The following is a 230,686-nucleotide window of genomic DNA, read 5'->3' as shown; positions in this document are numbered from 1 at the left end:
GGAGCGGTCCGGGTCGCCCAGCACCGGGCGCTGAGCCGCTTGAGGGCGCTGGCCGAGCAGTAGGACCGGCTTCCGGGATCCCTGGATTCGCGGCAGTCGGCGCAGGTGGTGAACGACGAAGCCACCGGGCCCGTACGAACCGACGAAGCGGCGGAGCAGCCATGGTGTGGAATCAGACCCCCCAGTTCGCCGTTAGCATGGACATCCGCACCGATCAAGGCCATTTGGGGAAGGTGTCATGACTGCCAACGTCGACGGAGTGCCCGAGAAATTCGCGACACTCGGGCTGACCTACGACGATGTGCTGCTGCTGCCGGGCGCGTCGGAAGTGCTTCCGAGCGCGGTCGACACCTCGTCCCGCATCTCCCGCAACGTGCGCGTGAACATCCCGCTGCTCTCGGCGGCGATGGACAAGGTGACCGAGTCCCGTATGGCGATCGCCATGGCGCGACAGGGCGGCGTCGGCGTACTCCACCGCAATCTGTCCATCGAGGACCAGGTCAACCAGGTCGACCTGGTGAAGCGCTCCGAGTCCGGGATGGTCACCGACCCGATCACGGTGCACCCGGACGCGACCCTCGCGGAGGCGGACGCACTGTGCGGCAAGTTCCGTATCAGCGGTGTCCCGGTGACCGACGGCGGCGGCAAGCTGCTGGGCATCGTCACCAACCGCGACATGGCCTTCGAGACCGACCGCTCCCGTCAGGTGCGCGAGGTCATGACCCCGATGCCCCTGGTCACCGGCAAGGTCGGCATCTCCGGCCCGGACGCCATGCAGCTGCTGCGCCGCCACAAGATCGAGAAGCTTCCCCTGGTCGACAACGCGGGCGTCCTCAAGGGCCTCATCACGGTCAAGGACTTCGTCAAGGCCGAGCAGTACCCGAACGCCGCGAAGGACGCCGAGGGCCGCCTGATCGTCGGTGCCGCGGTGGGCGCCAGCCCCGAGGCGCTCGAGCGGGCGCAGGCGCTGGCCGAGGCCGGGGTGGACTTCCTGGTCGTCGACACCTCGCACGGTCACAACAGCAACGCCCTGAGCTGGATGTCGAAGATCAAGTCGAGCGTCCGCGTCGATGTGATCGGCGGCAACGTCGCCACCCGTGACGGCGCCCAGGCGCTGATCGACGCCGGCGTCGACGGCATCAAGGTGGGCGTGGGGCCCGGTTCGATCTGTACCACCCGGGTCGTCGCCGGTATCGGCGTCCCCCAGGTCACCGCGATCTACGAGGCGTCCCTCGCGGCCCGTCCGGCGGGTGTTCCGCTGATCGGTGACGGCGGCCTGCAGTACTCCGGCGACATCGGCAAGGCGCTCGCCGCCGGTGCCGACACGGTGATGCTGGGCAGCCTCCTCGCCGGCTGTGAGGAGTCGCCCGGCGAGCTGCAGTTCATCAACGGCAAGCAGTTCAAGTCCTACCGCGGCATGGGCTCGCTCGGTGCGATGCAGTCCCGGGGCCAGGGCCGGTCGTACTCGAAGGACCGCTACTTCCAGGCCGAGGTGGCCTCCGACGACAAGCTCGTGCCCGAGGGCATCGAGGGCCAGGTGCCCTACCGCGGCCCGCTGGCCAACGTCCTGCACCAGCTCGTCGGCGGTCTGCGCCAGACCATGGGCTACGTGGGCGCCACCGCCATCGACGAGATGGAGACCAAGGGCCGCTTCGTACGGATCACCTCCGCGGGCCTCAAGGAGAGCCACCCCCACGACATCCAGATGACGGTCGAGGCGCCGAACTACAGCCGCAACAAGTAGTCGTACGACTCGAAATCGGCATCCACGCGCGCGTGCAGCACGATGAGGGCGGCTCCGGAGGTTCCGGAGCCGCCCCTGCAGCCTCTCGGTTCGCCTCCGGGGCGCTCTGAGCCGGTGTCGAGAGACCGACCGTGCTCGGCCCTCCTTCGTCGGGCACTCCGCGCTCCCCCACGCTCGACTTCGCTCGCGCGGGGGGACCCCCATGCTCTCTCGACACCGGCCGCGCCCCTGCGGCTCGTGGCGTCGGTGATACTGGAAGACGCTGAAACGAAGAGGGAAAGGCCACAGAACGTGACTGAGATCGAGATCGGGCGCGGCAAGCGCGGCCGCCGGGCGTACGCCTTCGACGACATCGCCGTCGTCCCCAGCCGCCGTACGCGAGACCCGAAGGAGGTCTCGATCGCCTGGCAGATCGACGCCTACCGCTTCGAGCTGCCCTTCCTGGCCGCCCCCATGGACTCGGTCGTCTCTCCGGCCACGGCCATCCGCATAGGAGAGCTGGGCGGCCTCGGCGTACTGAACCTCGAAGGCCTCTGGACGCGGTACGAGGACCCGCAGCCGCTCCTCGACGAGATCGCGGAGCTGGACCCGGACGCCGCGACCCGCCGGCTCCAGGAGATCTACGCGGCTCCCATCAAGGAGGAGCTGATCGGGCAGCGCATCAAGGAGGTGCGCGACTCGGGCGTGGTCACCGCCGCCGCGCTCTCTCCGCAGCGCACGGCCCAGTTCTCCAAGGCCGTCGTGGACGCGGGCGTCGACATCTTCGTGATCCGCGGTACGACGGTGTCGGCCGAACACGTCTCGGGCGCCTCCGAACCGCTGAACCTGAAGCAGTTCATCTACGAGCTGGACGTCCCCGTCATCGTCGGCGGCTGCGCCACATACACGGCGGCGCTGCACCTGATGCGTACGGGCGCGGCCGGTGTCCTGGTCGGCTTCGGCGGCGGCGCCGCGCACACCACGCGCAACGTTCTGGGCATCCAGGTGCCGATGGCCACGGCGGTCGCGGACGTGGCGGCGGCCCGCCGGGACTACATGGACGAGTCCGGCGGGCGGTACGTCCACGTCATCGCGGACGGAGGCGTCGGCTGGTCCGGCGACCTCCCGAAGGCCATCGCCTGCGGCGCCGACGCGGTCATGATGGGCTCCCCGCTGGCCCGCGCCACGGACGGCCCTGGCAAGGGCCACCACTGGGGCATGGAGGCCGTCAACGAAGAGCTGCCGCGCGGCAAGAAGGTCGACCTCGGCACGGTCGGCACGATCGAGGAGATCCTCGCGGGTCCCTCGCACACCCCCGACGGTTCGATGAACTTCTTCGGGGCGCTGCGGCGGGCGATGGCGACCACCGGGTACAGCGAGCTGAAGGAGTTCCAGCGCGTTGAGGTCACGGTGGCGGACTCGCAGCACAAGCGGTGACGTGACGCTGCGCTCGGCTTGAGCGGAGGGAGGGGCTTGGTTGCCTGTGTGGGCGACCGGGCCCCTTTGCTGTGCCCAAGTGGGCTGGTGGGAGCGCGGGTTGTGAGAGGGGGGCGCGTGGTTGCGTTTGGGGCGAATGTGGGCTGAACGGGCGTAGTGGGGCGATAGTGTCCTGTTCGGCGCCCCGGTTCTCTGGGGCGCCCCCTTCCAAGGAGAACGTTTCCGGACCCCGGCCCTCGGGGCCCGGCCCGAGCTCCAATGGACCGTCCACCGGGCTGATGGGCGGCGTCATGGAAGGGGGCGCACCCATGGGTCGTCACCGCAAGCCCACCCGCTGGGACTGTATCCGTCTGCGGATGGTGAAGTGCCGGAGGAGGTGGATCTTGTGGATTTACGGAAGGTGAGCGGCCACCCCCACGAGGACTAGGGGTGGACACTCCGTTCACTTTTCAGGAGCCTGCCGCAGCAGCCACTGCGGTGGGCTCCACCCTTTTGTACGGTACCGGATCCGCCGTCCGGCGGCTCGGCTGCCGGATGTGGTGACCTTGCGGATCTTCGGTTGGAGAGCGGCCACCCCCACGAGAGCTAGGGGCGGACACTCCGTTCACCATCCAGGAGCCTGCCGCAGTGCCACCTGCGGTGGGCTCCACCTGTCCCCACGCTAGCCGCGGACCCGCCCCACCCGCCACCAGCCCCAGACGCACAACCTCCCGCACGCGCCCCCCTTCACAACCGATGCGCCGCCCCCGTAGGCGTAGCCCCCCGCGTATCCAGCAGCAACTGTGCCTTCACCGACAGCCCCTGGAGGTCGTACGTGCGGTGGTGCTGGAGGAGGATCGTCAGGTCGGCGCCGGCGGTGGCCTCGTAGAGGGAGTCCGCGCGGGGGATCGGGTGGTCCAGGACGCTCCAGGAGGGGACGTACGGGTCGTCGTAGGTGATGGCGGCGCCCAGTTCCATCAGTCGGAGTGCGATCTCGCGGGCGGGGGAGCCCTGTTGGTCGGCGTGGTCGGGCTTGTACGTCACGCCGAGGAGGAGTACGCGTGCGCCGCGGGCCGACTTGCCGTGTTCGTTGAGGAGTGTGGCCGCGCGCTGGATGACGTACTGGGGCATGTGGTCGTTGACCTGCTGGGCCAGTTCGACCATGCGCAGGGCGCGGGTTCTGGGGCCCGCGAGGTCCCGGGGGACGGCGTGGCCGCCGACTCCGGGGCCGGGGCGGAAGGCCTGGAAGCCGAAGGGTTTGGTCTCGGCGCAGCGGATTACGTCCCACAGGTCGACGCCCAACTCGTGGCAGAGTACGGCCATTTCGTTGACCAAGGCGATGTTGACGTGCCGGTAGTTGGTCTCCAGGAGCTGCACTGTTTCCGCTTCGCGGGGGCCACGCGCGCGTACCACCTTGTCGGTGAGTCGGCCGTAGAAGGCGGCGGCCGACTCGGTGCAGGCGGGGGTGAGGCCGCCGATGACCTTCGGGGTGTTGGCGGGGGTGTGGTCGCGGTTGCCCGGGTCGACACGGCTGGGTGAGTAGGCGAGGTGGAAGTCGCGGCCCGCGCGCAGTCCGGAACCCTCTTCCAGAAGAGGCCGCAGGAATTCCTCCGTGGTCCCCGGGTACACGGGGGATTCCAGGATCACCGTGGTGTGCGGACGCAGCCATGTGGCCAGGGTGCTCGCGGCGGCGGTCACCTGGGACAGGTCCAGGCCGCCGTCCGCGCCGCGGGGAGTGGGTGCGCAGATGACGGCGGTGCGTACGCGGCCGAGTTCGGCGGGGTCGGTGGCCGGGCGGAAGCCTGCCGCGAGCATCCGGCGCAGTTCGGCGGCGGACAGCGGTGCGGGGTCGCCGCTCTGGTAGCCGAGCGTGGGGATGCCGGCGGTGGCGGCGGCCTGGGCCAGGGGCAGGCCGAGCTGGCCGAGGCCGATGACGGCGAGATCTGCGGGCATGGCGGTGGGCCGTCCTTCCCAATAGCCGAGGCGGGACAACGGCGCAAGCCCTGTGGACAGAACGGGCGAGCGCAATGTCAGACTAGGAGTAAATATGACCGATTTGCGGGATTGGCCGGTGGTGATTCCCTGCGAGTCGCCGAGGGTTGTCCACAGGCTGGCGGTGGGTGGTGGCCGAAGTCGGGGAAGGCCGTCAGACTTTGAGCGTGGGGGATGCGGACCGAGCCTCGCCGAACAGATGAGGCCAGCTCGACGAACAGCGGGAGGCAGCGGTGAGGACAGCGGCACTGGGACCGGCGGAGCGCGCCGAGTCACTCGCATCGATGGCCGAGCATGAGCTGGATCTGCTGGTTGTGGGCGGTGGTGTGGTCGGCGCGGGCACCGCGCTGGACGCCGCGACCCGCGGGCTGTCCACCGGCCTGGTCGAGGCGCGTGACTGGGCGTCGGGCACGTCGAGCCGGTCGAGCAAGCTCATACACGGCGGACTGCGCTATCTGGAGATGCTCGACTTCGCGCTCGTACGCGAGGCGTTGAAGGAGCGCGGACTGCTGCTGGAGCGGCTGGCGCCGCACCTCGTCAAGCCTGTGCCGTTCCTCTATCCGCTGCAGAACAAGGGATGGGAGCGGTTGTACGCCGGATCGGGCGTCGCGCTCTACGACGGCATGTCGATGGCGCGCGGCCATGGACGCGGACTGCCGATGCATCGTCACCTGACCCGCCGTAGTGCTCTGCGTGTGGCGCCCTGCTTGAAGAAGGACGCCCTGGTCGGGGCACTGCAGTACTACGACGCGCAGATGGACGACGCCCGCTATGTGGCAACCCTGGTGCGCACGGCGGCGGCGTACGGCGCGAAGGTCGCCAACCGTGCGCGGGTGACCGGCTTCCTGCGCGAGGGCGAACGGGTTGTCGGTGCCAGGGTGCAGGATGTGGAAGCGGGCGGGGAGTACGAGATCCACGCCAAGCAGGTCGTCAACGCCACGGGGGTGTGGACGGACGACACCCAGGCGCTGGTGGGGGAGAGGGGGCAGTTCCACGTACGGGCGTCCAAGGGCATCCATCTCGTCGTGCCGAAGGACCGGATCCACTCGACTACGGGTCTGATACTGCGGACCGAGAAGTCCGTGCTGTTCGTGATCCCGTGGGGGCGGCACTGGATCGTGGGCACGACGGACACCGGCTGGGACCTGGACAAGGCGCATCCCGCGGCGTCCAGTGCGGACATCGACTATCTCCTGGAGCACGTCAACTCCGTGCTGGCGGTGCCGCTTTCACGCGACGACGTGCAAGGGGTTTACGCGGGGCTGCGGCCGCTGCTGGCCGGGGAGTCGGACGCCACCAGCAAGCTGTCGCGCGAGCACACGGTGGCGCATCCGGTGCCGGGGCTCGTGGTCGTGGCGGGCGGCAAGTACACGACGTACCGCGTGATGGCCAAGGACGCGGTGGACGAGGCGGTGCACGGCCTCGACCAGCGCGTCGCCGACTGCGTCACCGAGGACATCCCGCTCATCGGCGCCGAGGGGTACCGGGCGCTGTGGAACGCGCGGGCGCGCATAGCCGCGCGGACCGGGCTCCATGTGGTGCGCGTGGAACACCTGTTGAACCGGTACGGGGCGCTCGCCGAGGAGGTGCTCGACCTCATTGCCAAGGACACCTCGCTGGGTGAGCCGTTGCCGGCCGCCGAGGACTATCTGCGGGCCGAGATCGTTTACGCCGCCTCGCACGAGGGGGCGCGGCACCTGGACGACGTGCTGACCCGGCGTACGCGCATCTCGATAGAGACGTTCGACCGCGGGACGCGCAGCGCGCGGGAGGCCGCGGAGCTGATGGCGCCGGTGCTCGGCTGGGACAAGGACCAGATCGAGCGTGAGGTGCAGCACTACGAGAAGCGGGTGGAGGCCGAGCGGGAGTCGCAGCGGCAGCCGGACGACCTGACGGCCGACGCGGCACGGCTGGGGGCGCCGGACATCGTGCCGCTGTAGCGCGGCGTTCTCGCGGGGGTTGCGGATGGCGCATTCCGCTTGTGGGCACCCTGGGCGCTGACTGGTCGTCGGGTGAGGGACAATGGAGGCTCTGTCGGGGCGGGTTGCATGAGGGGACGCATGTCGGAGCCGGAGCGGGACGGGACATCTCGTCAGGACAAGGATGAACGTCTCCTCGCCGGTCGGTACCGGCTGGGGGAAGTCCTCGGCCGCGGCGGCATGGGCACCGTGTGGAGAGCCAAGGACGAGACGCTGGGCCGGACGGTCGCCGTCAAGGAGCTGCGCTTCCCGTCGAGCATCGACGAGGACGAGAAGCGGCGGCTGATCACGCGCACCCTGCGTGAGGCCAAGGCGATCGCGCGGATCCGGAACACCGGCGCGGTGACGGTCTTCGACGTGGTCGACGAGGACAACCGGCCGTGGATCGTGATGGAGCTCATCGAGGGCAAGTCGCTCGCCGAGGCGATCCGTGAGGACGGGCTGCTCACCCCGAAGCGCGCCGCGGAAGTCGGTCTCGCCGTTCTCGACGTGCTGCGTGCCGCGCACCGTGAGGGCATCCTGCACCGTGACGTGAAGCCGTCGAACGTGCTCATCTCCGAGGACGGCCGGGTCGTGCTCACCGACTTCGGTATCGCGCAGGTCGAGGGCGACCCGTCCATCACCTCGACCGGCATGCTCGTCGGCGCGCCCTCCTACATCTCGCCCGAGCGGGCGCGCGGCCACAAGCCGGGCCCCGCCGCCGACCTCTGGTCGCTCGGCGGCCTGCTGTACGCCTCGGTGGAGGGTGTGCCCCCGTACGACAAGGGCTCCGCCATCGCCACGCTCACCGCGGTGATGACCGAGCCGCTCGAACAGCCCATGAACGCGGGGCCGTTGGAGAAGGTCATCTCCGGGCTGCTCGTGAAGGACCCCGAGCAGCGGCTCGACGAGGCGGGTGCCCGGGCGATGCTCACCGAGGTGATCCATGCGCCCGAGCCCAAGGAGACCGAGCCCGAGCCGGAACCGATGGAGGCGACCAAGGTCGTGCCTCTGCCGGACGTGCCGGAGGCCCCCTCGAAGAACTCGAAGAAGAGGAGTTCGGGCGATGGCGCCGGGAGCCGGCCGGGCAAGGCGAGTAAGAAGGGCGAGGAGGCGGCCGAGCGGTTGCTCGGGGCGTTTCGTTCCGTACGGAAGAGTGCTGCCGCTTCGGCGGGGGCGGCCTCGGCGGCGGTGGCCGGGGTGCGCGGGAAGTCGGACGGTTCGGGTAAGGACTCCGCCGGCTCCAACGGCTCCGTAGGCTCCACTGAGTCCGCTGACTCCACCGAGTCCGCCGGCTCGGATCAGGCCCCCGAGTCCGCGGGCTCCGCTGAGTCCGCAACCTCTGCCGAGCGTGCCGACTCTGCCGAGTCCGCCGCATCCAAGGGTTCCTCGGGTTCCTCCGCGGAGGGCGCGGCTGCTGCGAGCGAGAAGGCGTCCGGCGGAGAGAAGGCCGTCGGCGAGAAGCCGGCCGGGGGGAAGGCCGAGGCCAAGGCCGAAGTATCCGCGAAGGACGGTGAGAAAGTCGCCGTCGGGCTGAGCTCCGCCGAAACGAATTCCCCCGGAGCGAACACCCCTGCGGCGAGCGCGACTTCGGGGGCAGGGGGTGGGACGACGTCGCCCACCACCCCCCGGGCGCCGCTCAGCGATGTGGTGTCGCGGCGGACGTTGATGATCGTCGCGGTGGTCGTGGCGCTCGCCGTGCTCGGCACGATTCTCGCGGTTGTGCTGGACGGCGACGGCGATGCCGGAGCCCAGGGCAACAAGGGCGGAGGCGACAAATCTGCGTCCAGTGGGGCGAACGCCGGGAGCGACACCAAGCAGGACGAGAAGGACGGTACGGGCACGGACGGCGGCGAAAAGCCGGAGTCCGCTGCCGGAGCTTCCGGAAACCCGAGCACGGGAAGCACGCCGAGCCCGACGCCGAGCGGGTCCGGTGGGGCGAACGAAGGCGGCGGGGGCTCGAAGGACGTCGCCACGTCGACGCACAAGGGGAGCCAGGGGTACTCGATCGGGCTGCCGAAGGGGTGGAAGTACCAGTCCACGAGCGCGAGCGGGGACAGGTTCGCCGGCCCTGACGGGCAGGAGCTGCTGGTCGCCTGGACGTCCACGCCCAAGGACGACCCCGTGGCGGACTGGAAGAACCAAGAGCAGTTCATGCAGCGGTCGCAGTACCAGCGGATCCGCATCGAGAAGGTCGGCTATCGCGGCTGGAACACGGCCGACTGGGAATTCACGTTCACGGAGGGCGGGACAAAGTACCGCTCGATCGACCGCGGGTTCGTGGTCAACGAGCAGCTCGGTCACGCGCTGATGTACACCGCGAAGGATTCGGCGTGGGGCAGCGATCTTCGCAGAGACACCTGGCAGACACTCACGCGGACGTTCCAACCGAAGGCCTGAGGGATACAAGAGGGATACGGGAGTCTTGAGATCTCGCATCCCCTCACTGCGAGTTGCCTCCGGCACGTATCGTGAGTGGTTGCGGACCGTACGCAGCCGGATATGCGGCCACAACGGGACGCATGACGAACGGATTTGACCGACCGGGTGGCCGGGGGAGGCATCGTGGACGACTATGCGGGGCGGGTACTCGCCGACCGCTACCGCCTTCCGCTGCCGCCCTCGGACGAGTACGAATTCGCCGAGAGTCGGGCCTTCGACACCTACAGCGGGCAGGAAGTGCTGGTCAGGCAGGTGCCGTTGCCCGAGGTCGTCGAGGCGGAGGTGATCGACGCCGACGGCCTGCCCGACGGTTTCGTGGCGCGGGACGGCGGGGCGCGGCGATCGGCCGCGCGGCCCACGCGGCGCCCCACCGAGCCCGCCGTGCGCCGGGCGATCGAGGCCGCGCAGGCGGCGGCGCAGATACCCGACCATCCCCGGCTCGACCAGGTCTTCGACGTGTTCGCCGAGGGTGGGTCGCTGTGGATAGTGAGCGAGCTGGTGCCCGCCCGGCCGCTGGCGGCGCTGCTCGCGGAGCGCCCGCTGAGTCCGTACCGGGCCGCCGAGGTCGCCGCCGACGTGCTCACCGCGTTGCGGGTACTGCATGCGCACGGCTGGGTGCACCGGAACATCACGGTGCGTACGGTGCTGGTCTGCGACGACGGCCGGGTGATGCTCACGGGGCTCGCGGCCGGGGCGGCCGAGGAGGCGCTGTGCGGCTACGACCCGGTGCCGGTTGCGGAGGGTGAGCGCGACGGGGGCCCTGAGGGGGCCGATTCCGGTTCCGCTTCCGGAACGGCCGCGGGTTCGACGGGGTCGGGTGCGCAGGGCCCGTACGGACCATCCGGTCAGCCCGGACAGCATGGGCTTGGTCAGTCGGGTCAGCCCGGACATCCCGGTCAACCTGGTCAGTCGGGCAGCCCCGGTCACTACGGCTCGCCCGCTGTTCCTCACACCCGCGTCCCCGGTGGCGACCGGTCCGCCGTAGAGGCGGCGCCCGGCGGTCATGGAGCCGTGGCGCCTGTCGCGCAGCCCCCGGTCGCGGGGCGGCGGGCGTTGGAGCCGACCAATGACGTGCGGGCGGCCCGGGCCGGAGCCATCGCGGCCTACCGCGCCGGTGCGCGGGCCGCGGCGCGCGTACACGAGGAGCAGCGGGACGGACAGCACGGGCAGCACGGACGGCACGGAGAGAACCCAGCGTTGCCCGGCCCGCGGCCTCGACCCTCCGCCGACGGTGACGCCGAAGCCGGGCAGACCTCCGCGTACGGCGTGGAGCACTCGGCGCCGCCCGGCCAGATCGCCGACCCGTACGGAGTGGGCGGGCCGAACCCCTGGCACGGCGCCGTCCCGCGCGCAGGCGCCCCCGCGCTTCCCGGCAACGGCCAGGGCCAGGGCCAGGGACGCCCCGCGCTCCCGGGCCAGGCGAACGGGGCTGGAACGGGCATACCGGGCAACGGATTTGGCGCTTCGGGCACAGGAACCGACGTACCGGCGAGCGGAGCCGCCCTCGAGGCAAGGGGCATACCCACCCAGCCCACCGACCACCACATCGATCCCCAGGCCCCTGACCAGCAAACCTCCTCCGAGCCCACCCGCTGGACCCACCTCGTCCCCGAGCGTGCCCCCCACCGAGGCCCCACCACCGCCCTTGCCGCCGAGCGCGCCCGTCAGGCCCGTATGGCCGTCGTGGGACCGGTCACCGAGCGTTGGGCGCCTGAGCAGGCCGGACCGGTGCACGAGAACTGGCAGTTGGCCGCGCCGATCGGGCCCGCGACCGACCTGTGGGCGCTGGGCGCGCTGCTCTTCCGGGCCGTGCAGGGGCATGCGCCGTATCCGGAGGAGAACACCGCCGAGCTCGTGCAGCTGGTCTGCGCGGAGCCGCCTGCCTTCGCGGAGGAGTGCGGGCCGCTGAGGCCGGTCGTGGAGTCGCTGCTGCGTCAGGACCCCACCGAGCGGCTGGACTTCGAGGAGCTGCGCGGCTGGCTGCGTTCGCTCGTACGGTCGGCGCCCGAGCCGGAGGCGGGGACGCATGTGGTGGCGGCGCCGCCGTTGGATGCGACGCGCCTGCCCGTCGTACGCCGCAGGGGCGAGATCGTCCGCAAGCGTCGCGCGGGCTTGCCCGATCGGCAGGCACGTCACAAGCGGCAGGAGAAGGCGCCGAAGCCCCGCCGCCTGGGCCGCACCCTGCTGTTACTGATCCTTCTGGCGCTGGCCGCGGCCGTGGCGTACGCCATGGTGTTCATGCCCAAGGCCGAGCCCGACGCGAGCAGCAGTGTGCAGCCAGGCGCCGCCGGGCCCGGACCCGCGGCCTCGTCCGACACCGACCCGAACCCCGGCACGGACGGGAACGCGGGCACGGATCCGGGGTCCGACGAGACCCCGAGCAGCACGCCGAGCAAGGAGAACACCCCCAGTCAGTCGTCCAGTTCCGGCACGCAGACCACGGGACCCGAGCTGCCGCAGGGCTTCACACTGCGTAAGGACTCCGAAGGCTTCAGCGTCGCGGTCGCGCGCGGCTGGGATCGCACGCCCAAGAACGGGAGTGGTCAAGTCATCTATTCCCAGGGCAGATTCGAGCTGCTGATCGTGCCCGGGCGCGACACCGCCAGTGAATACGGCGACGATCCGATGACGTACCAGCGCGAGGAGGAGCGCGAGTTGCAGCCGTTCCGTGACTCGACCTGGGCCACGTCCAGCGGGATGCGCCGGATCGACGTGGGCGGACGGACCATGGCCGAGGGCCAGTTCACCTGGCAGGACGCCGAAGGGCGCGAGATCTATGTACGCAATCTCGCGATCCTCGCCGACGGCCGTTACCACGTGGTGCAGTTGCGCGGTCCGGAGGCCGAGCGGGACGAGGTGACGCGGCTGTTCGAGCAGGCGTCGGCCACCTATCAGATCACCGGCTGACGGTACGGAGGACAGGTCACCTGTTGAGGGCACGGGGCCCCGGCCGGATCGCCCCACCAGTCCGCCGGTTACTGCCAGTTCCTGCAGCCCCGTCCTTTACGTACAAGGCTCAACCGTCACAGTGCGGTACCGAGTGCCCGTGCCGGTTCCCCTGTTCGAGGACCGGTCCCTAGTCTGGGCCTGTCAAGAGCATTGCGGGGAAACGTGAATCAGATGCAGGGCGCTCTCCTCTCGGATCGCTACCGGCTCGTCGACTCCATCGGGAGCGGCGGCATGGGCCGGGTGTGGCGCGCGCATGACGAGGTGCTGCACCGTGCGGTCGCGATCAAGGAGTTGACGGCCGCGCTGTACGTGTCCGAGGGCGATCGGGCCGTACTGCTCGCCCGTACCCGGGCCGAGGCGCGTGCGGCCGCGCGGATCAACCACTCGGCCGTCGTCACGGTGCACGACGTGCTGGAGCACGACGGCCGGCCATGGATCGTGATGGAGCTGGTCGAGGGCCACTCGCTGGCCGACGCGGTGAAGGATTCGCAGCGCGTCGAGCCCCAGGAGGCGGCACGGATCGGGCTGTGGGTGCTGCGTGCGCTGCGGGCCGCGCACTCGGCGGGCGTACTGCATCGCGACATCAAGCCCGGCAACGTACTCCTCTCCCGAGATGGCCGTGTCCTGCTCACCGACTTCGGTATAGCGCAGGTGGAGGGGGACACGACGATCACGCGGACCGGCGAGATCGTCGGCTCGGTCGACTATCTCGCGCCCGAGCGCATTCGCGGCCACGATCCCGGCCCCGCCTCCGACTTGTGGGCGCTCGGCGCCACGCTCTACACGGCGGTCGAGGGCAGGTCGCCGTTCCGGCGGACCACACCGCTGACCACCATGCAGGCGGTGGTCGACGAGGAGCCGGGCGAGCCGCAGAACGCGGGCCCGCTCGCCCACGTGATCAACGCCCTGCTGCAGAAGGATCCGGCCGACCGGCCCGACGCGGCGCAGGCCGAGCAGATGCTCGCCGAGGCCGCCGAGGGGCGCAGGCCGAGCGCGGCCGAGGACCATGTGCCGACGGTGCACATCTCGAATGCCCCGACCATCAGCGGCACTTACGGCATCGATGGCCGGCCGGCGCCCGATCCGGCCGCCGCCACCTCGAACCACCCGACGAGCCACACTCCGAACCACCCGTCGAACCATCCGGCGAGCCACGCCCCGAACCACCAGCCGCACCATCCGACGTACCAACCGCCGTCGGGACAGGCCCGCACGCGAGGCCGCCGCCGTGGCCGCACCCTCGCCCTCGTCGTGGTCCTGGCCGCGCTCGTCGGCGGAGGCGGTGCCGCGGTGATGCGGTACGCGGACGAGTGGCGGTCCTCCGGCGCGTCGTCCTCGTCTTCCGAACCCGTGAAGCCCTCGCCGGAGGCCGGGGACAAGGCGCCCTCGGACGGTGTCCCGGACAGCTGGGTGCGGGTCGACGATCCGAAGGGGTTCAGTCTCGCTCTGCCGAGCAAGGCCTGGAAGCGGAAGACGGTGGACGACTTTCAGGTCGACTACACGCCCGACGGCGGCAAACACTTCGTCCGCATCGCCGTCGACCAGTCCCCGGACTTCCCCACGCCGTACGAGCATCTGCTCGATCTGGAGCAGCAGTTGCAGCAGCGGCTGCTCGACTACCGGCAGGTCAGCCTGGAGGAGAACGTGTTCCGCGACCGTCCGGGCGGCCTGTGGGACTTCACCTGGACGGCGGTGGCGAAGGACACCCCGTTCCCCGGTCCGCGGCGGGCCATCGAGGAGATGTATCTCAGCCGTGACGGCATCGAGTACGCGATCTACGTGTCGGCGCCCGCGGCGGACTGGGAGCAGGCCCGCCGTCAGTTCGACAACATCCTGAGGGGCTGGCGGCCCACGGCGGACACGGCCGGCTGAGCCCGCACGACGCCAGGCCGGCCCAGCGACCCGCCGCCGGCCTCGGTACCCACCGGTCCCTGTCAACCGTCGCGCTTCGGCCACCCGGCCTCCGGGCCCCCTAGCAGGCGCTCACCTGTGGGGCATGATGGGGCGCATGGGGACCGAGGGGGAGAACCTCCGTGTCATCGCGGGTCGTTACCGGCTTGAGAACTCGGTCGGCCGGGGCGGCATGGGCGTCGTATGGCGGGCCACGGACCTGTTGCTCGGCCGGCAGGTCGCGGTCAAGGAACTCGCAGTCGACCCGTCGCTCCCGGCGGAGGAGTCCCGCTCGCAGCGCGAGCGCACCCTGCGGGAGGCGCGGGCCGTCGCACAGCTCGAGCACCCGAACATCATCGTGGTGCACGACGTGGTCGAGGACCACGAACGCCCCTACATGGTCATGGAGTTGATCGAGGGCAGCTCCCTCGCCGACCGGATCGCCGCACACGGGCCCGTCGACGCGACCGAGGCCGCGCGGCTGGGCATCGCCCTGCTCAGTGCGCTGCGCAGGGCGCACGGCGCGGGCGTGCTGCACCGTGATCTCAAGCCCGCGAACGTCCTCGTCTCCGACGACGGCCGTGTCGTGCTCACCGACTTCGGGATCGCCCGGGTCGCGGGCGCGCCGACGCTCACGGAGAACGGGGCGTTCGTCGGCTCGCCCGAGTACACCGCGCCCGAGCGCATGTCCGGGGCCAGGACAGGACCCGAGTCCGACCTGTGGTCGCTCGGCGCGCTGCTGTGCACGGCGCTGAGCGGTGAATCGCCGTTCCACCGCGACTCGTTGGGCGGCATTCTGCATGCGGTGGTCGCCGCCGAGATCCATCCGCCGGACCAGGCCGCGCCGATCCTGCCCGTCGTACGAGGGCTCCTGGAGCGGGATCCCGACCGGCGCCTCGGTTCCGCGGAGGCGGAGCAGATGCTGCGGGCGTTTCTCGACACGGGCCGTACGCCACCGGTGCCGCCAGGCCCCGCGCCGGCGCGGCGGGACGTATCGAAGCGGCAGCCGGTGACCGCGCAGCCCCGGATCCCCTCGCCCTCGCGGCCGTTGCCGTCGAGGCTGCCGGCCCGGAGCGCGCTGATCGCGGCCGCGCTGGTCGCCGCGATGGCAGGGGCGGGGGTGTCGGCCGCCGCGTTGCTGATGAGAGGTGGCGGGGACGGTGACCGTACGCCGGCGCCCACGAGCTCGGCGCCCGAGACGAGCCCCGGTACGAGTCCGGGTACGAGTGCGCCGGCGAGCCCCACGCCCTCGGCGACCGGCACGCGCTCGCCGACGTCCAGCGTGGACACGACTCGGTCGCCGGACCGGCCGCCCAGAATCCCGTAAAGGGGATATAAGGAACGTCGTGGGTCACGGGTCTGTGACCGGTGGGCATCAGGGGTGGAAGCTCGCCATCTGGCGCGATAGAGATGGGTCCTATGAGCAACAGCGGGGGAGCCCCTTACGGGTCGAATGAGCCAACAAGTTTTGGTCTGCAACCGCCGCAGCCGGGTATGCCAGGACAGCAGCCCGGTGTGCAGCAGCCCGTCGGCGTCCCGTACCCGGGCAACCCGTACGCGGCTCCGCACGCGGCGCCCACCCAGGTCGTGCCCGATCAGCACGTTCCGCAGGTGCCGCAGGAGCCCGGCACCGGACGCCTGATCGCCGGCCGTTACCGGCTGCTCGGCAAGCTCGGCCATGGCGGCATGGGCACCGTATGGCGGGCCAAGGACGAGACGGTGGACCGTGAGGTCGCCGTCAAGGAGCCCCGCGTACCGGATCACCTTCCCGAACGCGAACGTGCCAACGCCTTCGAGCGCATGCGTCGCGAGGCGCGCGCCGCCGCTCGGCTCGACCACCCGGCTGTCGTAAACGTGCATGACGTCGCGGTGGTGGACGGCCAGCCGTGGATCGTGATGGAGCTGGTGCATGGACGTTCGCTCGGCGCCGCGCTGCAAGAGGGCACGCTCGGGGTGCGCGAGGCGGCGAAGATCGGCCTCGACGTCCTCGGCGCGCTGGAGGCCGCGCACGCCGCAGGCATCCTGCATCGCGACGTCAAGCCCGACAACGTGCTGCTCGGCCCGCACGGCCGCGTCGTCCTCACCGACTTCGGCATCGCCCAGATCGAGGGCGAGACCAACCTGACGGACACCGGCGGCTTCGTCGGCTCGCCCGAATTCATCGCGCCCGAGCGGGTATTGGGGCAGCGGCCGGGCCCCGCCTCCGACCTGTGGTCGCTGGGCGTCGTCCTGTACGCGGCCACCGAGGGCGTCTCACCCTTCCGCCGCACCAACACCCCCGCCACCCTCCAGTCCGTCCTCAACGCCACGCCGGCCGCACCGAATGCGGCGGGGGGCCCGCTCGCCGACGCCATCAACGCCCTGCTGAACAAGGACCCGGCCCGTCGTCCGAACGCCGCCCAGGTCCGCCAGCTCCTGGCACAGGCCGCCCAGCCGCACCAGGAGACCAAGGTCGTCCAACTCGCGTCCCCCGGCGGCAAGTCGCTACGCATCGGCCGCAAGGGGTGGATCGGGGTCGCGACGGCGCTCGTTGTGGCGACAGCGGTCACCGCTTTCCTGCAGATGGGCAACCCGTTCGCGGGGCCGTTGCCGGACGGCTGGAAGACGCACAAGGAGAAGGACGTGGCGGCGACGCTGGCCGTGCCCCCGGACTACGTGCGGGGCCTGCCCGACCGCGCCACGGACAAGACCCACTGGGTCACGTACACGGACCCGAGTTACTCCGTCTCGATCGGCCTGTACCTGTACAAGAAGTCCGAGGACAGCCTCAACGAGATCGCGGGCACCGCCAGTTCGGAGGCGTACCAGGACGCCGACGCCATGGAGAAGGTGGACGACAGCGCGTTCAGCAACATGGCGGAGTCGCCCGCGCCCAAGGCAGAGACCACCGAGACGTCGTACAAGGAAGGCAAGGCGGCGGAGAACGTCGTCACCTACGTCGACGACCAGACGGACTCCGACACGCCCCGCCCGCGCGAGGCCCGCATCTTCTACTACAAGACCAAGTCGGGCGACCTCTACAAGCTGTGGATCGACTATCCCGGCAAGGGCGACTTCACGGAACGCGGTCGCGAAGTGGCCGAAACCGCCATCGCGAATCTCGACGTCGACAAGCCCTGAGGCCGCACGATACTGATGGTGCATGACAACTGAGGAGGGTCGGCTGATCGGTGGCCGCTACCGGTTGGCCGAGCGCATCGGCTCCGGCGGCATGGGCACCGTATGGCGTGCCGTGGACCAGCTCGTGGAGCGCGAAGTCGCCGTCAAGCAGCCGCGGTTGCCCGGGGATCCCCGGGACGGCGCCCACCAGCGCGCCGCCAATCGCCTCTACCGCGAGGCGCGGGCCGCCGCGCGGGTCGACCACCCCGCCGCCGTCGCCATCCATGACGTGGTCGTCGAGGACGGACTGCCGTGGATCGTCATGGAGTTGATCCGGGGCGAGTCGCTGGAGGACGTACTACGGCGCGGTCCCCTCAAACCGGCCGACACCGCGCGCATCGGGTTCGCGGTCGTCGGCGCGCTGCACGCCGCGCACTCCGTCGGGATCGTGCACAGGGACGTGAAGCCCGCCAACGTGCTGCTCGGCTCCCACGGCCGCGTCGTCCTCACCGACTTCGGCATCGCGCATATCCAGGGCGAGGAATCCCTCACCGCCAGCGGCGAGTTCGTCGGCTCGCTCGAGTTCATCGCGCCCGAACGCATGGCGGGCCAGGGCGCCGGACCCGCCTCCGACCTCTGGTCCCTGGGCGTTCTGCTGTACGCCGCCGTCGAGGGCTGGTCCCCCTTCCGCCGTACGGCCGTGGAGTCCACGCTCGCCGCGATCCTGTCCGACGAGCCGCCGGAACCGCGGCAGGCCGGGGACCTCGCGCCACTGATCACCCAACTGCTGGCCAAGGACCCAGGACAGCGACCGGACGCCGCGAAGAGCGCGGCGGTGCTCGAGGCGGTAGCCGAGGGCTGGACCGTGCCCGTCCTCACCAACCCGCCGCGGCGGCCCCAACCCCCTTACGCCTCACCGCAGTTCGCGGGCTACTCCGAGACCGTACAGGCCGGACTGCCGCATCCGGACATGGCACGAACCGAGACTGCTGGAGCCCCGCCCGCCGGATCCGTGCCGTCCCCGACGGCGCCGGACCATCACTCCTTACGCCGACGACGCCCCAGCTTTCGTCTCCTCGCTGCCTCCGTCGCCGGTGCCGTTCTCCTCAGCGGCGGCATCTGGCTCGGGATCTCCTTCCGGGGCGGCGACCCGAGGGCGGAGGCGCAGAACCGCGGAGCCACCCCCTCGGCGTCCGCCTCCCCTTCGGCCAGGACCGTGAACGGCTGGACCATCCATCCGGAGAAGGACATGGACGCCATCGTGTCCGTACCGGCCGGCACTCCGCTGACCGACCGCGACGACTCCGGCGCCGACCGCCGTAACCCCTCCCGCTCGGTGATCTACGGCGACAAGACCGTCGAGCTCCGGCTGACCCGCGAGGACGCTGTGCCGACGCCCATGGACTCCTGGGCGGAAGAGGTCACGCTCTCCTACGCCGACGACTTCGCGAAAACGCTGTCCGAACCCACCACGTTCCACGGCTACGAGGCGAGGTTCCTCGACACCGAGTACGAGGTGAAGGAAGAGAAGTACCGCGTGATGCAATTGCTGATCGCCACGGACGCCAAGGAGTACTACGAGCTGCGCGTGGACATGCCGAAGGGCGCGAAGGACGAGAAACGCGGCGCCTCGTTGTTCGAGGGCGCGCGTGATCGCCTCAAGGTCGGCAAGTCGATGGTGGGCTAACGTCCTGATCAGGGCATTTCCCGCCAGCGGTGGGCGGCGCGGAGCGCACTGACGGCCGCCGGGTTGCAGGTTCGGGGGTCACCAGGGGATGACGCCGTCGTCCTCGAAGAACGAACCGGTCGGGCCGCCGTCGGGCAGCGTGACGAGCCGGATCGCTGTTGCTGCGCCCTGCTCGGGAGTGCGGGGTCCTTGGAAGCCGGTGAAGTCGGTCGCGACCAGGCCCGGGCAGGCGGCGTTGATCAGGATGTTCGTACCGGCGAACTGCCGGGCGTACTGCACGGTGACGGCGTTGAGGAACGACTTCGACGGCGAGTAGGCCGCCATGATGGGGCCGGCCTTGACGTCGGACCTCGCCTGCAGGGTCAGGGAGGCGACGCTGCTGGAGACGTTGACGATGCGTGGCGACGTCGAGCGCCGCAGCAGCGGCAGCATCGCGTTGGTCACCCGGATGACACCGATGACGTTGGTCTCCACGACCGTGCGGACCACGTCGAGGTCGAGAGTGGTCGGGTCCTGCGCCCACCCCGGGCCCGTCTCTCCCGAGATGCCCGCGTTGTTGACCAGGACGTCCAAGCGCCCGGCCTGCCGTTCGACCAGTTCCGCGGCATCGGTGACGCTCTGGTCGCCGGTGACGTCCAGCGGCACCCCGAACGCGTCCACCCCGGCGGCGCGCAGCTTCTCGACGGCGGACTCGCGCCGAGCTTCGTCGCGCGCTCCCACGCCCACGCGGTGCCCGAGGGCGCCGAGACCGGCCGCGATCTCGTACCCGATTCCCTTGTTCGCGCCGGTCACCAGCGCGATCTTCGTTTCGCTCACGCCGTCGATGTTCACTCGCGGACGAGCGGCGCATCCAACACCGATACGGTGCCCTGTCATACCCGGTAGGTATCACCGACGTACGCTGTGGCCATGGACACCTTGGAGACCCGCGAGCTGAGGTACTTCATGGCCGTCGCCGAGGAACTGCACTTCGGCCGCGCCGCCGAGCGCCTGGGCATGGCCCAGCCACCGCTGTCCCGGGCGATCCAGCAGCTCGAACGGCGCCTCGGCGTCTGTCTGCTGGAACGCAACCGCCGCGGCGTCTGTCTGACCGGCGCCGGAGAGGTACTGCTGCACGAGGGCCGCGCAGCCCTCGACGCGATCACCGCCGCCGCTCGCCGCACCCGTCGCGCCGGTGGCGCCGACCGTCCGGGCGGCCCCCGCAACCGCCTGGTGCTGGCAGTGAAGGCCGCCGCGTCTCACGAGCTGCTGCAGAAACTCCTCGACGCCTATGCGGCCGAGCCCGACGCCGCCGAGATCGAGGTACTGCCGAGCGGCACGTGCGAGCAGGGAGAGATGCTGCGCGACGGCCGCGCCGATGTGGCGCTCATGCACGCCCCGTTCAACTCCCTCGCCGGGTTCGACAGCGAGGAACTGCTGACCGAGGGGCAGATCGCCATCCTGCCCGCCGGGCATCCCCTCGCCGCGCACAAGACTCTGTCCCTGGCCGACGTCAGCGACATCCCCGATCTTCCGCTCGCCCGCTGGTCCCGCCACGGCACGTACTCACCCGGCCCTGGCCCCGAGATCCACGACCAGACGCAGCTGGCCCAGCTGATCGCCCTCGGACGCACCGTGGCCGTCTTCCCCGACTCCGCCCGCGCCTGGCTGTGGGCCGAGCACACCGCCGTCCCCCTGACCGACGCACCGCCCGTTGTCACCCACATCGCCTGGCCCGCGCACAGCCGCTCCCTAGCCCTGGCCGGGCTGATCCGCACGGCCACACGGCTGTGACCCTCTCGTGCTGTCCATCGCCGCCGGCCCTCACACTCCACCGCCGCCCGCCCACGGGCACCGCTGTGACTCCGTGTACCGCCGACCTTCGTGCCGGCAGAGGGCGTGCCGGGCCGCCCACGCAACGGGCGGGTCCGCGAAGCCGTCACGGCCCCGCCCTGAGCTACGCGCCAGGCGAAAGATCTCACCGCTCGGCTGTCTTCACCGCACAGTGGTGGCCATGCTGAACCGAGTAGCCGTCCTGTCCGACATTCACGGAGTCCTGCGGTTACGCAGTCCAGGCACACGGCCTGGTCAGCCGACCGAGTCAGGACCTGGACTTTGCGACCGGGCATCCCGCATAGATGGCGGACATCATCGGGGCGCTTGCCGGCGGCCTGCGGGACAGGGGATGGTCGGTCGCCGTTGTCGACACCAGGCCGCTCAAGGCGCGGTTGCTGGTCACCGACCCAGGCAGTCGGGAGGCGTGTGAGGTCGATCTGCTCAAGGAAGCATTGTTCCGGCAGCCCGTGATCATGGATGTTGGCCCGGTGGTCGATCTCGAAGATCTGGTGGCCATGAAGGTGCGTGCGCTGGGGGATCGAGGTCTGCCGCGGGACGTGATCGATGTGCGTGCGGCATGCCAGTACTACTCCGTGGCGGAGCTTGAGCGGCTGGGGCTGCGCGATGAGGCGGAGTTCGACCTGGGGGAGCTGCGTGATCGGTTGGAGAGCGTTGTCTGGGTGAGCGACGAAGAGTTCGCTGCCTATGGGTTGGAATCGCAGGAGATCGCAGAGCTGCGGCATTGGGCGCAGGAGTGGGGGTCCGACCTTGGGCTGCGTCTTGCCGAGGTGTACGAGGATCCCGAATGATCCACGCCTACTCCGAAACCATTGAGAGGCGCTTGAGATCAAGGCTTTGGGCAACCTCCAGGCGCGCTGTCTCCGCGTCGGCCTCGGCGAGGTCCTCGCGCAGTTGCTCAGCCCGGCCCGGAGCGCAGCGGAACGGCAGCGGGAGGTGCTGGTGCATGCGGCAGAGTAACGATGGCGGCCTGACGTCCTGATCAGGGTGTCTCCGCCAGCGGCCACTGGCGCGATGTGTGCACTCCGTGAAGTGGGTTACCACCGGGTACCAAAAGTCTTCGGGCCGGAATACGCTGCGCCCCATGACGGACTCGCAGGCCCCGGTACAGACCGGCACGAACCCCCTCGCCCCCGCCCCCGAGGGCGCCCGCACGGCCGCCGACGTGGTCACGCCGGAGCTGATCGCCCAGCTCACCAAGGGCGTGCCCGGCTCGGGTCGCACCGCCAACCACACGCCGTTCACCGGCGAGAAGCTGGCCGATCTGCCCGAGTCCACCCCCGAGGACGTACAGAAGGCGTTCGAGCAGGCCCGCGCGGCGCAGTCGGTCTGGGCGCAGGTGCCGGTACGGCAGCGGGCCGCCGTACTCCTGAGCTTCCACGACCTGGTGCTGGAGCGTCAGGCCGAAGTTCTCGACCTCATCCAGCTGGAGACGGGCAAGGCCCGGCTGCACGCGCACGAAGAGGTGCAGGCGGTGGCGGTGGCCGCCCGTCACTACGGCAGGAAGGCGTCCTCGTACCTCAGGCCCAAGCGGCACACCGGTGCCGTGCCGACCCTCACCAAGGTCACCGAACTGCGCCAGCCGCGCGGTGTCATCGGGCAGATCGCGCCCTGGAACTACCCCCTGGAGCTCTCGGTCGGCGACGCGCTGCCCGCCCTCGTCGCGGGCAACGCGGTCGTGATGAAGCCCGACACGGAGACCTGCCTGACGGCGCTGTGGGCGCGCGATCTGCTCATCGAGGCGGGTCTGCCGATCGAGGTGTTCCAGGTCGTCATCGGCGACGGCCCGGTCATCGGCCCGGAGATCGTCCGGCACGCCGACTACGTCTCCTTCACCGGCTCGACCCGTACCGGCCGCGAGGTCGCCCAGAGCGCGGCAGGCCGTTTGGTCGGCGTCTCCCTCGAACTCGGCGGCAAGAACGCCATGTTGGTCCTCGAGGACGCCGACATCGAGAAGGCCGCGGCGGGCGCCGTGCGCGCCTGCTTCTCCTCCGCGGGCCAACTGTGCGTCTCCATCGAGCGGTTGTACGTCCACGAGTCCGTCGCCGACGCCTTCCTGGAGCGGTTCGCCACCCGCACCAAGGCGATGCGGCTCGGTACGTCCCTGTCGTACGGCGCCGAGATGGGCTCGCTGGCCGGCGAGCGCCAGCTCGAGGCCGTGACCCGGCACGTCGACGAGGCAGTCGCCAAGGGAGCCAAGCTGGTCGCCGGCGGAGTGGCCCGCCCGGACATAGGCCCGTACTTCTTCGAGCCGACGATCCTCGACGGCGTCGAGGCGCCGATGGCCGTCTGCAATGAAGAGACCTTCGGCCCGGTCGTCTCCATCTATCGCTTCAAGGACGAGGACGAGGCGATCGAGCAGGCCAACTCCACGCCGTACGGCCTGAACGCCTCGGTCTGGACGAGGAACGGCCGCCGCGGCGCCGAGGTCGCCGCCCGGCTGCGCACCGGGACGGTCAACATCAACGAGGGTTACGCGGCCGCGTACGGCAGCCTCCAGTCGCCGATGGGCGGCATGAAGGACTCCGGCCTCGGCCGCCGCCACGGCTCCGAGGGCATCCTCAAGTACACCGAGGCCCAGACGATCGCCCACCAGCGGCTGCTGCCGCTGGCGCCGTCGTTGGGGATGGACGACGAGAAGTACGCGCAGTTCATGAGCCGGAGCCTCCGGGTCATGAAGGCACTCCGGTTCAGGTAAGCGCCCCTTTAGGGGCGCGGGGAACTGCGCGAGCAACCACGACGCGCCCGCAGCGAGGAGACAACATGCGGCAGCCAGACGAGCCCTACGACTACGACGTAATCGTCGTAGGCTCCGGCTTCGGCGGCTCCGTAACCGCCCTGCGCCTGACCGAAAAGGGCTACAGCGTCGGCGTCCTCGAAGCCGGCCGCCGCTTCACCCCCGAGTCGCTCCCCAAGAACTCCTGGGATCTCAAGAACTACCTATGGGCGCCGAAACTCGGCATGTACGGCATCCAGCGCATCCATCTCCTCGGCAACGTCATGGTGCTGGCGGGCGCGGGCGTCGGCGGCGGTTCGCTCAACTACGCCAACACCCTCTACGTACCGCCGAAGCCCTTCTTCGAGGACCCCCAGTGGAAGGACATCACGGACTGGCAGGAGGAGCTGAAGCCGTACTACGACCAGGCGCGGCGCATGCTCGGCGTACGGCTCAACCCGACAATGACGCCGTCCGACGTTCACTTGAAGGCGGCGGCCGAGCGGATGGGCGTGGGCGACACCTTCCATCTGGCGCCGGTCGGCGTCTTCTTCGGTGACGGCGAGGACGCCGACGGGACCGCGAAGGCCGGGCCCGGACAGCAGGTCGACGACCCGTACTTCGGCGGCGCGGGCCCGGCCCGCAAGGCGTGCACCGAGTGCGGGGAGTGCATGACCGGCTGCCGGCACGGCGCGAAGAACTCCCTCGTCGAGAACTACCTGTACCTCGCCGAGAAGGCGGGCGCGGTCGTCCACCCGATGACGACGGTGGTGTCCGTCACCGACGACTCGCAGGGCGGGTACGCCGTCGCCACCCTCCCCACCGACCAGAAACGCAAGGGTGAGGGACGAGTCTTCAGGGCCCGCCGGGTCGTCCTCGCGGCGGGTACGTACGGCACGCAGACCCTGCTGCACCGGATGAAGGAGGGCGGCCAACTCCCGTACCTCTCCGGCAGACTGGGCGATCTGACCCGTACCAACTCCGAGGCCCTGGTCGGCGCGCAGACCGACAACCGGCGCTATCGCAAGGTCACCGGCGCGGCGAAGGTCGACTTCACCCGCGGCGTCGCGATCACCTCCTCGATCCACCCCGACGCGAACACGCACATCGAGCCGGTCCGCTACGGCAAGGGCTCGAACTCGATGGGCGGCCTGTCCATCGTCCAAGTCCCGTACGCGGACGGGTCGTCGAGGGTCCTCGGCTTTCTGTCCCACGCGGCCAGGCATCCGCTGCTCGTACTCCGCTCGCTGTCCAACCGCCGCTGGTCGGAGCGGACGATCATCGGGCTCGTCATGCAGTCGCTCGACAACTCCCTGACGACGTATCTGAAGCCGAAGGGCGCGGGAAAGGGTTTGTTGACGGCTCGTCAGGGACATGGGGCGCCCAATCCCAAGCAGATCAAGGCGGCTTCGGAGGCGGCGTCGGCGATCGCCGCGGAGATCAACGGCTTCGCGGGCAGCAATGTGGGCGAGCTGATGGGCACACCGCTGACGGCCCACTTCCTGGGCGGCTGCCCGATCGGGGCGTCCGCCGACGAGGGCGTCATCGACCCGTACCACCGGCTGTACGGGCACCCGGGCATCTCGGTCGTCGACGGCGCCGCGATCTCCGCGAACCTCGGCGTCAACCCGTCGCTGACCATCACCGCCCAGGCCGAGCGCGCGATGTCGTACTGGCCCAACAAGGGCGAGACGGATCCGCGTCCGGCGCCAGGAGCCGCGTACGAACGCCTGAAGCCGGTCGAACCCCGCTCGCCGGTCGTCCCGCCGGACGCCTTCGGAGCACTGCGACTGCCGTTCCTGGGAATGCCGACGGTGCCGCCGAAGCAGCAAACCTGAGAGATACGACGAAGGACCTGCGCCCCCCTCCGAGCGCAGGTCCTTCGTCGTGTGCGTGAAGCGTTATGCCTTACGCGTCAGCACCGGTCTTACGGCGGCGCACGACGAACACCGCGCCCGCACCCGCGACGACGGCGACACCGCCGACGAGGCCGATCATCGGCAGGGCCGAGCTGGAACCGGTCTCGGCGAGCGAGCCGGAGACGTCCACCGTCTTGGCCTGGGTGATTTCCTTCTTACCGCCGGTCTGCGGCTTGGCCTCGGACGGCTTGCCCGGGTCGGAGCCGGCGGCGAGGATGTCGAAGAAGTAGACCCAGCCGTTCGGGTCGTCGGCGACCCAGCAGCCTTCGTCGTCCGAGTACTGGGCGAAGCCGCCGGTCACGCCGATGGAGTCCGGCACCTTACCGCTGACGCTCAGCCGCAGCTGGTACGAGGTCGACTTGCCGGCCCCGAGCGAGAAGGGGGTGAACGTGCCACCCTCCCCCGCGGCGCCCGCGACCTCCTGCCACGTGCCGGTGGCCTTGTCGAGGACCTGCACGCTGATCTCGCCGGAGTAGTCTTCCGCGTCGTCCCAGCCGAAGGCCGCGACACCGATCATCGGTGCGATGTCCTTGATCTCGTCGTCACCGTTGTTGGAGACGTTGAACGAGAACTTGGTCCAGCCGCTGCCCGAGACAATCGTGTCGGGCAGGCCCGACAGGCCACTCTTCAGGTCGGCGCTGAGCCCGGTGAGGTCGTTGCCGTCCTCGTCGACGCAGAGCTCGGCCTCGTCACCGTCCTCCGGCGCACTCTCGCTGGGGCTCGGAGAGTCCGTCGGCTCAGTGGTCGGAGCCGTCGGGTCGGTTGTCGGAGCCGTCGGGTCGGTCGTCGGAGCCGTGGGGTCGGTTGCCGGAGTCGTCGGGTCCGTCGTCGGGGTCGTCGGGTCCGTGGTCGGAGCCGTGGGGTCCGTGGTCGGAGCCGTCGGGTCGGTCGTCGGGGCCGTGGGCTCCGTGGTGGTGGTCGTCGTGCTCGGACCGTCTGTGGCGAACGCGGCAGGCGCAGACAGCAGCGCGAGCGGGGCTATGACGGCCGTCGCGGCCGCAGCGGCCATGGCACGGCGAAGCTTCATCAAGACCTCGGTGAGTCCGGCGTACCGCGACGTCGCGGTACGAGATGTAGGTGGACGCCCTCCGCGTACGAGACGCGGTGGGGCTGTTGGTTCCGCAAGTGAGACCCGGGAATCCTGTGAATGGTTGTCCTCGATTTCACGGGATTCTTATGTGGGCTGAGTCACATCCATGAACTCCGTACTCGACTTGTGAACTCCCTCGGCCACGGCTTAGAAAGGCTCGTCTGCCCATCGGGGGTGGGCAGTTGACAGGGGGAGAGGCGCGAGCGCCGTGGTCGAAAAGCCGTCCGATGGCCCGCGGGGCTCCGAGGACCCCAAGAGTCCCACTGACGATGAGTGGGAGAAGTTCGTACGGGACAGCGAGCTGGGCATCAGCGCCTCCAACGCGCCCAAGGAGCCCTCCGCGCGAGCCCGCATGGTGACGGAGCGGCTGCGTCAGCAGGACGCGCGGGGCGAGACGCCGCCGGGGTGGCGCACCGGTCCCGCCGTGCAGGGGATGAACGAGCGGCCCGCCCGCCGCGGCAAGCTCTGGGCGATCATCGGCATACCCGTCGCGCTGGCCATCGCCCTGGTCGCCATGAAGCCGTCGCTGCTGCCCGGCGACCCGTTCGGCACGGGCGGTTGGGGCGGTACGGGCACGGAATCCGCGTCCCCGCTGCCCGAGGAGACGGCGCCCCCGTCCGCCGCCCCCTCCGCCGCACCCGGAACGCCCACACTGGACCGGCCGTTCGCCGGATCTCCGGCCGAGCGGTACGCCGACGGGGAAGCCGGAATCGTGCTGCCGGAGGCGGAGCCGGTCGGCTCGTTCAGCAAGGACCAGGTGGGCAGGGCCCTGAAGCAGACCAAGGCCCTGCTCGTCGACGCGAACATCGACCGTAAGACCCTGCTCGGCGGCACCCCCGAGACCGTGCTCGGCACCCTCGACCCCAAGCAGCCCCAGATGGTTTCCGACGTGCGGTCCTGGCTGCGCAAGCCGGACAAGCAGAACAATCCACTGCTGATGTTCAGCCGGTTCGACAAGGACGAGGTGCGGCTCGTCGGCGATGTGGTCAAGACCCGTGGACGTATGAGCTTCGAACGGGACGAGAAGGGGTCGGTCGTCATCCACGCCGACTACACCTTCGTCTACGCGCTGGCCCCGGCCGGCCCGGACTCCACGGAGGTGGCCCGCGTCATCGCGCGCCGCGTCCTCGAGACGGAGCTGGCCGACCCGACGCGCTTCCGGCTCACCCCGGGCAAACTGGTGATCGTCCGCTACGACCAGGATCTCGCCAACACCGGCTGCGGCATCTACGACGGCTACATGCACCCGCGGTTCGACTCGGTCCCCACCAAGGGGACGACGAAGCCGACAGGGCCCAAGGTCGACCCGTACGACCGCAGCCGAGACATCCAGAACTCCGGTACGGAGACATGCGGCACCGCCTCGCGGACCTGACGGGGAAGCGCAGGGCTTCGGGCATGCGAAGGGCCCCGCGGCGGGGGGATCCGCGGGGCCCTTCCCGGTCAGCACCGACGTCAGGGCAGCGCCGGTGCCTGAGGAGCGGCGCCGGGGGGAGCGCCGCTGGTTCGGTGGTGGTGCGGTTGTCTGCCGGTCTTGCGCCCCGGAGCACTTGGCGAGCGCCAGTGGTGTAGACCTTTGGCAGTCGGGCGATGCAATGCGGTTGTCTGCGCTGGGACTCGGGTGTGTTGTTCGATTTGGGACTGCTCTACGCATCGTGCTCGATGGGCGGAGGCCTTCGCAACCGTTTCGACCGCTCTCACACAGATTCGGCCGGTCGGCTCCGGGCGTCCCCGGAGCCGGCCTTCTCTGGTCCGTGACCGGGCTGCTGTCCCCTGCAGTCCGGTCACATCTACTGGAGCGAGGTCCCACGACGCACGTCCGTACGCCTCATCGCTCCAGCGGAGCCACGCGTGGTTTCTTCGGGCCGCCCCTGGCTGGCACGGACACCGACACCAACGAAGCGCGCCACGACGCGGTCACGCGATTTCCGGGGAACCGGCCATGGGTACGTGCGTACGCGGAACTCACATACGGGGATTGGGGATACGGGGAATCGTCGGGGCCTCAGATGCGGCCCCGGCACAGCTCCAGCAAGGTCATCGCCAGCGACGTACCGGGCTTGCCCAGCGCCTCCCTGTAGTGGCCGAGTACCTCCATCTCCCGCGACAGGTTCACGCGTCGGCCGCCGGACGCGATCCGCTCCTCCTGGATCACGGCCGACACGGCCATGCGTTCCTGTACGAGACCGATGATCCGGTCGTCGAGCGCGTCGATCCGCTCCCGCGCACCGCTGATCACGCCGGCCGCCTCATCGGTTCGGGCACCGGTCTTGTCGAGTACGTCACCCATGTCGGGCTCCTCTTCTTCGGCGACGCCCTGGACCGGCAAGCCCCGGAAACGTCAGGCGCCCCGGACCTTGTCGGCCCGGGGCGCCTGGTAAGTCGCTTGTCAGTAGCTCAAGCAGCACGACCATGGCAGCCGGTGGGCCGGTTGCCATAGGTAAAGACGAAGGTCGGGTGCGTGAGCATGGGGGGAGTATGGACCGGGAGGCAGCGGCGGGCCAAGCGGTTCCGGATGCTGAGATGGCTGGGCTTCTCAGCCAGGTCCGGCATCAAGCAGCCCGTCTGGGGCACCCCCAGCGGTAGCCGGGGAAGTTTGAGGACGAGGCCGAAGGTCGATACGGGGTCCGGGGGCGGAGCCCCAGTGACGGCGCCACCACCACCGAGCTCCCCGCTAAACTCGGCCACACAAGCCCTGCTCAACCGCCGGAAGGCAACCCGTGTCATCAGCGACCCCAGCCGTCCCCGACACCGTCCTGGTCGTCGACTTCGGTGCGCAGTACGCCCAGCTCATCGCCCGACGGGTCCGCGAGGCCCGGGTCTACAGCGAGATCGTGCCGAGCACCATGCCGGTCCAGGACATGCTCGCCAAGAACCCGGCGGCGATCATCCTCTCCGGCGGCCCCTCATCGGTGTACGCGGAGGGCGCCCCCCGCCTGGACCGCGAGCTCTTCGAAGCCGGCGTTCCCGTCTTCGGCATGTGCTACGGCTTCCAGCTGATGGCGACGACCCTCGGCGGCACGGTCGACAACACGGGCGCCCGCGAGTACGGCCGTACGCCCCTGCATGTCTCCAAGTCCGGCTCCACTCTCTTCGAGGGCACCCCGGACGAGCAGTCGGTGTGGATGTCGCACGGCGACGCGTGCAGCGCGGCCCCAGAGGGCTTCGCCGTCACCGCCTCCACGGACGTCGTCCCGGTCGCCGCCTTCGAGAACGACGAGAAGAAGCTGTACGGCGTCCAGTACCACCCGGAGGTCATGCACACCACGCACGGCCAGCAGGTGCTCGAGCACTTCCTGTACCGGGGCGCCGGGCTGACCCCGAACTGGACCACCGGCAATGTGATCGAGGAGCAGGTCGCCGCCATTCGCGAGCAGGTCGGCGACAAGCGAGCCATCTGCGGGCTCTCCGGCGGCGTGGACTCCGCCGTCGCCGCCGCCCTCGTACAGAAGGCCATCGGCTCGCAGCTGACCTGCGTGTACGTCGACCACGGTCTGATGCGCAAGGGCGAGACCGAGCAGGTCGAGAAGGACTTCGTCGCGGCCACCGGTGTGCAGCTGAAGGTCGTCGACGCCGAGGAGCGCTTCCTCAAGGCGCTCGCCGGGGTCAGCGACCCCGAGGAGAAGCGGAAGATCATCGGGCGCGAGTTCATCCGGGTCTTCGAGCAGGCGCAGGCGGAGATCATCGCGGACGCGGGCCCCGAGGTCGCCTTCCTCGTGCAGGGCACGCTCTACCCGGACGTTGTCGAGTCCGGCGGCGGCACCGGCACGGCCAACATCAAGTCCCACCACAACGTCGGCGGACTGCCCGAGGACCTCGAGTTCCAGCTGATCGAGCCGCTGCGCAAGCTCTTCAAGGACGAGGTCCGGATGGTCGGCCAGGAGCTGGGCCTGCCGGACGAGATCGTCCAGCGCCAGCCGTTCCCCGGCCCCGGCCTCGGCATCCGTATCGTCGGCGAGGTCACCAAGGAGCGCCTCGACCTGCTCCGCGAGGCCGACGCCATCGCCCGCGAGGAGCTGACCGCGGCCGGCCTCGACCGCGACATCTGGCAGTGCCCGGTCGTGCTGCTCGCGGACGTACGCAGCGTCGGCGTCCAGGGCGACGGCCGGACGTACGGCCATCCGATCGTGCTCCGCCCGGTGTCGAGCGAGGACGCCATGACCGCCGACTGGTCGCGACTGCCGTACGAGGTCCTCGCGAAGATCTCGACCCGGATCACGAACGAGGTCGCGGACGTCAACCGCGTCGTCCTCGACGTGACGAGCAAGCCGCCGGGCACGATCGAGTGGGAGTGACCCTCCAGAGCCGGTGATTCACTCGGTCTGTGGCTCACTCGCGCTTGACGGAGCGCAGCGGTTCGCCGGGCTTCCAGATCTGCACGACCAGGTACGCGTTCTTCTCGACGAAGGTCCGTACGACCTCTGTCAGCTCAGTGCGGAAGAGGTGGAACCCCGGCGGTTCTGCCTCTTCCGGCTTTTCCGTGTACAGCGCGATCGTCTCGGGATCGGTGACCTCGACGGCCCGCCCAGAGATTCGTATGTCGCCGCCCCCCATCTCGGTCCCGGGCCCCGAGTTCGCCTGGAGCGCGAAGCGGGGATCGCGGCGCAGGTCCAGTGCCTTTTGCGAGCCGGGCATCATGCCGAACCACAACTCGCCGTTCTTGAACTGGACTTCGAGCCCTGAGGTGCGCGGCGACCCGTTCTTACGGAGGGTCGCGAGGACGTGGTGCGTGAAGGCACCGAAGCGTTCCTCGGTCAGCTTGGCGAGGTCGGGTTCGGCGGCGGTGAAGGCCGCCCAGTTCGGTGCCCGGCTCGGGTTCGGTTTCGGCGTCATACGACCAGTCTGACGCCGAAACCAGACATCTTGTGTCGCTGTTTTAAGTACGGCTTGTCGCTGTTGATGAGCGGCGAAGATTGACGAAGGGGCGGTGCCCAACGGTTGAGGCGTGGTGTGCCTCAGAGCAGCCCGTGCGCCCTGAGGCGCCGCTCGAGCCGGTCCTTGCGTCCGAGTTCCAGGCGCAGGAAGACCGCGAACACCAGGCCCATCGCGGCGCCGGCGCAGAGCGACGCCCTCCAGCCCACGGGGATCAGCAGCAGCGTCATCAGGGCCGCGCTGGCGGTCATGAAGCCGGCCTTCCGGCGCCAGTCGAGGTCGTCGTCCATGGCGTCGAACTCGATCCGGGCCCTGATCAGCCCGACCGCGGGCGCCGCGTCCGGAAGAGGCCTGAGGGTGCCGGGGCGCATGCCGGGCGTGCGGCCGGCCGCCAGCTTGCTGAGCGCGGCGGTGCTCCGCTCGCGCGCCTCGGGGCGGTTGTCGCGGATCAGGCGGACCTGGAGCGTCTGGCCGTGCCTGTGCGTCTCCCCGTACCGGAATCCGTACTGGACGGCGATATAGGTGAGCGCGGCAAGTCTGCGCGGTGAGCCGCCGAGGTCGTTCAGTACGACGACGTCCCGGGTCGCGATCTGCCGGAGCATGTCGGCGATCCGGCGTTCGGTTCTGTTCATGCCTCCCCTCATCTTGTTCGCCTTTCCTGATGGCCCGGCCGGATTGTGCTTAAGCGGACCGTGCCCGACTGAGCAGTCGGTGCCACTCTCGCAGACACGCAGACACACGACTCGGCACAACGGTTGTGCACTCTCTTCACGAACATCTCTGTTCTCCTGCGCTGACTGACGGTAACTTCCGGGCTGCAAACAAGTCCGTACCTCTGGGCTGGAGGACATATGCACGGGCCCACGCCGCCCCTGCCCCGCCCCACCGAGCAACTGCGCTTCGCCATGCCGCCGATGCACGAGTCGCTCGACGACGAACGGCGGCATCGCAAGGAACGGCTCGCCGGGGCGTTGCGGATCTTCGGGCGGCTCGGTTTCGAGGACGGGGTCTCCGGCCATATCACCGCGCGCGACCCGGAGTTCAGCGACTGCTTCTGGGTAAACCCGTTCGGGATGCCCTTCAAACACGTCACGGTCGGCGATCTTGTCATGGCCAACGGGGAGGGGCAGGTGATCGAGGGGCGCTATCACGTGAACCAGGCGGCGTTCACGGTGCACGCTCAGGTGCATGCCGCCCGCCCGGACGTCGTCGCGGTCGCACACTGTCACTCGGTGCACGGGCGCGCCCTGGCCGCACTCGGCGAACTGCTCGACCCGATCACACAGGAAAGCTGCGCCTTCTACGAAGATCACGCACTGTACGACGCGTACACCGGCGTCGCCGTGGACGCCGAGGAGGGACGGCGGATCGCCACCGCGCTCGGTTCCCGCAAGGCGCTGGTGCTGCGCAACCACGGACTGCTGACCGTCGGCGACTCGGTCGATGCGGCGGCCTGGTGGTTCCTGTCCATGGAACGCTCCGCCCAGGTCCAGCTCACCGCCCGCGCGGCGGGCCGGCCCGTGCTCATCGACCACCGGCAGGCGGTGGCGACCCGCGAGCAACTCGGCGGAGACCTGGTGGCGTGGATCAACTACCAGCCGCTGTGGCAGGACATCAGCCGAAGCGAGCCGGATCTGCTGTCGTGACCTCCGGGTTTCCGGAGCTCAGAAGTCGCGGAGCACGGCGGCCTTCGTCGCCGCGAACTCCTCGTCCGTCAGCACGCCTTCGCGGTGCAGTTCGCCCAACTCCCGCAGGCGGCGCAGGAGTACGTCGTGATTCTCGGCCTGCGGCTCGGTCGGCACCGCGTCCCTGGCCGTCAACGGGAGGCGGGGCGCGTCGGCGGGCAGATACTCGCCGGTGCGGCTGGACGGATGCGGAAGCCGGGCCGTGACCGCGGTGGCGACCAGCGCCGTGAGCAGATCGCGGCGGGCACTGCCCCACAGGTCGAGGGCGAACGGGTCCTTCTCCGGCGGGAGTTTGGAGAACGCCGTCTCGCGCGTCACGAAGCGCAGAAACCCGTCCTCGTAACCGGAGTTGGGCAACCACTCCACCTGAACGAGATCCGGTACGTCGATGATGCGCGGGCCCGTCGCCCGCTTCACCCGGTCCGAGGTGTCGCTCCAGTCGATCCGGACCTGGTTCCCGTCGAACGACACCGTGCCGTCGCTGGACCGTACGGACACCGGCACGGGCGGGCCCGGCAGCAGGTACTCCTTCGCGGGCTCCTTGGGGATCTGCTCGAGGAGCAGTCCCCGGCGTATCTCCTCGGCGACGTACTCGGCGACGCCCGAACGGTCGAGATCCACCGTCAGCCGATACGGGTCCGCCGCGTCGGGAAGCCGGCCACCGGTCGCCTGGAGCAGCGGATCGGCGCCCTCGCGAAGTCTCAGGCGCAGCCGACCGCGCTTGCGTTCGGGCTCGTAGACGACGCTTGCGACCGCTTCGAGCGGCACGGCGATCTCTCCGTACGTCTGCCGGAACAGCGGTACGGAGCGGTGGAGTCCCGGCGTGATCCGGACCGTGTTGCCGTCGAAGGCCCAGGTCCCGTCGCGCTGGATGATCTCGGCCATACGGAAATTCTCGCAGCCGGGTCAACAAGGGGGCGGGGGTTCGATGCCGGTTGGGCGACGGGCCCGCCGGTGGGGGGTTGTGGGGTTCCCGGCCGCTGAGCGGACCTGCCGCGTGGGGGTGCAGTGGCGTACGGCACAATCCCGGTGCTTGGTACTTGCGGTTATGGGTTGGTCCTACGAGTTGGTTCTACGGAGCGGTGCGGGAAGGCGGCAGCGGGCGGTGGCGGTGCAGGAGGCTGGACAGAGCGCGCACGAAGGGGGCTGCACCTGCGGGGACTGTCCGCAGGGGGCGCGCGAAGGGCATCGACGAGCCGTTGCCGCATTCCTTTCCAAGCGGGACGAGTTGGCCTCAGGCCGGGGGCTGCCCGCCGCGGTCGCGCACTCGGCGGGGGCCTCGCGGCAGTGGGTGTCGGACGAGCTGACCCAGTCCGCGGACCTCGTCGCCGAGCGGAGCCGGGCCGAGGGCGAGGCATGGCTGGGGCTGCTGTGGCGGCGTACGGCCCTTGCGGTGGCGGGAGTCGTCGGAGCCCTGCTTGTGGTGCAGGCGCTCACCGCGATCGGGGCGGGCTGGACCGCCGCACGGACCGCCGGCTTCCTCGCCGCGGTCGTCGTGGGCGGGCTGCTCGTCGGGGCGTCGTGGTTCCACCGGGCGCGCGGGGGTGCGCTGGCGCCTGTCATAGGCGAAGACAACCGGCTCTCCACTTCCCGTGCGGTGGCGGCGAGTTGGGTGCTGTTCGTCGTCTACGCCGTGCTGGTACTGGCTGGCCGCCTCGCGGGCGCCTCCTCGCCGGGCGAACGTGACGCGCTGATCTCCGGGCTCGAACTCGCCCGGGCCGCGGGCATCGTCACCGTTCTCGCCGTGGTGTGCGGGATCGCTGTGCTGGTGCGGCGGGTGGTGGGCCTGCGCGTGCTCGGTCAGCGCCTGCAGAAGATACGTGCCGACCGGCCACGTGCCGCCGACCTGCTGACCGACGACTCGGGCCGGGGCAACTTCGCGGACACGCAGTACGTGGTGATCGCCGGCGCCGCACTGGTGTTCGCGGCGGTACGGCTCGCCCGGCGGCCCGAACAGCTGCCGGACCTGCCGTGGGGGCTGGCGCTGGTCGTGCTGGTCTCGGCCGCGACATACGTCGCCGCCAAGTACGCGGAGGGCGGGCGACCGGTGATCCACTCGGTCGTCCGGTCCCGCGAGGCCGGCGACCTGGACGCGCCGATCCGCACCGGGGACGACATCGAGATCCGTGGCGCCGGTTTCGTGCCACCGGGTGCGCACACGGCCGACCGCCTGTCACGGATGGTGGTCCGGATCGGTTCCGTCCACGTCCATGTACCGCTCGTGCCCGTGGCCGGGGGTTTCCGGAATCCGTCCGACGCGGTTCTGACTGTGCCGGTGCCTGCGGATGTGGAGCCAGGGCGGGTGGAGGTGCAGGTGGTCACTGCGGCGGGGGCCGAGACGAACCGGTACGCGATCGATGTGACGGATTGACTCCGTCGGTTGGGCGGGTTGGGTGCGTTGTCGACTGACGGTTCGTAGTGGCTGGTCGCGCCGCCCCGCGGGGTGCCTCCGGCGGTTGGGCGGGTGCGGGTTGTGTGTGGCTGGTCGCGCCCACGCGGCGGAGCCGCAAATTGACACAGCCCCGCGCCCCTTGGGTGCGTGGTGGGTGCGGGGCCGCGGGCCGGTGCGTCAGCCCGTCGCCAACAGGGCATACGGCCCCGTGCTTCCACAGGGCGTAGCTGTGCCCAGACCGAAGCTAAGCGACGGGCATGGGACGCACCGGCCCACGTCCCCTCCCACCGGCGGGAGGGTGCCGGTTTCGTGGGGGCGCGGGCTTTTCGGGTCGCTTGCTCTGTCGGGCCGCGGGAAGTCGCAGGCTTTTTAGGGGCGCGGGGAACTGCGCGACAAGCAACAACGAACCCGCACGTGCCAACGAACCCAACCGCCCCTCCGCCGGAGGCATCCCGCTGGACCGCCGGAGGTAAAAAGTTACGTCCGCGGTTGAGCCGCCCGCCCAAGGGCTACGTATGGTCTGTTGAGGGGCGAACTGTCTCGGTGAGAGGTGGCGGAGTGCGATGGCTCACGGTATGCGGATGGATACGCACTCCGGTTACCTCGACGGCGGAGGCAGAGACTGGCGGGACGCCGCCACCCGGTACGCCCTGCTACCGCTGCGCGTCTTCCTGGGCGTCACCTTCATCTACGCGGGGATCGACAAGCTCACCGACAGCGCGTTCATGTCGGAGGCCGGTTCCGGTTCGATCGGCGACATGATGCGCACGGTGCGCGACTCCTCGGCCATCCCGGAACTCGTCGACCTCTCCCTCAAGAACCCGGTCGGCTTCGCCTACGCCATCGCCCTCGGCGAACTCGCTGTCGGTATCGGCACGCTGATCGGGCTGTTCGCCCGCCTCGCCGCGTTCGGTGGTGCCATGATCTCCCTCAGTCTCTGGCTGACCGTGAGCTGGCCCTCGGACCCGTACTACTACGGCAACGACCTCCCCTACCTGATGGCCTGGCTCCCCCTCGTACTCGCCGGCGCATCGGTGTTCTCGATCGACTCGATGCTGCGCGCACGCCGAAGGCAGCGAGCCGGCACGTACTAGGACTGGTCAGGGCCAGGGCCTCCGGCGATCAGGCCCAGCTCCCGCAGCTCCCGGCCTTCAGCTCTGCGTCGGCGCCTCCCGCGTCTCCCGGGAAGCGAGGCTCTTGCGGTGGTGGCGTATCGCGAGGGTCACCGTGCCCGCCGCTGCCGCCAGGAACAGGCCGCCGGTGACCAGAGGGATCACCGCGTACCAAGGGGTCTCCCAGAGTCCGCCCGCGTCGCCGGCGTAGATGATGCCGGTGAGCGTGAAAAACATGCCCGCTATCAGTCGGCCGGGCTGGAAGTCATGACGTAGCACGGGCCACCTCCGCCTGTCCGACGCCGACCTCGAGGGTGAGGTCGAGCGTGCCGCCGTTCTTGGTGTTGCTCGTGGGCCTGAGGGTCCGTTCCTCGTACTTGCCGGGGGCCACGTCCACGTCCTGCTTTCCGTCGCCGGGGAACTGGATGTCGCCGACGCCCACTTCGACGTTCAGCTTCACGGTCGCGTCCTTGGGCACGACGACCTTGAGCTGGCCCACGCCCACCTCGACGCTTGTCGTCACGGTCTGGCCCTTGGCGAGGGGTATCCGGGTCAGATCGAGTGTGCCGACGCCTGTGCCGAGTTCGTAGGCCGGTCTTACGTCCGCCACCGAGGCCGGTGTCCAGTTCGTGCGCACCCAGTGGGTGCTGATGTCCTTCGGAAGCGCCGCCGAGCAGGCCAGCAGGGCCGCGGTGATGATCGCGAGGAAGACGGACCCCGCCCCCGTACGCCCCAGGAACGCGCTGACCGCTATGCCTGCGCCAAGGACGATGAGGGCGCCCGCCAGGCCGGCCTGGAGGCTGGTGCCCAGCGCGTGTTCCTCCCAGGTCGCGCCGGTGCCGATGGCGCCCGCCAGCAGGGCGAGCAGGAACACCCAGCCGCCGATCCAGCGAGGGCCGCGCGGCTTCTGCTCGCGGGCGCGTATGTCTGGGCGGTAGTTGCCCTGCGCGATGTTCACCGCCGCTGCGATGTCACGGTCCCGGGTGTCACTCGGGCCCCACAGATAGCCCGTGCCTCCTACATATGTGCCGTCCTTGACGATGGGGTCGCGCCACCAGGAGGAGAAGGAGGCGGGGACGGGCGGTGCCTGGGCTTCGGGTGGCGCGTCGGCGACCGCCTGCGCGGCGAGCGGGTCGGGGCCGGGGGCTCCGCGCTGCCGCGACCAGTAACCGGCGCCCGCGAGCACCAGCGCGAGCGTGGTGGCGAAGGTGAGCACCCCGCCGTTGCCCAGCATGGACAGGAACACTCCGCAGCCGACCAGCGCGAAGAGCACGGCCGTCAGCGCCTGGCCGTCCACGCGGCCGGTGAGCAGCTTGCGCAGCTCGTTCTCCTCCTCGTCGTCGTACGCCACGAACAGCCAGGCGAAGCCGTAGAAGATGAGGCCGATGCCGCCGCTCGCCGAGAGCACCGCGAGCCCGATGCGGAAGATCACCGGGTCCATGTCGCACTGCCGCCCGAGCCCCGCGCACACGCCGCCCAGCATCTTGTGCCGCCGGTCGCGCCGGAACTTCTGCGGAACCTCGGGCACGACCGGATCCCCGGGCGCGGGCGGGCCCCCGTGCGCGCGCGGTTCCTCACCCGCGGCGGCCGGGGCGCCGGCGGCGGGCACCTTGTCCCGCGGCCCGGCGGGCGAAGCCTCGTCGGGGCCCGGGCCGGAGCCGGGTCCTGGACCCGTCGCGGCGTGCGTGTGATCTGTCATGTGTCCATGGTGACGGCCGCAGCGGTCCGGCGGCAGTCGGGACGACCCTGGCCGAACCCTGAAATCGTCCCCGAGGCATCGGGCCTTGATCCCCGAGGCGCCCGGTGCTTCGAAGATCAGGGGAGTCTCGGGGGTCGACCCTGATGTCCTGGCCCGCCTCGCGTGTGAATATCGATGACATGCCGGAAGTCGCAGCTGTGCCCGTCGAGGACCCGCGGCCGCCGCGCAAGCTCTACCGCAGCAGCGACGGACGCTGGCTCGGTGGCGTGGCGCGGGGGCTCGCCGGGCATCTCGGGCTGCCTGTGGTCTGGGTGCGGCTGGTCTTCGTCGGACTGTTCATGGCCGAGGGCCTCGGGGCCTTGTTGTATGCCGCGTTCTGGTTCTTCGTGCCGCTCGGCGTCGGAGGCGTGGACACCGGACGGCCTCCGGCCCTGGTCACCGAGACCTCCACCGACGGGCGCCGCAGACTCGTCGCCCGCAAGCCCGACAAGGGCCAGATCGTCGCGCTGCTCGCGATGGTCGTCATCGCCATGATCTTCGTCGGCAATGTGGACCTGAGCGGCGGGGCCAAGCTGTATCTCTGGCCCGTCGTCCTCGTCGGCGCGGGCGTGGCCCTGGTCTGGCGCCAGGCGGACAATGCGCGGCGGGCCCGCTGGGTGGAGGTCGGCCGCCATCGGCGCACGCTGACGCTGGCCCGCTCCGCGGCCGGAGTCCTGCTGGTCACCGTGGGAGTCTCCGGGATATTCGTTCTCCAGGGCTCGGCCGCCCACCTCGGTTCGGTGTTGCAGGCGGCGCTCGCGGTCCTCGTCGGCATAGCGCTGCTCGCCGGCCCCTATCTCGTACGCATGACCCAGGACCTCTCCGAGGAGCGGCTGATGCGTATCCGTGCCCAGGAGCGGGCGGAGGTGGCCGCCCACGTCCACGACTCGGTGCTGCACACCCTGACGTTGATACAGCGGAACGCGGAGAACGCGGGCGAGGTCCGCCGCCTCGCCCGCGCTCAGGAGCGCGACCTGCGTAACTGGCTCTACAAACCGGAGGGCACCGGCAAGGACGAGGCCGACGAGCCGGACACCCTCGCCGAGGCGGTCAGGCGCAGCGCGGCGGAGGTGGAGGACAAGCACGGCGTCCCCATAGAGGTCGTGGTCGTCGGCGACTGCCCGCTCGACGAAAGAATCGGGGCCCAGATGCAGGCCTCGAGGGAAGCGATGGTGAACGCGGCCAAGTACGGTGGCGAGGGCGGCGCGGTGCAGGTCTACGCCGAGGTCGAGGGCAGGACGGTTTTCGTGTCCGTCAGGGACCGCGGCCCCGGCTTCGACCTGGATGCGATACCCGCCGACCGCATGGGCGTCAGAGAATCGATCATCGGCCGCATGGAGCGCAACGGCGGCACGGCCCGGCTGCGCGCCGTACCGGACGGCGGCACGGAGGTCGAGCTGGAGATGGAGAGGGCGGAGACATGAGCGACGCGAACGAGCCGGCCGGGACGGTCGAGCCGGGCGGTGGCGCGACCGGCGCGGGCGCGGCCGACGGCCCTGCCGCGGGCATCGGCGCGGCCGCAGCCGACGCGCCGCAGGCCGCCGCCGAGCCCAACGACTCGACGGCCACGCCCGATTCGGCGGACGCCGGGCCCGGTCGGCGAGTCCGAGTGGTTCTCGTCGACGATCACCGCATGTTCCGTACAGGGGTCCAGGCGGAGATCGGGCAGACCGAGCGGACAGGTGTCGAGGTGGTCGGGGAGGCCGCCGACGTCGACCAGGCCGTCTCGGTCATCACGTCGACCCGGCCCGAGGTCGTCCTCCTCGACGTGCACCTTCCGGGCGGCGGCGGGGTCGAAGTCCTGCGCCGCTGCGCTCCGTTGATGGCGGATGCCGAGCAGCCCGTACGGTTCCTCGCGCTGTCCGTCTCCGACGCCGCCGAGGACGTCATCGGCGTCATCCGGGGCGGCGCGCGAGGCTATGTGACGAAGACGATCACCGGCACGGACCTCGTCAACTCCGTCTTCCGCGTCCAGGACGGCGACGCGGTGTTCTCCCCGCGCCTGGCCGGATTCGTCCTCGACGCCTTCGCCTCCACGGACGCCCCGCCCGTCGACGAGGACCTCGACCGCCTCACCCAACGCGAGCGCGAGGTTCTCCGCCTCATCGCCCGCGGGTACGCGTACAAGGAGATCGCCAAGCAACTGTTCATCTCGGTGAAGACGGTGGAGTCCCATGTTTCAGCGGTCCTCAGAAAGCTCCAACTGTCCAACCGCCACGAGCTGACCCGGTGGGCGACGGCACGACGACTGGTCTGACCCGCCCGGTCGTACGGCGGTTGCGATTAGTTCTTGCGGACGTCACGAGGGTGAAGGAGAGGTATTCGTCGCCGTCAGTCGAGGGCAGGTTGGTGGCGCCCCTTTAGGGGCGCGGGGAACTGCGCGACCAGCCACAACGAACCCGCAGCCGCGACACGCAGTGTCACCCACCACCCCTGGCGGGGGCCTGGGGCACAGCCCCAGGGATGGGACGGGAAGGGGCGGCGGGGGCGACGAAACAACCTCACACCACCCGCGCGGCGCCCGCAAACGGCATCTCATCAAGCGAAGCGACCCGCACCGGCGCCGAAGGATTGGGCGCATGGATCATCTGCCCGTTGCCCACATAAAGCCCCACATGACTGATGCTCGAGTAGAAGAACACCAGGTCCCCAGGCCGGAGATCGCCACGCGAAACCCGCTCCCCAGCCTCGATCTGGTCATAAGTCGTCCGAGGCAGCGAAATCCCCGCAGAGCGATACGCGGCCTGCATGAGCCCCGAGCAGTCAAAGGCATCGGGCCCGGTGGCCCCCCACACATACGGGCTGCCGAGCTTCTCGTACGCGTACGAGACGGCAGCCGCAGCCCGCGAGTTGGGAGCCCCAACAGCCGAGCCCGGATCCGGCGAGTCGGAGGAGCGCGAGGCGCGAGCCGTGGCGGCGTCGTCCGTGCCGATCCGCGCACGCTGTTCGTCCGTCAGCCGGGACAGAAGCCGCCGAGCCTCGCCGAGCTTCCCGGTCACCGTCTTCTTGTGCCGGTTCTGCGCCGCCTGCTGGGACTTGAGCGAGGCCAGCTCGACATGGGCGGCCCCGCGCAACTGCTCGATCTCCCGCAGCTGGCCCCGTACGCGCGAAACGGTCGAGGCCTGCCGACTGCCGGCGCGCTCGGCGAACGCGGCCTCGTCCAAGTACTGATCGGGCTGCGAGGAGAGGAAGAGCCGCAGCGCCGGGTCGATGCCCCCATCCCGATACTGCGCGGCAGCCACTGAACCCAGTGCATCCCGCTCGGAGTTGAGCCGCTCCGTCCGGCGGGCGGCCTCGTCCTGGAGGGAGTCCACCCGGGCCTCCGCCTTGTCGGCCTTCTCCTTCGCCCCGTTGTACTTCTCGGTGGCGACCTCCGCCTCCTGGTACAACTTGTCGACCTTCGCCCGCACCTGCTCCGGCGTCAGCCGCGGCTCGGCGTAACCCGCCCCGTCGAATGAGGTTGCGCTCGCCGCGCCCGCCAGGGCGATCGTGAAGGCGGTACGGGCCGTATTGCCACTGAGCGAGCGCTGTCTTGGCTTGCGGTGCGCTGCCACCTGGACACACTTCCTTCCCGAACGGGCCGGTCACGCGTCCGGCGGCGGCCCGCACAGGGGGAGCGGACCGCCGCCGGATCTTCTCGGCGGTGATGTCCGGCTGCCGCCCCTGGTCCGGACGGCGGGTGGGGAGCCGGTCACCTGGGGAAGGACGCTAAACCTGAGCGTGCGCGCCTGGTAACGGCATGTACGGAACTGTCGGCACTGCGCCGCATGGTGACCGTATGTGACCGTAATTCCGGCCTGGAGTCGTCAAGTTGACGCGGGGTGTTGACCGATGCCGGGGTCGTAGAGGTCCGAGCGGCGCGGCGGTGCTATGTGGGGCCCGTCAGCGTCCGTCAGCGTCCGTCAGCGTCCGTCAGGGCCCGTCAGAGCCCGTACGGCGCCCCCAGGGGCCGGGGGCAGTGTGAGGCCGTATGCGAGCCCCCGGTTAGGCTCCGGCCTCATGGACGTACTCATCCATCTCTTCGTCGCCCTGCACATCATCGGCATCGCCGCACTCCTCGGCGGCTTTCTCACCCAGATGAAGGCGATGGGCGAGGGCACGGCCCGCTTCGGCCCCGCGATGCTCCACGGCGCGTTCACCATGCTCGTCACGGGCGTGATCCTCGTCGGCCTCAACCAGGCCGACGACCAGACGGTCAACAACATCAAGATCGGCGTCAAGCTGGCGCTGCTGATCGTGATCCTGGGCCTCGTGTATGTGAAGCGGGACGAGGAGAAGGTGGACAAGGGCTCGTTCGGGCTGGTCGGCGGGCTGACCACCGCGAACGTCTTCATCGCTGTGCTCTGGACCTGACGGCCCGAAGAGCCGCGAAAACGGCCTCATGGAGAGCCTCGAAAAAACGGCCTCATGAAGAGCGCCAAAACCCCAAAAACAGCTCACGCGCGCGTGCACCCCGAAATGGGGTCCACGCGCGCGTGCGTCACGCCGGACGGACCACGCTGTGGACCGGCATGTAGTAGATCGACTCCTCGCGGACGTACGCACCGGGCTTCGGGGCGTGGATCATCATGCCGTCGCCGAGGTAGAGGCCGACGTGGCTGATGTCGTCGTAGAAGAAGACGAGGTCCCCGGGCTGGGCGCTGGCGACCGAGACCTGGGTGCCGGTCTTGACCTGGTCCCACGTGGTGCGCGGGAGGGTGACGCCGGCGGCCTTCCAGGCGGCCTGGGTGAGGCCTGAGCAGTCGTAGGAGTCCGGTCCTGAGGCGCCCCAGACGTACGGCTTGCCGGTCTGGGAACGGGCGAAGGCGAGCGCCTTCTCCCCCTTGGCGGTCGAGGCGCCCGCGGAAGTGCCCGTGCCGGCCGAGGTCCCCGCGCCGGTGGAAGGCGCGGGAGCCGGCTGGGCCTGCTGCTGTTGGCGGCGCTGCTCCTCCGCGGCCTGCTGCCGCGCCAGTTCCTCCGCCTTGCGCTGGGCCTCCTCGCGCTGCTCCCGCTCGATCGCCGCGAGCCGGGCCTTCTCCTCGGCGGTCAGCTGCGAGAGCAACTGGCGCGCCTCGGCGAGCTTCCGCTGAACCGTCGCCTTGGACGACTTCAGGGTGTTCTCGGTCTGGGTGAGCCCCTGAAGGCTCTCGGAGGCCTCCTGACGCTTCTCCGCCATCTGGGACTGCTGCGTCGCGTAGTCGTCGACGGCCTGCTGCTGGCGGCTGGTCAGCCGGTCCATCAGCTGGTTCTGGTCGAAGTAGTCCTGCGGGTTGTCCGCGAGCAGCATGGCGGCGGTGTCAGGGGCGGCGGTGCCCGTGCGGTACTGCGCGGTGGCGAACGTACCGAGTTCCTCGCGCGCCTCGTTGAGCTTCTGCGTGCGGGAAGCGACGTCGTCAAGGAGGTTGTCGACCTTCTTGCGCTGCTTGCTGGTCTTCTCCTTGGCGCCGTTGTACTTCTCGGTCGCCGTCTCCGCCTGCGCGTAGAGGTCGTCGACCTTCTTCTGTACTTCGTCGAGGCTGGGCTTCGGCTCCGCGGAGGGCGAGGCGTTCGCGGTCTGCGACAGGAGGGCCACCGAGGTGAGAGCGGCGGTGGCGAGGGCAGGGGTCCGTATGCCCTTGGGACTGGACGACCGCGCTTTGCGGTGTGGCGCCACGAAGGCGACTCCTTCCGTGCTCCGCCTACCGAGTTAGCTGTCGGGTTCGGGCGTGTGCTTCGGAAGGTTTGCCCTACGGTCCTTGTCCCTAAGGGAGTTGGACCGATTCACCCCAAGGTCGGTGGGTCCCCGGCTCCGGGTGGCCACAAGGGCGTACCGGACTCGGCGGGAGCCGCACGGCCCGGCGACGTTCGCCGGTGGGGGTCGAGCGGCCCACTGCGAAAGCTAACCAACTCGTGTGGCTCCTGTGAAGGTTGATGTGCGAATTGTCCGATACGTTTTCGTGACCTTAGCCTCAGGCGTCATGATCCGTCGCCGACCGTGACGGGACGGTCCTGGAGGGTGAGGGAAATCCGGGCGGGCTCCCGGCAGCCTCGTACGAGCGGAGTTCTCAGGGTTTTCCCGGACAGCTTTTCAGGGCGGCGGCGAGCTGTCAGTGGGGGAGCCTAGACTCGGAGAGCGATGAGCAGCCTCTTTGATGACAGCTTCCTGGCGGACCTCAAACCCTCGCGGGACCACGAGGAAGAGCCCCCGCCACCGCCCGAGGACGATCACGTACCGGAGCAGGTTCCGGACGATCTGTTCGGCGGGAAGTTCGACGTGCCGCCGGACCGGGAGGCCTACTACCGCGATGGCGCCCCCCGTCCCCACGTGGACGCGGCCGCGCTCCTGGAGGGGCTGAACGACAACCAGCGCGCGGCGGTCGTGCACTCCGGCTCCCCCCTGCTCATCGTGGCCGGCGCCGGCTCCGGCAAGACCCGAGTACTCACACACCGGATTGCGTACCTGCTCGGCGAGCGCAAGGTGCATCCCGGCCAGATTCTCGCCATCACCTTCACCAACAAGGCCGCGGGCGAGATGAAGGAGCGCGTCGAGCACCTCGTCGGACCGCGGGCGAACGCGATGTGGGTGATGACCTTCCACAGCGCCTGCGTACGGATCCTGCGGCGGGAGTCGAAGAAGCTCGGCTTCACCTCCTCGTTCTCGATCTACGACGCCGCCGACAGCAAGCGCCTCATGGCCCTGGTCTGCCGCGACCTGGACCTCGACCCGAAGCGCTTCCCGCCCAAGTCGTTCAGCGCCAAGATCTCGAACCTCAAGAACGAGCTGATCGACGAGGAGGACTTCGCGGCACAGGCGAGTGACGGCTTCGAGAAGACCCTCGCCCAGGCCTACGCGATGTACCAGTCGCGGCTGCGCGAGGCGAACGCCCTCGACTTCGACGACCTGATCATGACGACGGTCAACCTCCTGCGGGCCTTCCCGGACGTCGCCGAGCACTACCGCCGCCGATTCCGCCACGTACTGGTGGACGAGTACCAGGACACCAACCACGCCCAGTACGCCCTCGTACGGGAACTCGTCGGCACCTCCGAGCACCCCGTGGACGTACCCCCGAGCGAGCACGACGTGCCGCCCGCCGAGCTGTGTGTCGTCGGTGACGCCGACCAGTCCATCTACGCCTTCAGGGGCGCGACCATCCGCAACATCCTCCAGTTCGAGGAGGACTACCCGGACGCGACGACGATCCTGCTGGAGCAGAACTACCGCTCCACACAGACGATCCTGACCGCGGCGAACGCGGTCATCGAGCGCAATGAGAGCCGCCGCCCCAAGAACCTGTGGACCAACGCGGGCGCGGGCGCGCGCATCACCGGCTACGTCGCCGACACGGAGCACGACGAGGCGCAGTTCGTCGCCGACGAGATCGACCGGCTGACGGACGCAGGGGAGGCGAAGGCGGGCGATGTCGCCGTCTTCTACCGTACGAACGCCCAGTCCCGTGTCTTCGAAGAGGTCTTCATCCGCGTCGGCCTGCCCTACAAGGTCGTCGGCGGCGTGCGCTTCTATGAGCGCAAGGAAGTCCGGGACGTCCTCGCGTACTTGAGGGTTCTCGCCAACCCGGAGGACTCCGTACCGATGAGGCGGATTCTCAACGTCCCCAAGCGGGGCATCGGCGACCGCGCCGAGGCGATGATCGACGCACTCGCCTCCCGGGAGAAGATCAGCTTCTCCCAGGCGCTGCGCCGCGTCGACGAGGCGTACGGCATGGCGGCCCGCTCCACGAACGCCGTCAAGCGGTTCAACACGCTGATGGAGGACCTGCGGACCATCGTCGAATCGGGCGCGGGCCCGGCCACGGTCCTGGAGGCCGTGCTCGAACGCACCGGCTATCTGGCCGAGTTGCAGGCCTCCACGGACCCGCAGGACGAGACCCGTATCGAGAACCTTCAGGAACTCGCCGCCGTGGCCCTGGAGTTCGAGCAGGAGGCCGGTGAGGGCGAGGCGTCGGGTGGGCTCTCCGACTTCCTGGAGAGGGTCGCGCTCGTCGCCGACTCCGACCAGATCCCGGACGAGGAAGAGGACGGTTCCGGCGTCATCACGCTCATGACCCTCCACACCGCCAAGGGCCTTGAGTTCCCCGTGGTGTTCCTGACCGGCATGGAGGACGGCGTCTTCCCGCACATGCGTGCCCTCGGCCAGACCAAGGAGCTGGAGGAGGAGCGGCGGCTGGCGTACGTCGGCATCACGCGCGCGCGGGAGCGGCTGTATCTGACGCGGTCCTCGATGCGGAGCGCATGGGGGCAGCCCTCGTACAACCCACCGTCCCGCTTCCTGGAGGAGATCCCGGACACCCATCTGGAGTGGAAGCGGAAGGGGTCCATGGGAGCGGTGGCCTCCGGCCCCGCGGCCGGTGTGGCGGCTTCCCTGTCCTCTTCGCGCTCGGCGGCCTCGGGCGCCTCCGGCTTCGCCACGCGGCGCGGCGGTGCCACGGAGAAGCCGGTGGTGTCGCTGGCGGTGGGGGACCGGGTCACCCACGACCAGTTCGGGCTCGGCACGGTGGTCGGCGTGAAGGGCACGGGGTCGAACGCGGAGGCGACGATCGACTTCGGGGACACCAAGCCGAAGCGGCTGCTGCTGCGCTACGCGCCGGTGGAGAAGTTGTAGCCGGGACTTGGTGGCCGGGCAGCGGGGCGGTTACGTCGGGTTGAGGCCGTGGCTGCGGAGCCACGCCAGGGGGTCGATCGCGTCGCCGCCGCCCGGGCGTACCTCGAAGTGGAGGTGCGGGCCCGTCGAGTTGCCGGAATTTCCGGAGTACGCGATCGGGTCGCCGGCCTTCACCTCGGTCCCGGAAGCGACCTTGTAGGTGGAGAGGTGGCAGTACCACGTCTCCGTACCGTCCTTCGCGGTCACGATCGCCATGTTCCCGTACGCGCTGTTCCACTCCGTACGGACGACGCCGTCGGTCGCGGCCATCACCGTCGTGCCGTACGAGACGGGGAAGTCGATGCCTGTGTGCACGGACATCCAGTTGATGCCGGCCTGGCCGTAGTAGGCGCTGAGCCCCTTCTGCTCGACCGGCACCGCGAACTTCGGACGCAGCCGCTCCTTGCGCGCCGCCTCCGCCGCCGCCCGCTTCTTCTCGGCCTCTTGCTGGGCCTTGAGGTCGATCCGCTCCTGCGTACGGCTCGCCCGGTCGGCGAAGTCGTCCGCGTCTGCGGTCAGGCTCTCGAGCTGGGTGTCCAGCTTGTTGTTGGCGGTCGCGGGCTGCACAGCCGTCGTGCCGGTCGCGGCCGTCGTCTGGTTGCTCTCGTTCCCGCCCCCACTGCCCACGGACGCCGCCGCGATCCCGGCCACGCCCATCACACACGCGGACGGCACGGCGACCGTCAGCAGGGCGGAACGCTTGGGTGGAGTACGGCGGCGGGAGCGGGATGCGGCACGGGCGGCGGTGCGGGAGCCCGGGCGGGGGGCCGGGAGGACGGCGGTGGCGTCCGGGGCGGGCGCTTCGGGGCCGTCGAGGAGAGGGAGTTCGTCGTGGCTGCCGGTGTTGATACCGGTGCCGGTGTCCGAGTCCAGGCGGTCGTCGGAGGGGGCGAACTCGTCCCCTATGGGGGCCTGTTGGTCGTAGGTGACCTGCTCGAAGATCACTGTGGCCTGCTGGTCGTACGACTCGTGCGGCGCGCGTTGGTCGTACGACTCGTGCTGCGCGCCCCCGTCGGAGTTCCAGGCCGTGGCGTCGTACGCACCTGAGTCGAAGGTCTGCGTGTTCCACTGCTGGGCCTGGTCGAGCGGTTCGGCCTGCAGCCAGGCGTTCGCGTCCCACTGACCGCTGATGTCGGGGCCTGTGGACTGCGCCGGGATCCCGATGAGCGGCTGCTGACCGGAGGTGTCCGTCCACAGGCCGGTCGCGTCATGGCCGCCGGTGTCGTACGCGGCGTGGTGCTGGGCCGCGTACGCGTCGTAGTTCAGCGTCTGATGACTGCCGGTGAACGTGTACGAACCCGTGCCGCCGCTGCCCGGCAGGTCGCCGAAGAGGGGATCGGTCTCGAAGCTCGTCGTGGCCTCGAAGGGCGGCGCCGCGCAGGCACCCGGGGTGCCATAGGTGTCGTAGATGCCGGTGGGCGCCGCGTCAAAACCGGTGGCGGCGTAGGCGTCGTACGTGGTGAAGTCGCCGTGCTGGACCCCATGCTCGCCAAACGACGCAAAGTGCGTCGAGGCGGCTTCGGGAGCCGAGGCCGGGGGCGGCACGGTCCCCGACGGGTGACGGTCGTTCACCAACTTCTCTTTCGCCTCGACAACAGGGGCGCTGGCAGAGCAGTGCGGTGACTGTACCCGGGGGTAGGCGGGCGCGACAATCTTCGGCCGTCATCACCCGCTGGGGAAACGGGCATTCGGCCGCCTTTCGGCGGACTGTGGGCGCGACTTTGGCCTTTCGTTCGATGAACGTTCGAGGGCATGCGGGTGTTCCCCGGTGGTTCGGCCGGGGCCTCGGGGCGCGTTGTGGTTTACGCCACGGTCAGTCCGCCGGTGCGGGCGGCGGCAGCGGTCCCCGCGGTCTCGTCCATGTCGAGCGCCTGCCGTATGCCGGCTGCGACCGCCGGGTGCACGGGCAGCGCGAGGTGACCTATGCCACTCACCTGTACGTTCTGCGCCAGCAGATCGGGGTGCTCGACGCAGGCCGTCTCCAACGGGTCCATCAACTGGTCGAGATCGCTCCAGAAGCTCACAAACTGCGTCCGGCAGCCCGGTGCGGGCTCGCACAGCTCCTCAAGCACGTCGGAGCCGGGCCGCATCTGCCGCACGATCGGATGCGCGTTCATCAGCGGTGCCACGCTCGTGCCCGAGTGCGGTGTGCCCAACGTCACAAGCGTCCGTATGCGGGCATCGCCGCCCAGCCGCTGTACGTAGTAACGCGCGATCAGTCCGCCGAGGCTGTGGCCGACGATGTCCACCTCCTGCTGGCCGGTGCGCTCGCAGATCTCCTCGATGTGCCGGCCGAGCAGCTCGGCGGCGGTACGGATGTCGCAGGTGAGGGGCGAGTAGTTGAGCGACTCGATCTGCTGCCTGCCGTGCTGGGCCAGGGAGCGGCGCAGCAGCACGAACACCGAGCGGTTGTCTATGAATCCGTGGAGGAGGACGACCGGGGGCTTGGGCCGGGTGGGCAGGCGGTGGGCCTCGGCGTCCCGTTCGGTGTCGGCCGCGGTCTCTGCATCGAGGTCGTCGGGGGCGCGGCGGGGCCTCGGGAGCGCGGCGGAGGGAAGGTTGGGGGCTGGCGAGGGCGAGGCGGCGCCCGGGCGGCGCTCCTGGACGATGCCCGTGGGGTAGAGGATCAGATGCCCCGCGAGGATCGCGACCTCAAGGGCCGTGGCCTTCAGGAGAGTCAGCGAGAGTCCGGCCAGTCTGTTGGGCAACAGCCTTTGACAGAGCGGCAAAAGCGGATAAAAGGGCAGTACTGCCCTGGTGACCTTCATGGCCGACCTCCCGTCGGCACACGAAAGGACGGCTCTGTCCCCCGTGTGCCCTCATGGAAAGCCGCCGACGAGGAGAACGGCGGTGCGCACGTGGCGAGCATCACGCCCGCGGAACGACGGATCCCGTCGTCGTGCGATCGCCGATACGCCGCACCATCCGGCCGCCGGGCTGGCGGCGCGGAGGCACGGCGACCTCGTGGCGGCTCCCCTTGCGCCCGGCCCGGCTGTGGCCCATGTGCCCCAGGGTGCGGGATCGGTGCGCGGCGAACTTGTCCCATCGTGTGATTTCCCCCTCGGTCTACACCGCGAAACTGCCGGTTGCGGGATGGTGGCGATAACGTTCGTTCACTTCCCCGGCCGGCGCGGTGCGGGGCGGCTGTGCCGCTGGGTACACCTGACGTGGGGTGACATGTCGCTCACATGAAGCGGTTGCGACGAGTCGCCGTCGGCGTCTTGAGGTGCTATCAGTCGATACAAGCCGGTGCGGGACGGTAACAGGTCGATTTAGGTTTTTGCTAGATACGGATTTCTGCAGTCCGGTTCGCTGGAGATCGTTTCTCGGCGGGGCGGAAGTCGGCACATGGAGGCAACAGTGATGGGTGTGGCAGCCGGCCCGATCCGCGTGGTGGTGGCCAAGCCGGGACTCGACGGTCACGATCGCGGGGCCAAGGTGATCGCGCGAGCCCTGCGTGACGCGGGCATGGAGGTCATTTACACCGGCCTCCATCAGACGCCGGAGCAGATCGTCGACACCGCGATCCAGGAGGACGCGGACGCGATCGGACTCTCCATTCTTTCCGGCGCCCACAACACGCTTTTCGCCGCCGTCATCGAACTCCTCAAGGAGCGCGAGGCGTCGGACATCAAGGTGTTTGGTGGCGGAATCATTCCTGAAGCGGATATTCCTCCCCTCAAGGAGAAGGGTGTCGCCGAGATCTTCACGCCGGGGGCGACGACGGCGTCGATCGTGGACTGGGTCCGAGCCAACGTCCGGCAGCCGGCTGCCTCTGGTTGAACGGGGCGCCCCACGGGGCGGTGGGTTGGATTCGTCGGTGACTGCGGGCACGTCGTGGCTGGTCGCGCAGTTCCCCGCGCCCCTCAAAAGTCTGCGACTGCCCGCGCCCCGAAGAGCAAGGGCCCCGAAAAAGCCCCCACCCCCAACTACCCGCGGCTTCCCTCCGGTGGGAGGGGACGTGGGCCGGTGCGTCGTATGCCCGTCGCTTAGCTTCGGTCTGGGCACTGCTGCGCCCTGTGTCAGCAAGGGGTCGTATGCCCTGTTGGCGACGGGCTGACGCACCGGACCGCGGCCCCGCACCCACCAACCACCTAGGGGCGCGGGGAACTGCGCGACCAGCCACGACGGCGCCGCACCCGCCCAACTGCCGGAGGCACCCCGCGGGGCTGGCGCGACCAGCCACGACGGCGCCGCACCCGCCCAACTGCCGGAGGCACCCCGCGGGGCTGGCGCGACCAGCCACGACGGCGCCGCAGCCGCCAACGAACTGAACCCACCCACCCGGTAGGCGCCCCCTTCTCAACCGCGGAGCTCAGCTCGCATAGCCGCGCGCAAGCGCAACGTGCCTACAAGGCGTTGGAACGACTCCGCCCAGTAGCCCCCGGCACCGGGCGACGCGTTCTCCGGCTCGTCAGGCACAGCCGTCAGCGCATCGAGACGGTCCGCTTCCGAAGGGTCAAGGCACCGCTCGGCGAGCCCCATGACGCCGCTGAAACTCCACGGATAGCTCCCCGCGTCCCGCGCGATGTTGAGCGCGTCCACGACGGCCCTGCCCAGGCCCCCCGCCCAGGGGGTCGCGCAGACGCCGAGCAACTGAAACGCCTCGGACAACCCGTGCACCGCTATGAACCCCGCCACCCACTCCGCCCGCTCGGAGGAGCCCAACGTGCTGAGCAGCTTGGCCCGCTCGGCCAGCGACACCGCCCCCGGCCCTCCGGCCTCCGGCGCGGAAGGTGGCCCCAAAAGCGCTCTGGACCAGGACGGATCACGTTGCCGCACCGCCGCCCGGCACCACGCGGCATGCAGTTCGCCCTGCCAGTCGTCCGCCACGGGCAAGGCCACGATCTCTTCCGGCGTACGCCCGCCGAGCCGCTCGGACCACGTGGCGAGCGGGGCCGCCTCGACCAACTGGCCGAGCCACCAGGACCGTTCACCCCGGCCGGTCGGCGCCTTGGCCACCACCCCGTCGCGCTCCATGCCCGCATCGCACTCATGTGGCGCCTCGACCACGATCGTGGGCTCGCCGCCCGTATGGTCGACGGCCACGCACGAGCCGGCGCGGTCCGCCATCCGCCCGGCGAGCGCCGAACCCGGCAGCGCGGACAGCAACTCCGCCGCTGTGGCCCGCACATTGCGGCTCCGGTCGGCCAACGCCTGTTCCAGGAACGGCTCGTCCGCCGCGCACAGCCCCGTGCGCAGCGAGTCGAGGAACATCAGCCGGTCCTCGGCCCGCTCCGTCGCCCAGGTCGTGGCGAGCAGTTCACGCGCGGCTGCCGCGTCCTGTGCCCGTATCGCCGCAAGGAGTGCCACCCGCTCGGCGAACAGACCTTCCTGCCACAACTGCCTTGCCTGTTCCGGCTCTTCGGCGCCGGGCAGCGCTGCACTGCCGCCCGGTGTCGCACGCAGCGCGAACCTCCAGTCAGGGTTCAGCCGTGCCAGCCACAGCGCACGCGGACCCGCGAAGGTCAGCGCCGCCGGCCGCAGATCCGTACGCCCCCTGGCCGCGTCCAGAAGCGCGGGCAGCAACTCCGGGGGTGCCGAGAACCCGCGCTCGTTCGCCAGGGCGAGCCACTGCGGCAGCAGCTCCATGAGGTCGGGCGCCGTTCCTCTGCGGCCGCCGCCCCCCGTGCCGGGCCGGTCGGCGAGCAGCATCGCCAGCCTGCGCGCGGCGGGGCGGGGGAGCGCCGGGCGCGGGTCCTGTGCCGCCGACTCCGGCCGTGCTGCCGCCTGCCCCGGCCGCAGTCCGGCCCGCCGCCGAACCGTCTGTATCGCCGCCGCGTCCAGCAGGGCTCCGGGCGCCTCCCGTCCGGGCGCGATCCCCGGCAACGTACGCCGCTCGGTCCCGAGCAACGCAACGGTCACGAGCTCCTCCCAGGAGTTCCCGGTGGAGGCGTCCGTGGGAGTGAGGGGGCTGTTCATGTGCGTCCCTTTCCATACGGAGTAGAGGGAGGGGTGCCCGGCCGCGCAGGACGGCGACTGCCGAGAGGCCCGGGTGAGCTGGTCGGCGGGGCGAGACCTGGCCGTGGCGTCAGCACAGCGGCATCGCCTCTCCGACTTCCTCAGGCCAAGCCGTAAGCGGTGTGAAGCCGCGGTGGCCGCATTCCCCGAAGACCGTGACAGGGGCTCCGCCCGACAGGGCGACCAGGCGCCACAGGCCGGAGCGGGACTGGGCGGCCGGGGTGAGGGGGAGCGCCAGGTCGCTGTCGGCGTCCGCCAGTTGCCAGGAGTCGGCGTCCGGGGTCGGTATGACGCGGGCCAGCGTCACCGGGTGGGAGTCCAGCCATGGGTCGTCCCGGAGTGCCTCGCCGTACCGGGCCGCCGCCTGCGTCACGCTCACCCCCGGCGGGCGGAGCGTCACGGGAGCAGGGGGCGTGAACTGCTCGCCCAGGGACACCCGCAGCTGCCCCGCGCCCGGGTACGCCGCCACCTCCGCGTCGAGGGCCAGGCCGACGGGCAGTGCCAGTTCCGGTGCGCGGCCGGCGGCTCCGTAGGAGAGGAGCAGGACCGTGCGTCCCGACTGCGCTCCGTGCAACCAGATGCGGCGGGTCGTGAGGCGGCTGTCCGCCGTGTCGTACTGGGCGAGGACCAGCCAGTGGTCGCGCTCGGGTGGGCCGTCCGCCGAGCCGGACAGCCCAATTCGGGAACGGATCGTCGCCGTCAGTCCTTCCGGCAGTCGCTCGCGGCGCAGCCAGCCCTGGTCGAGCAGGTGGAGCAGGGCGCACTCCTCGAGCAGCCGGACCGGCCAGCCGGGACCGGAGGACGGAATGGCCCCCAACTCCCGCACGCGCGCGGCCAGTCCCGGTGCCTGCGCGTCGACCATCCGGGCCGCCGTCTCCTCCCACAGCCCGTACCCCGCCTGCTCCGCCGCGGCCAGGCCGCCGCGCAGGAGATCCGTCAGCCGCTGCTCCAGCTCCGTCGCGCCCGCCGTGATCCGCTCGGCACGCCGCTCCGCCCGGCGTCGCGCCGCCTCGGGATCACCCGTCGGAGCGCCGGACGGCCCGATCGTCGTCCGCTTCTCCTCCGCGCGCTGCCTTCTCCCCTTTATCCACTGCTCGGCCCAGTCCGGCGCCTGCCCGCGCGGCACCGAGCTGTCCGTCCCGCTCTCGCCCGCCCAGAGCAGCAGCAGTCCCAGCGCGTGCTTGCACGGGAACTTGCGGCTGGGACAACTGCACTTGTACGCGGGCCCCGTGGAATCCGCGAGGTCGATGACCGTCTGATACGGCTTGCTGCCGCTGCCCCTGCACAGTCCCCATACCGTCCCCTCGTCAGAACTGCCGGCCTCCGACCACGGCCCTGCCGCGCCGAGTTTGCTTCCCGCTTTGCGTGACGCGGAGTCAGGTGCCAGTGCCAGCACCTGATCCGCAGTCCAGCGCACCCCCTGCTGAGTCATGACATCGAAGGTAGATCCCACCACTGACAATCGGCCCTCGCCAGGGAATTTGCGCAGGTCAGAGCGCATTGTCAGTGGTGTGGTGCAAGGTGGACACCAGATCCGAACCGGCCGACCCGGCCGAGCTGGAGGGGGACCTAGCCATGCCTGTTTCCGTCGACCCGACGTCCGTCGACCCGAGCCGCGACCAGTCCGCGCCCGCGAACACGAGCGCCGGCGTGCGTACGTCCGCGCAGGCGCCCACAGGAGGGAACGCCGAGGCGCTGCGGCCGCACGCCGAGGACGCGTTCGCCGCCGAACTCGCTGCGCTGGCCGCGCAGGACGACCGCCCGCGCCCGACCCGCTGGCGGATGTCGCCGTGGGCCGTCGCGATGTACCTGCTCGGTGGCACCCTGCCGGATGGCACAGTGATCACACCGAAGTATGTGGGCCCGCGCCGCATCGTCGAGGTCGCCGTCACCACGCTCGCCACCGACCGGGCACTGCTCCTGCTCGGCGTGCCCGGCACGGCGAAGACATGGGTGTCCGAGCACCTGGCCGCGGCCGTCAGCGGAGACTCGACGCTGCTCGTGCAGGGCACGGCCGGCACACCGGAGGAGGCCATCCGGTACGGCTGGAACTACGCGCAGTTGCTCGCCAACGGCCCGAGCCGCCACGCGCTGGTGCCCAGCCCCGTCATGCGCGCCATGTCGGAAGGGATGACCGCGCGCGTCGAGGAGCTGACCCGTATCCCCGCCGACGTACAGGACTCGCTTATCACGATCCTGTCGGAAAAGACGTTGCCGATACCGGAACTGGGGTCGGAGGTGCAGGCCGTACGCGGCTTCAACCTGATCGCGACCGCCAACGACCGTGACCGCGGGGTCAACGACCTGTCCAGCGCCCTGCGCCGCCGCTTCAACACAGTGGTGCTGCCGCTGCCCGAGAGCGCCGACGCCGAGGTCGACATCGTCTCGCGCAGGGTCGACCAGATCGGCCGCTCCCTCGACCTGCCGGCCGTGCCCGACGGCATCGACGAGATCCGCCGCGTCGTCACCGTCTTCCGGGAGCTGCGCGACGGCATCACCGCCGACGGCCGTACGAAGCTGAAGTCGCCCAGCGGCACGCTGTCGACCGCGGAGGCCATCTCCGTCGTCACCAACGGGCTTGCCCTGTCCGCCCACTTCGGCGACGGCGTCCTGCGCGCGAGTGACGTGGCCGCCGGCATCCTCGGTGCCGTCGTCCGCGATCCGGCGGCCGACCGCGTCATCTGGCAGGAGTACCTGGAAGCGGTCGTCCGCGAACGCGACGGCTGGAAGGACTTCTACCGCGCCTGCCGGGAGGTGAGCGCGTGAACGGATCCCTTCCCCAGGCCGCGCGGGCCGAAGGCGCCGGGCGCGGTACGGGTCCCTTGCTGCTCGGGGTGCGGCACCACGGGCCCGGTTCGGCGCGGGCCGTGCGGGCGGCCCTGGAAGCGGCGAGCCCTCGGACGGTACTGATCGAGGGTCCACCAGAGGCGGATGTGTTGATCGCGCTGGCCGCCGAGGACGGCATGCGGCCGCCCGTCGCGCTCCTCGCGCATGTAGTGGAGGAGCCGGGACGGTCGGCGTTCTGGCCGCTGGCCGAGTTCTCCCCGGAGTGGGTGGCGATCCGCTGGGCGTTGGAGAACGGGGTTCCGGCCCGCTTCATCGACCTCCCCGCCACGCACACGCTGGCTTGGGAGCAGGAGGAGGCGCCCGACTCGTCCGCGACACCGGACGAGTCAGACGCGTCTGCGGCACCGGACGGGCCCGAAGCGACGGACACGTCAGCACCGGGTACGCCGCAGACACCGGGCAGTGGTGCGTCCGGGGAGGCCCTCCGGATCGACCCGCTCGCCGTGCTCGCCGAGGCCGCCGGGTACGACGATCCCGAGCGGTGGTGGGAGGACGTGATCGAGCACCGGGGGGTCCGCGGCTCGGACGCGTTCGGGCCCTTCGAGGTGCTGGGGGAGGCCATGGGGGCGTTGCGGGAGGTGTACGGGACCGGCGGACACGAGCGGGATCTCGTACGGGAGGCGTATATGCGGCTCCAAGTACGGGCGGCGCAGGGGGAGTTCGGGGACGAGGTGGCCGTGGTGTGCGGGGCCTGGCATGTGCCCGCGCTGCGGCACAAGGCCACCGTCGCCGCCGACAAAGCACTGCTCAAGGGCCTGCCCAAGGCGAAGGTGGACATGACGTGGGTGCCGTGGACGCACCGGCGGCTCGCGCGGATCAGCGGTTACGGCGCGGGGATCGACTCGCCCGGCTGGTACGGGCATCTGTTCAGCGCCCCCGACCGGCCGATCGAGCGCTGGATGACCAAGGTGGCCGGGCTGCTCCGCGACGAGGACCGGATCGTGTCGTCGGCGCACGTCATCGAGGCGGTGCGGCTCGCCGACACGCTCGCCGCGATGCGGGGCCGCCCGCTGCCGGGGCTGACCGAGACCACCGATGCCGTACGGGCCGTGATGTGCGAGGGCTCGGATGTGCCGCTCGCGCTCGTGCACGACCGGCTCATCGTCGGCGACGTACTGGGCGAGGTGCCCGAGTCGGCGCCCGCGGTGCCGTTGCAGCGGGACCTGGCCCGGATCCAGCGGCGGCTGCGCCTCAAACCGGAGGCGCTGGAGCGGGAGTTGGAGCTGGACCTCCGCAAGGAGAACGACGCCGGGCGCAGCAGGCTCCTGCACCGGCTGCGCCTCCTCGGCATCGCGTGGGGCACGCCGGCGGAGTCGCGGGGGAGCACGGGTACGTTCCGGGAGACCTGGCGGCTGCGCTGGGAGCCGGAGTTGGCGGTGCGGGTCGCCGAAGCCGGGGTGTGGGGCACCACGGTGCTGGCCGCGGCGACCGCGAAGGCCGAGGCGGACGCCGTCGCGGCCGGCGCCCTGGTAGATGTCACGACCCTCGCTGAGCGCTGCCTACTCGCCGAACTCCCGAACGCCCTCCCCGTGGTGATGCGGATCCTCGCCGACCGCGCGGCCCTCGACGCGGACGTCGGCCACCTCGCCCAGGCCCTCCCCGCCTTGGTCCGCTCCCTGCGCTACGGCGACGTACGCGGCACGGGCACCCACGCCTTGGCCGAGGTCGCCGCGGGCCTCGCCGAACGCGTCTTCGTCGGCCTCCCTCCGGCCTGCGCCGCTCTCGACGCAGACGCTGCAGAGGAGATGCGTCGCCATGTCGATGCCGTGCATGGGGCGGTGGCGTTGCTGGGGGAGGTTCATACGGAGACGTCTGCGGGAGCCGGCTCGGAATCGCGTCCGGGAGCAGCACCGGCGACGGTCGGCGCGGAAGCATCCGGCCAGAGGTCGCGCCCGGCGGCTGCGGATGCCTCCCCGGCACAGGACACCGGGACCGGTCCAGGCCCCCGTCCGGAAGCCGACGAGAGGCCTGGCTCCGAGGCAGACGCTGAGGTCGCTACCGAAGCCGACGCCGAGCCAGAGACCAAGATCGACACCGACACCGATACCGACACCGACACCGACGCCGACACCGGCACCGACGCCGACGCCGACGCCGACGCCGACGCCGACGCCGACGCCGACGCCGACGCCGACACCGACACCGGCGTCGACGTCGACGCCCACCCCGATACCGACGCCGGCCCTCGCTCCGGCATACGCCACCGCTGGCACACCGTGCTGCGTACGCTCTCCGTTCGCGACACGATCCCGGGAGTCATTCGGGGGCGGGCCGTTCGACTGCTGCTGGACGATGGGGAGTTGGCGGAGGGGGAGGCCGCGCGGCTGATGGGGCTTGTGCTGTCGCCGGGGACTGCGCCGGGAGATGCGGCGGCGTGGATCGAGGGGTTCGTCGGCGGAGGCTCCGGGGGCGGGATGCTGCTCGTGCACGACGAGCGGCTGCTCGGGCTGGTCGACGCATGGCTGACCGGGGTGCCGGGGGACGCGTTCACAGACGTACTGCCTCTGCTGCGGCGGACCTTCTCGGCGTACGAACCCGGGGTGCGGCGCACGCTCGGCGAGCTGGTGCGACGCGGGCCGGGGACGCAGGGGCGAGCCGCGGCCACCGGTTCCGCCATACCCGGCTTCGCCCCTGACCTCGACCCCGAGCGCGCGGACGCCGTCCTCCCGATGCTGCGCCTGCTCCTTGGCCTGGACGAGCAGGACATCGATGCGGACGACGCACCTGGCAACGACGCACACGACGACACCGCACACAACAACGACCTGAACGACAACGACCTTGCGGGGGTGGGCCGATGAGCACGGAAGCGACAGGCAGGGCCGGTGCGGCCGTCGAGGCCGGTGCCTCCGACGAGCGGCTTCGGCGGTGGCGGCTGGTGCTGGGCGGGGCGGAGGCGGACGGTACGGGGTGTGAGCTGACCGGGCAGGACGTCGGGATGGACGGGGCGCTTGGGGCGCTGTACGGGGGCGCGGGCGCCGGCAAGGGGCGGACAGGGAAGGACCGGTCGGCGGGGCTGGGGGCCTCCGCGCCGTCGGTCGCCCGGTGGCTGGGGGACATACGGACGTACTTTCCGTCCTCCGTGGTGCAGGTCATGCAGCGGGACGCCATCGACCGGCTCGGGCTGTCCACGCTGTTGCTGGAGCCGGAGATGCTGGAGGCGGTGGAGGCCGATGTCCATCTGGTCGGGACGTTGCTCTCGCTGAACAAGGCGATGCCCGAGACGACCAAGGAGACGGCACGTGCCGTCGTACGCAAGGTGGTCGAGGACCTGGAGAAGCGGCTCGCGACCCGTACCCGGGCCACGCTCACCGGCGCCCTGGACCGCAGTGCCCGTATCAGCCGGCCGCGCCACCACGACATCGACTGGAACCGCACGATCTCGGCCAACCTCAAGCACTATCTGCCCGAGTACCGGACCATCGTGCCGGAGCGGCTGATCGGTTACGGGCGCGCGTCCCAGTCCGTGAAGAAGGAGGTCATCCTCTGCATCGACCAGTCGGGTTCGATGGCGGCATCCGTCGTCTACGCCTCGGTCTTCGGCGCCGTACTGGCCTCGATGCGGTCCATCAACACCCGGCTCGTCGTCTTCGACACGGCGGTCGTCGACCTCACCGACCAGCTCGACGACCCGGTCGACGTCCTGTTCGGTACCCAGCTCGGCGGCGGTACGGACATCAACAGAGCGCTGGCGTACTGCCAGTCGCAGATCACCCGCCCCGCCGACACCGTGGTCGTGCTCATCAGTGACCTCTACGAAGGAGGCATACGGAACGAGATGTTGAAGCGGGTAGCGGCAATGAAGGCGTCCGGGGTGCAGTTCGTGACGCTGCTCGCGCTGTCCGATGAGGGGGCGCCCGCGTATGACCGGGAGCACGCGGCGGCGCTCGCGGCGCTGGACGCACCGGCGTTCGCGTGCACGCCCGATCTCTTCCCGGAGGTGATGGCGGCGGCGATCGAGAAGCGCCCGCTGCCGATACCGGACACCGGAAGCCCGGTACGGTAAAAAGGGGCTGCGCGGGGCTAGTTGGAGGAAACCGGACATGAATGTCCAACGGGCACGGGGGGCTTGCGCAACCTCCCGACTCGCATGCAAGGATCGTCGCGACTTCAACGGTGCGCAGTGTGCCGCCCCGCCCGTTCGTACCCGCCTCGTCCCGCCGCACGGGAGGCTCTCCCCGTTTTGACCGTGTCGACCCTGTCAGCCGCACTGCCCGGTGCCGTTCTGCGTATGACGCGCACGGCGGCCGGGCGGCGGGCCCTGCAAGTGGGGTTGCTGGTGAGCGGGTTGTTCGTGCTCGGGCTGCTGTGCGGGGAGCGAGCGGACGCGGCGGAAGGTGCGGACACCGCGACTTCGAGTGTGACGGCGACCCGCGTCGTGAGGTCGGTGACGGATTCGGCCGAGCGCGTGGTCACGGGCTCGGTCGGAGCGGTTACGCAGGGCGTGAAGCAGGCGCGGGCGGAGCGGCCGGGTTCGGAGCAGCGGACGGCGACTCCGGACAGTTCCGGGGCTGAAGCGTCTGAGGCCGGGGCCCCCGGCGGACACGGCGTGAGCCGATCCCACGATCTACTCGACGGGCTCAGCGGCCTCGTCGGCCTCAGCGATCCGTCGTCCGAAGCGAACGGCTCGCCCGGAGCTGACGGCTCCTCCGAAGCGGACGGTTCCTCCGGAGCTAACGGTTCCTCCGGAGCCGAAGCCGGCCCAGAAGGCGCCAGCCCCGCCCCCGGCCAGGGCGCCGCTCCGGGCCAGGGCGCCAGCCCCGTCACCAGTTCGAAGCCCGGCGTCGGGACGTCGGCCCGCTCCCGCACCGTCGACCCCCTGGCCCCCGTCCACAAGACGACCACCCCGGCGAACGACCCCGTGAGCGACGGAGTCCACCGCGTCATCCGCCCCGTGACCGAGCAGGCCATACGGCCGGTGACCGAGCAGGTCGTTTGGCCCGTCACTGGAAAGCTCATACGGCCAGTCACCGACAAGGTCATACGCCCGGCCACCGGTGGCGTCGTACGGCCGATAGGTGGTCTGGTGGAACAGGTCGTGGGTGCTGGGACCGCCAAGCCCCAAGCGCCCGGGTCGCCCTGGTGGCCGCCCCTGGCCCTACTCCCCGGGCTTGAACTCCCCGCACTTCCGCACCTGCCGGGGCTGCCCGTTCAGCCGGGTCAGACCTTGCCGGTCGGTTCGCAGCCGCAGGTGCCCGGTGGGGCCGCGGACGAGAACAGGTCGGTTGGGCAGAACGCCGGAGAGAAGTCCGGCGACGGTTCCACGGGTGCGTACGGGCCGCAGTTCAGCGGCGGTCGCGCGGTGCCCGGTGCCGGTGTGCACGACAACGACGAGGGTGCGCGGGGTGCCGTGCAGCCGCCCGCGCACCAGGAGCACGAGGGTGCCCCGAAGGGTGCGCTCGGGCATGGTTCCGCGGCGGACAACGGTTCGCCGCGGCATGGCGACGCGCATGCCGTCGCGTTCAGCAACCGGGCTCAGCTGAGGCTGGTGCCCGGTGTCGCCGCGGCGGTGACCGCGGCCGAGACCAGGGACAGGTACCGGGACATTCCCGTATTCCCCGGCTAGGGCAGCCCTTCCCGCGTTGACCTGCCGCGCGGGGGCGGAACAGGTCTGCCCGTCGTCCGGACATCCCTCCGATCTCCGGACACAGCCAACGGGATCCGGACCGGAGCCGCTGCCGACCCAACCGGTCCTCAACTCCCCGGGCCGGTAAGGGATTCGGCGCCGCATCCGACACCGGAAGCCCCCCACTCCCGAAGTCATCAAGTCTCGGTATCCCGAAGGATCTGAAGCACGCATGCACAAGAACATCCGCCGTTCCATCGTCATCGCCGCCGGAGTCACCGGCGCGTGGGCGCTCGGCTCAGCCGTCGCCGGCGCTGACGCACTGCCCAAGTCGACCGCCTCGGTACCCGACGCGTCCCTGTCTGTGGACGACGTGGACGACGCGGTCGGCAACGCGGCCCAAGAAGCCGACAGCCCCGTCGGCGAAGTGGCCGACGACGTCCTCCACGACGTCTCCGACGCCTCCGCCACCGCCCCCGACGCCTCCACGGTCACCGACAAGATCGCCGACATCACCGGCGCCACGACCGCCAAGGCGCAGAGCACCGCGACCGGTACGACGGCCATGGCGCAGAGCACCGCCACCGGTACGACGGCCAAGGCGCACGACGCCGTCACCGGAACCACCGCAAGGGCGAAGGCGACCGCCTCCGCAGACGCCAGGACGAAGGCGGCCGACCAGGCCCGTCAGTACGTCGAAGCCGAACTGCCCGCCCTGCCCGCCCACGAGATCGCCCGGGCGAAGGCCGCCACGCAGGAGGCCAAGTCCGAGGCGGCGCACGCCGTTTCCGACGACACCGGCCCGCAGGACGAGGTCGACTACCTCTTCGGCCCGCTGTCGACATTCGCCCCGGACGTCGAGCGGACGCTCGCCGCCGCGCAGACGAGGCTCGCGGCCACCGAGCGCACCGCGGCGGGCGTACCGTCCGACGCCCGGGCCCAGGTCCGGCAGACGGCCGCCACCGCCGACCGTACGGTCGCCTCCGCAGGCCGGACGGCCGCCCCCGTACGCACCACGGCCGACATCGCCCGCCAGACCGTGAACGGTGCCCCGGCCCAGGCGCAGGCCACCGTCACCGCCCTCCCCTCCACCGTCCAGGGCATCCACGAGACCGCCACCCCGGTCGTCGAGGAGACCGCCGCCTCCGCCCTTCCGCCCTTCGCCGCCGATGCCGTCCACGGCGTCACGCCCGTCGCGGACCAGGCGGTCCACGGCGTCGCGCCGGTCGCAGGCCAGGCCGTCAGCGGCGTCACCCCGCTCGCCGACCAGACCGTCCACGGCGCCGTACCCGTAGCCGACCAGGCCATCAGCGAGGCGACAGCGCTGGCCTACGGAGTCGCGGCCGACGCGCAGACGCACACGCACGGTCTCGCGGGCGAAGCTCAGACGTACGCAGGCGGAGTCACCCAGGCCACCACCCCGTACGCACACGGCATCGCCGACAACGCGCACACGTACGCGAACGGCGTCGTCAGCGACACCACCCCCTACGCGACGGGCATCCTGGGCCAGGTCACCGAGGACACCGCTGCCTCCGTGCTCCCGCCGGTCGCCCGTACCGCCGTGGACGGTGTGGTGCCGGTCGCCGGGCAGGCCGCGGGTGACGCGGGTGTGCTCGCGGACGGTGTCGTCGGCGAGGTGCGGCCCTTCGCGGAGGGCGTCGTGGGTGACGTTCCGCCGGTCGCGTACGGAGTGGTGGGCCAGGCCGGTCCGTTCGCGCAGGGCGTCGCCGGGCAGGCGCCGACGTTCGCCGAGGGCGTCCTCGGGACCGTGCAGCCGGTCGTGGACGCCGTCGTCGGTTACGCGGAGCCCGTCGTGCAGGGCGTCGGCGGCAGTGCCACGACGTTCGCGTACGGCGTCGCGGGCGATGTGCAGCCCTTCGCGTACGGCGTTGCCGGCGAGGTCTCCCCGTTCGCGGGCGGTGTCGCCGGACAGGCCGGGCCGCTCGCGCAGGACCTGACCGGAACCGTCGAGACCGCAGGCGGACCCCTGGTCCAGAACGCGGCCACCGGCGCCCAGGGCGTCGCCGAGTCCGTCACCCCGAGCTACCTGACGGGCGCCGCACACGGCACTGCGTACGGCGCCGCGTACGGCATCTGACCGGACTGCCGTACGCCCAGCCGTACGGCACCCGACCGACTCCGTGGGAACCAGCCGGGCAGCCGAAATCCATCGGCCGGCCGACCGAGAACCCGCGGACAGGGGCGGGTGGTCCCCAATGGGGTGGGGACCGTCCGCCCCGCAACCCCTGAGTGGCTGTTCGCGCGTTCCTCAGGGGCTGTTACAGGGGCCTCACCAGGCCAACCCCAGCCTGGTGAGGCCCTGATCAGAGGCACATCGGACCCGCATCTGTGACCGTAATCACCGCTCAGGTGTGATCTGCGATTTACGACCCCACCGTCAGCGGCGATAACCTGCCAGACGGACATGCCGCGTGCCGGCCACCGTGCCCACGCCCTCTTGGTGACCGCGCAGTCACGTTGCCCTCGCGGCACGCCCACGGAGACCAACGAACCGCGAGATACCTGATAGGGACGGACGCGCGTGGACCTGTTCGAGTACCAGGCGAGGGACCTCTTCGCCAAGCACGGTGTACCGGTGCTGGCCGGTGAAGTCATCGACACGCCTGAGGGGGCGCGCGCGGCGACCGAGCGTCTTGGCGGCAAGTCCGTCGTCAAGGCCCAGGTCAAGGTCGGCGGCCGGGGCAAGGCCGGCGGCGTGAAGCTGGCCGCCACCCCGGACGAGGCCGTCGCCCGCGCGACGGACATCCTCGGCATGGACATCAAGGGCCACACGGTCCACAAGGTGATGATCGCCGAGACGGCTCCCGAGATCCTCGAGGAGTACTACGTCTCGTACCTCCTCGACCGCACCAACCGCACCTTCCTCGCCATGGCGTCCGTACAGGGCGGCGTGGAGATCGAGGTCGTCGCGGAGGAGAACCCCGACGCCCTCGCGAAGGTGCCGGTCGACGCCAACGAGGGCGTCTCGATCGAGAAGGCCCGCGAGATCGTCGCCCAGGCGAAGTTCCCGGCCGAGGTCGCCGACCAGGTCGCCGACATCCTGGTGACGCTGTGGGACACCTTCATCAAGGAGGACGCCCTCCTCGTCGAGGTCAACCCGCTCGCCAAGGTCGCCTCCGGCAAGGTCATCGCCCTCGACGGCAAGGTCTCGCTCGACGAGAACGCCGACTTCCGCCAGCCGGACCACGCGGCGCTGGAGGACAAGGAGGCGGCCGACCCGCTCGAGGCCGCCGCCAAGGCCAAGAACCTCAACTACGTCAAGCTCGACGGCGAGGTCGGCATCATCGGCAACGGCGCGGGTCTCGTCATGAGCACCCTCGACGTGGTCGCGTACGCCGGTGAGGCGTATACATCGGAGAATGGCGGCGGCGTCAAGCCCGCCAACTTCCTCGACATCGGCGGCGGCGCCTCCGCCCAGGTCATGGCCAACGGCCTGGAGATCATCCTGGGCGACCCGGCCGTCAAGTCCGTCTTCGTCAACGTCTTCGGCGGCATCACCGCCTGCGACGAGGTCGCCAACGGCATCGTGCAGGCGCTGGCCCTGCTCGCCGAGAAGGGCGAAGAGGTCACCAAGCCGCTGGTCGTGCGCCTCGACGGCAACAACGCGGAGCTGGGCCGCCAGATCCTGTCGGACGCCAACCACCCGCTCGTGCAGCGCGTGGACACCATGGACGGCGCGGCCGACAAGGCCGCCGAACTCGCGGCTGCGAAGTAAGGAAGAGGACTCAGACCACCATGGCTATCTTCCTCGACAAGGACAGCAAGGTCATCGTCCAGGGCATGACCGGTGCCACGGGCATGAAGCACACCAAGCTCATGCTGGCCGACGGCACGAACATCGTCGGCGGCGTGAACCCGCGCAAGGCCGGCACCTCCGTCGACATCGACGTCCCCCAGAGCCCTAACGGCCTGGGAGGTGCCCCCATCGAGATCCCGGTCTTCGGCACGGTCGCCGAGGCGATCGAGAAGACGGGCGCCAACGTCTCCGTCCTCTTCGTACCGCCGGCCTTCGCCAAGGCCGCCGTGGTCGAGGCGATCGACGCCGAGATCCCGCTCGCGGTCGTCATCACCGAGGGCATCGCGGTGCACGACTCGGCGGCGTTCTACGCGTACGCGGTCGAGAAGGGCAACAAGACCCGCATCATCGGTCCGAACTGCCCGGGTCTGATCACCCCCGGTCAGTCGAACGCCGGCATCATCCCGGGCGACATCACCAAGCCGGGCCGTATCGGCCTGGTCTCGAAGTCCGGCACGCTGACGTACCAGATGATGTACGAGCTCCGTGACATCGGCTTCTCCTCGGCCGTCGGTATCGGTGGCGACCCGGTCATCGGTACGACGCACATCGACGCGCTCGCCGCGTTCGAGGCCGACCCCGACACCGACCTGATCGTCATGATCGGCGAGATCGGCGGCGACGCCGAGGAGCGTGCGGCCGACTTCATCAAGGCCAACGTGTCGAAGCCGGTCGTCGGCTACGTCGCGGGCTTCACCGCGCCCGAGGGCAAGACGATGGGCCACGCCGGTGCCATCGTCTCCGGCTCCTCCGGTACGGCCGCGGCCAAGAAGGAGGCCCTTGAGGCCGCCGGTGTGAAGGTCGGCAAGACGCCTACGGAGACGGCGAAGTTGGCGCGCGCCATTCTGGCCGGCTGAGCAGTTTCTTCAGCTGAACGTTGGGTGGGCTCGTACCCCTTGCTGGGGCGGGCCCATCTTGCGTTTCCCGGGGTGGGGCCTTGTTGGGATGGCACCCGGTGCTGCCCTGCTGTGCCCACCCTCCCCCACTCTCGGCTTCGCTCGAGCGGGGGGACCCCCATCGCCCTGCGGAACGATTGCCCACAGCGGTTGCGGGACGACTGCCCGCAGCAGTAGTGGGACGACTGCCCACAGCGCTGCGCTAACGGCCTTCTGGGAGGAGTCTTTCGGGGCCGTTCGTTGATTCTGACCTCAGCTTTGCTCGTAGTTTCTGCTGCTTGTTCGAGAGGGGGCCGGGGACTGCTCGGGGTGGTACTCCGTGGATCTTTTCGCCGGGGGGTACGGGAGGTTCGTAGTGGCTCGGGGCTGTCTTGACGGTGATAACCGTCGCTGCGACGAGCAGGGTGGTGCAGGCGATGGCTGCGCGGGTCCAGTATTGGGCTTGGCGTTCGCTGCTCGTGCGGACCGTTGCGGGTTTGGGGGCAGTCCGTCGGCCTTGGCGCTCCTTGTCCGCGAGTTTCGAGAGTCTCGCGAGGCGGCGTCTTAGCTCCTGGGGGTCCGTCAGGTCCGGGAAGCGCTCGGCGATGGCCTCGCGTGCGTGCAGCAGGCGGTTCGCCGTCGCGACGGTGCTCGCCTCCGTTTCGGCCGCGGTCTCCGGGAGGCCGACGCCGAGGCCGTCGTGGAGGAGCAACGTGCGCCGGTACGGGGGCGGAAGGCTCAGCAGTACGGAGAGCAGGCGGCGGTCGCTCGGGGTGACGGGCGGTGTGTCCGGGCGCCGGTGGCGGAGGCGCAGCCGGTGCCAGGGCGACAGCGCGTACTCGTATGCCACCGCCCGCACCCAGCCCTCCGGATACGGGTCGACCGCCACCTCCGGCCAGCGCTGCCACGCCAGTTGGAACGCACGGTCCACGGACTCGCGCGCCAACTGCCGCCGTCCGGTGAGGAGATACGTCTGCTGTACGAGGCTGGGGGCGCAGAACTCGTAGAGCGCGTCGAAGGCTTGGGCGGGGGTGAGGGCGGGGGGTTCGGCCTCGGCTACGGGCTCCGGCTCGGCCGCGGGTCGGGCCTCCGGCTCCGGCTCCGGCACGGGCTCGACGGGCACTGGTTCGGGCTTGGATTCAGCCTCGGCAGCGACCGGAGCCGAACCCGCCAACTCCTGCAACAGCCGTGCGTATGCTTCCCGCCTGCGTCCCTGTGGCGTGGTGCGGCCGGTCTCCCAGGACTGGACCGTCTTGGGGGTGACGCCCACTCTGGCGGCGACCTCGGCCTGGCTCAGGGAGCGGGACTGGCGGAGGCGGCGACGTTCCGTGGGGGACGGCAGCGGGCTGGCAGGGCTTCTGGCAGGGCTTTGTGTCACTGGGCGCCCCTCCAGACGTAAAAGTGCATAAAACATATTTTGAGCGACGCGTCCAGAGTTTGCCCATTACGCCGGGAAAGCGTGTGGCGTTGGGAGTATGGCGACGTGACTCACTCGACTCACTCGGCCTACTCGAGACACCCGGCCAAGCCGGCGAAGCCGGTCAAGCCGGGCCATCCGACGCGCCTGACCGACCGCGATCCGATGCCGCCGTCCTGGCCTCCCCGGCTGCCCGGAGCGGTAGCCGGTTTCGTCGGCGGTGTTCTCGCTGCGGGGCTGGGGCTCGGCTTGTTCGCCGTGCTCGTGATGCTTCTGTGGATCAGTTCGCCCTACCCGGACAGCGGGCCCCACGGGGCGTTGCACACGGCCGCTTCTCTGTGGCTGCTGGCGCACGGCGTCGAGTTCGTCCGCACCGAGACGCTCTCCGGTGTGCCCGCGCCGGTCGGTGTCACACCGCTGCTGCTGGTCGCGTTGCCGGCCTGGCTGCTGCACCGGGCGGGCCGCGATGCGGCGGAGGGTGACGGCCGGGGCCCGATGCCTACCGCTCGCAGTGCGTGGGGCGGTGTGGTCGTGGGCTACCTGGTGGTCGGGGTGGCGGTCGTGCTGTACGCCTTGGGCGGTGTGCTGCGACCGGCGTTGACGGTGGGCGTCGTGTGGCCGCCGCTTTTCGTTGTGGGCACGGCGGGGGCGGGGGTGTGGACGGCGTACGGGCGGCCCGGCGGGCCTCTGCCGCCGTTCGTTCGTCGCGCCCTTCCGGAGGGTGTACGCCGGCTCGTCGCGAACGGTGTTCTCGGGGCCGCCGGGCGGGCGGCGGGGGCCGGGGTGGCGGTGCTTGTCGGGGGCGGGGCCTTGCTGGTGGGCGTGGCGCTGGTCTGGGACGGGGCGTTGGCGCGGGCCTCGGTTCTGGAGCTCACCGAGGCGTGGTCGGGGCGTGTCGCTGTACTCCTGCTGGCGCTGGCTCTGCTGCCGAACGCAGCGGTGTGGGGGGCGGCGTACGCGCTCGGCCCCGGCTTTGCTCTCGGGGCCGGGTACGTGACGGATCCCTTGGCCTCGTCGGCCGCGCCGTTGCTGCCGCGCTTTCCTCTGTTTGCGGCGTTGCCGGATGCGGGGGCGGGGACGCCGCTTCACTGGGCCGCGGTGGCGGTGCCGCTGGTCGGGGGGGTGGTGGTGGCGTGGTTTGCGGTGGGGGTGGGGGTGCCGAGGGGTGGAGGCTCGGGCGACGTGGGGGCTCCGACTGAGCGCGGTGAGGTGTGGTCGCGTGGGCGGGTCGCTGGAACCGTGGCGCTTGCGGCGGGTCTGTGCGGGGGCGGCCTCGCGGTGCTTGCCGCTCTCGCGGGTGGGCCGCTTGGGGTGGCCGCGTTGGCCGACTTCGGGCCCGTTTGGTGGCAGACGGGGCCTGCGGCGGCGGGGTGGGTTGCGGGGGTGGGGGTGCCGGTGGCGGTGGGGCTGCGGGCGTGGCGGTTGCGCGGGCCGCGCGGGGAGGCCCAGGAATCCGAGGGCGCGCCTCAGGATGCGGGCAAGTTGTGGCCCGCCTCCTGGTCCGCGTCCTGGCCCGCTTGGCTGCGGCTGCCCCGGCGACGTCGGCGGGGGGTGTCGCGGGTCGCAGAGGAGGACGCCGGCCTAGAGCCATACGACTTCCTGCCGGTCGATCCCGTCGAATCGGTCGACCCCTTCGCTCCCGAGGCCGCTGGGGTGGGAGGGTTTTCTTCCCCAGCCCCGCCCCTTCCCGAAACTGGGGCCGCGCCCCAGGCCCCGCCAGAGGGTGGGGAGTGACATGACCGAGGCTGCGCCCCCAGGCCCCCCGCCAGGGGGTGGTGGGTGACATGTTGTGTCGCGGCTGCGGGTGCGACGTGGCTGGTCGCGCAGTTCCCCGCGCTCCTAAAAACCTGCCACTGCCTCCGGGCGGTTGAGCAGGGCGCCTACCGGGAGGGTGGGTTCTGATTCATGGGCGACTGCCGGTCCGTCGTGGCTGGTCGCGCAGTTCCCCGCGCCCCTAAAGGGCGCTCCCGGAGCCCTCAGCCACAACGGACCCGTCACCTTCCCGCCGACGGGAGGGGACGTGGGCCGGTGCGTCCTATGCCCGTCGCTTAGCTTCGGTCTGGGCACACCAGCACCCTGTGGAAGCAAGGGGTCGTATGCCCTGTTGGCGACGGGCTGACGCACCGGCCCGCGGCCCCGCACCCACCACGCACCCCAGGGGCGCGGGGAACTGCGCGACCAGCCACACTCAACCCGCAGCCGCCCAACCGCCGGAGGCACCCCGCGGGGCGGTGTCAATTTGCGGCTCCGTCGCGCGGGCGCGACCAGCCACAACGAACCGTCAGGGGACAACGCACCCAACCGCCGCAGGCAGGGAACCCCTCAGCTACGCGACCCCAACAACCCCCGCAACTCCTCCGGCAGGAGCTTGTCGCAGGACTCCCTCGCCGTGTTGGTCAGCGAGTCGTTCACGCACGTGTAGTAGTCGCGGTACACGAGCTGCGCCGTGAAACCCGCTGCGACTATGGCGAGCGCCAGCGACGCGGTGACCAGGCCGCTGATCGCCGCCGTGGTCTGGGGGCGGGCGCCCGGCGGGGGCGCGGGAGTGTCCGGGTCCGGCGTGCGCGGCTTGGCGCGCAGCGTGCTGATGCCCCAGTACAGGGCCAGCGCACCGAGCAGCAGCGCCACATACGGCCAGCTGAAGAGCGCGAAGAAGAAGGCCCATATGCCCGAGAGCAGGGCATAGCGGGCGCGACGCTGGATCGGGTCCGTCGGGTCCCAGCGCGGAGCTGCGTTGGGGCCGCCGGATCCTTCCGGGCCGCCCTGCCCGCCCGGGCCACCGGAGGAACCGGGCCGGTCACCGAAACCGCCGCCCTGCGAGGGCCCCGGCTGCCGGTCGCTCCACTGGCTGCCCCAGGGGGAGTGCCCGCCACTGCCGCTCTGCCCCTCGTCCGACCCCTGCCCGTCCGCGGGCCGACGCGGCTGCCACGGCCGGTCCGGCGAGCCCTCCGGCGGAGGCGCGAAGGGGTTGTCGTCCGCCGGCGGAGGCGCACCCTGCCCGCCCGGCGACGACGAGTCCCCGCCACCGGAGGCACCAGAGGCACCGGAGGCACCCTCCGCCCCCTCACCCTCCCGCGGCGGAGTGGCCGACGACGAATGCCGCTCCCGCAGCAGCAACCCTCCGCGCCCGCCACCCCGCACAGGCGCGACCCCCGAGGGCCGGTCGGAAGCGAACGACGGGAACGACGAGGGGAAGGACGGGATCGACGAGATCGACGGGAGCGGCGAGAACGACGGGACGTACGCACCCCGCCCCCCTCCCTCCGCGACCCCCGAAGGGCCGGACGCGAGGGAGGGAAGGAGTGGGAGGAGTCGGAGGCTGCGGTCCGGCATCAGGTGTGCGTCTTCCCCTTGGCGAATCAGGTCTGCGGATCAGGCTTGCGGATCAAGTCTGCGGATCGGGTCGGTGGAGCGATATCGATCGTTCGGGCTGGTCGAGCGGGTGGTGAAGCAAGCGGGTGGAGCATACGGCGGGTGGCAGGTCGAGGTTTCCGTTCGCGCCCTCCGAGTTTCGTCCCCGCCCCTGGTCAACGTCCCGTGCGGCAGAGGCGTTCCCCCCACCTGGACCGTGTTCCCCGGCGGATGCTTCCCAGACGCTACCTTCCGGCCACGCCCCCGTCCCAAGAGGGCCGAACGCTGTGCCGGTATCGTTGCTGACGGTCGGCCGCTTCGTAGACTTCCCCGTATCAGGGGGCGTGAAGCATTCGTACGACCCTACAAACGCTCTCCCGAGAAAGGGCCCCTGCCGTGGCCGCCAATCCCGTGGCCAAGCGCCTCGTCGTGCTGGTCTCCGGATCAGGTACGAATCTGCAGGCTCTCCTCGACGCGATCGCGATGCAGGGGCGGGCCGTCTACGGGGCCGAGATCGTCGCGGTCGGCGCCGACCGTACGGGCATCGAGGGCCTCGCACGGGCGGAGCGCGCGGGACTTCCCACCTTCGTGTGCCGCGTGAAGGACCACGCGACCAGGGAAGAGTGGGACAGTGCGTTGACCGAGGCCACGGCGGCGTACGAGCCGGATCTGGTCGTCTCGGCCGGGTTCATGAAGATCGTGGGCAAGGAGTTCCTGGCCCGCTTCGGCGGCCGGTTCGTGAACACCCACCCCGCGCTGCTGCCCAGCTTCCCGGGAGCGCACGGTGTCCGCGACGCCCTCGCGTACGGCGTGAAGGTCACCGGCTGCACCGTCCACTTCGTCGACGACGACGTCGACACCGGCCCGATCATCGCTCAGGGCGTGGTCGAGGTCCGGGACGAGGACTACGAGGACGAAGGTGCCGCTCTCCATGAGCGCATCAAGGAAGTCGAACGAAGGCTGCTCGTCGATGTCGTGGGGCGGCTCGCCCGCCACGGCTATCGCATCGAGGGACGAAAGGTAGTTATCCCGTGACCGCCGAAGTGACCACGGAAGGCACACAGCGCCCGATCAAGCGTGCGCTCATCAGCGTCTACGACAAGACCGGGCTCGAGGACCTCGCCCGCGGGCTGCACGAGGCCGGAGTCGCGCTCGTCTCCACCGGTTCCACGGCCGGCCGGATCGCCGCCGCCGGCGTCCCGGTCACCAAGGTCGAGGACCTCACCGGGTTCCCCGAGTGCCTGGACGGCCGGGTCAAGACGCTGCACCCGCGCGTGCACGCCGGGATCCTCGCCGATCTGCGCCTCGAGGACCATCGCAACCAGCTGGCCGAGCTGGGCGTCGAGCCCTTCGATCTCGTCGTCGTGAACCTCTACCCCTTCACCGAGACCGTTGCCTCGGGCGCATCCCCCGACGAATGCGTCGAGCAGATCGACATCGGCGGCCCTTCCATGGTCCGGGCCGCCGCCAAGAACCACCCCTCGGTCGCGGTCGTCGTCAGCCCCGACCGCTACGGCGACGTGCTGAAGGCGGTCGCGGACGGCGGCTTCGACCTCACGGCGCGCAAGCGGCTCGCGGCGGAGGCGTTCCGGCACACCGCCGAGTACGACGTGGCGGTCGCGGGCTGGTTCGCGGGCGACTATGCAGGTGACGGTACGGAGTTCCCGGGCTTCATCGGCGTCACGTACGAGCGCAAGAACGTGCTCCGGTACGGCGAGAACCCGCACCAGCCCGCCGCCCTCTACACCGGAGGCTGCGGCGGTCTCGCCGAGGCGGAGCAGTTGCACGGCAAGGAGATGTCGTACAACAACTACACGGACACCGATGCCGCGCGCCGCGCCGCCTACGACCACAGCGAGCCCTGCGTCGCGATCATCAAGCACGCCAACCCGTGCGGCATCGCGATCGGCGCGGACGTCGCCGAGGCGCACCGTAAGGCCCACGCCTGTGACCCGCTGTCGGCCTTCGGCGGCGTGATCGCCGTCAACCGTCCGGTGTCCGTGGCGATGGCCGAGCAGGTCGCCGAGATCTTCACCGAGGTCATCGTCGCCCCGGACTACGAGGACGGCGCGGTCGAGGTCCTCGCCCGTAAGAAGAACATCCGCGTCCTTCGCTGCCCCGAAGGCCCGCAGCCCCCGGCCGAGTTCAAGCCGATCGACGGCGGCGGTCTCGCCCAGGTCAAGGACGTACTCCAGGCCGATGGCGATGACCCGGCGAACTGGACCCTCGCGACCGGCGAGGCCCTGTCCGCCGACGAGTTGGCGGACCTGGCCTTCGCCTGGCGGGCGTGCCGGGCCGTGAAGTCCAACGCCATCCTGCTTGCGAAGGACGGGGCTTCGGTGGGGGTCGGGATGGGGCAGGTGAACCGGGTCGACTCGGCGAAGTTGGCCGTGGAGCGGGCGGGTGCCGAGCGCGCTCAGGGTTCGTACGCCGCCTCCGACGCGTTCTTCCCCTTCCCCGACGGTCTGGAGATTCTTACCGCGGCCGGGGTCAAGGCCGTGGTCCAGCCTGGCGGTTCGGTCCGTGACGAGCTGGTCGTGGAGGCCGCGCAGAAGGCGGGCATCACGATGTACTTCACGGGGACGCGCCACTTCTTCCACTGACACTGACGCTGACGCCGTCACTGACTGGAAACGCGAAACGGCCCGCCGGTGCACCATCGGCGGGCCGTTCCGTTCCCGTATCCGTTACGTCCTACTACGCAGCGCCGCCCAGGTGTTGGGCCCCACGTCGCCGTCGACGCTCAGTCCCTTGTCGCCCTGGAACCGCTTCACCGCCCTCAGCGTGGCCTGGCCGAACTGGCCGTCCACCCCTGCGGCCCCGACGCCGTACCCGCGTTTGGTGAGCATGCACTGCACCTGCGTCACCCGGCGGTTCTTGTCGCCGAGTTGCGTGAGCTGGGTGCCGGAGTAGTACGTGCACTGGGTGATCCACGGCGGTTTGGCCGGCTCGGCCGTGCTCCTGGTCGGGGAGGGGCTCGGTGTGGTGCCGCCACCGCTCCCGCCACTGCCACCGCTGTTCCCGCTGGACGGCGTGGCCGACGGGGTCGCCGTGGGCGTGCTGTCCTGACGATCGTCCGTGTCGCCCCCGCCCGCGGCTCCGGCTCCGTCCCCACTGGGGGAGGCGTCCTCCTTGCCGCGCCCGTTCTCCTTCTCTTCCTTCTCCTTGTTGGGGGAGGGGGAGGAATCGGAGTCGCTGGGCAGCGGTGCCCTCGCCTTGTCATCGGGGGTGCGGGTCTCGGAGGCCGTAGGTGACGAAGACGCCTCTGTGTCCTCGTTCGCCGGCCGGGTCAGCAGGAAGGCGCTGACGGCGATGGCACACACCGCAAGCCCGGCGACGACGGCGAAGTACACCTTCTTGCGACCGCGCCCACGCCCGCCGCCCCCGTTCCCTCGCCCGCCGTCCGGAGGATGACCGGGCGTGGACCCCGGCTGCGGTGAGCCGACCGAGGGCGGACCGAACTGCCCCGGAGGCGTCGGCGCACCGTACGGACCCGGTGGAGTCTGTGATCCAGAGCCGTACGGCGGTGTCTGTGCCCCTACCCCGTACGCACCCGGAGGTGTCTGCGGCGCCCCCGCCCCGTACGACCCCGGCGGCGCAGCCGGCCCAAACCCCGGCCCCGGAGCAGGGGCAGCCCCCCGCTGCGTAGGCGTGCGCAAATGACCGGTCTGCTGGACGGAGGCGTTCCGCAGTACCTCGGCGGCCTGGCGGCGGTCGAGGAGACGGGAGTCGAGTGGCGTCTGCCAAGGAGGCGGCGCGGAGCTGCTGTCGCCGTACGCCTCGGCCGCTTCGATCAGTTCCTGTGGGCTCGGCCGTCCGGCGGGATCCTTGGTCAGGCAGGTGTCGAGCAGGTCGGCCAACGAGGCGTCCATGGCCTCGAGTTCGCGCATGATCTCCGCGTTGGGCTCCTCGTACGCGACCCGGTGCAGTACGTCCACTCCGGTGCCGTCGCCGAACGGAGCGTGCCCGGTGGTGGCGTACACGAGCGTGCCCGCCAGCGAGAACACGTCCGAGGCGGTGTCGCAGCGGCCCTCCCTGAGGTACTCGGGCGACATGAAGGAGGGGGTGCCGACGCGGTTGCCGGTGCCGGTGATCGCGCTGGCGTCCACGGCCTGCGAGATGCCGAAGTCGATGACGTGGGCGCCCTGTTCGGACAGGATCACGTTGGACGGCTTGAGGTCCCGGTGTACGACGCCTTCGGCGGACAGCGCCGACAGGGCCCGGCCGAGTTCCGCGACGAGGCGCCAGGCGCCGGCCGGTTCCATTACGCCGCATTCTTTGACGGCGTCCGAGAGGCTGAGGCCGGGCAGATACCGCGTGGCCATCCACAGCAGTTCGTCCTGGAACCCGGTGCCCAGCAGCTCCGGCGCGTGCGGCGGCCCGACCCGGGCGTGCACGGCCGCCTCCCGCTCGAACCGCCGCCGGAAGTCGGCGTCCTCGGCATACTCGGGCCGGATCACCTTGACCGCGGCGAGCCCCGCTCCGTCGTCGATCGGCCGCGCCAGATACACCCGCCCCATCCCGCCGCTGCCGAGCCGCCCCAGCGGTACGTACGGGCCGATCTGCCGCGGATCCGAGGGCTGCAGCGGGGTGGCACCGGCCTGCTCCAGCGCGGCGTTCCCGGTCGCCGGCGAGTGCGGCGACTCGGGTCGCTGGTCTGACATGGGTCCGATCCCCCGATGTGCTGTTCGTCCGCGGTGTGGTGGTGATGGTCGGTGTTGTTCATCCGTGGCGTGCTGGTCTCTGCTGTCACCCCGGGTCGTGAGAGGCTATCGCGGTCCCATGCGTCTCGTACCGTAATCACCGCGAATCGCTGGCGGGAGACAGGGTGTTGGGAAGGGCTCATTGCATGGGGTGGTGCAACGGGCAAGGCCGCGGTGAGCACGGAGACCGTGGTGCTCACCGCGGCCTTGTCAGCCGTACCGTCTCCCCCCGGGGACGGCACGGAGCCATGGTGGCGGACGGGGCGGGAGGGCGGTACCTGAAAAGTTCCAGGGTCGACCCCGCCCCTGTCTCACCTCAGGTGCCAGGCGCCGTGCACTGGGTGGTGGCGTTGCCGTTGGTGTAGACGCGCCAGCCCATCATCTTGCGGGTGGCCGGGCCGTAGATGCCGTCCTGGGTGAGGTTGTCGTACTTGCCCTGGACGTTCCACACGGCCCGCTTCGTCTTGCTGCCATAGATCCCGTCCTTGCCGCCCGTGTCCTCCTTGTAGCAGGTGATCAGGGCGTCCTGGAGCGCGGTGACGGCCGTGCTACTGCTTCCGGAGGCCAGGATGCAGTTCCTTGTGCCGGTGCCCGTGTAGTAGGGCTGCCTGACCGAGACCGTCGAGGACAGGGACACCTTCTTGACGGCGTTGCAGGTCGGGTACGACGCCGATGAGGCGGCAGGGGCGGCGGCGACCGCTCCGGAACACCAGGAGAGTGCTGCCGGAGGAGGCGGCCGCCGTGGCATCACCCTTCTCGCAGGACTGCGGGACGCGGGCGCTCGTCTGCGGGAAGCCGTACAGCTTGGGAGTCACGCGCTCCGACTCGTCGTACTCCAGAACGCCGAAGCTGCGGACCCGGCCCACGCAGTCGTCCACGACCAAGGCCTGCCCCCAGGCCGTGTAGGAGCCGTGTGTCAGAAAGCCGCAGGCCCCGTCGTAGGGTCCTCTCGCGACTGCCTGGCCGTTGCTTTTCCGGACGGCCAGTACGGTCTGCTGCGGATCGCGGATGAACGTGTAGTCCTGCGGCGGGAGTTGCACCACCCGAGTCGGCCTTTCCTTGGCGTCCCACAAGACGCGCGTGGAGGTGATGAACGACCACCCCCAGTTCGTCTTTTGGCCCGAGAGGTCGGTCTGCTCGCTGCGGTGCCGCGAGGACAGCAGCAGCCGCCCGCGTACCGAGCCGTCGAAGGCGTCGAGGGTGGTGAGGGAGTTGTCGACGAGGACGTGGATGGCGCACCCCTCGCTCACCCCGACCTGGTGGATCGTGGCGTGCCGGGTCGTCGGCACGGTGTAGCGCCAGCGCTGCTCCCCGGTACCGGCGTCGACGCCGACGACCGAGGCGCCCTCCGCCGCGAGGTCGTCGTCGATGCCCACCACCGTGCCGCGCTGGTACACGTCCTCGTCGGACTCGCCGCGCTTCCGCTCGCATGTGCTCAGTGCGACCGGGCTGTCGAAGTTCCGCTCCCAGGCGCGTTCCGACGGCACGCCCTTCGGCCACACCGTCGGAGTGTCCGTCTGTAACGCGCCGTTGTACCACCGTTCCTCCGGTACGGCGTGCACCTCCTGGCGCGGCAGGGTCAGCGTCTCCCGGTCGCCCCGCACCAGCGCGGCACCCAGCGTTCCGGCACCGCCCAGCACCCCGCCCAGCAGGCTGCCTACGATCAGCATCACCATCACCTGCTGGATCCGGCGCCGTACCGCACCCGCCCGCCCCGCCGCCGCCTCCCCGAGGCCGAACCACGGCCTGCGCCGCCGCGCGAGCGGGACGCACAGGAGAACGACGGCGGCGCACATCAGCGCCAGCGCCAGGGAAGCGGCGGGCCTCAACTCGGTGCTGGGTGGCAGGATCCACACCGGTTCGGGACGGGTCCACGTCAGATACCTCACCAGGCCGACGACGCCCGCCAGCCCCGCCAGCGCACCCGCTGCGATCGCCCCGCCCCGCCGCCCCATCGACAGCACCAGCACGACGGACGCGCCGACGGCCAAAACCCGGGGGAACCAGGCCGCCGTGCCGAAGTCGTCGGACTGCGCCTCGGTCAGCGCGTCCGTGAGCGGGAACGCCGCGTAAAAGGCGAGCACGGCGGCGCAGCCGAGGGCGAGCGCGAGGAGAAGATGCGCGGAATGGATGGACTCCGTCTCCGTCTCTGTTTCCCCGTCCGCATCCCCTGCGACCTGCTTGCCCCGTTCCCCGTCGTGCCCGGCCATCGTGCCCCCCGTTGGCTGACTCCAGGTAACTCCAGTCTGGGGACGGCCCGGACGGTCCCGTCAAGGCCTCGTTACCTGAAACTGTTCAGGTACCGCGGGCTTCTGGAAGGTGACGACCGTCGCACGGTCAGAGGGCCGAAGTCGCCCTCCACCTCGCCGACTTCGGTGAGGCTACGACGGTGCTTGAGCCGGCCCTGGGCCTCTCTGACCTGGCTGCCGCCGTCTGCCCTGCAGCCCTGTCACCCCGGCGCGACGGTGTCAGTCCGAGGCCCCGTCCCCGCAGTGTTCGATCCACCTGTGGGACAGCGGTGCGTAGGTGCCCGCCAGGTTTCCTTGGGCGCGTTGGGCGGTGCAGCCGGTTCGGTTGCGGGAGTTCTTGCGGGTGATGTCCTCGCCGACAGGTGTGAAGTCCCGACCTCGGTAGTAGGCCACGCCCCCGAGGCCTGTCGCCTCGTCGCCGTTGTTGAAGATCGACCTCACCGGGCGGTCGCGGGTCCACATGCAGGTCTCCTTCCCCGACAGCCAGTCGGCGTCGTCGCCCTTCCAACTGCACATCTCGCCCATGCCGAACTCCTCGCTGAAGAAGCAGACAGATCCGAAGGGGCAGCGGTGATAGCCGTACGTCGGCCCGTCGTCCCGCATCGCGTACGTCACTGTCGCGGCCAGCGCCAGCACGGCCGCCGCGACGCCGGTCGCCAGGGCGGGGCGGAGCCACTTGCGCGGGCGGAGCCGGGGCAGGCGGGGCGAGCGGGTGGTTCCGGCCGCCTGTTCCACCCGGCGCAGCAGCGAGGCCGTGTCGGTGCAACGGGCGGCGCGTTCCTCGTGCGACGGGGCCAGGCAGTCCGTGATGATCTCCCGCCAGTCCGGGGGGAGTTCGGGGGACAGGCGTAGTTCCTCGGCGCCGCGCGCGTATCGCACCGTCGCGTCGCGGCGGGCCTCCGTGATGCCGCCCGGCAGGGGGAAATCACCGGTCAGGACGAGGTGGGCCAGCACGCCGAAGGCCCAGATGTCGGCGGTCGGGCGGATCTGCTGACCGCGTTCGCTGATCTCGGACCAGAGCAGTTCCGGTGGTGTGTAGTCGGGGGTGGCGAAGGCTGGGGCGTACGCGTGGGTGCCCTCCATCTCCGCGGCCAGGTTGAAGTCGGCGAGACGGGCGGAACCGTCCTTCATCAGCAGGACGTTGGCGGGCTTGAGATCGCCGTGCACCCAGCCCGCGGCGTGCAACTGGTGCAGTCCCTCGCAGACCTGGGCGAGCAGGCCGGGACCGGATTCCGGAGTGGGCGACCGGTCCAGCAGCGCTGCGAGCGAACCTTCGGCCCGTTCCAGTACGAGGACGGTGGCGCCGTCGAGTTCGGGGTGCTGAGGGTCGTCGACCGTCAGCGCCTCGTACATCCGGATCAGCCGTGGTGAGCGTAGCCGCTTCAGCAACTCTTGTTCGCGATGGGCGAGTTCGCGCAGATGGTGCAGTTGGCGCGGGGTACGGGTGCCCGTCGGCAGGAACTTGAGCGCCGCGTGCCAGGGCAGCGGACCGGCTCCCTGGCCGGCGACGGTCTCCCCGCCGTCGCCCCCGCCCTCATCACCGGTGCGCCGGGCCGCGTAGACGCTGCCGAACGCGCCCGACGCGAGCGGCTCGCGCACCTCCCAGGGGCCCACCCGGTAGCCCTTCGGAACGGGGACGGCGTACGAGGGTCCGTTCACCGCGCCACCTCGCTGGGGACCGCCGCGAGGACGACGAGATCGTCCTCCCGTACGAGGTCGAAACGGAGCGCGAGCGAGACCAGCGACTCCTTCTTGCCGTAGAGGCGTGGGCCGGGTTCCGCCGTGTCCGGGGCGGGTCTCAGGCGGAGCTTGACCGCCAGGTAGTCGATGTTCCAGTAGACGGAGGAACGGTTGGCCGCGGGCCAGGTGTGCCGCAGGCGTTCCACGAGCTGGTCGACGGTGGGCAGCGGGGCGTGGGGCTCACCGCGTAGCCGCGGTTCGCACAGGGCGGCCAGCACCGCGAAGTACCGCTTGGTGCGGTCGAGGGCGAACGCCTGGGCCGTGGTGGCGCCGGAGAGCCCTGGGCGGTCCGCGCTGCGGTAGGTGTGGCGCGGCGCCCACACGTCGAAGCTGAGCAGATCGCCCGCCGCGGGCAGTACCACGCGCGAGAACTCGAACGACACGGGCGCGTCCAGACGGCCCGGAGCGACCTTGATGTGCTCGCCCGCGCCCTCCGGGTTCTCCACCACGTAGGTCTGCTCCTGGCTGAGGTTGCTCAGGATCCAGAAGGCCCGGTGCGCGGTGATCTCCCCGGCGATCCGGGAGACCCCTGCGTGTGCGATCGCAAGCCCGTTGCCGGTCTCGGACCGGCCGAAGGTGAGCCGCTCACCCGCCGAGAGCTTGATCTGGTCGTCCGATCCAGTGCCGCACGGCGGCACCACAATGACGCTGTACATGGAGTAGTCCCCCTCCTCCTGGCCCAACGAGGGTCAGACTAAGGCGTGTTACTGGGGACATGTCCCGGCGGCGCGACGAGGACACGGCCGTTGAGTGCGCAACAGAACTAAGCCACGCGGATCAATCACTCTTCGTTCGCCTGATGTTCACCCGTTGCCTGCTTGCGAACGGGACGACCCCTGTTCACGCGCCTTGCGGAAGCTCGCACCACACCGTCTTGCCGCCCGTCCCTTGATCCACGCCCCACCGCAGCGCGACCGCGTCGAGCAGCAGGAGCCCGCGGCCCGTCTCGTCGTCCGGCCCCGGCCGGCGCCGGATGAGCCAGGCGTACGCGTCCGGGTCGCTGACCTCCAGCCGCGCACGGCCCCCGTCCGTACGGGCCAGACGCACGGTCACGGGCGTGCCCTCGCCGAGGTGATTGATCACGTTCGCCAGCAACTCGCTGACGCAGAGCTGCACTTCGGGGCAGGGCCGGGCCAGGTACTCGCGCACAGCGCGCCGGACCTCGGGAACGGCCTTGGGGACCGCGAGCAGTTCGAGGACCAGGCGCTTCACCGGCTGCCCGCCGCCTTGTCCAGGGCCTCGGCCAGCTTGCGAGCGGTGGCGGTGTTGCAGTTGCCGAGCGCGACGAGGCCTCCGTGGCGGGGCGGGTAGGTCCCCGCGAAGGTTGTCGCCTCTACGCCGATGGACGGCAAGGTGATGCCGTTCGCTGCGAGCGCGGTGCGGAGTTGTTCCACGTACTCCTGTACGTCGTGGGGGTCGCCGTGGTGGTGGGTCATGGCTGTACGCCTTCCAGTGCGTTGCGTGACGAACTCGTCACACTTTGACGTCGGGCGGCGTACCGTAAAAGGGGTTTGGGGTCCACGGCACCGGGTGTGGAAACAGGTGGTCAACGATGGTTGCGCGCAAGGACATTGACGGTTCGGCGAGCGTTCCCGAGTTCTACGGCAAGGAGTTGCGGTGGAAGCGGGAGGAGATGGGGCTCACGCTGCAGGAGACGGTGGAGGGCAGCTTCTACGCCCCTACCTACCTGAGCGAGATCGAGCGGGGCCAGCGGAGAATGCCCGAGGACCTCGCCGGACATGTGGACCGGGTGCTGAAGACGGACGGGTTCTTCGGGCGACGGTGCGAGGACGTGCGGAAGGCCAAGCGGAAGGGGCACGCTGGGTATTTCGAGCGCGTGCTGGAAGCGGAGAAGCACGCCGAGAGCATCGAGGAGTGGTGCCCCACCGGCATTCCCGGGCTGTTGCAGACTCCAGCGTACGCACGGGCCGTCGTCCTGGCGGCTCATCCGCTGATGTCCGACGACGAGGTGGAGGAGAAGGTGAGCGCCCGGATGGCGCGGGCCCGCCTCTTCGAGGACGACGACAAGCAGCCGGAGTACTGGGTGGTCCTGCCGGAGGTGCTGCTGCGCAACCCGATCATCCCGCCGGAGGAGATGGCCGTACAGCTGGAGAGGATCGCGGCGCTGGCGCGGCGGCGCCGGATCGCTCCACAGATCCTTCCGTGGAACTGCGGACCGCACCCGCTCATGCTGGGCACCGTCATGACCATGACCTTCCCGGACGCCCCGCCCCTCGTCTACACGGAGTCGTCGTACAGCGGGGACACCATCGACGATCCTGCCCTCGTGAAGAGCTACCGCAAGGCATACGATCGGCTCAGGGCCGCCGCACTGCCGCCGGAGGCGTCCCTCGCCATGATCGAGGCAGCGGCAGAGGATTACCGAAATGGCAAGCAACCGGATTGACTTGAGCACCGCTGTCTGGCGCAAGAGCAGCTACAGCAACGGCGACGGCGGGAACTGTGTCGAGGTCGCCGAGGGCTTCGTCGGGGCCGCCCGCTGGCGCAAGTCCAGTTACAGCAACGGTGACGGCGGAGACTGCGTCGAAGTCGCCGAAGGCTTCCCTGGCGCCGCCCGCTGGCGCAAGAGCACCTACAGCAACGGCTCCGGCGGGGAGTGTGTCGAGGTCCGCGACGACCTCCCCGGCCTCGTCCCCGTCCGCGACTCCAAGAACCTCCAGGGCCCCGCCCTCCTCTTCCCCGCGAACGCCTGGGCTCCCTTCATCACCGCGCTCAAGGGCACCGACGTACCGACGAGTTGATCGCCTATGGAGCCTCGACACCGGAAATCCGGTACCTGCTCACCGCGGCGTCGCGGATCTGAGCCGCCTGCTCGGGCTCGGGGCCCGCGCCGCGGAAGCGTTCGAGGTCCTCGTCCGTATCCCAACGCTCGTACACGTTGATCCGATTCGGCTCGATCAGGTCGGCTGACAGGGCGAAGTCGAGGCAGCCGGGGGCGGCCCGAGCCTGCTCGATCACCTTTGAGCACCCGGCGAGGTACGCGTCGCGGGCGGCAGCGTCCACGTACAGCTTTCCGGCAATGATGATCACGTTTGCTCCAAGTCGTGTGGTGTGGTGCAGCGCTACCGAGACAGACCGCAGCGGCACGGCAAACTCATCGGTCACACGACGAGACACCGCTTAGTGTCGGAATCGTGGAGACAACACATCGGCCCGCAGCGCGGGTGATCTGCCTGGACGCCGCCCACCGACTCCTCCTTCTCCACTGGCGTGACCCCTTCGACGGGGCACTGCTCTGGGAGCCGCCCGGCGGAGGCATCGAACCCGGCGAGACCCCGCTGACAGCAGCCCGTCGCGAACTGGCCGAGGAGACCGGCCTGGACCCGGCCGCGGTCCTCGACCGTTCGGTACCGGTCGACCGCGACGTGCGGTGGAACGGCAGGCGGTACGTCGGCCAGGAACACTTCTTCGTAGCCCATTTCACGGAGCACCAACCGGAGTTGTCACAAACCGGCCTGCTCCCCGACGAACGAGCCAACCTCCACGGTCACGCCTGGATCGCATGGCCCGACCTGAACTCCCTACCGGACCGGATCGAACCGCCACAACTACCGGCCGTGCTCCGAGCCCTTGCGCCCGAGGGCCCCTGGCACGACATCGCTCAGTGACCCGGGTGGATCAAGATCTGCCGGGAGTCATTCGGTGGGCGGAAGCGGTGGCAGCGGCAGCGGCAACCCTGGCAGGCCGTCGATGCTGGTCGCGACGTGTTCCTTCTTCTGGAAGTACGCGTCGAGCGAGTCATCGGTCTCGCGGGCGAAGCGCGACGCGTGCAGCGGGCGGTCCTCGTCGTAGGTCATACGCGGGACGGCGTACCCGCAGGTGTCGCGGATGTTCTCCGCGGTCACGACGATGATCGCGCGCAGGCCGTGCAGGGTCGGGTCGATGTCCGGGAAGTGGCTCATCAGCTCCGCCCATCGCGCATCGTCGCGGAAGACCGGCTCTCCGCGGCCGTGCACGCGCACGATGTTGGGCGGGCCGTCGAAGGCGCACCACATCAGGGTGATGCGGCCATTCTCGCGCAGATGGGCGATCGTCTCGGCGTTGCTGCCGGCGAAATCGAGGTAGGCCACGGTGAGTTCGTCGAGCACGGCGAACGAACCGGTCAGGCCTTTGGGCGAAAGGTTGACTGTGCCCGCGCCGTCCAGCGGCGCCGTCGCGGTGAAGAAGATGTGCTGCGCCTCGATGAAGGCACGCAGCCTGCCGTCAATCCGCTCGTAGTTCTTCCCCATGCGTCGATTATGAGGGGCCGTTGGGTGCCCCGCCCACGCAGCACGAGCCAGGGATCACGCACGCACCAAGATCCGGTAACGCAACTTGTTGAGAGAGGCACCGCCGGTCGTGTCCTCCACGGCCGCTCCGTCCGGGCGCCAGCCTGCGGCTTCGTAGAATCGCCGGGCCCGTTCGTTGGCCTCCAGGACCCACAAGGTGGCTTGCGTGTAGTCGGCCTGTACCAGGGTCGTCAGCGTGGCCAGCATCAACTGCCTTCCGATGCCGGCGCCCCAGACCTCGGGTATCGCGTAGAGCGTGCCGATTTCCGCGACGGCTGGGGTCTCCTGCGACGGGCCGAAGCTTGCGAACCCGACGATGGCCGCCTCGGTTTCGGCTACCAGTACTCCCGTCCGCGGCCACTGGGCCTCCGCGATGCGTGCCTTCCAATCGGCCTCTTCGCGGCTCTGGTCCATCGCGTCGAGGTAGTGCTGGGGAACCAGACCCGCAAAGGCCGCCTGCCACGAGCGCACGTAGACGACGGCGACCGCTGATGCGTCATCAGGCGACGCTTGTCGAGTCTGCATGGCCGTCATTCTTCAGTTCGCCACAATCCGGAGCGAGTTGTTTTCGCGAGGGTGACATCGAGTGCTGCCCTCGGACCCCGCCGGCAGGCGACGTGCGCGGCAACGTGCCAGGGCCGTGCCCCTCCCTCGCGGGGTGGGACACGGCCCTTGGCGTAAGTGGCGTGAGCGCGTCCGTCAGGCTCAGGCCTTGACGACCACCGTGCTGCAGACCTTGTCGGCGAAGGTCTGCTTTTTGTCGTCCCACAGCGGCCAGAGCCAGCCGATGTAGCACGCGGCGCTGTCGAGGAAGTGGGCGATGCGGCGGACGAATGCCATGCCGACGCCGAGCGGCTGGCCGTCGCTCTCCCGCAGCAGTCGGATGCCCATGGTCTTCTTGCCGATGGTCTGGCCGGTCTTGCCCTCCTGCATCAGCATCCAGATCACCACGCCGATGATGACGAGAAAGCCGATGACGCTGAGGATGGCCCCCACGGTGTCACCGATCGCCGCCCCGATCACCACGGGGATGTAGGCGACGAGGAGGACGAGCGAGTCCACCAGTGTCGCGAGCACCCGCGTACCCCAGTGGGCATAGGGGGGCGTACCGCCGTACATCTGCCCCTGCTGCGGGTACTGTCCGCCGGGCTGCTGGGGGTAGCCGTAACCCTGCTGGGGCGGGACACCCTGCGGGGCCTGCTGTGGGTAGCCGTAACCGGGCTGGCCCTGCGGCGGCTGCTGCTGCGGGTAGCCGTACGGCTGCTGCCCACCCTGCGGGGGCGGCTGTCCGTACGGGTTGTTCGGGTCGCCAAAGCTCATGGCGGTGATTCCTCCGTTGGAAAGTGCGGGGACGACGCGGCTTGTACGGAGGAAAGATCGAAGATCGAGCTGATCGCGGTCTGTCCCCCGTGCACTACCCGCGGCACTGCGCGCTCATCGTTCTAAAGGCCAGGCGTATTTGTCCAGCCAGATCCCGGAGGAGTTGTGCAAGTGCAACATCGCTGATCTTCGATGGACGCCAGGGGCCGTGGGTGATTCACCGGCCGACCATGCGCATATGCAAGGGGCGCTCCCCGGAGCTGCCGTCCGGAGAACGCCCCTTGCACTCGCGGCGTCAACTGGGCTCAGTAGCGCGGGCGGTTGAACCAGGCGGCGCCGTCCGACCGGCCCACGAACACCGCGATGAGGATCGCGAGCACGGTGTGCACCAGGCCGACGAGGAGGAACGGGTAGATGCCGAGAATCGCGGTGATGACGGCGAACACCAAAGCGGCGATACGGATACCGTTGCCGCCGCTGCCCATCTTCGCCCCGAGGACGACCGCGAAGACGCCCCAGGCCAGGACTCCGACGGTCGCCAGCCACAGCACGGGTGTCGAGAAGTCGGCGAGCTGCTGGAACTCGACCTCGTTCTGGAGAGTCGGGTCCTCCTTGGCCGCCTGCAACGCGGCGGCGGAGAGCGCCATCAGGATGGCGCCGATCACCTGAAGACCGGCGATCACGAACAGCATCACGCGCGCCGACTTCACACCGCCCGGCATCTGCATCGGACCGCCGGGGTAGCCGCCGTACGGCTGCTGCTGGAGGGGCGGCGCCTGCGGGTAGCCGTAACCCGGCTGTCCCTGCGGAGCGCCGAAGCCGGGCTGAGCCGGGGGCTGCTGGGACGGGTATCCGGGCTGCTGGCCCTGCGGCGCACCGTAGGGGTTGTTCGGGTCGCCGAAACTCATGGCGTCTTTCCTCCGTCGTGACGTAAGTGCGGGGACGACGCGGCACATTTCGGAGGAAAGTTCTACAGATGCGGCCCGTCCCCCCGGTACTGCCCGCGGCACTGTGACCGTCATCGTCCTTAACGCGCCGCTTATTTGTCCAGACGGATTCCATATGCGTTGTGCAAGTGCAACATCGGTGATCTTGGACGGAGTTCGAGACTTGATTGTGATGGGGGTCACATCGGGTGTGTGAACCGGAAGCGCGGGCCGTTACGACGAAGAGGTGTGATGGGGGAGTCGCGCGATTCGGATACCGAAGCGGACCTTGTGGCGGCTGTCGCCGAGGGGGACCGCGATGCTTTCGGGCTGCTCTACCGTCACTACGCGCCTTGGCTGATCGGCCGGTTGCGGCACCGCTGCGCGGATGACTCGCTGCTCGACGACATCGTGCAGGAGACGTTCTGCGACCTGTGGCGCACGTGTGCTGCCGGCCGGCAGCAGCAGGTCGCGGACATGGGCGGCTGGTTGTGGCGCATCGCCTCCCGACGGCTCGCGGACCAGGCCCGCGCGGGTGGCGCCCGCTCGCGGCTGCAGCAGGCGCTGCAGCGGCTGCGTACGCCCGTCGAACCGTCGGCGGAGGAGAAGGCGCTCGCCGGCGGCCGGCACGGCGATCTGGCCGATGCGTTGGCCCGGCTGCCCGTGGAGCTCCGGCGCGTCATGCAGGCGACGGTGGTCGACGGCCTGACGGTGCGGCAGGCCGCGAACGTCCTCGGGGTGCCGCCCGGCACGGTGAAGACGCGTGCCATGCGCGCCCGCAAGTTGCTCAAGCGGGAACTCGAGGGGTCGCGGTCGCGGCCCGGTTGGAGAGGAGGCGAGGATGACGCAGCAGGGATTGCCGCAGGAGAGTCCTGACCACCGCACACCTGTCGGCCACACACCTGTTGGCCACATGCCTGACGGCCACACACCTGACCCGCACACACCTGACGTGCTGCTGCGCGTCTATGCGCGCGGTGAGACGCCACCGCACGCCCTGCTGGCCGTCGAGTCGCACCTCGACCGCTGTCCGCTCTGCCGCTCACGGCTGTCCGGCCACACCGACCCGCAGACCCTGGACCACATCTGGCAGCGCCTCGACGTGGCGATCGACGCACCCGTACCCGGCAGGGCAGAGCGGCTGTTGCTCCGGTTCGGGGTGCCGGACCATGTGGCGCGACTGGTCGCGGCGACTCCGGCGCTGCGTACGTCCTGGGTGGGCGCCGCCGCCCTGACCTTGCTGCTTGCCGCGCTGATCGCGCGCCTCGCCGAGCCGGCCGGGACTCCGGTGCTCTTCCTCGGTCTCGCACCGCTGCTGCCCGTCGCCGGAGTGGCCGTCTCCTACGGTCGGCGCTGGGACCCGGCGCACGAGATGGGCCTGGTGACACCCATACGGGCCTTCCGGCTCGTGCTGCTGCGCACCTCGGTGGTCCTCGGCACCTGCATAGCCCTGACGGGCGCCGCCAGCCTGGCCCTGCCCGGACTCGGCCTCGCCACCTTCGGATGGCTGCTGCCCGGCTGCGCGCTCACCGCCGTGAGCCTCGCACTGGCGGCACGTATGGACTCCACGACCGCGGCCGGCGCGACCGGGGCCGGCTGGCTCGCCGTCCTGATAGCCACCCACGACTCGGACGCGGTCTTCAGCGCGACGGGACAGACCGCCTCGGCCGCGGTGCTCGCCGTGGCCTCGGCGGCCGTGCTGCTCTCCCGTACCGCATTCGACCGGCCCGCCTACCGACAGGGGACTGCCCGATGACCGATCACACCGTCGAGGTAAGGGAGTTGAGTGTGCGCTACCGGCGCTCCATGGCGCTCGACTCCGTCTCCTTGTCGCTGCAGACGGGCGTCACGGGCCTGCTCGGGCCCAATGGTGCGGGCAAGACCACCCTGCTGCGGGCCCTGGCCACCGCACTCGACCCCGACGCCGGAGAGATCCGGGTGCTGGGCCGGGATCCCCGCGATCCCCGTCAGCGGACGGAGATCAGGCGGCACCTCGGCTTCCGGCCGCAGGACCCCGGATTCCACCCGAACTTCACCGCCTTCGAGTTCGTGGACTACGTCGCGATCCTCAAGGAGATGACGCACCGCGGCCGCAGACACGACGAAGTGCGCCGGGTGCTCGACGCCGTGGGCCTCAGTGAGCAGCGCGGCAAGCGGATCCGGGCGCTGTCGGGCGGTATGAAGCAGCGCGTGGCGCTCGCCGCGGCCCTCGCGGGCGAGCCCGAACTGCTCATCCTCGACGAGCCGACCGTCGGCCTCGACCCCGAACAGCGCCTGCGCTTCCGCGAGTTGATCGCCGATATCGGAGAGGGACGGACCGTCCTGCTCTCCACTCATCAAACCGAGGACGTCGCCGCCCTGTGCAGCCGCGTCGTCGTACTCGACCACGGCGTCGTCAAGTTCGACGGCGACCCGGTCGGCCTGAACGCCGTCGCCCAGGGCCGGGTGTGGAGCAGCGCCGAGCGCGACCCGCAGGCGCTGGCCGGATGGCGTACGGGCAATGGGACGTTCCGCAACATCGGAAGCCCGCCGCCGGGTGCCGCGACCGTGGACCCGGCGCTGGAGGACGGCTATCTGCTGCTCCTCGACGACACCGGACGGCGGGCCGGTCAGGGGGCCGCGGCATGAGCGGCACGATGACCGAGACCCCGGTACGTGCCGAAAACCCCACCCCCTCCGCGGCGGCCGCCGCCACGCGCGCGCTCGCCCGCGCCGAAGCCGTGCGGTTGCTGCGGCACCCCGCGGTACTCGCCGCGTTCGCGCTGTACCTGGTGCAGTGGGCGTACGGCGCGTACTCCGGCGACGACCGCTATCCGGTGCTGCACGACGAGGACCGCCACACCCAGCTGTCGCTCCTGCTGATCGCGGCGGGAACCCTGCTCGCGGCCGACCTCGCCGCGCTCCGCTCGTATCGGCACGGCACCGACGCGATGTTCGACCTCCTGGTGCTCCCGCCCTGGCGACGCACCTGGGCCCTGCTGCTCGCCCTGCTGCCGGTGACCGCGCTGTCGGCGGTCCTGGCCGGGGCGCGCATCGGATACGCGGCCGCTCAGGACGCGGCGGTCGGCAGCCCCTCCATAGCGGAGCTCGCCACCGGCCCGCTCGTGGTGCTCCTGGCCGGCGCGATCGGCGTCTTGGCGGCCCGAGTCGTCCGGTCCGTGGTGGCCGCGCCGCTCACCATTGCCGCGCTCGGGATCATGACGGTGGTGGGCGCACTGCAGGCGAAGTCGGATGCGCGGTGGTGGGGTCTGGTCGGCATCGAGGACGAGGGCGTTCCGCCGCTTCCCACCTCACTCACCTACCGTCCCGTGAGCTGGCATCTGCTCTATCTGGCCGCCCTGGTGATACTGATGGCCGCGGTGGCGGTGCTCCGCGCGGGCGGTCGCTCGACCGCGTTCAAGGCGACGGCCGGAGTCGCCCTGCTCGCGGTGCTCGTCACGGGTTTCGCGCAGCAGCGCGGACTGCCGGACGAGGTGCGTGAGGCCCGTACGACCGCCGAGAACGCCCCGTCGTCGCAGCAGGTGTGCGTCGAGCGCGACGGCATCGATTACTGCGCCTTCCCCGAGTTCAAGGACCGGTACCGGCAGTGGGCGGAGGTGACCGGGGGAGTGCTGCGCTGGGTGCCGCAGGACGCGCGGGAGAAGCGGTATGCCGTACGCCAGCACGTCTTCCTGAGCACGGTGGACGAGGGTGTCGTACCCCCGTTGCCGGTGGCGCGGTGGGCCGCCGACGACCGTGCGGCCGGGACGCCGGGCGCCGTCCCCGTCAGCACCGACTGGGGCACGCACAGCGATCTCGCGGGCGACCACATGCTCGGCTTCGCCGGGAGCTTCGCGCACCGCGCGGTGACCGGCGAAGCCCCCACATATCCCCAGAACCAAGCGATCTGCCGTGCTCACGGGGCGATCACGCTGTGGCTCGCGGTCCAGGCGACCGACGAGACCCGGGAGGCCTACGACTCGTTGGCCGGGCGATCTTTCGGCGGTCTCGCGCTCAACACCTTCGACGCGGCCACCGGCTTCGGTGTCGACGGGCGGGAACAGGACCTCGTACGGACCCTGCTGACGCGGCCCGACGCAGAAGTCGGCGCCAAGGTGAAGCAGTCGTGGACGGAACTCACCGCGCCGGACACCACGACCGACGAGGCGGCCGCCCTCCTGGGTGTCCCGGCCCCGCCGGCCGCGCCCGAAGGTGAGGAGAGCAGGTGCGAGTGAATGCTTCCACGGGCGCGGTGCTGCGTACGCTCCTAGGGCCCGACCTACGGGCCACACGCACCCTCCCGCTGCTCGGCGCCGGCATGGTGGGTGTGGCCGGTACGGCCTGCCCCGCGCTGTTCTCCGCGCACGTTCAACCGGGCGCCGCCGCCGTGCTGTTGCGGATTGCGACAGTACTGACCGCCATCGGCCTCGCCTGCCTCCTTGACGACCCCGCGGCCCGGACGACCGTGGTGGTCCCTGTTTCGCGATGGCTGCGGAGCGGGCTGCGGATGGCCGTGGGCCTGCTGGCCTTCGGACTCTGGTGGGGTGCCTCGGCGAGCCTCGCCCGACTGGGGGTGGCGGCCGACGCACGGCAGTCGTTCCCCGTCGGGGGGCTCGCGGTGGAAGCCGCGACGCTCGCCGTCGGCACGCTGGCCCTCGCCCTGTTCGGTGTGCGGCGCTCGGCGCAGGGAGCGGGCAGCCTGATAGCCGCGCCTGCGCTGACGCTCCTCGTGACGGCGGCGCTGTTCCTGCCGGACGGCCTGGAGCTGTTTCCCATACCCGGTGATCCGGCCTGGAGCGATGCCACCCTGCGGTGGGCGGTGCTACTTGTCGTCGCCCTGGTCGGCTGCGCGGCACAGCTGCGGGATGGGCCGCGTGTGAGGCGTACTTCCCCAGTCGCGGCTCCTTCTCCCGCTTCCGCTGGGCGGGCAGTCCGCTGACGGCGCGGCGCGACATCGCCGATCTTGAGGGGAGCCTTGGGGGAGACCTGATTGGAACCCTGGGCCGGTCATCCGGGAGGATGGGTTCATGACCGCCCAGATTCTCGATGGCAAGGCCACCGCAGCCGCGATCAAGTCCGATCTGACCGTCCGCGTGGCGGCCCTGAAGGAGAAGGGCATCACGCCCGGTCTCGGAACCGTCCTGGTGGGCGATGACCCCGGCAGCCAGAAGTACGTCGCGGGCAAGCATCGCGACTGCGCACAGGTCGGTATCGCCTCGATCCAGCGGGAGCTGCCCGCGACCGCCACTCAGGAGGAGATCGAGGCGGTCGTCCGCGAGCTCAACGAGGACCCGGCCTGCACGGGATACATCGTCCAGCTCCCGCTGCCCAGAGGCATCGACGAGAACCGTGTCCTGGAGCTGATGGACCCGGACAAGGACGCGGACGGTCTGCACCCGATGAACCTCGGCCGTCTCGTACTGAACGAGCCGGCGCCGCTGCCCTGCACGCCGAACGGCATCCTCACCCTCCTGCGCCGGCACGGCGTGGAGATCAAGGGCGCCGAGGTCGTGGTCGTCGGCCGGGGTGTGACCATCGGCCGCCCGATGCCGCTGCTGCTCACCCGGCGCAGCGAGAACGCGACGGTGACGCAGTGCCACACCGGTACGCGTGATCTGGCCTCCCACCTGAAGCGGGCGGACATCGTCATCGCCGCGGCCGGCTCCGCCCACCTGGTCCGCCCCGAGGACGTCAAGCCGGGCGCCGCGGTCCTCGACGTCGGCGTCTCCCGCAGCGCCGAGGGCAAGATCGTCGGTGACGTCCACCCCGGCGTCGCCGAGGTCGCCGCCTGGATCTCACCGAACCCCGGCGGAGTCGGCCCCATGACCAGGGCCCAACTCCTCGTCAACGTGGTCGAGGCGGCGGAACGCAGTGCCGGCTGAGGACGCGACGGGGAACCGGGACGCGACGGGGAACCGGGACGCGACGGGGAACCGGGGCGCGACGGGGAACCGGGGCGCCACGGAGAACCGGGGCACCATGGAGAACCGGGGCACCATGGAGAACCGGGGCACCATGGAGAACCGGGGCACCATGGAGAACCGGGGCACCATGGAGAACCGGGGCACCATGGAGAACCGGGGCACCATGGAGAACCGGGGCACCATGGAGAACCGGAGCGCCACGGAGAACCGGGGCACCACGGAGAACCTGGGCACCACGGAGAACCGGGACACGACCGAATCGCCGGAGGCGACGCGGGTGGGTGCCGCCGAGCCGGGTTCCGGTTCCGGTTCGCGTTCCGGTTCCGCGGAGGCCCCGAAGGCGTCCGCCGACCCGTCGCGGAACGGAGAGTCGCGGGGCGCGCAGCCGCAGGATGTGGAGCAGGAGGACGCCGAGTCGTCGCAGGACGGCGGTGCGGACTCCGCCGAGGCGGGCGACGACCTGCCGCGAGAGGGCGCGATCGTCACCCGGGACGCCGTCAGCACCGTCGGGCCCGACGGGCAGCCACAGCGGACCACCCGGCGGTTTCCGCGGGTCACCAAGGACACCGCACGCCCGGAGGGCGGGGGGCGCGCCGCGTCCGGGGACGCGCCCGCGCCGGCGCGGCAGTGGCCGATGCTCACCGTTGCGGGGACCGTCGGGTTCGGCTTGCTGCTCACCGCGTTTGACGTCTTCCGTTACGGCACGCTGCTGATCGGAGTGGCACTGCTCGCGGCCGGCATACTGCGCTGGGCGCTGCCCGGTGTGGGCATGCTCGCCGTCCGCTCCCGTTTCACGGACCTCGTCACGTACGGCGTCCTGGGCGTGACCATCGTGCTGCTCGCGCTGATGATCCAGCCCAAACCGAAGCTGGAGATCCCGTTCCTGGAGGAGATCCTGCGCTACACGGTCCGCTGAGCACGAGCGCGCATGGCGGAGGCCCGCACTCTCCCCCGAGTCGGAGTGCGGGCCTCCGTGTTTCCCCACGGTGGCTAAGTGGACATGTGGTGCCGCGACCTCAACAGTTGACGTACGACATCGTGATGCTGGTGAACCGCTTGTCACCAACCGTGCCGTCCCGGCCATGTCAACCGCCAGATCCGGCGGGGTTTCCGGGGGTAGTAGGGACGTCCCACGCCCTGACCTGCTGGGATGCCATGGCCAATGACAATCGGGTGGGACAGGGGATGCCGTTCCGGTTGGGTAACGTGCCCTTGCGGGACGCAACCGCATCACCCCTGCGCGAACGTCCTCCCATCTGACGCAACCTCATATACGTACGCACGCGCCAAACGATCACGGGGGGTGGCGACATGGCGCGCTGGAAGGAACTGCCCGACTCGCTCGACCAGCGGGAGCGGCAACTCATCGTTCAGCTGCGGCGTTTGAAGGACCGCAGCGGACTCAGCCTGTCCGCGCTCGCGGCGAAGACCACGTACAGCTCCTCGTCGTGGGAGCGCTGGCTCAACGGCAAGAAGCCGGTTCCCCGCGGAGCCGTAATCGAACTCGCGCGCGTCTGCGGCACAGACCCGACCAGGCTGCTCGTCCTCCACGAGGTGGCGGAGGGAGCGCGCGAGGCGGCTCCGGGGGCGTCGGGTGCCGCGGCGGAGCCCGAGGAGGAGCCCACCGCCACCACGCGAACCGCCGCCTCGCGCACGGTCACCATGCGAACCTCCGCCTTGCGAACGGCGACCGAACCGCGTCGCTCGAGCGACCCACCCGGCGTACGGCGTCGCCCGCGCCCCCGCCTCGTCCTCGGTGCCGTCGCCGCGCTGCTCGTCGCGTTCGGCGCTGGGACGATCGTCGGTCTGTCCTGGCAGGACGACTCCGGCGGTCCCGGTCAGGGCGGTCCCGGTCAGCAGACCGCGCTCGCCGCCGAGAGCTACCGGCGCGGGCAGACGTACGACTGCGACATCTCCCGCAAGGACGGCGGACTGTACGCCGGGTACAGCGCCTCCCAGCAGGTGCTGCTCGACATCAACCACGTCGGCTGGGACGTCGTGGAGGCGCAGTGCCTGCTCGCCCGGCACGGCTTCGACCCCGGCGACATCGACGGGGTGTACGGCGAGGAGACCAAGAGCGCGGCCTGGGCGTTCCAGGAGAAGCGCCAGATCGCCCGGGACGGCATCGTCGGCCCCGACACCTGGCGGGAGCTGCGCAAGTGACTCCGGAAGTAAGCCAACTGACCGCAGACTTGAGGAGGTTACGGGAAGCGGCGGGCCTGAGCCTGAGCGAGCTCGCCGTCCGCACCCCGTACAGCAAGTCCTCCTGGGCTCGCTATCTCAACGGCGAGAAGCCCGTTCCGTACGAGGCTGTCGTTGCCCTCTGCCGCGTCGCGGGCGAGCGGCCCGAACGGCTCCTCGCGCTGTGGGAACTGGCCGACGCGGAGTGGAGCGGCCGGGGGAGGAGCGCTGCGGAGGCTGAGGAAGAGGCGGAGGCGGAGGCCGGTGTGCGGCACGGCCGCCGACTACGCCGGGTGGTGTTCGCCGCGGGCGTGGTCGTCGCCGCCGGGGTGTGTGCCGCGGTGCTCCTGCTGCCGGACGAGTCGGCGGACAGCGCGGTGCCCCCACCGACGTACTCAACCGGCGCGACGTACTCGCCCGGCTGCACCGGACGCGACTGCGACGGCCAGGACCCCGTCGACATGGGCTGCGGCGGCGACAACATGGTGACCACGGCCGCTCAGCGCACCTTCGCCGACGGACAGCGCGTGGAACTTCGCCACGGCACCGCATGCGACGCGGTGTGGGCGCGCGCGACGGGGCTGCGGATCGGGGACCGGGTCGAGCTGACCCGCTCCGGGGCCGACCCCAAGGAAGTACGGGCGAAAGTGCGGAACGACACAACCCGCTATCTCGCGACGACGATGACGCCGGCGGACGACCCGGCCGGGACCCGCGTCTGTCTGATTCCGGCCAAGGGGGAGCGCGTCTGCATTGAGGCCTGAGCCCGGTTCGCACCCTGCATGCGTCCGGTTTGCGCCCGGTTCGCATCGGTACCGGGGGTTGGGTTCGGAGGGTGCCGACGGCGCCCGTCCACTCCCCCGAGCGAGGACGGGCGCCGCCTGTGCTCAAGAGTCATGGGCCTGCCAACAGGGCTTCAAGACCTGTCAGTTCCCTGTGGCACGGAGGTGACCGTTCCGGTACCTCGTGCCAGAAGTGCGACGTGTCCCGTAACGATCTGTACTTCACCCGCCGGTAGGTATGCGATTCCTCTGATGCTTCCGGTTCACTAGTGACAGGCGATGTCGTGTATGTGTTCCCGTTGTGTCGATGTATTGACAAGTTCGGGGATTTGATCTGATCACGTCCAACAGCAGGGATAACGTGGGCAATCGGGATGGTCCGGGACGTCCGGTGCGTTGACCAGGGGGGTCAAGCAGGTCGCACGGGATCTCGGTGGGACACTGGACCGCATACCAGCGGGCGTGCAACGGTGCATGCCCACGGCTCGAAATGCTCCTGTGCGCCCACACCCGGGGAACTGAGATCCTGGCTCCGCGCATCCCTGTGGGTAGGCCGGACGGGGACTCGGCAGAGGGCGTCACGCGCGAGGAAAGAAAAGCACGCACGGGGGGAAGAGGGGGAGCAATGCCTCGTTGGAGGGCCTTGCCGGATGAACTCGATCCGCAGGTCAGGGAGTTCGCCAGCCAGCTGCGTCGACTTGTCGACCGCAGCGGGCTGAGCGTCGCTGCCGTGGCCGACCGCACCGGTTACAGCAAGACATCCTGGGAGCGGTACCTGAACGGCCGGCTGCTCGCGCCCAAGGGCGCGATCGTGGCGCTGGCCGAGGTGACCGGCACGAATCCGGTCCACCTGACCACGATGTGGGAGCTGGCCGAGCGGGCGTGGAGCCGTTCGGAGATGCGCCACGACATGACCATGGAGGCCATACGGATCTCCCAGGCGCGCGCCGCGCTCGGGGAGTTGGGCCCCAACCCTCCCAAGGCCAAGGGCGGCACCCGAGGCAAGCCGGCGGCCGGCAAGGCCGCCGCCGCGGCTCCGCCCAAGCCGGCGGGCGCCGGGGCCGCATCCACGGCGCCGCCGCGTAGTCCTTCGTCCGGCGGGGACGCGCCGACGTCGTTCCTGGGGCGGATTCCGCAGAAGGAGTCGTCGGGTTCGGGTTCGTCGGGTTCCTCGAGCTCGGCGGGTTCTACGGGTTCGTCCGGTAGGTCTGGTACGTCCACTCCTGGTGGTCCTTCGGCTCCCCGTGCGGGGAGTTGGGGGGTTGCTCCTCCGCCGGGTCAGTACGGTGCGGCCGGATCGTCCGGCAAGCCGGGTCAGTACGGTCAGTCGGGTCAGTACGGGCAGTCGGGTTATCCCGGACAGTCCGGACAGTCCGGGTATTCCGTGCCGACCGGGCCGTCCGGTCCGGCCGGAGGGCCGCCCGAGGACGCCCGGCCGCCGCGCTCCGGTGGTTCGCCGGACGCCCCGCGGCGGAAGCGGCGGGTCACGATGTTCCTCGCGGGTGTCGTCGGCGCGCTCGTGATGATCGCGGCCGCCCTCTATCTCACCGACCCCGGCGGTGGCGGGAGCGGCGACGAGGCGAAGCCGACCCCTACCCCGACCGTCAGCAAGAACCTGCCGTCCGGTGTCGAGTGCAGCGGCAAGGACTGCACGGGCGAGGACCCCGAGAACATGGGCTGCGGCGGCGAGTTGGCGACGACCACCGACAGCGTCTCGGTCGGCACGGCCCTCATCGAGGTCCGCTACAGCGAGACCTGCGGCGCCGCCTGGGCCCGCATCACGCAGGCCGCGATCGGCGACGAGGTCCAGATCAGCACGGCGGGCGCGGCGGAGCAGACGGGTCGGGTGAAGGTGGACACCGACACGTATACGCCGATGGTGGCGGTGAAGGACGCGGCTGATGTGAAGGCTTGCGCGACGCTTGCCTCCGGCGAGGAAGGGTGCACGACCGGCTCCGCCGGTTGAGTAGTTGGGTTCGTTGTCGGCTGCGGCGCCGTTGGGGCTGGTCGCGCAGCCCCGCGGGGTGCCTCCGGCGGTTGGGCGGTTGGGTTCGTTGTCGGGTGACGGCTCGTGGTGGTTGCTCGCGCAGTTCCCCGCGGGGTGCCTCCGGCGGTTGGGCGGTTGGGTGCGTTGTCGGCTGCGGCGCCGTCGTGGCTGGTCGCGCAGTTCCCCGCGCCCCTGGGTTGTTGGTGGGTGCGGGGCCGCGGGCCGGTGCGTCAGCCCGTCGCCAACAGGGCATACGGCCCCTTGCTGATACAGGGTGCTGGTGTGCCCAGACCGGAGCTAAGCGACGGGCATAGGACGCACCGGCCCACGTCCCCTCCCACCGGCGGGAAGCTGCGGGTTTCGTCGTGGCTGGTGAGCATGGCGGCTGGTGAGCTTTGTGGCGGGCGGTTCGGGGTGCGGGGAACTGCGCGACGAGCCACGACGGACCGGCAGTCGCCATGAACCAGAACCCACCCTCCCGGTAGGCGCCCTGCTCAACCGCCGGAGGCAGTCGCGGGGCTGTGCCAATATGCGGCTCCGCCGCGTGGGCGCGACCAGCCACAACGCACCCGCAGCCGCGACGCGCAGTGTCACCCCCCTACCCCAGTAGGCACCCACCCACCCCCACGAACCCACCCACCCGCCGTAGGCGCCTCACCCACCCCGCCGGAGACAGCGGGGTCTGGGGGCGGAGCCCCCCACGCGGCGGAGCCGCAAATTGATACAGCCGGGAAGGGGCGGGGCTGGGGAATTGTCCGACCAGCCACAACGGGTCCGCAGTCGACCGGGAACCGAACTCCTGGTGGGCGAACAACAGGAATGAGTCGCCGACTCGGGGGCAGGCGAACCTCAACCCCCCACGGGATCCGGCACCGGCCGGGAGGACGGCACCCACCTCCCGGCCCCGACAAGCCGGCACCCCACCCGGCGGCCGCCGTCACCCCCTCTCCCGACCGGCGGCCGCCACTCCGTGGCTCCACCCGCGGAGCGGCTTGTGGGGTGGGCCACACGGACCCGGAGGTCCGAGATCCCGGATGCGCGATAGCCTGATCGCTGGATCTCTCTTGACGCCAAGAGATCGATCAAAAGTCCGGGGCAGTGCCGCCCCACCGCCAGCTGTCATACGGAGAACGCCATGACCCGCACTCCCGTGAACGTCACCGTCACCGGCGCGGCCGGCCAGATCGGTTACGCCCTGCTCTTCCGCATCGCCTCCGGCCAGCTGCTCGGCGCGGACGTGCCGGTCAAGTTGCGCCTCCTGGAGATCACCCCGGCGCTGAAGGCCGCCGAGGGCACGGCGATGGAACTCGACGACTGCGCCTTCCCGCTCCTTCAGGGCATCGACATCTCCGACGACCCGAATGTCGCCTTCGACGGCGCGAACGTAGCCCTCCTGGTCGGCGCCCGCCCCCGTACGAAGGGCATGGAGCGCGGCGACCTGCTGGAGGCCAACGGTGGCATCTTCAAGCCGCAGGGCAAGGCCATCAACGACCACGCCGCGGACGACATCAAGGTTCTCGTCGTCGGCAACCCGGCCAACACCAACGCGCTCATCGCCCAGGCCGCTGCCCCGGACGTACCGGCCGAGCGCTTCACGGCGATGACCCGTCTCGACCACAACCGCGCGCTGAGCCAGCTCGCGAAGAAGACGGGCGCCTCGGTCGCCGACATCAAGCGCCTGACGATCTGGGGCAACCACTCGGCCACCCAGTACCCCGACATCTTCCACGCCACGGTCGCCGGCAAGAACGCCGCCGAGACCGTCAACGACGAGAAGTGGCTGGCCGAGGACTTCATCCCGACCGTCGCCAAGCGCGGCGCGGCCATCATCGAGGCCCGCGGCGCCTCCTCGGCGGCCTCCGCCGCCAACGCCGCCATCGACCACGTCCACACCTGGGTCAACGGCACGGCCGAGGGCGACTGGACGTCGATGGGCATCCCGTCGGACGGCTCGTACGGCGTCCCGGAGGGCCTGATCTCCTCCTTCCCGGTCACCGCGAAGGACGGCCAGTACGAGATCGTCCAGGGCCTCGACATCAACGACTTCTCCCGCGCCCGCATCGACGCGTCGGTGAAGGAGCTGGAGGAGGAGCGCGAGGCCGTCCGCGGTCTCGGCCTCATCTGAGGGGTCAGGTCTTGAGGGTCTGAGGGTCTGCTCCGAGCGGACCCCGGCATTCCGTAGTATTCCGCGAGCCCGTACGGCCACACCCGGCCGTGCGGGCTCGTGCTTTCCCCGCACACGGCAACGCTCATGCGCCGGTGCGGGCGGGTTCACCTGTTCGGGTGGCATTTCCGTTCGCCTCTCCCGTCTCCGTGATCTCTTCGCTAGCGTCAACTCCCTTGTCCACCAATGGAATTCGCCCGCAGTCGGTATGTGCCTGCGGGAAACGGGAGTGTCGGGAGTATGGGAAGCGAACCGTCGAGGCGGCGCTGGGGCCACACCGAGGCCACCAGGCTGTTGTGCGCGGGTGCCCACCTGGACGCGGGGTTCCGCAGGCGCGTCATCGACGAACTCGTCGGGCACCCGGAGCGCCCGGTGGCGCCGCCGCTCGGCGCGGACGTTCTGCCCGTCCTCGCGCATGCGCTGCGCGCCCGCCGCGACGAGGTGCTGATCGCCCTGCTGCTGCTCGCGGTGTGGGTCGGGTTCCTGGTCAGCGATGTGGTGATGATCAAGGACACCGCGGAGGACAGTGCCGGCGGCGACACCGGGCTGTCCTTCGGCGACTACGTCCGGGTCGTCTTCGAGTCGGACTACGGCGACGACTTGGGGGCGCCGGGCCTGTTCGGCGGGCTCGTGCCGGGCACCTGGACCATGTCGTACGCCTCGGTCGTCCTGCTGCTGTGGTTCGCCCGGGTCATCTCCGGCCGGGGCACGGACACCGCCGTGGTGCAGCGGCTGAAGCTGCCGCCCGCGCTGGCCTGGCTGCAGCGGCGCCTCGGCTGGCTGGTGACCGCGATCGCCTGGCTCATCTGCCTCAGGTACTGGGTGCAGGGCTGGGCAGGGGTCGAGGACAACCCGTACCCCGTGATCTTCCCGCTGCTGCTGGCCGTCGTCGTCTGGCGCCACCAGTGGCATCGGAAGCAGACGCTGCGTATGGCGCTGGCCCGGCAGACGTTCGCCGAGACGCCCGACCCCGGCCTGCCCGGCCGCTACGAGGCCCTTGCCGAGCGCATCCGCCGGGAGCAGGACGCCTCGCTCGCCCTCTACGACGTCAACCGCCCGTTCGTCGGCGCCGGAGTGCCCCGGAAGCCCTGGACGGTCGTACTGGAACTGCGGCGGAGGGAGGCGGGGGAGAGCGGCAACGGCGTACCGGCGCCCCGGCCGGAGGCCGCGCAGCTCACCGCGCGCGAGGTCATCGACATGATCACCCCTCGGCTGCGGGCCCTGAAGACGTCGGCCGGGGACGGGAGCCGGGACCGGCTGCGAGAGCTGGAGATCGAGGAGTTCGTCTACCTTCCGTCCGGAGTGGGCCGCGACGAGCCGCTCGTGATGGGCCCGGACGACTCCCGTACCGCGAGCGTGTACGAGTCCGCGCAGGTCGACCGGCACTTGGTCGAGTCCGTGGGGGAGGGCGGGGAGGCCCGACGGCACTTCCTGCGGGTCAGGGTGGGGGCCTGGAACGAGCAGGTCGTCGTCTCGCTGCTGGTACGGGTGTATACCCAGGGCGGCATGCTCGTACTCGAAGTGGTGCCGCATGTGCTCGGGCCGATCGTGCCGGAGTTCCGGCAGATCGACGCCGTCGTGGGGCGGCCGCCGGAGGGCCCGCTGCGGGATGCCGTGCGCGCTCTTGTCGACGCCCCGGCTGTCGGTGTGGCGACCGGTATCGCGGCCCTGCGCACCCTGGGATCCGCCCTGCGCCAGTGGTCGGCCCGGGCCGAACAGGCCGCGCCCGACGCCCCCCTGGTCTCGCTGCGCGAGCTGGCCGGCACCGACGAGCTGTCCCTCTTCCAAGAGATGGACGTCGCCCGCTACATCAGGACCCTGCAGGACCGGATCGGCGAAGGCGTACGGGACGCCCTCCAGGCCCACGGCTACCGCACCGACCGCCTGGAGCAGAACATCACCAACATCCACAACAGCGGGCTCTACATCAAGGAGATGTCCGGCGGCGCCCTCGCCACGGGCGCGCACGGCCAGGCCACGCACACGGAGAGGAGCACGGTATGAGCACCGACGGGGGAGCGAGCGGGGGGCCGGGCGGCGGGCCGCAGATCCACATCGGTTCGATCAGCGGAGGCTCCCAGGCCTTCGGCGACCACGGCAAGGCCGAGTCGGTCAACTACACGGCCGTGACTGCCGACCCGGGGTACGGGGAGCTGCTCACCGCCGTACGGACACTGCGTACCGAACTCGGGCGGCAGGAGCGTACGGCCGAGAGTGAGGCACTTGGTGCCGAACTGGCCGAAGTGGAGGGCGAGATCGCCCGCACCGGGCGCAGCGCGCCAGGACTGCTCACCCGGGTCCGGGACCGTCTCGCGGACTACGGTCCCGCCGCGGCGACCGCCGCGTCCGTGACCGCCGTCACCCAGGCGATCACTCAACTGCTCGGCTGAGCCGGAGAGACGACGATGGCAGAGGGACAACGATGGTGAAGGTCCAACGATGGTGAGGGTCTTCGACGCCGACCGCCAGGACTGGGCGGGGCCCGAACAGGAACAGCAGATCGTCGTGGACCAGCGGCGCGACGAAGTACGCCAGCGCCAGGCGCTGCGCGGGACCGTCGCGGTCCTCGCGGTCTGCTCGCTGGCCTTCGGCACCTGGGCACTGGGCTGGAAGGACGAGCCGGGACCGCAGGGGTACTTCACGGCCCGCGAGACCCCGGCACCCGGACAGAGCGGGGAAACGAACGGCGACCCGGGCGGGGGTACGGGCACCGGGGACCCGGCGTCCCCGAGCTCGACGGCCACGCTGCCCCCCGAATACGAGCCCGTGCAGGACGAGGAGGGCTTCCGAGTGGCCGTCAAGGAGGGCTGGGTCGCGAACCGGCAGACGTCCGACTCCCTCCACGGCTTCGACGTCGTCAACTACCGCAGCACCGACGGTTCTCGCCGCCTTCAGATCTACGAGGTGCTGGAGGCCAGCCCGGACGACTCGCTCCAGGAGTTCGTGTCCGCCGGCACCGCCAAGCCCGACGGCTTTGAGCAGCTCTCCCTGGAAAGCCTCGAGGACAGCGGCCGCCCGGCCGCCCGCCTCGAATACCTCGCGGACTCCCTCAAGGGTGAGGAGGAGATCGGCACCTGGCACGTCGTCGACCATCGCTTCGAATCCCTGGACGGCAAGCTGTACGCGATCACCTCCTACGGCCCGGAGTCGGACGGCTTCGACGACGAACGACAGGTCCTGGAAACGGCGTTGACCTGGTTCTGCCCACCGGCCACGGTCTGCCCGGAGCCGGTCACGGAATGAGCGGCGGCTTGGGCAGGGACTTCTCGAAGAAGTACGCCCCGTACACGTCGTCGTTGTAGCGGGGGATCTCGGTGTAGCCGCACGCCCGGTACATCGCCTGTGCCTCGATGAGCGTGGCGTGTGTGTCGAGGCGTACGACTCCGCAGCCGAGCCTTGCCGCCTGCCGCTCCAGCTCGGCGAGCAGTCGGCGGGCGAGGCCGAGGCGGCGGGCGGCCGGGTGCACCCAGACGTGCCGGATCTCGCCGACGCCGGGTTCGAGGCGGCGCAGAGCCGCGCAGCCGACCGCTCGGCCTTCCTCGTACGCGACGAGGAAGGCGCCGGTGTCGCCCGACACCTCGTGCGGCTGGACGAGGGAGGCCCGGTCGTAGCCCTCGGGGAAGCGGGCGTCGATGTCGGCGGCGTAGGCGTCGAGGCAGGCACGGGCGTCCGGGGCGGCTCCGTCGACGAGCTCGACCGTGATCGCGGCGAGCCTGAGCAGCCGCTGGGCGGTGCCGAGGGACTCGGTCAATTGCTCGCGCTGGGCCGGCGTCAGCCCGCTGAGCAGCCCCTCGGCGAGACGGTTGGCCCGCCGGTTCTGCTCCTTCACCTCGACGCGTCCGGCCGGGGTCAGCTCCGCGACCCGCAGCCGGGTGTCCTGCGGATGCACGGTGATCCGCACCAGCCCCTGCGACTCCAGGGCCTTGGCCATCCGGCTCAGATACCCGGCGTCCAGGCCGAGTCGGCTGCGCAGCTCGCGGAGCGAGGCCCCGTCCCCGATCTCGTACAGGAGGCGGGCCTCGCCGAGTGGCCGGTCCTGGCCGAGGTAGTGATCGTCGAGTGCGCCGATGCGGCGGGTGAAGTAGCGGTTGAAGCGGCGAAGGGTGGTCACATGCTCTGTGGACACTGGCTTCATATTTCTTTGACTGTAGTCAAAGGTAGAGAGGGCGTCTTCGAGTTGTCCGAAGTGGGTGGCGGGGGCAGGGGCCGAGCGGGCGCAGTCCGTACATGTGCGGTTACGCAGATGAAGTTCCCGGCTATCTGACGTTCCGGGTGACCCCGCAGGAAGGGCCTATCGCGGCCTTCGCCGAGCAGGAGGCCTGGCAGGCGCGGGAGAGGTACCCGCAGTTGTTGGGGGTGGGGATTCCCGAGTTCTTCCATGCGCGGGAGCGCGAGGAGGGCGGCTGGCAGCTGTCCGACTACAGCAGCGATACGCCGCAGGGGGCGCGGGACATGCTGGGTTCGCACTTCCGGCGCAGCGCCAAGGAGGCCGAGGACGCCGGGGACGAGAGCGCCCAGGGCAAGTGGATGGCGGCGGCCAGACGCATGGACCGCGAGGTCGTCGACGAGCTGACCGTGCTGGGCGGCCGGTTCAGGATCGTCAGCGCCTCACGGTTCATCCGCATGGGCGGCAACGGCCCTGAACCGCCCCGCCCCTCCGACCCCGATCCGCTCGACGCCGATCATGTACGTCCCCGGGGCCAGGTGATCGATCCGTACACCGGTACGGGTCTGGCCGACGGCATCCTCAAGCTGGACCTGGTCCGCTTCGTCGGCGTCGTTCCGGGCGCGCCGCCGGATGTCGCCGACGACGCGCGGCGGGCTCTGGCGACCCATCCGGGTGGTGTCCTCCTCCCTGCCGTGTTCATGATCTCCGAGGGGGTGGACGGCAGTTGGAAGCCGCACAATCCTGGGGCGTCCCATCGCTCGCCCCAGGCCGCGCGCGACGTTCTGACCTCGTATCTGCGCGTCATGGGCCCCTTTGAGCTTCGCCTCGACGACGCTGCCCGCGAGGAATATGCGCGGGCCGCCGACCGTCTCGACGAGAAGCGCAGCAACGTGGCGAGTGTCGCGGGCCGCCGCTTTCGCGTCACCCGCGTCGAACGTCTGGTCCGCATCGGGCCCGACGGCCCCGAGGGCCCCCGCCCCTCCGACTTCGACCCCGAACCTCCCGTCGAGATCCATGTCCGCCAGCTCAAGGAACAGGGCCTGTGGAAGGAGGAGGACGAGCCGATCGAGCTCGATGAGCGGACGCGGGAGCTTAAGCGGTTGTGGGAGGCGGAGGCGGAGCGGCGTGCCTCCGGCGGTTGAGCGGTTGGGTTTCGTTGTCGGCTGACGGTTCGTTGTGGCCGGTCGCGCCACCCCCGCGGGGTGCCTCCGGCGGTTGGGCGGGTGCGGGTTGTGTGTGGTTGTTTGCGCCCACGCGGCGGAGCCGCAAATTGACACAGCCCCGCGGGGTGCCTCCGGCGGTTGGGCGGGTGGGTGCGTTGTCGGCTGCGGGTTGTGTGTGGCTGGTCGCGCAGTTCCCCGCGCCCCTGGGGTGCGTGGTGGGTGCGGGGCCGCGGTCCGGTGCGTCAGCCCGTCGCCAACAGGGCATACGGCCCCTTGCTGATACAGGGTGCTGGTGTGCCCAGACCGGAGCTAAGCGACGGGCATAGGACGCACCGGCCCACGTCCCCTCCCACCGGCGGGAAGCTGCGGGTTTCGTCGTGGCTGGTGAGCATGGCGGCTGGTGAGCTTTGTGGCGGGCGGTTCGGGGTGCGGGGAACTGCGCGACGAGCCACGACGGACCGGCAGTCGCCATGAACCAGAACCCACCCTCCCGGTAGGCGCCCTGCTCAACCGCCGGAGGCAGTCGCCCCAGGTCAGGGAAAGGGTTCCGCTCAGCAGGAGCCGTTTCTCATAGTGACGCGGCACACTGGCGGGGACGGGCATGAAACGTCCTGCCCGGGGCAGGGGCACACCGCTCCTCGGAAGTGGCACGGCTGTGCCGCAGGGGCGTACAGGAACGGAAGGCAGCACCGACCATGGCGGGACCAGCGGAGCGACAGGCGCAGCAGACGATTCACGTGGGCGGGGAGTGGCGCGCGGCCGTCTCCGGGGAGACACGTGAGGTGCTCGATCCGGCGGACGCCAAGCCGTTCGCCGTGGTTGCGGAGGGTGACGGACGGGATGCGGACGCGGCCATCGAGGCCGCCCGCCGCGCCTTCGACGAAGGGCCCTGGCGCCACACCCCCGCCACAGAGCGGAGCGCCCTGCTGCGTCGCGTCGCCGATCTCCTCGTACGCGATCGTGAGCGGCTCGGGCTGCTGGAGAGCCGGGACGCCGGCAAGACGCTTGAGGAAGGGCGCGTCGACATCGACTGTGTCGCCGACGCCTTCCGGTACTTCGCCGATCTCGTCGTGGGCGAGGGCGGCGGGCGGGTCGTCGACGCCGGTTCCGACGACATCCACAGCGTCGTCGTGCATGAACCCGTCGGCGTGTGCGCCATGATCACGCCCTGGAACTATCCGCTGCTGCAAGCGAGTTGGAAGATCGCGCCCGCACTCGCCGCCGGGAACACCTTCGTCGTCAAGCCCAGCGAGATCACTCCGCTCACCACGATCGCCGTTGTGGAGCTGCTCCAGGAGGCCGGGCTGCCCGACGGAGTCGCGAACATCGTCACCGGCCCCGGGCACACCGTGGGCGCCCGCCTCGCCGAGCACCCTGGTGTCGACCTGGTCTCCTTCACCGGCGGTCTCATCAGCGGGATCAAGGTCGCCCAGGCCGCCGCCGTCACCGTCAAGAAGGTCGCCCTCGAACTCGGCGGCAAGAATCCCAACGTCGTCTTCGCCGACGCCTGCGCCACGGAGGAAGGCTTCGACACCGCCGTCGACCAGGCCCTGAACGCCGCGTTCATCCACAGCGGCCAGGTCTGCTCCGCCGGCGGACGCCTCATCATCGAGGAGTCCGTACGCGAACGCTTCGTCGCCGAACTCGCCCGCCGGGCCGGCAAGATCCGCCTCGGCCGGGGCACCGAGGACGGCGTCGAGTGCGGTCCACTCGTCTCCGAGCAGCAGCGGGAGAAGACCGAGGCGTACGTCGCCTCCGCCCTCGCGGAGGGCGCGGTGCTGCGGTCCGGCGGCAAGCGGCCCGAACCGTCGGCGGAACGGCCCGCGACCGGCTACTTCTACGAGCCCACCGTCCTCGACCAGTGCCACCGCGAGATGAAGGTCGTACGCGAGGAGGTCTTCGGGCCCGTACTGACCGTCGAGACGTTCCGTACGGAGGACGAGGCCGTCGCGCTCGCCAACGACACCGAGTACGGGCTCGCGGGCGGCGTCTGGACCTCCGACGCGGGCCGCGCCCGCCGCGTCGCGGCACGCCTGCGGCACGGGACCGTCTGGATCAACGACTTCCACCCCTACCTCCCGCAGGCGGAGTGGGGCGGCTTCGGAAAGAGCGGCGTCGGGCGGGAGCTGGGTCCCACCGGTCTCGACGAGTACCGCGAGAGCAAGCACGTGTACCAGAACCTCGCGCCGAAGCCGGTGCGGTGGTTCGCGGGCTGACGCCCCCGCCCCTGACCCCGCCAAGGAACCGCCAAGCGCAGCACCTTGTACGACCCCGAGGAGTAATCCCCCATGCCTGAGCAGCACACGTACGACTATGTCGTCATCGGCGGCGGTACCGCCGGCTCCGTCATCGCCTCACGCCTGACCGAGGACCCGGACGTCACCGTCGCCGTGATCGAGGGCGGCCCCAGCGACGTCGACCGCGAGGACGTTCTCACCCTGCGCCGCTGGATGGGGCTGCTCGGCGGGGAGCTGGACTACGACTACCCGACGACCCGGCAGCCGCGCGGCAACTCGCATATCCGGCACAGCCGGGCCCGGGTGCTCGGCGGCTGCTCCTCGCACAACACGCTGATCGCGTTCAAGCCGCTGCCGTCCGACTGGGACGAGTGGGAGGCGAACGGTGCCAAGGGCTGGGGCGCGGTGCCGATGGAGGCGTACTACGCCCGGCTGCGCAACAACATCGTCGCCGTCGACGAGAAGGACCGGAACGCCATCGCCCGCGACTTCGTCGACGCCGCCCAGGCCGCGCTGGACGTGCCGCGCGTGGACGGCTTCAACAAGAAGCCGTTCAGCGAGGGCGTCGGCTTCTTCGACCTCGCGTACCACCCGGAGAACAACAAGCGGTCCTCCGCCTCGGTCGCGTACCTCCACCCCTTCCTGGACCGGCCGAACCTGACGATCCTGCTGGAGACCTGGGCGTACAGGCTGGAGCTCGAAGGGACGCGGGCGCGCGGAGTGCACGTACGGACCAAGGACGGCGAGGAGATCCTCGTACGCGCCGAGAACGAAGTCCTGTTGTGCGCGGGCGCCGTGGACTCACCGCGGCTGCTGATGCACTCCGGTATCGGGCCCGCCCGCGATCTGGAGGCGCTCGGCATTCCCGTCGTGCATGACCTGCCCGGCGTCGGCGAGAACCTGCTCGACCACCCCGAGTCGGTGATCGTCTGGGAGACGAACGGCCCGATCCCCGAGAACTCCGCGATGGACTCCGACGCGGGCCTTTTCGTGCGCCGCGATCCCGACCATCCGGGTCCTGACCTGATGTTCCACTTCTACCAAATCCCGTTCACCGACAACCCGGAGCGCCTGGGGTACAAACGCCCTGCTCACGGCGTCTCCATGACCCCCAACATCCCCAAGCCGCACAGCCGCGGCAGGCTCTATCTGACGAGCGCCGACCCGGCCGAGAAGCCCGCCCTCGACTTCCGTTACTTCACGGACGAGGACGACTACGACGGCCGCACCCTGGTCGACGGCATCAGGATCGCCCGCGAGATCGCCAAGTCCGAGCCGCTGGCGGGCTGGCTGAAGCGCGAGGTGGCCCCCGGTCCCGACGTCACGGGCGACGAGGAGCTCGGCGTGTACGCGCGGTCGGTGGCCCACACGGTGTACCACCCGGCGGGCACCTGCCGGATGGGCGCCCCGGACGATCAACTCGCCGTCGTCGACCCGCAGTTGAGGATCCGCGGACTGGACGGCATCCGGATCGCCGACGCCTCCGTCTTCCCGACGATGCCCGCGGTGAACCCGATGATCGGGGTGCTCATGGTCGGAGAGAAGTGCGTGGACCTGCTCGGCAGTGGCGAGTGATGGCCACGTCAACTCGCTGACTCCTGAGGAGGCGGCGAAGGAGTGGGTGGACAGCCACGAATCGACTTGGCGGACGTGGCTGTCCGAGTGACCGTCAACAGGTGTCCGTGACGCTCACCAGGCGTTCGGCTCCGCGGAGAGGTTCTCGTCGGCCAGGCGTTGCGCTGCGGCGCGCGCCTGGCCGAGCCAGTCGTCGTGCAGGGCTCGGGCCATGCCGGTCAGCGCCTCGGTGGCGCGGCGCTGCAGACGGGGACCGAACGTGATGCGTGTGGCCCCGAGTCGGCCGAGCTCTGCCGGTGCGGGACCTTCCAGTCGCGCGTAGGCGTTGATCGGACCCGGGATCGCGGCCCGGAGCGCCGGGAGGGCATCCTCCGGGGCGCCGATCGGGTACACGCAGTCGGCGCCCGCCGCCACGTACAACGCGGCCCGCTCGACGGCCCGTTCGGGATCGGCGACCCCGCGTGAGAACGTGTCGACACGCGCGTTGACGAACAGCCGGTCGCCCGCGACGGCCCGTACCTCGGCCAGCCAGTCGGCGTGCCGCGCCGGGTCCTTGAGGACGCCCTCGTGCGAGTCCTCGAGGTTGCAGCCGACGGCACCCGTCTCAAGGATCCGGTCCACCAACTCCTTGGGCGCGAGCCCGTACCCGTCCTCGACGTCCGCCGACACCGGAACGTCCACGGCCCGCGCGATGCGCCCGACCGCCGCGAACATTTCGTCGGCGGGCGTGGCCCCGTCCTCGTAACCGAGCGAGGCGGCGACCCCGGCGCTGGGCGTCGCAAGCGCCGGAAACCCGGCGTCCTCGAAGACCCGCGCACTGGCCGCGTCCCACGGCCCGGGGAGGATCAGGGGGTCGTCCGGTGAGCGGCCCTGATGCAGCGCGCGGAACGTCTCCACCTTGCTCACCATGCACGGCCCCCCGGCGGGATGCGTCGGCTGACCATCAGCCGGTTCCATCCGTTGATAACGGTGATCAACCCGATGAGATGCGCGAGTTGGGCGTCGTCGAAGTGCCGCGCCGCCCGCTCGTACACGTCGTCCGGCACGAAGCCTTCCGTGAGGACCGTGACCGCTTCGGTCAGCGCGAGGGCGGACCGCTCGCGCTCGCTGTAGTGGTCCTCCGCCTCCTCCCAGGCGTTCAGAAGGTCGAGCTGTTTCTCGCTCACGCCGTGCTTGCGGGCCAGTTGGAGGTGCATGTCGAGGCAGAACGCGCAGTGGTTGAGCTGTGAGGCGCGGATCTGCACCAGCTCGGCGAGCCCGGGGTCGCCCAGGCCCTTCTTCGCGGCGGCGCTCAGCGCGGACATGGCCTTGCCGACCTCGGGATCGAGGAACTGCGTGCGAGCCGTCACTTGTGCTCGCCCGCCTGGTAGTGCCCCGCGACCATACGGCAGGTCACGCCGAACCGGTTCCACGCGTTGATCACCGTGATCGCGGCGATCAGCTGCGCCAGCTCGGCCTCGTCGAACTGCTTGGCGGCCGCGTCGTACACCTCGTCCGGCACGAAGCCCTCCGTGAGGACCGTGACCGCCTCGGTCAGCGCGAGCGCCGCGACTTCCTTCGCCGTGTAGAAGTGCTGCGACTCCTCCCACGCGCTGAGCTGGATGATCCGCTCGACACTCTCGCCGGCCGCGAGCGCGTCCTTGGAGTGCATGTCGACGCAGAAGGCGCAGTGGTTGATCTGCGACGCGCGGATCTTCACCAGCTCCAGGAGCACGGGGTCGACGCCCTGCCGGGCCGCCGTGTCGAGCCTGATCATGGCCTTGTAGACGTCGGGCGCGAGCTTGGCCCACGCGAGCCGGGGGGTGTGTTCGGGGACGTACGAGGTGGTGTCGGTCGTGGTGCTGGTCGTGTCGTCGGTCGTCTCGTTCGTCGTCATGACTGCGACCCTAAGGTTCGAGTAGCCCAGGAGTATGGTCCATTTTCATGGAGAAACCCTGGGCCACTTTAGGTGTTGATCTGCACCTCGACCTGGGCGGCTCCCGTCTGCGCCGAGGGCTCACGGACGCCTTGCGCGAGGCGGTGCGGAGCGGGCGGCTCGCACCGGGGACGCGGCTGCCGTCCTCGCGGGCGCTCGCCGCCGACCTCGGCATCGCGCGCAACACGGTCGCCGACGCGTACGCCTGTCTCGTCGCCGAGGGCTGGCTCACCGCGCGCCAGGGTTCGGGCACGCGGGTCGCGGAACGGGCCGCGGTGGCGCCGGACTCGGACACGGCACCCAGGCCTCGCTCGCCCCGCGGACCGACGCACAACCTCGAACCCGGCAACCCCGACCTCGCCTCGTTCCCCCGCGCCGAGTGGCTCAGGTCGGCCCGCCGCGCGCTGTCCGAGGCACCTCACGACGCCTTCGGCTACGGCGACCCACGAGGTCGCGTCGAACTCCGCACCGCCCTCGCCGCCTACCTCGCCCGCGCTCGTGGCGTACGGACCGACCCCGACCGGATCGTCATCTGCTCCGGCTTCGTACACGGCTTGCGGCTGCTCGCCGCTGTACTGCGGCAACGGGGGCTGCGCTCGCTCGCCGTGGAGTCGTACGGGCTTGACGTGCACTGGGGAGTGGCGGAGGCGGCGGGGTTGCGGACGGTGCCGCTGCCGTTCGATGAACTGGGGACGTGTACCGGCGCCTTGGCGGGAGCGGGGAGGGGGGCGGTCCTGCTCACCCCCTCGCACCAGTTCCCGATGGGCGTGCCACTGCGGCCCGACCGGCGGGCCGCCGTCGTGGACTGGGCGCGGGGAACCGGCGGGCTGGTCCTGGAGGACGACTACGACGGAGAGTTCCGCTACGACCGTCAGCCGGTGGGCGCGCTCCAGGGCCTCGACCCGGACCGCGTCGTATACATGGGCACGGCGAGCAAGTCCCTGGCGCCAGGACTGCGGCTCGGCTGGCTGGTCCTGCCGCCGTCGCTGACGTCGGAGGTCGTGTCGGCGAAGGGCGGCACGGACTGGTCGTGCGGGGTCCTGGACCAGCTGACCCTGGCGGAGTTCATCACCTCGGGCGCGTACGACCGTCACGTCCGCGCGTCCCGTCTGCGCTATCGCCGCCGCCGCGACCAGCTCGTCGCGGCGCTCGCGTCCCGCGCCCCGTCGGTGCGGGCCACCGGTATCGCGGCCGGCCTCCACGCCGTCCTCCAACTCCCGCCCGGCACCGAGCAGTCGGTGGTCCGAGCGGCGGCCCGGCAGGGCCTGTTGCTGCACGGCCTGACCCGCTACCGCCACGCGGACGTTGCCGAGGTCGCCGCCGCCGGACCGTACGACGCCCTTGTCGTGGGCTACGGCACACCCCCGGACCACGCGTGGTCGAGCACGCTGGACGCTCTGTGCAGGGTGCTGCCCTGAGGACCCGTCGGGCCCGGTTACGGCGGCCGGGACCATGATCTGTAGGGTGACGATCGAGAAGTTGATGGTGAACGGTCACGGAAGAACCCTGCTGCTACCAGGAGTTGGCCCCCCTTCCCTCCTTCGACGGCAACCGTGTCGTCCTCGGCGCCTGGGTAGTCGAGGACGAGTCGGCGGGCCTCGACATCCGCGAGTCCGCCGGCCTGATCACGGACGAGTACGCCCGCTTCCTGCCGCACGTGATCCTCTGAGCCCCGGCGATCGCTGGGTCCCGGTGATCGCCGGGACCCAGCGATTCCGAGTCCCGGTGATCCGCTGGGTCCGAGTGATTCGGCGTCTCGGTGATCCGCTGGGGCTCGGTGGCTCTGGGTCCGGGTGATCCGCTGGGCCCCAGTGATGCCGAGTCCCGGTGGTTCTCTACACCCCCAATACGGTCCGGAGTTGGGCGAGTCCCCAGTCCAGGTCCTCCTTGCTGATCACCAGTGGTGGCGCTATCCGGATGGTGGCGCCGTGGGTGTCCTTGACCAGGACGCCCCGGTCCATCAGCTTCTCGGAGACCTCCCGGCCAGTGCCGTACGCCGGGGCGATATCGATCCCCGCCCACAGCCCGCGCCCCCGGACCTGCGTCACCCTGCCCGTATCGCGCAGCACCGCCAGCTCACGATGCAGATGCTCACCCAGCTCCGCAGACCGCGCCTGGAACTCCCCGGACCGCAGCATGGCGATGACCTCGATCGCCACGGCACAGGCCAGCGGATTGCCGCCGAACGTCGAACCGTGTTCCCCGGGCCGGAACACCCCCAGCACCTCGGCGCTCGACACCACCGCCGACACCGGCACGACCCCGCCCCCGAGCGCCTTGCCCAGCACATACATGTCCGGCACCACCCCGTCGTGCTCACACGCGAAGGTCCTGCCCGTCCGCCCCAGTCCCGACTGGATCTCATCCGCTATGAACAGGACATTCCGCTCCCGCGTCAACTCCCGTACGCCCGCGAGATAACCGGCCGGCGGCACCAGCACGCCCGCCTCACCCTGGATCGGCTCCAGCAGCACGGCGACCGTGTTCTGCGTGAGGGTTTGGCTCATCGCGGTCAGATCGCCGTACGGCACGATCTCGAAGCCCGGTGTGTATGGCCCGAAGTCCGCCCGTGCCTCCGGAGCCGTGGAGAAGCTGATGATCGTCGTCGTACGCCCGTGGAAGTTGTCGCTCGCCACGACGATCTTCGCCGTCCCGTCGGGCACGCCCTTGATCGTGTACCCCCACTTCCGCGCGGCCTTCACAGCCGACTCCACCGCCTCCGCGCCCGTGTTCATCGGCAGCACCATCTCCATGCCGCACAGCTCCGCCAGCCGCGCGCAGAACTCGGCGAACCGGTCGTGATGAAACGCTCGCGATGTCAGCGTCACCCGCTCCAGCTGCGCTCTGGCCGCATCGATCAGCCGTCTGTTGCGGTGCCCGAAATTGAGCGCGGAGTATCCGGCCAGCAGGTCGAGAAAACGGCGCCCCTCGACATCCGTCATCCACGCCCCGTCCGCCGTGGCCACGACGACCGGCAGCGGGTGGTAGTTGTGCGCGCTGTTCGCTTCGGCCGAGGCGATCAACACCTCCGTACGCGTCACGGGAACTCCCACCTCCTCTCGGCAGGCTTGCTCTGGGATCCAGGGGGGGCCGGGGTGATCCGGTGATCCGGGGTATCCGGGGTACCTGGGCGGGTTTGCGGCCCCTTCCCATCGTCGCTCGCGTCCGCCTCGCATCATCGCTCGCATGGTGGACTCGGGGATATGGCGACGGGCGGGCCCGGTAGGCTGATCGGCGGGCCGTGACTGGCGCGCTGGGATGGGACCGACCATCGGGGAGCGGCCCGTGACGAACAAGTGCCGTGCGCCTGGGCCGAACCGTGAACGCCACGTCCGGAGGTCCCTCATGTCCGACAAGTCTGCGCCCCTCTCCACCGAAACCACCGCCTTCCGCAGCGCCCTCGAAGTGATCCGCGCCGTCGAGCCTCGGGTCGCCGACGCCATCGGCCAGGAGGTCGCCGACCAGCGCGAGATGCTCAAGCTGATCGCCTCCGAGAACTACGCCTCCCCGGCCACCCTGCTGGCCATGGGCAACTGGTTCAGCGACAAGTACGCCGAGGGCACCATCGGCCGCCGCTTCTACGCCGGCTGCCGCAACGTCGACACCGTCGAAGCCCTCGCCGCCGAGCACGCCCGCGAACTCTTCGGCGCCCAGCACGCCTACGCCCAGCCGCACTCCGGCATCGACGCCAACCTCGTTGCCTTCTGGGCGGTCCTCGCCGACCGCGTGGAGGCCCCGGCGCTTGTGAAGGCCGGTGTCCGCAACGTCAACGACCTCTCCGAGGCCGACTGGGCCGAGCTCCGGCAGGCCTTCGGTAACCAGCGCATGCTCGGCATGTCCCTGGACGCCGGCGGCCACCTCACCCACGGCTTCCGCCCGAACATCTCCGGCAAGATGTTCGACCAGCGCTCCTATGGCACCGACCCCGCCACCGGCCTCATCGACTATGAGGCCCTGCGCACCTCCGCTCGTGAGTTCAAGCCCCTGATCATCGTGGCCGGCTATTCCGCCTACCCCCGTCTCGTGAACTTCCGCATCATGCGGGAGATCGCCGACGAGGTCGGCGCGACGCTGATGGTCGACATGGCGCACTTCGCGGGCCTCGTCGCCGGCAAGGTCCTCACCGGCGACTTCGATCCCGTGCCGCACGCCCAGATCGTCACGACCACCACCCATAAGTCGCTGCGTGGCCCGCGCGGCGGCATGGTCCTGTGCGACGACTCCCTCAAGGACCAGGTCGACCGCGGCTGCCCCATGGTGCTCGGCGGCCCTCTTCCTCATGTCATGGCCGCCAAGGCCGTCGCGCTCGCCGAGGCCCGCCGCCCCGAGTTCCGCGACTACGCCCAGGCCGTCGTCGACAACTCCCGTGCACTCGCCGAGGGCCTGATGCGCCGGGGCGCCACCCTCGTCACGGGCGGCACGGACAACCACCTCAACCTGATCGATGTCGCCACCTCGTACGGCCTCACCGGCCGCCAGGCCGAGACCGCCTTGCTCGACTCGGGCATCGTCACCAACCGCAATGCCATCCCTGCCGACCCCAACGGCGCTTGGTACACCTCTGGCATCCGCATCGGCACCCCCGCCCTCACCACGCGTGGCCTGGGCACCGCCGAGATGGACGAGGTCGCCGGCCTGATCGACCGGGTCCTCACGACCGCGGAGCCCGGCACGACCGCGAAGGGCACCCCCTCCAAGGCCCAGCATGTGCTCGACCCGAAGATCGCGGACGAGATCTCCCGCCGGGCCACGGACCTGGTGGCCGGCTTCCCGCTGTACCCGGAGATCGACCTGGGCTGACGCCAGGGAGGCGACTGCTCGTCTCACAAATCGATCAGTTCCTGTCGTGGTTCCCGCGGTGGCCCGGAGTCGTGCTGTGCACGGCGTATCAGGAGGCCGCCGCCGGAGCCCAGGGCCAGGCCCGCTGCCAGACCCGGTATCGCCCACCACCAGTCGGTTCCGTCGTCCGCCCCTGCGGCGGCCGTAGTCACCGGAGTCTTCCTGGCGGCGTCGGGCGGCACCGCGGCCGATGTGTCGTCCGACTCTTCCTGCGGCCCTGAATCCGGGTTTGACCCCTCCGGGTGTTTGCTCATGACGCCGAGGTCGGTGAGCAGGGACCGGAGCTCGTCGGGCCTCTCCGACTTGTGCCAGATCTCCCTCGGTGGCTGCGCCGCTTCAGGCCCTGCTGCGATCTGCGTGGAGATCCAGATGCTCCGGGAGCCGGTCACGTCAGGGTGCACCATGTCCACCCGCCAGGGACTGACGTCATGGATCATCCACGTGATGTTGATCCGGCCGCCTATGGAATTGGGGTCCGGCCGCTTCTCCTGCAACTTCTCGAGGTCGCCGCCCTCCTGGGGGAGCAGGTCCCTGAGGCGCATGTATTCCTCGTCGTTGTTGTACAGCGACGCCGTCTCCCCGCTGGCGGGCGATACGAGCAGCACACTCGTCGGCCCGCCCGCCACCGCGGTCGACGCCCCTGTCAGTACCAGAGCGACCCCCACCGTCAACGCCCCGGCTGCCGCCGTCAGTTCACGAACCCTGCGCATCGGTCCCCCGTCGATCCCGGATGCGGCCCGTCCGCACCCTGTCACTTCTGGTACACCGCTCGACCCGCCGAGGTTCCCACTCGGCCCGCACGACTTCCGACCACTTCACGACGCCTGCTCCATGGGCTCGCACCACACGGCCCCTGCTCCACGGCCTTGACTCACTGCCCTTAATCCACGGACTCCGCAACAGCCACCGCCCGCTCCCGCGACTCCACACCCTCGAGCCGCAGGGTCCGCTGCTCCGCCTGCTCCGCCCCGTGGTGCTGCCACAGCAGCGTCGGCCCCGCCGTGCGGACCGTTCTGGCGTACTCGTGGCCGCCGGCGTCGACCAGGGCGAGCTCGAGGCGGTGCGGCTCGGCGAACCACAGACTCGAGTCGCCGTTCACCGTGACCGGCTCGTACGGCACCGTCGTCGACTTCCAGAACAGCGGAGAGAGCGTCGCCCGGAACTGGTCGAGCCGTATCACCTCACCGTCCCCGGTGTCCCAGCACAGCGACAGGACCCGGCGGTCAGCCGACACCTGTGCCGCCGACGGGTGCCCCAACTCCCTTGGCAGCAACGGCTCGAACCCCGCTCTCCGGGCAGCTCCGGCCACGGTCAGGCCCTGCTCGCAGCCCGGCACCGGAGACGCAGAAGCGTGCGGCCCCGACGGCTCGTACCGCACCTCGACGCCGCCGAAGCCGAACCAGTCCACGACCGCCGCCCGCACCGGAGGCGTGAGCACGAGCACCGTCAGCAGTCCGCACAGCGCGGCGGTCAGCGAACGCCAGCGCTGCCGCGCCCATCGCCGAGCCGACCGGATTCGCGTAGCCGATCTCGATGGCTCGGCCACCGGGACCGGCACCTGCTCGGCCAGTATCTGCCCCAGCACCCGCTCGACCATCGACTCGGTCCCGCTCGCGCCCGGCGGATCCAGCGACCGTCCGAGCGCACGCAGTTCCTCGGGCAGCCGGTCCGCGTTCCGGCGCGCACGCCCCGGCTCGTCGGGGGCACGACCACCCGGGGACTCCGCGCCCCCGTGCTCGTACGACTCACTCATGCTCATCACCTCCTTCCCGGGGCTGGAAATCCGGCAGCAGTCGCTGCAGCTTGCGCAAGGCGCGATTGAGCCGGGACTTGACCGTCCCACGTGGCCAGCCCAGGGCCTGGGCAGTCTCCGGCTCGTCCATCTCCAGCAGATAGCGGTACGTGACGACCAGCCGGTGCTCCTCGCTCAGCCGGTCCAGGGCGGCCAGCAGCGCCGCCCGGCGCTCGACCTCCAGTGCCGCGACCGCCGGGTCCGCCGACTCCGGTATTACCGGCTCAGCCTCCGCCAGCGCGGCCTCACGCCCCACGACCGTGCGCTGGCGCACCGCCGTCCGCACTGTGTTCCTCGTCTCATTGGCGACGATCGAGAGCAGCCACGGTCTGAATGCCGCGCCGTCCCGAAAGCGCCCCAAGGTGCAGTACGCCTTGAAGAAGGCCTGCTGCACCACGTCCTCCGCGTCCGCACCCGCGCCCAGTGCCGCGGCCGCTCTGAGTGCGATGCCCGTATGGGCACGCACCAGCTCCGCATACGCCTCCGGCTCTCCGTCGCGTACACGTGCGATCACCGCGGCCTCATCGACGATGCGGCCCCCCTCCCGCGTCCTCACACTCTTGTTACACCGCCGGAGACGGATCGGTTCCCATCTGTTTCCGACCAGTTCCGGAGCGACTCCCGACACCTGCGAGAATGGGCGCCATGGCCTCTGACCGCCCGCCCGTCTCCCACCACCACCCTCAGGGGAATGGCTCCGCCATGCAGCGTCCTCTCCGCGTGCTTTCCGGAATTCAGCCCACCGCGGGCTCGTTCCACCTCGGCAATTACCTCGGCGCCGTCCGCCAGTGGGTGGCCCTGCAGGAGACCCACGACGCGTTCTACACGGTCGTCGACCTGCATGCGATCACTCTTCCGCAGGACCCCGCCGAGCTGCGCTCCAACACCCGGCTCGCCGCCGCCCAGCTGCTGGCCGCCGGGCTCGACCCGGAGCGGTGCACGCTCTTCGTCCAGAGCCATGTCCCCGAGCACGCCCAGCTCGCCTGGATCATGAACTGCCTCACCGGGTTCGGCGAGGCATCCCGTATGACCCAGTTCAAGGACAAGTCCTCCAGGCAGGGCGCAGACCGGGCCTCCGTGGGCCTGTTCACGTACCCGATCCTCCAGGTCGCGGACATCCTGCTGTACCAGGCCAACGAGGTGCCGGTCGGCGAGGACCAGAGGCAGCACATCGAGCTCACACGCGACCTCGCCGAGCGCTTCAACGGCCGCTTCGGGCAGACGTTCACGGTCCCGGCGCCGCACATCCTCAAGGAGACGGCGAAGATCTACGATCTCCAGGACCCGTCGATCAAGATGAGCAAGTCGGCGTCGACCCCGAAGGGCCTCATCAACCTCCTCGACGAGCCCAAGGCGACCGCCAAGAAGGTCAAGAGCGCGGTCACCGACACCGGCACGGAGATCCGCTACGACGCCGCGAACAAACCCGGCATCAGCAACCTGCTGAGCATCTACTCCACCCTCACCGGAGCCGGTATCGCGGAACTGGAGCAGAAGTACGTAGGCAAGGGCTACGGTGCGCTCAAGACGGACCTGGCCGAGGTCATGGTCGACTTCGTGACGCCGTTCCGGGAGCGTACGCAGCAGTATCTGGATGACCCGGAGACGCTCGACTCGATCCTGGCCAAGGGTGCGGAGAAGGCGCGTGCCGTCGCCGCGGAGACGCTCTCCCAGGCGTACGAGAAGGTGGGCTTCCTGCCCGCCAAGCACTGACCGAGGCACTGACACCCGGGATCGGGCCCGACGGCCGTACAGTCGTAAGCCGTACGGAAACAGGGAACACACACGACGAGTGGCCACCCCTGCCCGCCAGAAGCATCCTGAAGACCCGATAGACCAGGGCAAGCACCACCACAACGGCAAGCACAACAGCAAGCACAACAGCAAGCACAACGACAGGAGACGACGTGGGGACCGTAACGATCGGTGTGTCGATCGCGGTCCCGGAGCCACACGGCAGCCTGCTCCAGGAGCGGCGCGCGGGCTTCGGCGACGCCGCCGCTACCGGCATCCCCACCCATGTCACGCTGCTGCCGCCGACGGAGGTCGACGACTCGGCGCTGCCCGCGATCGAGGCGCATCTCGTCGAGGTCGCGGCCGCCGGGCGCCCCTTCCCGATGCGACTGAGCGGCACAGGAACCTTCCGCCCGCTGTCGCCCGTCGTGTACGTGCAGGTCGTTGAGGGGGCCGAGGCCTGTACGTGGCTGCAGAAGCAGGTCCGGGACGCTTCCGGCCCCGTGGCACGCGAACTGCAGTTCCCGTACCACCCGCATGTGACGGTCGCGCACGGCATCGACGACGAGGCCATGGACCGGGCGTACGAGGAGTTGTCCGAGTACGAGGCCCAGTGGCCGTGCACCGGTTTCGCGCTCTACGAGCAGGGTGCCGACGGGGTGTGGCGCAGGCTCCGTGACTTCGTGTTCGGGGGAGCGGTGGTGCCTCCGCAGGCGAGCGCGCCCACGCAGAACGACACCACCTTGCCCACACGCTGAGGCCGACCGCACGCGGCGACTACACCGGAAGTCGCCTGGCCACCGCCCTCGGCGCATGCCGCAGCGCCGACATCACCAGGCGCAGCGACCCCGGCACCCACACCGTCTCGGAGCGTCGACGCAGGCCCACCTCGATCGCGGTCGCCACCGCCTCCGGAGTCGTCGCGAGAGGGGTCTCCGGGAGGCCGGCCGTCATACGGGAGCGTACGAATCCGGGGCGTACGACCATGACGTGGACACCCGTGCCGTGCAGCGCGTCGCCCAGGCCCTGGGCGAAGGCGTCGAGGCCCGCCTTGCTGGAGCCGTAGATGAAGTTGGCGCGGCGGGCGCGTTCTCCGGCGACCGAGGAGAGCACCACCAAGGAGCCGTGCCCCTGGGCCTGGAGGGCCTTGGCGCAGATCAGGCCGGACGAGACCGCGCCGGTGTAGTTGGTCTGGGCGACGCGTACGGCCGCACCGGGCTCGTTCTCGTCGCGCGCCTGGTCGCCCAGGACGCCGAACGCGAGCAGCACCAGGTCGATGTCGCCCTCGCCGAAGACCGGGCCGAGCGCGGACTCGTGGGAGGCGGAGTCGAGCGCGTCGAAGGCGACGGTACGTACGTCGGCGCCGAGGTCGCGCAGCCCGGAAGCGGCCGACTCCAGGGCGGGTGAGGGGCGGCCCGCGAGCCACACTGTGCGGGTGCGGCGGGCGATCAGACGGCGCGCGGTGGCGAGCGCGATCTCGGATGTGCCGCCGAGGATGAGCAGGGACTGGGGGGCTCCGAAGGCGTCCTTCATGGAAATCGAGCTCCTGTAGAAGTGGGTTGGAAAACCGGACTCCGTGTACGGCTCACAGCCCGAGGCGCCGCGACAGATCCGACGTGAACACCCCGGCCGGGTCCAACTCCGCCCGCAGCGCCCGGAATTCATCGAGCCGTGGATACATCGCGGCGAACAGCTCGGGCCGCAGCCGTGCGTCCTTCGCGAGGTAGACGCGTCCGCCGGCCGCCGCGACCTCCTCGTCCAGCTCGTCCAGGAAGGCGCCGAGTCCCGGCAGGTGCGCGGGGAGGTCCAGGGCGAGCGTCCAGCCGGGCACCGGGAAGGACAGCCAGCCCGGATCGCCCTCCCCGAAGCGCTTCAGCACGGCGAGGAACGACGGGCAGCGGCGCCGCGAGATCCGGTGCACGATCCGCCGCAGGGCGCCCTCCTGGCCGTAGCCGACGACGAACTGGTACTGCACGAAACCGCTCTTCCCGTAGAGGCGGTTCCAGTGCGGCACACCGTCCAGGGGGTGGAAGAACGCGGAGATCCTCTGCAGTTCACCGGCACGCGCGCGTGGCGCCTTCCGGTACCAGAGTTCATTGAAGAGGCCGACCGTCGTGCGGCCGAGCAAGCCGTCGGGGACGAAGGACGGGGCGGCGGAGAAGCGAGCAGGGCGGAACGCGAGTGGGTCTCTACGCGCGCGTGCGGGCAGTGCGTCGACAGGAGCGTGGTCCCCGCGTGTCAGTACCGAGCGCCCCAGCGACGTACCGCGGCCGAGCAGATCGATCCAGGCGACCGAATAGCGGTAGCGGTGGTCGGTGGCCGTGAGGCGGGCCATCAAGTCGTCCAAGTCCTTGGCGCGTTCCGTGTCGACCGACATCAAGGAGGTCTCCACGGGCTGGAGCCGCACCGTCGCCGCGAGGACGACGCCCGTCAGGCCCATGCCGCCCGCGGTGGCGTCGAAGAGAGGGGTGCCGCGGCCCACCGTACGGATCTCGCCGTCGGCGGTGAGCAGTTCCAGGGCGCGCACATGGCGGGTGAACGACCCGGACACATGGTGGTTCTTGCCGTGGAGGTCGGCGCCGATCGCCCCGCCGACCGTCACATAACGGGTCCCGGGCGTCACCGGCACGAACCAGCCCAGCGGCAGCAGGACCTGCATCAGCCGGTGCAGACTGACTCCGGCGTCGCACAGGACCGTCCCGCCGTCCGCGTCGATCGCGTGGATCCGGTCAAGGCCCGTCATGTCGAACACGGCCCCGCCCGCGTTCTGCGCCGCGTCCCCGTACGCCCGTCCAAGCCCCCGTGCGATGCCCCCACGGGCCCCGCACGCCCGGACGGCCGCCGCGGCCTCCTCGTACGTACGAGGGCGGATCAGGCGGGCGGCCGTGGGGGCGGTGCGGCCCCACCCTGTGACGGGCACGGGGGCGACATCGGCGACGGAGGCGGATGCAGATGGGACGGCGGACGAGGCAGAGGCGACAGTGGACGTGGAATCGGCGGGCATACCGGTGACCGTATCGCCCATATATGGGCGCTTGGTCAGGAGACATCCGAAGGGTCAATACTCTCGCCGAAACGGGTGATTAATGGTATGTCGTCAAATATCGCCGGAGTTCTTGGATGCTCGCCGTGAACAGTGGATCGGCATGGACGACCTTGACCGACGGCTTCTCTCCGCCCTCCACGGCTGCGGTACGGACCCGCGCGTCGCGGCTGCTGCCCGCGCCCTGTCCCGGGCGGGAGAGCATGGTGCGCTATGGCTCGTGGCCGGGCTCCTGGGCGCGGCCGTGGACCGAGAGCGGCGTGGTGCCTGGCTGCGCGGCACGGCCCTGACCGCCGGTGCGCACCTGGTCGGCATGGGCGCGAAGCGCCTTGTGCGCCGACCGCGCCCCGGGCATGTCGAGCCCCTGGTCCGTACCGTCGGCCGGCACTCCTTCCCAAGCGTGCACGCCACCTCGGCAGCGGCGGCGGCCGTCGCCTACGGAGCACTGGGCGCGCGTCCGGTGCCGCCGCTGGCGGCCGCGATGTGCGTCTCGCGGCTGGTCGCCGGCGTCCACTTCCCCTCGGATGTGGCGGCCGGAGCGGTCCTCGGTGCGTTCACCGCCCGGCTCGGCTCCCGTTGGATGCTGACGCCCCGCCTCGCGCACAGCAGGAGGCGGCCATGACGGAAACGGCTCTCCTGGAGGGCGCGTCTCAGCCACAGCCGGGCCCGCAGAAAATCGGCCTCCTAAGGGGCCTGTTTTGGGCCGCCCGTCCCAGACAGTGGGTCAAAAACGTCCTTGTGGTCGCCGCTCCGGCCGCCGCCGGCGAACTCTTCTCGCGTCACGCGCTCACGCAAGTCGCGCTCTGCTTCGTGCTGTTCACCGCCTGCGCCGCCGCCGTGTACCTGATCAACGATGCAGAGGACGTCGACGCCGATCGCGCCCATCCGGTCAAGCGCCATCGTCCGGTCGCCGCCGGCCACGTGCCCGTACCGGTCGCGTACGCCGTCGGGGCCGCCCTCGCCGTCGTCGCCCCGGCCGCCGCCGCGTTCCTGTGCTCCCCGGTCACCTCGGCGCTGCTGATCGCCTACCTGGGCATGCAACTGGCGTACTGCGTCAGCCTCAAGCACGTCCTCGTCGTCGATCTTGTCGTGGTGACCACCGGGTTCCTGATGCGCGCGATGATCGGCGGGGTCGCGCTCGGCATCCCGCTGTCGCGCTGGTTTCTGATCACCACGGGCTTCGGAGCGCTGTTCGTGGTCGCCGCCAAGCGGTACTCCGAAGCCGTGCAGATGGCCGGAAAAGCGGGTGCCACGCGCGCGTTGCTCACCGAGTACACGACCGGCTACCTCCGATTCGTCTGGCAGCTCGCGGCCGGTGTCGCCGTTCTCGGCTATTGCCTGTGGGCCCTGGAGGAGGGTGGCCTGCCGCACACCGGTGTGCTGCCCTGGAGACAGCTCTCGGTGGTCGCCTTCGTTCTCGCCGTCCTCCGGTACGCCGTTTTCGCCGACCGTGGCACCGCGGGCGAGCCCGAGGAGGTCGTGCTGCGCGACAGCCCGCTCGCTCTGATCGGCGGGGCGTGGCTCGGGATGTACGCCCTGGAGGTGGCCGACTGGTGAGCGCAATTGGGGTACCCGGACATTGGGCATCGGCATAGGGGGCAGGTTCGGATCATGGACTGGCTGAAAAGGCTCCCCGGCGTCGGGCCGGTCGTCACGCGACTGATGGCCACGCACGCGTGGCGCTCGTACGAACGCCTGGACCGCGTGAAGTGGACACGGCTCGCCGCCGCGATGACGTTCATCAGCTTCGTCTCGCTCTTCCCGCTGATCACCGTCGCCGCCGCGGTGGCCGCCGCGACCCTCGACGAGAAGGGGCAGCGGGAGCTCGAGGACAAGATCGCCGAGCAGATCCCCGGGATCTCCGACCAGTTGGACATCGGCAGCCTGGTGAACAACGCCGGCACCGTCGGCGTCATCGCGGGCGCCCTGCTGCTGTTCATCGGCATCGGCTGGGTCGGCTCCATGCGCGAGTGCCTCAGGGCGGTGTGGGAGCTCCCAGAGCCCGATGAGAACCCCGTACTGCGCAAGGCCAAGGACGCCGGGGTCCTCGTCGGTCTCGGCGGCGCCGTGCTCGTCACGATCGTCACCTCCGCCGTCGCGGCGACGATGGTCGGCTGGACCGCCCGGCAACTCGGCATCGACGAGGCCGGCTGGGGCAGCGCGCTGCTGCAGGTCGCCGCGTTCGCCATCGCCGTCCTCGCCGACTTCCTGCTCCTGCTGTACGTCCTGACGCTGCTGCCCGGTGTCGAGCCGACCCGCCGTCGGCTGTTCACCGCCGCACTGATCGGCGCCGCCGGTTTCGAGCTGCTGAAGCTGCTGCTCAGCGGCTACATCAGTGGCGTCGCCTCGAAGAGCATGTACGGCGCCTTCGGGGTGCCCGTAGCACTGCTGCTGTGGATCAACTTCACCGCGAAACTGGTGCTCTTCTGCGCCGCCTGGACGGCGACGCGGAAGAACGAGTCCCTGGACGCTCCCGCAGACGGCTCCTCCGACGACGCCTCAGGCGACTCCTCCGGGGGCACCGAAGCGGCGGACGTCAGGGGCGCGGCCGGCGGCGCACCAGGTCGGGCAGCGGCCAGCGGCGGTTGACGAGGAACGCCCCGCCCGCGAGGAGTACGAGCACACCCCCGGTGATCCCCAGCGCGACACCGATGCCGCCCGACCCGGCTTCCTGAGCCGAGGCGGCGACGGGGCTGCCGTCACCGGAGCCGCCCGCCTCCCCGGATGCCTCCGCGTCCGGCTGCGCTCCCGTACCCGTGTCCGCGCTCCTCGGCGGCACCAGCTCACCCACCGGCTGCACCTTGTCCGCCGCCTGGAAACCCCAGTCCAGAAGGCGAGCGGTCTCCTTGTAGACCTCGTTGTTCTCCTCCTTCTGGGGGTTCATGACCGTGACGAGCAGCACTTTGCCGTCACGTTCGGCGACCCCGGTGAAGGTGGAGCCCGCGTTCGAGGTGTTGCCGTTCTTCACGCCCGCTATGCCCTTGTAGACGCCGAGGCCGCCCGCGCCCGTCAGCAGTCGGTTGGTGTTCTGGATCTCGAAGGACTTGCGGGTCGTCTTGCCCTTCTTGTCCTTCTTCGTCTCGCCGGGGAACTTGGCGCGCACGGTAGAGGCGTACTCCCGGAAGTCCTTCTTCTGCAGTCCCGAGCGGGCGATGAGGGTGAGGTCGTACGCCGATGACACCTGCCCCACCTCGTCGTAGCCGTCCGGGCTGACCACGTGTGTGTCGCGGGCCTGGAGCTCCTCGGCGTGCGCGTTCATGTCCTGGACCGTCTTGTCGACGCCCCCGTTCATCGCGGACAGGACGCGTACGGCGTCGTTGCCGGAGGCGAGGAAGACGCCGCGCCAGAGGTCCTGGACCGTGTATGTCTCGTCCTCCTTGATGCCGACCACGCTGGAGCCGGGACCGATGCCCGCCAGATCGGAGGGCACGACCTTGTGCTTCTCCTCACGCTGGCTGAACTTCGGCAGCAGCGTGTCTGCGAACAGCATCTTCAGGGTGCTCGCCGGGGCCAGCCGCCAGTGCGCGTTGTGCGCGGCCAGCACATCGCCGGACTCGGCGTCCGCGACGACCCAGGAGCGTGCGCTCAGGTCCTTCGGCAGCACCGGGGCGCCGGTGCCGAGGTTCACCTGGGTGCCCGCCTTGCCGAGTTGGGCGCCGCCCACGGTCGACATGTCCGCCGGGGGTGTGGCGCTCGGCGAGGCAGTGGCCTTCGGAGTCCCCTTCTGACTCGGTGTCGGCGTTCCGTCCGCGACGGCGGGCCCGGTGGCGATCGCGGTCGTGGTGAGCGACAAGGTCAACAAGGTGGCGGAAGTGACCAGCAAGGAGGACTTGGTGGTCTTTTTCATGGCGGACACGGACGAGAACGTACCTGTCCCCGGACGGGAAGTCGCACCGCCCTTTCCACTGCCGCCCTCACCACGGAGGTCCTCTCCACCGCGGCCCACTCCGCTGTGGGTCTCCTCACCCCGGACGCGGTCACCGCTCGACGGCAGCGATACTGAACGTATGAAGCTCAGCCGTCCCGTCTCCTGGTTCCTGCTCGCCTTCGGGGTGTGGAGCTGGGTCATCTGGATCACTTTCGTCAAGAACCTGGTGGCGGACGGGAGTGGGCTCGCCTTCGAAGACGGCGAGCCGACCGGGTACTTCTGGGTGCATCTGACGCTCGCCGTTATCTCCTTTGTCCTTGGGACGGTCGTCGGGTTCATCGGGTTGCGCGGAGTTCGCGCCATTCACCGCACGTCATAACGGGAGCTCCGCGTGGTCATCGTCTTTGTGCTCGTCATTCTGGTGGTGCTGGCCCTCTTCGGCGTCATGCACTGGTACATGTGGCGCCGTCTGGTGCGCGACACGACTACCGGGCCGGGGCTCGCCCGGCGCGCGGGCGCGGCCGTGTTCATCTCCGGTCCGCTGCTCTTCGTCGCGGCGATGACCGCCGAGCGGGGCGGGGCTCCGTTCTGGCTCCAACAGGTGCTGGGCTGGCCGGGGTTCCTGTGGCTTGCGATCGTGCTCTATCTCCTGCTCGCGTTGCTCGTGGGAGAGGCCGCACGGCCCCTCGTACGGCGGCTTGTCGAGCGGCGTTCAGCGCCCGAGACATCTGAGGCACCGGACGTGGTGGGCGAGCGCGAGCCGGTGGCGGTCGCCGCGCCCGATGCCGTGGTGGAGGCGGGCGCGGGGCAGCCCGGCTCCGGACCGACGGCGCCCGTTTCCGTTGGAGAGGGTGACGGCGAGGCTGAGGGCGCTTCTGACGGCGGTTCGGGTGCCGCGGGCACGCCCGATGCCACCACGTCCGGAGCGGCGGTCAGCGGGCCCTCCCGGCGTCTCTTCGTCTCCCGTGTGGTCGGTGGCGCCGCTGCCGCCGCCGCGTTGGGGACGGTCGGATACGGGACGTACGGCGTGCTGCGCGGGCCGAAGGTGAAGCGGGTGACCGTGCCGCTGGCCAAACTGCCGCGCAGCGCGCACGGGTTCCGGATCGCCGTGGTCAGTGACGTACACCTGGGGCCGGTGCTCGGGCCCGGGTTCTGCCAGCGGGTCGTCGACACCGTCAACTCGACGCAGCCCGACCTCATCGCGGTCGTGGGCGATCTCGTCGACGGCTCCGTGAAGGACCTCGGGCCCGCCGCCGCGCCGCTCGCCCAGCTGAAGGCGCGGCACGGCTCGTACTTCGTCACCGGCAATCACGAGTACTTCTCCGGTGTCGAGCAGTGGGTCGAGCACGTACGCGAACTGGGGATCACGCCGATGGAGAACGTGCGCACGGAGCTGCGCGGCTTCGACCTCGCCGGTGTCAACGACGTGTCGGGTGAGGACGAGGGGCAGGGGCCCGACTTCGAGAAGGCGCTCGGCGACCGCGACCGGGCACGCGCGTGCGTGCTGCTCGCCCATCAGCCGGTGCAGATCCACGACGCCGTGGACCACGGTGTGGACCTCCAGCTCTCCGGCCACTCACACGGCGGCCAGCTCTGGCCCGGCAACTTCGTCGCGGCACTCGCCAACCCGACCGTCGCGGGCCTGGAACGCTACGGCGACACGCAGTTGTACGTCTCCCGGGGCGCCGGCGCATGGGGGCCGCCGACACGGGTGGGCGCGCCGTCGGACATCACGGTCGTGGAACTGGCGTCCAGGCAGGCGTAAGCGCTCCGCTGGAAGCACGGTGGTGAACCTGCGGGCCCGGTGGGGGCTGGTCGCTCCCCCACTCTCGAACAGGCTCGAGCGGGGGGACCCCCATCGCGGCGGAGCCGCATATCGACACGGCCCCGCGCCCCTTACGGGGCGCTGTACTGCAGCGCATTTCCCCGAAACCCGTCAGCCACCCAATGAGCCATCGCCGCGTGTCCGGCCCGGCAGTGTCACCGTCACCGCCAGCCCCTTGCCCGGAGCCGTCCGTACCGCGACCTCGCCCCCGTGTGCGGTCACCACGCCCTGCACGATCGCCATGCCCAGGCCGCTGCCCGCGCCGCCGCCCGCCCGGAAGAACCGGTCGAAGATCCGCGCCGCGTCCTCCTCCGCCAGCCCCGGTCCCTCGTCCGCGACACGCAGTCGTACGGTCCCGTCCTGGCGTTCCAGAGCGAGGGTGGCCGGTATGTCGGCGGGCGTGTGCGTGCGTACGTTGCCGACGAGGTTGCCGAGGACCTGCCGCAGGCCTGACTCGTCGGCCTGGACGAGCAGGGCGCCGTCGGCGTCCACCTTCACCGGCCGGTCGGGCTGCTGGGCCCGCAAGTCCTCGGCGGCGTCGCGCACGAGACGGCTCAAGTCGACGTTCTTGAAGCGCAGTTCGGGCTGCTGGTCCAGGCGCGCCAGGGTGAGCAGCTCGTCGACGAGGCGGCCCATACGGTCGGCCTCGCCGTTCATCCGGTCCCAGGCCCGTTTGCGCTGCTCCGGATCGCGCAGCATCCCCTTGTCGTACAGCTGGAGATAGCCGCGGATCGCCGACAGCGGCGTACGCAGCTCGTGCGAGGCGTCCGCGACGAAACGGCGCAACTGGGCCGCACTGCGCTCGCGCGTGCGGTACGCGGACTCGACCTGGTGCAGCATCGAGTTGAGGGCGAGCCGCAACTGCTCGACCTCCTCGGTGGGATGCCGGCTGGAGGGCACCCGGCGGGTCAGATCCCCCTCGGCTATCGCCGACGAGGTCTCCACCATGTCCTCCAGGGGCCGCATCCGGCGCCGCACACTGAGCATCGTCAGCACGCAGAGCAGCGCGAGCAGCAGGGCGCCCACGAAGAAGTCGAGTGCGACCGCCTTGCGGATCACCTCGTGCACGGAGCCGGTCGACCTGGCCATCAGCACCGTGGTGCCGTCGGCGAGGGGCGCGGCGGTGACCCGGTAGGGGGTGTCGTCCAGTTTGAGGTCGTGCGCCTCCTCGTCGACGGTGAGGGCGGCCGGATCGTCCACCGCTGCGGCGAGCGCGCGCTGGATTTCGGTGGGCTGGAAGGGGCCGATGGGCGTGGGACGTCCTTGATCGTCCACCGCTACGAAGATGCCGTCCTGCACCCACGAGTCGGCGTCCGCGTCCTTGTCGGAGGGTGTGGGCGAGACCCGGGCGCGTACGGCGGCCAGGGCGCTCAGCGAGTCGACCTGTTTGAGCGTGAGTTTGGAGTCACCGATCGATTCGCGGGTCGCCATCAGTTGCGTATCGACGCTGTCCAGCAGGTAGGTCCGCATGGCCATCAGGCTCACTACGGTCGCCACGACGATGCCCAGTGCCAGCAACGCCACGTTCGCCAGCGTCAGCTGGCCGCGCAGCGAGTGGATGCCCCTGCCACAACGGCGCCGGATCGTCATGCGAGCCCATATCCCACGCCCCGGCGGGTCGTGATCACGGGAGCGCCGAGGACGTCGAGCTTGCGCCGCAGATAGCTGATGTACGTCTCCACGACGGTCGACTCGGCCGAGTGCTCGTACTGCCAGACGTGGCGCAGGAGTTGGTCCTTGGGTACGATCCGCCCCTCGTTGCGCACCAGGAAGCGCAGCAGTGCGTACTCGGTCGGGGTGAGCTCCACCGAGCGGCCCGCGCGGTGCACGGAGTACGTCGTCTCGTCCAGCTCCAGGTCGCCGTAGCACAGCGGCGGGCGCTGGGGCAGGACGTCGGCGGGGCGGGTGCGGCGCAGGACCGCGGTGATCCGGGCGACGACCTCGTCGATGTTGAACGGCTTGGTGATGTAGTCGTCGCCGAAGCCGAGCGCGCCGACGATCTCCGCGGGCGCGTCCCGCGCCGTCAGGAACACCAGCGCCAGTTCGGGCTGGCGCTCTCGCAGTTCGCGGCCCAGCGCCCGGCCGTCGCCGTCCGGCAGCATCACATCGAGGAGTGCGGCGTCGGGGCGCGTGCGCTCCGCGAGGCTGAGGGCCTGGCGGACGGTGCCCGCCGTCATCACCTCGAAGCGGTGGTAGCGCAGGGCGATGGCCAGGACGTCGGCGATGCTCGGCTCGTCCTCGACGACCAGGACGGTCGCTCCGTCGTACGCGCTCATGTCCCCGGTCTCCCCCTCGTGCCCCATGTGAGCCGTCATGTCCCCCAGTATCGGCCGGGGCACTGACATCGGGGCCGTCGCGCACTTTGGAGTTCCTTGAGAGTCATGGCCCTGCCGTGTCCACGCCCGCGTCCCGCCGTCGATGCTGAGCCGCAGGACCTGGGGGACCAACCGACCGACGACTAAGGAGCGTTGAGGCGTGGCGACATTGGCTCGGTGGTGCTATCGGCACCGGCTGGTGGTCCTGTTGCTGTGGGTGGGGGCCTTGTTCGGCGTGGGCTTCGCGGGTTCCGCCGCGGGCACGGACTACGCGAACAGCTTCTCCCTCCCGAACACGGACTCCACACGCGCGTACGACCTGATGGAGAAGGCCTTCCCGCAGAGTTCGGGCGACACCGACACGGTGGTGTGGAAGGTCGATGACGGGACGGTACGGGACGAGTCCGTACGCTCCCGGATCGAGCCCGCGCTCGAGGAGATCGGGCGCATGGAGGGCGTCGGCGAGGTCAGCAGCCCGTACGCCGCCCAGGGCGCCGCACAGATCAGTGAGAACGGGCGCATCGCCTACGCCCAGGTGACCTTCACCGAGCAGGCGAACAGCGTGCCCAAGGAACTCGTCGAGGACGTCGTCGACACGGCGCAGAACGCCGAACGCGCCGGTCTCCAGGTGGAGCTGGGCGGTCAGGCGATCACCCGCGTCCAGGAGCCGCCCACCGGCATCGCCGAGCTGGTCGGCATCGTGGCCGCGGCCGTGGTCCTCTTCGTCGCCTTCGGCTCGTTCTTCTCGATGCTGCTGCCGCTCGTCGTCGCGATCGCGGCGCTCGGCACCGGGCTGATGGCGACCTCGCTGCTCAGCCATGTCACCGACGTACCCGAAGTCGCGCCGCTGCTCGGCTCGTTGATCGGCCTCGGCGTCGGCATCGACTACGCGCTGTTCATCGTGACGCGGCACCGGAAGGGCATCCTGCGCGGGATGAAACCCGAGGAGGCGGCCGTCACGGCCCTCAACACCTCGGGCCGGGCGGTGCTGTTCGCGGGCGGCACGGTGTGCATCGCGCTGGCCGGAATGCTGGTGATGAACATGCGCTTCCTGGACGGCGTGGTCATCGCGACCTCGCTGACGGTCGTCCTGAGCGTCCTGGCCGCGACGACCCTGCTGCCCGCGCTCCTGGGACTGCTCGGTATGCGTGTCCTCAGCCGCAGGCAGCGGCGCCGGCTCGCCGCCGCGGGACCGGAGTCCGAGGAGGCCAGCGGCCTCGCCGCACGCTGGTCCGCGTTCGTCGAGCGGCGCCCGCGCGCGGTCGCCGTCACGGCACTGGTCGCGATGGTGATCCTCGCGCTGCCCGTCCTGTCGCTTCGGCTCGGCGCCACCGACCAGGGCAACCACCAGGAGTCGACGACCACACGACAGGCGTACGACCTGCTCGCCGAGGGCTTCGGGCCCGGCTTCAACGGCCCGCTCCAGGTGGTCGCGGAACGCGGCGACACGGACGCGCTCGTCACGGCGATCCGCGAGACGGAGGGTGTCGCGCAGGTCGCCGCCGCGCCGCCCGCCCAGGGCATCACGGTGATCCAGGTCGTGCCGACCACGTCACCGCAGTCCGAGCAGACGGACCAGCTGATCGACCGGCTGCGGGAAGATGCGATCCCGGAGTCCGGGACCGAGGCCCATGTGGGCGGAGTGACCGCCATCTTCAAGGACTTCGCGTCGGTGACCGGCGAGCGGCTGCCGTACTTCATCGCGGCGATCATCACGCTCGGTTTCCTGCTCCTCCTTGTGGCCTTCCGCTCTCTGGTGGTGCCGCTGACGGCCGCCCTGATGAACCTGATCGCGGCGGCAGCGTCCTTCGGTGTGCTGGTGGCGATCTTCCAGTGGGGCTGGGGTACCGAACTCCTCGGCGTCGGCAAGGAGGGGCCGATCACCGCCTTCCTGCCGGTCATCATGCTGTCGCTGCTCTTCGGGTTGTCGATGGACTACCAGGTGTTCCTGGTGAGCCGTATGCACGAGGAGTGGGTGCACACCAAGGACAACGCGCGGGCGGTCCGGGTCGGCCTCGCCGAGACCAGCCGGGTCATCAACTGCGCCGCCCTGATCATGATCTGCGTCTTCTCGGCCTTCGTGCTCAGCGGTGACATGGAGGGCGCGATGGCGGGCATCGGGCTGGCCGCGGCGGTCGCGCTCGACGCGTTCATCCTGCGTACGGCACTGGTGCCGGCCGCGATGCACCTCCTGGGGAACTCCAACTGGTGGCTGCCGGACTGGCTGGAGAAGCGGCTGCCGCACCTTGCGGTGGAGCCGCGGGAGGAGGCAGTCGAGGTCGGCGGGGCCACTGGGGCTGTCGAAAACGTGCCCCACGCGCGCGTGCCCGACGACGAGGCGCACTCCACCGTGGTCCACGGCTTCGTGCGCGGCGCTGACGGGGAGCCGGTCGAGGGCGCCGTACTGACCCTGCACTCCCAGGGTGGTGGCCTCCGGCTGGACCGGGTGACGTCCCTGGCCGACGGCTCGTACATCGTCTCGGTGCCCGGGCCGGGTTCGTACCTCCTGTCGGCCATGGCTGCCGGGCATGCCGCGCTGGCCCGCCATGTGACGGTGGGAGACGGTGCGCTGGTGTACGACGTGGAGCTGGCGGAGGACGAGGTGGACGCGGTGAACTGACCGCTACTGACCGCTGGTCGCCCGTTCATGTGCTCGGCGAGGAGGCCCAAGACCCTTACGGATTGGGCCTCTTCGTCGTGTCCTGGGCGGGCTTCTTCTTCGGATTCTTCGGATCGGGCAGTGCGTTCGTCATGCCCGGCAGGAAGTCCGTGAACAGTTCGTGCACCTCGCGGACCAGGGGCCGCAGGGTGCGGAAGCGGGCCAGGGAGATGCCCAGGGCGGTGAGGCGGGCGCCGCGTTCGGCGAGACGGTAGCTGCGTTCGCGGCCTTCGGTGCGGTCGAAGACCCAGTACAGGACGAGCCCCATCTGGGAGAGCCACAGCAACTCGGGGAGGATGTCCCGCAGTTCGGCCGGAACCTTGGCCTTGGAGCCGCTCAGTACCTCTCGGCAGACGCCGATCGCCTGCACGCGCGCGTGCTCCGACTCCGGGGAGAAGGGGCTGAGCGGGCTGTCGGGGTCGGCGGCGTTCTTGAAGAACTGCACCGCGAACTCGTGGTACGGCTCGGCCACGTCCAGCCACGCCTTGAGAATCCCGGCGAACCGGGCCTCCAGCCCCGTCTCACTCTCCAGGATCGCCCGGACCGCCACCTGGTGTTCGGCGCCGATCCGGTCGTAGAAGCCCTGGATCAGATGCTCCTTGCCGGCGAAGTAGTAGTACGCGTTCCCGACGGAGACCCCGGCCTCCTTGGCGATGGCCCGCATCGTCGTCTTGTCGTAACCCCGCTCCCGGAACAGCCGCATCGCCGTCTCGAGGATGAGGGCACGCGTCTGCTCGCTCTTGGCGGGCGTACGGGATGGGCGCGGTTCCTGTGAGCCCGCGGACCCATCCGCACTCGTACTGTCTTTCGCTGCTGGCACGACACCAGAGCCTAGGCGCTCCGCTAGGGGTGCGGTTGAAGGAGGTTTCGTTGGCGGCTGCGGGTACGTTGTGGCTGGTCGCTCCCCCACTCTCGGCTCCGCTCGAGCGGGGGGGACCCCCATCGCGGCGGAGCCGTATATGTCACAGCCCCGCCCCCCTGGGGGGCATGCGCATCTCCGCAAGTCTGTGCGTGCGCCTCGGCCACCATGCGCCGGGCGCCCACGGCGATGTCTTCGAGGTCATCGGTGTCGAAGACCTCGTGCTTGACCTCGTCCCAGGGGTGGAAGCTGGTCACTTCGGTTCCTCCTTCTTCCGGCGCCGGGCCAGGTGGTCCAGCCACTCTGGCGCTGGGCCTCGTAGACCCTGAGTCGGTGCTCAGCTCAGGACCCGCAGCCGCCCACGCGTCGTGTGCTCACGGCGATGTCGTCCAGGCGGACGTCGTACGAGGACGGCGTGGGGTCGGACTGGTAGAGCTGCCACCCCAGCTTCAGTTTGTCGAAGGTGGGGAAGACGAAGTCGTCGTCTGTGCCGCCGTGGTTGTTGGTGGAGACCGTCAGGTCGGGCTGTTCGACGCCGTCGAGGTAGACCGTGACTCGGTTGTCCGTGGCGTCCAGGTGGAACTCGGCGCACTGCCACTTTCCGGCTGTTGCGGGGGAGGAGGTCTTCCAGGCGGTCCAGTCGCCGGTGGGGCCCAGGTCCGAGCCGACACCCCAGAAGTTGCCCTTGTCCGTGGGGGCGTACTGGCCGCCGAGCGGGCGGACCAGTGTGGGGGAGTCGGAGCCGGAGGCCTCCGCGATGGTCCAGTGGGCCCAGTCGGGGGCCGTGGGGAAGTCGGCCACGCGCAGGCGGAGGCGGGCCCAAGCGCTGTTGCCGGGCAGGGCGAGGTCGTCGAGTACGAGGAAGGCGCGGCCGTTGTCCTCCGTACGGATACGGAGTTCGCGGCCGTGTCCGGTGGTGCTCGGCGCGACGGCCAGCGTGCCCCCCTCCGCGTCGGTGGTCCAGCCGCGGCCCTCGGTGACCGGGCCGAGGGGGAGGCGGTCGAAGTTCTCCCGTACGAGCGTGCCGTGCTTGTCGTGCGGGGCGGGGGCCGCCGAGGCCGTGGGGGGTATCGCGAGCAGAGTTGACGCCGCCGCCACGGCCGACAGCGCGGCGGCGGCTTTCCTCAGGAGTGCCATGGGCCCAGTCTGTAACAAGAGTTGCCAACTCGCCCTGAACTTCAGGGAGTTTCGAGCCGGCACTCGATGCGAGAGCGGGCCGCGCTTACATGTTGCTCAGCGAGCGGGCGTAGTTGATCTGGCCCATGATCGCCGGGAAGGTGTCTGGACCGTAGGCCGGGATCATCGTCTGGTGGTGTCGGCCCGCGCTCGTCACGGTGACCTGGATGTAGCCCGTGGTCTTCCTCTCCTTCATCAAGAGGAAGAGCAGGCCGAGCAGGCAGAAGATGAAGAAGATGATCGCGAGAATGATGGCGTGGGTCGGGATCTTCTCCTCGGTGTGCGACATGTCGGTGGCGTTCCACACCGCGCCGCGCAGCGGGAGGGTGCCGGCCGGCGTCACGATCTGGTCGTTCATCACCGTGATGTCCCCGATGGCCATCAGCGGCGCCCCACCCATCGGCGCCGGAGCCGCCGGCTGCTGGGGGTAGCCGTACCCGGGGGCGGGGTTGGGATATCCGTAACCGGGCGGCGTCCCTGGAGCCGGCCCGGGGCCCCACTGGTAACCCCCCTTCCCGTCGCCGCTTCCCGGCTGATTCGGCTCGGTCATGCTGTCCCCCGATTTCCGTCCGCGTCGCTGTGTGTCGTACCCGATCAGGCCCCTCATCCTGCCAGCCCCAACTGTGGCAGGTGTGAAGAATCCATGGCCATACCGAAGGGCCGTTCCTCCCATCGCCGGGAGGAACGGCCCTTCGGTATGAGCTAGTTGAGCGGCGGTGTCAGTACCGGCGCGTGATCAGCGCCCGCTTCACTTCCTGGATCGCCTTCGTGACCTCGATACCGCGCGGACAGGCGTCCGTGCAGTTGAACGTCGTACGGCAACGCCACACGCCGTCCTTGTCGTTGAGGATCTCCAGGCGCTGTTCGCCCGCCTCGTCACGGCTGTCGAAGATGAAGCGGTGGGCGTTCACGATCGCGGCCGGGCCGAAGTACTGGCCGTCGTTCCAGAACACCGGGCACGAGGACGTGCAAGCGGCGCACAGGATGCACTTCGTCGTGTCGTCGAAGCGCTCACGGTCCTCGGCGGACTGCAGACGCTCACGTGTCGGCTCGTTGGTGTCCTTCGTGATCAGGAAGGGCATCACATCGCGGAACGCCTGGAAGAACGGCTCCATGTCGACCACGAGGTCCTTCAGGACCGTAAGCCCCTTGATGGGCTCCACCGTGATCGGCTTCTCGGGGCTGATGTCCTTGATCAGGGTCTTGCACGCGAGCCGGTTCTTGCCGTTGATCCGCATGGCGTCCGAACCGCAGATGCCGTGCGCACAGGAGCGGCGGAACGTCAGCGTTCCGTCCATGTCCCACTTGATCTTGTGCAGCGCGTCGAGGACGCGCTCCTTGGGGTCGATCTCGACCTGGAAGTCCTCCCAGGTCGCCTCCGCGGAGACCTCCGAGTTGAAGCGGCGGATCCGGAAGGTGACCGTGATGTACGGGGAGTCGGCGAAGCCCGGCTCAGGCTTGGCGTCTTCCTTGTCGAGGGTCGGGGTTGCCATCAGTACTTACGCTCCATCGGCTGGTAGCGGGTCTGGACGACCGGCTTGTAGTCGAGCCGGATCGACTCGGTGCCGTCGTCGCCCACCGCGCGGTACGCCATGGTGTGGCGCATGAAGTTGACGTCGTCGCGATTCGGGTAGTCCTCGCGGTAGTGACCGCCGCGCGACTCCTTGCGGGCCAGCGCGGAGACGGCCATGACCTCGGCGAGGTCGAGCAGGTTGCCCAGCTCGATGGCCTCCAGGAGGTCGGTGTTGAACCGCTTGCCCTTGTCCTGGACCGAGACGTTCTTGAAGCGGGCACGCAGCTCGGCGAGCTTCTCGACCGCCGTCTTGATGGTCTGCTCCGTACGGAACACCATCACGTTGGCGTCCATCGTCTCCTGGAGCTCGCGGCGCAGCTCGGACACCCGCTCGGTGCCGGTCGAGTCGCGCAGCATCTCGACCTGGCCGATCACGAACTCCGCCGGGTTCTCCGGCAGTTCGACGAACTCGGCCTTCTGGGAGTAGTCCGCCGCGGCGATCCCGGCCCGCTTGCCGAACACGTTGATGTCGAGCAGCGAGTTGGTGCCCAGCCGGTTCGCGCCGTGCACCGACACACAGGCGACCTCGCCGGCCGCGTACAGACCCGGCACGACCGTGGTGTTGTCGAGCAGCACCTCACCCTCGACGTTCGTCGGGATGCCGCCCATCGCGTAGTGCGCGGTGGGCTGGATCGGGATCGGGTCGGTGTACGGCTCGATGCCCAGGTACGTACGGGCGAACTCGGTGATGTCCGGCAGCTTGGCGTCCAGCTGCTCCGGCGGGAGGTGCGTGAGGTCGAGGTAGACATGGTCGCCCTCGGGGCCGCAGCCACGGCCCTCGCGGATCTCCGTGTAGATGGACCGCGAGACGACGTCACGCGAGGCGAGGTCCTTCATGACCGGCGCGTACTTCTCCATGAAGCGCTCGCCGTCCTTGTTGCGGAGGATGCCGCCCTCACCGCGGGCGCCCTCCGTCAGCAGGATGCCCATGCGCCAGATGCCGGTCGGGTGGAACTGGAAGAACTCCATGTCCTCCAGCGGGATGCCCCGCCGGTACACGGCGGCCTGGCCGTCACCGGTCAGCGTGTGCGCGTTCGACGTCACCTTGAAGAACTTGCCGCAGCCGCCGGACGCGTAGACCACGGCCTTCGCCTGGAAGATGTGGATCTCGCCGGTCGCCAGCTCGTACGCGACCACGCCCGCCGACTTCTTGATGCCGTCGACCTCGGTGATCAGCTGGTCCAGGACGTAGAACTCGTTGAAGAACTCCACGCCCTCCTTCACGCAGTTCTGGTACAGCGTCTGGAGGATCATGTGGCCGGTGCGGTCGGCCGCGTAGCAGGACCGGCGGACCGGGGCCTCGCCGTGGTTGCGGCTGTGACCGCCGAAGCGGCGCTGGTCGATCGTGCCGTTCGGGGTGCGGTTGAACGGCAGGCCCATCTTCTCCAGGTCGAGGACCGAGTCGATGGCCTCCTTCGCCAGGATCTCGGCGGCGTCCTGGTCGACCAGGTAGTCACCGCCCTTGACCGTGTCGAAGGTGTGCCACTCCCAGTTGTCCTCCTCCACGTTCGCCAGCGCGGCGGCCATACCGCCCTGCGCGGCGCCGGTGTGGGAGCGGGTCGGGTAGAGCTTGGTCAGCACCGCGGTCCGGCTGCGCTTCGTCGACTCGATGGCGGCGCGCATGCCGGCGCCACCCGCGCCGACAATGACGGTGTCGTACTTGTGAATCTTCACGGGGTCTCGCCTCACTGCGGGGCTTTGTCGGAGACCGGGGGGCGCGAGACTCGGCCGGGGGTCCGGGGGCCCGCGGCGTCAGCCGCTGATGTCTGGGTCCCCGGGGGATGCAGCATGAGTCTCGTGGCCCCGGATCTAGCGGATGTTCGGGTCGAAGGTGAAGATCACCAGCGTGCCCAGCAGGATGGTGAACACCGTGGCGGTGTAGAGCAGGCCCTTGAGCCACAGCCGGGTGTTCGGCCGCTCCGCGTAGTCGTTGATGACCGTACGCAGACCGTTGGCGCCGTGCAGCATCGCCAGCCACAGCATCAGCAGGTCCCAGGTCTGCCACCAGGGCGAGGCCCAGCGGCCGGCCACGAAGGCGAAGCCGATCTTGGAGACGCCGCCGTCGAGGACGAGCTGGATCAGCAGGTGGCCGATGACCAGGACGACCAGGACGATGCCGGACAGCCGCATGAACAGCCATGCGGCCATCTCGAAGTTGCCACGGGTCGACTTGGGGGTCTTCTTGGTGCGCTGCCGCGGGGCCTCGATGTACGGCGCCGGGTTGTCGACGCTGTACGCCAGCTCGCCCGCGCCTTCGACGGGGCCGATGCCGGAGGCGGCGCTCTTCTCAGTAGTGGACATCAGGCTCAGCTCCCGAAGACTTCGCGAACGGCGTGGCCGAGAACCGGGTACAGCGCCCCGATCATCAGCACGACCCAGATACCCATGACCGTCCAGAGCATCTGCTTCTGGTAGCGCGGGCCCTTGGACCAGAAGTCGACGGCGATGACCCGCAGACCGTTGAGCGCGTGAAAGAGGATCGCGGCGACGAGGCCGTACTCCAGCAGCGCGACGATCGGCGTCTTGTAGGTGGCTACGACGTTGTCGTAGTCCTCGGGGGAGACACGGACGAGAGCGGTGTCCAGCACGTGGACGAACAGGAAGAAGAAGATGAGGACGCCGGTGACTCGATGAGCCACCCAGGACCACATTCCTTCCCGGCCGCGGTACAGCGTTCCAGCCGGCACGGAATTTCCTCCGGGAGCGGGGATCGGGGCCGCGCCGGCTTGTGCTGTCGGTCGGGCCCGGCCGGGTACGGTCCACCGGCCCTGGCCATCGTAGCGACGTGCTGTCGGGATGCTTACAGCGGGCCTACCCGATGTGATCCAAAAGGCAGTCGCCGGCTACCGAGGGAGGGGCGCCCCCGTACGGGCCATACGTGACAAGCGCCCTCTGGCAAGGCCCCGCAGCTCCTCCGCCGTGAGGCAACGTTCCTCCTCGGGATCGTTCGCCAAACGTGACCGGATGGCGGCGAGCACCTGGTCGAGAGCTTCCTCGGGGGACATGTCGTCGAGGCAGATGATGAACACATGGCCGAAGCGGGCCTCGTACGCCGCATGGGCCGCGCTCAGGGCCGTATGGGCCACGGACTGGGCGTCGGCGGGGATCTGCGGGAGGGGCTCGCGGGCCAGGGCCTCGGAGAGGTCGGCGGGAGACAGGTCGTACGCCGCCTCGTCGGCCGCGGCGAGCAGGGCGGCCAGGTCCGGGTACGGGCGGTGCGCGGCGAGGCGGCGGGCCCAGCGGTGGCTGCCGCAGCAGGCGAGCAGGGCCCGTTCGGCCACGTCGGCGGGTGCGGCGTTGAACCGCTCCAGGCCTGCGGGACTCGGTCTGGAGCGGGTCTGCCCGGGTAGGGCGACGACCTGCCCGGAGTGGCGAGAAGGACGGTGCGAAGGCAGCGTGGGTTCCTCGGCGGTTCGGTGAAGCTCCTGTGGGTGCCTCACGTATGAAACGGGAGTGGATCAAGTGTGAGATGTGACGTTCACGCTATCGAGGCTGACGGAAGGTGTCCGTCGGATGCCCGAATTTCACCCGGACGGCAGAGTTTCGGATCGTGTGGTGGACGGTGGCGTGGTGAGCTGAGGGCCTGGGCCAAGACCAGGATTACGGGGGAACGAGCAAGGCAAATGATTGGGTGATCTGTGGTGAACGGGCGTAGGCGCCGGGCGATGACGGGCTGGAAGGCCCAGCTGTCCGGGAGCCAGAGGCCTCTGTTGGTCGGGACCGGAGTGACCGTGGCGGCAGCCGCGGCCCTGACGGTCTCTCTGTGGCCGAACGGGGGAAACTCCGCGATGACACAGCAGCCCACCGACCCGCCCGCGGCCTCGCCGTCCCCCAGTCGTACGTACCCGATGTCGACGACACCTCGGACGATCCCGGCCGTACGCGAGCACACGCCCGCCCGCGGACCCGGCTGGCGTCCGGCCGGCGGGAGCCGCGTGGTCGTGAACGACGCCGACCTCGCGGACGAAGGGCGGCTGCTCGCCGGGGAGCTGAAGCTCAGGTACGCGGGGACAGGCGAGGCCCGCGCCGGGGACGTACAACTGGCGCTCACCGACGAGAAGGCCGGAGCCGAGTCGTACACGATGGCCGTCAAAGACGGGCGGGTGCGGATCAGCGGGCCCGCCGACGCGGGCGTGTTCTATGGGACACGCACCCTGAAGCAGGCGGTGCGGGCGGACGGAGCGGCGCCCGAGGGAGTCGTACGCGACAGTCCGGCGAAGCCGCAGCGCGGGTTCATGCTGGACATCGCGCGCAAGCACTTCACGGCAGGGTGGATCGAGGACCGGATCCGTGAGCTTGGAGATCTGAAGTACAACCAGCTCGGCCTGCACTTCTCCGACGACCAGGGCTTCCGGATCGAGTCCGACAAGCACCCCGAGGTCGTCTCGGAGCAGCATCTGACCAAGGCCGAGGTGCGCCGCATCCTCGACCTCGCCGAGAGCCGGCACATCACCGTCGTCCCCGAGATCGACTCGCCGGGCCACCTGGGTGCGGTGCTCGACGCCCACCCCGAGCTCCAGCTGCGCAGCGCGAGCGGTTCTGCCCCACAGGGGACCATCGACATCTCCAAGCCCGCGGCGGCGGACCTCGTGGACGAGCTGCTGAACGAATACGCGGAGCTGTTCCCCGGGCGGTACTGGCACCTCGGCGCCGACGAGTACCGGGCGCTGATGGTCTCCAACCCCGAGGCGACCTATCCGCAGCTGGCCGCGGCCGCGCAGAAGAAGTACGGGGCGAACGCGGGCGTCGCGGACCTGGCGACCGGCTGGCTCAACGACCGCGCCAAGCTGATGCGCGGGCACGACCGGACGACGCGGGCCTGGAACGACGGCTTCTTCGCCGGGGGCGCCGTCCAGGCAGCCGACGACATCCAGGTCGCGTACTGGACGGGCAAGGAGATCGGCGCCCGTGAGCCGGCCGAGTATCTGCGGGCGGGCCGCGAGGTGATCAACTACAACGACGAGTACCTGTACTACGTCCTCGGCCAGCCCAACCAGTTCGTCTACCCCACCGGCCAGCGCATCTACGAGCAGTGGACCCCCCTCGTCCTGCGCGGCACCACCCCGGTCTCCAAGGAGTACGACGACCAGATCCTCGGCGGCTCCTTCGCGGTCTGGTGCGATCTCGCGAACTCCCAGACCCAGGACCAGGTGGCCTCGGGGATCCGGATGCCGCTGCGGGCGCTGGGGCAGAAGCTGTGGGATCCGCGGACGCCGGGAGCGTCATGGGGGGAGTTCACCGAACTGGCTCAGAAGCTGGACTGATGCCGAGTCGGTGCGCTTGGGATGAGTTGACCGTTTAGGTAGCGAACGGTCGTACGACTGTGATGGATTTGAGCCCGAGAAGATCCGCGATGCCGGGGGAGCCGGAATGGGTTACTGGGGGTACTACGTCGTCGGCAAGAGCGAGTCACCACTCGCCGAGCTGGACGCGTTGGCGGAGGCCAAGGGGCTGACGCTGCACGAGAGGGCCGACGACGGCTGGCAGGTCTGGGAGTACCCGATCGAGGACGGCACCGGTGATGTCGGGAGCATGAGCCACCTCGCCCAGGAGACGGGCGCGCCCGCGCTCTTCGGGTACGTCATGGACAGTGCCTGCGTGATCGTCGAGGCCGCCGCGCCGGAGAGCGTGGCGTGGACGACCTGCCTGGCACGGGACGCGATGGCCGGTTATGTAGGCGACGCCGAGAACGGGCTGACCGTCGAGGACTACTTCCTCGAGCCGCGTGACGCCGCCGAGCGGGCGGTGGCCTGGGCCGCCGCGGCGGGCCGTACGGCGGAGGAGGAGCAGCTTCTCGAGGTGTTCACCGCGGACGCGGACCCGTCCGCCGAGATGCTCTTCTTCCAGTTCCTGGACCGGCTCGGGGTGATGCGCGGCTGAGAGGCGGCCAGATCCGGCCACTCCGCACTGTGACGTTCCGGCCACGGAGGACGCAGTAAGGGGAAGTGCGGGCTCCGCAACAAGAGGCGCCCCACCGTAGGGAGGCGTGGATGAGCCTGGTGGAACTGATCGCTCAGGCCGACGAACGCGGTCTCGCCGCCAGCGGTCTGGCATGCCTGGACCGCTGCATACCCTTGCTGGGCGGTGACGACGAGGTACTGCGCCCGCTGTGGGCGAGCCTCGCCGAGGGCGCGGAAGCCGGAGACTGGGGCGAGCGCGTGGAGCGGGCCCGGGCGGAGCTGGACGCCTCTCAGGCCCCGGATGCCCTGGAAGCCTCCGAGGGCGAGGCCGCCGCGCTCGCCCACCGCATGCTCGACGCCGCGCCCGTGGAGCGCTCCGCCGAGAACCTGCGCGAATGGGCCGACGCCTGCTCCGTAGCCGCCCTCCAGGTGCATCGGCTGCTGGACGCCGCGGACGACGGCGCGGCCTCGGTGTCGGCCCGCCGCGAGGGCCGTACGCAGGACATGTCGCCCCTCGTCGCCGCCGAACTGCGCCGCCAGATCGCCATACTCGAGCTGCTGTCCGGCGGCGCCGCGAGTCTGCGGCAGGCCCTTGACCTGTCGACGGAGGGGCGGCGCGTACTGCGCGCGGTCGTGTCCCGGCGGGCCCGCGGACGGGCCTGAGAGGCGACCTCAGAAGGCTGCCCCATATGCGTGCGCTGTGACATTTCTGGACGTCCCGGCGCTGATCGTCTCGGGGGGCAGGCCCAGGGCACGCCTTCGAGGTGATCCATGACGCGTGGCGCGGATCTCGGTACGAACTCGGTGCGAACGAGGACAGTGTTGGGCCAGGCAGGCGAACCCCGCCGCGGACAGGCGGCCGACGGGGAACTGGGCATGGCCGTCGCGCGGGCGCAGGAGGGCGACGAGGACGCCTTCTCGGTCGCGTACCGGCTGGTGCAGCCCGGACTGCTCGGCTATCTGCGCGGCCTGGTCGGCGACGACGCGGAGGACGTGGCCTCGGACGCCTGGCTGGAAATCGCCCGGGATCTGGGGCGGTTCCGCGGAGACGGCGCCGGATTCCGCGGCTGGACCGCGACCATCGCCCGGCACCGGGCGCTCGACCATCTGCGGCGGCAGAAGACCCGGCCGCGGCCGTCGGCGCTGGAACAGGACGTTCTCGGACTCCCCGGCGGACACGACACACACGAGCAGGCACTGGAGACCATCTCCACGGAGCACGCCCTGGAGCTGGTCTCGCGACTGCCGCGCGACCAGGCCGAGGCCGTGCTGCTGCGGGTCGTGGTCGGCCTCGACGGTCCCGCCGCGGCGCGTGTGCTGGGCAAGCGCCCTGGAGCGGTACGTACTGCCGCATACCGGGGCTTGAAGACGCTCGCTCGCCAGTTGGGCGCCGAAGGTGTGACGGATGACGGCCCGAGGACGCTGGGGGAGTCGGGATGAACGGCAAGCGAGCTTTGGGCAAGGGTGGACACGGACATGGGTGAACGACACGACGCACCCACCCTTGAAGAGCTCCTCGCCGCCGCCGTACGCGCCGACTCCCTCGACCCCGGCGCCGAGGACCGCGCCCTCGCCGCCTTCCGCACCGCCCGCCAGTCGGGAGCCCATCGCGCGCGCACTCGGCGACGGGACGACTGGCGGCGGGGGGCCCACCGCAGGCTCGGGCGCTCGCTGCGGGCGACGCTGGCCGCGCTGTTGGCGAGCGCGACCCTCGGCGGCGTGGCCATCGCGTCGATCGGCTCGGTCGGCTCGATCGGCACCCCGGACGACGGCGGCGACGTACCGCGGCCCTCGAAGAGCGCACCGGACCGGCCCGCGGAGGATCCTGCCGCCGGGCCTGGGACACCCGGGCAGGGCGACGGCCTCTCGGCCACACCCTCCGACCGTGCGTCGTCCGCGCGGGACCACGAGGCCGAGCCGTCAGGTGAGCCGGTCAAGAAGCCGGGCTCATCGGACCCCCGTACGGGCGACAAGCCGACCACTCCGAATCAGCCGGCCACCCCGAACCTGCCGACCACCCCGAATCAGCCGACCACTCCGGACCACTCGGCTACTCCGAACCAGTCGGCCACCCCGAATCAGCCGACCGTGCCGAGCGAGCCCGGCAAGACAGCCACACCTTCGAAGGAACCCGGCGACGACCCCACCAAGGGCCCGAAGGACTGATCCGGCCTGATCGGCCACTCACCCGATGCGGCGATACGCCCGGAGAACTACGGCGGGGTGCCGGGTGAGAAACGGTGGTGTGCCCGGAGAAAGTGCGTGGCCCGGCGTCTGCGACGGCAACGTGACCACGGCCGATGGCAACGGCCGGGGCCGCCACCCCCCACAGGAGAGGCCCCGACCGTCGCGCGGCACGGGCCGCGCGGCGACCCGTACTCTCTACAGCGCCGGGGGTGCGTTTTCTGTCACACCCCGGCTCGGAACGAGTTGCTTGTACGTTGTACGCACATGGACGCCAGATGCTTTCTGGCCGTACCGTGCATTTCGCGCCGGATGCGGGGCAGGACCGCATCCACCAACTGAGGAACGACGACAGCGAGAACCCGGTCCGCGAGAGCGGCGCCGGCTTAGGCGCAAAAGGGGCGCGCGTGCTGGGGGACGACGCGGAGCTGACCGCCGCGGTGCTTGCGGCACAGGACGGGGACGAGACCGCTTTCCGGACTGTGTACCGAGCCGTGCACCCACGGCTGCTCGGCTACGTACGGACGCTGGTCGGCGAACCGGACGCCGAGGACGTCACATCCGAGGCCTGGCTGCAGATCGCCCGTGACCTCGAACGGTTCAGCGGAGACGCCGACCGCTTCCGCGGCTGGGCGGCTCGGATCGCCCGCAACCGCGCCCTGGACCACATACGGATGCGCGGCCGGCGCCCGGCGATCGGCGGCGACGAGACCGAACTCACCGGGCGGGCGGCCGAGTCCGACACCGCAGGTGAGGCCATCGAGGCGCTCGCCACCGGCCACACGCTGTCCCTCATAGCCCAGCTCCCGCAGGACCAGGCGGAGGCCGTCGTACTGCGCGTCGTCGTCGGCCTGGACGCGAAGACCGCCGCCGAGACGCTGGGCAAGCGCCCGGGAGCCGTCCGAACGGCGGCGCACCGCGGTCTGAAGCGGCTCGCGGAGCTGCTCGGCGCGGATCCGGAATCCACCGGCGCCCTGAGTGCCGTACCACCCCAAAGAGAGCCGCGCAGCGACGCGGTGTCGTCCGCAGGTGTGACGCATATGCGTTCGCGGACGCAGAAGGACATGTGATGGCCGACGAGCAGTACAAGTGGTTGGACCGCAGTGCCGCGGAACGACTGCTGCGCGGAGAGCCACTCGAAAGCGTCGGCGCCGACGACCGCGATCAGGCCGACCGGCTCGTCCGCGCACTGGGCGCGCTGACCGCCGAACCCCCGCCGAGCAGCGCGGAACTCCCGGGCGAGGCCAATGCGTTGGCCGCATTCCGCAAGGCGCGCACCGTCCGCGACGAGGAGCACGCGACCTTCGGGCACCGCCACACGGCCACCTCCGCCGACGCGGGACTCGTCCGCCTCGACCGTGCCTCGGCGGATCGTCGCGGTCGGTCCCGCCTGGCCCGACCGCTGCGTTACGGGCTCGCCGCCACGCTGGCCGCCGGGATGCTCGGCGGGGCGGCGGTCGCCACGCCCGGAGTGCTGCCGTTCACCGACGACGATCCGGAACCCGGGGCGACGGTGACCGCACCCGAAACGCCGAGGCGTCCGCTGATCACCCCGTCCCCCGGCGAGACGGGGCGCGGCGCCCCCGCGGTTCCGGAACCGGACGGCGACGCGGGCGCCCCGACCGGCGACGGCTCCCCCTCGGCTCCGGGCACCGACGACAGGCCCGAGAAGACGCCGTGGAGCACGACCCCGCAGCCCGGAGGGGGCGACGCCGGCAACGAGGCGCGCTCCCAGGGCTGGTGGAAGAAGGTCACCGCCGACTGCCGGGACGTCCGCGACGGGAAGAAACTCGCCCCCGACCGCAGACGCAGCCTGGAGGACGCGGCGAGCGGGCCCGAGCGCGTACAGCAGTACTGCACGAATGTCCTCAAGCAGTCCGAAGCCCACGACGACGCGCCCAAAGGGAACGGGCAGGGCTCCGACGACGACGGGGACGACTCCGACGACGGTGACCACCATGGTGGCGACAAGAAGGGGAAGGGAGGGAAGGGCGGCAAGGACGGGAAGGGCAACGACGACGAGCCCGGTGACATAACCCCGACCCACTTCACGCCGACCGGCCACGCCCCGACCCGCGACGTCCGGCGCCGCGCCATCCCGGCCCGCACCTCCACCTCCACCTTCGCCCAGGTGACCACTTCCGGCGGAGAGACGTCGACCTTGGCCTCAGCGGGCGGCACGACTCCGCGGTCCTTGACTCCGTCGTGGCCCTGACCTGCGTTTTCGTACGCCCGCAAAGGTCTGCTGCGCAGGGTGTGACACTTTTGGCGGCGGTAGCGTAGTATTGAGTGAGCCGACTGGTCATCGGCTGGCGCACGAGCCGGGGTTCCCCCCGTACCCATGGCTCAGTGCACATTGGCGCGGGCGGGACACGTTCCCCCGGTCCCGCCCGCGCCCCACTCTCCTCGCCGCCTCCCGACCCCGGCGCTCACCAGTAGACGATGACCTTGTCGCCGCTCCTCACCTGTGCGAACAGCGCCGCGATCTTCGCCTCGTCCCGTACGTTCACGCAGCCGTGCGAGGTGCCGTTGTAGCCGGTCGCCGCGAAGTCCGAGGAGTAGTGGACCGCCTGGCCGCCGCTGAAGAACATGGCGTACGGCATCGGGGTGTCGTACAGCGTCGACACATGGTGGCGCGACTTGAAGGTGACGTTGAACCGGCCTTCCCGCGTGGGTGTGTACTGCGAGCCGAAGCGCACATCCATCGTCGAGAGGGTCCTGCCGTCGATCATCCAGCGCAGCGTGCGGCTCGTCTTGCTGATGCACATCACGCGGCCCGTCATACAGCGCGGGTCCGGCTTCGCGGCCGGCTGGTCGCCCGCCGCGTACAGCTCCCACTTGTCCGGCTCGGACGTCATGTTCAGGAGCCGCCGCCAGGTCACGGAGTCCGTCTGCCCGGTCTGCGGCAGCCCCCGCTTGCCCTGGAAGCCCTTGACGGCGGCGACCGTCGCCGGGCCGTACGTCCCCGTCGGGGCCTGGAAGAACCAGGCGATCTGCCGCAGCCGGGCCTGCACCTCGCGTACGTCTCTGCCCTGGTCGCCGCGCGCCCAGAGCACCTTGGGAGGCGGCGCCGGGGGCTTCGTGGCCTCGTCGTCCTCGGCGGGCTGGGCAGGCTTCTCGGGACTTGCGCGCTTGGGGTCGTCGGGGGTCTCGACCGGCGCCGTCGAGATGTGTATGGGGTCCGGCTCGGCGGACGGACCGGACGCGCCGGACGTACCGGCGGTCTGGACCGTGCAGCCGCTCACCGCAGCAAGCACCACGACAGCCGTGACTGATCTCCACATGCCTGGAGTACGCATCTGGACCCCCCGTTGCTCACCGCGCACTTTGAGAGGTTTCCCGGGGGTGCTTGGGCGCGAACTACGGGGCATGGTGGTGACCGGGCGCGTGGTTGCACGCGGTTGTGACCGGGGTCTCGTCCGGGCTGTGAGCAAGCTCCTAGCCTGGGACTCTCCACCGGTCGCACGGCCACCACTACAGTCCGTGGCGAGGGTCGTCTGTACTGGCGAGTATGTGAAGCAAGCGGAGGCACACACCATGGCGCGCGAGTCTGAGTCCCGACTGCCCATCGAGCCGGTGTACGGGCCGGACGACCTGGAGGGCTGGGACCCGGCCGAGAAGCTGGGGGAGCCGGGCCGCTACCCGTTCACACGAGGCGTCTACCCGTCGATGTACACGGGCCGCCCCTGGACGATGCGCCAGTACGCCGGTTTCGGCACGGCCACCGAGTCCAACGCCCGCTACAAGCAGCTCATCGCCAACGGCACGATGGGTCTGTCCGTCGCCTTCGACCTGCCCACCCAGATGGGCCATGACTCGGACGCCCCGATCGCGAGCGGCGAGGTCGGCAAGGTGGGCGTGGCGATCGACTCGATCGACGACATGCGGGTGCTGTTCGGCGGGATCCCGCTGGACAAGGTGTCCACGTCGATGACGATCAACGCGCCGGCCTCGCTGCTCCTGCTGCTCTACCAACTGGTCGCGGAAGAGCAGGGAGTCAGCGCCGACCAGCTGACGGGCACGATCCAGAACGACGTGCTCAAGGAGTACATCGCGCGCGGCACGTACATCTTCCCGCCCAAGCCCTCCCTGCGCCTGATCGCGGACATCTTCAAGTACTGCAAGACCGAGATCCCGAAGTGGAACACCATCTCGATCTCCGGCTACCACATGGCCGAGGCGGGCGCCTCACCCGTACAGGAGATCGCCTTCACGCTCGCCGACGGCATCGAGTACGTGCGTACGGCGGTCGCGGCCGGCATGGACGTGGACGACTTCGCCCCCCGCCTCTCCTTCTTCTTCGTATCGCGTACGACGATCCTGGAAGAGGTCGCCAAGTTCCGTGCGGCGCGGCGCATTTGGGCCCGGGTGATGCGGGACGAGTTCGGCGCGAAGAACCCGAAGTCGCTGATGCTGCGCTTCCACACGCAGACGGCGGGCGTCCAGCTGACCGCCCAGCAGCCGGAGGTGAACCTGGTCCGCGTCGCCGTCCAGGGCCTGGCCGCCGTGCTGGGCGGCACCCAGTCCCTGCACACCAACTCCTTCGACGAGGCCATCGCCCTGCCGACCGACAAGTCCGCCCGCCTTGCGCTCCGTACGCAGCAGGTGCTGGCGTACGAGACGGATGTGACGGCGACGGTCGACCCGTTCGCGGGCTCGTACGTGATCGAGAAGATGACGGACGAGGTGGAGGCCGCGGCCGTCGAACTGATGGCGAAGGTCGAGGAGCTGGGCGGCGCCGTCAACGCCATCGAGCACGGCTTCCAGAAGGGCGAGATCGAGCGCTCGGCCTACCGCATCGCCCAGGAGACGGACTCCGGCGAACGGGTCGTGGTCGGCGTCAACCGCTTCCAGCTGGACGAGGAAGACCCGTACGAGCCCCTCCGCGTGGACCCCGCCATCGAGGCCCAGCAAGCGGAGCGCTTGGCGAAGCTCCGCGCCGAACGCGACCAGGGAGCGGTGGACGCGGCCCTGACCGCCCTGAAGAAGGCAGCCGAGGGCACGGACAACGTCCTCTACCCGATGAAGGACGCCCTGAGGGCTCGCGCGACGGTGGGCGAGGTGTGCAACGCCCTCCGGGAGGTCTGGGGCAATTACGTGCCGAGCGACGCGTTCTGAGCCCGGTCACTCGCTGACCGGCGACGGTCGCCGAACCGGGCCCAGTACTCGGCCAGCCCTTCCGCCGTCTCGCCTGCCCAGCCGACGTACCCGTCCGGGCGGATCAGGAACACGCCGGTGCCGTATGGCTTGTACGGCGGGATGTGGACCGTGTGCACCAAGTCGCTGTCCACGGGCGGGAGTTCGGGGCGCCTGCCCACAGTGAGCAACGTCCAGTGCGGCCCCCGGAACGCGTCGAAGAGCCGTACGCCGCCCCGCCTGCCGTCCGGAGCGTGGTCGCCCGCGTGGAGGGCGTCCTCGCGGCCCGTGCCGAACGGCTCGCCGCGTATCCGCTCGCCGTGGCCGCGGGTGAGGAGATGTTCCGCGACCACGACCGTGGCTTCGAGGAAGGCCTCGCGGCGATCATCGCCGGGATCGACGCGACGCTGCGAGGATCTTGACGGGCCGTCAGCGAGGGCCGTTCGGCGAGGGCGCGTTCAGCGACGAGGCCTCGTTCAGCGACGAGGCCTCGCCAGTGCCGAGCGCAGCCGGGGCCCGATGCGGTCCTCGACCAGGCGGTTCAGCAGCCACGCCAGGAGCAGCATCGTCGCGATCGTCAGGAGCAAGGTCGCGGACGACGGGATGTTCAGGGTCTGGTGGTAGGCCTTGATGGCGACCCAGCCGAGGTGTTCGTGTACCAGGTAGAAGGGGTACGTCAGGGCGCCCGCGACCGTCAGCCAGCGCCAGTGGGCCCAGTTCAGCCAGCCCAGGGCGATCGCGGCCACCGCGATGAAGCCGAAGGTGACGACCAGGATGATGCCGGACGAGGTGCGGTACGAGAAGAAGTCCGGGTTGGGGGCGTGCCACAGGCTGGACACCGCGTAGTGCTGGCCGATCAGCCAGCTGATGCCCACGATGCCCCAGGCGTACGCGTCGTGGCGGTCGCGGTGGATGAGGTAGAGGCCGATGCCGCCGATGAAGAACGGCGCGTACTCGGGCATGAGGACGAGGTCGAGCAGCGGTTCGTTCGCCGCCTGGGCGATCGCGGCGGCCATGGTCCAGCCCGCGCAGAACAGGATGATGCCCTGGCGGTTCGCGCCCGGCATGACGACGCACAGCGCGAACAGCGCGTAGAAGCGGACCTCCGCCCACAGCGTCCAGCAGACGCCCAACACCCGGTCCACGCCCAGGGGTTGCTGCATCATCGTCAGGTTCAGCAGCGCGTCGCTCGGCGAGACGGCCTTGTACGCCACCACCGGCAGCGCGAAGATCATCGTCACCAGGATCACCGCCGCCCAGTAGGACGGCAGCAGCCGTGACGCACGCGAGGCGAAGAACGAACGCAGCGGACGTCCCCAGCCGCTCATGCAGATGACGAAGCCGCTGATGACGAAGAAGATGTGCACGCCCAGGCAGCCGTACGCGAACCACTCATGCAGAGTGGGGAACTGTAACTTCGCGGAGGAGCCCCAGGCCTTGGCGACCTCGCCGTCGCGGCCGCCGTAATGGTAGGCGGCGACCATCAGCGCGGCGATCAGCCGCAGTCCGTCGAGCGCGCGAAGGCGGGAGGCGCGGGGCCGGGCGATGATCCGGGGCTGTGACGTGCCCCCCGGGCTGGTGCTGACGGTGGCGGTGCTGTGGGGAGCAGTGCCGTGGGGGGAGGTGCTGTGGGGGGAGGTGCCCGCCTCCGAAGAGGCCGTCGGGGCGGGCTTTGTGTTGACCGAAGTCATCCGAGAGTTGCCCTCTTGAGCGATCGGGCGCGACGGGCCACGCGGCGTACGGTGGCGTTGCGCGGGATGAAGGCCAGTTGGGTCGGCACCGCGCCGGGTAGGGCCAGCGAGGTGAGCCGTCGGCGCTTGAAGTAGCGCCACGTATGGCCGTTGAGGTGGCGCGACAGATACCGCTCGGCGGCCGGTCGCAGATCCGGGTAGATCTTGGACTGCATGGCGTAGCCCACCGCCCGCAGCAGTTCGGTCAGTTGGTCCGTGCCGAGCCCCTTGCGCTGCTCGGTGACCGCCTTCTGGTCCGTCAGCTCCGGCAGCATGGCGTCCACGATCGTCACGGGGACGCGATTGCTGTTCTCGTACGGCGTGAGGCGCTCCAGCAGCGTCTCCGTTCCGATCCGGGCGACGGGCAGGCCGTACAGCGCGGAGGCGGTGAGCAGCGCCGTGGAGAAGCAGCCGGCGACCAGCGCGGGCCGCATCCGCTGGTAGAGCACCTCGGCGAGCACCGGGGTGTCCAGCACGGTGAGGTCGGCACCGAGCTTCTCGGCCTCCTTCTCCAGGGCGCGCGACCAGCGGGCCGGGGCGCTGGGGTGCGGCTTGAACACCACGCGTCGGTGGCCGAGTTCGACGGCGCCCTTCAGCATCCGTACATGCAGGTCCTCTTCCTGCTCGGCGGTGAGGATGCCTAGCGCGGAGAGGTACTGGCCGAGCAGCAGGGCCGGCTCTTCGATGACGGGCAACTCGTCGCCCGTGTCGATGAGTTCGGCGAGAACCTTGGTGAACGCGTCCGTCGGCACGATCTCCGGCTCGACGCCGAACTCGGTGAGCAGCAGCGGCTTGAGGTCCGGCACCAGGTCCAGGTGGAGGAGCCGGTCGATGCGCGTGCCGACCAGCGGGTCGATCTTGCTACGGGTGGGGCCGTAACTCATCAGACCGTCGGCGTAGACCGTGATGGGCGCGCCCGTGAAGATCTGCGCGACCCCGAGCGCCGGGTTCACCTGGATCGACTCGACGGCCAGCTCGATGTCGTCGTCACCGAGATTCCAGGCGAGCCGCAGATGCCGCTCCCACAGCGGTACGTCGTTGATGCGCGGCGACCAGCCGCCCGGGTGGAAAGGGGAGATGGTCTCGTTCCAGGAGACCACCTCGTCGAACCGGCCGCGCAGACGCTCGAAGCCGGGCATCTCGTCGATGCCCGGCGAAGTCTCGGGCGTCGCCGAGTTGTTGGAGACCAGCAGGATGCGCCGGTCGGCAGGGCGGAAACAGTCGGCGTCGACCGCCGCCGCCAGCGTCGCCGTGCCGTACAGCGTCGACGCCATGAAAATCTGGGTGGTCACGCCGCCACCCCCGCGGACACCGGACGGCGGCGCAGCCGGCGCAGCCGCGTCGCGCGCTGTACGTCCATGGAGTCGAGGGCCTCGTCGAGGACGTCCTGCGGCATACGCCGCAATGCGACGGCACTCATCGACTTCAGTTTCCGTGCCACGGGAGGCTCGAACCTTTCGATGGAACCCAGGTGATGGGAAATAATTGCACAGTAGGTCCGAACGGCCTTCGGCAGGAGTTCATCCGCCTCCCGGTCCTCGGCCGTTTCCCGTACGACCTGGTCGAATGCGCGGATGAAATCCAGCTGCCGTACGTCCCCGATCTGCGTCAGCGAGGACGAAACCCCGCGCCGGTAGAAGACGCCGAGCAGCCCCACCACACCGAACGACTCGGCCTCGCGGTGCAGCTTCCAGATCCACGGCCGGTCCTCGGCCGTGCGCAGTCCGTCGGTGAAGTGCAGCACACCCTGGTCGACCAGGCGGCGGTGGTAGATGCCCGCCCAGGCGTACGCGTAGTCCACGGCCGTGGAGCGGTCGGCGGGCAGGATCGCCTCGCGCGGGTTCAGTACGACACCGCGCCTGCCGTGCGGGAAGCGGTGGATCGAGCGGGCCCGCGCGGTCGTCTGGACATGGTCGGTACGGACGAAGTCGACGCCCAAGTCCTCGATGGCGGCGAGGAGTTGCTCGTAATACCCGGGCGCGAGCCAGTCATCGCCGTCGAGGAACGTCAGGTACTCGCCGCGTGCCGCGTCGATACCCGTGTTGCGCGCGGTCGCCAGACCTCCGTTCTGCTCGTGTCTGACGTACACGGCACCCTGGAGCTCGCGCTCCGCGCGCGCGAGAATGTCCGGTGTCTCGTCGCGCGAACAGTCGTCGACGAGAATGAATTCGAAGTCCTGGCGCGCGTTGGCACGCAGACTCCTCAGGGTGTCGGGTGCGTATTGCTGCACGTTGTAGAACGGCACGATGACGGAGAGCTTGACCACCCACGTGACGTTAGGCGGCTGCCCGGCATTCGTCTTGACCGATGGTGAGATGTCAGGTGAACGGCGCGTGGCGGAATGGTGAACCCAGCCTTTTTCTGCGCGGATCCGGGCCCGATTCGCCATTCGGCGATGTGCTGTTAACCCTTTGTTGCATTTCGGTTGGGCCGCGCATCGGAATCACTTCCTAGCGTCTTCCATGTGCCAGCAAGTACCTCGAACTCTCTGCGAGTAGCCGTTCTCGCGGATTCCGATACCCGGTGGAAATGGGGCGCGCTCACCGCGAACCGTGTTGCACCGGCCGAATCGGACATTCGCCTCGACGGTTATCTCCTGCGCGGCCGTGCGACCCCCACCGCCCGCCAGCTCCAAGAGGTCGGCGTCCGCGCGGACTCGCTCCGCGAGGTCACCGGTGTCGAATTCCTGCGCACGCTGCGGGAAGCGGAGTACGACATCGTCGTGCTCGCCCTCGTCGGCGGCGCCGTCCAGGCGATGCTGCACGGACTCGGGCATGCCTGGCGGGAGCGTACGAAGCGGCCCGTGGTCGTCACCGGCTATGTCGGCGTCGTATACGAGAAGCTCGCCGACGGGCTGCTCCTGCGGCACGGCGCGGACCTCGTCCTCGCCAACTCCCGCCAGGACGCGGAGCGATTCACCGCCGTGTACGAGGGAGTGGGCGCCGACGCCTCCTCCGTGACCGAGGTCGCGCTGCCGTTCCTCGGCGGCGACGCGTACGAGAAGCACGACCCGTACACCGTCGTCTTCGCCGCGCAGCCCTCCGTGCCGGAGAGCCGCAAGGACCGTATGTACCTGCTCGAGCGGCTCGTCAAGCACGCCCGGCTGCACCCGGACCGCGAGGTCCTGCTGAAGCTGCGCTCCAAGCCCGGCGAGCACACCACGCACATCGAGGAGCAGCCCTACCAGAAGCTGGCGCAGCGCCTCGACCTGCCCGCCAACTTCCGCCTCGTGTACGGGCATATGGGCGAGGTCCTCGACCGCACCGACCTGCTGGTCACGGTCAGCTCGACGGCCGCCCTCGAGTCCCTGCACCGGCGCATCCCCACGGTCCTGCTCACGGACCTGGGCGTGCGCGAGTCGCTGGGCAACCACCACTTCGTCGGCTCCGGGTGCCTGGCCTCCTGGGACCAGCTCGACGCCGGGCACAAGCCCTCGCCCGACGAGGAGTGGGTGGCGCGGCAGGGCGTCGCCGCCGAGGGAGGCTCGTACGAGAGGGCCTTCGACACGGCCCGTACGCGCATCGCCGAGCTGCTCGACAAGGGCGAACTCCCTTCCCTCGCCCCCTACTACACGCCCGTCACCGCCCCCGGCTATCTGCCCGGCATCCTCGCCCGCCACCACCTCGCCCCGGACGGCAGCCCGCTGCCCGGCGCGCCCGCCGCCGACACCGAGCCGGGGCCCGTACGGCAGATCGTGCGCCGGGCGGCGCGGGGTGCCTACCGGCACGGGGTGCAGCGGGTGGCGCCGGTCATCCGGCGGATGGGGGAGCTGTGACGTTCCGCTCCGCCGCCGGTGCTGGTGCCGTCGTGAATCTGCGGGTCCGTTGTGGCTGGTCGCGCCACGCGGCGGAGCCGCAAATCGATGCAGCCCCGCGCCCCTTCGGGGGCGCGACACAGCGCCGGACTTCCACGCGACCGTCAACCAAGGAGTACAGCCAATGACCAACTCGGAAGCGGGTCAAGCGAAGCCCGTGCGTCGCGTGCTTGCGGTGATCCCCGCGCGGGGCGGCTCCAAGGGCGTCCCCGCCAAGAACCTCCTCCCGGTCGGCGGTGTGCCGCTGGTGGCCCGCGCGGTGCGCGAGTGCCGTGCGGCCCGGCTGGTGACGGACGTCGTGGTCTCCACCGACGACCAGGCGATCGCCGCCGCCGCCCGTGAGGCCGGCGCGGAGGTCGTACTGCGCCCCGCCGCCATCGCCGGTGACACGGCCACCTCCGAGGCGGCCGTCCTGCACGCCATGGACGCGCACGAGGCGCTGCACGGCGCCGCGGTCGACGTGGTGCTCCTGGTGCAGTGCACCAGCCCGTTCATCGTCCGCGAGGACCTCGACGGGGTCGCGGGCGCGGTCGTGGAGAACGGCGCGGACACCGCGCTGACCGTGGCTCCCTTCCACGGCTTCATCTGGCGGGACGCCGACGACGACCCTGCCGTGGTCGACACCCAGGCCACCCAGGCCGTCGGCGGTGGCACGACCGTCGCCAACACCACGGCCACGGACGGCGGTTACGGCGTCAACCACGACAAGTCGTTCCGCCCGCGCCGCCAGGACCGCCCGCAGGACCTGCTGGAGACCGGCGCCGCGTACGCCATGAACGCCGCCGGGCTCCGCGAGCACAAGCACCGCTTCTTCGGCCGCACGGAGCTCGTACGCACCGACCCCGCGCGCGTGCTGGAGATCGACGACCCGCACGACCTCGCCCGGGCCCGCGCGCTCGCGCCGCTCTTCGACGCCAACCGGCCCGGCGCCCTCCCGACCGCCTCCGACATCGACGCGGTCGTCCTCGACTTCGACGGCACCCAGACGGACGACAGGGTGCTGATCGACTCCGACGGACGGGAGTTCGTCTCCGTGCACCGCGGGGACGGACTCGGTATCGCGGCCCTCCGCAAGAGCGGCCTGACGATGCTGATCCTGTCCACGGAGCAGAACCCGGTCGTCGCCGCCAGAGCCCGGAAGCTCAAGATTCCGGTGCTCCACGGCATCGACCGGAAAGACCTCGCACTGAAGCAGTGGTGCGAGGAGCAGGGCATCGCGCCTGAGCGCGTGCTCTACGTCGGCAACGACGTCAACGACCTCCCGTGCTTCGCCCTCGTGGGCTGGCCCGTGGCGGTCGCGAGCGCCCACGACGTCGTGCGCGGCGCCGCACGCGCGGTCACCACCGTCCCCGGCGGCGACGGCGCGATCCGAGAGATCGCCAGCTGGATCCTCGGTCCTTCTCTCGACTCCCTCGACAAATAAGGAACGTACCTGTCATGAGCGCTGTGAATTCGACCTCCCGTCTGCGCACCTTCGGTTCGAAGACCGCCGGACCCGGTCAGCCCGTGTACGTCACCGGTGAGATCGGCATCAACCACAACGGCGAGCTCGAGAACGCCTTCAAGCTGATCGACGCGGCGGCCGAGGCCGGCTGCGACGCCGTGAAGTTCCAGAAGCGCACCCCGGAGATCTGCACCCCGCGCGACCAGTGGGACATCGAGCGCGACACCCCCTGGGGCCGCATGACCTACATCGACTACCGCCACCGTGTGGAGTTTGGTGAGGACGAGTACCGCCAGATCGACGAGTACTGCAAGTCCAAGAACATCGCCTGGTTCGCCTCCCCGTGGGACACCGAGGCCGTCGCCTTCCTGGAGAAGTTCGACGTGCCCGCCCACAAGGTGGCCTCCGCGTCCCTGACGGACGACGAGCTGCTGCGCGCCCTGCGCGCCACCGGCCGCACGGTCATCCTCTCCACGGGCATGTCGACGCCGAAGCAGATCCGCCACGCGGTCGAGGTCCTGGGCTCGGACAACATCCTTCTCTGCCACGCCACTTCGACGTACCCGGCGAAGGCCGAGGAGCTCAACCTCCGCGTCATCAACACCCTTCAGGCCGAGTACCCGAACGTCCCGATCGGCTACTCCGGCCACGAGACGGGCCTGCAGACCACGCTGGCCGCGGTTGCCCTCGGCGCCACGTTCGTCGAGCGTCACATCACGCTGGACCGCGCGATGTGGGGCTCCGACCAGGCCGCGTCGGTGGAGCCGCAGGGCCTGCAGCGCCTCGTCCGCGACATCCGCACCATCGAGGCCTCCCTCGGCGACGGCATCAAGAAGGTGTACGACTCCGAGCTCGGCCCGATGAAGAAGCTGCGCCGCGTCTCCGGTGTCGTCGCCGAGGCGGAGATCGCCGCGGCGGCGGGCGAGCCGGTCTCGGTCTGATCCCGCCCCCCACCAGTCCGTATCCACGGATCCCCAGTCCGTACTCACGGAAGCGACGGTCATACGTCGATGAGCCCCCGCGCCGGATCAGCCGGCCCCCGCCCGGCCTCCCCCCACACACTCGCGTTCGTGGAGAGCCCGGTCCAACTCCTCAACGTCCTGGAATGGGCACATGCCGATGCCCTCCGGGGGGCGGGGGAGTCGGGCGGGGCTGTGCCTGGTGCGGGGGCCGGGGGAGCGGCGCCCGGCGGTACGGGGGTGACGCCCGCGTCAGCGTCGGCGCCGTCGGCTCGGCCGGGGACCACGGACCAGGCCGGCGGACCAGTGCCCGGCTCTACGCCGGGTACTGGCGCGGCGGCGCCTGGTTCCGTGCCCGGCGGTGCGGCGTCTGCGGTCGGTCCGGGGACCGGCGGGCCTGAAGGCGTCGCGGCGTCGGATGCGGCCTCGGCGCCCGTGCCGGGCGCGGCGTTCGGCGAGCGCCCGGGGGCCACCGACCCGGCCGGCGGACCAGCCCCCGGCTCTAGGCCGGATGCTGCGGAGGCGGCGTCTGGTTCCGTGCCCGGCGGTGATGCGCCTGCGGTCGGTCCAGGGACCGGCGGGCCCGCGAGCCTCACGGCATCGGATGTCGCCGAGGCGGGGACCGGTTCCGGGCTCGGGGGCCCGGCGCCCGCAGCGGATTTGGGAAGCGACGAGTCGACGGACGGCGCGGCGACGGATGCCGCTTCGGCGGTGTCCGGTCCGTTGCCCGGGGCTGTGGGGCGGACGCCTGCGGCGAGGCTGACGTCCGCTGCGGATCTCGGAGACGACGAGTCGACGGACGGCGTAGCGCCGGATGCGGCCTCGGCGGTGTCCGATCCGATGCCCGGGACCGCGGGGCCGACGCCCGCGGCGGGCTCGGCGTCCGTGCCGGGGGAGGCGTTCGGCGAGCAGCCGGGGGCCACCCGTCCGGCCGACGACCCGGTCCCCGGCCCCGCGCCGGAAGCCACCCGCCCAGCGGACGGGCCCGCGCCCGGCGCTTCCGCCGCCGTGGTCCACACCGGGCTCACCCTCGTCGTGCTGTCGCCCAACGACCCCATGACCCGTGGCCAGTTGCGCCGAATGGCGGAGCTTGCCCGGGGTGAGGGGCACGAGGTGCGGTGGGAGGAGGCTCGGGGTGGGGCTACCGCGCCGTTTCACACCGTGGGCGGGCTGGCGCCCTTGTTGCGGCGGGCCAAGCGGATCGTCATGGGGGACCCGTTCTCCCGTTACGTGCAGCTTCTGCTCACCATTACCCGCGCTCGCGATCTCGTCGTCGTGGACGACGGGACCGCGACGATGGAGTTCGTTTCCCAGCTTGCCCGCGGTGAACGCCTCGTGCGCTGGCACCGACGCGGCGGGCGGCCTGGGCCGCGTGACCTGGTGTTCGGGCCGGTATCGGCCTCGGCTCGGCGTCGGCTCACGCCCGGTTCGGGGCGTCGCGTGGAGGTGTTCTCCTCCATGCCGATCACCGAGACGCCCGACGGCGTCCACGTCACCGCCAACGACTTCTCCTGGACCCGCGCCCGCTTCGGCCCGCCGCGCCTCACCAAGGGCGCCGACCTCGTGGGCACCTCCCTGGTGGAGACGGGCGTCGTGGACCCCGACCGCTACGTCGAAGCGGTGAAGGGCCTCACCAAGACCTACGGCGCGACCCGCTACTTCGCGCACCGCCGCGAAAGCACCGAGAAACTCCACCGGCTGGCCGTCGAAACCGGCCTGGAGATCGTCCGCCCGGACCTCCCCCTCGAACTGATCGCCCGCCGCGGCCCCATAGGCCGTACGATCCTCAGCTTCCCCTCGACGGTCGTCCACACCCTCCCGCTGGCCCTCGCCGGTACCGAAGTCCGCGTCGCCGTCTGCGACATCGACCCGGCATGGCTCACGGCCACCGCCTCCCCGCGCGCCCAGGGCTTCCTGTCGGGGGTCACGGGAACGGCCCGGGACGTACACCGCTTGTCGGCGGTGACGACCGCGATCTGAGGCTGCCTCAGACAGCGATGCCTCAGACAGCGATCTGAGGCGGTCCGGCACGGGCTCAGCGCGAACCCAATGCCGGCGCTCAGTGGGGCTTGCGCGCCAGCAGGAAAGCGCGCGGGAGTTTCTCGTTCTCGTGGGGCTCGCGGATGACCTCGGCGTGCATGACGAGTCCGGCCTTGTCGATGAGATCGGTCACGTTCTCGGGGCGCCGCCAGTGATAGCCCAGCGAGATGGTGTGGCCGAATCGTTCGGTCAGCTCGAAGTGCTCGTCGCCCGCCTGGAAGGCCAGCAGCAGATGGCCGCCGGGGGCCAGTACGCGGTGGAACTCCGTGAAGACGTCCGGAAGTTGGTCGTCCGGGATGTGGATCGTGGAGTACAGGGCCGCGATTCCGCCGAGCACGTCGCCCGGGAGGTCGATGGCCGTCATCGAGCCGACGTGGAAACGGAGTTCCGGGTACGCCTGCCGCGCCATCGCCACCATCTTCGGCGAGAGGTCGATCCCGAACACGGGCGTGTCCAGGCTGCTGAGGTACGCCGTCACATGCCCCGTACCGCATCCGACATCGGCCACGGGTCCGACCCCGGCGCTCCGCACGAGCTCGGCGAACCCGTTGATCAGCGCCTTGTCCAGCGGCTTATGCGCCAGGTCGTCGGGAAAGCGGTCTGCGTACTCGGCGGCTATCGAGTCGTAGGACGCGCGGGTGTCACGTATGAAGTCCGGTTCGCTCACGCTCGGGGACGATACTGCGCCGCATGGGGTCGGTGGCCGCGGTTCACTCGTTCTTCGGCCGAACGTCGGCTTCGAGGGCGGGCGGGGCGGCGCACCCACGGGCGGGCGTCCCGGAAAGTGAGCAGAACTGCCCGCGATGCGGATGCGTGGTATGCGTAGAAGACCAGGCACCGAGGTCCGGCCTCCATCGGCGGCACCGGAGGTCCTGGGCCGGGCCGAAAGGCGGGCGAGTTTACCCATCGCCGCCGATATGTATGCGGCGCGTGGCCGGGTTTTCTTGCCTGACTGGCTGAATTTTTGTTGATCGTGGGGCAGTCGGCCCCCTAGTCGCCCTACCCTTCAAAGGGTGAACCAAGTGATGTCCCTAGAGTCCGAGGCCGAAACGACCGGCGGAGCCGTGCTCCCCGGCACGCTCCCGGAGAGCCTGCGCGCGGAACTCGTGGCGTTCCGCCGAGACCTCCATATGCACCCGGAGCTCGGCAACCAGGAGTTCCGTACCACCGCCGCGATCAAGGCACGGCTGGAGCGCGCCGGGCTCCGGCCCCGTGTGCTCGCCATCGGAACCGGGCTCATCTGTGACATCGGCGAACCGGACCCCGCCCACCCCATGCTGGCCCTGCGCGCGGACATCGACGCGCTGCCGATCCCGGACATGAAGGTCGACTGCGAGTATCGCTCGACCGTCCCCGACCGCGCGCACGCCTGCGGACACGACGTCCATACGACGGTGGTGCTGGGCGCGGGACTAGTCCTCGCCGAGCTGCACAAGAAGGGGCTGCTGCGGCGCGCCGTACGGCTGATCTTCCAGCCCGCCGAAGAAGTGCTGCCCGGCGGCGCGCCCGACGCCATCGAGTCCGGAGCCCTGGACGGAGTCGGAGGCATCGTCGCCGTGCACTGCGATCCGCGGGTCGACGCGGGGCGCATCGGGCTGCGGCACGGACCCATCACCTCGGCCTGCGACCGGCTCGAGGTCGCGCTGGACGGCGCCGGCGGACACACCGCGCGCCCGCACCTCACCACCGACCTCGTGACCGCCGCCGCCCGCGTCGTCACCGACGTGCCCGCTCTGGTCGCCCGCCGTGTCGACGCCCGCAGCGGACTCGCCGTCACCTGGGGCCGTATCGAGTCCGGGCACGCCTGCAACGTCATCCCGCAGCACGCCGAGCTGTCCGGAACCGTGCGCTGCCTGGACCTCGACTCCTGGCGGGCCGCCCCCGACCTCGTGCACGCCGCGATCGACGAGATCGCCAACCTCTACAAGGCCAAGTCGGAGATCAACTACATCCGCGGCGTCCCGCCCGTCGTCAACGACCCGATGACGACCGAACTGCTCCGCGAGGCCATGGCCACCCGCTTCGGCGCCCAGTCCGTCGAGGACACCGAGCAGAGCCTGGGCGGCGAGGACTTCTCCTGGTACCTGGAGCGCGTGCCCGGCGCGATGGCCCGCCTGGGCGTGCGGACGCCCGGCGAGCGCGGCGTACGGGATCTGCACCAGGGCGATTTCGACGCCGACGAGCACGCCATCACGGTCGGTGTCGAGCTCTTCACGGCGACCGCTCTTCTGGATGAGGCCGACGGGACTCTGTAAGCCAGGGGGATTCCACGGCGTCACTCCGGTTGCGCCAGGCCCACCCCCGTAGCAGCTGGTGCGCGTGCCGCTGCGGCGCGCGCACCGTCAGGTAGAGGACGTTCGGGCATACGGAGTGTGAGGTCCGTGAGGGGTGTTTTGCGCCAAACCGCACCTTTCGAGGCCGTGGTTCACAAGGACTTAACCGGCCATTGGCACGAATGGATAACAGCCCGGCGGTACCCCATTCCCCCGAAGGTCTACGCGCGTTACTGTGCGCCGAACTGAGCACCCACTGCGGGGAGCTTTGGAGAATGGGGAACTTCGAGATGCGTCGGATATCCAAACTGACCCGGGTCGCGGTGGGGGTCGCGTCGCTCGCGCTCGCTGCCACGGCGTGTGGCGGCACCAGTAGTGAGGCAGGAAGCGAGGGCGACAGCGAGAAGGGTCTCGCCATCGCCTACGACATCGGCGGCAAGGGCGACCAGTCCTTCAACGACGCCGCCTTCTCTGGCCTGGACAAGGCCAAGAAGGAGTTCAAGTACGAGACGGCCGACATCGAGCCCACCGAGGGTGAGACCGACGCCGACAAGGTGCAGCGCCTGACCTCGCTGGCCAAGCAGGGCTACAACCCCATCGTGGGTGTCGGCTTCGCGTATGGCCCTGCGATGAAGGAGGTCGCTGCGAAGTTCCCGGACGTCAGCTTCGGCATCGTCGACTCGGTCGTCGAGGGCAAGAACGTGGCGTCCCTGGTCTTCGCCGAGAATGAGGCCTCGTACCTCGCCGGTGTCGCTGCCGCCAAGGCGACCAAGACCAACACGGTCGGCTTCGTGGGCGGTGTGGACATCCCGCTGATCCACAAGTTCGAGGCGGGCTACAAGCAGGGCGTCGCGGACACGAACCCCAAGGTCAAGGTCCTCTCGCAGTACCTGACGCAGACCGCGGAGGAGGGCGGCTTCTCCAGCCCCGACAAGGGCAAGGCCGCCGCCGAGTCCCAGCTGGAGCGGAACGCGGACGTCGTCTACCAGGCCGCCGGTCTCTCCGGCCAGGGTGTGATCGAGGCCGCCGCCACGCAGAAGAAGTGGGCGATCGGCGTCGACTCCGACCAGTACGAGCAGCAGGCGCTCGCCAAGTACAAGAACTACATCCTGACCTCGGCGCTCAAGGACGTCGGCGGCGCTGTGTACGCGCTCGCCAAGTCCGTCGAGGACAAGAAGCCGCTGACCGGCGTGCAGACCTTCGACCTGAAGGTGGACGGCGTCGGCCTCTCCGAGACCAACCCGGAGTACGCCAAGGTCGCGGGCCTCAAGGACGCGGTGGACAAGGCCAAGGCGGCCATCATCGACGGCTCCATCAAGGTCAAGACCGAGTAACGATTGCTCGGCACGACTGGGGGAGGCAGGCGGGCGCCCACGGCGCCCGCCTGCTCGTCTTTCGCCGGGGCCCGCGATGTTGTTCACGGCCGGATAACAAGGTGAACGGCAGGGGTTTTCTCGTAGGTCTACGCGCGTTACTCTGCGGCGAAGCCAGCGCCAGAGTCCCACCGTGAGGCGCGTAGCGCTCCGCTGAAAGAACCGTGATGTACCCGCGGGCCGGTGGGGGCTGGTCGCGCCCACGCGGCGGAGCCGCAAATTAAATACAGCCCCGCGCCCCTTACGGGGCGCGAAACCGCACCGGACTTCACCAAGGCCGCCCTTGTACGACAGGAGCACCAACCAATGCGCCGGGTTTCCCGCCTAGCTCTCGCAGGCGCCGCGACCACCTCTCTCGCCCTCGCTCTGACCGCTTGTGGCGGCACCTCGACCTCGGCCTCCTCGGAGGCTGACGGCAACCAGGGCCTCGCCATCGCGTACGACATCGGCGGCAAGGGCGACCAGTCCTTCAACGACGCGGCGTACGCGGGCCTGGAGCAGGCGAAGAAGGAGTTCGGCTACGAGACGACCGACGTCGAGCCCACCGAGGGCGAGACGGACGCCGACAAGACGCAGCGCCTGACGTCGCTGGCCAAGCAGGGCTACAACCCGGTGGTCGGCGTCGGCTACGCGTACGCGACGGCTGTGAAGGAGGCGGCGGAGAAGTACCCGGACACCACCTTCGGCATCGTCGACGACGCGACCATCGAGGCGAAGAACGTCGCGGACCTGGTCTTCTCCGAGGAGCAGGCCTCGTACCTCGCCGGTGTCGCCGCCGCCAAGTCCACGAAGACAAACACGGTCGGCTTCGTGGGTGGTGTGGACATCCCGCTGATCCACAAGTTCGAGGCGGGCTACAAGCAGGGCGTCGCCGATACGAACCCCAAGGTCAAGGTGCTCTCGCAGTACCTGACGCAGACCGCGGAGGAGGGCGGCTTCTCCAGCCCCGACAAGGGCAAGACGGCCGCCGAGAGCCAGATCGAGAAGAAGGCCGACGTCGTCTACCAGGCGGCGGGTCTCTCGGGCCAGGGTGTGATCGAGGCCGCCGCCGCGGGCAAGGTGTGGGCGATCGGCGTCGACTCCGACCAGTACCAGCAGGAAGCCCTCGCCAAGTACAAGAACCACATCCTCACCTCGGCGACGAAGGACGTCGCCAAGGCGGTGTACAACCTCGCCAAGTCGGTCGAGGACGGCAAACCAGCGACCGGTATCGTCAGGGGCGATCTGAAGGCAGGTCAGGTCGGCCTCGCGGACTCGAATCCGAAGTTCAAGAACAACACCGAGCTCCAGACAGCCATCACGACGGCCAAGGAGAAGATCATCAGCGGCGAGATCAAGGTCAAGACCAGCTGATCCGGCAGGACCACGAGCAGTGCGGCGGCCCCGAGTGGCCGCTGGTAACCGCGGGGTTACCTCCGCTGAACGGGGTACCGGGAGTCTTTCTCCCCGTACCCCGTTGTCGGCGGTCAGTCGCCCCTCTTCCGATGCCGTAGGGGCGCGCGTAGACGACCCCCTTCCCCAGGAGAGTGCGCCATCAACGCGTCCAGCAGCCCTCCGGCCGAGGCGGCGGGCGGTCAGGTGACCGCAGTCGAACTCGCCGGGATCACCAAGCGATTCCCCGGGGTCGTGGCCAACCACGACATTCACCTCAGCGTCCACAAGGGCACCGTTCACGCGCTCGTCGGCGAGAACGGCGCCGGCAAGTCGACCCTGATGAAGATCCTCTACGGCATGCAGAAGCCGGACGAGGGCACCATCGCGATCGAAGGCGAGCAGGTCACCCTGCACAGCCCCGCCGACGCCATCGCCCGCGGCATCGGCATGGTGCACCAGCACTTCATGCTCGCCGACAACCTGACCGTCCTCGAGAACGTCGTGCTCGGCAGCGAGAAGCTGTACGGCATCGGCGGCAAGGCCCGCCGCAAGATCCAGGAGATCTCCGAGCGGTACGGCCTCGGGGTGCGCCCCGACCTCCTGGTCGAGGAACTCGGTGTGGCCGCCCGCCAGCGCGTGGAGATCCTCAAGGTCCTCTACCGCGGCGCCCGCACGCTGATCCTGGACGAGCCCACCGCCGTCCTGGTGCCGCAGGAGGTGGACGCCCTCTTCGCCAACCTGCGTGAGCTGCGGGCGGAGGGCCTGTCGGTCATCTTCATCTCCCACAAGCTGGGCGAGGTGCTCTCCGTCGCCGACGAGATCACGGTCATCCGGCGCGGTACGACGGTCGGCACGGTCGTGCCCGCCGAGACGACCCCGCGCCGGCTCGCCGAGCTGATGGTGGGCAGCGAGCTGCCGACCCCTGAGACCGCGGAGTCCACGGTCACCGACCGCTCCGTAGTGACCGTCGAGGACCTGCGCCTGGAAGCCCCCGGCGGCAAGGCCCTGCTCGACGACATCAGCTTCACCATCCACGCGGGCGAGGTCCTGGGCCTGGCCGGAGTCGAGGGCAACGGCCAGACCGAGCTGGTTGACGCGCTCATCGGCCTCAAGCACGCCGATTCCGGCGTCATCAAGCTGGCCGAGGAGGAGATCACCTCCTGGCCCACCCGCAAGCGCCGCGAGCAGGGCGTCGGCTACATCCCCGAGGACCGCCACCGCCACGGACTGCTCCTGGAAGCCCCGCTCTGGGAGAACCGCATCCTCGGCCATGTCACCGAGCGGCCCAACGCGAAGGGCGTCTGGCTCGACCCGAAGGCCGCGCAGGAGGACACGCGGCGCATCGTCGAGGCGTACGACGTCCGCACTCCCGGCATCGACGTCACGGCGGCCTCCCTGTCCGGCGGCAACCAGCAGAAGCTGATCGTCGGCCGCGAGATGAGCCACAAGCCGCGCTTCCTGCTCGCCGCGCACCCCACCCGCGGTGTGGACGTCGGTGCGCAGGCCGCGATCTGGGACCAGATACGCGAGGCGCGCCGCGAGGGCCTCGCCGTGCTGCTGATCTCCGCCGACCTGGACGAGCTGATCGGCCTCTCCGACACCCTCCGGGTGATCTACAACGGCAGGCTGGTCGCGGACGCCGACCCGGCCACCATCACCCCGGAGGAACTCGGCTCGGCCATGACCGGCGCTGCCTCCGGACACCTCGAGAACGAAGAGCTCGCAGAGCAGCTCGAAGAGCAGGCAGAAGCCCCGGAAGACGAGGCCCGCTGATGAAGAAGTTCGACAAGGAGCGGCTGCTCCTCGCGGTGGCCGGTCCGGTCATCGCGCTGGTCGTGGCCGTGGCCCTGACCTCGATCGTGCTGGTCGCCTCCGGTAAGAACCCGGTCGAGCCGTACGCGCTGATGTTCGAGCAGGCCACGTTCTCCGACGTCCAGGTGCTGATCATCAACCAGGCCTCGATGTACTACATCGCGGCGCTCGCGGTGGCCATCGGCTTCCGGATGAACCTGTTCAACATCGGCGTGGACGGCCAGTACCAGCTCGCCGCCATGATGACCGCCATCGTCGGCGCGCATGTCGCGCTGCCGGCGCCCCTGCAGATCCCGCTGCTGCTCCTGACCGCCGTGTTCACCGGCATGTTCTGGTCGGGTATCGCCGGTGTCCTGAAGGTGACCCGCGGCGTCAGCGAGGTCGTCGCGACGATCATGCTCAACGCGATCGCGACCTCCGTCATCGGCTACCTGTGGCTGCCGAACGTCTTCGGCGTCAAGGTCGGCAACAACAACACGACCGGCGAGATGAAGGAGTCCGGCTGGGTGCCCGGGATCGACCTGGGCGCCGCCGGCGAGATCTACGGCCTGGTGATCCTGGCCGTCCTGCTCGGCATCGCCTACTGGGTCGTCCTCAACCGCACCCGCTTCGGCTTCGACCTGCGCGCCTCGGGTGCCTCGCAGTCCGCCGCCGCCGCCAGTGGAGTGGAGCCCAAGCGCATGGTGCTCGCCGCCATGCTGCTCTCCGGCGGCATGGCCGGCCTCGCCGGGCTGCCGATCCTCCTCGGCGACACCCACACCTACAGCCTGGCCTTCCCGACCGGCATCGGCTTCCTGGGCATCGGCATCGCTCTGCTCGGCCGCAACAACCCGACCGGCATCGCCTTCGCGGCCCTGCTGTGGGCCTGGCTCGACAAGGCCTCGCCGGAACTCGACTTCCACGACTACGACAAGGAAATCGCGGTCATCATGCAGGGCCTGATCGTGCTCTCGGTCGTCGTCTCGTACGAGGCCGTACGCGAATGGGGTCTGCGCCGCCAGCAGCGCCGCGTCGGCGCGGAACTCGCCGCGGGCCACGTCCTCGGCGCCACTCCTGACAACACCACCGAGAAGGAGGTGGCGGGCCGATGACCACCGCAACCGACGTCAACCAGCCCACGCTGCAGCCCGCGGCACCCGGCGGCCGCCGGCTCACGCTCCCCGTCCTTCTGCTGGTCATCGCGGGCGCCCTGGCGCTGACCTCGATCGTCCGCATCATCACCGGGGCCGACGGCATCACCAACGTCAGCCAGATGTCCACCGCGCTCGAACTGGCCGTCCCGATCGGTCTCGCCGGTCTCGGCGGCCTGTGGGCGGAGCGCGCGGGCGTCGTCAACATCGGCCTCGAGGGCATGATGATCCTCGGCACCTGGTTCGGCGCTTGGGCCGGCTACCAGTGGGGTCCGTGGACCGGCATCCTCGTCGGCATCATCGGCGGCTGCGTCGGCGGACTGCTGCACGCGATCGTCACGATCACCTTCAACGTCAACCACATCGTCTCCGGTGTGGCCCTCAACATCCTGGCCCTCGGCGCCACCCGCTACCTGGCCCCGATCGCCTTCGGCGGCTCCGGCAAGCAGTCCCCGCAGGTCGAGTCCCTCGGCGACTTCACGGTGCCAGGCCTCTCCGACGTGCTCATCGACCTCAACCGCCAGGGCTGGTTCCTGATCTCCGACATCGCGGGCCTGCTCGGCGGACTGGTCACCAACGTCTCCTGGCTGACCCTGATCGCCGTCGCGCTGGTCCCCGCCACCTGGTGGATCCTGTGGCGTACGCCCTTCGGCCTGCGCCTGCGCTCCTGCGGAGAGAACCCGGTCGCCGCCGAGTCGCTCGGCGTGAACGTCTACAAGTACAAGTACCTGGCCGTGATCATCTCCGGCGGACTGGCCGGCCTCGGCGGCGTCTTCCTCTCCATCGTGGCCAACCCCTTCTACCTGGAGGGCCAGGTCAGCGGCCGCGGCTATATCGGCCTCGCCGCGATGATCTTCGGCAACTGGATGCCCGGCGGACTCGCCATCGGCGCCGGCCTGTTCGGCTACACCGACAGCCTCAACCTGCGCGGCGGCGCCGAGAACGTCCACGCCCTGCTGCTGCTCGCCGCGATCCTGCTGGTCATCGGCGCGATCTGGCTGGTGATCAAGAAGAAGTACGTGGCCGCCGTGCTCACCCTGGCCGTCGGCGCGCTGGTCTTCACCTGGTACGCCGTCACCGACGAGGTTCCGAACCAGGTCGTCTCCGCCACTCCGTACGTCATCACGCTGCTCGTCCTCGCACTGTCCGCGCAGCGCCTGCGCATGCCGAGGGCGAACGGCATGCCGTATCGCAAGGGCCAGGGCAAGTGACACCCCCCGTCGACTGGGAGGCCCTCCGGGAAGCGGCACGCGCGGCCATGTCCCGTGCGTACGCCCCGTATTCGGGCTTCCCGGTCGGCGCGGCGGCCCTGGTCGAGGACGGCCGCACGGTGTCCGGCTGCAATGTCGAGAACGCCTCGTACGGGCTCGGACTGTGCGCCGAATGCGGCCTGATCTCGCAGCTCCAGCTCACCGGCGGCGGCCGGCTGACGCACTTCACCTGCGTGGACGGCCGGGGCGAGATCCTGGTCCCGTGCGGGCGCTGCCGCCAGCTGCTGTACGAGTTCGGGGGCCCCGATCTGCTCCTGGAGACCCCGGCGGGGATCGTGCCGCTGTCCGAGATGCTGCCGCAGGCTTTCGGGCCGGGCCATCTCCCCAAGTGACCGCCATCTCCCCAAGTGCCTGTGAACCGTGGAAGGAAAGCCATGACGCTCTTGTCGGCGGATGCCATCTCCGTCATCCGCACCAAGCGGGACGGTGGTGAGCTCAGCGACGGGCAGATCGACTGGGTCATCGACGCGTACACCCGCGGTGACGTCGCCGACGAGCAGATGTCCGCCCTGGCGATGGCCATCCTGCTCAACGGCATGAACCGTGCCGAGATCGCCCGCTGGACCGCGGCGATGATCGCCTCCGGCGAGCGCATGGACTTCTCCTCGCTGTCCCGCCCGACGGCCGACAAGCACTCCACGGGCGGCGTCGGCGACAAGATCACGCTTCCGCTGGCACCGCTGGTGGCGGCATGCGGAGCGGCGGTCCCGCAGCTGTCCGGGCGCGGCCTCGGCCACACCGGCGGCACCCTCGACAAGCTGGAGTCGATCCCGGGCTGGCGGGCCCTGCTCTCCAACGAGGAGATGCTGAACGTCCTGGAGGGCGTCGGCGCGGTGATCTGCGCGGCGGGCGACGGCCTGGCCCCAGCCGACAAGAAGCTGTACGCGCTGCGGGATGTGACGGGCACGGTCGAGTCGATCCCCCTGATCGCCTCGTCGATCATGTCGAAGAAGATCGCGGAGGGCACGGGTTCGCTGGTCCTGGACGTCAAGGTCGGCACGGGCGCCTTCATGAAGACGCTCGAGGATGCGCGCGAACTCGCCTCCACCATGGTCGGCTTGGGCACGGACCACGGCGTGAAGACGGTCGCCCTGCTGACGGACATGTCGACCCCTCTCGGCCTGACGGCGGGCAACGCCCTGGAGGTCCGCGAATCGGTGGAGGTCCTCGCGGGCGGCGGCCCCTCCGATGTCGTCGAGCTGACCCTCGCCCTGGCCCGCGAGATGCTCGACGCGGCGGGCGTACGGGACGCGGACCCGGCCAAGGCACTGGCCGACGGCTCGGCGATGGACGTATGGCGCCGCATGATCACGGCCCAGGGCGGCGACCCGGACGCACCCCTGCCGACATCGAGAGAACAGCACATCGTGACGGCCCCCTCCTCAGGCGTCCTGACCCGCCTCGACGCGTACGACATCGGTCTCGCCGCCTGGCGCCTGGGCGCGGGCCGCGCCCGCAAGGAGGACCCGGTCCAGGCGGCCGCGGGCGTGGAGATGCACGCCAAGCCGGGCGACACGGTGACCGAGGGCCAGCCGCTCCTGACCCTCCACACGGACACTCCGGAACGCTTCGAGTACGCCCTGGAGGCGGTGGAGGGTTCGTACGAAGTCGGGGCACCGGGAGCGGAGTTCGCGGCGGCGCCGGTGGTGCTGGAACGCATCGCCTGAGCCGGGCTGTCCGTTTCGGGTGAACGAGTTCACCAAGCCCTCCGGGGTACGCCCGTCCAAGGCCGATGTGACCTTGGACGAAGCGATCTCACGCCGGCCCGGCGATGAGTTCCGTGCCGCCGCCCGGTCTACCGTTCGTGAACTCCATGACACCCGCCGTACTCGTGCTGCCCGGCTCCGTCACCCGTGATGACGTGCCCCGGCTGTGCGAGGACGTGCGCGCGAGACTGGAGGCCACCGGTGCCGGGGTCGTGGTCTGCGATGTCGCGGGACTCGGTCCGCCCGGACTGACCACCGTCGACGTACTGGCCAGACTCCAGCTCGCCGCCCGCCGGGCCGGGGGCCGGATACGCCTGCGCGATCCGGACGCCGCGCTAAGCGGGCTGCTCGGCCTGGTCGGGATCAGCCTCGAGGTGGAGGGGCAGCCCGAAGAGCGGGAACCACCGCTTCGTGTCGAGGAAGCAGTGGAACCCCATGATCCGGCCCCCTGATATCTCCAGCACCTGCACGGCCCAGGGCGTGTAGCCGCCGTTCTCCGGATCGGGCTTGTACTGGGCGAAGCCGGGGAGGCCATTGACCTCGACCGGCACCAGGTGCGAGTTCGCACAGGGGGCGCCGAGCGTCGTCATGAAGCCCGTGATGTCCTCGGGTCCGCTCAGCCACAGGTCGAACGGCGGCATCGTCATCACGGCGTCCTCATGCAGCAGCGCAGTCAGCGCCGTCATGTCGTACCCCTCGAACGCCGCCACATAGCGCTCCAGAAGCTTCTGCTGCTCCTCGTCCAGCGGGTCGGAGACGGCGCCCTCCGCCGCCGCGCCGTCGCGCTCCGCGAGGGTCGCCCGGGCGCGCTGGAGCGCGCTGTTGACCGAGGGGACCGTGGTGTCGAGCAGCTCGGCGACCTCGCTCGCCTTCCACTGCAGAACCTCGCGCAGGATCAGTACGGCCCGCTGCTTGGGCGGCAGTTGCTGCAGGGCGGCCATGAAGGCGAGCCGCACCGACTCCTTGGCCACCGCCGCCTCGGCCGGGTCGCTGGGTGTGGGCAGTACGCGGTTGTCCGGCATGGGTTCCAACCAGGTGTTGTCCGGGCGCGGGGTCAGTGCCGCCTGCGCCAGCGGGGTCGAGTCCGTCAGGTCCATGGGGCGGGCCCGCTTGTTGCCCGCCGTCAGCATGTCCAGGCATACGTTTGTCGCGATCCGGTACAGCCACGAGCGCATCGAGGAGCGGCCCTCGAACTTGTCGTAGCTGCGCCAGGCGCGCACCAGTGTGTCCTGCACCGCGTCCTCTGCCTCGAAGGACGAGCCGAGCATCCGGTAGCAGTACCCCGTCAGCTCGACCCGGTGCTTCTCCAGCCGGACGTCGAGATCCGCCGTCGTCACCGTGCCGTCGCTCATGCCAACCCACCCCTGTGGCTGTTTCCGTCGCACGCACCTTTGCGCGCCGCACTTCGGAAGCTATCGCAGCCCACTGACAATGGCCCCCGGAGTGCACGAACGCCCAGCTCAGAGGTGTTCCGCCCCCGCCGCCCTTACCCGTCCCATACCTAGGGGCTCCGCCCCTGGACCCCGCTGGGGCTGCCGCCCCAGACCCCGCATCGGCCTGGCGGCCTCGTCCTCAAACGCCGGACGGGCTTAATTCAGCCCCTTGGGGGTCCCCCAGCGGTAGCTGGGGGAGTTTGAGGAGCGGGGGTTCGGGGGCTGGCCCCCGAACGGGGTCCGGGGCGGAGCCCCGAGCGGGTCCAGGGGCGCAGCCCATGGCCGGGGTCCGGGGCGGGCCCCGTGGGGTTCAGGGGCGGAGCCCCGAGGGAGGTCCAGGGGCGGGCCCCGTGGGGTTCAGGGGCGCAGCCCCGAGGGAGGTCCAGGGGCGGGCCCCGTGGGGTTCAGGGGCGCAGCCCCGAGGGAGATCCAGGGGCGGGCCCCGTGGGGTTCAGGGGCGCAGCCCCGAGGGGATCTGGGGGCGCGGCCCTCAGCCGGGTCCAGGGGCAGCGCCCCTTGGTATGGGACGGGTAGGGGCGGCGGGGGCGAAACCAACCCCGACGCCGCCCCCGGCCCGCGCCGCCGACCTCAGTGCGCCGGCACTGCCAACCGCCGCCCCCGAGCCGCACGCGACCCCACCACCGTGATCCCCACAACCCCGACCACCGCCAGCAGCCCAAGCGCGACCGTCCCGCCCCAGCCCCCCGCGTGGAACGCAACGGCACCCAGCGTGCTGCCCGCACTGGCCCCCACGTAGTACGCGGACTGGTACAGCGCAGAAGCCTGCGCGCGCCCCTCCTTCGCCGCGTGGCTCACGGACGACGAGGCAACCGCGTGCCCCGCGAAGAACCCCGCCGTGATCAGGACCAGGCCCAGCAGCACCAGCACCAGCGAGTCCGCCAGCGACACCAGCAGACCCAGTGTCGTCGTGCCACCCGCCAGGTAGAGGGCGCCCCGGCGCCCAAGCCGACCCACCAGCCTGCCCGCAGCCGACGCCGAGACCGTACCCACCAGGTACACCAGGAAGATCGACCCGACGATCCCCTGGGGCAGCGAGAACGGGGCATCGGTCAGCCGGTAACCGATCACCGTGTACACGGCCCCGAACACCGTCATGAACAGCGCCCCGATCGCGTACAGCCGCCGCAGCAACGGATTCGAGAGATGGCCGCGAACCGTCCGCACCAGCACCCGAGGCCGCAACGACCCCGCCCTGAAGTGCTTCGGCGCCGGCAGCAACAGCCGAAACGCGACCGCACACGCCACCGCGACAACCCCGATCGCGCCGACGGCAACCCGCCAGCCCCACTCCTGCGCGACCCACCCGGTGATGACCCGCCCGCTCATCCCACCGACACTGTTGCCCGCGACAAACAGACCGATCGCGGTGATCAGCGCCTTCGGCCGCACTTCCTCCGCCAGATACGCCGTAGCCGAAGCCGGCAGCCCGGCCAGCGCCGCACCCTGCACCGCCCGCAACGCGATCAGCGAGCCCACCGACGGCGCGAAGGGAACCAGCAGCCCCACGATCACCGCGATCCCCAGCGACGCCGTCATGACCGTACGCCGCCCGAACCGCTCCGACAGCGCGCTCATCGGCAGGACGAACAGCGCCAGCGCCCCGGTCGCCGCCGACACCGTCCAACTCGCCGCACTCACCGTCACCCCGAAGTCGCTTGAGATCAAGGGAAGAAGGGCCTGCGTGGAGTAGAGCAGCGCGAAGGTCGCGACACCCGCGAGGAACAGGGCGAAGCTCATCCGGCGGTAGCCGGGCCCACCCGGAGCCATACGGGAGTCGGTGGCGGAGGCGGCGGACGATACGGAAACAGTCGAGGCGGCGCCCACGGTGGTGGACGCCTGGGTACTGACGTAAGGCATGCCTCGAACCTAAAGAACGCCCTCTCATCCGTCCAATGCATGGAATCGCCATAATCGTTCCCATGAAGCATCAGCAGAGGTCAGAGCCTCACCTGTCACCATCCAGTGACACAGAAGACATCGTCGCGCTGCTCGCTCCACGCCTGGCGTACTTCGCGGGAGTCGCCCGCACCGAGCACGTCACCCGTGCCGCGCAGGAGATGCAGGTCCCGCAGTCCACCCTGTCCCGCGCCATGGTCCGCCTCGAACAGGACCTGGGCGTCGACCTGTTCGCCCGCCGGGGCCGTACGGTCTCGCTCACCTCGGCCGGGCGTACGTTCCTCACCTCTGTGGAGCGGGCGCTCGCCGAGATCGAGCGCGCGGCCGACGCGGTACGGGCCGACGCCGACGCCACCTCCGGCAAGGTCGCCTTCGGCTTTCTGCACACCATGGGCTCCGAAACCGTTCCCGGGCTGATCCGCGCCTTCCGGGCCGACCATCCACGCGTCCGCTTCAGCCTCGTACAGAACTACGGCGAGGCCATGATCGAGCGGCTGCGTTCGGGCGAGCTGGATCTCTGCCTCACCTCCCCGGTGCCGGACGCCCCCGACCTCGTGGCCCGCCGCCTCGACGAGCAGAAGCTGCGCCTCGTGGTCCCCGCCGACCACCACCTCGCCGCCCGCAAGCGCGTCCGCCTGGCCGAGGCCGCCGAGGAAACCTTCGTCACCCTGGAACCCGGCTACGGCCTCCGCCGCATCACCGACGACCTTTGCAAGGAGGCCGGCTTCCGCCCCCGTATCGCCTTCGAGGGCGAGGAAGCCGAAACGCTGCGTGGCCTGGTGGCGGCAGGGCTGGGAGTAGCCCTCCTGCCCCCACCGGCCGTACCCCGCCCAGGAGTTGTCGAACTCACGGTCACCGCCCCACGAGCGGCCCGCGAGATCGGAGTCGCCTGGCTGGAGGGCCACCCGGACACCCCACCGGTGGCAGCCTTCAAGAAGTTCCTACTGTCGAGAAGGGGCAACTTGCTCCCGGACTGACGGCAACTTTCCAAGGCGGGTCCCGCTGGGGTGCCCCTATAGGGGCGCGGGGCCGTATCAATGTGCGGCTCCGCCGCGATGGGGGTCCCCCCGCTCGAGCGAATTCGAGAGTGGGGGAGCGACAAGCCACGACGGACCCGCACGCGTCCACGACGCCAAGCCCTAACGGCGAAGAGACTTCCCAAAGCCGGAGGCAAGTGGCATCCGCAACCCCAACGGAGGCGGAGCCGCAAACGCATCCTCAACAGGCCGCGAAAACCCCCGCCCGAACAACGCCCCCATCACGAAGTCCTCAGCCAGCGCGAGGACTTCCTCCCGATGCTGGGACAGCCCATGCCCGTCGGAGTGCACCTCGAACCGACAGATATCCCGGTTCGCCTTCTTCGCCCGCGCCGCGAGCCGAAACGACAACTCCGGATCGCTGCGCGCATCCATCGTCCCGTGCACGATCAGCACCCGCCGCCCACCGAGTTGCTTCACGGGTTCCTCGGCCGCCGCCACATCGTCCTCCGGCAGCCAAGGAGACAGCGACAGCACGGAGTTGACGGCACTGTGCCCGGCCGCGTGGAGGGCGGCCCGCCCGCCCATGTCGAGCCCGGTGAGACACACGGGTACGTCCCCGTAGCGGCGTACGACCTCGTCTGCGGCCCATGCGGCGTCGTGCGCGAGATGCGCCTCGCTGCCGTTCCAGCCGCGGAACCGGTAATGCACGACGTGCGCCACTAGGCCGTCCGTGCGCCCTGCGCGCGTGAGGCGGCGCCCCAGTGAGCGTACGGACGCGGTCGCCAGCATCGGTGACGGTCTGCGGGCGGAGGCCTCCTCGCCGCCCGGCAACAGCAGCACCACGCCGCTCACCGCCGTCGGTTCCGGGCCGAGCGCCCGCCCCAGCCGGGCCCTGCGAACCGGCGTCGCTTGCTGTGCCATGACAGAACATTGTCAGAAGCAAGGGTGTACGTCATTCGTCCGCGGGGTCACCGTTACGTATCGACGGATCTCCCGAAGAGGGGATCTACGCGCGTAGGCGTTAGAATTCGGAAATGACGACCCAGCACCAGCACACTCCCGGTGCGGACCAGATCCGCCGGGCCCCCAAGGTCCTGCTGCACGACCACCTCGACGGGGGCCTGCGCCCCGGGACCGTCGCCGATCTCGCCCGCGAGACCGGCTACCAGGACCTCCCCGAGACCGACCCCGACAAGCTCGGCGTCTGGTTCCGGGAGGCCGCCGACTCCGGTTCCCTGGAGCGGTACTTGGAGACCTTCTCCCACACCGTCGGAGTGATGCAGACGCGCGACGCCCTCGTCAGGGTCGCCGCCGAGTGCGCCGAGGATCTCGCCGAGGACGGCGTCGTCTACGCCGAGGTGCGGTACGCGCCCGAGCAGCACCTGGAGAAGGGGCTCAGCCTCGAAGAGGTCGTCGAAGCCGTCAACGAGGGCTTCCGGGAAGGCGAGCGGCGGGCCCGCGAGAGCGGCCACCGGATCCGTGTCGGCGCCCTGCTGACCGCCATGCGGCACGCGGCCCGCGCCCTGGAGATCGCCGAACTCGCCAACCGCTACCGCGACGTGGGCGTGGTCGGCTTCGACATCGCGGGCGCCGAGGCCGGCTACCCGCCCACCCGTCACCTGGACGCCTTCGAGTATCTGAAGCGGGAGAACAACCACTTCACGATCCACGCCGGCGAAGCCTTCGGGCTGCCCTCCATCTGGCAGGCCCTCCAGTGGTGCGGCGCCGACCGGCTCGGCCACGGCGTACGCATCATCGACGACATCCACGTCGCCGACGACGGCTCCGTGAAGCTCGGCCGTCTCGCCTCGTACGTACGCGACAAGCGCATCCCGCTGGAGCTGTGCCCCAGCTCCAACCTGCAGACGGGCGCCGCCGACTCGTACGCCGAACACCCCATCGGGCTGCTGCGACGGCTGCACTTCCGGGCGACCGTGAATACGGACAACAGGCTGATGTCGGGCACCAGCATGAGCCGGGAATTCGAGCACCTTGTCGACGCATTCGGTTATTCGCTCGACGACATGCAGTGGTTCACAGTCAATGCGATGAAATCAGCATTCATTCCTTTCGATGAACGGCTGGCGATGATCAATGACGTGATCAAGCCCGGTTATGCGGAGCTGAAGTCCCAGTGGCTGTTCCGGCAGACCGCTTCGACCAGCGGTTCTGTGGTCGAGGAGAGCTGATCGGGTCGTAGGGAAAGCGGTCGGGCGCATGCCGTCCCGGCCGCTTTTCGATGTTTGCGGGGCCCTCTGCCGCGTGATTACGGTTTCGAACCGCTCGAGATCCGTCACAGCGCAAGGACGAAGACGAAAATGAAGCAGTCTGCTGTCAAGACCCTCGGTGTCGCCGCTCTCGGTGCCGCCTTCGCCGCCGTCGGCGCGGGTGCCGCCAATGCGGCCCCGGCCGTGCCCGACCCCGCCAAGGCCGTGGACACCGTCACCTCGGTGGTGCCGGGCGAAGCCGCCCACACGCTGCCCGCCGGCAGCGGAGAGTCGCTCGCCGCGGGCCAGGACGCGCTCACCGGCGGTGTGGGCGCTGCCCAGCCGGCCGCCGACGCCCTGACCACGGCGGACCCGGCCACGCTGGCCACGGACACCGCCGCGCCGGTCACGGACGTGGTCGGCGGCGCTCCCGCCACCGGCCCGCTGCTCGGCGGCGTGCCGGCCCATGGCCTGCCCACGGAGGCACTGCCCACGCAGGGCCTGCCCACGGAGGCGCTGCCCACTCAGGGCCTGCCGGTCAGCGGTCTCCCCGTGTGAGCGGACTTCCCGTGGCCTGAGCCCGTACGTGCACACACCGATGGGGCGCCTCCTCGAATTCGGGGGGCGCCCCATCGTCGTACGTGCGTGGGGGATGCGTGGATCACCAGGCCGTACGGGCCGTCTTGTCCTCCGAGGGGAACAGGATCCACAGCGCTATGTACAGCAGGAACTGCGGACCCGGCAGCAGACAGGACACCAGGAAGATCACGCGCATCGTGGTCGCGGAAGTGCCGAAGCGCTTTGCCAGCGCAGCGCACACTCCGCCGATCATCCGGCCGTTCGTGGGGCGGGCAAGGCGGTTCATTTCCGGCTCCTTCGTGAGCGTCCGAGGCCTCCCTTGTGGCTGCCTCATCTGCCTTCCACACTACGAAACACGAAGCGGGCAAAGCGTCGCTCTACGGGGCTATCCCGACCCTGGGAATCGTCGGGGTCCGACCCTGAGCCGCTTCCTCCCTGTGGAGGGCGGTCCCGTGCCGCGTCTCGGTCCGGCGGCGTAGCACGGCGCGCGCGGCAGGGACGACCGCCACATGGGCCAGGGCCACTCCCACGGTGTTGAGCAGCAGCGAGTCGACGTCCACGACCTGGCCGGGAACCCCGGTCTGCAGCAGCTCGATGGCCATGGAGAGCAGGGCGCCCGCGGCGACCGTACGGAGCAGGGACAGCAGCGGGGAGACGGCCAGGCTGCCGCGGGTCATGGGTAGCAGTACGCCGAGCGGGGCGAGCAGCAGCAGGCCCTTGCCGATATTGCGGGCCGCCGCCTCGGGGCCCAGGGCCAGATCGGCTCTGATGCTCGCGAACGGACGGAGGTTCGCGGCACTCACCCACGGCACGTCCAGCGGACGCAGCGTGAGCCAGGCGACAAGCGCGAGATGTGCGACGAGAAGAACACCTCCCGCCGCACGGATGCGAAACCCGACGCTGCCGCCGTTTGAGCCTTGACGCTGCACGCCCCCCAAGACGCGGCCTCCGGCAGGATCGGTTCCGTGTGTCGCAAGGGCTTACCCAATACGGCTGAGGCGTCCGCCACACAACGCTGAGCGCTGTGCTGGAAGCAGGGTCGGATTCTGCGGCGGTAGGGGCTGGTCGCGCCCCGCGGCGGAGCCGCAAGTGTCACAGCCCCGCGCCCCTATCGGGGCCTGCGGCCCCTCAAGCGCACGGCTCAGGGCCGGCCGACCTCCGTCGACGGCGGGGATTCGGTGCCCGGCCGGGAGAGGACCTCCGATGTGCACTCGTAGCGGCGTACGGGGTCCGTGCCGGGGCCGCCGAGGATGACCGCGCCGCCGTCGGAGGCCGCGGCCGAGGCGCTGAACGTGCAGATGAGCTGGGCCAGCGCATACGACGTGAGCGCGGCGGGCTCGGTGCTCAGCCGGAGCGCGCCCTTCGGGTCCCCGGGGCGCGGCTCGGCGACCGTCATGCCCTCCCGGACGTCCGTCATATAGCCCGCCTGCCGCTCGGTGTCCGTCGGCTCCGCGGCGAGCTGGTCGAGGAGCGCCTGCGCGGACTGCACCCGGTTCATCTCCGTGGTGCCGTCGGTGACCCGCACGATCCGGTCGACCCGCACCAGCTGCGAGGAGCACAGCAGGAAGACCTGGACGAGGATCCCGCCCGGAGACTGCGTACCGAGATCCGGTCCACTCGCCGTACAGGACAACCGGGACGGCGCCGGCCCGAACTCCGTCGGCACCTCCGTCGGCCGGATCCCGCACCCGGCCAGCGCCACAGCGAGCAACGGCACCGCGAGCAGAACGGCACACAACCGACGTACGCCACCCGAACCACGTACGCCCTTTGAGCCGCGTACGCTCATCGCGCCTCCCCCTTGGAGCCGTTGGTGCCCTTTCCGTCGGACCCCTTGCAGCCGTCGCCCTCCCCGGACTTGCCGTTCTTCTTCCGGTTCCCCCGGCTTCCCCGCTCCCGCCGGTCTTCCTCCTCCTCCATCAGGACCGAGGCGTCCTGCGGCAGTCTCAGCGTGAACACAGCGCCCGAATCGGGGGAGTTGGCGGCGGTGAGCTCGCCGCCGTGGATGTGCGCGTTCTCCAGGGCGATGGACAGGCCCAGGCCGCTGCCCTCGGAGCGCGGGCGGGAGGCGCTCGCCTTGTAGAAGCGGTCGAAGACGTGCGGGAGGACCTCCTCGGGGATGCCGGGGCCGTGGTCCTGCACCTCGATGAGCACGTCGTCCCCCTCCTCGCGCACGGACACGCGCACCGGGGAGCCGCCGTGCTTGAGGGCGTTGCCGATCAGGTTCGCCAGGATCACGTCCAGGCGGCGCGGGTCGAGACGCGCGGTGATGCCGCGCTCGGCGTCCAGTTCCACCGCGTCCAGCCAGGCCCGCGCGTCGATGCACGCGGTGATCTGGTCGGCTATGTCGACATCGTCGAGGACGAGCCGGGCCGTGCCCGCGTCGAAACGGGTGACCTCCATGAGGTTCTCCACGAGGTCGTTCAGCCGCCGCGTCTCGCTGACGACGAGGCGTACGGCGGGCTCGATCATCGGGTCGACGCTGCCGGTCTCCGCGTCGAGCTCCTCCTCCAGGACCTCGGTCACGGCCGTGATCGCGGTCAGCGGCGTACGCAACTCGTGCGACATGTCCGCCACGAAGCGGCGGGAGGCTTCCTCGCGCGCGCTCATGTCCGCGACCCGTTTCTCCAGCGCCTCCGCGGCACGGTTGAACGTCCGTGACAGATCCGCGAGTTCGTCCGTCCCAGACACCCGCAGCCGGGTGTCCAGCTTGCCCTCGCCGAGCCGCCGGGCCGCCGTGCCGAGCCGGTGCACCGGCTTGAGCACCGTCGTCGCGGCGGCCTGCGCGAGCAGCGCCGAACCGATCAGCGCGAGCCCTGTGGCGATCCCCAGCGACCAGGCAAGGGAGTTGAGGTCCTCGGCTTCCGGCTCCAGGGACTTGAGCATGTAGCCGGTCGGCCCGCCGCCGATCACCTTCGCGCCGCCCACCAGATACGGATGGCCGCCGTCGCGGATCTGCTGCCAGTACAGGTGGTGCGGGTGCTCGTTGCCCGAGGTGAGCTTCTGCTCCCTGTTCACCGCCTTCTGGAGGGACTTCGGCACGTCGTCCAGAGAGAAGTCGTCCAGATCGGAGTTGCCGACGACGGTCGACCCCGCCTCGTCCTCGGCGATCAGCAGCACACTGAAGCCCTGCGGGCTGTTCGCCATCTGACGTGCCGCACCCTCCAGTTCCTCCTGCGTCGGATGCAGCGCCAGCGCGCTCGCGCGGTTCTGCATCTCCTGCTGGAAGTCGCGCAGTACCGCTTCCCGCGTACGGGTCAGCACGGCCTCGCGGTTGAGCCAGTACGCGATGCCCGACGCCGACACCGCCGCGGTGAGCGCGACGAGCGCGAACACGACGACCAGGCGCAGTCGCAGGCTCGTGAACCGCAGGCCCGCCAGTATCGTCCTGCGCGCCGCGGCCCAGCCGCGGAGCTTGTCCTGCGCTTGTGTCACTGAGGACTGTCCAGCCGGTATCCCACGCCGCGCACGGTACGGATCAGCGTCGGCGAGGAGGGCACGTCCTCCACCTTGGCGCGCAGCCGCTGCACACAGGCGTCGACGAGCCGCGAGTCACCGAGGTAGTCGTGCTCCCACACCAGCCGCAGCAACTGCTGGCGGGACAGCGCCTGTCCGGGCCGGCGGCTGAGCTCCAGGAGCAACCGCAGCTCGGTGGGCGTCAGTTGGAGATCCTCGCCGTTCTTGGTGACCGTCATCGCCGCGCGGTCGATCACCAGGCTGCCGAACGTCGCCGAGTCGTTGGCCTCCCGCTCGCCACGCCGCAGCACGGCCCGGATCCGGGCGTCCAGCACCCGACCCTGCACCGGCTTGACGACATAGTCGTCGGCCCCCGACTCCAGCCCGACCACCACATCGATGTCGTCACTGCGGGCGGTGAGCAGGATGATCGGCAACTGGTCCGTGCGCCGGATGCGCCGGCACACCTCGAACCCGTCGATGCCGGGCAGCATCACATCCAGCACGATCAGGTCGGGCCGCTGCTCGCGCAGCAGCTTCAGACCGTCCTCGCCGGTGGCAGCGGTGGCCACACGGTGCCCCTGGCGCGTCAGCGACAGCTCCAGGGCCGTACGGATGGCGTCGTCGTCCTCGATCAGCAACAGGGAAGGCACGGACGTCATTCTGTCCCATGACACGGCGCTGTATCGACTCCTGGAGCGCTCCCACACATCTCGCCCATAGGAGTGAGCGTCCGAGATACCGGATGAGTAGCCGTACGACGCTTCTCTGTGATCAGCCTGTGCCGCGGCTGGGCCCCACCCCTGTTGCACGCCTGTGACAGTCGGCTGACACCGTCATGAAGTCGCGTAGGCAAGCTTCTCGTCACAGGCAAGGAAGCACCGCAGAACAGCACAACAGACCAGCACCACAGAGCAGTGCCGAGAAACCGGAACTCCACGACGGGGGGCGCGAGATGAACACGCTGCACAGCACCAGCACTAGCGCGGTCGCAGTTGTCACGCGTCTCCACGACGTCACACGCAACACGGAGAAGTCCGGTGCCGTGAGCGGGCGGGGGTGCGCTCGCGGTACCGGGCGTCAGCACACCGGGTCGTACATGACGGTGGTTGACGCACATCCGGTGGGGGGCAACGGGGGATCTACGTACGGGGAGGGCTCGGGGGAGCGTCGTTCGGTGTCGGAGGCGGAGTTCACCGCCTACGTCCAGGAGCGCCGTGCCTCCCTGTACGCAACCGCCTACCACCTGACCGGTGACCGCTTCGAGGCCGAGGACCTCCTCCAGAGCGCCCTCTTCTCGACGTACAAGGCGTGGGACCGGATCAGCGACAAAGCCGCGGTCGGGGGCTACCTCCGCCGCACCATGACCAACCTGCACATCAGCGCGTGGCGCCGCCGCAAGCTGAACGAATACCCGACCGAGGAGCTGCCGGAGACGGCCGGCGACACGGACGCGATGCGCGGCACCGAGCTGCGCGCCGTCCTGTGGCAGGCGCTCGCCCGGCTGCCCGAACTCCAGCGCACCATGCTGGTCCTGCGCTACTACGAGGGCCGCACGGACCCGGAGATCGCGGAGATCCTCGACATCAGTGTCGGCACGGTGAAGTCCAGCATCTGGCGGTCGCTCCGCCGGCTGCGCGAGGACGAGGTTCTCAGCTTCGGCCGTGACGAGGAGGAGTCCTTCGGAGAGCTTGTCGCCTGACAGGCCCGCCGAGGGCAACGGGGGAAAGAAAGTACGGGGGAAGCACGGGGGCTGTTCGTCACTCTGGGGGGAGTGGCGGACAGGGTCACAACGGGGGAGCACTACCCGGGGGGATCAACGGGGTCAACGGGGGACCTCGGGGGATCACGGGGAAAAGGGAGCGGGACTGGAGGGCCGGGGGGTCCATCCAGTCCCGCTTTTCTCCTTTTTGCGCCTAAACCGGCGCCGCTCTCGCGGACCTGGTTGCTCGCCGTCGGGGTGCCTCAATTGATGGTTGCGGTGTTCTTCGCTTTTACGCACCTTCCTGCGGCGGCGGCTGCCAGCCTGCCCAGGGCCTCGTCCTTGTCGCAGGCGTGGGCGCCCAGGGATGTCTGGCGGGACACGATGGAGCGTTCGGCGCGCATCAGGCGCCAGCCGCGGCGGAGCAGGAACGGGACTGACTTTCGGCCCTCCTTGAGGTCCCGCAGAAAGCGGCGGCGGAATGTCTTCACCGGGCCGCGGCTCAGGCACAGCGCGTCCGCCAGCACACCGAGTTCCTGGCAGCGCCCGACGATCTCGGCGGCGAAGATGCCCTCCGCGATGAACAGCGGGGTCCGCCCTATCTCGACGATCTCCTCGCCGGTACGGGCGCTGAGGGAGATGTCGTACACGGGAACCTTCGTACGCCCCCTGCGGCACAGCTCCGCGATCGCCGCGACGGCCGTGTCCGCGTCCCAGGACAGCGGATGATCCCAGTCGATGTCCGAACTCCCCGCCACCTGCGGCAACGTCGGATCATCGCCCTCTTTGTAGAAGTCGTCGAGCCGCAACACCGGAAGCCCGGAGCGGGCCGCAAGAAGGGACTTACCGGAACCGGAGGGGCCGCACAGCAGCACGACCCGGGTGGGTATCGGGGGATGAGAACTCACGAGGCACCAGTGTGCGGCATCGGGGGCTCCCTGCCGACCCCCGCGGCGTCCGGTCGGCAGGGAACTGCGTCACACCTCGACCGACGTCAGTAGGACGAACCGGACGCGCCCAGTGAACCTGTCGGGTGCCAGACCGTCTTTGTCTCGAGGAAGGCCGTCATGCGCTCGATGCCGGGCGTCTCCGTGTAATCCACAGGCTGTGGACGCAGGACCCGCTTGAGGTTGTCCGCTGCTGCGATCTCAAGCTCCTTCGCGAGTACGTCGTCCGCGCCGGCCAGGTCGATCGCGTTGACGTCCTGGTGGGCAGCTAGGGGCGTCGCGATTTCCGCCGTACGGCCGGAGAGGACGTTGATCACGCCGCCGGGGAGGTCGGAGGTGGCCAGGACCTCGCCGAGGGAGAGGGCCGGGAGCGGGGACTTCTCGGACGCCACGACGATCGCCGTGTTGCCCGTCGCGATCACCGGGGCGACGACCGAGACCAGGCCCAGGAAGGACGATTCCTGGGGGGCGATGACCGTCACCACGCCCGTCGGCTCCGGCGTCGAGAGGTTGAAGAACGGGCCCGCCACCGGGTTGCCGCCGCCGACCACCTGGGCGATCTTGTCGGTCCAGCCCGCGTACCAGACCCAGCGGTCGATCGCGGCGTCCACCTGGGCGGCCGCTTTCGCCTTGGACAGGCCCTCTGCTTCCGCGACCTCCCGTACGAACTGCTCCTTGCGGCCCTCCAGCATCTCCGCGATGCGGTAGAGGATCTGGCCGCGGTTGTACGCCGTGGCGCCGGACCAGGGGCCGAACGCCTTGCGGGCCGCCACAACGGCGTCACGGGCGTCCTTACGGGACGCAAGGGGGGCGTTGGCCAGCCACTTGCCCTTCCCCGCCGCGCCAGCGGCTGATGTCCTCGTCGTCACCTCGTACACCCGGCCGCTCTCGGAACGCGGGAACTTCCCGCCCACGTACAGCTTGTAGGTCTTGAAGACACTGAGCCTTGCATCAACTGTGCTCATTTATCGCTCGCCCTCCGGGCTCGACGGGGCGAGGTACGCCTCCAGGCCGTGACGACCGCCCTCGCGGCCGAAGCCCGACTCCTTGTAGCCGCCGAACGGCGAGGTCGGGTCGAACTTGTTGAACGTGTTGGACCAGACGACGCCCGCGCGGAGCTTGTTCGCAACGGCCAGGATCCGGGAGCCCTTCTCCGTCCAGATGCCCGCGGAGAGGCCGTACTGGCTGTTGTTGGCCTTGGCGACGGCCTCTTCGGGCGTGCGGAAGGTCAGGACGGACAGGACAGGGCCGAAGATCTCGTCGCGGGCGATGGTGTGCGCCTGGGTGACGTTCGTAAAGAGCGTCGGGGCGAACCAGTAACCGGAGGACGGCAGTTCGCAGGCCGGGGACCAGCGCTCGGCGCCCTCCGCCTCGCCCTGCTCGGTGAGCGCGGTGATACGGGCCAGCTGCTCGGCGGAGTTGATCGCGCCGATGTCGGTGTTCTTGTCGAGCGGGTCGCCGAGGCGGAGGGTGGACAGGCGGCGCTTCAGGGAGTCAAGGAGCTCCTCCTGGATCGACTCCTGTACGAGGAGGCGGGAGCCCGCGCAGCAGACCTGACCCTGGTTGAAGAAGATGCCGGTCACGATGCCCTCGACGGCCTGGTCGATGGGGGCGTCGTCGAAGACGATGTTGGCGCCCTTGCCGCCGAGTTCGAGGGTGAGCTTCTTGCGCGTGCCCGCGACGGTCCGCGCGATCTCCTTGCCGACCGCCGTCGAACCTGTGAACGCGACCTTGTTCACGTCCTCGTGCGCGACCAGGGCCGCGCCCGTGTCGCCGTATCCCGGAAGGATGTTGACGACGCCCTTGGGGAGGCCGGCCTGACGACAGATGTCCGCGAAGAACAACGCCGAGAGGGGAGTGGTCTCCGCGGGCTTCAGAACGACCGTGTTGCCGGTTGCGAGCGCCGGGGCGATCTTCCACGCCAGCATCAGGAGAGGGAAGTTCCAGGGGATGACCTGGCCCGCGACGCCCAGGGGCCGCGGGTTCGCGCCGAAGCCGGCGTGCTCCAGCTTGTCCGCCCAGCCCGCGTAATAGAAGAAATGCGCGGCTACGAGGGGGAGATCGGCGTCGCGCGTCTCCTTGATGGGCTTTCCGTTGTCCAGCGTCTCCAGGACGGCCAGTTCGCGGCTGCGCTCCTGGATGATGCGGGCGATACGGAAGAGGTACTTGGCCCGCTCGGAGCCCGGCAGCGCCGACCACTTCTCGAAGGCCTTACGGGCGGCCTTCACCGCGCGGTCGACGTCCTCGGCGCCCGCCTGGGCGACCTCGGAGAGGACCTCTTCGGTGGAGGGCGAGATCGACTTGAAGACCTTGCCGTCCGCCGCCTCGGTGAACTCGCCGTCGATGAACAGGCCGTACGAGGGCGCGATGTCGACGACGGACCGGGACTCGGGGGCCGGCGCGTACTCGAATACGGAAGCCATGATGATCAATCCACCGTCACGTAGTCGGGGCCGGAGTAACGGCCGGTGGCCAGCTTCTGGCGCTGCATCAGCAGATCGTTCAGGAGTGAGGACGCGCCGAAGCGGAACCAGTGGTTGTCCAGCCAGTCCTCGCCCGCCGTCTCGTTCACCAGGACCAGGAACTTGATCGCGTCCTTGCTGGTGCGGATACCGCCCGCGGGCTTCACCCCGACCTGTACCCCGGTCTGCGCACGGAAGTCACGCACGGCCTCCAGCATGAGCAGGGTGTTCGCCGGCGTCGCGTTCACCGCCACCTTGCCCGTCGAGGTCTTGATGAAGTCGGCCCCGGCCAGCATGCCGAGCCAGCTCGCGCGCCGGATGTTGTCGTACGTCGACAGCTCGCCGGTCTCGAAGATGACCTTCAGGCGAGCGCTCGTCCCGCAGGCCTCCTTCACGGCGACGATCTCGTCGTACACCTTCATGTAGTTCCCCGCGAGGAACGCGCCGCGGTCGATGACCATGTCGACCTCGTCCGCCCCGGCCGAGACGGCGTCGCGTACGTCGGCCAGCTTCACGTCGAGCGCGGCTCGCCCGGCGGGGAAGGCGGTGGCGACGGAGGCGACCTTGACGCCGGAACCGGCAACGGCCGCCTTGGCGGTGGTCACCATGTCGGGGTAGACGCAGACGGCCGCCGTCGCGGGGGTCGTACGGTCCGTGGGGTCGGGGTGGACGGCCTTGGCGCCGAGTGCCCGGACCTTGCCCGGGGTGTCCGCGCCTTCCAGGGTTGTCAGGTCGACCATCGAGATGGCGAGGTCGATGGCGTACGCCTTTGCCGTCGTCTTGATGGAACGGGTACCGAGCGAGGCGGCGCGCGCCTCCAGGCCGACCGCGTCGACTCCGGGCAGCCCGTGGAGGAAGCGGCGCAGCGTGCTGTCGGACGTGGTTACGTCGCCGAGTGCGTGTGCGGCTGGTGCTGTGGTGGGCATGGTCACGAGGGGAGCATATCTACGCGCGTAGCGGCTGTACAGTCCCCGAGGCTTTCCGGGGCTCGTCGAGAGATGGGCGCGGCTCCCATCGAGAGCTCGGCGCAGCGGTCTTCGAGAGCTCGGTGACCGCGGATGAGCGTTGTCAGAGGCGTCGGGCAGAATCGGGACCATGACGACCCCGGACCATCAGCCACCACCACCGGAATCCTCGGGATCTTCCACATCCCCGGAGGCCCCGGGATCTTCGGATGCTCCGGGCACTTCGGGGCGTACGGACTCCCCTCAGGCTCCGGAAGCCTCGGATGCGTCGAGCTCTTCGGGTTCCCCTGCTTCTCCTGCTTCTCCTGCTTCTCCTGGCTCTCCTGGCTCTCCTGGCTCTCCGGACTCCCAGGGCGCTCCTGAGCCCGCGGACTCATCGGAACCCGCGCCGTCCTCGCCGTCCACGTCGTCTACGCAGCCCCCGCAGCCCCCGCGGCCCTCGGTCCCGGAGTCCAGGGACCGGATCTATCGCTCACCCTCCGCCATCGCGGGCGGTGTGCTGCTGCTCGCCATCGCGGGCTGGCTCGGTATCGACGCGTTGATCGTCGGCGAGGGCCGGACGCCGTGGCTGGCGCTCGCCGGGCTGATCCTCTTCGTCCCCCTGGTCGTCGCCTTCACTCTGCGCCCGGCCGTCTTCGCGAACGACGACCGGCTGCGCATCCGCAACCCCTTCCGTGTGATCGTGCTGCCCTGGGGCGCGGTCGAGGCCCTGCGCTCCGGCTACTCGAACGAGGTGCTCGACAAATCCGGCACCAAGTACCAGCTGTGGGCGATACCCGTCTCGCTGCGCGCCCGTAAGAAGGCGGCGCGGCGGCAGGCCCGCGCGGACAAGCAGGGCGCCGACGTCCGTCCGTCACGGATGCCGGAGCCGACCGGACCCGTGCGCGCCCAGACCGACCAGATCATGGACGAGCTGCGTGAACTGGTGGTGGCGCGGGGGCCGGACAAGCGGGCGCAGGGGGAGCCGTCGGTGCGGTGGGCCTACGAGGTCCTGGCGCCGGCCCTGGCCGGTGCGGTACTGCTGGCGATCCTCCTGGCGATGGGCTGACGGCTCGGGCTGCCTCAGGGGCCCTGAGGCCGTACGCAACACCCCGGATCTTGAGGAGATGGGCGCTTTGGCCCGTACGAGAGGGTGGTGGCTGCCTTCGCCGTCCGGGTGTCCCGTCACGGGTGTTCCGTTGCGGGTGTCCGGACCCGACCGGTCCAGGCGTCACCGGCGTAGCCACGCACCGAGGGAGTAGATGTGTCGTACGACGAGCCTCTGCGGCTGCCCGCCACGGCGATACCGGACGGCTGCCGGGACTGGACGGCCGGGCAGGCCGGGGTCTGGTCGGCGGCGCTGCCGCCGCGCTGGACGTTCCTGCGCGTACGCAGGTCGGTCGCGGCCGGAGCGACCACCTTCGCGCTGTGCGCGGGTGGCTGGGCCGTACTGCTCGGCGGGCTGTGGCCGTTTCTCGCGGCGGCGTTCGCGGTGTACGTCCTGTGGGTGCTCGCCCGCCCCGAGCTCGTCTGGGCGGGGGCGCCCGCGCTGCTCCTCGCGCTCGCGTTCCAGGCACCGTCGCAGCCGTGGGTGGTGACCGCGCTCTTCGTGTTCGTCGTGGTGGCCTGCTGGGCGGTCGTCGCCGTACGGCTGCGCGCGCGGAGCACGCAGTACGAGCGGGCGTTGGAGGCAGCCGAGGGTGTCACGGCCTGGCTGCCCGACGCCGAGGAACCGGTGCGGCGCGGCAGCTTCCTGCGCAACCTCGGCCTCGTGGTCCTCGCCCTCGGCGTGCTGACCGGAGCCACCACGGGCCTTTGGAGCTCGGCCGACGACCGTCGGGGCGCCTGGGCCGCCGCCTTCTTCGTGGCAGGCCTCGGCGCGACCGCCCTGGCCTCGGCCTGGTTCGGCCGGCACCGGGCCGTTCAGCTGCGCCGTGAACCCGCACCGGTACTACGCGTCCTGGTGCGCGACGACGTGGAAGGCAGCACGGAGGTGTACGCGGCGGACGACGTCCGGGCCATCCGCCCCCTGTTCACCGTCGACCTGACCTCGTTCGACGATGACGACGAGGACGACGGTGCCGACGAGGACGACGCGGAAGCCGAAGGGACGGAGACCGACGACGAAGAGCTCGAGCGGCTCCTGGAGTTCGTGGAGGCCGACACCCCGGGCCCGGTCCGCGAAGCCGTCCTCTTCGGCGTGCCCTACGACAGCGCCGAGGTCCTCGTCCTCAGCGCCGACGTGGACCCGGCCCAGCCTCCGCTGATCGAGTGGTCGACGGGCCCCGTACGCCCGTTGTCGCTGAGCGCGGGACGGCGGCGCATCGAACGCGAGAAGGCCCGGGAAGCACAGAGCCGCCAACTGGAAGAGCAGGCCAGGGAGTTGGCCGGAACCCAGCCGCCCGTCGCGGTCCGCCGCTGGCATGCCGGATGGCTCGACTGGCTGGCGGCCGCGGTGCTGGTGGCCTGGGGCGTCTGGCTCTGCTGGCCTTGGTCCACCGAATCCGGAACCGCCGTGTGGAAGCTGGCTCTGGTCGTCGTGCTAGGGGTCTACGGCGCTGTCCGCGTCCCCGTGAAACTGGCCTGGCGCATCACCGCCGACCGCACGGGCCTGTGGGTCACCGGCCTGCGCGGCCCCCAGCACGTCCCCTGGGAGGACCTCCGCTCCGTACGCCGCCAACGCTTCGAGCTCAAGCTGCGCTGGCGGGGCGACAACTGGGCCGTAGCCGCCCCCCACTGGGGCTGGCTCGAGCGCACCCGCGGCCTGGTCCACCCCTACGACGCCCTGGCCGCCGAACTCAGCGCGATGCGCACGGACCCGGCCCTGCGCCCCACGGGCGAGAGCACGGCGCCCGAACGCGGGCGCCCGCTGTGGCCGCTGACGGTCGTGCTGGCGCTGGGCTGGGTGGTGGCGGTGATGGCGCTGAGGTGAGACCGCACCAGGCCCCCGTCGGCGTCAGATGCCCGCTGCCGCCGACAGGTCGCGCTTGATGGCCGTCAGGAGGACGGTCGCCTTCTCGCGCGCCTCGGGCAGGTCGGTGTGCGAGGCGACTGGGATGACGACCTCCAGGTAGCACTTCAGCTTCGGCTCCGTGCCGCTCGGGCGGACGATGACGCGGGCGCCGTCGAGCGTGTAGCGGAGGCCGTCCGTGGGCGGGAGTTTGTCCGTGCCCTTTGTCAGGTCCTCGGACTTGGTGATCGCCAGGCCGGCCAGGTGGGTGGGCGGCTGTTCGCGGAGGCGGTGCATCGCGCTTGCGATCAGGGAGAGGTCGTCCACGCGGACCGAGAGCTGGTCGGTGGCGTGCAGACCGTGCTCGACAGCAAGGTCGTCGAGGAGGTCGAGGAGCGTCCTGCCCTGCTCCTTGAGTTCCGAGGCGAGCTCCGTGATGAGCAAGGCCGCCGTGATGCCGTCCTTGTCCCGTACGCCCTCAGGGTCCACGCAGTAGCCGAGGGCCTCCTCGTACCCGTAACGCAGGCCCTCCACCCGGGCGATCCACTTGAAGCCCGTCAGGGTCTCCTCGTACGGGAGATCCGCCTTCTCCGCGATACGGCCGAGGAGCGAGGACGACACGATCGACTCCGCGAACGTGCCGCGGGCGCCGCGCTTCACGAGGTGGGCGGCGAGGAGGGCGCCGACCTCGTCGCCGCGCAGCATGCGCCAGTCGCCGCCGTCCGCGACGGCCACGGCGCAGCGGTCGGCGTCCGGGTCGTTCGCGATGATCAGGTCCGGGTTCGTCTCGCGGGCCTTCGCGAAGGCCAGGTCCATCGCGCCCGGCTCCTCCGGGTTCGGGAAGGCGACCGTCGGGAACTCCGGGTTCGGGTCCGCCTGTTCGGCGACGAGGACGGGTTCCGGGAAGTCGGCGCGGGCGAAGCCGGCGAGAAGGGTGTCCTTGCCGACGCCGTGCATCGCCGTGTAGACGGTGCGGGCGGTTCGGGGGGAGTCGGCGGCGAGTACGGCGTCCGTACGGGCGAGGTAGGCGTTCAGAACGCTGTCGGCGCCTTCGTCGGCGAGGATCTCCCAGCCGGCGGTCGGACGCGGTACGTCGTTCAGGCTCGCGATCGCCTCGATCTGCGCGGCGATCTCGGCGTCCGCCGGGGGGACGATCTGGGAGCCGTCGCCCAGGTAGACCTTGTAGCCGTTGTCGCGGGGCGGGTTGTGGCTGGCGGTCACCTCCACGCCCGCGACCGCGCCGAGGTGCCTGATGGCGAAGGCGAGGACGGGGGTGGGGAGGGGGCGGGGGAGTACGGCTGCCCTCAGGCCCGCGCCGGTCATCACCGCGGCGGTGTCGCGGGCGAAGTCCTCCGACTTGTGGCGGGCGTCGTAGCCGATGACGACCAGGCCGTTGTTGTGGCCCTTGCCCTTGAGGTACGCGGCCAGGCCTGCGGCGGCTCGGATGACCACCGCGCGGTTCATTCGCATGGGCCCTGCGCCGAGTTCGCCTCTCAGGCCTGCTGTGCCGAACTGGAGGGTGCCGGTGAACCGTGCGGTGAGCTCCGCTGTGTGCCCGGCGTCGATCAGCTGGGCGAGTTCGGCCCTGGTCTCCGGGTCGGGGTCTTCGGCCAGCCACGCCTTGGCCCTCGCGACGAGTTCGTCCTGCACGTGGGTCAACCTCTTTCGTTTGGTCCACAACTGGGTGGGTGGGGGAGACGTTTTCTTTCCCCAGCCCCGCCCCTTCCCGAAACTGGGGGCTACGCCCCAGGCCCCGCTGCCTCCGGCGGGTGGGTGGGTTCGTGGGGCGGGTGGGTGCCTACTGGGGTGGTGGGTGACAGTTGTGTCGCGGCTGCGGGTGCGCTGTGGCTTGTCGCGCAGTTCCCCGCGCCCCTGAAAAACCTGCGGCTGCCCGCGCCCGGAGGAGGCGCCGGCGCCCAGAGCAAGCCCGCGCCCCGGAAGGCGGCCGCGGCCCGAGCAAGCCCGTGGCCCGGAAGGGGCCCGCGCCCCGGAAGGCAGCCGTGGCCCGGAAAGCCAGCCCCCGGCGGGAGCCCGCACCCCCGACTACCGGCAGCTTCTCGCCGGCGGGAGGGGACGTGGGCCGGTGCGTCGTATGCCCGTCGCTTAGCTTCGGTCTGGGCATACCGGCGCCCTGTGTCAGCAAGGGGTCGTATGCCCTGTTGGCGACGGGCTGACGCACCGGACCGCGGCCCCGCACCCACCACGAACCCAAGGGGCGCGGGGAACTGCGCGAGCAACCACCCACGCACCCGCACCCGCCAACCGCCGGAGGCACCCCGCGGGGCTGTGTCAATTTGCGGCTCCGCCGCGTGGGCGCGACCAGCCACACACAACCCACACCCGCCCAACCGCCAGAGGCACCCCGCGGGGCTGCGCGACCAGCCACGACGGACCCGCAGCCGACAACGCACCCAACCGCCCCACCGCCGGAGGCACCCCGCGGGGAACTGCGCGAGCAACCACAACGAACGTCAGCCGACAACGCACCCAACCGCCCCACCGCCGGAGGCACCCCGCACGGCTGCGCAACCAGCCACACTGACCGTCCGCCGGCAACGGTCAGATCCGATCCAGCACCCGCGTCAACAACGCCCCCATCCGCGCAGCAGAATCCCGCCCCGCCTGCAGAACCTCCTCATGGTTCAGCGGCTCCCCCGTCATCCCGGCCGCAAGATTCGTCACCAACGAAATCCCCAGCACCTCCGCCCCAGCCTCCCGCGCCGCAATGGCTTCAAGGACCGTCGACATCCCCACCAGATCCGCCCCGATGACCCGAGCCATCCGAATCTCCGCCGGCGTCTCGTAGTGCGGCCCGGGGAACTGCGCGTACACCCCCTCCTCCAGCGACGCGTCGATCTCCTTGCACAGGGCGCGCAGCCGAGGCGAGTAGAGATCCGTCAGGTCGACGAAGTTGGCGCCGACTATCGGCGACGTAGCCGTGAGGTTGATGTGGTCGCTGATGAGTACCGGCTGGCCGGGGCGCATCCCCTCGCGGAGCCCCCCGCAGCCGTTCGTCAGCACGACCGTCTTGCAACCGGCGGCGACAGCGGTACGTACGCCGTGCGCGACGGCGGCGACACCGCGCCCCTCGTAGAAGTGGGTGCGGCCCAGGAAGACGAGCGCCCGCTTGTCGCCCAGCCGGTACGAGTGGATCTTGCCGCCGTGGCCCTCGACCGCCGGCGGAGGGAATCCGGGCAGCTCGGTGACCTGGAGCTCGGCCTCGGGGGAACCGAGGGCGTGCACGGCCGGTGCCCAGCCGGAGCCCATCACGAGCGCGACGTCGTGGGTCTCGGCGCCCGTGAGCTCGCGCAGGCGCGAGGCGGCGGCGTCGGCGGCGGCGTAGGGGTCGCCGTGGATGTCGTCCGGAAGAAGAGAAGCGTTCACGCGATGAGGGTAGCTGGTAGATGCCTACGCGCGTAGATGCTGGGGGTCACAGGTTGGCGATCGTTGTCTTTTCTGAGGTCTTTTCTGAGCGGGGCGGCCCGGGAACGCTGCCGCACCCAAGGATCAACGCACCCAAGGGTCAACGCACCCAAGGGTCAACGCACCCAACGATCAACGCACCCAACGATCAACGCACCCAACGATCAACGCACCCTGGATCAACAAGGCCGCTTCCGCAGCTCCATCACATAGTCGTGCGGCGCCCCCGCCGACTCCGCCGCGTCCGCGATCTCCCCCAGGTAGCGCGCCGAAGGCAGCCCGCCCTCGTAGCCGTTCAGCACGTACACCCACGCCGGCTCCTCGCCCTCCAGCGTGTGCACACGGACCCGCATCCGCCGGTATATGTCGAGCCCGACGCCCTCCCAGCGGTCCAGGGAGTCCTCGTCGAGCGGAGCGACTTCGTACAGCGCGACGAACACCTGCGAGCGCGGCGCCTCCGCGATGGTCGCGAGCGCGCCCTCCCAGCCCATGTGCTCGCCGCCGAAGGTCAGCCGCCAGCCGTTGAGCCACCCGGTGGCGCGCAGCGGCGAATGCGGGGCCCGGCGCGTCATGAGCCGCGGGTCGAGATTGCCGGCGTATGCGGCGTAGAGCGACATGGGGTTGAGGGTACGGCAGCGATGCGCGCGCCTCTTCTGCAACAGAGGCACCGGGAGCAGGCCCCCGGGGCGGAAGCACGGTGGGGCGTACGGGACAATGGAGTACGTGACTCGGATCGTGATCATCGGTGGCGGACCCGGCGGATACGAGGCGGCCCTGGTGGCCGCCCAACTCGGCGCGGAGGTAACCGTCGTCGACTGCGACGGCCTGGGCGGCGCGTCGGTGCTCACCGACTGCGTGCCGTCGAAGACCCTGATCGCGACCGCCGAGGTGATGACCACCTTCGACTCCTCGTACGAGGAACTCGGCATCATTGTGGCCGACGACACTCCCCACATCGATACGCCCGCCCGGGTGGTCGGAGTCGATCTCGGCAAGGTCAACCGCCGGGTGAAGCGGCTCGCGCTCGCCCAGTCGCACGACATCACCGCGTCCGTTACGCGCGCCGGTGCGCGGGTCATGCGCGGTCGCGGGCGGCTCGACGGGCAGCAGGCCCTCGACGGATCCCGGAAGGTGATCGTGCGGGCCGCGGACGGCAGCGAGGAGACGCTCGTCGCCGATGCCGTGCTCATCGCCACCGGCGGACATCCGCGTGAGCTGCCCGACGCGCAGCCGGACGGCGAGCGGATCCTGAACTGGACCCAGGTGTACGACCTCGACGAGCTGCCCGAGGAACTCATCGTGGTCGGCTCCGGCGTTACGGGTGCCGAGTTCGCCGGTGCCTATCAGGCGCTCGGGTCGCGGGTCACCCTCGTATCCAGCCGTGATCGTGTGCTGCCGGGTGAGGACTCCGATGCCGCGGGCGTCCTGGAGGACGTGTTCCGGCGGCGCGGCATGAACGTCCTGGCGCGCTCCCGCGCCCAGTCCGCCAAGCGCGTCGGCGACCGGGTCGAGGTGACGCTGTCCGACGGACGCGTCATCACCGGCTCGCACTGCCTGATGGCCGTCGGCGCCATCCCCAACAGCCATGGCATGGGTCTCGAAGGCGCCGGCGTCAAGGTGAAGGAGTCCGGGCACATCTGGACGGACAAGGTGTCCCGGACTACGGCTCCAGGCGTGTACGCGGCCGGTGACGTCACCGGTGTCTTCGCGCTCGCCTCCGTGGCGGCGATGCAGGGCCGTATCGCCATGTACCACTTCCTCGGCGACGCGGTCGCCCCGCTGAACCTGAAGACCGTGTCCTCGAACGTCTTCACCGACCCCGAGATCGCGACCGTCGGCTACTCGCAGGCGGACGTCGACGGCGGCGTCATCGACGCCCGGGTCGTGAAGCTGCCGCTGCTGCGCAACCCGCGCGCCAAGATGCAGGGCATCCGGGACGGCTTCGTCAAGATCTTCTGCCGGCCGGGCACCGGGATCGTCGTCGGCGGAGTCGTCGTCTCGCCGCGTGCCTCGGAACTGATCCATCCGATCTCGATCGCGGTCGACAACAACCTGACCGTCGAACAGATCGCGAACGCCTTCACCGTGTACCCATCCCTTTCGGGCTCGATCGCCGAGGTGGCCCGGCAGCTGCACACCCGCAAGACCGAGCTCGACGCCTGACGGCCGAAAGCAACTCCTCGCTGGTCACGGGGAGTTGTCGCTTCTTCAAGGGCCGTGGACAGCGGGAGCGGACGCGTATACCACTTTCCGCGCTGCCGTGCGAACAACTTCTGTTATTCGGCGCAAACTGCTGAAAGCAGACGGTCGTTGGGGTTACTGTCAGTTTCGTGTTCGCTGCAGAACGTCGCCAATTGATCCTCGAAATGGTGCGAGCGAACGGGGCCGTGTCGCTCCGTGAGCTCGCCCGCGTCGTCCAGACCTCTGAAGTGACCGTACGGCGGGACGTGCGCGCACTGGAGGCAGAAGGACTCCTCGACCGCCGGCATGGCGGTGCGGTATTGCCGGGCGGGTTCACGCGAGAGTCCGGCTTTCCGCAGAAGTCACATCTCGCGACCGCCGAGAAGACGGCCATCGCCGATCTCGCCGCGAGTCTCGTCGAAGAAGGCGAGGCCATCGTGGTCGGGGCGGGCACCACCACGCAGGAGCTGGCCCGCCGGCTCGCGCGGGTGCCCGGGCTGACCGTCGTCACCAACTCCCTGCTGGTGGCTCAGGCGTTGGCCCACGCCAACCGCGTCGAGGTCGTGATGACCGGCGGCACCCTGCGCGGTTCCAACTACGCGTTGGTGGGCAGCGGCGCCGAACAGTCCTTGCAGGGGCTGCGGGTGTCGCGGGCCTTCCTGTCCGGAAGCGGACTGACCGCCGAGCGCGGCCTGTCCACCTCCAACATGCTGTCGGCGTCCGTCGACCGCGCGCTGGTCCAGGCCGCCGCGGAGGTCGTCGTCCTCGCCGATCACACCAAGCTCGGCACCGACACGATGTTCCAGACGGTGCCTACGGATGTGATCACGCGGTTGGTCACGGACGAGCCGCCCGGCCATGACGACCGTGCGGTCACCGAGTTGCAGGCGCTGGCGGATCAGGGCGTGCAGATTGCTGTCGCCGGCTCGGGTGGGGCGGGCGGTGACACGGGGCCGGCGGGTTCGGCGGGGCGTCAGCCGCCGCCGCGCCGGGATGTGCCGCTGCCCGGGCCGCGGCGGGGGCAAATGCCCGGCGGGGGGCCGCAGTTGCGGAGCGCCGCGGGGGTGCTTGGGGATCAGCCCCAGAGTGAGCGGGCGCGGGTTGCGGATATGCGGCGGCGCTGATGCCTCCGGCGGTTGGGCGGAATGGGTTCGTGGCGGGTTGGGTTCGTTGTCGACTGACGGTTCGTTGTGGCTGGTCGCGCAGTTCCCCGCGGGGTGCCTCCGGCGGTTGGGCGGGTGCGGGTGTGTGGGTGGTTGCTCGCGCAGTTCCCCGCGGGGTGCCTCCGGCGGTTGGGCGGGTGCGGGTTGAGTGTGGTTGCTCGCGCAGTTCCCCGCGCCCCTTGGGTGGTTGGTGGGTGCGGGGCCGCGGGCCGGTGCGTCAGCCCGTCGCCAACAGGGCATACGGCCCCGTGCTTCCACAGGGTGCTGGTGTGCCCAGACCGAAGCTAAGCGACGGGCATAGGACGCACCGGCCCACGTCCCCTCCCACCGGCGAGAAGCTGCCGGTAGTCGGGGGTCCGGGCTCCCTCTGGGGGCTGGCTTTCCCGGCCACGGGCTTGCTCGGGGCGCGGGCTTGTCCGGTCCGCGGCCGCCCTCCGGGGGGCGGGCTTGCTCTGGGCGCCGGCGCCTTCTCGGGGCGCGGGCTTTCTCGTGTCGCTTGCTCGTCGGGGTGCTGGCAGTCGCAGGCTTTTCAGGGGCGCGGGGAACTGCGCGACCAGCCACAACGCACCCGCAGCCGCGACACGACTGTCACCCCCACCCCGGTAGGCACCCACCCCCACGAACCCACCCACCCGCCGTAGGCGCCCCACCCAGGGGCCTGGGGCGCAGCCCCCAGTTTCGGGAAGGGGCGGGGCTGGGGAAAGAAACCCCCCGCCCCAACCACCGAGGTGTCAGTCCTTGATCTCGCAGATCACCGCGCCCGAAGTGATCGACGCACCGATCTCCGCGCTCAAGCCCTTGATGGTGCCGGAGCGGTGCGCGTTCAGCGGCTGTTCCATCTTCATGGCCTCCAGGACGACGACCAGGTCGCCCTCCTTGACCTCCTGGCCCTCCTCGACGGCCACCTTGACGATGGTGCCTTGCATCGGAGAGGCAAGGGTGTCGCCGGACGCGGCGGGACCCGACTTCTTCGCCGCGCGGCGCTTCGGCTTGGCGCCCGCCGCAAGCCCCGTACGGGCCAGGGACATGCCCAGTGAGGACGGCAGGGAGACCTCCAGCCGCTTGCCGCCGACCTCGACGACGACCGTCTCGCGCCCCGGCTCCTCCTCCGCTTCCGTGTCCACCGGAGCGGCGAAGGGCTTGATCTCGTTGACGAACTCGGTCTCGATCCAGCGGGTGTGCACCCTAAACGGGTTGCTGGTGAACGCGGGGTCAGCGACGACCGCGCGGTGGAAGGGGATGGCCGTGGCCATGCCCTCGACCTGGAACTCGGCCAGCGCACGGGCGGCCCGCTGCAGGGCTTGCTCACGGGTGGCGCCGGTGACGATCAGCTTGGCGAGCAGTGAGTCCCAGGCCGGGCCGATCACCGCGCCGGACTCCACGCCCGCGTCCAGGCGCACGCCCGGACCCGACGGCGGCGCGAAGGTCGTGACCGTGCCGGGGGCGGGCAGGAAGTTGCGGCCGGGGTCCTCGCCGTTGATGCGGAACTCGAAGGAATGGCCGCGGATCGCCGGGTCGTCGTAGCCCAGTTCCTCGCCGTCGGCGATGCGGAACATCTCGCGGACCAGGTCGATGCCGGTGACTTCTTCGGTGACCGGGTGCTCCACCTGCAGACGGGTGTTGACCTCCAGGAAGGAGATCGTGCCGTCCACGCCCACCAGGAACTCCACGGTGCCGGCACCGACGTACCCGGCCTCCTTGAGGATCGCCTTGGAGGCCGCGTACAGCTGCTTGTTCTGCTCCTCGGTCAGGAACGGCGCCGGGGCCTCCTCGACCAGCTTCTGGTGGCGGCGCTGCAGGGAGCAGTCACGGGTCGAGACGACGACGACGTTGCCGTGCTGGTCGGCCAGGCACTGGGTCTCCACGTGGCGCGGCTTGTCCAGGTAGCGCTCCACGAAGCACTCGCCGCGGCCGAAGGCGGCGACCGCCTCGCGGACCGCGGAGTCGTACAGCTCGGGGACCTCTTCAAGGGTGCGGGCCACCTTCAGACCGCGACCGCCGCCGCCGAACGCCGCCTTGATCGCGATCGGCAGGCCGTGCTCCTCGGCGAAGGCCACGACCTCCTCGGCGCCGTTCACCGGGTCCGGGGTGCCCGCCACCAGCGGGGCGCCGGCGCGCTGCGCGATGTGCCGGGCGGCGACCTTGTCGCCCAGGTCGCGGATCGCCTGTGGGGGCGGGCCGATCCAGATCAGGTCGGCGTCCAGCACCGCCTGCGCGAAGTCCGCGTTCTCCGAGAGGAAGCCGTAGCCGGGGTGGATCGCGTCCGCCCCCGAGTCCTTGGCCGCCTGGAGCACCTTGGTCATGTCCAGGTAACTGGTGGCCGGAGTGTCACCGCCCAGGGCGAACGCCTCGTCCGCGGCCCGCACATGCAGTGCGTCCCGGTCCGGCTCGGCGTACACCGCCACGCTCGCGATACCGGCGTCTCGGCACGCCCGGGCGACACGGACAGCGATTTCGCCACGATTGGCGATCAACACCTTGCGCACGTTGGCTCCCTCTCCTTGAAACAAGCCGATTTTAGGGACTGCCGACACGTCGTTTCGACCCATCCCCGATGGTGAGCTTGCCCACACGGAGCGTGATACGAGGCCTGCTCGCCCGCGAAATCCCTTGTCGCACCGCGGTACGCAGGGGGCTTCCCAAGAACCCTAGCCTTCTGATGTGGCCAAGGTCTCTGTGAGAGCGTGCTGCGGGCCACTCCGTTTCTTTGTGGAGTTCCTACGAATGGGCGAACGAATCTTTGCCTTAGGTAGATCCCTTGTCCCGACGTTTACCCTCCCCCAACTCTCGACTTCGCTCGAGCCGGGGGGACCCCCATGTAGCGTTCGCGATGTATCAAACGCTACTAGGGGTAACGCAAGCCTCGGTAGAACGGAAGTCGAAAGTGGGTGGGGGCCGGTGGTACGCAGGCCGGTGGCGTGGGTGGCCGCGATCGTGCTCTTCGCGGAGGCGGTGGGCATCGCACTGGTCAACTGGTTCATGGGAGTCGTCGTCGACCGCCAGGAGATGTCCCTCGCCGGGCTCGACGCGGGGATGATGTCCGTCTCCTCGAAGGTCGCGGGCCTGATCTTCGGCCTCTACTTCGCCTTCTGCGGCTTCGTCGCCCTGCGCGTCGCCCTGCGCGACCGCGCCCCCGCCGGTCTCGGCCGCATCGTGCTCATCAGCGCGGCGGTCGTGCACGGCCTGCTCGGCGCGTTCGCGGTCGGACTGGTGGGCTGGGGCGCGTTCGCCTTCATGATGGTCGTGTGCGGGCTGATCGTGCTGATCTTCATGGCGTACGACCGTGAAGGCGGGACCGACGTCTCCGATGCCGTGCCCGGGCAAGGTGACGGGCCGGGCTCCACGGTCAGGCCGACGGCACCCACGGCCTCCTGATCGGCGTCAACTCTCCCGCGGCGTCCACAACTCCGTGATGCCGACGCCCAGTTGGGCCAGCAGTCGGCGCAGCATCGGCAGGGAGATCCCGATGACGTTGCCGTGGTCCCCATCGATGCCCTCGATGAACGGGGCCGAGCGGCCGTCGAGCGTGAACGCCCCGGCCACGTAGAGGGGTTCGCCCGAGGCGACGTACGCGGCGATCTCGGCGTCCGTAGGCTCGCCGAACCGGACCACCGTGGACGCGGTCGCCGAGGCGTACCGTCCCGTCACCGTGTCGTACACGCAGTGCCCCGTCTGCAGCGTGCCCGCGCGCCCGCGCATCGACTTCCAGCGCGCGGTGGCCTCCTCGGCGTCCGCGGGCTTGCCGAGCGCCTCGCCGTCCAGGTCGAGCACCGAGTCGCAGCCGATCACCAGGGCGCCCTTGAGCTCGGGCTTCGCCGCCACCACCGAGGCCTTCGCCTCGGCGAGCGCGCGTGCCAGCTCGGCGGGGGTGGGAGCGGTCACGGCCTCCTCGTCGACCCCGCTGACGATGACCTCGGGGTCGAAGCCGGTCTGCCTCAGCAGTGCGAGCCGGGCGGGGGACTGGGAGGCGAGGACGAGTCGACGGCGCGGCTGATCAGTCATGCGGCCAGCGTAGCGAGGGGCGTCCGGGGCGGTCACCGACCGCCCGGCGACCGGCGGCGGCTCACATGACGCCGAGCACGATCATCGCGACCACCATCGCCAACGCCAAGAAAATCCCCAGCCGCCGCAACATGTCCTGCATGTCGCGCAGTTCCTTGGGCGGCTCGTTCTCGGGGTCGGACCACAGCATTCCACGATCGTGACTCCGCGCCGGGCCCGGCCGCCTGAGTACCCGTACTCATCTTGCGTAGGACACGTGCCCCTATCCGGGCCAGTACGTACGCCCCCACGCCCTCGGCCCCGGCGCGGGCAGCCGGCCCATCGCCACCCGGGCGGGGTCCGCCCAGGCGTCCGGCTCGCGGGGCGCGCCGGACGGGGCGGCGGCCACCGCCGCGGCGCGCGCCTGGACCACCGCCAGTGCGGCGGCCAGCTCCTCCGGGGTCGGATTGCCCCGTACGACCTTGATCATGACCGCTCCCAAACTGGTGCCCTACAGGGGGATGTTGCCGTGCTTCTTCGGAGGCAGGGATTCCCGCTTCGTACGCAGCTGACGCAGGCCCCGTACGACATGGGAGCGGGTCTCGGACGGCATGATCACGCCGTCGATGTAGCCGCGCTCGGCTGCCGCGTAGGGGTTGAGGAGCCGGTCCTCGTACTCCTGGATCAGTCGCCGGCGGACCTCCTCGCGCTCCTCCTCGGGCGCGGCCGCGATGGTGCGGCGGTGCAGGATGTTGACCGCGCCCTGCGCCCCCATCACGGCGATCTGGGCCGTCGGCCAGGCGAGGTTGAGATCGGCGCCCAGGTGCTTGGAGCCCATGACGTCGTACGCGCCGCCGAACGCCTTGCGGGTGATCACCGTGATCAGCGGGACGGTCGCCTCGGCGTACGCGTAGATCAGCTTGGCGCCGCGGCGGATGATGCCGTCGTGCTCCTGGTCGACGCCCGGCAGGAAGCCGGGGACGTCGACGAAGGTGATCACCGGGACGTTGAAGGCGTCGCAGGTGCGCACGAAGCGTGCCGCCTTCTCGCTCGCCTTGATGTCCAGGCAGCCCGCGAACTGCATCGGCTGGTTGGCCACGATGCCCACCGGGTGGCCCTCGACGCGGCCGAAGCCGGTGAGGATGTTCGGCGCGTACAGCGGCTGCGTCTCGAAGAACTCGGCGTCGTCCAGGACGTGTTCGATCACTGTGTGCATGTCGTACGGCTGGTTCGCGCTGTCCGGTACGAGCGTGTCCAGCTCGCGGTCCTCGTCCGTGAGCGCCAGGTCCGCCTCCTCGGGGAAGGCGGGCGGCTCGCTGAGGTTGTTCGACGGGAGGTAGGACAGCAGCGACTTGATGTACTCGATCGCGTCCTTCTCGTCGCCCGCCATGTGATGGGCCACGCCCGAGGTGGCGTTGTGGGTGCGGGCGCCGCCCAGCTCCTCGAAGCCGACGTCCTCGCCCGTCACCGTCTTGATCACGTCCGGGCCCGTGATGAACATGTGCGAGGTCTGGTCGACCATCACCGTGAAGTCGGTGATCGCGGGGGAGTAGACCGCGCCGCCCGCGCACGGGCCGACGATCAGGCTGATCTGCGGGATCACCCCGGAGGCGTGGGTGTTGCGGCGGAAGATCTCGCCGTACATGCCGAGCGCCGAGACGCCCTCCTGGATGCGGGCGCCGCCGGAGTCGTTGATGCCGATGAACGGGCAGCCGGTCTTCAGTGCGAAGTCCATCACCTTCATGATCTTCTGCCCGAAGACCTCGCCCAGGGCGCCGCCGAACACGGTGAAGTCCTGCGAGAACACGGCCACCGGGCGGCCGTCGACCGTGCCGTAACCGGTCACGACCCCGTCGCCGTACGGCCGGTTCTTCTCCATGCCGAAGTCCGTCGAACGGTGCTGCGTGAACTCGTCCAGCTCGACGAAGGACCCCTCGTCCATGAGCAGCTCGATCCGCTCACGAGCTGTCAACTTGCCCTTGGCGTGCTGCTTTTCGACGGCACGCGCCGAGCCGGCGTGCGTCGCCTCCTCGATACGGCGCCGCAGATCCGCGAGCTTGCCCGCGGTGGTGTGGATGTCGATCTCTTGCAGCTGTTCCGGCTCGGACATCGGGATGGGGCTCCCTGCCTGCTCAGTGGGGACGTGGCGAGTGAGGTGCTCATAAGGGGGATTGGCTACTCATCCGTAGAGTAGTGCGGTGCCTACCGTTCGGCAGTGCGGCGTTTACCACACCTAGTGTGGGTTGCATGACGCCGCGAGATGACTCAGATGCGAACGATGGCCGCGATGATCGGCGGGACGACGGCCCCTGGTCCGACCTGGACCGTCCGCCCCTCAACGCCACCGCGTTGCGCCGCGCGCTCGTCCGGGACGGAGGGCTCTGGACCGGCGTGGAGTTGGTGTCCCGTACCGGGTCCACCAACTCCGACCTCGTCGCCCTCGCCGCCGACGGCAAGGCCGAGGAGGGCGCGGTCCTCGTGGCCGAGGAGCAGGACGCCGGGCGCGGGCGCCTGGACCGCCAGTGGACGGCCCCACCGCGCTCGGGCCTCTTCTTCTCCATCCTGCTGAAGCCCGCCGAGGTCCCCGTCGAGCGCTGGGGCTGGCTGCCGCTGCTCGCCGGGGTCGCCACGGCCACCGCGCTGTCCCGCACGGCCGGCGTGGACACGGCCCTGAAGTGGCCGAACGACCTGCTGCTCACCGTGGGCGGCGAGGAGCGCAAGGTCGGCGGCATCCTCGCCGAGCGCGCCGGAAACGATGGCGTCGTGCTCGGCATCGGCATCAACGTCACCCTCCGCGAGGACGAACTCCCCGTCCCCACGGCGACATCACTCGCCCTCGCCGGCTCCCCGATCACCGACCGCGACCCGCTGCTACGGGCCGTGTTGCGCTCACTGGAGCGCTGGTACACCGACTGGCGCGCGGCCGGCGGCGACCCCGCCACCTCCCGCCTCCAGGAGACGTACGCCGCGGGCTGCGCGACGCTCGGACGGACGGTACGGGCGGAACTGCCCGGGGACCGCTCGCTGGTGGGCGAGGCGGTGGCGGTCGACGGGGACGGACGGCTGGTGCTGGCCACGGGCGAAGGCGTGCAGCAGCCGATCGGGGCGGGGGACATCGTGCATCTGCGGGCGGAGGGGGAAAAGTGAGTGGTGCTACGGGTGGGGTACTCGAGTTCGGTTGTACGGGCGGGATAGCCGAGTTCCGTTGTTGAGACGGGGGCTTGACCGTGTCGTACGACTCTGGAGTGGGCCAAGGTGTACTGGGTCTCGCCCGCGCGGGAGTGAGCGGCAGCACACCTGCCGTGCTGCGTCTCCCGGGGCGCGCTGCGCCTGATGGCGGCTGCGCCGCGGGCCGGACCCCGGCCGGAACGGCAGGCGGCCCGGCGCGACAGGAGTGAGCCACAGCACACCTGCCGTAGAGTTGAGGCCGGTCGAAAGTGACCGTGGCAGATCGGAAGGGCAGCAGGCGTGACCGTCGACGACTCGGGTTCCGGCACGGGTGCACACCCCGCCTCCGACGGTGAGCCGGGGCGCGGCGCCGGTTCCGTCGCCGGTGCCTCGGCCGCGCGGATCGACCGGGTCGAGGCACACGACCGGGTGGACGCGCACCCGGACGATTCCGGCGACGACCACGACCCCCTCGCCCTCCGCCTGGAACAGCTCATCCTCGGAGCCGAACGGCGCTACACCCCGTTCCAGGCGGCCCGCAGCGCGGGTGTCTCCATGGACCTGGCGTCACGTTTCTGGCGGGCCATGGGCTTCGCCGACATCGGCCAGGCCAGGGCGCTCACGGAGGCGGACGTACTCGCGTTGCGGAGGCTTGCCGGTCTGGTGGAGGCGGGGCTGCTGAGCGAGGCCATGGCGATCCAGGTCGCGCGTTCCACCGGCCAGACCACCGCCCGCCTCGCCGAGTGGCAGATCGACTCGTTCCTGGAGGGCCTGACCGAGCCGCCCGAGCCGGGCATGACCCGCACGGAAGTGACGTACCCCCTGGTCGAGCTGCTGCTGCCCGAGCTGGAGGAGTTCCTCGTCTACGTCTGGCGCCGCCAGCTCGCCGCCGCGACCGGCCGGGTCGTACAGGCCGCGGACGACGAGGAGATGGTGGACCGCCGCCTCGCCGTCGGCTTCGCGGACCTCGTCGGCTTTACGCGCCTGACGCGCCGCATGGAGGAAGAAGAACTCGGCGAACTCGTCGAAGCCTTCGAGACCACCTCCGCGGACCTGGTGGCCGCGCACGGGGGCCGCCTGATCAAGACCCTGGGCGACGAGGTGCTGTACGCAGCCGACGATCCGGGCGTCGCCGCCGAGATCGCCCTGCGTCTCATCGAGACCATGGCCAACGACGAGACGATGCCCGAACTGCGCGTCGGCATCGCCTTCGGCACGGTGACGACTCGCATGGGTGACGTCTTCGGCGCGACCGTGAACCTCGCCTCGCGGCTCACCTCGATAGCCCCTAAGGACGCTGTCCTGGTGGACAGCGCGCTCGCGGAGGAGCTGACGCGCACGGGCGACGCGCCCGCCTCCGAGGCGGAGGCCGCCGAAGCGGCTGCCGCGGCGGAGAAGGAGGGCGAGGAGCCGCCGACGTACCGCTTCGCGCTGCAGCCGATGTGGCAGCGGCCGGTGCGCGGGCTCGGCGTGGTCGAGCCGTGGCTGCTGACCCGCCGGGACAGCTGAGCCTCAGCCGGAGTGCCAGGTCTCAGCCAGGGGCGTCCAGGCAGAGGCCCACGATCGGTACGCACAGGGTTCGGTCGCCGGGGGGCGGGGTCGGTGGCTGTGGCTGAGGGTTGGGGGTCGATGGGTTGCCGGCGGGCGGCTTCGCGGGTGTGGGGCCTTCGGTCGCGTCGTGCGGGTTGGTTTTGCCTGACGGCGTGGGTAGCGGCCCTTTGGGTGTGACGGTCGGGTCCGCGGGCCCCTCGGGCTGGTCGCCGCGGTTCGGCGGCGGCTTGGCAGCGGGCGAGGCGGACGTACGGGGCGTCGGGGTGCCCTCGGCTGCGGCCTCCCCCGTGTCCGAGACCGGAGCAGGGGCCTGCGTGGCCCCGACCGCTGTCGGCTCGACGTCGGCGGGTTCGATGTCGGCGGCTTCGATCTCCGCGGGGTCGATGTCCGTGGCGGTGACGCCCCCGCCAGTCCCGCCCGGCGGCTCCGGCGCGAGCCGCATCAGGCTCAGTGCCCCGGCCGCCAACGCCAGTCCTCCCACGGTGACCAGCATCCGCCGGGGCCGTGGCTTGCGATGACGCCCGCGTGGCCGCTCCGTTCTGCACGGATCCGCCTCGTGCACCGTTGTCCGGCCGTCGGCCACCGCGTCCCGCATGTGCTCTCCCCCAAGTGAACGCGCCCCCGGCGCGCTGTCGCGGTGCGCAGGCTATGCGCGTCGCCGCGCGGGCCGACGGCGTTCGCCCGCACATCACCCGAAAGGGTTCGGCGTGTAAGGGTTTTTTGCCCCAGCCCCGCCCCTTCCCGAAACTGGGGGCTGCGCCCCCAGGCCCCCTGCCTACGGCGGGTGGGTGGGTTTGCGGGGTGGGTGGGGAGCCTGCCGCGGGCGGTGGGGTGCCTACCGGGGTGGTGGGTGACAGTTGTGTCGCGGGTGCGGGTGCGTTGTGGCTGGTCGCGCAGTTCCCCGCGCCCCTGAAATGCCTGCGACTGGCCGCACCCTCGAAGAGCAAGCGAGCCGACAAGCCCGCGCCCCGCACGAAACCGGCAGCTTCCCGCCGGTGGGAGGGGACGTGGGCCGGTGCGTCGTATGTCCGTCGCTTAGCTTCGGTCTGGGCACTGCTGCGCCCTGTGTCAGCACGGGGTCGTATGCCCTGTTGGCGACGGGCTGACGCACCGGCCCGCGGCCCCGCACCCACCACGCACCCCAGGGGCGCGGGGAACTGCGCGAGCAACCACCACGCACCCGCACCCGCACAACCGCCGGAGGCACCCCGCGGGGAACTGCGCGAGCAACCACCACGCACCCGCACCCGCACAACCGCCGGAGGCACCCCGCGGGGAACTGCGCGAGCAACCACCACGCACCCGCAGCCGCACAACCGCCGGAGGCACCCCGCGGGGAACTGCGCGAGCAGCCACCACGCACCCGCAGCCGCCCAACCGCCGGAGGCACCCCGCGGGGCGGTGTCAATTTGCGGCTCCGCCGCGTGGGCGCGACCAGCCACACACAACCCGCCCCCGCCCTATCGCCGGAGGCACCCCCCTGGGATGATCAGAGCCACGCAAGTTAACCCTCGTTAACCAAGGAGGATGCCATGGCCGAGCAGCGCTACGGCGAGTTCGTGGCCGTACGACGCCACGACCGCGCGCACGCGGACGCGGACGCGACCGCCCACGACCACGTCGCAGAGCTCGCGCTCGACCGCCCCAAGGCCATGAACGCCGTATCGACCGAGATGGCCCGCTCCCTCTCCGCCGCCTGCGAGGCACTGGCCGCCGACCGCGACGTACGCGTGGTCGTGCTGACCTCCACCCACGAGCGAGCCTTCTGCGTCGGCGCCGACCTGAAGGAGCGCAACTCGCTCACGGACGCCGAGCTGGTGCGGCAGCGGCCGGTGGCACGGGCCGCGTACACCGGCGTACTGGACCTGCCGATGCCCACCATCGCGGCCGTGCACGGCTACGCGCTGGGCGGCGGCTTCGAGCTCGCGCTGGCCTGCGACCTGATCGTGGCGGACCGTACGGCCGTGGTGGGCCTGCCCGAGGTGTCCGTCGGGGTGATCCCGGGCGGCGGCGGTACGCAGCTGCTGCCGCGCCGGGTCGGCGCGGCACGCGCGGCCGAACTGGTCTTCACCGCGCGACGCGTCGAGGCCGCCGAGGCGCGGGAGCTGGGGCTCGTGGACGACCTCGTCGAGGCGGGCCGCGACCGCGAGGAGGCGCTCGCGCTGGGCGCACGGATCGCCGCGAACTCCCCCGTAGGCCTGCGCGCCGCCAAGCGCGCCCTCCGCCTCGGACAGGGCCTGGACCTGCGTACGGGCCTGGAGGTCGAGGACGCGGCATGGCGTTCGGTCGCCTTCTCGGGGGACCGGGCGGAGGGAGTCGCGGCGTTCAACGAGAAGCGCGCGCCGGACTGGCCGGGGGAGTAGCGGGCGGCCGAACGCCGTGCCCCCGTAACCCCCTGTTCGGCGCCTCGGTATCCCAAATCACCGCAAATATCCTTAACCTGGAGTAATGGGCGGTGACGATATGCGGCTGAGGGCCGTGGTGGCGCTGGCGCAGGGCATGGCCGCCGCGCGCACCCCGCAGGAGTCGTGGCATGCCGCCGCGGTGGGCGCCTGTCACGCGCTGGCCGGGAGTTTCGCCGCGGTGTCCGTGTGGGAGCGGGAGCTCGGCCGGCTGCGGGTGCTGGTGAACGTGGGGGAGCGGGCGGCGGACGAGGAGGAGTACCCCGACGCCGAGGCCTACCCGGTGCATCAGTTCCCCGAGATCACGGAGTTCCTGCACGAGCGGTGGGCGGCCGGCGGCGGGACCAATGCCTGGGTGGAGACGGCCGAGGGGCCGGCCGGGGACCGCGCCGGGTACTGCCACCAGAGGGTCGCCGCGCTGCGCAGGCGCGGGCGCGGCTGCTGTGTCGTCGCGCCGATAGTGCTGCACGGCAGGGCCTGGGGCGAGCTGTATGTGGCCCGCCGGGCGGGAGCCCCCGTCTTCGCGCGCGCCGACGCCGACTTCGCGACCGTTCTCGCCTCGGTCGCCGCCGCCGGGATCGCCCAGACCGAACGCCTGGAGGAGGTCCGACGGCTCGCCTTCACGGACGCGCTGACCGGCCTCGCGAACCGCCGCGCCGTGGACGTACGCCTCGACGAGGCCCTCGAGCGGCATCGCGCCGACGGTGCGGTCGTCAGCCTCGTGGTCTGCGACGTCAACGGCCTGAAACGCGTCAACGACACCCGGGGCCATGCCGCGGGCGACCAGCTCCTGGAGCGGTTCGGCTCGGTCCTCTCGCTGTGCGGCGCGATGCTCCCCGGCACGCTCGCCGCCCGCCTCGGCGGCGACGAGTTCTGCCTGCTCTCGCTGGGGCCGGCCGCCGACGAGGTCGTCCGCGTCGCCGATGAACTGTGCCGCCGGGCCGCCGAGTTGGAGTTCGGCGAGGGCGTCGCGTGCGGTGTCGCCTCCACCGGGGACCCCATCGGCGCTGTCCGCTCGGCCCGCCGCCTGTTCCGTCTCGCGGACGCCGCCCAGTACCGGGCCAAGGCCGCCCGCTCCCCCAAACCCGTGGTCGCGGGTCGCGAGGGCGGCGCCGAGGACCCGGTCGTCCGCCTCGCCGACCGGCCCCCGCCCGAGCTGCCGGGGGACCGGCGCCGGTTCCGGGGCCGCACCCCCTGACCCCCGCCCGGCTCCCGTCCCCGGCCGCCTACGGCGACGGCGACGGATAGAGCCACAGCCGCAGCAGTCGGCTGAGGCGCGGCATCAGTACGTACGTCAGCGTGGGCAGCAGCACCGCCGGGAAGACCACCGCGCGGAGCGGCAGCGGCCAGCTCGTCGTATAGGGCACGAGCAGCCACTGGACCAGCAGGACGAGCGGATAGGCCGCGAGGAACGTGGTCAGCACCATCTTCCAGCGGGGCGGGGACTGCACCGTCGTACCGGGCAGACTGAACCAGGTCTCCATCCCGGTGGTCGACTGCCGCTCGCCGCTGATCTCGGTGGCGATGCCCTCGATCCGCGCGTGCCAGTCCGCCCGCTCCCGGGACGTCAGCCACTGCGACAGCCGCTCCGGGTCGGCGAAGTGCACCACCACGTGGAAGCGGTGCCCGTCCTCGGGGCGCAGCCAGGCGACCCCCTGGTTCCCGGGGAACCGCGACGCGCTGCGGGTGATGCCATGGGTCCACCGCTCGAACTCGGCTTCCCTTCCGGGGCGTACCTTCCAGGTGAAGACGGCCGTGACCGGTTCGGTGCACTGAGTGCTGTGATCCGTACGGAGGGCGCTGTGGTTCATACGGACCCGCGTCCCACGGACGGCGCCACTCATGCCCCGCGCAGGGCACCGCCAGGCTCCCGTGAGTCTCTGTAAGGACCTCGGCCCGGCAGCGGTCGTGACAATTGGCGATTCACTCTCTAGGCTCCTGAATATGGATATGCATACTGTGGTGGTGGGGACGACCGGTGTCACCGCGGCCGACGTGCTCGCCGTGGCGCGCGGCGGAGCGCGCGTCGAGCTCTCCGAGGACGCCGTGGCGGCGCTCGCTGCCGCTCGCGAAATCGTGGACGCGCTGGCGGCCAAGCCGGAACCCGTGTACGGGGTGTCCACCGGGTTCGGCGCCCTGGCGACCCGGCACATCAGCCCCGAGATGCGCGCCCAGCTCCAGCGCAACATCGTGCGCTCGCACGCCGCCGGGATGGGCCCGCGCGTCGAGCGGGAAGTCGTACGCGCCCTGATGTTCCTGCGGCTCAAGACCGTCTGCTCGGGACGGACCGGCGTACGCCCCGCCGTCGCGCAGACCATGGCCGACATCCTGAACGCGGGCATCACCCCGGTCGTGCACGAGTACGGATCCCTCGGCTGCTCCGGCGACCTCGCACCGCTCTCCCACTGCGCCCTGACGCTGATGGGCGAGGGCGACGCGGAGGGCCCCGACGGAGTCGTACGTCCGGCCGGTGTGCTCCTCGCCGAGCACGGCATAGAGCCCGTCGAGCTGCGCGAGAAGGAAGGCCTCGCCCTCCTCAACGGCACCGACGGCATGCTCGGCATGCTGATCATGGCCCTGGCCGACCTCGACACCCTCTACAAGTCCGCCGACATCACCGCGGCCCTCTCCCTCGAGGCGCTGCTCGGCACCGACAAGGTCCTCGCCCCCGAGCTGCATGACATCCGCCCGCACCCCGGCCAGGGCGCCAGTGCCGCCAACATGCTCGCCGTGTTGAAGGGTTCCGGCCTCACCGGTCACCACCAGGGTGACGCCCCGCGCGTCCAGGACGCGTACTCCGTGCGCTGCGCCCCCCAGGTCGCCGGCGCGGGCCGCGACACCATGGCGCATGCCCGCCTGGTGGCCGACCGCGAGCTCGCCTCCGCCGTCGACAACCCCGTCGTCCTGCCCGACGGCCGCGTGGAGTCGAACGGCAACTTCCACGGCGCCCCCGTCGCGTACGTACTGGACTTCCTGGCGATCGCAGCCGCCGACCTCGGCTCGATCGCCGAGCGCCGCACCGACCGCCTCCTCGACAAGAACCGCTCGCACGGGCTGCCGCCCTTCCTCGCGGACGACGCGGGTGTGGACAGCGGGCTGATGATCGCCCAGTACACGCAGGCCGCCCTGGTCAGCGAGATGAAGCGGCTCGCCGTCCCGGCCTCGGCCGACTCGATCCCGTCCTCCGCGATGCAGGAGGACCATGTGTCGATGGGCTGGTCGGCCGCCCGCAAGCTCCGTACGGCCGTCGACAGCCTCACTCGGATCGTCGCCATCGAGCTGTACGCCGCCACCCGCGCCATCGAACTCCGCGAGGGCCTCACCCCGGCCCCCGCCTCCCGCGCGGTCATCGACGCGGTCCGTGCGGCGGGCGTCCAGGGGCCGGGCCCGGACCGCTTCCTCGCGCCGGACCTGGAGGCCGCCGACGCCTTCGTACGCGGGGGGCATCTGGTCGCTGCGGCCGAGCCCGTGACGGGCCCGCTGGCGTAGGGGTTCCGAGGCTGCTTCGGCAGGTGTGAGCGGGGGCACGTCGGCAGATCGTGCCCCCGCCAGGATCTGTGCTAGGGTTCATAACGAAACGTTTTTGGTACCCATTAACTTTGTGCGCCTGAAAGGAATCCTCTCTCAGGCGCGTTTTGTTTTCCCGGTCATTTCCGGATGGGGCCCACCTATCAGGAGAAATGACACATGGCATCAGGCACCGTGAAGTGGTTCAACTCGGAAAAGGGCTTCGGCTTCATCGAGCAGGAGGGTGGCGGCCCGGACGTGTTCGCCCACTACTCCAACATCGCCACCTCGGGCTTCCGTGAGCTGCAAGAGGGCCAGAAGGTCACCTTCGACGTCACGCAGGGCCAGAAGGGCCCGCAGGCGGAGAACATCGTCCCCGCCTAATTCTTAGGGACACGCTCAAAGCGAGCCGGGGTCCGCACCTTCGGGTGCGGGCCCCGGCTCGTGCCGTCCGCGCGTCCAGCCGGTCTTTGCCCGCAGCTCTCAGGACTGCCAGAGGAAGGAATTCCCCATCAGCATGACTCGATTCGAACGCCCTGAACGACCTGCCGGTAAACGGCCGGCGAATTCTCGAGGTGCTCGCGGTTCCCGTGGTGCTCGCGGCGGGGCCCCCGCTGCCGCCAACGGCGGCGCCAGGAACGTACGCACAAAGCCGTCGTCGCCCGCCACCCCGCCGCAGGAGTTCGCGCTGCCGGTGACCGTCACGCCCGCGCTGCCCGCCGTCGAGTCCTTCGACGCGCTGGACATGCCGCCCGCGCTGACGAAGACGCTGGCGGCTCAGGGCGTCATCGAGCCTTTCCCGATCCAGGGCGCGACGCTGCCCAACTCCCTTGCCGGGCGCGACATTCTGGGCCGCGGCCGGACCGGTTCCGGCAAGACCCTCGCCTTCGGCCTTGCGCTGCTCGCCCGCACCTCGGGCCGCCGCGCCGAGCCCAAGGCGCCGCTCGCGCTGGTCCTGGTGCCCACGCGAGAGCTCGCCCAGCAGGTCACCGACGCACTCACGCCGTACGCCACTGCCGTCAACCTGCGGCTCACCACCGTGGTCGGCGGGATGTCCATCGGCCGGCAGGCGGGCTCGCTGCGGCGCGGCGCTGAGGTCCTCGTGGCCACGCCCGGGCGGCTCAAGGACCTCATAGACCGCGGCGACTGCAGCCTCGCCCGGGTCGGGATCACCGTCCTCGACGAGGCCGACCAGATGGCCGACATGGGGTTCATGCCGCAGGTCACGGCGCTGCTGAAGCAGGTCGAGCCGGGCGGGCAGCGGATGCTGTTCTCGGCGACGCTGGACAAGAACATCGACAAGCTCGTACGGATGTTCCTCACGGACCCGGTGGTGCACTCCGTCGACCCCTCGGCCGGTGCGGTGACGACGATGGAGCACCATGTGCTGCACGTCATCGACGAGACCGACAAGAAGGCCGTCGCCCTGCGTATCGCGGCCCGCGACGGTCGCGTGATCCTCTTCGTGGACACCAAGCGCGGCGCCGACCGCTTCACCAAGCGGCTGCTGGCCAACGGCGTACGGGCCTCCGCGCTGCACGGCGGTCGCTCACAGCCCCAACGCAACCGCACCCTCGACCAGTTCAAGAACGGTCAGGTCACCGCCCTGGTCGCCACGAACGTCGCGGCCCGCGGCATCCATGTCGACGACCTCGACCTCGTCGTGAACGTCGACCCGCCGACCGACCACAAGGACTACCTGCACCGCGGCGGCCGTACCGCCCGCGCGGGCGAGTCCGGCAGCGTGGTCACCCTGGTCCTGCCGGAGCAGAAGCGCGAGATGACCCGGCTGATGTCGGACGCGGGGATCAGTCCGCGGACGGTACGGGTCAAGTCGGGCGACGAAGAGCTGTCGCGGATCACCGGCGCCAGGGAGCCGTCCGGCGTGCCGGTGGTCATCGAGGTCCCGGCGCCCGCCGTCCAGCCCCAGGCGAAGTCTCGGCCGCGCAGGGGTGGTGGAGCCAGGAGAGGCGGGCCGCGTCCGCGCAGCCGCGGCTAGGCGCCGCGTTGGAGGGCAGTTCCGGGCTGCGAGTCCGTCGTGGCTGGTCGCGCCCGCGCGGCGGAGCCGCAATTTGACACAGCCCCGCGCCCCTGCGGGGCGCTCAGAAAGCCCCGCCCCGCTCCCGTCGTACCGAATACACGACGAAGCCCGCCCCCAGGCCCAGGAACAGCGTGCCGCCGACCAAGTACGGGGTCGTGTCGAAGGCGCCGGTGTCGGCGAGTTGCGTTTGGGTGGACTGGTCGGTGGAAGCCGAGTCGTTGGAGGAGGCGGGCTCGGCGTTCGTGATCGTCGAGGTCCGCTCTGCTCTGGTCTCCGCCGCGGGACCGTCCCACGTCGCATTGGCGGACGGGACGAACCACAGGGCACCCAGGAGGGTGCCCGCGGCGGTGGCGGTCAGCAGCGATCGACGAGCGGCGGACACGGAGTATCGATCCCCTTGCGGTGCAGGCGAATTGGCCGTGAGGACCGATGCTAATGAAAGATGCGGGTCTCAGGAAAGTCACGGTACCTGGGAGTCGCACGATCGATGGCCGTGATGGCGTGAAGTCGGTGCAGTGACGGAGCACACCGCGCCCCCGATTCGCCGGATCGGTGCCCGGGCGAGGATGATGTCGCGGTGGACGACCGCAACCGGAGGCCGGGTTCTGTCGTCTCAGGGGGAGCGCTGACCGACACCCGCACCAGTCGTACGACGACGTACCGACGTGGTGTGCCCCACACCGGCGACATATGTGGAACGGGATGCATCGGTTCTGGCGTTTCTAGAAGTTACGGGGATTCTCAGGTGTCTTGGGCATTCGGCAACGATGGAGAAGCGTGTGATGACGAACAGTAAGCGGCGCAAAGGCCTGACGGTCGCGTCCGCACTGCTCGGAGGGGTGCTGGTGCTCTCTGCGTGCAGCGGGAGCGGCGACGACGGCAAGTCCGGCGCCGAGGGGGACGGCACCTCGCAGTCCAAGGTCGACGAGGCGGCGGCCGAGAAGAGTTCCGACGCCGAAATCAAGATCACCCCGAAGGACGGCACCGACAACGCCTCCATCAACAACGCCGCCAAGGTCACCGTGAGCAAGGGCACGCTCACCGACGTCACCATGAAGACCTCGGCCGGCGACGCCGTCGAAGGCGAGATATCGGCCGACAAGAAGAGCTGGTCCCCCAGCGTTCAGCTGGAGCGGTCCACCACGTACAAGCTCGCGGTCGCCGCCGAGGACTCCGAGGGCCGCGCCGCCCACGAGAACGCCTCGTTCACGACCGTCTCCCCGTCCAACAGCTTCATCGGCACCTTCACGCCCGACGACGGCTCCACGGTCGGCGTCGGTATGCCGGTCTCGATCAACTTCGACAAGGAGATCACCAACAAGGAGGCCGTGCAGAAGGGGATCACGGTCACCTCCAGCAGCGGCCAGGAGGTCGCCTGCCACTGGTTCAGCACCCAGCGCATGGACTGCCGCCCCGACGAGTACTGGAAGAGCGGCTCCAAGGTCACCCTCAAGCTGGCCCTGGACGGCGTCGAGGGCGCGGAAGGCGTCACCGGCGTCCAGCAGAAGACGGTCTCCTTCACGATCGGCCGCAACCAGGTCTCGGTCGTCGACGCCAAGACCAAGCAGATGAAGGTCATGCGCGACGGCAAGACCATCAAGACCATTCCGATCTCCGCCGGTTCGCCCGAGAACAAGACGTACGAGGGCCAGATGGTGATCTCCGAGAAGTTCAAGGAGACCCGGATGAACGGCGCGACGGTCGGCTTCACCGACGACGACGGCAAGGGCGAGTACGACATCGAGGACGTACCGCACGCCATGCGCCTGTCGACCTCCGGCACCTTCATCCACGGCAACTACTGGGGTGCCGACGACGTCTTCGGCAACGTCAACACCAGCCACGGCTGTGTCGGTCTGAACGACAGCAAGGGTGCGGACGACCCGAACACCGAGGGCGCCTGGTTCTACAACAACTCGATGATCGGTGACGTCGTCGTGGTGCAGAACACCGGCGACAAGCAGATCGCTCCGGACAACGGCCTCAACGGCTGGAACATGGACTGGGCCGAGTGGAAGGCCGGTTCGGCGCTCTGACGGCCCGTTTCGCGGACGGTGGCGCGGATGTGACGCGTCCGGTTTGTACGCGGTGGGCGTAGGCAGACGATGGCCTGCCGGGACCTCATGGTCCCGGCGGGCCGTTCGTGTTTCTGTGGAGGGCATGACCGCCCACACCGTCGAGTACATCCGGTATCGCATCCCCGAGCAGCAGTCGGCCGAGTTCCTGGCCGCCTACACCCGTGCCGCCGCCCATCTCGCCGCGGCCCCGCAGTGCGTCGACTACGAACTGGCACGCTGCGAGGAGGACTTCGAGCACTTCATCCTGCGGATCACCTGGACCTCGTCCGAGGATCACCTCGAGGGCTTCCGGAAGTCGGAGCTGTTCTCCGACTTCCTCGCCGAGATCCGGCCGTACGTGGGCGACATCGAGGAGATGCGCCACTACAAGCCGACCACCGTACGCGGCGCGGGCGCGGCCGTGCCGACGCTGTACGCCTGGGCGGGCGGCGCCGAGGCCTTCTCCCGGCTCACCGAGGTCTTCTACGACAAGGTGCTACGGGACGACGTCCTGGCCCCCGTCTTCGCCGGTCTCGCCCCCGAACACGCCTCGCATGTCGCGCTCTGGCTCGGCGAGGTCTTCGGCGGCCCGGCGGCCTACTCCGAGACGCAGGGCGGCCACGGTCACATGGTCGCCAAGCACCTCGGCAAGGGCATCACCGAGGTACAGCGCCGCCGCTGGGTCAATCTCCTCCAGGACGCGGCGGACGAGGCGGGCCTCCCGACCGACGCTGAGTTCCGCTCGGCCTTCGTCGCGTACGCGGAGTGGGGGACGCGGCTCGCGGTGTACTTCTCGGGCCCGGACGCGAAGCCTCCGGCGGAGCAGCCGGTGCCGAAGTGGACATGGGGAGCGGCTCCGCCGTACCGGCCGTAGGACTTCAGCGGCTGCTGCGGCCGGGTGCTACGCCTGGGGAGCGGTCCGGCCCGCGTGCGTGGCGTCCCTGCCCCAGCTCGCCAGCAGGCGCAGGGCCTCTGCCGACGGCGATCCCGGCTCCGCGTGGTAGGTGATCAGCGACTGCTGGGCGTCGTCGGCCATGTGGAACGTCTCGAAGGACAGCGTCAGGTCGCCGACGAGCGGGTGGCGCAGGCGCTTGACGCCGTGGCTCTTCTCCTTGACGTCGTGCCTGGCCCACAGCCGCCTGAACTCCTCGCTCTTGAGGGAGAGTTCGCCGACCAGGGCGGACAGCCGCGGGTCGTCGGGGTGGCAGCCGGCGTCCATGCGCAGAAAGCTGACCATGTCGGCCTGCTTCTGGTCCCACTCCACGAACAGCTCGCGGGACGCGGGGTTCAGGAACACCAGCCGCGCCCAGTTCCGCTCCTGCGGCGGCAGCTCCGACCAGTCGCCGAAGAGTGCCGCGGCCATCCGGTTCCAGGCCAGGATGTCCGAGCGGCGCCCCACGATGTACGCCGGGACACCGTCGATCGAGTCCAGCAGCTGCCGCAGCGCGGCCCGTATGTGCTGGGTCGGTGCGGCCGGCTTCTTCTTGTGCTGCTTGGGCTTCGCCAGGTGGGTCAGATGCGCATGCTCGGCGTCAGTCAGGCGCAGGGCGCGGGCGATGGAGTCCAGGACCTCCGCCGAGACGTTGCGCCCGTTGCCCTGCTCCAGGCGCGTGTAGTACGCCACGGACACCCCGGCGAGCTGCGCGAGCTCCTCGCGGCGCAGCCCCGGCACCCGGCGGTGCCGCCCGAAGTCCGGCAGCCCGACGTCCTCCGGCTTCAGCCGGGCGCGCCGGGTGCGCAGGAACTCGCTGAGCTCGGCGCGGCGGTCCAGGCCCGTGCCGGGCTCGTGGTCGGGGTGGGGCTGTGCGTCCATGCGTCCAGTATTCACGGTCGGCGTGTGGTCGTACGCACACGAGCCTGTCCCCGCCAGTAGTAGGACCAGCGAACGTACGCAAAGCCGTGACCTGGGTAAACGCTGGGCGCTCCGGCAGGCTGGACGACGTGCCCGGACGGAAAGAAGGCAGCCGGGCACGAAACCCCCGCTAGGAGAACCCCCGGCATGACCACTGTTGCTGCGTACGCCGCACCCGCCGCCAAGGCTCCGCTGGAGCGCACCACCATCGAGCGCCGCGCGGTCCGCGAGTTCGATGTGCTGATCGACATCAAGTTCGCCGGCATCTGTCACTCCGACATCCACCAGGTGCAGGAGGGCTGGGGCGAGGCGATCTTTCCGATGGTCCCCGGTCACGAGATCGCGGGCGTCGTCTCCGAGGTCGGCCCCGGCGTGACCAAGTACCAGGTCGGCGACCGCGTGGGCGTCGGCTGCATGGTCGACTCCTGCCGCGAGTGCGACAACTGCAAGGCCGGTCAGGAGCAGTACTGCACCGGCGGCGGCATGATCGGCACGTACAACGCCCTCGACAAGGACGGCGAGCCCACCTACGGCGGCTACGCCGAGAAGATCGTCGTCGACGAGAACTACGTCGTCCGCATCCCCAACGGCCTGTCCCTCGACGTGGCCGCGCCGCTGCTCTGCGCCGGCATCACCACGTACTCGCCCCTAAAGCACTGGAACGCCGGCCCCGGCAAGAAGGTCGCCGTCGTCGGCATGGGCGGACTCGGTCACATGGCCGTCAAGATCGCGCACGCACTCGGCGCCGAGGTCACGGTCCTCTCGCAGTCCCTGCGCAAGCAGGAGGACGGCCTGAAGCTGGGCGCCGACCACTACTACGCCACCAGCGACCCGAAGACCTTCCAGGAGCTGGCCGGCACCTTCGACCTCATCGTCTCGACGGTCTCGGCCCCGCTCGACTTCGACGCGTTCCTGTCCCTGCTGCGCACGGACGGCGCCCTGGCGAATGTCGGCGCCCCCGAGGAGCCGGTCTCCGTCAACCTCTTCTCGTTGATCATGGGCCGCAAGACCCTCGCCGGCTCCGCCATCGGCGGCATCCGGGAGACCCAGGAGATGCTGGACTTCTGCGCGGAGCACGGCATCGGCGCGGAGATCGAGCTGATCGGCGCGTCCGAGATCAACGAGGCGTACGAGCGGGTGCAGAGCAGCGATGTGCGCTACCGCTTCGTGATCGACACCGCGACGATCTAGCTCCGCGGGGAGCGCTGCGCGAAATGTGCGGGCCCGATGTGGCTGGTCGGGCCCGCGCGGCGGAGCCGCATATGTCGCAGCCCTGTGCCCCTTGAGCAGCCCTGTGCCCCTTAAGGGGCACAGGGCTGCCGTTTAGTGTGGAAATGTCGCTGAATAGCGAGTTGAGGAGGTCCGCACGATGACTGTCGAGCTGAACCACACCATCGTCGCCGCCCACGACAAGAAGGCCTCGGCCCAGTTCCTCGCCGACATCCTGGGTCTGGAGGTGAGCTCGCCCTTCGGCCCGTTCATCCCGGTCCAGATCCCCAACGGCGTCACCCTCGACTACGCCGACGCCGACGACCCCATCACTCCGCAGCACTACGCGTTCCTGGTCTCGGAGGACGACTTCGACGCGATCTTCGCCCGAATCCGGGCCGCTGGTCTGACGTACTGGGCGGACCCGTTCCACCGCCGCGTCAACGAGATCAACAGGAACGACGGCGGCCGCGGCACCTACTTCGACGACCCGAACGGCCACAACCTGGAGATTCTGACGCGGCCTTACGGGAGCGGAGACCCGTCGTAACGCAACGTTCCGACAGGGGCGACCCTCAATTCATCGGATGAAGTCCCATCCTCCTCCCTCAGATGACGCGCTGTTGACGCATCATTGGACACTTCCTACGCTCCCGCGTAGCCGATTCATCGGATCAATCAATTGATCGGAGATCGATGATGGGAGTCAGCAGACGGGGATTTCTCGGCCGTATGGCCGCCGGCGCCGCGACGGGAGCGGCAACAGGAGTGGCGACGGGAGTGGGTGTCGCCGGAGCGGCCGCCGCCCAGCCCGGAGCGGCGGCCGCTCCCGCGGTCCTCACGGGCATGCGTACCGACCGTGAGTGGCAGGAGTTCCTCTCCGGACAGGACCTGGTGTGGAAGCGGGTGCCGCGCGCCTGGTACGAGGGGCCGTTCCTCGGCAACGGACTGCTCGGCTCGATCGTCTACCAGGAGCCCGGGGCGAAAGCCCTGCGCTTCACCGTGCACCACAGCGAAGTCCAAGACCACCGGCCGCAGTTCGGCCACAACTGGGGTGTGGCCCGCCTTCCCGTCGGCAATCTCCGCTTGCGTCCCGTCGGGACCATCACCGGCGCCGACCTGCGCCTGGACCTGTGGAACGCCGAGGTCAGCGGTACGGTCACCACAGACAAGGGCAGCATCGAACTGCGCGCGCTGGTCCACAACGACCGTACGCTGCTGCTGATCACCGCGCGTGCGAGTGCGGGCGAGCGCGATTTCCGCTGGGAGTTCGTCCCCTCGCCGGCCGTCAGCCCGCGCATCGTGCGGGAGAACCCTCCGGCCGGAATGGAGCCCAACCCCGATCCGGTGACCACGCGGGAGCAGGACGGCACGGGAGTCGTCGTCCAGTCGCTGGTCGCGGGTGGCCAGACCGCCACGGCCTACCGGGAACGCACACTCGGTGACGTACGCGCGTACGTCCTGGCCGTTGCCCATTCTCACCCCGGCACCGACGCCGAAGGCCGTGCGAGATCGGCCGTCCGCAAGGCGTCCGCGCTGCCCGTCTCCAGCCTGGTGCGTACCCACCGCGAGTGGTGGCACCGCTTCTACCGCAAGAGCTTCATCTCCGTCCCCGACGGGATGCTGCAGAGCTTCTACTGGATCCAGCTCTACAAGCTTGCCTCCGCCGCTCGCGAGCACGCGCCCGTCATGGCGACCACCGGTCCCTGGCTGGAACCAACCCCCTGGCCCGCAGTGTGGTGGAACCTCAACGTCCAGTTGGAGTACTGGGCGGTGCACGGCTCCAACCATCTGGAACTGGACGCCGTCCCACGCACCCTCGCCGAGCACACCGACACCTTGATCGGGGCCCTGCGTCCCGAGTACCGGGCCGACTCGGCGGGCGTGCGCCGCGCCACCGACGCCAACTGCGACACCAGCGGCACCGTCACCATCCCCGGCGTCAGCACCACTCCGGAGGTCGGCAACCTGCCCTGGGCGCTGCACAACGTCTGGCTGACCTACCGTCACACGATGGACCGCGGCGTTCTCGAGGACGTCCTGTACCCGCTGCTGCGCCGAGCCGTCAACTACTACCTGCACTTCCTGTATGAGGGTGAGGACGGGCGCCTGCACCTGCCGACGACCCACTCGCCCGAGTACGGCAACGCCCCCGACTGCAACTACGACCTGGCCCTGCTGCGCTGGAGCTGCGCGACCCTGCTTCAGAGCATCGACCTGCTGGGCGTACGGGACGACCTGGCGACCAAGTGGCGCGACGTGCTGGAGCGGCTCACCGACCATCCGGTGGACGAGAACGGCTTCATGATCGGAGCCGGTGTGCCGTTCGCGAAGTCGCACCGGCACTACTCCCACATGCTCTCCGTCTACCCGCTCTACCTCGTCAACTGGGAGCAGCCCGAGCACCGTGACCTGATCGAACGGTCGCTGACGCACTGGATCGGCTTCGAGGGCGCTCTGCGCGGCTACAGCTTCACGGGGGCCGCCTCGATCTCCGCCCAGATGGGCCGCGGCGACGACGCGCGGACGTATCTGCGGGACCTGATCGCCCGGTTCGTACAGCCCAACACCATGTACTACGAGGCGGGGCCGGTCGTCGAGACACCGCTGTCCGCCGCGCAGAGCCTGCACGACATGCTCTGCCAGAGCTGGGGCGACACGATACGGATCTTTCCCGCCGTCCCGCGGACATGGCAGGACGTCACGCTGCACGACTTCCGCACCCAGGGGGCGTTCCTCATCAGCGCCGTCCGCCGGGGCGGCACGACGCGCTGGGTGCGGGTCCACAGCCTCGCCGGGCAGCCGTGCCGGGTGCGCCACTCGATGACCGGACGGCTCACGGTCGCCGGGGTCAGTGGCCCCGCCCCCGCCTGGCGCGACCTGGGCGACGGCGTGGTCGAGCTGGACCTGGACCGCGGCGCGGAAGCGGTGATGTACCCGGCGGGCTCGCGCCCCGACCTGCGCGTCGCCCCCGTGAGGGTGACCGAGCCGGCCGAACGGTGGGGACTGCCGGAGCTGCCGCAGAACGGCAGCATCACCCAGGTCGACCTGACGGCGTACTACGACAACGACGGCATCACCACCGAGATGTACTACGGCGACGGGGACTTCGACGGCGCCGGGCGTACGTACCCCATGGCCCAGCTGCCTCAGACCGGGCAGACGACGGACCAGGGGATCGCCTTCTCCTTCACCAACGGCAGCGAGGGAACGAAGAACAACGTGGTGGCCGCCGGGCAGGAGATCGCCGTACCGCAGGGCGCGTACACCAAGCTGCACGTGCTCGGCGCGGGCGACACGGCGAGCGTGACCGTGTCGGCTGTGCTCCGCTACGCCGACGGAACCACCGAGGCCGCGTCGTTCGGGCTCACCCACTGGCTGGCGTCCGGCCCCGAGTCCGGAGAGACGGCGGCGGTGACCACCAGACAGATCCATACGCGCACCGGGCCGCTGGACCTCAAGGCGGCAGTCTTCCACCAGGCCATCGCACTCGACGCGAACAGGCAACTGGTCGCCGTCACGCTGACCGCTCCTCCGGGGGCAGCCAGGGCGCACGTCTTCGCGCTCTCCCTGAAGCGGTAGGGGGGAAGGGCGAGGGAAGCGCCAAAGGGAGGCGAGAGGAGGCGAACGAGGCGAGAGGAGGCGAACGAGGCGAGAGGAGGCGAATGAGACGAGGGGAGGCGAACGAGGCGAGGGGAGGCGAACGAGGTGCCTGTGATGTGACGGCCTTCACCCTGATATGGCGGAAAGTGATGAATTCCTTACGCGTTCCTCTCGTAAGGAATTGCACACAGACAACGCCATACCGTGGAGGCTTCGCGTGCGACCGTTCACTCTCAACTACGCCGTTCCCATCGGGCTTCCTCCCGTGGTGACGCCGTATCGCTTCGACGCGTCGCGCCAACTGAACGTGCTACCGGACGGACGCCCGGCCGTCAGCGACCCGGAGCTCCTTCTGGCGCTCGGCACGACGACGTCCACCGCCGGTTCCGCGACGCACTTCGACGACTGACGCCCCGTAACCGAATGACCGTGCTCATCCTCACGTCCGAGGGGGACGTGACCGCCGACATGGTGGTGGCCAAGCTGCACGAGATGGGGACCCCCATGATGCGGCTGGACCCCGCCGACCTGCCGGACAAAGCCGTGTTGTCGGCCGACTTCGCCCATGGCGACTTCGACGGCCACCTGTCGAAGAACGGGCAGGTGCTCAGCATGGGAGGCCTGCGCTCCGTATGGGTGCGCAGGCCCGGCGAACCGGCCGCGCACGCGGCACACCCCTCGGCGTGGTTGACCGCCGAGACCCGTCAGGCGCTGTTCGGAATGCTCCACTCCGCCGCTGCGCGCTGGATGAACCATCCGTGCAACGCCGATCAAGCCCGCCTGAAGCCATGGCAGTTGAGGGTGGCTCACCTCAGCGGCTTTGCCGTACCACCGACTGTATTCACCACCTCCCCGCGCCTGGCACGGCAGTTCGCCGAGGCGCACCGGGACGTGGTCGTGAAGTCCGCTTCGGGGCCGCCGCCCGGTGACCCCGGGCTCGCCCTGCCCACCACCCTGATCGGACCCGACGCGGACTTCACCGCCGTCGCGTCCGGTCCCGCGCTGCTGCAGCGGTACGTACGCAAGCGTGCCGACATTCGTCTGACCTGTGTCGGCACCCGGCTGTTCGCCGCACGGAAGACGGCCGAGCCGGACCAGGTCGACGGGCGCTACGGCGACACCGAGCACACCTGGCAGGCGGTTCCGGTGCCCGAACGCGTCGGCAAGCCGGTGCACGAGTACGTCGCCCTTGCCGGACTGGCGTACGCCGCCTTCGACTTCGCCGAGGACGAGGACGGCATCTGGTGGTTCCTCGAGTGCAATCAAAGCGGCCAGTTCGGCTTTGTCGAACTGGAGACCGGGCAGCCCATCTCAGAGACGGTCGCCCTGTGGCTGTCGCAGCGCAAGGCGGATCGCGGTGTTCCCCAGAGCTATTGGTGAGGTGCCCGCCCCAACGGGTCGACTCGGCAGGTAGCGTCCTTGTCTGTCTAACGGAAGCTCATAGGCAGCCGACTCGTGACCTTCGTGGCGGAGAGTGGGGCGGAGCGCAGACCGAGGGGAGACGCCAGATGACGACGCCGGCGACGGGCGACTTCGATGCCGGCCACGTGGGGGTCGGCGACAGAGTCGGGCCGTACCGGCTGCTCAGAAACCTCGGCGCCGGCGGCATGGGCCGGGTCTGCCTGGCCCGCTCCGAGGGCGGGCGCACGGTCGCGGTCAAGCTCATCAAGCCGGAGTTGGCCGCCGAACCCCAGTTCCGCGAGCGCTTCCGGCTCGAAGTCGCGGCGGCGCGCAGGGTGAGCGACCGCTGGACGGCGCCGGTCCTCGACGCGGACACCGAGGCCGAGACGCCGTGGGTGGCCACCGGCTACATCGCGGGATCCTCGCTCGAGCACATCGTCTCGCCGCGCGGGCACGGCCCGTTGCCCGCCCACTCCGTACGCACGCTCGCCTACGGACTCGCCTGCGCCCTGCTCGACATCCACGGGGCCGGACTGGTCCACCGGGACCTCAAGCCCTCCAACATCCTGATCACCATCGACGGCCCCCGCGTCATCGACTTCGGCATCGCGCGGGCGCTGGACGCGGTGCCCGGCTCGACCCTGACCAGCTCGGGCATGCTCGTCGGCTCGCCTGCCTTCATGTCCCCCGAGCAGATCAGGGACGAGCCGGTGGGCCCGGCCGCCGACGTCTTCTGCATGGCCGCGGTACTGGCGTACGCGGCGACCGGGCAGACCCCCTTCGGCGGTGGCGGCTCCGGCGGTGTGCACGCCGTGATGTTCCGCATCGCGCAGGAGGAGCCGGACCTGGCGGGGATCGAGGAGCCGCTGCGGGAACTGATCGCGGACTGCCTCGCCAAGGAGCCGACGGCCAGGCCGACTCCCGAGGAGGTGGCCGCACGGGTGCAGCCGGTGGCGACCGGCACCTCGTCGCCGCCGTGGCTGCCCGCCCAGATCATCGCCGAACTGGGGCGCAGCGCTGTTGAGTTGCTGGACACGGATACGCCGGCGTCGGGGGCGCCGGCGTCGACCGCCTCCGCTTCCGCGTCTGCTTCTCCGTCGTCGGCGCCAGTACCGGCATCGGCACCCGGATCGGGATCGGGATCGGGATCGGGATCGGGCGAGTCCGCGTCGTCACCCGCCGGTTTCCCCGCGAGCTGGGAGGAGACTCCCGTGGCGGAACGGTCGGAGTGGGGGACGCAGGTCGTGCCGAAACCGGACCTCCGGTCCGCGGAGGCGGCTCCGGCTCCGGATCCGTCGTCGCGACCCCGTCGCGCGGGCAGGGGCCGACGGGTCGCGATCGCGCTGGGAGCCGCCGCCGTGGTGGTGGCGGGCGCCGTGTTCGGTGCGTCGGCCGCCGGTGTGCCGTTGCCCTTCGGGGACTCCTCGGAGTCGGGCTCCGGTGACGGCGGCGGCCCGGAATCGGACGTGCCCAAGGAGTTCGTCGGCATCTGGGCGGGCTCGGTCGAGCGGGACGGGAAGCCCACCGGTCAGTACCGCCGGTTCGCCGTCTCGCCGGGGCAGGTGGGCGAGATCGTCGCCACCAGCATCAGCCTCGGCAAGCACTACGAGTGCAAGAGCGACGGCACCCTCACCGCCAAGCCCTCCGGCGGCGGAAACGGCAACGGCAGCGGTACGTCACTGCGGCTGGACACCAAGGTCGTCAGCAGCGTCCCTCCGGACACCTGCTCGGCCCTCGGCGAGCACGTCCTCTCCAGAGGTGCGGGTGACTCCCTCCGCTGGGAAGCCGCGGGGCGTACCGCCGAACTGCGCAGGATCGCGGGACCGGAGAAGCTCCCCGAAGGGGTGCTCGGCACCTGGCAGCGGCCTCTGGACGGCGGCGGCACGCAGCGGATGACCATCGAGCAGAAGCCGGTGGGCAGCCCGGCCGCCGCACTGGTCTCGGACGGCGCCGGCAACCACTGCGAGGCCGACATGAACCTGGTCTCCACAGGCGAGGCGAACCGCCCGATCCGTTTCGCCCCACCGGAGGCCGACCGCGCCAACTCCTCCGGCCCCTGCAACTTCGGCGGCTCCTCCACACTGCGCCGCGAGGGCGAGACACTCGTACGCATACTGGCGGGCGGCGAGCGGCTCACGTATACGCGGGGGTGAGAGGCGGCCCGCGGCAGGTGCCCTTCCGGTCACCGGTCACCCTTCGGCGGGCCCCAGCACCTGTCGGGCACGAAACTCCGGGAGGATCAGTCGCTGCGGCCCTCAACCGACGAGGCAACGTCGTCGAGATCCTTCGCGATGGCTCTGCTCACTGCCCGTGCGCCCACGCCGCCGAGAATCTTGGCGAGCAGGCCCATGACGCCGCCTGGTGCCTCGGCACTGAACGTCATGCGGACGGTCGTCGCCGACGGGCCGTCCGCCCGCAGCAGCCACTCCGAGACGTAACGGGTGCCACGCGATTGGGCCTCCACCACATAGCGCTCGGGTGGTTCGCTGGCGGTCACCCACATCTCCTCGGTGGCGTCCTTGCCGAACATGCGCCGGGTCTCCCGCCACCGCGTGCCGACGTCAAAGGCCCCGTCCGTGAGGATTTCGACCTTCGAGACGCCGCTGAGTACGCGCTCCATGCCCTGCAGGTCGGTCAGGGCCTCCCACACACGTCTCTGGCCTGCGGCGATGCGCCGCTCCACGACCACGCTTCTGCTGGTCATGCCATCCATCAAAGCACCAGGCCCCGGCGACTGCATCGGCTGCCCGCCAGACTTCTTCCCGAACGGCACGGAAGCCGGCGACCCAGGCGGAAGCGGACAACGCCCCGGGCCCAACCGGCCACAGCACTAGCCGTGAACGGTGTTGAGGACGGCGGCGAGCCTTTCGGGCGCGCTGATCATTGCCATGTGACCGGTGTCGAGGTCGATGACGTCCGCCTGGAGCAGTGCGATGGATCGCTGCTGGAGTTCCTCGACGTAGCACTGGTCCCGGGTGAGGTGCACGTATGTCCGCGAGATGTCCCGCCGGTAGCCGCTCAGGTCCACGGGCTCGCTCAGCAGCGCGGCTGAATCGTCGGCCAGCCGGTCCAGGGCGGACGTGGCAGTCGCCTCGTCCATGTCGTTGCACAGCATCGCGGCAGCACCCTCGCGGGTCTGTTGGTAGACCCCGGCAGTGATGGACTGCTCGACCAGTTCCCGTACGCCGGGATCGATCTGGTCGAGCACCCGGGATCCGTCGGGAGGTACGACAGCGGACACGAGGACGACCTGACGGATCCGTTCGGGTATGAGGTTCAGGACGAGCGGCACCGTGACACCCGCGAAGGAGTGGCCGACCAGCACCACGTCCCGCAGGTCCTTCGCCTCGATGTCCTCCCGGACCGCGTCGGCGCAGTCCGCGAGAGTGACCGTGCCCAGTTCGGTTTCGGCCCTCGTGCCGCGGCCGGGAAGGTCGACCGCCAGCACATCCGCACTCAGGTGAGGAATCAACTCGTCCCAGCAGTCCGCGCCGAAGCCGGCGCCGTGAATGAGAACGAAGGACATGTGCGACCTCCTAGTCGATGACCCGGAACCTTAACTGAATTCAGGTCAGTCGCCTAGAGGTTCTGACGGTCCGCTGCGATGGGTGATTCAGTCTTCGGGCTGGGCAGGTGCGCTCTGCCAAGGCGTACAGCCTGGGGGCGGCCAGTTCAGGCGGCGACTGATTTTAGACACGCCGTTCACTGCTTCTGCAGCGTCGGCCGGGTGGCCGAACGCAGGCCTGCTATGACACGACGACGGCGCCGGTCTCGGACTCGCCGGTCGGCGGTTGCTGTGACGGGTCGCTGAGTTGCTCGCGCCCGTAGTTCCAGACCACCGCGATCAGTGCGGCGATCGGTACGGCGAGCAGACTGCCCACGATGCCGGCCAGGCTGCCGCCCAACGTCACCGCCAGCAGGATCACGGCTGCATGGAGGCCAAGCCCACGACTTTGGATCATGGGCTGGAACACGTTGCCTTCGAGTTGCTGCACCACGACGATGATGGCCAGCACGATCAGCGCGTCCGTCAGGCCGTTGGAGACCAGAGCGATAAGAACCGCGACGAAGCCGGCGAACAGGGCGCCGATGATCGGCACGAACGCGGAGACGAAGGTCAGCACCGCCAGCGGGAGCACCAGCGGCACCCCCAGAATCCACAGGCCGACGCCGATCAGGACCGCGTCGATCAGGCCGACGGCCGCCTGGGAGCGCACGAACGAGCTCAGGGTGTCCCAGCTGCGCGCGGCCACGGTCGGGACGTCGGTGGCGAGCCGACCGGGCAGCTGGCGTGCGAGCCACGGCAGGAACCGCGGGCCGTCCTTGAGGAAGAAGAACATCAGGAAGAGTGCCAGGACGGCGGTGACCACGCCGTTGACCACGGTGCTCACACCCGTGACGACAGTACCGACCATGCTGCCGAGGCCGTCCTGAGCCCGGGCGACCGCGGTGTCGAAGGCCTTGTTGATCTCGGCGTCCCCGATGTTCAACGGCGGACCGGCGGCCCACTCGCGCAGCTTCTGGATGCCTTCGACCACGCCGTCGGTCAGCTCGCCGGACTGGGACGCCACCGGTACTGCGATCAACGCCACGACGCCCGCCGCGACCAGGAGGGACAGCACGGTCACGGCCGATGCGGCGAAGGCGGGTTTCCACCCGTGACGACGCAGGAAACGAGTCAGAGGCCAGGTCAGTGTGGTCAGGAGCAGGCCGACCACGAGCGGCCAGACGATCGACCACATCTGGCCCAGAACCCACAACGTCACCGCGAGCATCACCAATATCAGCAGCAACTCTGCGGACACACGCGCCGATGTGCGGAGCGCGGCGCGGGTCTTCGTGGAACTCAGGGCGGCAGTCACGGGCTCACCCTATTGGCACTCAAGTCACACTGGCACCGCTGGTCCGCGCTCTGTGCGTCGCCGAACCGGGGCCCGTTCGGGGCTACGCAGCCCGTCGGGCTCGGTGTTACGGGCGCGCAGGCACCTAGCCCCGGCCACCGCATGACGAAAGGGGCCGCCCGGACTCCGGCCGGACAGCCCCACAACAACATTTTCAGCGGCCTTCTGGTTCGGCGGCGCTCGCAGCGCCCTCGTTCACAGCCCCCTGTCCGGCCGGGGAAAGCCGGGCTCTCAGCGCGGCGTTCTCCGCTTCCAGGGCGGCGATTCGCTTCCTTGCGAAGTAGAGCTCCATTACCGCGTCGTGGAACTCCGACACGAGTTCTTCCGGGGTCAGTTGCACCATGGTCTCCGGTCTGGCTTCCGTCTCCGCTCTGGATTGCTCAGGCGGACGCGATACGCGTGACTGTGCCGTTCGAACCTCGCCACATCAGCGCTCCGCCCGCGGCGTACAGGGCGCCGCCACCTGCCGAGTCGACGTACGTCGGCACCGTCGAGGCGTCCGCGATCTTCACCACGCCCTCGACCAGAAGTCCCGCCGGGGCGCCGGCCGGCTGGACGATGTGGACCTGGGCGCGAGGCGTGGCCGCACGGTCGATCCCGATTCCGATCCGCCCTGTTCCCTTCACCACGAAGTCGTCCAGACCTGCGTTGTTGCGCAGGCAGATGAGGTTGCCGGTGGTCGCGCCGTTGGTCCCGGTCAGGAAGATGCCCTGTGCGGCAGTCCCGGCCGTCTGCAGGTCTATCGACAGAGCGGCAGCGTTCTTGTCCGACCCGTCAGCGCGTCCTCTGTGGGTGATCTTCAGCGTCCCGCGCCCGGTTTCCGTGCCGGACAGGTACATGGCCGAGGTGTCCGGGTTGTCGGAGATGACATTCAGCGCGACCCCGGTGCCGGAAGTGCCGGCCTGATAGAGGGTCGCGACGTGCTCCGTCTTCGAGGTCGTCTTGAAGAACGCGGACAGCCCAGCGGAGTTGGTCGTGAATTTCTCCGCCGACACGGGCCCGTCGAACGTCGTGGGCTCGCCGGCCGCCTCCGCGGCGGCGCCGGTCGCGCCATCCGTGGCTGCCGAGGCCGCGCCGCCCACCGCCACGGTCACCGCACCCGCCGTGAAGCTCCCCAGAAACAGCCTGCGCGCCAGCGGCATTCGCCTACCCACTCTCCGTGTCGTTCCAGCCAGGCCGCGCGCCGCATCTGTGCGGCGAGGCCATGACGGATCCCGGGGTAAGACTCCGGCGCTTTCCGGTTGGTTGTACGCGTTGGCTGTACGCGTTTTCAGGTCAGCCGTCGGCCTGGGCGACACCGATCGGGCAGGAAACGCCTGTGCCGACGAGCCTGTGATGTCATGTGACCCTGGGCGACTGTTGGTTGTGGTCACACGGACGCAGGTGGGTCAGCGGTTCGTCTGCGGCAGGGTAGGGCCGCTCCTGTGGCAGTAGGCGGGCCGCCGAGTCGAGGTCGCCGCTGCCGACGAGCGTGTGCATGCTTCAGCTGACGCTGCCAGGTGGCGGGGTCGGGGTGCACCCCGCGCACGTAGCTCGACAGGCACGCGTGGCGTAACGCCCACTCGAAGCCGTCGCGGGTGATCTCGACAGCCAGGGCGGTCTCCTGACCGGATTTCGTACCCCAGCCGCAGCGGTACATCATCCACATGAACCATGCTTGACCCAGGTCAAGCATGGTTCATGGTTCTTTCTGCGGTTGGCTCGGAGTTCGGCCGCGACGCGCAAGTCGCCGTAGGTGCCGTCGGATTCGTTGTGCACCTTGCGTATTCTCGCGGCTCACCGGACAGCCAAGCTGACACCGACCGGTCGGCGCCCACGTCACCGATGTGGGCGCCGCACAAGCACCCTATTCAGGGAGTTCCAATACCCGAGTGCACCATTAGCGGTCTTCCAGGACGACCTGATCCGCACCTACCGCGGCTTCCTCGACCGCCGCCGGGCCGAACGCCCAGTCGAGGAATACCGGGAGCCCACCGAGCAGGAGTGGCACGACTTCCAGCAGCACTTCGAGTTGCGCAAGGTTTCCCTGGGGACCTGCGGGCGCCCCTACGGACCCCTTGCAAGCGCGAACACGCCTGCATCCGCTGCCCCGTCCTCCAGATGGATCCCAACCAGCGGCCCCGCCTGATCGAGATCATCCAGAACCTCCGCGAGCGCATCACCGAAGCCCGTGGAAACGGTTGGCTCGGCGAAGTTGAAGGACTCCAGGTCAGCTTCGACGCCGCGATGGGCAAGCTCAACAGCCTCAAGCGGGCCCAGCCGATGGCCGACCGCAGCTGGTTGACCTCGGCATGCCTGTCTTCACCGACAACAGCCCACATCCCTGACATACGCGGACGGCATGCCCTTGAAGCTCAGCCCACTGAACCCCAGTCGCGCCGTGGCTTGGTACGCCGCAGAGGCCGGCTGGGGTCAGTGAAGACCGGCCCAGCTGGGGTCTCACGCTGCACCCGGGTTTTGCTGGCGATGTCAGCATGCGAGTAGCCCGTCGCCTGGTCCAGGTGCAGAACCGTCGCACCGCTCACTGGTTCATCCACGTCATGGACCTGGCGCCGGCCCCAGCGCACC

199 protein-coding genes, 3 pseudogenes and 2 riboswitches (2 of these 204 cut by a window edge) are annotated in these 230,686 nt (G+C 70.1%); of the genes and pseudogenes, 112 read left to right on the top strand and 90 right to left on the bottom strand.

Annotation, left to right across the window (positions count from 1 at the left end; all coding sequences use genetic code 11):
• From OHT21_RS17295 to OHT21_RS17285, 3 genes are all read left to right on the top strand, one after another.
• On the top strand, positions 1–63 hold the final stretch of the coding sequence (locus OHT21_RS17295) for a sigma-70 family RNA polymerase sigma factor (protein ID WP_328769220.1). 525 nt of this gene lie to the left of the window's left edge; 63 of the gene's 588 nt are visible here — the last part of the coding sequence; its start codon lies off the left edge, out of view; the stop codon is at positions 61–63.
• 175 nt (positions 64–238) lie between these two features.
• Positions 239–1,744 (top strand): IMP dehydrogenase, encoded by a 1,506-nt coding sequence (guaB, locus tag OHT21_RS17290; protein WP_328769219.1) that lies wholly within the window; start codon positions 239–241, stop codon positions 1,742–1,744.
• A 291-nt stretch (positions 1,745–2,035) separates the two neighbouring features.
• Positions 2,036–3,160 (top strand): GuaB3 family IMP dehydrogenase-related protein, encoded by a 1,125-nt coding sequence (locus tag OHT21_RS17285; RefSeq protein WP_328769218.1) that lies wholly within the window; start codon positions 2,036–2,038, stop codon positions 3,158–3,160.
• A 726-nt stretch (positions 3,161–3,886) separates the two neighbouring features.
• Here OHT21_RS17285 and OHT21_RS17280 read toward each other — a convergent pair.
• Positions 3,887–5,092, bottom strand: coding sequence for a nucleotide sugar dehydrogenase (locus OHT21_RS17280; protein ID WP_328769217.1), 1,206 nt, complete (start codon positions 5,090–5,092; stop codon positions 3,887–3,889).
• Between the two features lie 272 nt (positions 5,093–5,364).
• Here OHT21_RS17280 and OHT21_RS17275 point away from each other — a divergent pair, with 272 nt between their 5' ends.
• The 7 genes from OHT21_RS17275 (at position 5,365) to OHT21_RS17245 (ending at position 19,156) form a co-directional block, all read left to right on the top strand.
• Positions 5,365–7,071, top strand: coding sequence for a glycerol-3-phosphate dehydrogenase/oxidase (locus OHT21_RS17275; RefSeq protein WP_328769216.1), 1,707 nt, complete (start codon positions 5,365–5,367; stop codon positions 7,069–7,071).
• Positions 7,072–7,191: 120 nt separating this feature from the next.
• On the top strand, positions 7,192–9,489 hold the full coding sequence (locus OHT21_RS17270) for a serine/threonine-protein kinase (RefSeq protein ID WP_328769215.1): 2,298 nt from the start codon (positions 7,192–7,194) through the stop codon (positions 9,487–9,489).
• Between the two features lie 165 nt (positions 9,490–9,654).
• Positions 9,655–12,438 carry a protein kinase gene (locus OHT21_RS17265; protein ID WP_328769214.1) on the top strand — a complete coding sequence of 928 codons (2,784 nt, stop codon included), beginning with the start codon at positions 9,655–9,657 and terminating at the stop codon, positions 12,436–12,438.
• A 213-nt stretch (positions 12,439–12,651) separates the two neighbouring features.
• Positions 12,652–14,352, top strand: a complete 1,701-nt coding sequence (locus OHT21_RS17260) for a serine/threonine-protein kinase (protein WP_328774121.1) — start codon at positions 12,652–12,654, stop codon at positions 14,350–14,352.
• 136 nt (positions 14,353–14,488) lie between these two features.
• Positions 14,489–15,697 carry a serine/threonine-protein kinase gene (locus OHT21_RS17255; RefSeq protein ID WP_328769213.1) on the top strand — a complete coding sequence of 403 codons (1,209 nt, stop codon included), beginning with the start codon at positions 14,489–14,491 and terminating at the stop codon, positions 15,695–15,697.
• A 92-nt stretch (positions 15,698–15,789) separates the two neighbouring features.
• Positions 15,790–17,490 (top strand): serine/threonine-protein kinase, encoded by a 1,701-nt coding sequence (locus OHT21_RS17250; RefSeq protein ID WP_328769212.1) that lies wholly within the window; start codon positions 15,790–15,792, stop codon positions 17,488–17,490.
• Positions 17,491–17,512: 22 nt separating this feature from the next.
• Positions 17,513–19,156, top strand: a complete 1,644-nt coding sequence (locus OHT21_RS17245; RefSeq protein WP_328769211.1) for a serine/threonine-protein kinase — start codon at positions 17,513–17,515, stop codon at positions 19,154–19,156.
• A 78-nt stretch (positions 19,157–19,234) separates the two neighbouring features.
• Here the strand turns inward: OHT21_RS17245 and OHT21_RS17240 are convergent, their stop codons facing one another.
• Positions 19,235–19,972 carry an SDR family oxidoreductase gene (locus tag OHT21_RS17240; protein WP_328769210.1) on the bottom strand — a complete coding sequence of 246 codons (738 nt, stop codon included), beginning with the start codon at positions 19,970–19,972 and terminating at the stop codon, positions 19,235–19,237.
• Between the two features lie 93 nt (positions 19,973–20,065).
• On the opposite strand from OHT21_RS17240, the gene OHT21_RS17235 reads away from it, so the two are divergent.
• Both OHT21_RS17235 and OHT21_RS17230 read left to right on the top strand, forming a co-directional pair.
• Complete coding sequence (locus tag OHT21_RS17235; RefSeq protein ID WP_328769209.1) at positions 20,066–20,929, top strand: LysR family transcriptional regulator; 864 nt, start codon at positions 20,066–20,068, stop codon at positions 20,927–20,929.
• 344 nt (positions 20,930–21,273) lie between these two features.
• On the top strand, positions 21,274–21,780 hold the full coding sequence (locus OHT21_RS17230) for a nucleotidyl transferase AbiEii/AbiGii toxin family protein (RefSeq protein ID WP_328769208.1): 507 nt from the start codon (positions 21,274–21,276) through the stop codon (positions 21,778–21,780).
• Positions 21,781–21,787: 7 nt separating this feature from the next.
• On the opposite strand, the gene OHT21_RS17225 is transcribed toward OHT21_RS17230, so the two are convergent.
• Positions 21,788–21,937 carry a hypothetical protein gene (locus tag OHT21_RS17225; protein ID WP_328769207.1) on the bottom strand — a complete coding sequence of 50 codons (150 nt, stop codon included), beginning with the start codon at positions 21,935–21,937 and terminating at the stop codon, positions 21,788–21,790.
• A 136-nt stretch (positions 21,938–22,073) separates the two neighbouring features.
• Between OHT21_RS17225 and OHT21_RS17220 the strand changes: the two genes are divergently transcribed.
• Positions 22,074–23,687 (top strand): succinic semialdehyde dehydrogenase, encoded by a 1,614-nt coding sequence (locus OHT21_RS17220; RefSeq protein WP_328769206.1) that lies wholly within the window; start codon positions 22,074–22,076, stop codon positions 23,685–23,687.
• A 65-nt stretch (positions 23,688–23,752) separates the two neighbouring features.
• Entirely contained in the window at positions 23,753–25,543 is a 1,791-nt protein-coding gene (locus OHT21_RS17215) for a GMC family oxidoreductase (RefSeq protein ID WP_328769205.1), read from the top strand.
• A 70-nt stretch (positions 25,544–25,613) separates the two neighbouring features.
• Here the strand turns inward: OHT21_RS17215 and OHT21_RS17210 are convergent, their stop codons facing one another.
• A complete protein-coding gene (locus tag OHT21_RS17210) occupies positions 25,614–26,651 on the bottom strand; it encodes an LAETG motif-containing sortase-dependent surface protein (RefSeq protein ID WP_328769204.1) in 1,038 nt (345 codons plus the stop codon).
• A 271-nt stretch (positions 26,652–26,922) separates the two neighbouring features.
• Between OHT21_RS17210 and OHT21_RS17205 the strand changes: the two genes are divergently transcribed.
• Positions 26,923–28,089: a hypothetical protein gene (locus OHT21_RS17205; RefSeq protein ID WP_328769203.1), complete on the top strand. Its 1,167-nt coding sequence runs from the start codon at positions 26,923–26,925 to the stop codon at positions 28,087–28,089.
• Between the two features lie 630 nt (positions 28,090–28,719).
• Here the strand turns inward: OHT21_RS17205 and OHT21_RS17200 are convergent.
• Positions 28,720–29,004 (bottom strand): chorismate mutase, encoded by a 285-nt coding sequence (locus tag OHT21_RS17200; protein WP_328769202.1) that lies wholly within the window; start codon positions 29,002–29,004, stop codon positions 28,720–28,722.
• Positions 29,005–29,434: 430 nt separating this feature from the next.
• Here OHT21_RS17200 and guaA point away from each other — a divergent pair, with 430 nt between their 5' ends.
• On the top strand, positions 29,435–31,009 hold the full coding sequence (guaA, locus tag OHT21_RS17195; protein ID WP_328769201.1) for a glutamine-hydrolyzing GMP synthase: 1,575 nt from the start codon (positions 29,435–29,437) through the stop codon (positions 31,007–31,009).
• 34 nt (positions 31,010–31,043) lie between these two features.
• On the opposite strand, the gene OHT21_RS17190 is transcribed toward guaA, so the two are convergent.
• Together OHT21_RS17190 and OHT21_RS17185 are read right to left on the bottom strand one after the other, a co-directional pair.
• Entirely contained in the window at positions 31,044–31,547 is a 504-nt protein-coding gene (locus tag OHT21_RS17190; protein ID WP_328769200.1) for a pyridoxamine 5'-phosphate oxidase family protein, read from the bottom strand.
• Positions 31,548–31,669: 122 nt separating this feature from the next.
• Positions 31,670–32,218 (bottom strand): hypothetical protein, encoded by a 549-nt coding sequence (locus tag OHT21_RS17185; RefSeq protein WP_328769199.1) that lies wholly within the window; start codon positions 32,216–32,218, stop codon positions 31,670–31,672.
• A 219-nt stretch (positions 32,219–32,437) separates the two neighbouring features.
• On the opposite strand from OHT21_RS17185, the gene OHT21_RS17180 reads away from it, so the two are divergent.
• Complete coding sequence (locus OHT21_RS17180; RefSeq protein ID WP_328769198.1) at positions 32,438–33,232, top strand: class II aldolase/adducin family protein; 795 nt, start codon at positions 32,438–32,440, stop codon at positions 33,230–33,232.
• 18 nt (positions 33,233–33,250) lie between these two features.
• On the opposite strand, the gene OHT21_RS17175 is transcribed toward OHT21_RS17180, so the two are convergent.
• Complete coding sequence (locus OHT21_RS17175; RefSeq protein WP_328769197.1) at positions 33,251–34,156, bottom strand: DUF4429 domain-containing protein; 906 nt, start codon at positions 34,154–34,156, stop codon at positions 33,251–33,253.
• A 220-nt stretch (positions 34,157–34,376) separates the two neighbouring features.
• On the opposite strand from OHT21_RS17175, the gene OHT21_RS17170 reads away from it, so the two are divergent.
• Positions 34,377–35,642: a hypothetical protein gene (locus tag OHT21_RS17170; protein ID WP_328769196.1), complete on the top strand. Its 1,266-nt coding sequence runs from the start codon at positions 34,377–34,379 to the stop codon at positions 35,640–35,642.
• A 584-nt stretch (positions 35,643–36,226) separates the two neighbouring features.
• Positions 36,227–36,757, top strand: coding sequence for a DoxX family protein (locus tag OHT21_RS17165; RefSeq protein ID WP_328769195.1), 531 nt, complete (start codon positions 36,227–36,229; stop codon positions 36,755–36,757).
• Between the two features lie 57 nt (positions 36,758–36,814).
• Here OHT21_RS17165 and OHT21_RS17160 read toward each other — a convergent pair whose 3' ends face one another.
• Both OHT21_RS17160 and OHT21_RS17155 read right to left on the bottom strand, forming a co-directional pair.
• Complete coding sequence (locus OHT21_RS17160; RefSeq protein ID WP_328769194.1) at positions 36,815–37,054, bottom strand: hypothetical protein; 240 nt, start codon at positions 37,052–37,054, stop codon at positions 36,815–36,817.
• Positions 37,041–38,474, bottom strand: a complete 1,434-nt coding sequence (locus OHT21_RS17155) for a PspC domain-containing protein (protein WP_328769193.1) — start codon at positions 38,472–38,474, stop codon at positions 37,041–37,043. Before OHT21_RS17155 ends, OHT21_RS17160 begins: the two co-directional genes overlap by 14 nt.
• Positions 38,475–38,653: 179 nt before the next feature.
• Here OHT21_RS17155 and OHT21_RS17150 point away from each other — a divergent pair, with 179 nt between their 5' ends.
• Together OHT21_RS17150 and OHT21_RS17145 are read left to right on the top strand one after the other, a co-directional pair.
• On the top strand, positions 38,654–39,937 hold the full coding sequence (locus OHT21_RS17150; protein WP_328769192.1) for an ATP-binding protein: 1,284 nt from the start codon (positions 38,654–38,656) through the stop codon (positions 39,935–39,937).
• Entirely contained in the window at positions 39,934–40,770 is an 837-nt protein-coding gene (locus tag OHT21_RS17145) for a response regulator transcription factor (RefSeq protein ID WP_328769191.1), read from the top strand. Before OHT21_RS17150 ends, OHT21_RS17145 begins: the two co-directional genes overlap by 4 nt.
• A 244-nt stretch (positions 40,771–41,014) precedes the next feature.
• Here OHT21_RS17145 and OHT21_RS17140 read toward each other — a convergent pair whose 3' ends face one another.
• The gene (locus OHT21_RS17140; RefSeq protein WP_328769190.1) at positions 41,015–42,067 is read right to left on the bottom strand and encodes a C40 family peptidase; all 1,053 of its coding nucleotides are present in this window, start codon (positions 42,065–42,067) and stop codon (positions 41,015–41,017) included.
• A 445-nt stretch (positions 42,068–42,512) separates the two neighbouring features.
• Here OHT21_RS17140 and OHT21_RS17135 point away from each other — a divergent pair, with 445 nt between their 5' ends.
• Positions 42,513–42,866, top strand: a complete 354-nt coding sequence (locus tag OHT21_RS17135) for a hypothetical protein (RefSeq protein ID WP_328769189.1) — start codon at positions 42,513–42,515, stop codon at positions 42,864–42,866.
• A 127-nt stretch (positions 42,867–42,993) separates the two neighbouring features.
• Here the strand turns inward: OHT21_RS17135 and OHT21_RS17130 are convergent, their stop codons facing one another.
• The gene (locus OHT21_RS17130; RefSeq protein WP_328769188.1) at positions 42,994–44,145 is read right to left on the bottom strand and encodes a C40 family peptidase; all 1,152 of its coding nucleotides are present in this window, start codon (positions 44,143–44,145) and stop codon (positions 42,994–42,996) included.
• A gap of 7 nt (positions 44,146–44,152) precedes the next feature.
• Positions 44,153–44,323, bottom strand: a riboswitch (cyclic di-AMP (ydaO/yuaA leader).
• A 284-nt stretch (positions 44,324–44,607) separates the two neighbouring features.
• Here OHT21_RS17130 and pcrA point away from each other — a divergent pair.
• Positions 44,608–47,094, top strand: a complete 2,487-nt coding sequence (pcrA, locus tag OHT21_RS17125; RefSeq protein WP_328769187.1) for a DNA helicase PcrA — start codon at positions 44,608–44,610, stop codon at positions 47,092–47,094.
• 30 nt (positions 47,095–47,124) lie between these two features.
• On the opposite strand, the gene OHT21_RS17120 is transcribed toward pcrA, so the two are convergent.
• The 3 genes from OHT21_RS17120 to OHT21_RS17110 form a co-directional block, all read right to left on the bottom strand.
• Positions 47,125–48,705, bottom strand: a complete 1,581-nt coding sequence (locus tag OHT21_RS17120; protein WP_328769186.1) for a M23 family metallopeptidase — start codon at positions 48,703–48,705, stop codon at positions 47,125–47,127.
• A gap of 230 nt (positions 48,706–48,935) precedes the next feature.
• Positions 48,936–49,901, bottom strand: coding sequence for an esterase/lipase family protein (locus OHT21_RS17115; protein ID WP_328769185.1), 966 nt, complete (start codon positions 49,899–49,901; stop codon positions 48,936–48,938).
• Positions 49,902–50,001: 100 nt separating this feature from the next.
• Positions 50,002–50,136: a hypothetical protein gene (locus OHT21_RS17110; protein ID WP_328769184.1), complete on the bottom strand. Its 135-nt coding sequence runs from the start codon at positions 50,134–50,136 to the stop codon at positions 50,002–50,004.
• A 360-nt stretch (positions 50,137–50,496) separates the two neighbouring features.
• Here OHT21_RS17110 and OHT21_RS17105 point away from each other — a divergent pair, with 360 nt between their 5' ends.
• The gene (locus tag OHT21_RS17105; protein WP_328769183.1) at positions 50,497–50,916 is read left to right on the top strand and encodes a cobalamin B12-binding domain-containing protein; all 420 of its coding nucleotides are present in this window, start codon (positions 50,497–50,499) and stop codon (positions 50,914–50,916) included.
• A 519-nt stretch (positions 50,917–51,435) separates the two neighbouring features.
• On the opposite strand, the gene OHT21_RS17100 is transcribed toward OHT21_RS17105, so the two are convergent.
• On the bottom strand, positions 51,436–53,055 hold the full coding sequence (locus OHT21_RS17100; protein WP_328769182.1) for a DUF5691 domain-containing protein: 1,620 nt from the start codon (positions 53,053–53,055) through the stop codon (positions 51,436–51,438).
• Positions 53,056–53,164: 109 nt separating this feature from the next.
• Positions 53,165–54,526, bottom strand: coding sequence for an SWIM zinc finger family protein (locus OHT21_RS17095; protein WP_328769181.1), 1,362 nt, complete (start codon positions 54,524–54,526; stop codon positions 53,165–53,167).
• Positions 54,527–54,669: 143 nt separating this feature from the next.
• On the opposite strand from OHT21_RS17095, the gene OHT21_RS17090 reads away from it, so the two are divergent.
• From OHT21_RS17090 to sucD, 7 genes are all read left to right on the top strand, one after another.
• Positions 54,670–55,860: an ATP-binding protein gene (locus OHT21_RS17090; protein ID WP_328774120.1), complete on the top strand. Its 1,191-nt coding sequence runs from the start codon at positions 54,670–54,672 to the stop codon at positions 55,858–55,860.
• Positions 55,857–58,742, top strand: coding sequence for a DUF5682 family protein (locus OHT21_RS17085; protein WP_328769180.1), 2,886 nt, complete (start codon positions 55,857–55,859; stop codon positions 58,740–58,742). Before OHT21_RS17090 ends, OHT21_RS17085 begins: the two co-directional genes overlap by 4 nt.
• On the top strand, positions 58,739–59,947 hold the full coding sequence (locus OHT21_RS17080; RefSeq protein ID WP_328769179.1) for a VWA domain-containing protein: 1,209 nt from the start codon (positions 58,739–58,741) through the stop codon (positions 59,945–59,947). Before OHT21_RS17085 ends, OHT21_RS17080 begins: the two co-directional genes overlap by 4 nt.
• Positions 59,948–60,130: 183 nt before the next feature.
• Entirely contained in the window at positions 60,131–61,507 is a 1,377-nt protein-coding gene (locus OHT21_RS17075; protein WP_328769178.1) for a hypothetical protein, read from the top strand.
• A gap of 232 nt (positions 61,508–61,739) precedes the next feature.
• On the top strand, positions 61,740–63,608 hold the full coding sequence (locus tag OHT21_RS17070) for a hypothetical protein (protein WP_328769177.1): 1,869 nt from the start codon (positions 61,740–61,742) through the stop codon (positions 63,606–63,608).
• A 444-nt stretch (positions 63,609–64,052) separates the two neighbouring features.
• Complete coding sequence (gene sucC, locus OHT21_RS17065) at positions 64,053–65,246, top strand: ADP-forming succinate--CoA ligase subunit beta (protein ID WP_328769176.1); 1,194 nt, start codon at positions 64,053–64,055, stop codon at positions 65,244–65,246.
• 20 nt (positions 65,247–65,266) lie between these two features.
• Complete coding sequence (sucD, locus tag OHT21_RS17060; RefSeq protein ID WP_189322441.1) at positions 65,267–66,184, top strand: succinate--CoA ligase subunit alpha; 918 nt, start codon at positions 65,267–65,269, stop codon at positions 66,182–66,184.
• Between the two features lie 241 nt (positions 66,185–66,425).
• On the opposite strand, the gene OHT21_RS17055 is transcribed toward sucD, so the two are convergent.
• The gene (locus tag OHT21_RS17055) at positions 66,426–67,580 is read right to left on the bottom strand and encodes a helix-turn-helix domain-containing protein (RefSeq protein ID WP_328769175.1); all 1,155 of its coding nucleotides are present in this window, start codon (positions 67,578–67,580) and stop codon (positions 66,426–66,428) included.
• A gap of 204 nt (positions 67,581–67,784) precedes the next feature.
• Here OHT21_RS17055 and OHT21_RS17050 point away from each other — a divergent pair, with 204 nt between their 5' ends.
• The gene (locus OHT21_RS17050) at positions 67,785–69,353 is read left to right on the top strand and encodes a cell division protein PerM (protein ID WP_328774119.1); all 1,569 of its coding nucleotides are present in this window, start codon (positions 67,785–67,787) and stop codon (positions 69,351–69,353) included.
• 588 nt (positions 69,354–69,941) lie between these two features.
• Here OHT21_RS17050 and OHT21_RS17045 read toward each other — a convergent pair.
• Positions 69,942–70,952, bottom strand: a complete 1,011-nt coding sequence (locus OHT21_RS17045) for a hypothetical protein (protein ID WP_328769174.1) — start codon at positions 70,950–70,952, stop codon at positions 69,942–69,944.
• A 414-nt stretch (positions 70,953–71,366) separates the two neighbouring features.
• Between OHT21_RS17045 and purN the strand changes: the two genes are divergently transcribed.
• Positions 71,367–72,005, top strand: a complete 639-nt coding sequence (gene purN / locus OHT21_RS17040; RefSeq protein ID WP_328769173.1) for a phosphoribosylglycinamide formyltransferase — start codon at positions 71,367–71,369, stop codon at positions 72,003–72,005.
• Positions 72,002–73,573: a bifunctional phosphoribosylaminoimidazolecarboxamide formyltransferase/IMP cyclohydrolase gene (purH, locus tag OHT21_RS17035; RefSeq protein ID WP_443050385.1), complete on the top strand. Its 1,572-nt coding sequence runs from the start codon at positions 72,002–72,004 to the stop codon at positions 73,571–73,573. The genes purN and purH overlap by 4 nt, the downstream gene beginning before the upstream one ends.
• An 84-nt stretch (positions 73,574–73,657) precedes the next feature.
• Here the strand turns inward: purH and OHT21_RS17030 are convergent, their stop codons facing one another.
• The 7 genes from OHT21_RS17030 to OHT21_RS17000 form a co-directional block, all read right to left on the bottom strand.
• Positions 73,658–75,634 carry a protein kinase domain-containing protein gene (locus OHT21_RS17030; protein WP_328769172.1) on the bottom strand — a complete coding sequence of 659 codons (1,977 nt, stop codon included), beginning with the start codon at positions 75,632–75,634 and terminating at the stop codon, positions 73,658–73,660.
• A 355-nt stretch (positions 75,635–75,989) separates the two neighbouring features.
• Entirely contained in the window at positions 75,990–76,310 is a 321-nt protein-coding gene (locus OHT21_RS17025; protein WP_328769171.1) for a peptidoglycan-binding domain-containing protein, read from the bottom strand.
• On the bottom strand, positions 76,222–77,883 hold the full coding sequence (locus tag OHT21_RS17020; protein WP_328769170.1) for a hypothetical protein: 1,662 nt from the start codon (positions 77,881–77,883) through the stop codon (positions 76,222–76,224). Before OHT21_RS17020 ends, OHT21_RS17025 begins: the two co-directional genes overlap by 89 nt.
• Before the next feature lie 258 nt (positions 77,884–78,141).
• Positions 78,142–79,581, bottom strand: a complete 1,440-nt coding sequence (locus tag OHT21_RS17015) for a serine/threonine-protein kinase (RefSeq protein ID WP_328769169.1) — start codon at positions 79,579–79,581, stop codon at positions 78,142–78,144.
• Positions 79,578–80,318 carry an FHA domain-containing protein gene (locus tag OHT21_RS17010; protein ID WP_328769168.1) on the bottom strand — a complete coding sequence of 247 codons (741 nt, stop codon included), beginning with the start codon at positions 80,316–80,318 and terminating at the stop codon, positions 79,578–79,580. Before OHT21_RS17010 ends, OHT21_RS17015 begins: the two co-directional genes overlap by 4 nt.
• A 184-nt stretch (positions 80,319–80,502) precedes the next feature.
• Entirely contained in the window at positions 80,503–80,874 is a 372-nt protein-coding gene (locus OHT21_RS17005; protein WP_328769167.1) for an ATP-binding protein, read from the bottom strand.
• Entirely contained in the window at positions 80,871–81,098 is a 228-nt protein-coding gene (locus tag OHT21_RS17000; RefSeq protein ID WP_328769166.1) for a hypothetical protein, read from the bottom strand. The genes OHT21_RS17005 and OHT21_RS17000 overlap by 4 nt, the downstream gene beginning before the upstream one ends.
• A 116-nt stretch (positions 81,099–81,214) precedes the next feature.
• Between OHT21_RS17000 and OHT21_RS16995 the strand changes: the two genes are divergently transcribed.
• Both OHT21_RS16995 and OHT21_RS16990 read left to right on the top strand, forming a co-directional pair.
• Positions 81,215–82,069, top strand: a complete 855-nt coding sequence (locus tag OHT21_RS16995; protein WP_328769165.1) for a helix-turn-helix domain-containing protein — start codon at positions 81,215–81,217, stop codon at positions 82,067–82,069.
• Positions 82,050–82,424, top strand: coding sequence for a DUF397 domain-containing protein (locus tag OHT21_RS16990; protein ID WP_328769164.1), 375 nt, complete (start codon positions 82,050–82,052; stop codon positions 82,422–82,424). The genes OHT21_RS16995 and OHT21_RS16990 overlap by 20 nt, the downstream gene beginning before the upstream one ends.
• A 4-nt stretch (positions 82,425–82,428) precedes the next feature.
• On the opposite strand, the gene OHT21_RS16985 is transcribed toward OHT21_RS16990, so the two are convergent.
• Positions 82,429–82,713: a putative quinol monooxygenase gene (locus tag OHT21_RS16985; protein ID WP_328769163.1), complete on the bottom strand. Its 285-nt coding sequence runs from the start codon at positions 82,711–82,713 to the stop codon at positions 82,429–82,431.
• 104 nt (positions 82,714–82,817) lie between these two features.
• On the opposite strand from OHT21_RS16985, the gene OHT21_RS16980 reads away from it, so the two are divergent.
• The gene (locus tag OHT21_RS16980; protein ID WP_328769162.1) at positions 82,818–83,291 is read left to right on the top strand and encodes an NUDIX hydrolase; all 474 of its coding nucleotides are present in this window, start codon (positions 82,818–82,820) and stop codon (positions 83,289–83,291) included.
• Between the two features lie 27 nt (positions 83,292–83,318).
• Here OHT21_RS16980 and OHT21_RS16975 read toward each other — a convergent pair whose 3' ends face one another.
• The 4 genes from OHT21_RS16975 to OHT21_RS16960 form a co-directional block, all read right to left on the bottom strand.
• Positions 83,319–83,912, bottom strand: coding sequence for a pyridoxamine 5'-phosphate oxidase family protein (locus OHT21_RS16975; protein WP_328769161.1), 594 nt, complete (start codon positions 83,910–83,912; stop codon positions 83,319–83,321).
• A 54-nt stretch (positions 83,913–83,966) separates the two neighbouring features.
• Entirely contained in the window at positions 83,967–84,476 is a 510-nt protein-coding gene (locus OHT21_RS16970) for a GNAT family N-acetyltransferase (RefSeq protein WP_328769160.1), read from the bottom strand.
• A gap of 180 nt (positions 84,477–84,656) precedes the next feature.
• The gene (locus tag OHT21_RS16965; RefSeq protein WP_328769159.1) at positions 84,657–85,271 is read right to left on the bottom strand and encodes an RDD family protein; all 615 of its coding nucleotides are present in this window, start codon (positions 85,269–85,271) and stop codon (positions 84,657–84,659) included.
• Positions 85,272–85,576: 305 nt separating this feature from the next.
• Positions 85,577–86,179 (bottom strand): hypothetical protein, encoded by a 603-nt coding sequence (locus tag OHT21_RS16960; protein ID WP_328769158.1) that lies wholly within the window; start codon positions 86,177–86,179, stop codon positions 85,577–85,579.
• Positions 86,180–86,449: 270 nt separating this feature from the next.
• On the opposite strand from OHT21_RS16960, the gene OHT21_RS16955 reads away from it, so the two are divergent.
• From OHT21_RS16955 to OHT21_RS16890, 14 genes are all read left to right on the top strand, one after another.
• Positions 86,450–87,073: an RNA polymerase sigma factor gene (locus OHT21_RS16955; protein ID WP_328769157.1), complete on the top strand. Its 624-nt coding sequence runs from the start codon at positions 86,450–86,452 to the stop codon at positions 87,071–87,073.
• On the top strand, positions 87,039–87,953 hold the full coding sequence (locus OHT21_RS16950; protein WP_328769156.1) for a zf-HC2 domain-containing protein: 915 nt from the start codon (positions 87,039–87,041) through the stop codon (positions 87,951–87,953). The genes OHT21_RS16955 and OHT21_RS16950 overlap by 35 nt, the downstream gene beginning before the upstream one ends.
• Positions 87,950–88,825, top strand: a complete 876-nt coding sequence (locus OHT21_RS16945; RefSeq protein WP_328769155.1) for an ABC transporter ATP-binding protein — start codon at positions 87,950–87,952, stop codon at positions 88,823–88,825. The genes OHT21_RS16950 and OHT21_RS16945 overlap by 4 nt, the downstream gene beginning before the upstream one ends.
• On the top strand, positions 88,822–90,411 hold the full coding sequence (locus OHT21_RS16940; protein ID WP_328769154.1) for an ABC transporter permease: 1,590 nt from the start codon (positions 88,822–88,824) through the stop codon (positions 90,409–90,411). The genes OHT21_RS16945 and OHT21_RS16940 overlap by 4 nt, the downstream gene beginning before the upstream one ends.
• The gene (locus OHT21_RS16935; RefSeq protein ID WP_328769153.1) at positions 90,408–91,115 is read left to right on the top strand and encodes an ABC transporter; all 708 of its coding nucleotides are present in this window, start codon (positions 90,408–90,410) and stop codon (positions 91,113–91,115) included. The genes OHT21_RS16940 and OHT21_RS16935 overlap by 4 nt, the downstream gene beginning before the upstream one ends.
• A gap of 88 nt (positions 91,116–91,203) precedes the next feature.
• Entirely contained in the window at positions 91,204–92,058 is an 855-nt protein-coding gene (locus OHT21_RS16930; RefSeq protein WP_328769152.1) for a bifunctional methylenetetrahydrofolate dehydrogenase/methenyltetrahydrofolate cyclohydrolase, read from the top strand.
• Between the two features lie 97 nt (positions 92,059–92,155).
• Positions 92,156–93,016, top strand: a complete 861-nt coding sequence (locus OHT21_RS44685) for a DUF3017 domain-containing protein (RefSeq protein WP_443050384.1) — start codon at positions 92,156–92,158, stop codon at positions 93,014–93,016.
• 395 nt (positions 93,017–93,411) lie between these two features.
• Positions 93,412–94,263 (top strand): helix-turn-helix domain-containing protein, encoded by an 852-nt coding sequence (locus OHT21_RS16920; RefSeq protein WP_328769151.1) that lies wholly within the window; start codon positions 93,412–93,414, stop codon positions 94,261–94,263.
• Positions 94,260–95,045 (top strand): helix-turn-helix domain-containing protein, encoded by a 786-nt coding sequence (locus OHT21_RS16915; RefSeq protein ID WP_443050383.1) that lies wholly within the window; start codon positions 94,260–94,262, stop codon positions 95,043–95,045. Before OHT21_RS16920 ends, OHT21_RS16915 begins: the two co-directional genes overlap by 4 nt.
• A 643-nt stretch (positions 95,046–95,688) precedes the next feature.
• Positions 95,689–97,029, top strand: coding sequence for a DUF2690 domain-containing protein (locus OHT21_RS16910; RefSeq protein WP_328769149.1), 1,341 nt, complete (start codon positions 95,689–95,691; stop codon positions 97,027–97,029).
• Between the two features lie 1,156 nt (positions 97,030–98,185).
• Positions 98,186–99,175 carry a malate dehydrogenase gene (locus OHT21_RS16905; RefSeq protein ID WP_328769148.1) on the top strand — a complete coding sequence of 330 codons (990 nt, stop codon included), beginning with the start codon at positions 98,186–98,188 and terminating at the stop codon, positions 99,173–99,175.
• A 279-nt stretch (positions 99,176–99,454) separates the two neighbouring features.
• Positions 99,455–101,218, top strand: a complete 1,764-nt coding sequence (locus OHT21_RS16900; protein WP_328769146.1) for a hypothetical protein — start codon at positions 99,455–99,457, stop codon at positions 101,216–101,218.
• Positions 101,215–101,604, top strand: a complete 390-nt coding sequence (locus OHT21_RS16895; RefSeq protein ID WP_328769145.1) for a hypothetical protein — start codon at positions 101,215–101,217, stop codon at positions 101,602–101,604. The genes OHT21_RS16900 and OHT21_RS16895 overlap by 4 nt, the downstream gene beginning before the upstream one ends.
• A 49-nt stretch (positions 101,605–101,653) precedes the next feature.
• Positions 101,654–102,457 carry a hypothetical protein gene (locus tag OHT21_RS16890; RefSeq protein WP_328769144.1) on the top strand — a complete coding sequence of 268 codons (804 nt, stop codon included), beginning with the start codon at positions 101,654–101,656 and terminating at the stop codon, positions 102,455–102,457.
• Here the strand turns inward: OHT21_RS16890 and OHT21_RS16885 are convergent.
• Positions 102,447–103,349 carry a bifunctional helix-turn-helix transcriptional regulator/GNAT family N-acetyltransferase gene (locus tag OHT21_RS16885; RefSeq protein WP_328769143.1) on the bottom strand — a complete coding sequence of 301 codons (903 nt, stop codon included), beginning with the start codon at positions 103,347–103,349 and terminating at the stop codon, positions 102,447–102,449. The genes OHT21_RS16890 and OHT21_RS16885 overlap by 11 nt on opposite strands.
• Positions 103,350–103,441: 92 nt before the next feature.
• On the opposite strand from OHT21_RS16885, the gene OHT21_RS16880 reads away from it, so the two are divergent.
• From OHT21_RS16880 to OHT21_RS16870, 3 genes are all read left to right on the top strand, one after another.
• On the top strand, positions 103,442–104,524 hold the full coding sequence (locus OHT21_RS16880; RefSeq protein WP_328769142.1) for a DUF5954 family protein: 1,083 nt from the start codon (positions 103,442–103,444) through the stop codon (positions 104,522–104,524).
• Between the two features lie 716 nt (positions 104,525–105,240).
• Positions 105,241–106,761, top strand: coding sequence for an aldehyde dehydrogenase family protein (locus tag OHT21_RS16875; protein WP_328769141.1), 1,521 nt, complete (start codon positions 105,241–105,243; stop codon positions 106,759–106,761).
• A gap of 72 nt (positions 106,762–106,833) precedes the next feature.
• Positions 106,834–108,357 carry a GMC family oxidoreductase gene (locus OHT21_RS16870; RefSeq protein WP_328769140.1) on the top strand — a complete coding sequence of 508 codons (1,524 nt, stop codon included), beginning with the start codon at positions 106,834–106,836 and terminating at the stop codon, positions 108,355–108,357.
• A gap of 114 nt (positions 108,358–108,471) precedes the next feature.
• On the opposite strand, the gene OHT21_RS16865 is transcribed toward OHT21_RS16870, so the two are convergent.
• Genes OHT21_RS16865 through OHT21_RS16855 form a run of 3 tightly spaced genes read right to left on the bottom strand, consistent with a single transcriptional unit; the run spans position 108,472 to position 110,233 of the window.
• Entirely contained in the window at positions 108,472–109,266 is a 795-nt protein-coding gene (locus OHT21_RS16865) for an isocitrate lyase/PEP mutase family protein (protein ID WP_328769139.1), read from the bottom strand.
• Entirely contained in the window at positions 109,260–109,706 is a 447-nt protein-coding gene (locus OHT21_RS16860) for a carboxymuconolactone decarboxylase family protein (protein WP_328769138.1), read from the bottom strand. The genes OHT21_RS16865 and OHT21_RS16860 overlap by 7 nt, the downstream gene beginning before the upstream one ends.
• Positions 109,703–110,233, bottom strand: coding sequence for a carboxymuconolactone decarboxylase family protein (locus tag OHT21_RS16855; RefSeq protein ID WP_328769136.1), 531 nt, complete (start codon positions 110,231–110,233; stop codon positions 109,703–109,705). The genes OHT21_RS16860 and OHT21_RS16855 overlap by 4 nt, the downstream gene beginning before the upstream one ends.
• A gap of 47 nt (positions 110,234–110,280) precedes the next feature.
• Between OHT21_RS16855 and pdxR the strand changes: the two genes are divergently transcribed.
• Complete coding sequence (pdxR, locus tag OHT21_RS16850; RefSeq protein ID WP_328769135.1) at positions 110,281–111,690, top strand: MocR-like pyridoxine biosynthesis transcription factor PdxR; 1,410 nt, start codon at positions 110,281–110,283, stop codon at positions 111,688–111,690.
• An 80-nt stretch (positions 111,691–111,770) separates the two neighbouring features.
• Positions 111,771–111,941, top strand: a pseudogene (locus OHT21_RS16845) (glutathionylspermidine synthase family protein); the annotation flags it as partial.
• A 166-nt stretch (positions 111,942–112,107) separates the two neighbouring features.
• Here the strand turns inward: OHT21_RS16845 and rocD are convergent.
• Entirely contained in the window at positions 112,108–113,313 is a 1,206-nt protein-coding gene (gene rocD, locus OHT21_RS16840) for an ornithine--oxo-acid transaminase (protein WP_328769134.1), read from the bottom strand.
• A 190-nt stretch (positions 113,314–113,503) separates the two neighbouring features.
• Positions 113,504–113,592, top strand: a riboswitch (ZMP/ZTP riboswitch).
• Positions 113,593–113,617: 25 nt separating this feature from the next.
• Between rocD and OHT21_RS16835 the strand changes: the two genes are divergently transcribed.
• Entirely contained in the window at positions 113,618–115,072 is a 1,455-nt protein-coding gene (locus OHT21_RS16835) for a glycine hydroxymethyltransferase (RefSeq protein ID WP_328769133.1), read from the top strand.
• A 23-nt stretch (positions 115,073–115,095) separates the two neighbouring features.
• On the opposite strand, the gene OHT21_RS16830 is transcribed toward OHT21_RS16835, so the two are convergent.
• The 3 genes from OHT21_RS16830 to OHT21_RS16820 all read right to left on the bottom strand — a co-directional run bounded on the left by OHT21_RS16830 (position 115,096) and on the right by OHT21_RS16820 (position 117,459).
• On the bottom strand, positions 115,096–115,821 hold the full coding sequence (locus tag OHT21_RS16830) for a hypothetical protein (protein ID WP_328769132.1): 726 nt from the start codon (positions 115,819–115,821) through the stop codon (positions 115,096–115,098).
• 170 nt (positions 115,822–115,991) lie between these two features.
• Positions 115,992–116,864: a hypothetical protein gene (locus OHT21_RS16825; protein WP_328769131.1), complete on the bottom strand. Its 873-nt coding sequence runs from the start codon at positions 116,862–116,864 to the stop codon at positions 115,992–115,994.
• Positions 116,857–117,459: an RNA polymerase sigma factor gene (locus OHT21_RS16820; protein ID WP_443050382.1), complete on the bottom strand. Its 603-nt coding sequence runs from the start codon at positions 117,457–117,459 to the stop codon at positions 116,857–116,859. Before OHT21_RS16820 ends, OHT21_RS16825 begins: the two co-directional genes overlap by 8 nt.
• Positions 117,460–117,605: 146 nt before the next feature.
• On the opposite strand from OHT21_RS16820, the gene trpS reads away from it, so the two are divergent.
• Both trpS and OHT21_RS16810 read left to right on the top strand, forming a co-directional pair.
• Positions 117,606–118,616, top strand: coding sequence for a tryptophan--tRNA ligase (trpS, locus tag OHT21_RS16815; protein ID WP_328769129.1), 1,011 nt, complete (start codon positions 117,606–117,608; stop codon positions 118,614–118,616).
• A 194-nt stretch (positions 118,617–118,810) separates the two neighbouring features.
• Positions 118,811–119,395, top strand: a complete 585-nt coding sequence (locus OHT21_RS16810) for a 2'-5' RNA ligase family protein (protein ID WP_328769127.1) — start codon at positions 118,811–118,813, stop codon at positions 119,393–119,395.
• Positions 119,396–119,414: 19 nt separating this feature from the next.
• Here OHT21_RS16810 and OHT21_RS16805 read toward each other — a convergent pair whose 3' ends face one another.
• On the bottom strand, positions 119,415–120,170 hold the full coding sequence (locus OHT21_RS16805; protein WP_328769126.1) for a decaprenylphospho-beta-D-erythro-pentofuranosid-2-ulose 2-reductase: 756 nt from the start codon (positions 120,168–120,170) through the stop codon (positions 119,415–119,417).
• Positions 120,171–120,222: 52 nt separating this feature from the next.
• Entirely contained in the window at positions 120,223–121,641 is a 1,419-nt protein-coding gene (locus OHT21_RS16800; RefSeq protein WP_443050381.1) for an FAD-binding protein, read from the bottom strand.
• A gap of 142 nt (positions 121,642–121,783) precedes the next feature.
• Here OHT21_RS16800 and OHT21_RS16795 point away from each other — a divergent pair, with 142 nt between their 5' ends.
• From OHT21_RS16795 to OHT21_RS16785, 3 genes are read left to right on the top strand one after another with little or no spacing between them, the layout of a single operon-like run.
• The gene (locus OHT21_RS16795; protein ID WP_328769124.1) at positions 121,784–122,302 is read left to right on the top strand and encodes a phosphatase PAP2 family protein; all 519 of its coding nucleotides are present in this window, start codon (positions 121,784–121,786) and stop codon (positions 122,300–122,302) included.
• Positions 122,299–123,237: a decaprenyl-phosphate phosphoribosyltransferase gene (locus tag OHT21_RS16790; RefSeq protein ID WP_328769123.1), complete on the top strand. Its 939-nt coding sequence runs from the start codon at positions 122,299–122,301 to the stop codon at positions 123,235–123,237. Before OHT21_RS16795 ends, OHT21_RS16790 begins: the two co-directional genes overlap by 4 nt.
• Positions 123,238–123,291: 54 nt before the next feature.
• Positions 123,292–124,269, top strand: a complete 978-nt coding sequence (locus tag OHT21_RS16785) for a YihY/virulence factor BrkB family protein (protein ID WP_328769122.1) — start codon at positions 123,292–123,294, stop codon at positions 124,267–124,269.
• Here the strand turns inward: OHT21_RS16785 and OHT21_RS16780 are convergent.
• Entirely contained in the window at positions 124,217–125,536 is a 1,320-nt protein-coding gene (locus OHT21_RS16780) for a D-alanyl-D-alanine carboxypeptidase family protein (protein ID WP_328769121.1), read from the bottom strand. The two genes, OHT21_RS16785 and OHT21_RS16780, sit on opposite strands and share 53 nt — an antisense overlap.
• A gap of 151 nt (positions 125,537–125,687) precedes the next feature.
• Here OHT21_RS16780 and OHT21_RS16775 point away from each other — a divergent pair, with 151 nt between their 5' ends.
• Both OHT21_RS16775 and OHT21_RS16770 read left to right on the top strand, forming a co-directional pair.
• On the top strand, positions 125,688–125,927 hold the full coding sequence (locus OHT21_RS16775) for an SCO4848 family membrane protein (RefSeq protein ID WP_235990082.1): 240 nt from the start codon (positions 125,688–125,690) through the stop codon (positions 125,925–125,927).
• Between the two features lie 12 nt (positions 125,928–125,939).
• A complete protein-coding gene (locus OHT21_RS16770; RefSeq protein ID WP_328769119.1) occupies positions 125,940–127,313 on the top strand; it encodes a metallophosphoesterase in 1,374 nt (457 codons plus the stop codon).
• Positions 127,314–127,484: 171 nt separating this feature from the next.
• Here the strand turns inward: OHT21_RS16770 and OHT21_RS16765 are convergent, their stop codons facing one another.
• Complete coding sequence (locus tag OHT21_RS16765) at positions 127,485–128,963, bottom strand: sensor histidine kinase (protein ID WP_328769118.1); 1,479 nt, start codon at positions 128,961–128,963, stop codon at positions 127,485–127,487.
• The gene (locus OHT21_RS16760) at positions 128,960–129,649 is read right to left on the bottom strand and encodes a response regulator transcription factor (protein ID WP_328774116.1); all 690 of its coding nucleotides are present in this window, start codon (positions 129,647–129,649) and stop codon (positions 128,960–128,962) included. Before OHT21_RS16760 ends, OHT21_RS16765 begins: the two co-directional genes overlap by 4 nt.
• A 208-nt stretch (positions 129,650–129,857) precedes the next feature.
• On the opposite strand from OHT21_RS16760, the gene OHT21_RS16755 reads away from it, so the two are divergent.
• On the top strand, positions 129,858–132,308 hold the full coding sequence (locus OHT21_RS16755; protein WP_328774115.1) for an MMPL family transporter: 2,451 nt from the start codon (positions 129,858–129,860) through the stop codon (positions 132,306–132,308).
• A 55-nt stretch (positions 132,309–132,363) separates the two neighbouring features.
• Here the strand turns inward: OHT21_RS16755 and OHT21_RS16750 are convergent, their stop codons facing one another.
• From OHT21_RS16750 to OHT21_RS16715, 8 genes are all read right to left on the bottom strand, one after another.
• Positions 132,364–133,167, bottom strand: a complete 804-nt coding sequence (locus OHT21_RS16750) for a TetR/AcrR family transcriptional regulator (protein WP_328769117.1) — start codon at positions 133,165–133,167, stop codon at positions 132,364–132,366.
• A gap of 381 nt (positions 133,168–133,548) precedes the next feature.
• On the bottom strand, positions 133,549–134,343 hold the full coding sequence (locus OHT21_RS16745; RefSeq protein ID WP_328769116.1) for a hypothetical protein: 795 nt from the start codon (positions 134,341–134,343) through the stop codon (positions 133,549–133,551).
• A gap of 85 nt (positions 134,344–134,428) precedes the next feature.
• Complete coding sequence (locus OHT21_RS16740) at positions 134,429–134,932, bottom strand: hypothetical protein (RefSeq protein WP_328769115.1); 504 nt, start codon at positions 134,930–134,932, stop codon at positions 134,429–134,431.
• Between the two features lie 169 nt (positions 134,933–135,101).
• The gene (locus tag OHT21_RS16735) at positions 135,102–135,875 is read right to left on the bottom strand and encodes a succinate dehydrogenase iron-sulfur subunit (protein ID WP_328769114.1); all 774 of its coding nucleotides are present in this window, start codon (positions 135,873–135,875) and stop codon (positions 135,102–135,104) included.
• The gene (gene sdhA / locus OHT21_RS16730) at positions 135,875–137,629 is read right to left on the bottom strand and encodes a succinate dehydrogenase flavoprotein subunit (protein ID WP_328769113.1); all 1,755 of its coding nucleotides are present in this window, start codon (positions 137,627–137,629) and stop codon (positions 135,875–135,877) included. The genes OHT21_RS16735 and sdhA overlap by 1 nt, the downstream gene beginning before the upstream one ends.
• 135 nt (positions 137,630–137,764) lie before the next feature.
• On the bottom strand, positions 137,765–138,256 hold the full coding sequence (locus tag OHT21_RS16725) for a succinate dehydrogenase hydrophobic membrane anchor subunit (RefSeq protein WP_328769112.1): 492 nt from the start codon (positions 138,254–138,256) through the stop codon (positions 137,765–137,767).
• A 5-nt stretch (positions 138,257–138,261) separates the two neighbouring features.
• Entirely contained in the window at positions 138,262–138,642 is a 381-nt protein-coding gene (gene sdhC, locus OHT21_RS16720) for a succinate dehydrogenase, cytochrome b556 subunit (protein ID WP_328769111.1), read from the bottom strand.
• A gap of 156 nt (positions 138,643–138,798) precedes the next feature.
• Positions 138,799–139,350 carry a 2-oxo-4-hydroxy-4-carboxy-5-ureidoimidazoline decarboxylase gene (locus OHT21_RS16715; protein WP_328774114.1) on the bottom strand — a complete coding sequence of 184 codons (552 nt, stop codon included), beginning with the start codon at positions 139,348–139,350 and terminating at the stop codon, positions 138,799–138,801.
• A gap of 270 nt (positions 139,351–139,620) precedes the next feature.
• Between OHT21_RS16715 and OHT21_RS16710 the strand changes: the two genes are divergently transcribed.
• The 7 genes from OHT21_RS16710 to OHT21_RS16680 all read left to right on the top strand — a co-directional run bounded on the left by OHT21_RS16710 (position 139,621) and on the right by OHT21_RS16680 (position 146,254).
• On the top strand, positions 139,621–141,219 hold the full coding sequence (locus OHT21_RS16710) for a beta-N-acetylhexosaminidase (RefSeq protein ID WP_443050380.1): 1,599 nt from the start codon (positions 139,621–139,623) through the stop codon (positions 141,217–141,219).
• Between the two features lie 106 nt (positions 141,220–141,325).
• Positions 141,326–141,835 (top strand): hypothetical protein, encoded by a 510-nt coding sequence (locus OHT21_RS16705; protein WP_328769109.1) that lies wholly within the window; start codon positions 141,326–141,328, stop codon positions 141,833–141,835.
• Positions 141,836–141,945: 110 nt separating this feature from the next.
• Positions 141,946–142,518, top strand: coding sequence for a hypothetical protein (locus tag OHT21_RS16700; RefSeq protein ID WP_328769108.1), 573 nt, complete (start codon positions 141,946–141,948; stop codon positions 142,516–142,518).
• A gap of 159 nt (positions 142,519–142,677) precedes the next feature.
• Positions 142,678–143,295, top strand: coding sequence for an RNA polymerase sigma factor (locus OHT21_RS16695; protein ID WP_328774113.1), 618 nt, complete (start codon positions 142,678–142,680; stop codon positions 143,293–143,295).
• A gap of 36 nt (positions 143,296–143,331) precedes the next feature.
• Positions 143,332–144,021, top strand: coding sequence for a hypothetical protein (locus OHT21_RS16690; RefSeq protein WP_328769107.1), 690 nt, complete (start codon positions 143,332–143,334; stop codon positions 144,019–144,021).
• A 425-nt stretch (positions 144,022–144,446) separates the two neighbouring features.
• The gene (locus OHT21_RS16685; RefSeq protein WP_328774112.1) at positions 144,447–145,109 is read left to right on the top strand and encodes an RNA polymerase sigma factor; all 663 of its coding nucleotides are present in this window, start codon (positions 144,447–144,449) and stop codon (positions 145,107–145,109) included.
• The gene (locus OHT21_RS16680; RefSeq protein WP_328769106.1) at positions 145,109–146,254 is read left to right on the top strand and encodes a hypothetical protein; all 1,146 of its coding nucleotides are present in this window, start codon (positions 145,109–145,111) and stop codon (positions 146,252–146,254) included. Before OHT21_RS16685 ends, OHT21_RS16680 begins: the two co-directional genes overlap by 1 nt.
• Positions 146,255–146,468: 214 nt before the next feature.
• Here OHT21_RS16680 and OHT21_RS16675 read toward each other — a convergent pair whose 3' ends face one another.
• The gene (locus tag OHT21_RS16675) at positions 146,469–147,323 is read right to left on the bottom strand and encodes a L,D-transpeptidase family protein (RefSeq protein WP_328769105.1); all 855 of its coding nucleotides are present in this window, start codon (positions 147,321–147,323) and stop codon (positions 146,469–146,471) included.
• 253 nt (positions 147,324–147,576) lie between these two features.
• Here OHT21_RS16675 and OHT21_RS16670 point away from each other — a divergent pair, with 253 nt between their 5' ends.
• Positions 147,577–149,157, top strand: a complete 1,581-nt coding sequence (locus tag OHT21_RS16670) for an acyl-CoA mutase large subunit family protein (RefSeq protein ID WP_328769104.1) — start codon at positions 147,577–147,579, stop codon at positions 149,155–149,157.
• On the opposite strand, the pseudogene OHT21_RS16665 reads toward OHT21_RS16670, so the two are convergent.
• Positions 149,133–149,453 (bottom strand): annotated as a pseudogene (locus OHT21_RS16665) (aromatic-ring hydroxylase C-terminal domain-containing protein); the annotation flags it as partial. The gene OHT21_RS16670 and the pseudogene OHT21_RS16665 overlap by 25 nt on opposite strands.
• A gap of 60 nt (positions 149,454–149,513) precedes the next feature.
• On the opposite strand from OHT21_RS16665, the gene OHT21_RS16660 reads away from it, so the two are divergent.
• Positions 149,514–149,597, top strand: a complete 84-nt coding sequence (locus OHT21_RS16660; protein ID WP_328774111.1) for a hypothetical protein — start codon at positions 149,514–149,516, stop codon at positions 149,595–149,597.
• Between the two features lie 54 nt (positions 149,598–149,651).
• Here the strand turns inward: OHT21_RS16660 and OHT21_RS16655 are convergent, their stop codons facing one another.
• Genes OHT21_RS16655 through OHT21_RS16645 form a run of 3 tightly spaced genes read right to left on the bottom strand, consistent with a single transcriptional unit; the run spans position 149,652 to position 153,171 of the window.
• Positions 149,652–150,866 carry an acyltransferase family protein gene (locus tag OHT21_RS16655; protein ID WP_328769103.1) on the bottom strand — a complete coding sequence of 405 codons (1,215 nt, stop codon included), beginning with the start codon at positions 150,864–150,866 and terminating at the stop codon, positions 149,652–149,654.
• Positions 150,863–152,197 (bottom strand): polysialyltransferase family glycosyltransferase, encoded by a 1,335-nt coding sequence (locus OHT21_RS16650; RefSeq protein ID WP_328769102.1) that lies wholly within the window; start codon positions 152,195–152,197, stop codon positions 150,863–150,865. Before OHT21_RS16650 ends, OHT21_RS16655 begins: the two co-directional genes overlap by 4 nt.
• Positions 152,194–153,171, bottom strand: coding sequence for a glycosyltransferase family 2 protein (locus OHT21_RS16645; protein ID WP_328769101.1), 978 nt, complete (start codon positions 153,169–153,171; stop codon positions 152,194–152,196). Before OHT21_RS16645 ends, OHT21_RS16650 begins: the two co-directional genes overlap by 4 nt.
• 198 nt (positions 153,172–153,369) lie before the next feature.
• On the opposite strand from OHT21_RS16645, the gene OHT21_RS16640 reads away from it, so the two are divergent.
• The 4 genes from OHT21_RS16640 to OHT21_RS16625 all read left to right on the top strand — a co-directional run bounded on the left by OHT21_RS16640 (position 153,370) and on the right by OHT21_RS16625 (position 159,102).
• Positions 153,370–154,680 (top strand): DUF6716 putative glycosyltransferase, encoded by a 1,311-nt coding sequence (locus OHT21_RS16640; RefSeq protein ID WP_328769100.1) that lies wholly within the window; start codon positions 153,370–153,372, stop codon positions 154,678–154,680.
• Positions 154,681–154,843: 163 nt separating this feature from the next.
• On the top strand, positions 154,844–156,142 hold the full coding sequence (locus OHT21_RS16635; RefSeq protein ID WP_328769099.1) for an N-acylneuraminate cytidylyltransferase: 1,299 nt from the start codon (positions 154,844–154,846) through the stop codon (positions 156,140–156,142).
• A 14-nt stretch (positions 156,143–156,156) separates the two neighbouring features.
• A complete protein-coding gene (locus OHT21_RS16630; protein ID WP_443050379.1) occupies positions 156,157–157,104 on the top strand; it encodes an N-acetylneuraminate synthase family protein in 948 nt (315 codons plus the stop codon).
• An 858-nt stretch (positions 157,105–157,962) separates the two neighbouring features.
• Positions 157,963–159,102, top strand: a complete 1,140-nt coding sequence (locus OHT21_RS16625; RefSeq protein WP_328774109.1) for a hypothetical protein — start codon at positions 157,963–157,965, stop codon at positions 159,100–159,102.
• A 79-nt stretch (positions 159,103–159,181) separates the two neighbouring features.
• Here OHT21_RS16625 and OHT21_RS16620 read toward each other — a convergent pair whose 3' ends face one another.
• Positions 159,182–159,829, bottom strand: coding sequence for a class I SAM-dependent DNA methyltransferase (locus OHT21_RS16620; protein WP_328769098.1), 648 nt, complete (start codon positions 159,827–159,829; stop codon positions 159,182–159,184).
• 358 nt (positions 159,830–160,187) lie between these two features.
• Between OHT21_RS16620 and OHT21_RS16615 the strand changes: the two genes are divergently transcribed.
• The 9 genes from OHT21_RS16615 (at position 160,188) to OHT21_RS16575 (ending at position 170,553) form a co-directional block, all read left to right on the top strand.
• On the top strand, positions 160,188–161,417 hold the full coding sequence (locus tag OHT21_RS16615; RefSeq protein ID WP_328774108.1) for a M20 family metallopeptidase: 1,230 nt from the start codon (positions 160,188–160,190) through the stop codon (positions 161,415–161,417).
• A 308-nt stretch (positions 161,418–161,725) separates the two neighbouring features.
• Complete coding sequence (locus OHT21_RS16610) at positions 161,726–162,769, top strand: BMP family lipoprotein (RefSeq protein ID WP_328769097.1); 1,044 nt, start codon at positions 161,726–161,728, stop codon at positions 162,767–162,769.
• Between the two features lie 345 nt (positions 162,770–163,114).
• Positions 163,115–164,161: a BMP family lipoprotein gene (locus OHT21_RS16605; RefSeq protein WP_328769096.1), complete on the top strand. Its 1,047-nt coding sequence runs from the start codon at positions 163,115–163,117 to the stop codon at positions 164,159–164,161.
• Between the two features lie 225 nt (positions 164,162–164,386).
• Positions 164,387–165,955: an ABC transporter ATP-binding protein gene (locus OHT21_RS16600; protein ID WP_328769095.1), complete on the top strand. Its 1,569-nt coding sequence runs from the start codon at positions 164,387–164,389 to the stop codon at positions 165,953–165,955.
• Positions 165,955–167,085: an ABC transporter permease gene (locus OHT21_RS16595; protein WP_328769093.1), complete on the top strand. Its 1,131-nt coding sequence runs from the start codon at positions 165,955–165,957 to the stop codon at positions 167,083–167,085. Before OHT21_RS16600 ends, OHT21_RS16595 begins: the two co-directional genes overlap by 1 nt.
• Complete coding sequence (locus OHT21_RS16590; protein WP_328769092.1) at positions 167,082–168,335, top strand: ABC transporter permease; 1,254 nt, start codon at positions 167,082–167,084, stop codon at positions 168,333–168,335. Before OHT21_RS16595 ends, OHT21_RS16590 begins: the two co-directional genes overlap by 4 nt.
• Positions 168,332–168,727, top strand: a complete 396-nt coding sequence (locus OHT21_RS16585) for a cytidine deaminase (protein ID WP_328769091.1) — start codon at positions 168,332–168,334, stop codon at positions 168,725–168,727. The genes OHT21_RS16590 and OHT21_RS16585 overlap by 4 nt, the downstream gene beginning before the upstream one ends.
• 51 nt (positions 168,728–168,778) lie before the next feature.
• Positions 168,779–170,062, top strand: coding sequence for a thymidine phosphorylase (locus tag OHT21_RS16580; RefSeq protein ID WP_328774107.1), 1,284 nt, complete (start codon positions 168,779–168,781; stop codon positions 170,060–170,062).
• A 104-nt stretch (positions 170,063–170,166) separates the two neighbouring features.
• Complete coding sequence (locus OHT21_RS16575) at positions 170,167–170,553, top strand: STAS domain-containing protein (protein ID WP_328769090.1); 387 nt, start codon at positions 170,167–170,169, stop codon at positions 170,551–170,553.
• Here OHT21_RS16575 and OHT21_RS16570 read toward each other — a convergent pair.
• Positions 170,437–171,453 (bottom strand): sigma-70 family RNA polymerase sigma factor, encoded by a 1,017-nt coding sequence (locus OHT21_RS16570; RefSeq protein ID WP_328769089.1) that lies wholly within the window; start codon positions 171,451–171,453, stop codon positions 170,437–170,439. The genes OHT21_RS16575 and OHT21_RS16570 overlap by 117 nt on opposite strands.
• 669 nt (positions 171,454–172,122) lie before the next feature.
• Positions 172,123–173,412, bottom strand: coding sequence for an MFS transporter (locus tag OHT21_RS16565; RefSeq protein WP_328769088.1), 1,290 nt, complete (start codon positions 173,410–173,412; stop codon positions 172,123–172,125).
• A 62-nt stretch (positions 173,413–173,474) separates the two neighbouring features.
• Between OHT21_RS16565 and OHT21_RS16560 the strand changes: the two genes are divergently transcribed.
• A complete protein-coding gene (locus OHT21_RS16560; protein ID WP_328769087.1) occupies positions 173,475–174,428 on the top strand; it encodes a LysR family transcriptional regulator in 954 nt (317 codons plus the stop codon).
• 162 nt (positions 174,429–174,590) lie between these two features.
• Here the strand turns inward: OHT21_RS16560 and OHT21_RS16555 are convergent, their stop codons facing one another.
• A complete protein-coding gene (locus OHT21_RS16555; protein ID WP_328769086.1) occupies positions 174,591–175,352 on the bottom strand; it encodes an alpha/beta hydrolase in 762 nt (253 codons plus the stop codon).
• A 113-nt stretch (positions 175,353–175,465) separates the two neighbouring features.
• Here OHT21_RS16555 and OHT21_RS16550 point away from each other — a divergent pair, with 113 nt between their 5' ends.
• Entirely contained in the window at positions 175,466–176,620 is a 1,155-nt protein-coding gene (locus tag OHT21_RS16550) for an adenosine deaminase (RefSeq protein ID WP_328769085.1), read from the top strand.
• Positions 176,621–176,749: 129 nt separating this feature from the next.
• Positions 176,750–177,196 carry an ATP-binding protein gene (locus OHT21_RS16545; RefSeq protein ID WP_328769084.1) on the top strand — a complete coding sequence of 149 codons (447 nt, stop codon included), beginning with the start codon at positions 176,750–176,752 and terminating at the stop codon, positions 177,194–177,196.
• Positions 177,197–177,299: 103 nt separating this feature from the next.
• Here the strand turns inward: OHT21_RS16545 and OHT21_RS16540 are convergent, their stop codons facing one another.
• The 5 genes from OHT21_RS16540 to afsQ1 all read right to left on the bottom strand — a co-directional run bounded on the left by OHT21_RS16540 (position 177,300) and on the right by afsQ1 (position 181,326).
• On the bottom strand, positions 177,300–177,503 hold the full coding sequence (locus OHT21_RS16540) for a PspC domain-containing protein (RefSeq protein ID WP_328769083.1): 204 nt from the start codon (positions 177,501–177,503) through the stop codon (positions 177,300–177,302).
• A 91-nt stretch (positions 177,504–177,594) separates the two neighbouring features.
• Positions 177,595–178,146 carry a VanZ family protein gene (locus OHT21_RS16535; protein ID WP_328769081.1) on the bottom strand — a complete coding sequence of 184 codons (552 nt, stop codon included), beginning with the start codon at positions 178,144–178,146 and terminating at the stop codon, positions 177,595–177,597.
• 212 nt (positions 178,147–178,358) lie between these two features.
• Positions 178,359–179,006 carry a hypothetical protein gene (locus OHT21_RS16530; protein WP_328769080.1) on the bottom strand — a complete coding sequence of 216 codons (648 nt, stop codon included), beginning with the start codon at positions 179,004–179,006 and terminating at the stop codon, positions 178,359–178,361.
• Positions 179,003–180,652 carry a HAMP domain-containing sensor histidine kinase gene (locus tag OHT21_RS16525; protein ID WP_328769079.1) on the bottom strand — a complete coding sequence of 550 codons (1,650 nt, stop codon included), beginning with the start codon at positions 180,650–180,652 and terminating at the stop codon, positions 179,003–179,005. Before OHT21_RS16525 ends, OHT21_RS16530 begins: the two co-directional genes overlap by 4 nt.
• Positions 180,649–181,326 (bottom strand): two-component system response regulator AfsQ1, encoded by a 678-nt coding sequence (gene afsQ1 / locus OHT21_RS16520; protein ID WP_128380879.1) that lies wholly within the window; start codon positions 181,324–181,326, stop codon positions 180,649–180,651. Before afsQ1 ends, OHT21_RS16525 begins: the two co-directional genes overlap by 4 nt.
• 302 nt (positions 181,327–181,628) lie before the next feature.
• Between afsQ1 and OHT21_RS16515 the strand changes: the two genes are divergently transcribed.
• Positions 181,629–182,375, top strand: a complete 747-nt coding sequence (locus tag OHT21_RS16515) for a SigE family RNA polymerase sigma factor (protein ID WP_328769078.1) — start codon at positions 181,629–181,631, stop codon at positions 182,373–182,375.
• 263 nt (positions 182,376–182,638) lie between these two features.
• Here OHT21_RS16515 and OHT21_RS16510 read toward each other — a convergent pair whose 3' ends face one another.
• The 4 genes from OHT21_RS16510 to deoC form a co-directional block, all read right to left on the bottom strand.
• A complete protein-coding gene (locus OHT21_RS16510; protein ID WP_328769077.1) occupies positions 182,639–183,283 on the bottom strand; it encodes a uridine kinase family protein in 645 nt (214 codons plus the stop codon).
• A gap of 86 nt (positions 183,284–183,369) precedes the next feature.
• On the bottom strand, positions 183,370–184,287 hold the full coding sequence (locus OHT21_RS16505) for an aldehyde dehydrogenase family protein (protein ID WP_328769076.1): 918 nt from the start codon (positions 184,285–184,287) through the stop codon (positions 183,370–183,372).
• Positions 184,288–185,745: an aldehyde dehydrogenase family protein gene (locus OHT21_RS16500; RefSeq protein ID WP_328769075.1), complete on the bottom strand. Its 1,458-nt coding sequence runs from the start codon at positions 185,743–185,745 to the stop codon at positions 184,288–184,290.
• A 5-nt stretch (positions 185,746–185,750) separates the two neighbouring features.
• Entirely contained in the window at positions 185,751–186,710 is a 960-nt protein-coding gene (gene deoC, locus OHT21_RS16495; RefSeq protein WP_328774106.1) for a deoxyribose-phosphate aldolase, read from the bottom strand.
• 132 nt (positions 186,711–186,842) lie between these two features.
• Here deoC and OHT21_RS16490 point away from each other — a divergent pair, with 132 nt between their 5' ends.
• From OHT21_RS16490 to OHT21_RS16480, 3 genes are all read left to right on the top strand, one after another.
• Positions 186,843–187,112 carry a hypothetical protein gene (locus OHT21_RS16490; protein WP_328774462.1) on the top strand — a complete coding sequence of 90 codons (270 nt, stop codon included), beginning with the start codon at positions 186,843–186,845 and terminating at the stop codon, positions 187,110–187,112.
• A gap of 100 nt (positions 187,113–187,212) precedes the next feature.
• On the top strand, positions 187,213–187,797 hold the full coding sequence (locus tag OHT21_RS16485) for a PH domain-containing protein (RefSeq protein ID WP_328774105.1): 585 nt from the start codon (positions 187,213–187,215) through the stop codon (positions 187,795–187,797).
• A gap of 195 nt (positions 187,798–187,992) precedes the next feature.
• Complete coding sequence (locus tag OHT21_RS16480) at positions 187,993–189,660, top strand: hypothetical protein (RefSeq protein WP_328769074.1); 1,668 nt, start codon at positions 187,993–187,995, stop codon at positions 189,658–189,660.
• A 24-nt stretch (positions 189,661–189,684) separates the two neighbouring features.
• Here OHT21_RS16480 and OHT21_RS16475 read toward each other — a convergent pair whose 3' ends face one another.
• The 3 genes from OHT21_RS16475 to OHT21_RS16465 all read right to left on the bottom strand — a co-directional run bounded on the left by OHT21_RS16475 (position 189,685) and on the right by OHT21_RS16465 (position 193,718).
• Positions 189,685–191,328 (bottom strand): phospho-sugar mutase, encoded by a 1,644-nt coding sequence (locus OHT21_RS16475; protein ID WP_328769073.1) that lies wholly within the window; start codon positions 191,326–191,328, stop codon positions 189,685–189,687.
• Between the two features lie 909 nt (positions 191,329–192,237).
• On the bottom strand, positions 192,238–193,062 hold the full coding sequence (locus OHT21_RS16470) for a purine-nucleoside phosphorylase (RefSeq protein ID WP_328769072.1): 825 nt from the start codon (positions 193,060–193,062) through the stop codon (positions 192,238–192,240).
• A 218-nt stretch (positions 193,063–193,280) separates the two neighbouring features.
• Positions 193,281–193,718, bottom strand: a complete 438-nt coding sequence (locus tag OHT21_RS16465; RefSeq protein WP_165344887.1) for a gamma-glutamylcyclotransferase — start codon at positions 193,716–193,718, stop codon at positions 193,281–193,283.
• Between the two features lie 97 nt (positions 193,719–193,815).
• Between OHT21_RS16465 and OHT21_RS16460 the strand changes: the two genes are divergently transcribed.
• Entirely contained in the window at positions 193,816–195,264 is a 1,449-nt protein-coding gene (locus tag OHT21_RS16460; protein ID WP_328769071.1) for an NAD(P)H-quinone dehydrogenase, read from the top strand.
• Between the two features lie 167 nt (positions 195,265–195,431).
• Positions 195,432–196,406 (top strand): DeoR/GlpR family DNA-binding transcription regulator, encoded by a 975-nt coding sequence (locus tag OHT21_RS16455; protein WP_328769069.1) that lies wholly within the window; start codon positions 195,432–195,434, stop codon positions 196,404–196,406.
• 770 nt (positions 196,407–197,176) lie between these two features.
• Here OHT21_RS16455 and OHT21_RS16450 read toward each other — a convergent pair.
• Positions 197,177–198,931 carry an acetyl/propionyl/methylcrotonyl-CoA carboxylase subunit alpha gene (locus OHT21_RS16450; RefSeq protein WP_328769067.1) on the bottom strand — a complete coding sequence of 585 codons (1,755 nt, stop codon included), beginning with the start codon at positions 198,929–198,931 and terminating at the stop codon, positions 197,177–197,179.
• Positions 198,932–199,343: 412 nt separating this feature from the next.
• Between OHT21_RS16450 and OHT21_RS16445 the strand changes: the two genes are divergently transcribed.
• Positions 199,344–199,820 (top strand): hypothetical protein, encoded by a 477-nt coding sequence (locus tag OHT21_RS16445; RefSeq protein WP_328769066.1) that lies wholly within the window; start codon positions 199,344–199,346, stop codon positions 199,818–199,820.
• 6 nt (positions 199,821–199,826) lie between these two features.
• Here OHT21_RS16445 and OHT21_RS16440 read toward each other — a convergent pair whose 3' ends face one another.
• The 4 genes from OHT21_RS16440 to OHT21_RS16425 form a co-directional block, all read right to left on the bottom strand.
• Positions 199,827–200,447, bottom strand: a complete 621-nt coding sequence (locus OHT21_RS16440) for a Maf family protein (RefSeq protein ID WP_328769065.1) — start codon at positions 200,445–200,447, stop codon at positions 199,827–199,829.
• Positions 200,448–200,508: 61 nt separating this feature from the next.
• Positions 200,509–200,637 carry a morphogenic membrane protein MmpB gene (gene mmpB / locus OHT21_RS16435; protein ID WP_268979348.1) on the bottom strand — a complete coding sequence of 43 codons (129 nt, stop codon included), beginning with the start codon at positions 200,635–200,637 and terminating at the stop codon, positions 200,509–200,511.
• A gap of 72 nt (positions 200,638–200,709) precedes the next feature.
• Complete coding sequence (locus tag OHT21_RS16430) at positions 200,710–200,916, bottom strand: acyl-CoA carboxylase subunit epsilon (protein ID WP_165344881.1); 207 nt, start codon at positions 200,914–200,916, stop codon at positions 200,710–200,712.
• 21 nt (positions 200,917–200,937) lie between these two features.
• Positions 200,938–202,536 carry an acyl-CoA carboxylase subunit beta gene (locus OHT21_RS16425; protein WP_328769063.1) on the bottom strand — a complete coding sequence of 533 codons (1,599 nt, stop codon included), beginning with the start codon at positions 202,534–202,536 and terminating at the stop codon, positions 200,938–200,940.
• Positions 202,537–202,673: 137 nt separating this feature from the next.
• On the opposite strand from OHT21_RS16425, the gene OHT21_RS16420 reads away from it, so the two are divergent.
• Together OHT21_RS16420 and OHT21_RS16415 are read left to right on the top strand one after the other, a co-directional pair.
• Positions 202,674–203,573, top strand: a complete 900-nt coding sequence (locus OHT21_RS16420; RefSeq protein ID WP_328769062.1) for a biotin--[acetyl-CoA-carboxylase] ligase — start codon at positions 202,674–202,676, stop codon at positions 203,571–203,573.
• Between the two features lie 321 nt (positions 203,574–203,894).
• Entirely contained in the window at positions 203,895–205,103 is a 1,209-nt protein-coding gene (locus OHT21_RS16415; RefSeq protein ID WP_443050378.1) for an adenylate/guanylate cyclase domain-containing protein, read from the top strand.
• A gap of 22 nt (positions 205,104–205,125) precedes the next feature.
• On the opposite strand, the gene OHT21_RS16410 is transcribed toward OHT21_RS16415, so the two are convergent.
• The gene (locus OHT21_RS16410) at positions 205,126–205,740 is read right to left on the bottom strand and encodes a hypothetical protein (protein ID WP_328769061.1); all 615 of its coding nucleotides are present in this window, start codon (positions 205,738–205,740) and stop codon (positions 205,126–205,128) included.
• A 937-nt stretch (positions 205,741–206,677) separates the two neighbouring features.
• On the opposite strand from OHT21_RS16410, the gene OHT21_RS16405 reads away from it, so the two are divergent.
• Together OHT21_RS16405 and OHT21_RS16400 are read left to right on the top strand one after the other, a co-directional pair.
• Positions 206,678–207,508, top strand: coding sequence for an enoyl-CoA hydratase/isomerase family protein (locus OHT21_RS16405; protein WP_328769060.1), 831 nt, complete (start codon positions 206,678–206,680; stop codon positions 207,506–207,508).
• An 85-nt stretch (positions 207,509–207,593) separates the two neighbouring features.
• Entirely contained in the window at positions 207,594–208,745 is a 1,152-nt protein-coding gene (locus tag OHT21_RS16400) for a GGDEF domain-containing protein (protein ID WP_328769059.1), read from the top strand.
• Between the two features lie 28 nt (positions 208,746–208,773).
• Here OHT21_RS16400 and OHT21_RS16395 read toward each other — a convergent pair whose 3' ends face one another.
• Positions 208,774–209,358, bottom strand: coding sequence for an antibiotic biosynthesis monooxygenase (locus OHT21_RS16395; protein WP_328769058.1), 585 nt, complete (start codon positions 209,356–209,358; stop codon positions 208,774–208,776).
• A gap of 139 nt (positions 209,359–209,497) precedes the next feature.
• On the opposite strand from OHT21_RS16395, the gene hutH reads away from it, so the two are divergent.
• From hutH to OHT21_RS16380, 3 genes are all read left to right on the top strand, one after another.
• Entirely contained in the window at positions 209,498–211,036 is a 1,539-nt protein-coding gene (hutH, locus tag OHT21_RS16390; RefSeq protein ID WP_328774103.1) for a histidine ammonia-lyase, read from the top strand.
• Between the two features lie 198 nt (positions 211,037–211,234).
• Positions 211,235–211,438, top strand: coding sequence for a cold-shock protein (locus tag OHT21_RS16385; protein WP_005483357.1), 204 nt, complete (start codon positions 211,235–211,237; stop codon positions 211,436–211,438).
• 310 nt (positions 211,439–211,748) lie between these two features.
• Entirely contained in the window at positions 211,749–213,053 is a 1,305-nt protein-coding gene (locus tag OHT21_RS16380; protein ID WP_443050377.1) for a DEAD/DEAH box helicase, read from the top strand.
• A 103-nt stretch (positions 213,054–213,156) separates the two neighbouring features.
• Here the strand turns inward: OHT21_RS16380 and OHT21_RS16375 are convergent, their stop codons facing one another.
• Positions 213,157–213,477, bottom strand: a complete 321-nt coding sequence (locus OHT21_RS16375) for an LPXTG cell wall anchor domain-containing protein (RefSeq protein ID WP_328769056.1) — start codon at positions 213,475–213,477, stop codon at positions 213,157–213,159.
• A 400-nt stretch (positions 213,478–213,877) separates the two neighbouring features.
• On the opposite strand from OHT21_RS16375, the gene OHT21_RS16370 reads away from it, so the two are divergent.
• Both OHT21_RS16370 and OHT21_RS16365 read left to right on the top strand, forming a co-directional pair.
• On the top strand, positions 213,878–215,131 hold the full coding sequence (locus tag OHT21_RS16370) for a L,D-transpeptidase (RefSeq protein WP_328769055.1): 1,254 nt from the start codon (positions 213,878–213,880) through the stop codon (positions 215,129–215,131).
• Positions 215,132–215,255: 124 nt separating this feature from the next.
• On the top strand, positions 215,256–216,026 hold the full coding sequence (locus tag OHT21_RS16365) for a group II truncated hemoglobin (RefSeq protein WP_328769054.1): 771 nt from the start codon (positions 215,256–215,258) through the stop codon (positions 216,024–216,026).
• 27 nt (positions 216,027–216,053) lie between these two features.
• Here OHT21_RS16365 and OHT21_RS16360 read toward each other — a convergent pair whose 3' ends face one another.
• The gene (locus OHT21_RS16360) at positions 216,054–216,965 is read right to left on the bottom strand and encodes a helix-turn-helix domain-containing protein (RefSeq protein ID WP_328769053.1); all 912 of its coding nucleotides are present in this window, start codon (positions 216,963–216,965) and stop codon (positions 216,054–216,056) included.
• A gap of 186 nt (positions 216,966–217,151) precedes the next feature.
• Between OHT21_RS16360 and OHT21_RS16355 the strand changes: the two genes are divergently transcribed.
• From OHT21_RS16355 to OHT21_RS16330, 6 genes are all read left to right on the top strand, one after another.
• Positions 217,152–218,195, top strand: a complete 1,044-nt coding sequence (locus OHT21_RS16355; protein ID WP_328769052.1) for an NAD(P)-dependent alcohol dehydrogenase — start codon at positions 217,152–217,154, stop codon at positions 218,193–218,195.
• Positions 218,196–218,373: 178 nt separating this feature from the next.
• Entirely contained in the window at positions 218,374–218,763 is a 390-nt protein-coding gene (locus OHT21_RS16350; RefSeq protein WP_328769051.1) for a VOC family protein, read from the top strand.
• A 182-nt stretch (positions 218,764–218,945) separates the two neighbouring features.
• Positions 218,946–221,795, top strand: a complete 2,850-nt coding sequence (locus OHT21_RS16345) for a glycosyl hydrolase family 95 catalytic domain-containing protein (RefSeq protein WP_443050376.1) — start codon at positions 218,946–218,948, stop codon at positions 221,793–221,795.
• Between the two features lie 238 nt (positions 221,796–222,033).
• Positions 222,034–222,225: a putative ATP-grasp-modified RiPP gene (gene tgmA / locus OHT21_RS16340; protein WP_328769050.1), complete on the top strand. Its 192-nt coding sequence runs from the start codon at positions 222,034–222,036 to the stop codon at positions 222,223–222,225.
• 14 nt (positions 222,226–222,239) lie between these two features.
• A complete protein-coding gene (locus OHT21_RS16335) occupies positions 222,240–223,196 on the top strand; it encodes an MvdC/MvdD family ATP grasp protein (RefSeq protein ID WP_328769049.1) in 957 nt (318 codons plus the stop codon).
• 128 nt (positions 223,197–223,324) lie between these two features.
• Positions 223,325–225,370, top strand: coding sequence for a serine/threonine-protein kinase (locus OHT21_RS16330; protein WP_328769048.1), 2,046 nt, complete (start codon positions 223,325–223,327; stop codon positions 225,368–225,370).
• Between the two features lie 86 nt (positions 225,371–225,456).
• Here OHT21_RS16330 and OHT21_RS16325 read toward each other — a convergent pair whose 3' ends face one another.
• The 8 genes and pseudogenes from OHT21_RS16325 to OHT21_RS16290 all read right to left on the bottom strand — a co-directional run.
• On the bottom strand, positions 225,457–225,921 hold the full coding sequence (locus tag OHT21_RS16325; protein WP_328769047.1) for an SRPBCC family protein: 465 nt from the start codon (positions 225,919–225,921) through the stop codon (positions 225,457–225,459).
• Between the two features lie 126 nt (positions 225,922–226,047).
• The gene (locus OHT21_RS16320) at positions 226,048–226,743 is read right to left on the bottom strand and encodes an alpha/beta fold hydrolase (protein WP_328769046.1); all 696 of its coding nucleotides are present in this window, start codon (positions 226,741–226,743) and stop codon (positions 226,048–226,050) included.
• Between the two features lie 220 nt (positions 226,744–226,963).
• Positions 226,964–228,079: an AI-2E family transporter gene (locus OHT21_RS16315; RefSeq protein ID WP_328769045.1), complete on the bottom strand. Its 1,116-nt coding sequence runs from the start codon at positions 228,077–228,079 to the stop codon at positions 226,964–226,966.
• A gap of 193 nt (positions 228,080–228,272) precedes the next feature.
• A complete protein-coding gene (locus OHT21_RS16310) occupies positions 228,273–228,461 on the bottom strand; it encodes a hypothetical protein (protein WP_328769044.1) in 189 nt (62 codons plus the stop codon).
• Between the two features lie 37 nt (positions 228,462–228,498).
• Entirely contained in the window at positions 228,499–229,260 is a 762-nt protein-coding gene (locus OHT21_RS16305; RefSeq protein ID WP_328769043.1) for a hyaluronoglucosaminidase, read from the bottom strand.
• A gap of 196 nt (positions 229,261–229,456) precedes the next feature.
• Positions 229,457–229,789 (bottom strand): annotated as a pseudogene (locus OHT21_RS16300) (DUF4291 family protein); the annotation flags it as partial.
• A gap of 208 nt (positions 229,790–229,997) precedes the next feature.
• A complete protein-coding gene (locus OHT21_RS16295; RefSeq protein ID WP_328769042.1) occupies positions 229,998–230,123 on the bottom strand; it encodes a hypothetical protein in 126 nt (41 codons plus the stop codon).
• Between the two features lie 349 nt (positions 230,124–230,472).
• Positions 230,473–230,686 carry the 3' end of a hypothetical protein gene (locus OHT21_RS16290; RefSeq protein WP_328769041.1) on the bottom strand. The gene runs 548 nt beyond the window's last position, so 214 of the gene's 762 nt are visible here — the last part of the coding sequence; its start codon lies beyond the right edge, outside the window; its stop codon occupies positions 230,473–230,475.

It is taken from the genome of Streptomyces sp. NBC_00286 (assembly GCF_036173125.1).
GTDB lineage: Bacteria > Actinomycetota > Actinomycetes > Streptomycetales > Streptomycetaceae > Streptomyces.
The sequence above is the reverse complement of the archived record's forward strand: the minus strand, read 5'-3'. Positions and strand labels throughout refer to the sequence as shown.

Excerpts from the sequence above, each read along its gene's own strand:
- OHT21_RS16795 (WP_328769124.1), top strand. The coding sequence starts at position 121,784 with ATGGACGACCTTGACCGACGGCTTCTCTCCGCCCTCCACGGCTGCGGT.
- OHT21_RS17165 (WP_328769195.1), top strand. The coding sequence starts at position 36,227 with ATGGCTCACGGTATGCGGATGGATACGCACTCCGGTTACCTCGACGGC.
- OHT21_RS17230 (WP_328769208.1), top strand. The coding sequence starts at position 21,274 with ATGGCGGACATCATCGGGGCGCTTGCCGGCGGCCTGCGGGACAGGGGA.
- OHT21_RS16560 (WP_328769087.1), top strand. The coding sequence starts at position 173,475 with ATGAAGCATCAGCAGAGGTCAGAGCCTCACCTGTCACCATCCAGTGAC.
- OHT21_RS17110 (WP_328769184.1), bottom strand. The coding sequence starts at position 50,136 with ATGGGCCACAGCCGGGCCGGGCGCAAGGGGAGCCGCCACGAGGTCGCC.
- OHT21_RS16370 (WP_328769055.1), top strand. The coding sequence starts at position 213,878 with ATGACGAACAGTAAGCGGCGCAAAGGCCTGACGGTCGCGTCCGCACTG.
- OHT21_RS16960 (WP_328769158.1), bottom strand. The coding sequence starts at position 86,179 with ATGAGTTTCGGCGACCCGAACAACCCCTACGGTGCGCCGCAGGGCCAG.
- OHT21_RS17000 (WP_328769166.1), bottom strand. The coding sequence starts at position 81,098 with ATGACCCACCACCACGGCGACCCCCACGACGTACAGGAGTACGTGGAA.
- OHT21_RS17100 (WP_328769182.1), bottom strand. The coding sequence starts at position 53,055 with ATGAACAGCCCCCTCACTCCCACGGACGCCTCCACCGGGAACTCCTGG.
- OHT21_RS16995 (WP_328769165.1), top strand. The coding sequence starts at position 81,215 with ATGGTTGCGCGCAAGGACATTGACGGTTCGGCGAGCGTTCCCGAGTTC.
- OHT21_RS16425 (WP_328769063.1), bottom strand. The coding sequence starts at position 202,536 with ATGTCCGAGCCGGAACAGCTGCAAGAGATCGACATCCACACCACCGCG.
- OHT21_RS16360 (WP_328769053.1), bottom strand. The coding sequence starts at position 216,965 with ATGGACGCACAGCCCCACCCCGACCACGAGCCCGGCACGGGCCTGGAC.
- OHT21_RS16955 (WP_328769157.1), top strand. The coding sequence starts at position 86,450 with ATGGGGGAGTCGCGCGATTCGGATACCGAAGCGGACCTTGTGGCGGCT.
- OHT21_RS16505 (WP_328769076.1), bottom strand. The coding sequence starts at position 184,287 with ATGAGCACAGTTGATGCAAGGCTCAGTGTCTTCAAGACCTACAAGCTG.
- OHT21_RS16885 (WP_328769143.1), bottom strand. The coding sequence starts at position 103,349 with ATGAAGCCAGTGTCCACAGAGCATGTGACCACCCTTCGCCGCTTCAAC.
- OHT21_RS16895 (WP_328769145.1), top strand. The coding sequence starts at position 101,215 with ATGAGCACCGACGGGGGAGCGAGCGGGGGGCCGGGCGGCGGGCCGCAG.
- pcrA (WP_328769187.1), top strand. The coding sequence starts at position 44,608 with ATGAGCAGCCTCTTTGATGACAGCTTCCTGGCGGACCTCAAACCCTCG.
- OHT21_RS17250 (WP_328769212.1), top strand. The coding sequence starts at position 15,790 with ATGAGCAACAGCGGGGGAGCCCCTTACGGGTCGAATGAGCCAACAAGT.
- OHT21_RS16325 (WP_328769047.1), bottom strand. The coding sequence starts at position 225,921 with ATGACCAGCAGAAGCGTGGTCGTGGAGCGGCGCATCGCCGCAGGCCAG.
- OHT21_RS17180 (WP_328769198.1), top strand. The coding sequence starts at position 32,438 with ATGCACGGGCCCACGCCGCCCCTGCCCCGCCCCACCGAGCAACTGCGC.
- OHT21_RS16740 (WP_328769115.1), bottom strand. The coding sequence starts at position 134,932 with ATGACCGAGCCGAATCAGCCGGGAAGCGGCGACGGGAAGGGGGGTTAC.
- OHT21_RS17280 (WP_328769217.1), bottom strand. The coding sequence starts at position 5,092 with ATGCCCGCAGATCTCGCCGTCATCGGCCTCGGCCAGCTCGGCCTGCCC.
- OHT21_RS17185 (WP_328769199.1), bottom strand. The coding sequence starts at position 32,218 with ATGAACAGAACCGAACGCCGGATCGCCGACATGCTCCGGCAGATCGCG.
- OHT21_RS16950 (WP_328769156.1), top strand. The coding sequence starts at position 87,039 with ATGACGCAGCAGGGATTGCCGCAGGAGAGTCCTGACCACCGCACACCT.
- OHT21_RS16545 (WP_328769084.1), top strand. The coding sequence starts at position 176,750 with ATGAAGCAGTCTGCTGTCAAGACCCTCGGTGTCGCCGCTCTCGGTGCC.
- OHT21_RS16940 (WP_328769154.1), top strand. The coding sequence starts at position 88,822 with ATGAGCGGCACGATGACCGAGACCCCGGTACGTGCCGAAAACCCCACC.
- OHT21_RS16675 (WP_328769105.1), bottom strand. The coding sequence starts at position 147,323 with ATGTGGAGATCAGTCACGGCTGTCGTGGTGCTTGCTGCGGTGAGCGGC.
- OHT21_RS17010 (WP_328769168.1), bottom strand. The coding sequence starts at position 80,318 with ATGTACAGCGTCATTGTGGTGCCGCCGTGCGGCACTGGATCGGACGAC.
- OHT21_RS16890 (WP_328769144.1), top strand. The coding sequence starts at position 101,654 with ATGGTGAGGGTCTTCGACGCCGACCGCCAGGACTGGGCGGGGCCCGAA.
- mmpB (WP_268979348.1), bottom strand. The coding sequence starts at position 200,637 with ATGCTGTGGTCCGACCCCGAGAACGAGCCGCCCAAGGAACTGCGCGAC.
- OHT21_RS16630 (WP_443050379.1), top strand. The coding sequence starts at position 156,157 with ATGAGCGCTGTGAATTCGACCTCCCGTCTGCGCACCTTCGGTTCGAAG.
- OHT21_RS16405 (WP_328769060.1), top strand. The coding sequence starts at position 206,678 with ATGGCCGAGCAGCGCTACGGCGAGTTCGTGGCCGTACGACGCCACGAC.
- OHT21_RS16500 (WP_328769075.1), bottom strand. The coding sequence starts at position 185,745 with ATGGCTTCCGTATTCGAGTACGCGCCGGCCCCCGAGTCCCGGTCCGTC.
- OHT21_RS16710 (WP_443050380.1), top strand. The coding sequence starts at position 139,621 with ATGACGGGCTGGAAGGCCCAGCTGTCCGGGAGCCAGAGGCCTCTGTTG.
- OHT21_RS16385 (WP_005483357.1), top strand. The coding sequence starts at position 211,235 with ATGGCATCAGGCACCGTGAAGTGGTTCAACTCGGAAAAGGGCTTCGGC.
- OHT21_RS16855 (WP_328769136.1), bottom strand. The coding sequence starts at position 110,233 with ATGACGACGAACGAGACGACCGACGACACGACCAGCACCACGACCGAC.
- OHT21_RS17090 (WP_328774120.1), top strand. The coding sequence starts at position 54,670 with ATGCCTGTTTCCGTCGACCCGACGTCCGTCGACCCGAGCCGCGACCAG.
- OHT21_RS17145 (WP_328769191.1), top strand. The coding sequence starts at position 39,934 with ATGAGCGACGCGAACGAGCCGGCCGGGACGGTCGAGCCGGGCGGTGGC.
- OHT21_RS16355 (WP_328769052.1), top strand. The coding sequence starts at position 217,152 with ATGACCACTGTTGCTGCGTACGCCGCACCCGCCGCCAAGGCTCCGCTG.
- OHT21_RS44685 (WP_443050384.1), top strand. The coding sequence starts at position 92,156 with ATGGAGAACCGGGGCACCATGGAGAACCGGGGCACCATGGAGAACCGG.
- OHT21_RS17030 (WP_328769172.1), bottom strand. The coding sequence starts at position 75,634 with ATGTCAGACCAGCGACCCGAGTCGCCGCACTCGCCGGCGACCGGGAAC.
- OHT21_RS16395 (WP_328769058.1), bottom strand. The coding sequence starts at position 209,358 with ATGAACCACAGCGCCCTCCGTACGGATCACAGCACTCAGTGCACCGAA.
- OHT21_RS16330 (WP_328769048.1), top strand. The coding sequence starts at position 223,325 with ATGACGACGCCGGCGACGGGCGACTTCGATGCCGGCCACGTGGGGGTC.
- deoC (WP_328774106.1), bottom strand. The coding sequence starts at position 186,710 with ATGCCCACCACAGCACCAGCCGCACACGCACTCGGCGACGTAACCACG.
- OHT21_RS17020 (WP_328769170.1), bottom strand. The coding sequence starts at position 77,883 with ATGGCCGGGCACGACGGGGAACGGGGCAAGCAGGTCGCAGGGGATGCG.
- OHT21_RS16565 (WP_328769088.1), bottom strand. The coding sequence starts at position 173,412 with ATGCCTTACGTCAGTACCCAGGCGTCCACCACCGTGGGCGCCGCCTCG.
- OHT21_RS16440 (WP_328769065.1), bottom strand. The coding sequence starts at position 200,447 with ATGACTGATCAGCCGCGCCGTCGACTCGTCCTCGCCTCCCAGTCCCCC.
- OHT21_RS16830 (WP_328769132.1), bottom strand. The coding sequence starts at position 115,821 with ATGCGCAGGGTTCGTGAACTGACGGCGGCAGCCGGGGCGTTGACGGTG.
- OHT21_RS17105 (WP_328769183.1), top strand. The coding sequence starts at position 50,497 with ATGGGTGTGGCAGCCGGCCCGATCCGCGTGGTGGTGGCCAAGCCGGGA.
- OHT21_RS16570 (WP_328769089.1), bottom strand. The coding sequence starts at position 171,453 with ATGAGCGACGGCACGGTGACGACGGCGGATCTCGACGTCCGGCTGGAG.
- OHT21_RS17070 (WP_328769177.1), top strand. The coding sequence starts at position 61,740 with ATGCACAAGAACATCCGCCGTTCCATCGTCATCGCCGCCGGAGTCACC.
- OHT21_RS17220 (WP_328769206.1), top strand. The coding sequence starts at position 22,074 with ATGACGGACTCGCAGGCCCCGGTACAGACCGGCACGAACCCCCTCGCC.
- OHT21_RS16835 (WP_328769133.1), top strand. The coding sequence starts at position 113,618 with ATGTCCGACAAGTCTGCGCCCCTCTCCACCGAAACCACCGCCTTCCGC.
- OHT21_RS16320 (WP_328769046.1), bottom strand. The coding sequence starts at position 226,743 with ATGTCCTTCGTTCTCATTCACGGCGCCGGCTTCGGCGCGGACTGCTGG.
- OHT21_RS17155 (WP_328769193.1), bottom strand. The coding sequence starts at position 38,474 with ATGACAGATCACACGCACGCCGCGACGGGTCCAGGACCCGGCTCCGGC.
- OHT21_RS16945 (WP_328769155.1), top strand. The coding sequence starts at position 87,950 with ATGACCGATCACACCGTCGAGGTAAGGGAGTTGAGTGTGCGCTACCGG.
- OHT21_RS16745 (WP_328769116.1), bottom strand. The coding sequence starts at position 134,343 with ATGGCACTCCTGAGGAAAGCCGCCGCCGCGCTGTCGGCCGTGGCGGCG.
- OHT21_RS16875 (WP_328769141.1), top strand. The coding sequence starts at position 105,241 with ATGGCGGGACCAGCGGAGCGACAGGCGCAGCAGACGATTCACGTGGGC.
- OHT21_RS16800 (WP_443050381.1), bottom strand. The coding sequence starts at position 121,641 with ATGCCCGCCGATTCCACGTCCACTGTCGCCTCTGCCTCGTCCGCCGTC.
- OHT21_RS16365 (WP_328769054.1), top strand. The coding sequence starts at position 215,256 with ATGACCGCCCACACCGTCGAGTACATCCGGTATCGCATCCCCGAGCAG.
- OHT21_RS17150 (WP_328769192.1), top strand. The coding sequence starts at position 38,654 with ATGCCGGAAGTCGCAGCTGTGCCCGTCGAGGACCCGCGGCCGCCGCGC.
- OHT21_RS16590 (WP_328769092.1), top strand. The coding sequence starts at position 167,082 with ATGACCACCGCAACCGACGTCAACCAGCCCACGCTGCAGCCCGCGGCA.
- OHT21_RS17210 (WP_328769204.1), bottom strand. The coding sequence starts at position 26,651 with ATGAAGCTTCGCCGTGCCATGGCCGCTGCGGCCGCGACGGCCGTCATA.
- OHT21_RS16900 (WP_328769146.1), top strand. The coding sequence starts at position 99,455 with ATGGGAAGCGAACCGTCGAGGCGGCGCTGGGGCCACACCGAGGCCACC.
- OHT21_RS16765 (WP_328769118.1), bottom strand. The coding sequence starts at position 128,963 with ATGACGATCCGGCGCCGTTGTGGCAGGGGCATCCACTCGCTGCGCGGC.
- OHT21_RS16865 (WP_328769139.1), bottom strand. The coding sequence starts at position 109,266 with ATGGTGAGCAAGGTGGAGACGTTCCGCGCGCTGCATCAGGGCCGCTCA.
- OHT21_RS16350 (WP_328769051.1), top strand. The coding sequence starts at position 218,374 with ATGACTGTCGAGCTGAACCACACCATCGTCGCCGCCCACGACAAGAAG.
- OHT21_RS17050 (WP_328774119.1), top strand. The coding sequence starts at position 67,785 with ATGCCGCCGTCCTGGCCTCCCCGGCTGCCCGGAGCGGTAGCCGGTTTC.
- OHT21_RS16725 (WP_328769112.1), bottom strand. The coding sequence starts at position 138,256 with ATGTCCACTACTGAGAAGAGCGCCGCCTCCGGCATCGGCCCCGTCGAA.
- OHT21_RS16920 (WP_328769151.1), top strand. The coding sequence starts at position 93,412 with ATGGCGCGCTGGAAGGAACTGCCCGACTCGCTCGACCAGCGGGAGCGG.
- OHT21_RS17255 (WP_328769213.1), top strand. The coding sequence starts at position 14,489 with ATGGGGACCGAGGGGGAGAACCTCCGTGTCATCGCGGGTCGTTACCGG.
- guaB (WP_328769219.1), top strand. The coding sequence starts at position 239 with ATGACTGCCAACGTCGACGGAGTGCCCGAGAAATTCGCGACACTCGGG.
- OHT21_RS16670 (WP_328769104.1), top strand. The coding sequence starts at position 147,577 with ATGGCGCGCGAGTCTGAGTCCCGACTGCCCATCGAGCCGGTGTACGGG.
- OHT21_RS16575 (WP_328769090.1), top strand. The coding sequence starts at position 170,167 with ATGAGTTCCGTGCCGCCGCCCGGTCTACCGTTCGTGAACTCCATGACA.
- OHT21_RS16540 (WP_328769083.1), bottom strand. The coding sequence starts at position 177,503 with ATGAACCGCCTTGCCCGCCCCACGAACGGCCGGATGATCGGCGGAGTG.
- OHT21_RS16605 (WP_328769096.1), top strand. The coding sequence starts at position 163,115 with ATGCGCCGGGTTTCCCGCCTAGCTCTCGCAGGCGCCGCGACCACCTCT.
- OHT21_RS16465 (WP_165344887.1), bottom strand. The coding sequence starts at position 193,718 with ATGTCGCTCTACGCCGCATACGCCGGCAATCTCGACCCGCGGCTCATG.
- OHT21_RS16490 (WP_328774462.1), top strand. The coding sequence starts at position 186,843 with ATGAGCGTTGTCAGAGGCGTCGGGCAGAATCGGGACCATGACGACCCC.
- OHT21_RS16625 (WP_328774109.1), top strand. The coding sequence starts at position 157,963 with ATGCCCGGGACCGCGGGGCCGACGCCCGCGGCGGGCTCGGCGTCCGTG.
- OHT21_RS17135 (WP_328769189.1), top strand. The coding sequence starts at position 42,513 with ATGGACGTACTCATCCATCTCTTCGTCGCCCTGCACATCATCGGCATC.
- OHT21_RS16515 (WP_328769078.1), top strand. The coding sequence starts at position 181,629 with ATGAACACGCTGCACAGCACCAGCACTAGCGCGGTCGCAGTTGTCACG.
- OHT21_RS17260 (WP_328774121.1), top strand. The coding sequence starts at position 12,652 with ATGCAGGGCGCTCTCCTCTCGGATCGCTACCGGCTCGTCGACTCCATC.
- hutH (WP_328774103.1), top strand. The coding sequence starts at position 209,498 with ATGCATACTGTGGTGGTGGGGACGACCGGTGTCACCGCGGCCGACGTG.
- OHT21_RS16420 (WP_328769062.1), top strand. The coding sequence starts at position 202,674 with ATGACGCCGCGAGATGACTCAGATGCGAACGATGGCCGCGATGATCGG.
- OHT21_RS16550 (WP_328769085.1), top strand. The coding sequence starts at position 175,466 with ATGACGACCCAGCACCAGCACACTCCCGGTGCGGACCAGATCCGCCGG.
- OHT21_RS16310 (WP_328769044.1), bottom strand. The coding sequence starts at position 228,461 with ATGGTGCAACTGACCCCGGAAGAACTCGTGTCGGAGTTCCACGACGCG.
- OHT21_RS16530 (WP_328769080.1), bottom strand. The coding sequence starts at position 179,006 with ATGAGCGTACGCGGCTCAAAGGGCGTACGTGGTTCGGGTGGCGTACGT.
- OHT21_RS17190 (WP_328769200.1), bottom strand. The coding sequence starts at position 31,547 with ATGACGCCGAAACCGAACCCGAGCCGGGCACCGAACTGGGCGGCCTTC.
- OHT21_RS16705 (WP_328769109.1), top strand. The coding sequence starts at position 141,326 with ATGGGTTACTGGGGGTACTACGTCGTCGGCAAGAGCGAGTCACCACTC.
- OHT21_RS16785 (WP_328769122.1), top strand. The coding sequence starts at position 123,292 with ATGGACTGGCTGAAAAGGCTCCCCGGCGTCGGGCCGGTCGTCACGCGA.
- OHT21_RS16700 (WP_328769108.1), top strand. The coding sequence starts at position 141,946 with ATGAGCCTGGTGGAACTGATCGCTCAGGCCGACGAACGCGGTCTCGCC.
- OHT21_RS16430 (WP_165344881.1), bottom strand. The coding sequence starts at position 200,916 with ATGATCAAGGTCGTACGGGGCAATCCGACCCCGGAGGAGCTGGCCGCC.
- OHT21_RS16965 (WP_328769159.1), bottom strand. The coding sequence starts at position 85,271 with ATGAGCTTTGGCGACCCGAACAACCCGTACGGACAGCCGCCCCCGCAG.
- OHT21_RS16775 (WP_235990082.1), top strand. The coding sequence starts at position 125,688 with ATGAAGCTCAGCCGTCCCGTCTCCTGGTTCCTGCTCGCCTTCGGGGTG.
- sucD (WP_189322441.1), top strand. The coding sequence starts at position 65,267 with ATGGCTATCTTCCTCGACAAGGACAGCAAGGTCATCGTCCAGGGCATG.
- OHT21_RS16805 (WP_328769126.1), bottom strand. The coding sequence starts at position 120,170 with ATGAAGGACGCCTTCGGAGCCCCCCAGTCCCTGCTCATCCTCGGCGGC.
- OHT21_RS16335 (WP_328769049.1), top strand. The coding sequence starts at position 222,240 with ATGACCGTGCTCATCCTCACGTCCGAGGGGGACGTGACCGCCGACATG.
- OHT21_RS16595 (WP_328769093.1), top strand. The coding sequence starts at position 165,955 with ATGAAGAAGTTCGACAAGGAGCGGCTGCTCCTCGCGGTGGCCGGTCCG.
- OHT21_RS16555 (WP_328769086.1), bottom strand. The coding sequence starts at position 175,352 with ATGGCACAGCAAGCGACGCCGGTTCGCAGGGCCCGGCTGGGGCGGGCG.
- trpS (WP_328769129.1), top strand. The coding sequence starts at position 117,606 with ATGCAGCGTCCTCTCCGCGTGCTTTCCGGAATTCAGCCCACCGCGGGC.
- OHT21_RS16635 (WP_328769099.1), top strand. The coding sequence starts at position 154,844 with ATGACCAACTCGGAAGCGGGTCAAGCGAAGCCCGTGCGTCGCGTGCTT.
- OHT21_RS16975 (WP_328769161.1), bottom strand. The coding sequence starts at position 83,912 with ATGGGGAAGAACTACGAGCGGATTGACGGCAGGCTGCGTGCCTTCATC.
- OHT21_RS16400 (WP_328769059.1), top strand. The coding sequence starts at position 207,594 with ATGGGCGGTGACGATATGCGGCTGAGGGCCGTGGTGGCGCTGGCGCAG.
- OHT21_RS16970 (WP_328769160.1), bottom strand. The coding sequence starts at position 84,476 with ATGCAGACTCGACAAGCGTCGCCTGATGACGCATCAGCGGTCGCCGTC.
- OHT21_RS16910 (WP_328769149.1), top strand. The coding sequence starts at position 95,689 with ATGCCTCGTTGGAGGGCCTTGCCGGATGAACTCGATCCGCAGGTCAGG.
- OHT21_RS16460 (WP_328769071.1), top strand. The coding sequence starts at position 193,816 with ATGGAGTACGTGACTCGGATCGTGATCATCGGTGGCGGACCCGGCGGA.
- OHT21_RS17080 (WP_328769179.1), top strand. The coding sequence starts at position 58,739 with ATGAGCACGGAAGCGACAGGCAGGGCCGGTGCGGCCGTCGAGGCCGGT.
- OHT21_RS17225 (WP_328769207.1), bottom strand. The coding sequence starts at position 21,937 with ATGCACCAGCACCTCCCGCTGCCGTTCCGCTGCGCTCCGGGCCGGGCT.
- OHT21_RS17215 (WP_328769205.1), top strand. The coding sequence starts at position 23,753 with ATGCGGCAGCCAGACGAGCCCTACGACTACGACGTAATCGTCGTAGGC.
- OHT21_RS16735 (WP_328769114.1), bottom strand. The coding sequence starts at position 135,875 with ATGGCAACCCCGACCCTCGACAAGGAAGACGCCAAGCCTGAGCCGGGC.
- pdxR (WP_328769135.1), top strand. The coding sequence starts at position 110,281 with ATGGAGAAACCCTGGGCCACTTTAGGTGTTGATCTGCACCTCGACCTG.
- OHT21_RS16870 (WP_328769140.1), top strand. The coding sequence starts at position 106,834 with ATGCCTGAGCAGCACACGTACGACTATGTCGTCATCGGCGGCGGTACC.
- OHT21_RS16825 (WP_328769131.1), bottom strand. The coding sequence starts at position 116,864 with ATGAGTGAGTCGTACGAGCACGGGGGCGCGGAGTCCCCGGGTGGTCGT.
- OHT21_RS16905 (WP_328769148.1), top strand. The coding sequence starts at position 98,186 with ATGACCCGCACTCCCGTGAACGTCACCGTCACCGGCGCGGCCGGCCAG.
- OHT21_RS17175 (WP_328769197.1), bottom strand. The coding sequence starts at position 34,156 with ATGGCCGAGATCATCCAGCGCGACGGGACCTGGGCCTTCGACGGCAAC.
- OHT21_RS16610 (WP_328769097.1), top strand. The coding sequence starts at position 161,726 with ATGCGTCGGATATCCAAACTGACCCGGGTCGCGGTGGGGGTCGCGTCG.
- OHT21_RS17095 (WP_328769181.1), bottom strand. The coding sequence starts at position 54,526 with ATGACTCAGCAGGGGGTGCGCTGGACTGCGGATCAGGTGCTGGCACTG.
- OHT21_RS17045 (WP_328769174.1), bottom strand. The coding sequence starts at position 70,952 with ATGCCGGACCGCAGCCTCCGACTCCTCCCACTCCTTCCCTCCCTCGCG.
- OHT21_RS17245 (WP_328769211.1), top strand. The coding sequence starts at position 17,513 with ATGACAACTGAGGAGGGTCGGCTGATCGGTGGCCGCTACCGGTTGGCC.
- OHT21_RS16760 (WP_328774116.1), bottom strand. The coding sequence starts at position 129,649 with ATGAGCGCGTACGACGGAGCGACCGTCCTGGTCGTCGAGGACGAGCCG.
- OHT21_RS17115 (WP_328769185.1), bottom strand. The coding sequence starts at position 49,901 with ATGAAGGTCACCAGGGCAGTACTGCCCTTTTATCCGCTTTTGCCGCTC.
- OHT21_RS16410 (WP_328769061.1), bottom strand. The coding sequence starts at position 205,740 with ATGCGGGACGCGGTGGCCGACGGCCGGACAACGGTGCACGAGGCGGAT.
- OHT21_RS16660 (WP_328774111.1), top strand. The coding sequence starts at position 149,514 with ATGTTCCGCGACCACGACCGTGGCTTCGAGGAAGGCCTCGCGGCGATC.
- OHT21_RS17270 (WP_328769215.1), top strand. The coding sequence starts at position 7,192 with ATGTCGGAGCCGGAGCGGGACGGGACATCTCGTCAGGACAAGGATGAA.
- OHT21_RS16880 (WP_328769142.1), top strand. The coding sequence starts at position 103,442 with ATGTGCGGTTACGCAGATGAAGTTCCCGGCTATCTGACGTTCCGGGTG.
- OHT21_RS16690 (WP_328769107.1), top strand. The coding sequence starts at position 143,332 with ATGGGTGAACGACACGACGCACCCACCCTTGAAGAGCTCCTCGCCGCC.
- OHT21_RS16990 (WP_328769164.1), top strand. The coding sequence starts at position 82,050 with ATGGCAAGCAACCGGATTGACTTGAGCACCGCTGTCTGGCGCAAGAGC.
- OHT21_RS16680 (WP_328769106.1), top strand. The coding sequence starts at position 145,109 with ATGGCCGACGAGCAGTACAAGTGGTTGGACCGCAGTGCCGCGGAACGA.
- OHT21_RS17200 (WP_328769202.1), bottom strand. The coding sequence starts at position 29,004 with ATGGGTGACGTACTCGACAAGACCGGTGCCCGAACCGATGAGGCGGCC.
- OHT21_RS17235 (WP_328769209.1), top strand. The coding sequence starts at position 20,066 with ATGGACACCTTGGAGACCCGCGAGCTGAGGTACTTCATGGCCGTCGCC.
- OHT21_RS16930 (WP_328769152.1), top strand. The coding sequence starts at position 91,204 with ATGACCGCCCAGATTCTCGATGGCAAGGCCACCGCAGCCGCGATCAAG.
- OHT21_RS16655 (WP_328769103.1), bottom strand. The coding sequence starts at position 150,866 with ATGACTTCGGTCAACACAAAGCCCGCCCCGACGGCCTCTTCGGAGGCG.
- OHT21_RS16790 (WP_328769123.1), top strand. The coding sequence starts at position 122,299 with ATGACGGAAACGGCTCTCCTGGAGGGCGCGTCTCAGCCACAGCCGGGC.
- OHT21_RS16305 (WP_328769043.1), bottom strand. The coding sequence starts at position 229,260 with ATGCCGCTGGCGCGCAGGCTGTTTCTGGGGAGCTTCACGGCGGGTGCG.
- OHT21_RS16345 (WP_443050376.1), top strand. The coding sequence starts at position 218,946 with ATGGCCGCCGGCGCCGCGACGGGAGCGGCAACAGGAGTGGCGACGGGA.
- OHT21_RS16615 (WP_328774108.1), top strand. The coding sequence starts at position 160,188 with ATGTCCCTAGAGTCCGAGGCCGAAACGACCGGCGGAGCCGTGCTCCCC.